At 73.4% G+C, this 228,549-nt stretch carries 191 protein-coding genes, 5 tRNA genes, 9 pseudogenes and 2 riboswitches (2 of these 207 cut by a window edge); of the genes and pseudogenes, 58 read left to right on the forward strand and 147 right to left on the reverse strand.

Going from position 1 to position 228,549, the window contains the following annotated elements; translation table 11 throughout:
• From GQS52_RS06595 to thyX, 3 genes are all read right to left on the reverse strand, one after another.
• Positions 1-495: the 5' portion of a ribonuclease J gene (locus tag GQS52_RS06595; RefSeq protein WP_182312279.1), read on the reverse strand. It extends 1,191 nt beyond the left edge of the window; 495 of the gene's 1,686 nt are visible here — the first part of the coding sequence; it begins with the start codon at positions 493-495; the stop codon falls past the left edge of the window.
• 108 nt (positions 496-603) lie between these two features.
• Complete coding sequence (dapA, locus tag GQS52_RS06600) at positions 604-1,503, reverse strand: 4-hydroxy-tetrahydrodipicolinate synthase (RefSeq protein WP_182312281.1); 900 nt, start codon at positions 1,501-1,503, stop codon at positions 604-606.
• 285 nt (positions 1,504-1,788) lie between these two features.
• The gene (gene thyX / locus GQS52_RS06605; RefSeq protein WP_182312283.1) at positions 1,789-2,535 is read right to left on the reverse strand and encodes an FAD-dependent thymidylate synthase; all 747 of its coding nucleotides are present in this window, start codon (positions 2,533-2,535) and stop codon (positions 1,789-1,791) included.
• Between the two features lie 237 nt (positions 2,536-2,772).
• Here thyX and GQS52_RS06610 point away from each other — a divergent pair, with 237 nt between their 5' ends.
• Together GQS52_RS06610 and GQS52_RS06615 are read left to right on the forward strand one after the other, a co-directional pair.
• On the forward strand, positions 2,773-3,015 hold the full coding sequence (locus GQS52_RS06610) for a hypothetical protein (RefSeq protein ID WP_182312285.1): 243 nt from the start codon (positions 2,773-2,775) through the stop codon (positions 3,013-3,015).
• Positions 3,016-3,074: 59 nt separating this feature from the next.
• Positions 3,075-3,620: a hypothetical protein gene (locus GQS52_RS06615; protein WP_182316259.1), complete on the forward strand. Its 546-nt coding sequence runs from the start codon at positions 3,075-3,077 to the stop codon at positions 3,618-3,620.
• Between the two features lie 161 nt (positions 3,621-3,781).
• Here GQS52_RS06615 and GQS52_RS06620 read toward each other — a convergent pair whose 3' ends face one another.
• The 6 genes from GQS52_RS06620 to eccD all read right to left on the reverse strand — a co-directional run bounded on the left by GQS52_RS06620 (position 3,782) and on the right by eccD (position 10,999).
• A complete protein-coding gene (locus tag GQS52_RS06620) occupies positions 3,782-4,234 on the reverse strand; it encodes a tetratricopeptide repeat protein (RefSeq protein ID WP_182312287.1) in 453 nt (150 codons plus the stop codon).
• A 5-nt stretch (positions 4,235-4,239) separates the two neighbouring features.
• Positions 4,240-4,992 carry a 4-hydroxy-tetrahydrodipicolinate reductase gene (dapB, locus tag GQS52_RS06625; RefSeq protein ID WP_182312289.1) on the reverse strand — a complete coding sequence of 251 codons (753 nt, stop codon included), beginning with the start codon at positions 4,990-4,992 and terminating at the stop codon, positions 4,240-4,242.
• A 72-nt stretch (positions 4,993-5,064) separates the two neighbouring features.
• Positions 5,065-6,459: a pitrilysin family protein gene (locus tag GQS52_RS06630; RefSeq protein WP_182312291.1), complete on the reverse strand. Its 1,395-nt coding sequence runs from the start codon at positions 6,457-6,459 to the stop codon at positions 5,065-5,067.
• Positions 6,456-8,681, reverse strand: a complete 2,226-nt coding sequence (locus GQS52_RS06635) for a polyribonucleotide nucleotidyltransferase (protein ID WP_182312293.1) — start codon at positions 8,679-8,681, stop codon at positions 6,456-6,458. Before GQS52_RS06635 ends, GQS52_RS06630 begins: the two co-directional genes overlap by 4 nt.
• A gap of 357 nt (positions 8,682-9,038) precedes the next feature.
• Positions 9,039-9,329, reverse strand: coding sequence for a 30S ribosomal protein S15 (gene rpsO / locus GQS52_RS06640; protein WP_182312295.1), 291 nt, complete (start codon positions 9,327-9,329; stop codon positions 9,039-9,041).
• 191 nt (positions 9,330-9,520) lie between these two features.
• Positions 9,521-10,999 carry a type VII secretion integral membrane protein EccD gene (eccD, locus tag GQS52_RS06645; protein ID WP_182312297.1) on the reverse strand — a complete coding sequence of 493 codons (1,479 nt, stop codon included), beginning with the start codon at positions 10,997-10,999 and terminating at the stop codon, positions 9,521-9,523.
• Between the two features lie 247 nt (positions 11,000-11,246).
• Here eccD and eccCa point away from each other — a divergent pair, with 247 nt between their 5' ends.
• Positions 11,247-15,197, forward strand: coding sequence for a type VII secretion protein EccCa (gene eccCa, locus GQS52_RS06650; protein WP_182312299.1), 3,951 nt, complete (start codon positions 11,247-11,249; stop codon positions 15,195-15,197).
• A 332-nt stretch (positions 15,198-15,529) separates the two neighbouring features.
• Here eccCa and GQS52_RS06655 read toward each other — a convergent pair whose 3' ends face one another.
• The gene (locus GQS52_RS06655) at positions 15,530-16,345 is read right to left on the reverse strand and encodes a hypothetical protein (RefSeq protein WP_182312301.1); all 816 of its coding nucleotides are present in this window, start codon (positions 16,343-16,345) and stop codon (positions 15,530-15,532) included.
• 361 nt (positions 16,346-16,706) lie between these two features.
• Between GQS52_RS06655 and GQS52_RS06660 the strand changes: the two genes are divergently transcribed.
• The 4 genes from GQS52_RS06660 (at position 16,707) to GQS52_RS06675 (ending at position 19,740) form a co-directional block, all read left to right on the forward strand.
• On the forward strand, positions 16,707-17,177 hold the full coding sequence (locus GQS52_RS06660; protein WP_182312304.1) for a hypothetical protein: 471 nt from the start codon (positions 16,707-16,709) through the stop codon (positions 17,175-17,177).
• Between the two features lie 95 nt (positions 17,178-17,272).
• The gene (locus GQS52_RS06665) at positions 17,273-17,965 is read left to right on the forward strand and encodes a hypothetical protein (protein ID WP_259370630.1); all 693 of its coding nucleotides are present in this window, start codon (positions 17,273-17,275) and stop codon (positions 17,963-17,965) included.
• 48 nt (positions 17,966-18,013) lie between these two features.
• Positions 18,014-18,814 carry a thioredoxin domain-containing protein gene (locus GQS52_RS06670; protein ID WP_182312306.1) on the forward strand — a complete coding sequence of 267 codons (801 nt, stop codon included), beginning with the start codon at positions 18,014-18,016 and terminating at the stop codon, positions 18,812-18,814.
• On the forward strand, positions 18,811-19,740 hold the full coding sequence (locus GQS52_RS06675) for a cytochrome c biogenesis CcdA family protein (RefSeq protein WP_182312308.1): 930 nt from the start codon (positions 18,811-18,813) through the stop codon (positions 19,738-19,740). The genes GQS52_RS06670 and GQS52_RS06675 overlap by 4 nt, the downstream gene beginning before the upstream one ends.
• A 287-nt stretch (positions 19,741-20,027) precedes the next feature.
• Here the strand turns inward: GQS52_RS06675 and GQS52_RS06680 are convergent, their stop codons facing one another.
• The 10 genes and pseudogenes from GQS52_RS06680 to eccB all read right to left on the reverse strand — a co-directional run bounded on the left by GQS52_RS06680 (position 20,028) and on the right by eccB (position 29,647).
• Positions 20,028-21,341 carry a S8 family serine peptidase gene (locus GQS52_RS06680; protein WP_182312310.1) on the reverse strand — a complete coding sequence of 438 codons (1,314 nt, stop codon included), beginning with the start codon at positions 21,339-21,341 and terminating at the stop codon, positions 20,028-20,030.
• A gap of 273 nt (positions 21,342-21,614) precedes the next feature.
• Complete coding sequence (locus GQS52_RS06685; RefSeq protein ID WP_182312312.1) at positions 21,615-21,830, reverse strand: hypothetical protein; 216 nt, start codon at positions 21,828-21,830, stop codon at positions 21,615-21,617.
• A gap of 254 nt (positions 21,831-22,084) precedes the next feature.
• Positions 22,085-23,041 (reverse strand): annotated as a pseudogene (locus tag GQS52_RS06690) (S8 family serine peptidase); the annotation flags it as partial.
• A complete protein-coding gene (locus GQS52_RS06695; RefSeq protein WP_182312314.1) occupies positions 22,945-23,397 on the reverse strand; it encodes a S8 family serine peptidase in 453 nt (150 codons plus the stop codon). The gene GQS52_RS06695 and the pseudogene GQS52_RS06690, both read right to left, overlap by 97 nt.
• 225 nt (positions 23,398-23,622) lie before the next feature.
• A complete protein-coding gene (locus tag GQS52_RS06700) occupies positions 23,623-25,107 on the reverse strand; it encodes a hypothetical protein (RefSeq protein ID WP_182312316.1) in 1,485 nt (494 codons plus the stop codon).
• A 38-nt stretch (positions 25,108-25,145) separates the two neighbouring features.
• Complete coding sequence (locus GQS52_RS06705) at positions 25,146-25,466, reverse strand: hypothetical protein (protein WP_182312318.1); 321 nt, start codon at positions 25,464-25,466, stop codon at positions 25,146-25,148.
• Positions 25,459-26,607, reverse strand: a complete 1,149-nt coding sequence (gene mycP / locus GQS52_RS06710) for a type VII secretion-associated serine protease mycosin (protein WP_259371055.1) — start codon at positions 26,605-26,607, stop codon at positions 25,459-25,461. Before mycP (GQS52_RS06710) ends, GQS52_RS06705 begins: the two co-directional genes overlap by 8 nt.
• Positions 26,608-26,996: 389 nt before the next feature.
• Positions 26,997-27,287 (reverse strand): WXG100 family type VII secretion target, encoded by a 291-nt coding sequence (locus GQS52_RS06715; RefSeq protein ID WP_182311780.1) that lies wholly within the window; start codon positions 27,285-27,287, stop codon positions 26,997-26,999.
• A gap of 63 nt (positions 27,288-27,350) precedes the next feature.
• Complete coding sequence (locus GQS52_RS06720; protein WP_182311779.1) at positions 27,351-27,671, reverse strand: WXG100 family type VII secretion target; 321 nt, start codon at positions 27,669-27,671, stop codon at positions 27,351-27,353.
• Between the two features lie 455 nt (positions 27,672-28,126).
• Entirely contained in the window at positions 28,127-29,647 is a 1,521-nt protein-coding gene (gene eccB, locus GQS52_RS06725) for a type VII secretion protein EccB (protein WP_182312320.1), read from the reverse strand.
• Between the two features lie 198 nt (positions 29,648-29,845).
• Between eccB and eccE the strand changes: the two genes are divergently transcribed.
• The 3 genes from eccE (at position 29,846) to GQS52_RS06740 (ending at position 35,122) form a co-directional block, all read left to right on the forward strand.
• The gene (eccE, locus tag GQS52_RS06730) at positions 29,846-31,186 is read left to right on the forward strand and encodes a type VII secretion protein EccE (RefSeq protein WP_182312321.1); all 1,341 of its coding nucleotides are present in this window, start codon (positions 29,846-29,848) and stop codon (positions 31,184-31,186) included.
• Positions 31,186-32,022, forward strand: coding sequence for a hypothetical protein (locus tag GQS52_RS06735; RefSeq protein ID WP_182312323.1), 837 nt, complete (start codon positions 31,186-31,188; stop codon positions 32,020-32,022). Before eccE ends, GQS52_RS06735 begins: the two co-directional genes overlap by 1 nt.
• A 340-nt stretch (positions 32,023-32,362) precedes the next feature.
• Positions 32,363-35,122, forward strand: coding sequence for an SCO5717 family growth-regulating ATPase (locus GQS52_RS06740; RefSeq protein WP_182312325.1), 2,760 nt, complete (start codon positions 32,363-32,365; stop codon positions 35,120-35,122).
• A 78-nt stretch (positions 35,123-35,200) separates the two neighbouring features.
• On the opposite strand, the gene GQS52_RS06745 is transcribed toward GQS52_RS06740, so the two are convergent.
• The 9 genes from GQS52_RS06745 to rimP form a co-directional block, all read right to left on the reverse strand.
• Positions 35,201-36,160, reverse strand: a complete 960-nt coding sequence (locus tag GQS52_RS06745) for a bifunctional riboflavin kinase/FAD synthetase (RefSeq protein ID WP_182312327.1) — start codon at positions 36,158-36,160, stop codon at positions 35,201-35,203.
• A 181-nt stretch (positions 36,161-36,341) separates the two neighbouring features.
• Positions 36,342-37,241 carry a tRNA pseudouridine(55) synthase TruB gene (gene truB / locus GQS52_RS06750; protein ID WP_182312329.1) on the reverse strand — a complete coding sequence of 300 codons (900 nt, stop codon included), beginning with the start codon at positions 37,239-37,241 and terminating at the stop codon, positions 36,342-36,344.
• Positions 37,238-37,495, reverse strand: a complete 258-nt coding sequence (locus tag GQS52_RS06755; RefSeq protein ID WP_182312331.1) for a hypothetical protein — start codon at positions 37,493-37,495, stop codon at positions 37,238-37,240. Before GQS52_RS06755 ends, truB begins: the two co-directional genes overlap by 4 nt.
• A 2-nt stretch (positions 37,496-37,497) precedes the next feature.
• On the reverse strand, positions 37,498-38,001 hold the full coding sequence (gene rbfA / locus GQS52_RS06760; protein ID WP_182312333.1) for a 30S ribosome-binding factor RbfA: 504 nt from the start codon (positions 37,999-38,001) through the stop codon (positions 37,498-37,500).
• 71 nt (positions 38,002-38,072) lie between these two features.
• On the reverse strand, positions 38,073-38,369 hold the full coding sequence (locus GQS52_RS06765) for a DUF503 domain-containing protein (RefSeq protein ID WP_182312335.1): 297 nt from the start codon (positions 38,367-38,369) through the stop codon (positions 38,073-38,075).
• A 147-nt stretch (positions 38,370-38,516) separates the two neighbouring features.
• A complete protein-coding gene (gene infB, locus GQS52_RS06770) occupies positions 38,517-41,570 on the reverse strand; it encodes a translation initiation factor IF-2 (protein ID WP_182312337.1) in 3,054 nt (1,017 codons plus the stop codon).
• Between the two features lie 151 nt (positions 41,571-41,721).
• Positions 41,722-42,021, reverse strand: coding sequence for a YlxR family protein (locus tag GQS52_RS06775; RefSeq protein WP_182312339.1), 300 nt, complete (start codon positions 42,019-42,021; stop codon positions 41,722-41,724).
• Positions 42,022-42,108: 87 nt separating this feature from the next.
• Complete coding sequence (nusA, locus tag GQS52_RS06780; RefSeq protein WP_182312341.1) at positions 42,109-43,104, reverse strand: transcription termination factor NusA; 996 nt, start codon at positions 43,102-43,104, stop codon at positions 42,109-42,111.
• 14 nt (positions 43,105-43,118) lie between these two features.
• Positions 43,119-43,640 carry a ribosome maturation factor RimP gene (gene rimP / locus GQS52_RS06785; RefSeq protein ID WP_182312343.1) on the reverse strand — a complete coding sequence of 174 codons (522 nt, stop codon included), beginning with the start codon at positions 43,638-43,640 and terminating at the stop codon, positions 43,119-43,121.
• A gap of 180 nt (positions 43,641-43,820) precedes the next feature.
• Between rimP and GQS52_RS06790 the strand changes: the two genes are divergently transcribed.
• The 4 genes from GQS52_RS06790 (at position 43,821) to GQS52_RS06805 (ending at position 46,960) form a co-directional block, all read left to right on the forward strand.
• Positions 43,821-44,405: a hypothetical protein gene (locus GQS52_RS06790; protein WP_346268228.1), complete on the forward strand. Its 585-nt coding sequence runs from the start codon at positions 43,821-43,823 to the stop codon at positions 44,403-44,405.
• A complete protein-coding gene (locus tag GQS52_RS06795) occupies positions 44,402-44,917 on the forward strand; it encodes a ferritin-like domain-containing protein (protein WP_182312345.1) in 516 nt (171 codons plus the stop codon). Before GQS52_RS06790 ends, GQS52_RS06795 begins: the two co-directional genes overlap by 4 nt.
• 125 nt (positions 44,918-45,042) lie before the next feature.
• Positions 45,043-45,960, forward strand: a complete 918-nt coding sequence (locus GQS52_RS06800; protein ID WP_182312347.1) for an aminoglycoside phosphotransferase family protein — start codon at positions 45,043-45,045, stop codon at positions 45,958-45,960.
• Positions 45,961-46,492: 532 nt separating this feature from the next.
• Positions 46,493-46,960, forward strand: coding sequence for a hypothetical protein (locus tag GQS52_RS06805; RefSeq protein ID WP_182312349.1), 468 nt, complete (start codon positions 46,493-46,495; stop codon positions 46,958-46,960).
• 222 nt (positions 46,961-47,182) lie between these two features.
• Here GQS52_RS06805 and GQS52_RS06810 read toward each other — a convergent pair whose 3' ends face one another.
• From GQS52_RS06810 to dxr, 6 genes are all read right to left on the reverse strand, one after another.
• Positions 47,183-48,889: a proline--tRNA ligase gene (locus tag GQS52_RS06810; RefSeq protein WP_259370631.1), complete on the reverse strand. Its 1,707-nt coding sequence runs from the start codon at positions 48,887-48,889 to the stop codon at positions 47,183-47,185.
• 68 nt (positions 48,890-48,957) lie between these two features.
• Complete coding sequence (locus tag GQS52_RS06815; RefSeq protein WP_182312351.1) at positions 48,958-49,491, reverse strand: GNAT family N-acetyltransferase; 534 nt, start codon at positions 49,489-49,491, stop codon at positions 48,958-48,960.
• A gap of 37 nt (positions 49,492-49,528) precedes the next feature.
• Positions 49,529-50,374, reverse strand: coding sequence for a GNAT family N-acetyltransferase (locus GQS52_RS06820; protein ID WP_182312353.1), 846 nt, complete (start codon positions 50,372-50,374; stop codon positions 49,529-49,531).
• Positions 50,375-50,651: 277 nt separating this feature from the next.
• Positions 50,652-51,806, reverse strand: a complete 1,155-nt coding sequence (gene ispG / locus GQS52_RS06825) for a flavodoxin-dependent (E)-4-hydroxy-3-methylbut-2-enyl-diphosphate synthase (RefSeq protein WP_182312355.1) — start codon at positions 51,804-51,806, stop codon at positions 50,652-50,654.
• Positions 51,807-51,976: 170 nt separating this feature from the next.
• Entirely contained in the window at positions 51,977-53,287 is a 1,311-nt protein-coding gene (locus GQS52_RS06830) for a site-2 protease family protein (RefSeq protein WP_182312357.1), read from the reverse strand.
• Positions 53,284-54,561, reverse strand: a complete 1,278-nt coding sequence (dxr, locus tag GQS52_RS06835) for a 1-deoxy-D-xylulose-5-phosphate reductoisomerase (protein WP_182312359.1) — start codon at positions 54,559-54,561, stop codon at positions 53,284-53,286. The genes GQS52_RS06830 and dxr overlap by 4 nt, the downstream gene beginning before the upstream one ends.
• Positions 54,562-54,737: 176 nt before the next feature.
• Here dxr and GQS52_RS06840 point away from each other — a divergent pair, with 176 nt between their 5' ends.
• Both GQS52_RS06840 and GQS52_RS06845 read left to right on the forward strand, forming a co-directional pair.
• Positions 54,738-55,325 (forward strand): sigma-70 family RNA polymerase sigma factor, encoded by a 588-nt coding sequence (locus tag GQS52_RS06840; protein ID WP_182316264.1) that lies wholly within the window; start codon positions 54,738-54,740, stop codon positions 55,323-55,325.
• Positions 55,322-56,083 (forward strand): anti-sigma factor, encoded by a 762-nt coding sequence (locus GQS52_RS06845; RefSeq protein ID WP_182312369.1) that lies wholly within the window; start codon positions 55,322-55,324, stop codon positions 56,081-56,083. Before GQS52_RS06840 ends, GQS52_RS06845 begins: the two co-directional genes overlap by 4 nt.
• A 99-nt stretch (positions 56,084-56,182) precedes the next feature.
• Here GQS52_RS06845 and GQS52_RS06850 read toward each other — a convergent pair whose 3' ends face one another.
• The 3 genes from GQS52_RS06850 to GQS52_RS06860 all read right to left on the reverse strand — a co-directional run bounded on the left by GQS52_RS06850 (position 56,183) and on the right by GQS52_RS06860 (position 61,930).
• Positions 56,183-57,628, reverse strand: coding sequence for an aldehyde dehydrogenase family protein (locus tag GQS52_RS06850; protein ID WP_182312371.1), 1,446 nt, complete (start codon positions 57,626-57,628; stop codon positions 56,183-56,185).
• Positions 57,629-57,833: 205 nt separating this feature from the next.
• Positions 57,834-59,462, reverse strand: a complete 1,629-nt coding sequence (locus tag GQS52_RS06855) for a PucR family transcriptional regulator (RefSeq protein WP_182312373.1) — start codon at positions 59,460-59,462, stop codon at positions 57,834-57,836.
• Between the two features lie 242 nt (positions 59,463-59,704).
• Positions 59,705-61,930 carry an ATP-binding protein gene (locus GQS52_RS06860; protein WP_182316265.1) on the reverse strand — a complete coding sequence of 742 codons (2,226 nt, stop codon included), beginning with the start codon at positions 61,928-61,930 and terminating at the stop codon, positions 59,705-59,707.
• A gap of 211 nt (positions 61,931-62,141) precedes the next feature.
• Here GQS52_RS06860 and gabT point away from each other — a divergent pair, with 211 nt between their 5' ends.
• Entirely contained in the window at positions 62,142-63,506 is a 1,365-nt protein-coding gene (gene gabT, locus GQS52_RS06865; RefSeq protein ID WP_182312375.1) for a 4-aminobutyrate--2-oxoglutarate transaminase, read from the forward strand.
• Between the two features lie 369 nt (positions 63,507-63,875).
• The gene (locus GQS52_RS06870; protein ID WP_259370632.1) at positions 63,876-64,454 is read left to right on the forward strand and encodes a phosphatase PAP2 family protein; all 579 of its coding nucleotides are present in this window, start codon (positions 63,876-63,878) and stop codon (positions 64,452-64,454) included.
• A 99-nt stretch (positions 64,455-64,553) separates the two neighbouring features.
• Here GQS52_RS06870 and GQS52_RS06875 read toward each other — a convergent pair whose 3' ends face one another.
• The 8 genes from GQS52_RS06875 to GQS52_RS06910 all read right to left on the reverse strand — a co-directional run bounded on the left by GQS52_RS06875 (position 64,554) and on the right by GQS52_RS06910 (position 74,488).
• Complete coding sequence (locus GQS52_RS06875; protein WP_182312379.1) at positions 64,554-65,114, reverse strand: DinB family protein; 561 nt, start codon at positions 65,112-65,114, stop codon at positions 64,554-64,556.
• A 174-nt stretch (positions 65,115-65,288) separates the two neighbouring features.
• Positions 65,289-66,809: a CoA-acylating methylmalonate-semialdehyde dehydrogenase gene (locus tag GQS52_RS06880; protein ID WP_182312381.1), complete on the reverse strand. Its 1,521-nt coding sequence runs from the start codon at positions 66,807-66,809 to the stop codon at positions 65,289-65,291.
• A 308-nt stretch (positions 66,810-67,117) separates the two neighbouring features.
• On the reverse strand, positions 67,118-68,512 hold the full coding sequence (locus tag GQS52_RS06885; RefSeq protein ID WP_182312383.1) for an FAD-dependent oxidoreductase: 1,395 nt from the start codon (positions 68,510-68,512) through the stop codon (positions 67,118-67,120).
• Between the two features lie 122 nt (positions 68,513-68,634).
• On the reverse strand, positions 68,635-69,432 hold the full coding sequence (locus tag GQS52_RS06890) for an ABC transporter permease (RefSeq protein WP_182312385.1): 798 nt from the start codon (positions 69,430-69,432) through the stop codon (positions 68,635-68,637).
• On the reverse strand, positions 69,432-70,412 hold the full coding sequence (locus GQS52_RS06895) for an ABC transporter permease (RefSeq protein WP_259370633.1): 981 nt from the start codon (positions 70,410-70,412) through the stop codon (positions 69,432-69,434). Before GQS52_RS06895 ends, GQS52_RS06890 begins: the two co-directional genes overlap by 1 nt.
• Positions 70,409-71,683: an ABC transporter ATP-binding protein gene (locus GQS52_RS06900; protein WP_182312387.1), complete on the reverse strand. Its 1,275-nt coding sequence runs from the start codon at positions 71,681-71,683 to the stop codon at positions 70,409-70,411. The genes GQS52_RS06895 and GQS52_RS06900 overlap by 4 nt, the downstream gene beginning before the upstream one ends.
• A gap of 32 nt (positions 71,684-71,715) precedes the next feature.
• Positions 71,716-72,948, reverse strand: coding sequence for a spermidine/putrescine ABC transporter substrate-binding protein (locus GQS52_RS06905; RefSeq protein ID WP_182312389.1), 1,233 nt, complete (start codon positions 72,946-72,948; stop codon positions 71,716-71,718).
• Positions 72,949-72,970: 22 nt separating this feature from the next.
• Positions 72,971-74,488: a gamma-aminobutyraldehyde dehydrogenase gene (locus GQS52_RS06910; RefSeq protein WP_182312391.1), complete on the reverse strand. Its 1,518-nt coding sequence runs from the start codon at positions 74,486-74,488 to the stop codon at positions 72,971-72,973.
• A 358-nt stretch (positions 74,489-74,846) separates the two neighbouring features.
• On the opposite strand from GQS52_RS06910, the gene GQS52_RS06915 reads away from it, so the two are divergent.
• The 4 genes from GQS52_RS06915 to mycP (GQS52_RS06930) all read left to right on the forward strand — a co-directional run bounded on the left by GQS52_RS06915 (position 74,847) and on the right by mycP (GQS52_RS06930) (position 79,986).
• Positions 74,847-76,481 carry a PucR family transcriptional regulator gene (locus GQS52_RS06915; protein ID WP_182312393.1) on the forward strand — a complete coding sequence of 545 codons (1,635 nt, stop codon included), beginning with the start codon at positions 74,847-74,849 and terminating at the stop codon, positions 76,479-76,481.
• Positions 76,482-76,705: 224 nt separating this feature from the next.
• The gene (locus GQS52_RS06920) at positions 76,706-77,020 is read left to right on the forward strand and encodes a hypothetical protein (RefSeq protein WP_182312395.1); all 315 of its coding nucleotides are present in this window, start codon (positions 76,706-76,708) and stop codon (positions 77,018-77,020) included.
• Between the two features lie 31 nt (positions 77,021-77,051).
• A complete protein-coding gene (locus GQS52_RS06925) occupies positions 77,052-78,581 on the forward strand; it encodes a hypothetical protein (protein WP_182312397.1) in 1,530 nt (509 codons plus the stop codon).
• 67 nt (positions 78,582-78,648) lie between these two features.
• Positions 78,649-79,986 carry a type VII secretion-associated serine protease mycosin gene (mycP, locus tag GQS52_RS06930; RefSeq protein ID WP_259370634.1) on the forward strand — a complete coding sequence of 446 codons (1,338 nt, stop codon included), beginning with the start codon at positions 78,649-78,651 and terminating at the stop codon, positions 79,984-79,986.
• A 97-nt stretch (positions 79,987-80,083) separates the two neighbouring features.
• Here the strand turns inward: mycP (GQS52_RS06930) and GQS52_RS06935 are convergent, their stop codons facing one another.
• Complete coding sequence (locus GQS52_RS06935) at positions 80,084-80,944, reverse strand: DUF4190 domain-containing protein (RefSeq protein WP_182312399.1); 861 nt, start codon at positions 80,942-80,944, stop codon at positions 80,084-80,086.
• 468 nt (positions 80,945-81,412) lie between these two features.
• Here GQS52_RS06935 and GQS52_RS06940 point away from each other — a divergent pair, with 468 nt between their 5' ends.
• Positions 81,413-82,465 (forward strand): adenosine deaminase, encoded by a 1,053-nt coding sequence (locus GQS52_RS06940; protein ID WP_182312401.1) that lies wholly within the window; start codon positions 81,413-81,415, stop codon positions 82,463-82,465.
• Positions 82,466-82,638: 173 nt separating this feature from the next.
• On the opposite strand, the gene GQS52_RS06945 is transcribed toward GQS52_RS06940, so the two are convergent.
• Positions 82,639-84,072 (reverse strand): gamma-aminobutyraldehyde dehydrogenase, encoded by a 1,434-nt coding sequence (locus GQS52_RS06945; protein WP_182312403.1) that lies wholly within the window; start codon positions 84,070-84,072, stop codon positions 82,639-82,641.
• Positions 84,073-84,259: 187 nt separating this feature from the next.
• Between GQS52_RS06945 and GQS52_RS06950 the strand changes: the two genes are divergently transcribed.
• The 4 genes and pseudogenes from GQS52_RS06950 to GQS52_RS06965 all read left to right on the forward strand — a co-directional run bounded on the left by GQS52_RS06950 (position 84,260) and on the right by GQS52_RS06965 (position 88,524).
• Complete coding sequence (locus GQS52_RS06950) at positions 84,260-84,733, forward strand: Lrp/AsnC family transcriptional regulator (protein ID WP_182312405.1); 474 nt, start codon at positions 84,260-84,262, stop codon at positions 84,731-84,733.
• 2 nt (positions 84,734-84,735) lie between these two features.
• Complete coding sequence (locus GQS52_RS06955) at positions 84,736-86,115, forward strand: aspartate aminotransferase family protein (RefSeq protein ID WP_182312407.1); 1,380 nt, start codon at positions 84,736-84,738, stop codon at positions 86,113-86,115.
• Positions 86,116-86,302: 187 nt separating this feature from the next.
• Positions 86,303-86,965: pseudogene (locus tag GQS52_RS06960) on the forward strand (ATP-binding cassette domain-containing protein); the annotation flags it as partial.
• 218 nt (positions 86,966-87,183) lie between these two features.
• Entirely contained in the window at positions 87,184-88,524 is a 1,341-nt protein-coding gene (locus tag GQS52_RS06965; RefSeq protein ID WP_182312411.1) for a hypothetical protein, read from the forward strand.
• Between the two features lie 52 nt (positions 88,525-88,576).
• Here the strand turns inward: GQS52_RS06965 and GQS52_RS06970 are convergent, their stop codons facing one another.
• The 9 genes from GQS52_RS06970 to rpsB all read right to left on the reverse strand — a co-directional run bounded on the left by GQS52_RS06970 (position 88,577) and on the right by rpsB (position 97,468).
• Positions 88,577-89,383 (reverse strand): energy-coupling factor transporter transmembrane component T, encoded by an 807-nt coding sequence (locus GQS52_RS06970; RefSeq protein ID WP_182312413.1) that lies wholly within the window; start codon positions 89,381-89,383, stop codon positions 88,577-88,579.
• The gene (locus GQS52_RS28205) at positions 89,380-90,957 is read right to left on the reverse strand and encodes an ATP-binding cassette domain-containing protein (RefSeq protein ID WP_182312415.1); all 1,578 of its coding nucleotides are present in this window, start codon (positions 90,955-90,957) and stop codon (positions 89,380-89,382) included. The genes GQS52_RS06970 and GQS52_RS28205 overlap by 4 nt, the downstream gene beginning before the upstream one ends.
• A gap of 28 nt (positions 90,958-90,985) precedes the next feature.
• On the reverse strand, positions 90,986-91,558 hold the full coding sequence (locus tag GQS52_RS06980) for an ECF transporter S component (protein WP_182312416.1): 573 nt from the start codon (positions 91,556-91,558) through the stop codon (positions 90,986-90,988).
• A gap of 38 nt (positions 91,559-91,596) precedes the next feature.
• Positions 91,597-91,717, reverse strand: a riboswitch (TPP riboswitch).
• A 49-nt stretch (positions 91,718-91,766) separates the two neighbouring features.
• Positions 91,767-92,873 (reverse strand): 23S rRNA (adenine(2503)-C(2))-methyltransferase RlmN, encoded by a 1,107-nt coding sequence (rlmN, locus tag GQS52_RS06985; RefSeq protein WP_182312418.1) that lies wholly within the window; start codon positions 92,871-92,873, stop codon positions 91,767-91,769.
• Positions 92,874-92,977: 104 nt separating this feature from the next.
• Entirely contained in the window at positions 92,978-94,024 is a 1,047-nt protein-coding gene (locus GQS52_RS06990; RefSeq protein ID WP_182312420.1) for a phosphatidate cytidylyltransferase, read from the reverse strand.
• Positions 94,024-94,581, reverse strand: a complete 558-nt coding sequence (frr, locus tag GQS52_RS06995) for a ribosome recycling factor (protein WP_182312422.1) — start codon at positions 94,579-94,581, stop codon at positions 94,024-94,026. Before frr ends, GQS52_RS06990 begins: the two co-directional genes overlap by 1 nt.
• Before the next feature lie 107 nt (positions 94,582-94,688).
• Entirely contained in the window at positions 94,689-95,465 is a 777-nt protein-coding gene (pyrH, locus tag GQS52_RS07000) for a UMP kinase (RefSeq protein ID WP_182312423.1), read from the reverse strand.
• A gap of 180 nt (positions 95,466-95,645) precedes the next feature.
• Complete coding sequence (tsf, locus tag GQS52_RS07005) at positions 95,646-96,479, reverse strand: translation elongation factor Ts (RefSeq protein ID WP_182312425.1); 834 nt, start codon at positions 96,477-96,479, stop codon at positions 95,646-95,648.
• Positions 96,480-96,577: 98 nt separating this feature from the next.
• Complete coding sequence (rpsB, locus tag GQS52_RS07010) at positions 96,578-97,468, reverse strand: 30S ribosomal protein S2 (RefSeq protein ID WP_182312427.1); 891 nt, start codon at positions 97,466-97,468, stop codon at positions 96,578-96,580.
• Positions 97,469-97,798: 330 nt separating this feature from the next.
• Here rpsB and GQS52_RS27580 point away from each other — a divergent pair.
• Positions 97,799-98,530: pseudogene (locus tag GQS52_RS27580) on the forward strand (M23 family metallopeptidase); the annotation flags it as partial.
• A gap of 407 nt (positions 98,531-98,937) precedes the next feature.
• On the opposite strand, the gene GQS52_RS07020 reads toward GQS52_RS27580, so the two are convergent.
• From GQS52_RS07020 to GQS52_RS07100, 17 genes are all read right to left on the reverse strand, one after another.
• Entirely contained in the window at positions 98,938-99,477 is a 540-nt protein-coding gene (locus GQS52_RS07020; RefSeq protein WP_182316268.1) for a TetR/AcrR family transcriptional regulator, read from the reverse strand.
• 92 nt (positions 99,478-99,569) lie between these two features.
• The gene (gene whiG / locus GQS52_RS07025) at positions 99,570-100,391 is read right to left on the reverse strand and encodes an RNA polymerase sigma factor WhiG (RefSeq protein ID WP_182312431.1); all 822 of its coding nucleotides are present in this window, start codon (positions 100,389-100,391) and stop codon (positions 99,570-99,572) included.
• A gap of 178 nt (positions 100,392-100,569) precedes the next feature.
• Positions 100,570-101,742 (reverse strand): DNA-processing protein DprA, encoded by a 1,173-nt coding sequence (gene dprA / locus GQS52_RS07030; protein ID WP_259371058.1) that lies wholly within the window; start codon positions 101,740-101,742, stop codon positions 100,570-100,572.
• Between the two features lie 53 nt (positions 101,743-101,795).
• Positions 101,796-103,412 (reverse strand): YifB family Mg chelatase-like AAA ATPase, encoded by a 1,617-nt coding sequence (locus GQS52_RS07035; RefSeq protein ID WP_182312435.1) that lies wholly within the window; start codon positions 103,410-103,412, stop codon positions 101,796-101,798.
• The gene (locus tag GQS52_RS07040) at positions 103,412-103,771 is read right to left on the reverse strand and encodes a YraN family protein (protein ID WP_182312437.1); all 360 of its coding nucleotides are present in this window, start codon (positions 103,769-103,771) and stop codon (positions 103,412-103,414) included. Before GQS52_RS07040 ends, GQS52_RS07035 begins: the two co-directional genes overlap by 1 nt.
• A gap of 192 nt (positions 103,772-103,963) precedes the next feature.
• A complete protein-coding gene (locus GQS52_RS07045; protein ID WP_182312439.1) occupies positions 103,964-104,290 on the reverse strand; it encodes a DUF2469 domain-containing protein in 327 nt (108 codons plus the stop codon).
• A gap of 39 nt (positions 104,291-104,329) precedes the next feature.
• The gene (locus tag GQS52_RS07050; RefSeq protein ID WP_259371059.1) at positions 104,330-104,809 is read right to left on the reverse strand and encodes an NUDIX hydrolase; all 480 of its coding nucleotides are present in this window, start codon (positions 104,807-104,809) and stop codon (positions 104,330-104,332) included.
• 82 nt (positions 104,810-104,891) lie between these two features.
• On the reverse strand, positions 104,892-105,653 hold the full coding sequence (gene lepB, locus GQS52_RS07055) for a signal peptidase I (RefSeq protein ID WP_182312443.1): 762 nt from the start codon (positions 105,651-105,653) through the stop codon (positions 104,892-104,894).
• A gap of 32 nt (positions 105,654-105,685) precedes the next feature.
• Positions 105,686-106,624 carry a signal peptidase I gene (lepB, locus tag GQS52_RS07060; protein ID WP_182312445.1) on the reverse strand — a complete coding sequence of 313 codons (939 nt, stop codon included), beginning with the start codon at positions 106,622-106,624 and terminating at the stop codon, positions 105,686-105,688.
• Positions 106,545-107,558 (reverse strand): signal peptidase I, encoded by a 1,014-nt coding sequence (gene lepB, locus GQS52_RS07065; protein WP_182312447.1) that lies wholly within the window; start codon positions 107,556-107,558, stop codon positions 106,545-106,547. Before lepB (GQS52_RS07065) ends, lepB (GQS52_RS07060) begins: the two co-directional genes overlap by 80 nt.
• Positions 107,551-108,297 carry a signal peptidase I gene (gene lepB, locus GQS52_RS07070; RefSeq protein WP_182312449.1) on the reverse strand — a complete coding sequence of 249 codons (747 nt, stop codon included), beginning with the start codon at positions 108,295-108,297 and terminating at the stop codon, positions 107,551-107,553. Before lepB (GQS52_RS07070) ends, lepB (GQS52_RS07065) begins: the two co-directional genes overlap by 8 nt.
• Before the next feature lie 73 nt (positions 108,298-108,370).
• Positions 108,371-108,718, reverse strand: a complete 348-nt coding sequence (gene rplS, locus GQS52_RS07075) for a 50S ribosomal protein L19 (protein ID WP_182312451.1) — start codon at positions 108,716-108,718, stop codon at positions 108,371-108,373.
• A 129-nt stretch (positions 108,719-108,847) separates the two neighbouring features.
• Positions 108,848-109,657 carry a tRNA (guanosine(37)-N1)-methyltransferase TrmD gene (trmD, locus tag GQS52_RS07080; protein WP_182312453.1) on the reverse strand — a complete coding sequence of 270 codons (810 nt, stop codon included), beginning with the start codon at positions 109,655-109,657 and terminating at the stop codon, positions 108,848-108,850.
• Positions 109,657-110,202: a ribosome maturation factor RimM gene (gene rimM, locus GQS52_RS07085; protein WP_182312455.1), complete on the reverse strand. Its 546-nt coding sequence runs from the start codon at positions 110,200-110,202 to the stop codon at positions 109,657-109,659. The genes trmD and rimM overlap by 1 nt, the downstream gene beginning before the upstream one ends.
• A gap of 137 nt (positions 110,203-110,339) precedes the next feature.
• Positions 110,340-110,579: an RNA-binding protein gene (locus GQS52_RS07090; RefSeq protein ID WP_182312456.1), complete on the reverse strand. Its 240-nt coding sequence runs from the start codon at positions 110,577-110,579 to the stop codon at positions 110,340-110,342.
• 2 nt (positions 110,580-110,581) lie between these two features.
• Positions 110,582-111,025 carry a 30S ribosomal protein S16 gene (gene rpsP / locus GQS52_RS07095; RefSeq protein WP_182312458.1) on the reverse strand — a complete coding sequence of 148 codons (444 nt, stop codon included), beginning with the start codon at positions 111,023-111,025 and terminating at the stop codon, positions 110,582-110,584.
• A 146-nt stretch (positions 111,026-111,171) separates the two neighbouring features.
• Positions 111,172-111,762 carry a hypothetical protein gene (locus GQS52_RS07100; RefSeq protein ID WP_182312460.1) on the reverse strand — a complete coding sequence of 197 codons (591 nt, stop codon included), beginning with the start codon at positions 111,760-111,762 and terminating at the stop codon, positions 111,172-111,174.
• Positions 111,763-112,248: 486 nt separating this feature from the next.
• Between GQS52_RS07100 and GQS52_RS07105 the strand changes: the two genes are divergently transcribed.
• On the forward strand, positions 112,249-113,055 hold the full coding sequence (locus tag GQS52_RS07105) for an SAM-dependent methyltransferase (protein ID WP_182316269.1): 807 nt from the start codon (positions 112,249-112,251) through the stop codon (positions 113,053-113,055).
• Positions 113,056-113,130: 75 nt separating this feature from the next.
• Here GQS52_RS07105 and GQS52_RS07110 read toward each other — a convergent pair whose 3' ends face one another.
• The 7 genes from GQS52_RS07110 to GQS52_RS07140 form a co-directional block, all read right to left on the reverse strand.
• Positions 113,131-113,646, reverse strand: a complete 516-nt coding sequence (locus GQS52_RS07110) for a GNAT family protein (protein ID WP_182312462.1) — start codon at positions 113,644-113,646, stop codon at positions 113,131-113,133.
• Positions 113,647-113,695: 49 nt separating this feature from the next.
• On the reverse strand, positions 113,696-115,234 hold the full coding sequence (gene ffh, locus GQS52_RS07115) for a signal recognition particle protein (RefSeq protein WP_182312464.1): 1,539 nt from the start codon (positions 115,232-115,234) through the stop codon (positions 113,696-113,698).
• A 120-nt stretch (positions 115,235-115,354) separates the two neighbouring features.
• Entirely contained in the window at positions 115,355-117,916 is a 2,562-nt protein-coding gene (locus GQS52_RS07120; RefSeq protein ID WP_182312466.1) for a [protein-PII] uridylyltransferase, read from the reverse strand.
• A gap of 119 nt (positions 117,917-118,035) precedes the next feature.
• Positions 118,036-118,374, reverse strand: coding sequence for a P-II family nitrogen regulator (locus tag GQS52_RS07125; RefSeq protein ID WP_182312468.1), 339 nt, complete (start codon positions 118,372-118,374; stop codon positions 118,036-118,038).
• Positions 118,371-119,699, reverse strand: a complete 1,329-nt coding sequence (locus GQS52_RS07130) for an ammonium transporter (protein WP_182312470.1) — start codon at positions 119,697-119,699, stop codon at positions 118,371-118,373. Before GQS52_RS07130 ends, GQS52_RS07125 begins: the two co-directional genes overlap by 4 nt.
• Positions 119,700-119,909: 210 nt before the next feature.
• Positions 119,910-120,569: a LysE family translocator gene (locus GQS52_RS07135; protein WP_259370635.1), complete on the reverse strand. Its 660-nt coding sequence runs from the start codon at positions 120,567-120,569 to the stop codon at positions 119,910-119,912.
• A gap of 117 nt (positions 120,570-120,686) precedes the next feature.
• On the reverse strand, positions 120,687-122,138 hold the full coding sequence (locus GQS52_RS07140) for a hypothetical protein (protein ID WP_182312472.1): 1,452 nt from the start codon (positions 122,136-122,138) through the stop codon (positions 120,687-120,689).
• A gap of 377 nt (positions 122,139-122,515) precedes the next feature.
• Between GQS52_RS07140 and GQS52_RS07145 the strand changes: the two genes are divergently transcribed.
• Positions 122,516-123,190 (forward strand): bifunctional DNA primase/polymerase, encoded by a 675-nt coding sequence (locus GQS52_RS07145; protein ID WP_182312474.1) that lies wholly within the window; start codon positions 122,516-122,518, stop codon positions 123,188-123,190.
• A gap of 123 nt (positions 123,191-123,313) precedes the next feature.
• Here GQS52_RS07145 and ftsY read toward each other — a convergent pair whose 3' ends face one another.
• The 6 genes from ftsY to GQS52_RS07175 form a co-directional block, all read right to left on the reverse strand.
• On the reverse strand, positions 123,314-124,528 hold the full coding sequence (gene ftsY / locus GQS52_RS07150; protein ID WP_182312476.1) for a signal recognition particle-docking protein FtsY: 1,215 nt from the start codon (positions 124,526-124,528) through the stop codon (positions 123,314-123,316).
• A 28-nt stretch (positions 124,529-124,556) separates the two neighbouring features.
• Entirely contained in the window at positions 124,557-125,207 is a 651-nt protein-coding gene (locus GQS52_RS07155; protein ID WP_182312478.1) for a nucleoside/nucleotide kinase family protein, read from the reverse strand.
• Between the two features lie 99 nt (positions 125,208-125,306).
• Positions 125,307-126,734 (reverse strand): sugar porter family MFS transporter, encoded by a 1,428-nt coding sequence (locus GQS52_RS07160; RefSeq protein ID WP_259370636.1) that lies wholly within the window; start codon positions 126,732-126,734, stop codon positions 125,307-125,309.
• A 172-nt stretch (positions 126,735-126,906) separates the two neighbouring features.
• Complete coding sequence (gene smc / locus GQS52_RS07165) at positions 126,907-130,551, reverse strand: chromosome segregation protein SMC (protein WP_182312479.1); 3,645 nt, start codon at positions 130,549-130,551, stop codon at positions 126,907-126,909.
• Between the two features lie 175 nt (positions 130,552-130,726).
• Positions 130,727-130,930 carry a hypothetical protein gene (locus GQS52_RS07170; protein WP_182312482.1) on the reverse strand — a complete coding sequence of 68 codons (204 nt, stop codon included), beginning with the start codon at positions 130,928-130,930 and terminating at the stop codon, positions 130,727-130,729.
• Positions 130,931-131,317: 387 nt separating this feature from the next.
• The gene (locus tag GQS52_RS07175) at positions 131,318-131,599 is read right to left on the reverse strand and encodes an acylphosphatase (RefSeq protein ID WP_182312484.1); all 282 of its coding nucleotides are present in this window, start codon (positions 131,597-131,599) and stop codon (positions 131,318-131,320) included.
• A 128-nt stretch (positions 131,600-131,727) separates the two neighbouring features.
• On the opposite strand from GQS52_RS07175, the gene GQS52_RS07180 reads away from it, so the two are divergent.
• Positions 131,728-132,579, forward strand: coding sequence for a CAP domain-containing protein (locus tag GQS52_RS07180; protein ID WP_182312486.1), 852 nt, complete (start codon positions 131,728-131,730; stop codon positions 132,577-132,579).
• 30 nt (positions 132,580-132,609) lie between these two features.
• Here the strand turns inward: GQS52_RS07180 and GQS52_RS07185 are convergent, their stop codons facing one another.
• The 10 genes and pseudogenes from GQS52_RS07185 to GQS52_RS07230 all read right to left on the reverse strand — a co-directional run bounded on the left by GQS52_RS07185 (position 132,610) and on the right by GQS52_RS07230 (position 143,407).
• Positions 132,610-133,740 (reverse strand): hypothetical protein, encoded by a 1,131-nt coding sequence (locus GQS52_RS07185; RefSeq protein ID WP_182312487.1) that lies wholly within the window; start codon positions 133,738-133,740, stop codon positions 132,610-132,612.
• A 116-nt stretch (positions 133,741-133,856) separates the two neighbouring features.
• Positions 133,857-134,771, reverse strand: a complete 915-nt coding sequence (gene mutM, locus GQS52_RS07190) for a bifunctional DNA-formamidopyrimidine glycosylase/DNA-(apurinic or apyrimidinic site) lyase (protein WP_182312490.1) — start codon at positions 134,769-134,771, stop codon at positions 133,857-133,859.
• 185 nt (positions 134,772-134,956) lie between these two features.
• Positions 134,957-135,747, reverse strand: a pseudogene (gene rnc / locus GQS52_RS07195) (ribonuclease III).
• Positions 135,748-135,766: 19 nt separating this feature from the next.
• Positions 135,767-135,940: a 50S ribosomal protein L32 gene (rpmF, locus tag GQS52_RS07200; protein WP_065965136.1), complete on the reverse strand. Its 174-nt coding sequence runs from the start codon at positions 135,938-135,940 to the stop codon at positions 135,767-135,769.
• A 2-nt stretch (positions 135,941-135,942) separates the two neighbouring features.
• Entirely contained in the window at positions 135,943-136,542 is a 600-nt protein-coding gene (locus tag GQS52_RS07205; RefSeq protein WP_259370637.1) for a YceD family protein, read from the reverse strand.
• Between the two features lie 170 nt (positions 136,543-136,712).
• Complete coding sequence (locus GQS52_RS07210) at positions 136,713-137,972, reverse strand: cell division initiation protein (protein ID WP_182312492.1); 1,260 nt, start codon at positions 137,970-137,972, stop codon at positions 136,713-136,715.
• Between the two features lie 141 nt (positions 137,973-138,113).
• The gene (gene coaD / locus GQS52_RS07215) at positions 138,114-138,593 is read right to left on the reverse strand and encodes a pantetheine-phosphate adenylyltransferase (protein WP_220472746.1); all 480 of its coding nucleotides are present in this window, start codon (positions 138,591-138,593) and stop codon (positions 138,114-138,116) included.
• 26 nt (positions 138,594-138,619) lie between these two features.
• Positions 138,620-139,399 (reverse strand): 16S rRNA (guanine(966)-N(2))-methyltransferase RsmD, encoded by a 780-nt coding sequence (gene rsmD / locus GQS52_RS07220; protein ID WP_259371060.1) that lies wholly within the window; start codon positions 139,397-139,399, stop codon positions 138,620-138,622.
• Positions 139,396-141,666: an ATP-dependent DNA helicase RecG gene (recG, locus tag GQS52_RS07225; protein WP_182312498.1), complete on the reverse strand. Its 2,271-nt coding sequence runs from the start codon at positions 141,664-141,666 to the stop codon at positions 139,396-139,398. Before recG ends, rsmD begins: the two co-directional genes overlap by 4 nt.
• Positions 141,667-141,715: 49 nt before the next feature.
• Positions 141,716-143,407 carry a DAK2 domain-containing protein gene (locus GQS52_RS07230; RefSeq protein WP_182312500.1) on the reverse strand — a complete coding sequence of 564 codons (1,692 nt, stop codon included), beginning with the start codon at positions 143,405-143,407 and terminating at the stop codon, positions 141,716-141,718.
• Positions 143,408-143,684: 277 nt separating this feature from the next.
• On the opposite strand from GQS52_RS07230, the gene rpmB reads away from it, so the two are divergent.
• On the forward strand, positions 143,685-143,870 hold the full coding sequence (rpmB, locus tag GQS52_RS07235; RefSeq protein WP_014628431.1) for a 50S ribosomal protein L28: 186 nt from the start codon (positions 143,685-143,687) through the stop codon (positions 143,868-143,870).
• 154 nt (positions 143,871-144,024) lie between these two features.
• Here rpmB and thiD read toward each other — a convergent pair whose 3' ends face one another.
• On the reverse strand, positions 144,025-144,837 hold the full coding sequence (thiD, locus tag GQS52_RS07240; RefSeq protein ID WP_182312501.1) for a bifunctional hydroxymethylpyrimidine kinase/phosphomethylpyrimidine kinase: 813 nt from the start codon (positions 144,835-144,837) through the stop codon (positions 144,025-144,027).
• 10 nt (positions 144,838-144,847) lie between these two features.
• Positions 144,848-145,804, reverse strand: coding sequence for a thiamine-phosphate kinase (locus GQS52_RS07245; RefSeq protein ID WP_182312502.1), 957 nt, complete (start codon positions 145,802-145,804; stop codon positions 144,848-144,850).
• 164 nt (positions 145,805-145,968) lie between these two features.
• On the opposite strand from GQS52_RS07245, the gene GQS52_RS07250 reads away from it, so the two are divergent.
• A complete protein-coding gene (locus tag GQS52_RS07250) occupies positions 145,969-146,202 on the forward strand; it encodes an Lrp/AsnC ligand binding domain-containing protein (protein ID WP_182312503.1) in 234 nt (77 codons plus the stop codon).
• Between the two features lie 19 nt (positions 146,203-146,221).
• On the forward strand, positions 146,222-146,713 hold the full coding sequence (locus GQS52_RS07255; protein ID WP_259370638.1) for a DUF3515 domain-containing protein: 492 nt from the start codon (positions 146,222-146,224) through the stop codon (positions 146,711-146,713).
• Between the two features lie 51 nt (positions 146,714-146,764).
• On the opposite strand, the gene GQS52_RS07260 is transcribed toward GQS52_RS07255, so the two are convergent.
• Genes GQS52_RS07260 through GQS52_RS07270 form a run of 3 tightly spaced genes read right to left on the reverse strand, consistent with a single transcriptional unit; the run spans position 146,765 to position 149,704 of the window.
• Positions 146,765-147,910: a D-alanine--D-alanine ligase family protein gene (locus tag GQS52_RS07260; RefSeq protein WP_182312504.1), complete on the reverse strand. Its 1,146-nt coding sequence runs from the start codon at positions 147,908-147,910 to the stop codon at positions 146,765-146,767.
• 28 nt (positions 147,911-147,938) lie between these two features.
• Complete coding sequence (locus GQS52_RS07265; RefSeq protein WP_182312505.1) at positions 147,939-148,940, reverse strand: NAD(P)H-dependent glycerol-3-phosphate dehydrogenase; 1,002 nt, start codon at positions 148,938-148,940, stop codon at positions 147,939-147,941.
• Positions 148,937-149,704 (reverse strand): lysophospholipid acyltransferase family protein, encoded by a 768-nt coding sequence (locus GQS52_RS07270; RefSeq protein WP_182312506.1) that lies wholly within the window; start codon positions 149,702-149,704, stop codon positions 148,937-148,939. Before GQS52_RS07270 ends, GQS52_RS07265 begins: the two co-directional genes overlap by 4 nt.
• A gap of 176 nt (positions 149,705-149,880) precedes the next feature.
• Between GQS52_RS07270 and cofC the strand changes: the two are divergent.
• Positions 149,881-150,480 (forward strand): annotated as a pseudogene (gene cofC, locus GQS52_RS07275) (2-phospho-L-lactate guanylyltransferase); the annotation flags it as partial.
• A 313-nt stretch (positions 150,481-150,793) separates the two neighbouring features.
• On the opposite strand, the gene GQS52_RS07280 reads toward cofC, so the two are convergent.
• The 4 genes from GQS52_RS07280 to leuC form a co-directional block, all read right to left on the reverse strand.
• Complete coding sequence (locus GQS52_RS07280) at positions 150,794-151,399, reverse strand: HU family DNA-binding protein (RefSeq protein ID WP_182312508.1); 606 nt, start codon at positions 151,397-151,399, stop codon at positions 150,794-150,796.
• A gap of 133 nt (positions 151,400-151,532) precedes the next feature.
• The gene (locus tag GQS52_RS07285; protein ID WP_182312509.1) at positions 151,533-151,757 is read right to left on the reverse strand and encodes a hypothetical protein; all 225 of its coding nucleotides are present in this window, start codon (positions 151,755-151,757) and stop codon (positions 151,533-151,535) included.
• 100 nt (positions 151,758-151,857) lie between these two features.
• Entirely contained in the window at positions 151,858-152,451 is a 594-nt protein-coding gene (gene leuD / locus GQS52_RS07290; protein WP_182312510.1) for a 3-isopropylmalate dehydratase small subunit, read from the reverse strand.
• A 6-nt stretch (positions 152,452-152,457) separates the two neighbouring features.
• Positions 152,458-153,882, reverse strand: a complete 1,425-nt coding sequence (gene leuC / locus GQS52_RS07295; RefSeq protein ID WP_182312511.1) for a 3-isopropylmalate dehydratase large subunit — start codon at positions 153,880-153,882, stop codon at positions 152,458-152,460.
• Positions 153,883-154,008: 126 nt separating this feature from the next.
• On the opposite strand from leuC, the gene ndgR reads away from it, so the two are divergent.
• Complete coding sequence (gene ndgR, locus GQS52_RS07300; protein ID WP_182312512.1) at positions 154,009-154,728, forward strand: IclR family transcriptional regulator NdgR; 720 nt, start codon at positions 154,009-154,011, stop codon at positions 154,726-154,728.
• 107 nt (positions 154,729-154,835) lie between these two features.
• On the opposite strand, the gene GQS52_RS07305 is transcribed toward ndgR, so the two are convergent.
• On the reverse strand, positions 154,836-155,345 hold the full coding sequence (locus tag GQS52_RS07305; RefSeq protein WP_182312513.1) for a DUF4188 domain-containing protein: 510 nt from the start codon (positions 155,343-155,345) through the stop codon (positions 154,836-154,838).
• 81 nt (positions 155,346-155,426) lie between these two features.
• On the opposite strand from GQS52_RS07305, the gene GQS52_RS07310 reads away from it, so the two are divergent.
• The gene (locus tag GQS52_RS07310) at positions 155,427-156,065 is read left to right on the forward strand and encodes a MerR family transcriptional regulator (RefSeq protein WP_182312514.1); all 639 of its coding nucleotides are present in this window, start codon (positions 155,427-155,429) and stop codon (positions 156,063-156,065) included.
• A 45-nt stretch (positions 156,066-156,110) separates the two neighbouring features.
• Here the strand turns inward: GQS52_RS07310 and GQS52_RS07315 are convergent.
• From GQS52_RS07315 to GQS52_RS07345, 7 genes are all read right to left on the reverse strand, one after another.
• Positions 156,111-156,183, reverse strand: a tRNA-Glu gene (locus GQS52_RS07315).
• 12 nt (positions 156,184-156,195) lie between these two features.
• A tRNA-Gln gene (locus tag GQS52_RS07320) sits at positions 156,196-156,267 on the reverse strand.
• 13 nt (positions 156,268-156,280) lie between these two features.
• Positions 156,281-156,353 (reverse strand) — tRNA-Glu (locus tag GQS52_RS07325).
• Positions 156,354-156,415: 62 nt separating this feature from the next.
• Positions 156,416-156,488: transfer RNA gene (locus tag GQS52_RS07330), tRNA-Glu, on the reverse strand.
• A 39-nt stretch (positions 156,489-156,527) separates the two neighbouring features.
• Positions 156,528-156,599 (reverse strand) — tRNA-Gln (locus GQS52_RS07335).
• A gap of 202 nt (positions 156,600-156,801) precedes the next feature.
• A complete protein-coding gene (locus tag GQS52_RS07340; protein WP_182312516.1) occupies positions 156,802-157,584 on the reverse strand; it encodes a fumarylacetoacetate hydrolase family protein in 783 nt (260 codons plus the stop codon).
• A 176-nt stretch (positions 157,585-157,760) separates the two neighbouring features.
• Positions 157,761-157,946, reverse strand: coding sequence for a hypothetical protein (locus GQS52_RS07345; protein WP_182312518.1), 186 nt, complete (start codon positions 157,944-157,946; stop codon positions 157,761-157,763).
• Positions 157,947-158,516: 570 nt separating this feature from the next.
• On the opposite strand from GQS52_RS07345, the gene GQS52_RS07350 reads away from it, so the two are divergent.
• The 8 genes from GQS52_RS07350 to GQS52_RS07385 all read left to right on the forward strand — a co-directional run bounded on the left by GQS52_RS07350 (position 158,517) and on the right by GQS52_RS07385 (position 168,828).
• Positions 158,517-162,020 carry a nitrate- and nitrite sensing domain-containing protein gene (locus GQS52_RS07350; protein WP_182312520.1) on the forward strand — a complete coding sequence of 1,168 codons (3,504 nt, stop codon included), beginning with the start codon at positions 158,517-158,519 and terminating at the stop codon, positions 162,018-162,020.
• A complete protein-coding gene (locus GQS52_RS07355; RefSeq protein WP_182312522.1) occupies positions 162,021-162,443 on the forward strand; it encodes a roadblock/LC7 domain-containing protein in 423 nt (140 codons plus the stop codon).
• 74 nt (positions 162,444-162,517) lie between these two features.
• On the forward strand, positions 162,518-162,931 hold the full coding sequence (locus GQS52_RS07360) for a DUF742 domain-containing protein (protein WP_182312524.1): 414 nt from the start codon (positions 162,518-162,520) through the stop codon (positions 162,929-162,931).
• Between the two features lie 82 nt (positions 162,932-163,013).
• A complete protein-coding gene (locus tag GQS52_RS07365) occupies positions 163,014-163,541 on the forward strand; it encodes an ATP/GTP-binding protein (RefSeq protein WP_182316274.1) in 528 nt (175 codons plus the stop codon).
• Positions 163,542-163,863: 322 nt separating this feature from the next.
• Positions 163,864-167,067, forward strand: a complete 3,204-nt coding sequence (locus tag GQS52_RS07370) for a nitrate- and nitrite sensing domain-containing protein (RefSeq protein ID WP_182312526.1) — start codon at positions 163,864-163,866, stop codon at positions 167,065-167,067.
• A 9-nt stretch (positions 167,068-167,076) separates the two neighbouring features.
• On the forward strand, positions 167,077-167,490 hold the full coding sequence (locus GQS52_RS07375) for a roadblock/LC7 domain-containing protein (protein WP_182316275.1): 414 nt from the start codon (positions 167,077-167,079) through the stop codon (positions 167,488-167,490).
• Positions 167,491-167,603: 113 nt separating this feature from the next.
• On the forward strand, positions 167,604-168,212 hold the full coding sequence (locus tag GQS52_RS07380) for a DUF742 domain-containing protein (RefSeq protein WP_182312528.1): 609 nt from the start codon (positions 167,604-167,606) through the stop codon (positions 168,210-168,212).
• A gap of 88 nt (positions 168,213-168,300) precedes the next feature.
• Entirely contained in the window at positions 168,301-168,828 is a 528-nt protein-coding gene (locus GQS52_RS07385) for an ATP/GTP-binding protein (RefSeq protein ID WP_182316276.1), read from the forward strand.
• Between the two features lie 103 nt (positions 168,829-168,931).
• On the opposite strand, the gene GQS52_RS07390 is transcribed toward GQS52_RS07385, so the two are convergent.
• The 4 genes from GQS52_RS07390 to GQS52_RS07405 all read right to left on the reverse strand — a co-directional run bounded on the left by GQS52_RS07390 (position 168,932) and on the right by GQS52_RS07405 (position 174,082).
• A complete protein-coding gene (locus GQS52_RS07390) occupies positions 168,932-169,456 on the reverse strand; it encodes a hypothetical protein (protein ID WP_182312530.1) in 525 nt (174 codons plus the stop codon).
• A gap of 195 nt (positions 169,457-169,651) precedes the next feature.
• The gene (cimA, locus tag GQS52_RS07395) at positions 169,652-171,247 is read right to left on the reverse strand and encodes a citramalate synthase (protein ID WP_182312532.1); all 1,596 of its coding nucleotides are present in this window, start codon (positions 171,245-171,247) and stop codon (positions 169,652-169,654) included.
• Between the two features lie 444 nt (positions 171,248-171,691).
• The gene (locus GQS52_RS07400) at positions 171,692-172,813 is read right to left on the reverse strand and encodes a branched-chain amino acid aminotransferase (protein WP_182312534.1); all 1,122 of its coding nucleotides are present in this window, start codon (positions 172,811-172,813) and stop codon (positions 171,692-171,694) included.
• 231 nt (positions 172,814-173,044) lie between these two features.
• Positions 173,045-174,082: a 3-isopropylmalate dehydrogenase gene (locus tag GQS52_RS07405; protein WP_182312536.1), complete on the reverse strand. Its 1,038-nt coding sequence runs from the start codon at positions 174,080-174,082 to the stop codon at positions 173,045-173,047.
• A gap of 128 nt (positions 174,083-174,210) precedes the next feature.
• Between GQS52_RS07405 and GQS52_RS07410 the strand changes: the two genes are divergently transcribed.
• On the forward strand, positions 174,211-175,839 hold the full coding sequence (locus GQS52_RS07410; RefSeq protein ID WP_182312538.1) for a metallophosphoesterase family protein: 1,629 nt from the start codon (positions 174,211-174,213) through the stop codon (positions 175,837-175,839).
• Between the two features lie 476 nt (positions 175,840-176,315).
• Here GQS52_RS07410 and serA read toward each other — a convergent pair whose 3' ends face one another.
• From serA to GQS52_RS07440, 6 genes are all read right to left on the reverse strand, one after another.
• A complete protein-coding gene (serA, locus tag GQS52_RS07415) occupies positions 176,316-177,905 on the reverse strand; it encodes a phosphoglycerate dehydrogenase (protein WP_259370639.1) in 1,590 nt (529 codons plus the stop codon).
• A 233-nt stretch (positions 177,906-178,138) separates the two neighbouring features.
• Positions 178,139-179,137, reverse strand: a complete 999-nt coding sequence (gene ilvC, locus GQS52_RS07420) for a ketol-acid reductoisomerase (protein ID WP_182312542.1) — start codon at positions 179,135-179,137, stop codon at positions 178,139-178,141.
• A 74-nt stretch (positions 179,138-179,211) separates the two neighbouring features.
• Positions 179,212-179,736, reverse strand: a complete 525-nt coding sequence (ilvN, locus tag GQS52_RS07425) for an acetolactate synthase small subunit (protein WP_182312544.1) — start codon at positions 179,734-179,736, stop codon at positions 179,212-179,214.
• Positions 179,737-179,787: 51 nt separating this feature from the next.
• A complete protein-coding gene (locus GQS52_RS07430) occupies positions 179,788-181,647 on the reverse strand; it encodes an acetolactate synthase large subunit (protein WP_182312547.1) in 1,860 nt (619 codons plus the stop codon).
• 237 nt (positions 181,648-181,884) lie between these two features.
• Positions 181,885-184,737, reverse strand: a complete 2,853-nt coding sequence (locus GQS52_RS07435; protein WP_182312549.1) for an EAL domain-containing protein — start codon at positions 184,735-184,737, stop codon at positions 181,885-181,887.
• Positions 184,738-185,035: 298 nt separating this feature from the next.
• The gene (locus tag GQS52_RS07440) at positions 185,036-185,989 is read right to left on the reverse strand and encodes a 2-hydroxyacid dehydrogenase (protein WP_182312551.1); all 954 of its coding nucleotides are present in this window, start codon (positions 185,987-185,989) and stop codon (positions 185,036-185,038) included.
• An 87-nt stretch (positions 185,990-186,076) separates the two neighbouring features.
• Between GQS52_RS07440 and GQS52_RS07445 the strand changes: the two genes are divergently transcribed.
• Together GQS52_RS07445 and GQS52_RS07450 are read left to right on the forward strand one after the other, a co-directional pair.
• The gene (locus GQS52_RS07445; protein ID WP_182312553.1) at positions 186,077-187,072 is read left to right on the forward strand and encodes an aldo/keto reductase; all 996 of its coding nucleotides are present in this window, start codon (positions 186,077-186,079) and stop codon (positions 187,070-187,072) included.
• A gap of 153 nt (positions 187,073-187,225) precedes the next feature.
• Positions 187,226-188,382, forward strand: a pseudogene (locus tag GQS52_RS07450) (PQQ-dependent sugar dehydrogenase).
• A 16-nt stretch (positions 188,383-188,398) separates the two neighbouring features.
• Here the strand turns inward: GQS52_RS07450 and GQS52_RS28210 are convergent.
• Positions 188,399-191,457 (reverse strand): annotated as a pseudogene (locus tag GQS52_RS28210) (AAA family ATPase).
• Positions 191,458-191,507: 50 nt separating this feature from the next.
• Entirely contained in the window at positions 191,508-191,690 is a 183-nt protein-coding gene (locus tag GQS52_RS07465) for a hypothetical protein (RefSeq protein ID WP_182312557.1), read from the reverse strand.
• A gap of 199 nt (positions 191,691-191,889) precedes the next feature.
• Here GQS52_RS07465 and GQS52_RS07470 point away from each other — a divergent pair, with 199 nt between their 5' ends.
• Positions 191,890-192,045 (forward strand): hypothetical protein, encoded by a 156-nt coding sequence (locus GQS52_RS07470; RefSeq protein WP_182312559.1) that lies wholly within the window; start codon positions 191,890-191,892, stop codon positions 192,043-192,045.
• Positions 192,046-192,242: 197 nt separating this feature from the next.
• Here the strand turns inward: GQS52_RS07470 and gatB are convergent, their stop codons facing one another.
• The 11 genes and pseudogenes from gatB to GQS52_RS07525 form a co-directional block, all read right to left on the reverse strand.
• Entirely contained in the window at positions 192,243-193,730 is a 1,488-nt protein-coding gene (gatB, locus tag GQS52_RS07475; RefSeq protein WP_182316278.1) for an Asp-tRNA(Asn)/Glu-tRNA(Gln) amidotransferase subunit GatB, read from the reverse strand.
• Positions 193,731-193,764: 34 nt separating this feature from the next.
• A complete protein-coding gene (locus GQS52_RS07480) occupies positions 193,765-194,004 on the reverse strand; it encodes a hypothetical protein (protein ID WP_182312561.1) in 240 nt (79 codons plus the stop codon).
• Positions 194,001-195,501 (reverse strand): annotated as a pseudogene (gatA, locus tag GQS52_RS07485) (Asp-tRNA(Asn)/Glu-tRNA(Gln) amidotransferase subunit GatA). Before gatA ends, GQS52_RS07480 begins: the two are co-directional and overlap by 4 nt.
• Position 195,502: 1 nt before the next feature.
• Positions 195,503-195,799, reverse strand: a complete 297-nt coding sequence (gene gatC, locus GQS52_RS07490; RefSeq protein WP_182312563.1) for an Asp-tRNA(Asn)/Glu-tRNA(Gln) amidotransferase subunit GatC — start codon at positions 195,797-195,799, stop codon at positions 195,503-195,505.
• A 108-nt stretch (positions 195,800-195,907) separates the two neighbouring features.
• Positions 195,908-197,983: a bifunctional diguanylate cyclase/phosphodiesterase gene (locus tag GQS52_RS07495; protein WP_259370640.1), complete on the reverse strand. Its 2,076-nt coding sequence runs from the start codon at positions 197,981-197,983 to the stop codon at positions 195,908-195,910.
• A 349-nt stretch (positions 197,984-198,332) separates the two neighbouring features.
• On the reverse strand, positions 198,333-200,501 hold the full coding sequence (ligA, locus tag GQS52_RS07500; RefSeq protein ID WP_182312567.1) for an NAD-dependent DNA ligase LigA: 2,169 nt from the start codon (positions 200,499-200,501) through the stop codon (positions 198,333-198,335).
• A gap of 150 nt (positions 200,502-200,651) precedes the next feature.
• A pseudogene (locus tag GQS52_RS07505) lies at positions 200,652-201,603 on the reverse strand (methionine synthase).
• A 159-nt stretch (positions 201,604-201,762) separates the two neighbouring features.
• Positions 201,763-202,449, reverse strand: coding sequence for an SDR family oxidoreductase (locus tag GQS52_RS07510; RefSeq protein WP_182312569.1), 687 nt, complete (start codon positions 202,447-202,449; stop codon positions 201,763-201,765).
• A gap of 62 nt (positions 202,450-202,511) precedes the next feature.
• The gene (gene mnmA / locus GQS52_RS07515; RefSeq protein ID WP_182312571.1) at positions 202,512-203,606 is read right to left on the reverse strand and encodes a tRNA 2-thiouridine(34) synthase MnmA; all 1,095 of its coding nucleotides are present in this window, start codon (positions 203,604-203,606) and stop codon (positions 202,512-202,514) included.
• 146 nt (positions 203,607-203,752) lie between these two features.
• Positions 203,753-204,931, reverse strand: coding sequence for a cysteine desulfurase family protein (locus GQS52_RS07520; RefSeq protein ID WP_182312573.1), 1,179 nt, complete (start codon positions 204,929-204,931; stop codon positions 203,753-203,755).
• Between the two features lie 110 nt (positions 204,932-205,041).
• The gene (locus GQS52_RS07525; RefSeq protein ID WP_182312575.1) at positions 205,042-205,911 is read right to left on the reverse strand and encodes a thioesterase family protein; all 870 of its coding nucleotides are present in this window, start codon (positions 205,909-205,911) and stop codon (positions 205,042-205,044) included.
• A gap of 146 nt (positions 205,912-206,057) precedes the next feature.
• Here GQS52_RS07525 and GQS52_RS07530 point away from each other — a divergent pair, with 146 nt between their 5' ends.
• From GQS52_RS07530 to GQS52_RS07540, 3 genes are all read left to right on the forward strand, one after another.
• Complete coding sequence (locus tag GQS52_RS07530) at positions 206,058-207,476, forward strand: hypothetical protein (RefSeq protein WP_182312577.1); 1,419 nt, start codon at positions 206,058-206,060, stop codon at positions 207,474-207,476.
• A gap of 247 nt (positions 207,477-207,723) precedes the next feature.
• Complete coding sequence (locus GQS52_RS07535) at positions 207,724-208,302, forward strand: phosphoesterase (protein ID WP_182312579.1); 579 nt, start codon at positions 207,724-207,726, stop codon at positions 208,300-208,302.
• The gene (locus tag GQS52_RS07540) at positions 208,299-209,846 is read left to right on the forward strand and encodes an alkaline phosphatase D family protein (RefSeq protein ID WP_182312581.1); all 1,548 of its coding nucleotides are present in this window, start codon (positions 208,299-208,301) and stop codon (positions 209,844-209,846) included. Before GQS52_RS07535 ends, GQS52_RS07540 begins: the two co-directional genes overlap by 4 nt.
• Positions 209,847-209,901: 55 nt before the next feature.
• Here the strand turns inward: GQS52_RS07540 and GQS52_RS07545 are convergent, their stop codons facing one another.
• From GQS52_RS07545 to GQS52_RS07570, 6 genes are all read right to left on the reverse strand, one after another.
• Positions 209,902-210,564, reverse strand: a complete 663-nt coding sequence (locus tag GQS52_RS07545; protein ID WP_182312584.1) for a trimeric intracellular cation channel family protein — start codon at positions 210,562-210,564, stop codon at positions 209,902-209,904.
• A complete protein-coding gene (locus tag GQS52_RS07550) occupies positions 210,561-211,682 on the reverse strand; it encodes a dipeptide ABC transporter ATP-binding protein (RefSeq protein ID WP_182312586.1) in 1,122 nt (373 codons plus the stop codon). The genes GQS52_RS07545 and GQS52_RS07550 overlap by 4 nt, the downstream gene beginning before the upstream one ends.
• Before the next feature lie 17 nt (positions 211,683-211,699).
• The gene (locus tag GQS52_RS07555) at positions 211,700-212,794 is read right to left on the reverse strand and encodes an ABC transporter ATP-binding protein (protein WP_182312588.1); all 1,095 of its coding nucleotides are present in this window, start codon (positions 212,792-212,794) and stop codon (positions 211,700-211,702) included.
• On the reverse strand, positions 212,791-213,789 hold the full coding sequence (locus GQS52_RS07560; RefSeq protein WP_220472747.1) for an ABC transporter permease: 999 nt from the start codon (positions 213,787-213,789) through the stop codon (positions 212,791-212,793). Before GQS52_RS07560 ends, GQS52_RS07555 begins: the two co-directional genes overlap by 4 nt.
• 75 nt (positions 213,790-213,864) lie before the next feature.
• Positions 213,865-215,634 (reverse strand): ABC transporter substrate-binding protein, encoded by a 1,770-nt coding sequence (locus GQS52_RS07565; protein WP_182312590.1) that lies wholly within the window; start codon positions 215,632-215,634, stop codon positions 213,865-213,867.
• 33 nt (positions 215,635-215,667) lie between these two features.
• Positions 215,668-216,666 (reverse strand): ABC transporter permease, encoded by a 999-nt coding sequence (locus GQS52_RS07570; protein WP_182312592.1) that lies wholly within the window; start codon positions 216,664-216,666, stop codon positions 215,668-215,670.
• A 335-nt stretch (positions 216,667-217,001) separates the two neighbouring features.
• On the opposite strand from GQS52_RS07570, the gene GQS52_RS07575 reads away from it, so the two are divergent.
• Positions 217,002-218,522, forward strand: coding sequence for a DUF885 family protein (locus tag GQS52_RS07575; RefSeq protein WP_182312594.1), 1,521 nt, complete (start codon positions 217,002-217,004; stop codon positions 218,520-218,522).
• Between the two features lie 151 nt (positions 218,523-218,673).
• Here the strand turns inward: GQS52_RS07575 and GQS52_RS07580 are convergent, their stop codons facing one another.
• On the reverse strand, positions 218,674-219,591 hold the full coding sequence (locus tag GQS52_RS07580; protein ID WP_182312596.1) for an enhanced serine sensitivity protein SseB C-terminal domain-containing protein: 918 nt from the start codon (positions 219,589-219,591) through the stop codon (positions 218,674-218,676).
• A 78-nt stretch (positions 219,592-219,669) separates the two neighbouring features.
• Entirely contained in the window at positions 219,670-220,452 is a 783-nt protein-coding gene (locus GQS52_RS07585) for an enhanced serine sensitivity protein SseB (protein WP_259371062.1), read from the reverse strand.
• A 215-nt stretch (positions 220,453-220,667) separates the two neighbouring features.
• Here GQS52_RS07585 and GQS52_RS07590 point away from each other — a divergent pair, with 215 nt between their 5' ends.
• Positions 220,668-222,062 carry a hypothetical protein gene (locus GQS52_RS07590; RefSeq protein ID WP_182312600.1) on the forward strand — a complete coding sequence of 465 codons (1,395 nt, stop codon included), beginning with the start codon at positions 220,668-220,670 and terminating at the stop codon, positions 222,060-222,062.
• A 156-nt stretch (positions 222,063-222,218) separates the two neighbouring features.
• On the opposite strand, the gene GQS52_RS07595 is transcribed toward GQS52_RS07590, so the two are convergent.
• A complete protein-coding gene (locus GQS52_RS07595; RefSeq protein WP_259371063.1) occupies positions 222,219-222,902 on the reverse strand; it encodes an ATP-binding protein in 684 nt (227 codons plus the stop codon).
• Between the two features lie 321 nt (positions 222,903-223,223).
• A riboswitch (glycine riboswitch) is annotated at positions 223,224-223,315 on the forward strand.
• A 142-nt stretch (positions 223,316-223,457) separates the two neighbouring features.
• Between GQS52_RS07595 and gcvT the strand changes: the two genes are divergently transcribed.
• The 4 genes from gcvT (at position 223,458) to GQS52_RS07615 (ending at position 228,040) form a co-directional block, all read left to right on the forward strand.
• The gene (gene gcvT / locus GQS52_RS07600) at positions 223,458-224,588 is read left to right on the forward strand and encodes a glycine cleavage system aminomethyltransferase GcvT (protein WP_182312604.1); all 1,131 of its coding nucleotides are present in this window, start codon (positions 223,458-223,460) and stop codon (positions 224,586-224,588) included.
• 158 nt (positions 224,589-224,746) lie between these two features.
• A complete protein-coding gene (gene gcvH, locus GQS52_RS07605) occupies positions 224,747-225,124 on the forward strand; it encodes a glycine cleavage system protein GcvH (protein ID WP_182312606.1) in 378 nt (125 codons plus the stop codon).
• A 22-nt stretch (positions 225,125-225,146) separates the two neighbouring features.
• Positions 225,147-226,418 (forward strand): serine hydroxymethyltransferase, encoded by a 1,272-nt coding sequence (gene glyA / locus GQS52_RS07610; RefSeq protein ID WP_182312608.1) that lies wholly within the window; start codon positions 225,147-225,149, stop codon positions 226,416-226,418.
• A gap of 239 nt (positions 226,419-226,657) precedes the next feature.
• Entirely contained in the window at positions 226,658-228,040 is a 1,383-nt protein-coding gene (locus GQS52_RS07615; protein WP_182312610.1) for an L-serine ammonia-lyase, read from the forward strand.
• A 76-nt stretch (positions 228,041-228,116) separates the two neighbouring features.
• On the opposite strand, the gene GQS52_RS07620 is transcribed toward GQS52_RS07615, so the two are convergent.
• Positions 228,117-228,549: the 3' portion of a TrkA family potassium uptake protein gene (locus GQS52_RS07620; protein WP_259370641.1), read on the reverse strand. The gene runs 257 nt beyond the window's last position; only the last 433 of its 690 coding nucleotides appear in the window; the start codon falls outside the window, past its right edge; the stop codon is at positions 228,117-228,119.

The following is a 228,549-nucleotide window of genomic DNA, read 5'->3' on the forward strand; positions in this document are numbered from 1 at the left end:
CGCGGGGGTGCGGATCGCCACCGCGAGGGCGTCGGGGATGGAGTGGTTGACCGCCACGAACTCGCAGTCGAACGGGCCGATGCGTTCGCGGTCCCCCTCCTTCACCTCGAGGGTGTAGGGGCGGATGCGGTGCTCGACGAGCTTGGCCTCGACGAGGGCCAGGGTGAGCTTGGACCCGATGAGCGGGATGTCGGGCTTCTCGCGGAGCAGGTAGGGCACGGCGCCGATGTGGTCCTCGTGGCCGTGCGTGAGGACGATCCCCTCGACGCTGTCGAGGCGGTCCCTGATCGAGCTGAAGTCGGGGAGGATCAGGTCGACCCCGGGCTGCTCCTCCTCGGGGAAGAGCACTCCGCAGTCGACGATCAGCAGCCGGCCGTCGAACTCGAAGACCGTCATGTTGCGGCCGATCTCGCCGAGGCCGCCGAGCGGGGTGATGCGCAGGCCGCCCTCGGGGAGTTCCGGCGGCGGGCCGAGTTCAGGGTGCGGATGGCTCAAAGTGTCTCCTCACCACACGCGCCACGTGCCCGGCCGGACACATGGCGCGTGTGACATCGTGCGGTGCTTCTTCTTCGTCGTGCGATGTTCAGTTGTCGAGCCTGTTGTTCACAGCTGTACCCCGCCGGCCGTGAGATCCCTCTTCAGCTGTTCGGTCTCCTCCTCGCCCATGCCCACCATCGGCAGACGCAGCGGTCCGCCGGGCAGGCCCTGGAGCGCGAGCGCAGCCTTCGTGGTGATGACGCCCTGGGTGCGGAACATGCCGGTGTAGACAGGCAGGAGGCGCTGGTGGATCTCGGTGGCCTTCGCGACGTCCCCCGCCAGGTACGCCTCGACCAGCGAGCGCAGTTCGGGCGAGACGACGTGGCCGACGACGGAGACAAAACCCACGGCGCCGACGGACAGCAGCGGCAGGTTGAGCATGTCGTCGCCGGAGTACCAGGCGAGGTCGCTGCGGGCGATCACCCAGCTCGCGCGGCCGAGGTCGCCCTTGGCGTCCTTGTTGGCGACGATCCGGGGGTGCTCGGAGAGCCGGACGAGGGTGTCGGTCTGGATCGGCACACCGCTGCGGCCGGGGATGTCGTAGAGCATCACGGGCAGGGCGGTGGCGTCCGCGACGGCGGTGAAGTGCTGGTACAGCCCTTCCTGCGGCGGCTTGCTGTAGTAGGGCGTGACGACGAGCAGCCCGTGCGCGCCGGCCTGCTCGGCCCGGCGGGCGAGTTCGACGCTGTGCCGGGTGTCGTTGGTGCCGACGCCCGCGACGACGTGGGCGCGGTCCCCGACCGCCTCCACCACGGCCCTGACGAGCTGCTCTTTCTCCACATCGCTGGTGGTGGGCGATTCACCGGTGGTGCCGTTGACGACGAGGCCGTCGTTCCCTGCTTCCACCAGGTGGGCGGCGAGGCGCTGCGCGCCGTCGAGATCGAGTGCGCCGTCGGCGGTGAACGGCGTGACCATCGCGGTCAGGACCCGGCCGAACGGGGTCTGCGGTGTGGACGTCGGAGCCATGGGTCCCACGCTACTCGCAGCACCGCCCGCCGTGCCTCATCGGGGAGTACGAAGATGCGGGAGCGGTGCGGCGGAGCGGCGGTTACGAGGACCCCGGTACTGCCTGCTCGGGGGTCCAGGCAGTACCGGAATCCGTTCCTGCAGCCTAGGCCAGGTTCACATAGGCCCGCAATTCAGACACCGCGGCGTTGCGGTGACGGGCCCACGGGGGCCCGGAACGGCTCCGGGCGCCCGCTCCGGGTGCCCGATCCGGCCGGGCGAGGCGCCCGGAGCCACCGGAGGACCTCAGGGGGCGACGCGGCCGTTGGCGTTGTAGGCCGCGTGGGTGAGCGGCATGAGTCCGGCCCACAGCTGCTCCATCCGCTCCCCGACCATCTCGATCTCCCGCTGCGGGAAGGAGGGGACGGTGGCCTGCTCGTGCTGGGTGCGCAGGGACAGGAAGTGCATCAGCGAGCGGGCGTTGCAGGTGGCGTACATCGAGGAGAAGAGGCCGACCGGCAGCACGGCGCGGGCGACCTCGCGGGCGATGCCGGCGGCCAGCATCTCCTGGTAGGTGGCGTACGCCTGCCGGTAGGACTCCTCCATGGCCTTGGCCGCCAGTTCGTGCTGCTCTGCGGTGCCCTCGACGAACTCGTACTTGCCGGGGCGGCCCTGCTGGACGAGCCTGCGGTCGGCCCCGGGCACGTAGAAGACGGGCTGCAGCTCGCGGTAGCGGCCGGACTCCTCGTTGTAGGACCAGCCGACCCGGTGGCGCATGAACTCGCGGAAGACGAAGATCGGGGCGCTGACGAAGAAGGTCATCGAGTTGTGCTCGAACGGGCTGCCGTGGCGGTCCCGCATCAGGTAGTTGATCAGGCCCCTGGAGCGCTCCGGATCCTTGACGAGCTCGTCCAGGGACTGCTCGCCGGCGGTCGACACCCGGGCCGCCCAGAGCACGTCGGAGTCCGCGGCGCTGTGCTTGACCAGTTCCACGGTCACGTCGCTGCGGAACCGGGCTGCGTTCCCGGGCGTCGTGGTGTCGGTGTCGGTCACCGGCGGTCCTTCCTGGTCGTGCGTACGTCCGCGGGGACGGCGTACGGGGAGTCGGGGGCGGCGCCCAGCTTAGACGGACCGGGGCGACTGTCGCGTTTGCCGTGTTTGCCGCCGCGGGTTCCGGGCACTGCGCACCTTACGCGGACGTTGACCGCAGGGACCCGGCGCGGGTGCCCCGTCACGCCGCCCGGGTGCCGTCGCAGGACCCGTGTCTTCCGAACGAGGAGAGTGTTCCCGATGCCCCGCAGGGGAGAGTCCGTCCCCTTCGCCTTCGTCGCCGAGGCGGAGAGCTTCCGCAGCAACGTCGCCCCGCCTCCCCCGCCGCCGGGGGGGGCCGGACAGCGCCTGAGGACCGCCCTGGGCGCGCTGGGGGTGGTGGCCGGCCTGGTCGGCGCCCTCGTGCTCGGCGTCCCGGCGCTCGACACCGGGGAGAACGGCGGCACGGCGGGGACGCAGCAGGAGGCTGCCCGGGGCCGCTGATAGCCTCCCGCACACAGCCGTATCCGGCGTGATCGCGGAAAGCGTTGGTGAACGAAACCGTGCCCCTGACGTTCCTGTCCACGGACAGCAGCCACCAGAGCCACGCCGCCGAGGAGGTCCTGCCCTACGAGGCGGAGGACCGGTGGCGGCGTCCGTACCGCCCCGGCCCCTGGCGGGTCGCGGGCTCGGCCCTGCTCCTCATGCTCGCCTCGTACATGCTCTTCGCCGGCATGATCATCGGCCTGGCGGGGGCGCTTCCCGGGGCCGGGCTGTGCCTGCTGCTGGCCGCCCTGGTGATCGCGGCGGCGGTGCGCCTGGTGCGGGTGGGCATCTGGGTGAACGAGGCGGGGCTGCGGCAGGTGGGCCTGCTGCACTCCGTCACCCTGCCGTGGTCGCGGGTGGAGTCGGTCCGCACCTCGCAGCAGCCGGTCAAGTGGCTCGGCATGCCCCGCACCGTGCAGGGCCAGGCCGTGGTGGTCACCACGGCCTCCGGCGAGCGGCTGAGGGCGGTGCTGACCGACCGCAACGCGGACTTCCTCGGCCGCGGCGAGGCCTTCGACATGGCGGCCGACGCGGTGGAGGGCTGGGCCGAGCAGGGCCGCTGAGCCCCGGCCGGCAGCCACCGGCCGTCGTCCGCCTGTCCTGCGGGCCCCCGAACCGCCGGCCCGCCCGTGGTGATCACGGGCGGGCCGGCGGTTCGGGGGCCTGCCGCGTGCTGGGCCCGCAGTGTGCGGGACCGGCGGCGTGCGAGGCTCGCGGACCGGGGTCAGCGGCGCACAGGGCGGCCGTCGTGCAGGGCGATGGCCCGCTGCATGGCCTTGCGGGCGCGCGGGGTGTCGCGCGCGTCGTGGTAGGCGACCGCCAGGCGGAACCAGGCCCTCCAGTCCTCGGGGGCGGCCTCCGCCTCCGCCCTGCGGCGGGCGAAGGCCTCGTCGGCGGAGTCCCGGTCGATCCTGCCGGACGGGGTGCGCCTGAGGTCGTCGACGGGCAGGCCGCCCTCGGCCTCGAGCTCCCGGGCCAGCCGCCCGGCGTCCCGGGCGAAGCCGACGGTCCGCCACAGGAACCACACGCCCAGTGCCGGCAGGACCAGCACCGCGACGCCGAAGGTCACCGTGAGCGGCGTCCCCTCGCGGATCAGCAGCCAGCCGCGGCTGCCGACCAGGACGAAGTAGACGACCAGGACCGCGGCGAGGACGAAGAACGTGATCTTGGCCCGCACGGCGGTCAGCCCAGGTCCATGAAGTGCTCGAGCCCGAAGGTCAGGCCGGGGGTGTCCACCACGCGCCGCACGCCGAGCAGCACGCCGGGCATGAACGAGGCGCGGTTCATCGAGTCGTGCCGGATCGTGAGGGTCTCGCCCTCGTCGCCGAAGAGCACCTCCTGGTGGGCGATCAGGCCGCGCAGGCGCACCGCGTGGACGGGGATCCCGTCGACGTCGGCCCCGCGGGCGCCCTCCAGCGCGGTGATGGTGGCGTCGGGCTGGTCTCCGCGGCCCGCCTCGCGGCGGGCCTCGGCGACCAGCTGGGCGGTGCGCACCGCGGTCCCGCTGGGCGCGTCGACCTTGTTGGGGTGGTGCAGCTCGACGATCTCGACGGACTCGAAGAAGCGGGCCGCCTGCTGGGCGAAGCGCATGGTCAGGACGGCGCCGATGCCGAAGTTCGGGGCGATGAGCACGCCGGTGCCGGGGGCGTCGGCGAGCAGGCCGCGCACCCGCGCCAGGCGCTCGTCGGTCCACCCGGTGGTGCCGACCACCGCGTGGATCCCGTGCGTGATGCAGAACTCGACGTTCTCCATCACCGAGTCCGGGTGGGTCAGCTCGACCGCGACCTGCGCACCGGAGTCGGCCAGCGTCCGCAGCTCGTCGCCGCGGCCGAGGGCGGCCACCAGTTCCATGTCGTCGGCCGCCTCCACGGCCCTGCACGCCTCCGAGCCCATCCGGCCGGCCCTGCCGATGACGGCAACGCGGAGCTTGCTCACGGTTCGGTTCCTCGTTTCTCGTGTGTCCCGGCCCCGCGGCGGCCCCGTGCGGGCCGCCGCGGGCGGTCGGCCTCAGGCCACGGCGTCGTGCAGCCCGGCGGCCTGCTTGTCCTTCAGCGCGCCGATCACGGCGAGCGAGGGACGCCTGCCCAGTACATCGCGGGCGACCTCGCGCACGTCGTCCGGGGTGACCTGCGCGTACTTGTCCAGCATGGCGTCGACGCCCAGCTGCTCGCCCCAGCAGACCTCGCTCTTGCCGATCCGGTTCATCAGCGCGCCGGTGTCCTCCAGGCCGAGCACGGTGGAGCCGGACAGCTGTCCGACGGCGCGCCGCAGCTCGTCCTCGGGCAGCCCCTTGTCGGCGACCTTGGCCAGCTCCTCCCGGCAGATGCCGAGGACCTCCCCGACCCGGGAGGGCTTGCAGCCGGCGTAGACGCCGAACAGGCCGCAGTCGGCGAAGCCGGAGGTGTAGGAGTACACCGAGTAGGCCAGGCCGCGCTTCTCGCGGATCTCCTGGAACAGCCGCGAGCTCATCCCGCCGCCGAGGGCCGCGTTGAGGACGGCCAGGGCCCATCGGCGCTCGTCGGTGCGGGAGACGCCGGGCATGCCGAGGATCAGGTGGGCCTGCTCGGTCCTGCGGGTGAGCACCTCCACCCGTCCGGCGGCGTCCGGGCTGTGCTGCCCGGCCCGGGGGGCGGCGGGCAGGACGTCCGGGTCGCGCAGTGCCCCTGCCCCGGCGAACGCCTCCTCCACCTGCCGGACGAGCAGGTCGTGGTCGAGGTTGCCGGCGGCGGCCACGACCAGGTTCTCGGGGCGGTAGTGGCTGCGGTAGAAGCCGTGGACCGCGTCGCGGGTGAGGCCCTCGACGGTCTCGACGGTGCCCAGGACGGGCCGGCCGAGCGGGGTGTCGCCCAGGACGGCGGTGGAGAACAGGTCGTGGACCTGGTCGCCGGGGTCGTCCTCGGTCATGGCGATCTCCTCGAGGACCACGCCGCGTTCGGCCTCGACGTCCTCGGGGCGGACCAGGGAGCCGGTGAGCATGTCGGAGACGACGTCGACGGCCAGGGGGAGGTCGGCGTCGAGCACCCGCGCGTAGTAGCAGGTGTACTCCTTGGCGGTGAAGGCGTTCATCTCGCCGCCGACCGCGTCGACCGCCGCGGAGATCTCGAGTGCGCTGCGCCGCCCGGTGCCCTTGAAGAGCAGGTGCTCCAGGTAGTGGGTGGCCCCGCCCAGCTCCCGGCTCTCGTCGCGGGAGCCGACGGCCGCCCAGATGCCGAAGGTGGCGGAGCGGACGGTCGGCAGGGTCTCGGTGACGACGCGCAGGCCGCCGGGCAGGACCGTGCGCCGCACCGTGCCGGCGCCGTCGGTGCCGGGCAGCAGGGTGACGGTGGTGCCCGGTCGTTGCAGCGGGACGGCCCGCCCCTCGTCGAAGGGGCGGGCCGTCTCGCGCGGAGTGCTCGGGGTCACTTGTCGGAGTCGTCCTTCTCCGTGGTGCCCGCGGCCTCGTCCTCGCCCTCGACGACCGGGATCAGCGAGAGCTTGCCGCGCTGGTCGATCTCGGCGATCTCGACCTGGACCTTGGCGCCGACCTGGACGACGTCCTCGACGTTCTCCACCCGCTTGCCGCCGGCGAGCTTGCGCAGCTGCGAGATGTGCAGCAGGCCGTCCTTGCCGGGCATGAGCGAGACGAAGGCGCCGAAGGTCGTGGTCTTGACGACCGTGCCCAGGTAGCGCTCGCCGACCTCGGGCATCGTCGGGTTGGCGATGCCGTTGATCGTGGCGCGGGCGGCCTCGGCGGCCGGGCCGTCGGCGGCACCGATGTAGATGGTGCCGTCGTCCTCGATCGTGATGTCGGCGCCGGTGTCCTCCTGGATCTGGTTGATCATCTTGCCCTTGGGGCCGATGACCTCGCCGATCTTGTCCACCGGGATCTTGATGGTGATGATGCGCGGGGCGTTCGGGCTCATCTCGTCGGGAGCGTCGATCGCCTCGAGCATCACGTCGAGGATGTGCAGGCGGGCGTCGCGGGCCTGCTTCAGGGCCGCGGCCAGGACCGAGGCGGGGATGCCGTCGAGCTTGGTGTCCAGCTGCAGGGCGGTGACGAACTGCTTGGTGCCGGCGACCTTGAAGTCCATGTCGCCGAAGGCGTCCTCGGCCCCGAGGATGTCGGTCAGCGTCACGTAGTGGGTCTCGCCGTCGATCTCCTGGGAGATCAGGCCCATGGCGATGCCGGCGACGGGGGCCTTGAGCGGCACGCCGGCGTTCAGCAGCGACATGGTGGAGGCGCAGACCGAGCCCATGGAGGTGGAGCCGTTGGAGCCCAGCGCCTCGGAGACCTGGCGGATCGCGTAGGGGAACTCCTCGCGGGTCGGCAGGACCGGGACGAGGGCCCGCTCGGCCAGGGCGCCGTGGCCGATCTCGCGGCGCTTGGGGGAGCCGACGCGGCCGGTCTCGCCGGTGGAGTACGGCGGGAAGTTGTAGTTGTGCATGTAGCGCTTGCGGGTCTCGGGCGAGAGCGTGTCCAGCTGCTGCTCCATGCGGAGCATGTTGAGCGTGGTCACACCCAGGATCTGGGTCTCGCCGCGCTCGAACAGGGCGGAGCCGTGGACGCGCGGGATGGCCTCGACCTCGGCGGCCAGGGTGCGGATGTCGGTGACGCCGCGGCCGTCGATGCGGACCTTGTCCTTGATGACGCGCTCGCGGACCAGCTTCTTGGTCAGCGCGCGGTAGGCGGCGGAGATCTCCTTCTCGCGGCCCTCGAACTGCGGGAGCAGCTTCTCGGCGGCGAGCGCCTTGACGCGGTCCAGCTCGGCCTCGCGGGCCTGCTTGCCGGCGATGGTCAGCGCGCTCGCGAGCTCGTCGCGCACGGCGGCGGTCAGCGCCTCGAACACGTCGTCCTGGTAGTCCAGGAAGATCGGGAACTCCGCGGTCGGCTTGGCCGCCTTGGCGGCCAGGTCGGCCTGGGCCCTGCACAGGACCTTGATGAACGGCTTGGCGGCCTCCAGGCCCGCGGCCACGACCTCCTCGGTCGGCGCCTCGGCGCCGCCCTCGACCAGCTTGATCGTCTTGTCGGTGGCCTCGGCCTCGACCATCATGATCGCCACGTCGCCGTCCTCGAGGGTGCGGCCGGCGACGACCATGTCGAAGACGGCGTTCTCGAGCTCGGAGTGGGTGGGGAAGGCCACCCACTGGCCGCTGATCAGCGCGACGCGCACGCCGCCGATCGGGCCGGAGAACGGCAGGCCGGCCAGCTGGGTCGAGGCGGAGGCGGCGTTGATCGCGACCACGTCGTACAGGTGGTCGGGGTTGAGCGCCATGATCGTGGCGACGACCTGGATCTCGTTGCGCAGGCCCTTCTTGAAGGACGGGCGCAGCGGGCGGTCGATGAGGCGGCAGGTGAGGATCGCGTCCTCGGAGGGGCGGCCCTCGCGGCGGAAGAACGAGCCGGGGATGCGGCCGGCCGCGTACATGCGCTCCTCGACGTCCACCGTCAGGGGGAAGAAGTCGAGCTGGTCCTTGGGGTTCTTGGACGCGGTGGTGGCGGACAGCACCATGGTGTCGTCGTCCAGGTAGGCCACGGCGGAGCCGGCGGCCTGACGGGCCAGGCGGCCCGTCTCGAAGCGGATCGTGCGGGTGCCGAAGGAACCGTTGTCGATGACGGCCTCGGCGTAGTGGGTCTCGTTCTCCACCGGGAAAATCTCCTCGTTCGTGTCCCCGCCGTGCGGGGACCCTCCAGGGGAGCGCCCTGCCGCTGTGCCCGACGTCCCCGGCCGGGCCGGTCTTCGATCGAAGCCTCCGGGGGGCGGGCGCGCTTCGCGCGGGCCGTCCGGGGGCCACTACCGAGGACCGGCGCCTGTGGCGTCGGTACAGGGGAGCGGACGCTCCTCCTCTTCCGTGCCCTTCGTCTCGGAACCAGAGTAATTGGCCCGGGGCCTCGCCACGAGGCCAAGATCCGGTCCGGTCCGAAGGGGTGCCGCAACGGCAGTGCCTGCCGGTACGGCGAAGGGAGCGGTCCCCGTCGCGGGAACCGCTCCCTCCGTCCCTTGCTACCGGGCGCCGCCGGCGGCGCCGCGGCGGATGCCCAGGCGCTCGACCAGCGCGCGGAAGCGCGTGATGTCCTTCTTGGCCAGGTACTGCAGCAGACGGCGGCGCTGGCCGACGAGCAGCAGCAGACCACGGCGGGAGTGGTGGTCGTGCTTGTGGGTCTTGAGGTGCTCGGTCAGGTCGGTGATCCGGCGGGTCAGCATCGCGACCTGGACCTCGGGGGAGCCGGTGTCACCCTCCTTGGTGGCGAACTCGGCCATGATCTGCTTCTTCGTTGCGGCGTCGAGCGACACGCGTACTCCTCGGGTTCTCGTGACCTCGTCGGGCACCCCTGGTCTTCTTCACAGGGGACTTGATCGGACCCGGACGAGGATCCGGCCGTCGCGGGCTGTGGGCACGCAGACGACCGCCACCCACAGTACCAGTCGGGTGACGGCCGTTGTGACGCACGACGCGGCCGGGAGGGTCGCCCCCGGCCGCGGCGTCAGGTGCTGGTCATGCTGCGCGCGGCGTTGTAGACGTCGAGCACCGCCAGCGCGAGGGGGATGAGGGAGAGCAGGACGGCCCCCTCGGCGAGGTCCATCATCCGGCCCCAGAAGGGGGTGACGCCCTTCTTCGGGACGATCAGGGCGACGGCCACCAGCAGGGCGGCGCCGAGGGCGACGGCCGCGCTCAGCCACACGGTGCGGATGTCCAGCGGGGCCCCGTTCCCCTTGAGCAGCAGCTCCTTGAGGGCGTCGGCCGGCGGGTTGAGCGCCAGGCCCAGCACGAGGAGGGCGACGGTGGCCACGCCCGCACCCATCAGGCACACGACCTGGGCGGTGTAGCGGAAGAGCCGGGCGCGCATCATGGTGGCGATGCCGGCCGCGAGCGCCAGGGCCTGCGCCCAGCCGCTGTCGGAGAAGCCGAGGACGACGCCGGCCGAGCCGACGACCGCCGCGGAGCACCCGCCGACCAGGCCGAGGAGCAGCTCGTGGCCGCGGCGGGCCTGACCGGTGATCTTCTCGAAGTCGATCGGCTCCTCCTCCTCGCGCTCGCTCTCCGGGCCGCGCTGCTTGCGCGTGGAGGAGATCTGGTCCGGGGAGCGGAAGCCGATCGGCAGCCGGGCGAAGCGGGCCGACCAGCCGGGCAGGAAGGCGACGACGGCGATCGCGGTCACCGCGGTGACCGCGGCGGCCTCGCGCGGCTGCGCCTCGGAGACGATCGCCACGAAGGTGGCCAGGGTCCCGACGAAGGAGACGAAGGACGTCGCGACGAACGGCGCGTCGCCCTGCGGGAGGAGCGCGACCAGCAGCACCGAGGCGATCAGCACCACGACGCAGCCGATGAGGAAGTGCAGCCGGCCCGGCCCCTCCCCCTCCGACAGCGGCATGACGCCGGAGCCCGCCACCAGCAGGTGGGGCAGGGCGGCCAGTCCCAGCGCCATCGCCGACCAGCGGTCGTCGTAGACCCGGGCGCGCACGCCGGACAGGGCGACCAGGACCAGGCCGGTGGCGCCGGCGATGATGCCGGGCAGTCCGTGCATGTCGTGCTTGAACGGTTCGGAGAACCACAGCACCAGGGCCATCATCGTCAGCAGCAGCACGCCGGCGGCCAGCCCGGCGGCGCGCATCAGCCCGTCGTTCCAGCTGCGCCGGTCGGTCTCGACCGCGGAGGCGACGGCGTCGACGACGTCGTCGAAGACGGCGGGCGGCAGCGAGTCGGCGAACGGCCTCATCAGGAGCAGTTCGCCGTCGAGGATGCGGTGCTCGACCAGGGACCGGCCCGGGTCGAGGACCGTGCCGTCGCGGCGGACCAGGTGGTAGCCGGTGGGCGCCCCTTCTGCCGGGGCCTGGCCCGACAGCCTCAGAATCTCCGGGTAGACGTCCGACAGCGGCACGTCCTCAGGCAGTGCGACGTCGATTCTGCTGTCCGGCGCCGCGACCGTGACTCTGCAGAATCCGGTTGCTGAAACCGTGCTCACCTGGCGGTTCCCCCTCGTCCGGTGCTGGGTTATCGGCGCGTGGCCGCCGGATCCGTCCGGCACGCCCGCGCATCGCGATGCGCCACCTTACCGTCCTCGGCAATCCCCATCTCCCCCGCCCGGTACGCCTGTTGCCCGTGACCAGTAGGATCGGCGCCTGCCTTAGCTTCATGGGTGGCTTCTGTACGGGGGGCCGCCGCCACGGGGGCGGTCCGAAACGCGAGTTGAGTGAAGGACTGGTGCATCGGTGAGCGTGGTCGTCGTCAAACGCCCGCCGCGGGTTCTCCCGCCGGACGTGCCGAGTGAGGAGGTGCGGCTGGAGGCGCCGCCGGAACTCCCGCGCGGCGAGGACCAGAACCTGCTCATGAACCTGCTGCCGATGCTCGGCATGGGATCCTCGGCGGCGTTCTTCTTCATGCCCGCCAACAACGGCAGCGGCGGCGGGTTCATGAAGGTCATGGGCGTGCTGATGCTCGCCTCCACGCTGGCGATGGTCGTCGCCCAGATCGTGCGGGCCCGCCAGGGGCCCTCGGGACAGATGGCCGAAGGGCGGCGCGACTACCTCAAGTACCTCGCGCAGGTACGGCGGCAGGTGCGGCGCACGGCCCACAAGCAGCGCGACGCCCAGTACTACCTGCACCCGTCCCCGGAGCAGCTGTGGGCCCTGGTGGCCGAGGGCTCGCGGGTGTGGGAGCGGCGCTCCACCGACCCCGACTTCGCGCAGGTGCGCATCGGCCTGGGGCCGCAGCAGCTGGCGACCCCGCTGGTCGCCCCGGAGACCGCGCCGGTGGACGAGCTCGAGCCGCTGACCGCGCACGCGATGCAGCAGTTCCTGTCCGCGCACGGATCGCTGGACGACCTGCCGCTGGCCGTCGGGCTGCGCTCCTTCTACCACGTGACGGTCTCCGGGGACCCGGACACCGTCTACGGCACGACCCGCGCGGCCCTGGGCCAGATGTGCGCCCTGCACTCCCCCGAGGACCTGGTGGTCGCGGTCGTCGCGGCCCCCGGCGCCGCGGCCGAGTGGGAGTGGACCAAGTGGCTCCCGCACATGCAGCACAAGGAGGCCGACGGGGCGGGCTCGATGCGGCTGTTCTGCAGCGACCTGGGCGAGGTCGAGGAACTGCTGCACGACAAGCTCGACGGCCGCCCCCGGTTCAACCGGGAGGGGCAGCCGCTGCTGGACTCCCCGCACCTGGTGATCGTGCTCGACGGCGGCAGCGTCCCTGCCGACTCGGTCATCGCCTCCGCGGAGGGCCTGCAGGGGGTGACCATCCTGGAGGTGGTGCCCGGCGAACTCGACGAGATGCGCGGCTCGCTGTCCCTCCAGGTGTGGCCCGGCCAGCTGGAACTGGAGACCGGCTCGGGCGTGTACACCGGCGTCCCCGACACGATGTCCGCCAGCCAGGCCGAGTCGCTGGCACGCCAGCTCGCCCCGCTGCGCCTCGGCGCGGCGGACGCCGACGAGCCGCTGCTGGCCAACCTTGACTTCACCGACCTGATGGGCATCGGCGACGCGGCCGGCGTCGACGTCTCCCGCACCTGGCGGCCCCGTTCGCTGCACGAGCGGCTGCGGGTGCCGATCGGCCTGGGCGAGACCGGCGAGCCGGTCATGCTCGACATCAAGGAGGCCTCGCAGGAGGGCATGGGCCCGCACGGCCTGTGCGTCGGCGCGACCGGCTCCGGAAAGTCCGAGCTGCTGCGCACCCTGGTGCTGGGCCTGGCCGTCACCCACTCCTCCGAGACGCTCAACTTCGTCCTGGCGGACTTCAAGGGCGGTGCGACGTTCACCGGCATGGGCAGCATGCCGCACGTCTCCGCGGTCATCACCAACCTGGCCGACGAGCTGACCCTGGTCGACCGCATGCGCGACTCGATCACCGGCGAGCTCAACCGGCGCCAGGAACTGCTGCGCCAGTCCGGCAACTACGCCAACATCACCGACTACGAGAAGGCCCGCGCGGCCGGCGCGCCGCTCGACCCGCTGCCGTCGCTCGTCCTGATCATCGACGAGTTCAGCGAGCTGCTGGCCGCCAAGCCGGACTTCATCGAGATGTTCATCCAGATCGGCCGCATCGGCCGGTCCCTGGGCGTGCACATGCTGCTGGCCTCGCAGCGCCTGGAGGAGGGCAAGCTGCGCGGCCTGGACACCTTCCTGTCCTACCGCATCGGCCTGCGGACCTTCTCCGCCGCCGAGTCGCGCACCGCCATCGGCGTGCCGGACGCCTACCACCTGCCGAACGTGCCCGGCGCCGGCTACCTCAAGTACGACACCGAGACGATGGTGCAGTTCAAGGCCGCCTACGTCTCCGGCACCTACCGCTCCTCCGGGGCGGTCGCGCCCGGCGGCGGCCGGATCGACCGGTCCCCGGTGCTGTTCACCGCCTCCCCGGTGCCGCTGCGCATCCTCGAGGAGCCGGCCCCGGGCGAGGTCTCCTCGCAGATCGACGACGCGCTCGCCGACACCGTGCTGGACGTGATCGTGCGCCGCCTGGAGGGGCAGGGCCCGCCCGCCCACCAGGTGTGGCTGCCTCCGCTGGAGGAGGCGCCCAGCATCGACCAGTTGCTGCCGCCGCTGACGGTCGACGCCGACCGGGGCCTGCACGCCGACGGCTACACCGCCACCGGCAAGCTGACCGTGCCGGTCGCCCTGGTGGACAAGCCGTTCGAGCAGCGCCGCGACGTGCTCTACAGCGACTTCTCCGGCTCCGCCGGCCACGCCCTGGTCGTGGGCGGCCCGCAGTCCGGCAAGTCCACCCTGGTCCGCACCCTGATCACCTCCTTCGCGCTCACCCACACCCCGCGCGAGGTGCAGTTCTACTGCCTGGACTTCGGCGGCGGCGGCATGCTGGCGCTGCAGAACCTGGCACACGTGGGCGGAGTCGCCTCCCGGCTGGACGGCGAGAAGGTCCGCCGCACCGTCGCCGAGGTGCACGGCATCCTCAACGCCCGCGAGGAGTTCTTCCGGGCCAACTCCGTCGACTCGATGGGCACCTTCCGCTCCCGCCGGGCCGCCGGCCACTACCCGGACCAGGCCTGGGGCGACGTCTTCCTGATCATCGACGGCTGGGCGACGTTCAAGACCGACTACGAGATGCTCGACCCGGTCATCGCCGACATCGCCACCCGCGGCCTCGGCTTCGGCATCCACCTGATCCTGACCGCCACCCGCTACACCGAGCTCCGCCCGGCACTGAAGGACCAGGTCCTGACCCGGCTGGAGCTGCGCCTGGGCGACGCGATGGAGTCCGAGTTCGACCGCAAGCGGGCCGAGAACGTGCCCGTCGGCAAGCCCGGCCGCGGCCTGTCCCCGGACAAGCTCGACTACATGGCCGCCCTGCCGAGGATCGACGGCTCCTCCAGCGCCGAGGACCTCGCCGACGGCATGGCGCAGATGGTGGCCACCGTCAACGAGAACTGGCCCGGACAGCCCGCGCCGCCGGTGCGGATGCTGCCGACCATGCTCCCGGCCTCCGAGCTGCCCGGCGGCGGGGACTTCGCCGACCGCGGCGTCGCGATCGGCGTCGACGAGCTCACCCTCTCGCCGGTGTTCGTGGACTTCGAGACCGACCCGCTGTTCGTCATCTACGGCGAGAGCGAGTCCGGCAAGTCCTCGCTGCTGCGGCTGATCGCCAAGCAGGTCTCCGAGCGCTACGAGCCGAGCAAGGCGCTGTTCGTGGTCTCCGACTTCCGGCGCGCACTGCTGGGACAGGTCCCCGACAGCCACATGTACAAGTACTGCGCCTCGGGGCCGCAGCTGCAGGAGGTCATGGAGTCGCTCGCCGGCTCGATGAGCCGCCGCATGCCGGGGTCCGACGTCACCCCGGAGCAGCTGCGCAACCGCAGCTGGTACAACGAGCCGGACGCGTTCATCTTCATCGACGACTACGACCTGGTCGCCACCTCCATGGGCAACCCGCTGTCGGTGCTGATGGAGTACCTGCCGTTCGCCCGCGACCTGGGCCTGCGCATCATCCTGGCGCGCAGCTCCTCCGGCGCCTCCCGCGCCTCCTTCGAGCCGGTCCTCACCCGCATCAAGGAGCTCGGCGCGCAGGGCGTGATCCTGTCCGGCGACTCCAACGAGGGCCAGCTGATGGGCAACGTGCGGGCGTCGGCCATGCCGCCGGGACGCGGATCGTTCGTGACCCGCCGCCGCGGCGCGCAGCTGGTGCAGACCGGCTACCTGCCGGAGCGCTGAGCAGCCCCGCGCCCGTGACATGACGTGACGTGACGACGGAGGGGGTGGGGCGGGCCCGTACGGGCCCGCCCCACCCCCTCCGTTTCCGTTTCCGCCTTCCTGCCCTCCCCGGGCGCTCCGGCCGCCCGGGCGATGATGTGCGGGCCGGGTACCCGGGCGCCGGGGCAGGGCCTTCTGAGCCGCGGAGCCGCATCTCCCTGAGGCCTTGCGGCCCCGTAAGACCGGACCGAGGCCGCACCCCGGCCGGGGTGCGGCCTCGGTCCGGTCCGGGTGCACAGCCTTCCCGGATGCACCGCAGTGCGCAGTGCCCGGCGTCTTCTTCCGCGGGGTTCCTAGCGCGGCTCGAGGGAGGGTTCCTCTGCAGGCCGGGGCGCCTCTTCGTTGCGGTAGGAACGGTAGGCGTTGTCGTAGGCGAGGCCTGCGACGACGGCCACGCCGCACGAGACCAGGTGCGGGACGGTCTGCGGCAGGACGAGACAGCCCGCGACCCCCACGAGCACGATCCCCGCGCACAGCAGGGCCGGGGCGCGCAGCAGCGCGGGCCACGCCCGGTGCAGGTCGATCTCCCGGACCCGGTACGCGGGATCGGTGACGGGGCGTTGCGTCCGCGGGAGGAGCGCCAGCGCCGCCGGGGTGGGCAGGAGGCCCCGCAGCAGCCATCCGCCGTCACCGATCAGCACGGCACGGACGTCCGCCCGGTTCTCGCGCAACCGCGCCTGCGGGGTGTCACCGCCGTCCGAGGGCTTCGACTCCGGCCTGCGCTTGAGGTACAGCCAGGCGTCCTCGGGACCGATCACCGCCGCCGCGGTCTCCGCCGCCGCGTACGACTCGATGACGAACGGGGCCTCTTCGCCCCACGGCGTCGCCAGTAGCAGGCAGGGGACCGTCTTCTCCGACGCGCCGCCGGATGCGGCGGACCCCGTCCCCTCGCTCCCGGCCCCCTCGCGTCCGGCCCCACCGCTCCCGGCCCCGCCGAACCGGAAACCTGTGGAGACGGCTCCGGTCCGCCCGGAGTAACCTGCTCCACCAAAGCTCCAGACTTTTTGATGCCGGGCCGTTCTCGTATCTTCTCGGCGCCCTGTAGTTGTTCCAGCAGCCTTCGCCGACGCCTCGGCGTCCCCGGCCACCTGCTCCTTGCGCTGCTCCACGGCCGGCACGGTGCGCAGTCCGGTCTCTGCCGCCTGCAAATGCGCGGAATCGGCCTCGCATCCCGAGTCCCTGGCCTGTTGCCCGAAGTCCTCCTCCATTGAAGGAAATTGGGCCGGTCGATCGTATTCGGACGTCGCCGGGAACGATCAGTGGCGGTCGGGGCCTTCCGCTCCCCCCGTCAACGACCTGTCGTCCCCCCGGACGGCGCCGGGCGAGTTGCGCAGGGACGAACGCGCCGGTAGACGGGAAGCACCGGGTGCCGGGCCGATGTGCCCTCTCCCCGTCGTCGCCCCTCCCGTATGGTGGGGCGGAATACTTGGGGACGCCCCGCACCCCGTGCACGGAAGGACGCCCGCGCCCATGGCCCGCAGCCGGACTGCCCGCGCGCTGCCCGCGCCCGCGGCACGAGGGCTGCTCGTGCAGACGCTGGTACTGGCGCTGCTCGCCCTGGCCGCCTTCGCCTGCGTGCGCCTGCACCCGGGCAGCGGCAACTCCACCGGGCCGGAAGCGGCCCTGCGTGCGTCGGCGCCGGTGGCCGTGTCCCTCCAGGACCTCACCCGGACGGCGGTCGAGGCCTCAACCGAGATCCCCGCAGCGGAAGGCGTCGGCACGGAAGGCGCCGACACCCGTACGAGCGCCAACTGCTCGAAGAAGCCGGGGGCCACCGAAGGGCCCTCGAACCCGCGTTGGGCCGGATCCGACACGGCGCACCCGGCGGCCGCAGAGCCCTGTCCCTCCCGCCCCGCTCCTGTCCGGCACCACGTCACCGGGCACATCGGTCCTGCGCCCCCGGCGCCGGACCTGACCCGCCTGTCCGTTCTGCGGATCTAGCGGAGCCGCCGCGTGCCGTACCGCCCCGCAACAACCGGGTGCCCCGTACGGCGCGTGCCGGCCCGCCGACCGATCCGACAGAACAGGACTTCCCCATGCCCTCTGCCGTCCCGCGCCCGCCCGGGCGTGCGCCCGGGCGGGCGGCCGCCGCCGTCCGCGGCTCCCTGCGATCCGCCGCCACCGCCCTGCGGGCGTGGCCTGCCGCCCGGTGGCTCGCCGCCGCCGGCGGGGCACTGCTGACCGCTGCGGTCGTCGGCTTCCCCACCGCGGTGATCCCCAGCCCGCTCTTCGGCCGGGAGGTCCCCGTCCAGTGGTGGAACTACCCGGCTCTGGTCGCCACCGCCGTGCTGGGCGGCATCGTGATCGCCACCTACGTCCGCACCCCGTACACCGGAGCAGAGGCACGCTTCGACGGCGGCAACGGCGAACGCCCCGAGGGCAGCGACGGTGACGACGACGGCGACGACCGTGGCACGTCCCGCCTGGGTGCCGTCGGAGGGGTGCTGTCGTTCTTCGCCGTCGGCTGCCCGGTGTGCAACAAGGTCGTGCTGGTCCTGCTCGGCACGTCCGGGGCGATGACCGTCTGGGCCCCGGTCCAGCCGGTTATCGCGGTTGCGTCCGTGCTGTTCATGGGCGTGGCCGCCGTGCGCCGGCTGTCCGGCGAGGTCGCCTGCCCCGTACGGCCGACAGTCGCGGCGGGTACGGCGGGCACTGCGGCTCCCGCGGGAGCCCGGGGGGCGACGGAGCCGGCCGAGCCGGCGGTCGGCGTCTCCGCGACCGGCAACTGAACCCCGCCCCACACTCTTCGTCCTCTCCGTCTCTTCAGGAGCATTCCCATGCCCAGCAACACCTCCGCCGACAGGACCAGCAGGAGGCGGGGCATCGCCGCCGCCGCAGCCGTCCTCGTCGTCGCCCTTGTCCTCGGTGTCGTCTCCGCCGTGGCCACCGCGAACAAGGACACGTCCGGTGCCTCCGGCGGGCCGGCCGCCACCGTCGCCACTCCCGAAGCCCAGCCGCCCTCCGAGCAGGACGCCGAACTGCTCGCCCTGGCCCGTCGCGACGCCGATGACCCGCACGCCGTGGGACGCGCGGACGCGCCCGTGGTGATGATCGAGTACTCCGACTTCCAGTGCCCGTTCTGCGGGAAGTTCGCCCGGGACACCAAGCCCGAGCTGATGAAGTACGTCGAGGACGGCACCCTGCGCATCGAATGGCGCCACTTCCCCCTCTTCGGCGAGGAGTCCGAGAACGCCGCACGCGCGGGGTACGCCGCCGCTCAGCAGGACCGGTTCTGGCAGTTCCACGACGTCGTCTACTCCGAGGAGCGCAAGCGCAACAGCGGGGTGTTCGCCCCCGGCAAGGTAGAGAAGATGGCCCGGGAGGCGGGCGTCCCCGACATCGACCGCTTCTGTGCCGACATGAAGAGCAAGAAGGCGGGCGCGTTCGTCACCGCTGACTCCGAGGAGGGTTACCGCCTCGGAGTGACCAGCACCCCCGCGTTCCTGGTCAACTCGCAGCCCATCCTCGGCTCGCAGCCCCTGGAGACCTTCGAGGCCGCCATCGAGTCCGCTGCCAAGGCGGCTCAGGGGTCCGGGAAGGCAGCGGGCAAGGACACCGGCGAGGAGGCGGCCGAGTGACCGACATCGGCTACCTCGCCGCATTCCTCGGCGGGCTGCTCGCGCTCCTCAGCCCGTGCAGTGCGCTGCTCCTGCCCGCCTTCTTCGCCTACTCGTTCAGCTCCCCGGCACGGCTCCTGGGTCGCACCGTCTTCTTCTACGCCGGACTGTGCACGACCCTGGTGCCCCTGGGCGCGGCCGGTTCGTTCGCCGGACGGCTGTTCTACGGCAACCGCGACCTGCTGGTGGCCGTCGGCGGCTGGACGGTCGTCGCGCTGGGCATCCTCCAGATACTGGGGCTCGGCTTCGGCTCGCGCCGCATGCAGGAGGCGGCCTCCCGGATCAGGCCCTCGTCGGCGTGGTCGGTCTACGCACTCGGCGCGGTCTACGGGCTGGCCGGATTCTGCGCCGGCCCCGTCCTCGGCAGCGTGCTGACCGTGGCCGCCGTCGGCGGCAACCCCTGGTACGGGGGCGCGCTGCTGGCCGTGTACGCCCTGGGAATGGCCTTCCCGATGTTCCTGCTCGCGCTGGTCTGGGACCGTTTCCGCCTGGGGAGCAGGCGCTGGCTGCGCGGCCGGGGGTTCCAGGCGGGACCGCTGCGACTGCACACCACCTCCCTGCTGTCCGGTGCTTTCTTCGTCCTCCTCGGCGTGATGTTCCTGGTCTTCGACGGAACCTCCGCGCTGCCGGGAGTGATGGGTGTGGACACCGAGTACGCGGTCGAACGGTGGGTGAGGACGGCAGCCTCAGGCGTCTCCGACACCGCGGTGCTGCTCACCGTGGCGGGCGCGGCGGCGCTCGCCGTCGCACTGCTCGCTCTCCGTCCCCACCGGTCCGCACCCGACTCGGGCGGAGACAAGGACGGGACAGCGGTCAAGAACTGTCCCGAGGAAACCTCCGGGGCGGCCGGAACGATCGCGAGGGACGGGGCCGCCGATCACGCCTGACCCGAACCCGCCCCGCTGCCGGCCCTCGAACGGTCCGGCGGCGGGGCACCTCTCCGTCCGCGGAGTTCAGCCAGCGGTCTCCTGCCTGCCGGCGGCAAGCAAGGAAGGCGGCCCACTCCCCGGACGAGAGGGCGAACGTCCCTTGGGGTGAACGTGCCCGACAGTAGGGTCCCGAGGCGCCCTGGGCCCTGTCCCCACAAGGGCGGAGGCCTACGGGGACGGGCTCACGCGGAAGGTGACCGCGCGAGCCCGTGATGCTTCTCTTCTTCTCTTCTCCTCGCCCGCCCCTACGGACCCCAGGGGCCGGACGGCTGGTTCTGGTTCGGTCCCTGCGGCTGGGGCGGGAACCCGCCCGCGTTCCCGGGGGGCATCGGCTGACCGTACGGAGGCTGCTGTGCCTGAGGCCCTTCTCCCCAGCCGACTCCGACCGGGGCACTCCTCTTCTTGCGCCGGGAAGACCTGACAACCGCGAACACGGTCACGCCGACGACCAGCAGCAGGAAAACAGGCGCGACCACGAACACCAGGATCCGTTTCAGGGTGTTGCTGGAGTCCGTTCCGGACCCGGATCCGGCCTCGACCTCGGCCTCGGCCTCCGGGGAAGAAGAGTCCAAAGAATCCGGAACCTTGAGCGGTCCGTACTTCGAGCCCGCCGGGATATTTTCCGTCAATGCAGCCAACGGTCGGATATACCCGTAACCGTACTTCTCATCTGGGAGAGAGAGGCCTTTCGTCGACTCCGGAAGACCAGCAGTCTTCACCAGTCGATTCACCACCTGGCCTGCGGTCAGGTCAGGATACTCGGCACGAACCAATGCAGCAGCAGCAGAGGTATAGGCCGCCGAACTTGAGGTTCCATTGCCCTTGTGATAGTAAGCCCCAGGAGAATTCCCTCCAGCGGAAACAATCCCAACACCAGGAGCAGTCAGCAAAACTTCTGGACCGTAGTTGGAGTCTTCCCAAATTTCACCCCTCTCCCCAACCGCGCCAATGGTCAAAACGCCCGGATACTTACCCGGATAGCCAATCAATCCAGGCTCTCCATCGTTCCCGCTGGCATTGATCACCAAGACGTCTTTTTTCAAAGCATAAGCGACGGCCTCTTCCTCCTCTTGCGTCTTCCCCGAGCCCCCCAAGGAAATATTGATCACGGAAGCCCCTTGATCCACTGCATAAATAATGGGATCCGCCAGGTTTCCCGATGCCTTTATTCTGACTGGTAGGATTTTTGCCTTCGGCGCAAGTCCCCTAACTCCATCACCACCCCCCAGGCCGTGTCCATGAGCTGCAATAATTGAAGCCATTCCCGTTCCGTGTGATTCGCCCTGCTCAGGATCGACCGATCCACCGTCAACAAAATCTTTTCCCTCAAGGAGACTTTGTGAAATATCCTGATGATTTACTTCAAATCCGATATCAATTACAGCTACCGTGACCCCCTCTCCTTGCGAGATCTCCCACACCTTCTCCGCCTGGAAGTGATCCAACGCCCATTGATCTTGCCTTACTCTGTCCGCGCTCGCAGGAGCAGTCGAAGCAAGAAGTAGCGCTCCCGACAGGGTCGCACTGCTTACAATGCGCACCGTTCGCAAAAGATTCATGACATTATCCTTTCCCAAGAAAGTGGGGGTGCGGCCCATACGCCACACCCCCATTAATTCCGTGCGGACTCTTCAGCGATCAGTTATCGACCACTCGGGGAGCCACGTTGCGTTGTGTTGCCCAGGTCTCCTCGTCCTCCGGTCGGGCCACCAGGCCGAGCGGGCACCTCCCTCGCCCTGTGCCGTCTCTCGGGTCCGCTGGGGGCCAGCCCATGTCGTGCCCCGGCAGCACCGCTCCGGCCCGCAGTCCCACCACCGACAATCCCTCCACCGTCAGCTCTCCCGGAGGCTGGAACCCGCATCTTCGGTCACCACGCCGCCGGCTGAGCCTCCCGAAACTCCTCCGGGAACGAGGACTTCGTAATGATTTTCCAGCGCGTCCTCGGTACTGACATTGCCCAGGTCCGCCTCGAAGGCCTTGTCACTGCTGCAGTCACCGCTGTCGCCGAGGAATTCGTCGGCACTATTCAAAGTGCTGAACATCTCCATGTTGTCGATGATCGGCTTGTACTTGCCGAGAGCTTCGGTACCTCACTGCATCGTCTCCGGAGTGTTCCAGTAGCGACATGTGTCCCACGGTGAACGACGGTCCGCACGTCTCCATATCCGCGGTCAGGCAGTGGCAAGGAATCAAAGCAGGATCCACAGACTTCTGTACCGGAGCGGAGCCCTATAGGAACGGGTCCGCCCAGGAGACGACTGCGCAGGCTCGTGACGTTTTGCTTTCCCTCACTCGGCCGCTTCTACGGCCCCCAGGGGCCCGACGACTGGTTCTGATTTGATCCCTGCTGCTGGGGCGGGAACCCGCCCGTGTTCCCGGGAGGCACCGCCTGGCCGTACGGCGATGGCTGCCCCTGCTGGCTCCCATGCCAGCCGCTTTCGGTCTGCGTTCTGTTATTTTTCCGACGAAAAATCCTGACAATCACGAAGACGATCGTTACGACGACCAACAGCAGGAAGACCGGTGCAACCACGAACACCAGGATTCGCTTCAAAGTGTTGTTGGACCCTGCCCCCGAATCAGAACCGCTGTCACCTCCGGATCCGGATTCCGGAGAAGACGACTGCAGTGACTCCGGCACCTTCAACGGCCCATACTTCGAACCGGCCGGGATATTCTCGGTCAACGCAGCCAGCGGCCGAATATAACCGTAACCATACTTTTCGTCCGGGAGGGAGGTACCCTTCGCCGAATCCGGAAGTCCAGCAGTCTTGGTCAATCGATTCACAACCTGTCCTGCGGTCAGGTCAGGATATTTAGCGCGGATCAGTGCAGCAGCGGCGGAGACATGAGCCGCAGAACTGGACGTGCCGTCAGATACGTGATAGGCAGATCCGGAATTCCCAGCCTTGGGTGTGAGAATTCCAACCCCAGGAGCAGTCAACATCACCTCTGAGCCGTAATTTGATTTACTCCAAATTTCCCCCTCCTCGTCAACTGCGCCAACCGTCAGAACACCCGGATACCAACCCGGGTAGCCAATGCTTCCAGATTCTCCCTCGTTGCCGCTGGCAGTCACCACCAACACATCTTTCTCAAGCGCGTAAGCCATGGCTTCAGCATCTTGGGAACTTCCCCTGGAAGACCATACCGAAATATTGATCACGGAAGCCCCCTGATCAACCGCGTAGTAGATTGAATCCGCCCACCCCGAAGAAAGATCGCTACGGATAGGTAGAATTTTGCTTTTGGTGCGAGCCCTTTGACTCCGTCTCTTCCCTGCGACCCATGGCCGTGTGCCGCAATAATGGAGGCCATGTCAGTTCCGTGGACATCACCCTCCGCAGGGTCCACAGAACCTCCATCGACAAAATCCTTACCCTTCAACAGATTTTCGCGAAGGTCTTGGTTCTTCGTGTCGAACCCGTCATCGATGACAGCTACCGTCACACCTTCACCCTGTGAAATCTCCCAAATTTTTTCCGCTTCCAATTTTTCTAGTACCCACTGGTTCTGCCTCACCAGGTCTGCCGCAGCGGAAGGCGCCGCGAGAAAAATCAAAGAGCCTGCCAAGAACGCGCTACCCGCAGAACGAAGCGATCGACCGAAGGTCATCTTTTATTTCCTTTCGTGAACCGATTAGAACGCAGCGAGAAAGCCGCATCTCCGCTCTTCCATGTTCCCCAAGCTTCCTCTTGCAGGGAGCGCTCTTTCTTCAGGAGCCGCAGTTCAAAACTCCCATGATGGCCTTTCGCAGGGGGAAGGGGGTGCAGCCAGACGGCTGCACCCCCTTCTCCTTCTACCCCGCACTCTCACTGCTGGAATTCGTCCCCGAGTCGCTTAATCAACCACTCGAGGAGCTGTGTTGCGCTGCGGCGTCCAGGTCTCCTCGTCCTCCACGAGGTAGTCCGGGCGTTCTCCCTCCCGCCGGCTTTCCTCTCTTTCCCTGTCACTGCGTCCACGAGGTACACCTGCGCCCATCGGACCACCGGGACGGCCGCCGCCCCTCGCCGCCTGTGCGGCTCCTCGGCTCCGGTGGAGGCCGGAACCACCGGCCGTTCCCCTGCCGGCCCCACCGGCTCCCGGAGTGCCGCCGACGACTCCGCCCTTCTGGCGGGCCAGGGCTCCTGCACGGCCGGATGCTGCACCGCTTCTTCCCCCAGCAGCCGCACCAGCAGCACCGGGCATTCCGGGACGCCCGGCTCCGGCTGCGCCACCGCGGCCGGCGGCTCCACCGCCGGCTGCCGCACCTCGACCGGCAGTGCCGCCGACTCCAGCGGTGCCACGGCCACCGACGCCACCGACACCGCGGGCCCCGCCCACAATGCCCGCTGCCCCGCCGCCGGCGATCCCCCCGCCGGAAATTCCGCCCGCTCCAGAGCCTCCTGCGCCCCCGGTGGCAACGCCGCCGACAGAGCCTCCCCCGGTTCCCCCGGAGATACCGTCGATCACGGTCCCCACCTGAGGCTTGGCTCCAGGAACAGGCTTCTGCGCGCCGCCAATGACTGCCGAATCCCTAGGAGGAGCAACCGGCTTTGAAGGGGCAACAGTTCCTCCTCGTCCTCCTGCACCTCCGCCACCTGACACTGACGGACTGGGGCGGGATACCGCAGAGGAGATAGGAACGACAGTCGTCACTGGTGGAATTCCACCAGGCGGACCCGGAAAGTCCTCGCTCTTGTCGTTCCGCTCTTTTGTCCACGAGCCCATTGCCTTGGCCTGGGAGTTGTAGGCGGCTCCCAGTTGCTCCATGACGATGGCGGCCTCGAGCTGGCGTTCCTTGCCGGCGGAGAGGCTTCCGTGGTGCTTGTTCAGTGCCTCCTCAGTGCTGACGTTGCCCTTGATGTCGGCGTCGAGGGCCTTGTCGCCGCCGCGGTCGCCGAGATCGCCGAGGAAGTCGCCGGCCCTGTCCAGGGTGTCGGGCATCTCCATGTTGTCGATGACCGGCTTGTACGCGGCGAGTGCTCTCGCGGCGCCCTGCATCGCCACTGAGGTGTTCTCGGCGTACTTCGCGCTGTCGGTGATCTTCTTGCTGATCTTCTTGGCGTGGGCCCTGAAGGCGTCCGCGGCCGCGCCCTCCCAGTGCTTGAGGACGGCTTCGACCGCGGCGTCGAAGGTCTCCTTGACACCGCCGCCGCCGACCAGCTTGGTCTCGATGTCCTTCCACGCCTTGGAGACCCGCTCGACTTCGCCGGGCTTGGCGTTGGCCACCATCTTCTTCATGGCGGGCAGCGTCTCGTTGGCGAACTTCGTCTCGTGGCTCTCCGGGTAGCCCGAGGCCGCACCCGGTTCGTGGTACTCGTACTCGGTCCGTTTCTCACCCACGGCCCACAACCCCCTACTTTCCTGTCCGGCGGAAAACGTCAGCTCTGCTTCTGCGAGAGCGCGGCCTGGATCTCGTAGTCGCTCTCCTCGTACGCGTTCTTGGTGCTGACCGTCTTCTGGCCGAACTTGTCCATGACGTCGTCGAGGTGGTCGATGATCGCCTCGATCTGGTCCTTCATCGACACGTGGGCCGTCTCCAGGTTCCTCGCCTCGGCGAAGCCGGTGCCCAGGGCGCCGGGGGGAAGGTACGTCTCGGACTTGGCCTTGCCCTTGGTGTCCTGCACGTCCTTGAGGACGCCGTTCAGTTTCTTGACGACGCTGTCGAGTTCGCTCAGGTCGACACGGTACTGATCAGCCATGCCTGGCCTCCCCGTTCATTCGTGTTCCGTTCTTCCTCCGCCAGTCGCGCAGGACGATCGATCCGCCGGCGAGGAGGGCGACGGCGGCCAGGCCGCCGCCCACGGCGTAGACCGCCATGCGTTCGGTGCGCTCCTGCGGGCTCTCGCCGAGGACGATCGCCGCGGGCTGGATGTCGGTGCCGCTGCCCGGTGCGGCAACCGGCTTCTCGACGGGTTCCTGGCCGGGCTCCGTGTCGTCCTCGGTGAGTGCCGCGACCGGGTCCACGACGCCCCAGCCGACGAAGCGGTCCTTGCCGACCTGCGGACGCTCGGCGGTCTGCAGGATTTGGGTGATGACCTGCTGGTAGTTCCAGTCGGGGTGCTTGGCGCGGATCAGAGCCGCGACGCCTGCGACGTACGGGGCGGAGAAACTGGTGCCGTTGTCGAGGCAGTGCCCGCCCTTGGGGACGGTCGAGACCATGTCGACGCCCGGGGCCGCGACGTCGATGAAGGAGCCCGGCTGGGAGAAGGGGGCGCGTTCGTTGTTGCGGTCCGAGGCGGCCACGGCCAGCACTCCCTCGTAGGAGGCCGGGTAGGTCTCCTTCTCCTTGCCGCTCGCGCCGTCGTTGCCGGCGGAGGCGACGATGAGGACGTCCTTCGCCTGCGCGTTCCTGACGGCCTGGGCCAGGACGGATCCGCTGCTCAGCTTCGAGGCCGAGTCCTGGGAGACGTTGATGACCTTGGCCCCCGCGGCCACCGCGTGGTCGATGGCCTTCGCCATCGTCAGGACCGTTCCACTGCCGTTGTTGTCGTTCTGGCGGATCGGGATGATCGTGGCGCCGGGCGCGATCCCCACGAAGCCGGTGGTGGAGGGGGACGGGCGGGCGGCGATGATGCCCGCCACCTTGGTCCCGTGGCCCACCAGGTCGGTCGTCTCGTCGCCCTCGCTCTTGCCCTTGAGGAAGTCGGCGCCGGCGCCGCGGTCGAGGGCCTGGGCGAGCTGCGGGTGGTCGTCGTCCACACCCGTGTCGATGACGGCAACCTTCACCCCGCGGCCGGTGGTGTCCTGCCACATCTGGTCGAGCAGGACCCTCTGCAGCGACCAGGGGGTTCCCTTGATGGGGTCGGAAGGGAAGGTGCACTGGGTGTTGTCGATCTTCACGCCGCCGTCTTCGCCGTCCTCGGCGAGGACCGTCCCCGTTGCTCCCGTGCCCCGGCCCGGCCCTGGTCCGGGTACGGCCGCCGTGTTCGCCGCGGCCGGCACGGCGGCGGCGAACAGGCCGAGAGCGGCGAGCGCGGCCGCCGTCGAACGCCCGGCGGTGTACCTCACGACGCGCGGTCCCACAGGATTCGCTCCTCCCCCACGGAGTGGGCGTTGTGACAGTTGGTGCGTTTTTGCGTGCTGCGGTGCGGCGGGCGGCCCGCCGGGGCGGATGTGATCACGCGCTCCGGCCGGCCGTCCGTCCGGTCCGACGGCTCCGGAACGGCCGACGAGGGCGGGTGCACGCACCCGCCCTCCTCATCGCACCGGAACTGCTCGGACCGGCCGGTTCAGCCCCACATCGCCTTGTTGCGCGACTCGGTGGCCTGGTAGCTCTGCGCGGCCTGGTCGAGCGCCTTGGCGATCTGCTCCAGGGTCTGCTGCATCGACAGCGCCCGCTTGTCCCACTCGGCCTGCTTGGCCCGGTAGCTCTCCTGCGCGGAGCCCTCCCAGGTCGTGGCGATCTTCTTGACGCCGGCCTCGAGGTCGTCGAGCTGGTTCTTGATGCTGCTCGCCGTCTGCCGCACGTCGTTGGCGGCAGTGGAGATCGTGGAGAAATTGACGAGGATCTGCCCGGACATGATGTCTCCTCAGAAATTCTGCGCTGGATGGACCCGGACGCACGCAACCGCGTGCGCGGCGGATCACCCGAACGGCGACGCCGCCGCGATGTTGTTGATCGCCGACTGCTGCTCGGCCTCGGACGCCGCGTAGTTCTTCGTCGTGGCGTCGATCGTTTCCTTGATGTCCAGCAGGATGTCGTTGATCTTGTTCGCGTCCTGGTTGACCTGGTTCTGAAGGTTGTTGTAGGCGGTGGCCGCCGAACCCTTCCAGCCCCCGGTGATCGTGTCGATCACCGTCTGCAGGCGCTTGATCTGACCCTGGATCGAGGAGTTGACCGACTGGATCCGGTTGCTGAAAGCAACCATCTCCTCCTCGGTCATCGTGAACTGCTGTCCGGCCATGCTCGCTTGTCCCCCATGAGACGTAGAAAACTTGGCTCCGCCCGCCCGGATCGCTCCGGGCGCCCGGTCGGCACCACCTGCCGATGCCGCTCCTTACTCTAGCCACACCCACCCGCACCCCCAACAGGAGAGCGGCAGCTGTGACGCACCGATGACATTCCCATGAGAGCCCCCAACTGCCTCCCGCGGCAATCGGTTTGACCGGTGCTTTTTGCAGGGCTCGGGCAGGGGCCGGCCTGCCGGGGGCGGGGCTATCCGGCAGGCCGACGGCCGTGACGGCGACTTCCCGGAAGGGCTCCGCCTCCGGTCCTCCACGTTTTCTCCCCGATCCCCTCACCCGCACCGCGGGGACCGCCGTAGACGTGCGGCAGGGACAGGACCGTGAGAGGGGAAGGAGCGGCGACGGCGGGTGCCGCCCCGGGGAGAACCCGGGGCGGCACCCGGCGCCCGGCGCCTCAGGAGTTCTGCGGCTGCTTGGCGCTGTCGGTGTCCAGCTTCGGCCCCCTGGAGAGCAGTTCGGACCACACCTTGGGCACCGGAACCAGGCGGGTCTTCTCGTACCCGAGCCGGACCTGCGCCTCCCTCGTCTTGTCGTCGGCCTTGCCCGCGCCGCCGGCCTTGCTGTCGCCGTTGTTCGGCACCGAGTAGCGCAGACCGGTGTCCGTCACCAGGAAGACCAGGCCGACGTTCGGGTCCGAGCCGGTCACCTGCCGGAACAGCAGGCCGCTGCCGGGGGAGACGTAGGTGCTGTTGCCGCTCTGCACGACGTCCTCGGGGTAGTCCCGGCCGGCCCAGACGCTCATGAGGGGCCGCTTGGTCAGGGAGTTGTTCTCACCGTGGTAGACGCTGCAGGAGACCTTGCGCCCGTCCTCCTTGGTGACGTTGTTCGCCTGGACGACGGCCGGCTCGGGCCAGTCGACGTCGTCGAGGAAGGGTTCTCCCGGAGTGATGTCCTGGGCCGCGACCTTCACCGGCCTGGGGACCTGGCCGGAATAGAGCTCTTCCGTCTGCGGGCTGCCCAGGAGCAGCTGGGCGGTGAAGTCCGACACCGGCGCGACCCGGTCCTTGAGCACCACGTACTTGTGCGTCTTCGAGCCGGAGGGCGCCTCGAGCACCAGGCCGACCTTGGCGTACTCGGGGGCGAGGTTCGGCGCGTTCGACGTCTCGTTGGCGCCGTCGACCGGCGGGAAGTCGATGGGGAGGCCGGGGTTGAGGGTGCTCAGCCATTTGGCGGACACCGACTGCGGCTGGGCGCCCTCCTCGAAGACGACGCGGCGCAGCAGGTTCATGAACTTCGAGGACTGGTCCCGGCCCAGCCTGTGGGCCGTCCCCTTGGAGTCCACGAGGTACTCGGCGCCGTCCGGGCCCTTGACGAACAGGGCCTCGCGGTCGGTGAGGCTGTTCTTGTTCTTGACGACGAGCTTGCTGTCCTTCTCGTTGAGGACGAAGAGGGCCTTCTGGCTCTTCTGCCGGCCCTCGCCGCCCATCTGCTCGCACAGTGCCCAGTACTTGCGGGTCTCGGCGTCCTTGGCGTCCGGGAGCCGGTCGGGGGCGTAGGGGATCCCGATGGTGGCGCCGACCTTGATGCCGCTCTTGTCCAGTTCGGACTCGTTGACCTTGATGACGTCGAACTTGGACGGGTCGAGCAGGAGTTTGGCCGAGGCCAGGTTGAGCACCGGGTGGAGCTGCTTCTTGCCCTTGCCGCTCTTGAGGACCACGTAACGGGTGGTCGACTCGCTGCCGACGATGACCTTCGCGTTGGGGGTGTCCCAGCCCTTGGGCGCGCCGGGCTTGATCATTCCCCACGCGCCGAATCCGACGAGGACCAGCGTGCCGACGACGAGGCTGGGCATGACCGCCTTCAGCGGCCTCGGGGCGCCCTCCTCGGAACCGTGCGGGGACGGCTGCAGGAACGCGGCCACCGTGCGCCTGCGCGCGAAGGTGTATGCGTTGAGCTCATCCCTACGTGTTGCCATCGACGCGTCAACTCCCCGTGTGTCGCTGTGCTGTTGTGCGGGCCCCGCCCCGACCGCAGGGCGACCGTGGCCGCGGGGCCCCCTACTATGCCGTGTGACGATCGCACCGTACGGTACGGGGTACCGCGATCTCGCCGCCAGCCGCAGCCGACGGACTGCGCGCGGCGGACCGACAAACAAGAGGGGTTGTTCCGGGGGATGACCAGCGCGACCAGTTCCCGGCGCCGAAGCGGGGGACGCCGCCAGCAGCAACCGCAGCACACCGGAGGGCAGGGGCAGCCGGAACCGCCCGGGCGGTCCTCCCGCCCCGGCACCGCGAGCCTGACCCTGTCCCGCCGTCCCGGGAGCATCGGCCCGGTACGGGTGCACCAGCTCATCGTGATCGAACTGGCCCTTGCGCTGCTGCTCGCGGCCTGGACGATCCATCCGCTGGCACTGGTTCCGGCCGCGATCGTGTCCGCCGCCCTGGTGCTGTTCTCCCTGCTGCGCAGGCGCAGCAGGCCGCTGCCCGAGTGGCTGGCCGCCGCCCGGGCGCTCCGCAACCGCCAGAAGCGCAACGCCGTTCCGGTCCCCCCTGGGACCGACCCCGGTTTCGCCCCGGCGGTCGAGTGCGAACCGGCCCTGCGCACCTACTCGTTCACCGACCGGCAGCAGCGCTCGGTCGGCCTGGTCGGTGACGGGACGTTCCTGACCGCGCTGGTGCAGGTCTCGGCCGGCGACGAGCCGCTGCGTCCGCAGCGCGGTTCGCGGCCGCTGCCGCTGGACCTGCTGCACGCCGTGCTCGAGGTGGACGACATCCGCCTGGCGTCGGTGCAGGTCGTCCAGCACACCCAGCCGGCGCCCGCCCCGCACCTGCCCGAGCAGGCGATGGCGGCCCGCTCCTACGCCCCGCTCCAGGCGCAGACGCAGACCCCCGGCCTGCGCCTGACCTGGGTGGCGCTCAAGCTCGACCCCGAGCTGTGCCCGGAGGCCGTCGAGGCACGCGGCGGCGGACTGCAGGGCGCGCGGCGGGCGGTGCTGCGCACGGCCGACCAGTTGGCCAGCCGCCTGGCCGGCGCGGGTTTCGAGGCCCACGTCCTGGACGAGCCGGAGATCGTCTCCGCGGTCGCCACCTCCACCTGCGTCAACCCCCTTGCGACCACGGCCGGTTCGGCCATGGACGGCAGCCGGTCCGCCCGCCGCACCTCGGAGACCACTCGTGCCTGGCGGTGCGACGACCGCTGGCACACCACCTACTGGGTGGGCCGGTGGCCCCAGTTGGGGTCCGTCGCCTCCCCCATGCCCGACCTGGTCAACCTGCTGACCTCCTCCCCCGCGCTGGCGAGCACGTTCGCGCTGACCCTGGCCCCCGGCAAGGGCACGGGTTCCGCCGCCGTCTCCGGATTCGTCCGGCTGACCGGCCGCAGTGAGAACGAACTGGTCGAGGCGAGGCGCCAGTTGGAGCGCCGGGCCGCCGCGGTCAAGCTCGGCCTGGTCCGGCTGGACCGCGAGCAGCTGCCCGGGATCCTTGCCACTCTGCCTCTGGGAGGTACCCGCTGATGTCCGCGCCCACCTTCCGCACCTCCGTCCCCCAGCAGTCCGGGGGCGGCGGGTACGGCTACGCCGGCCCCGCCCAGGGACGGCCCCCGTACGCCGCGGGGCCCGCCGGGGCGGGTCCGGAGCAGCAGCGCAGGCGGCTGCGTCCCGCGTTCGGCCTGCTCGGTCCCAGGCGCGACCGTCATGTGCTGCCCTCGGAGCAGTTGGCGGCGCTGTCGCTGCCCGTCGGCGACGACGGGGTCGTCATCGGCGTGGACACCCACAACCAGCCGGCCGTGCTGGGGCTGAGCCGCCCGACCAGGCTGGACGTCCTGCTGGTCGGCGGCATGTGGCTGGCCCAGGTGGTGGCGCTGCGCGCCGCCGCGACCGGGGCCAGGGTCGCGGTCGAGACCGGCCGTCCCCAGGCGTGGACGCCGATGGCCCAGGCGGCCGGCGGCGGGCAGCAGTGCGTGACGGTGCACCAGGTCGGCCGGGTGTCCCCGCAGGGGCCGTCGGTGGCCAGCCCGGTGCTGATCGTGCGGGACTGCGGCATCCGCCCTCCGCGGGGCCGGGTCGCCTCGGCGCCGTGGCAGTCGGTGCTGACCCTCCTGCCGTACCTGGGTCCGACGGCGCCCCGTCTGCTGAGCAACGCCGACCTGGTCGGCGTCCAGCGGGTGTCGCCGCAGGAGGCCGAGGTCATCGGGCGGATCATGGGCCTGCCCCGGGCCGAGGTGTCCGCGCTGTCCACCCTCGGCGACAACGTCACCCTCTGGTGCACCCGCAAGCACCGGCAGTTCGTCATGACGCAGCCGACGGACGCCGAGACCGGCCTGCTGGGCGCGGCACGGCGCGTGGACTGACGCCCCGTCCGCGGAGGGCGGGGCGGGCCCGCGTGCGCCGCCCCACCTCCGGGGCGTCCCGGTGCCGCGCCCCTTTCCCCTTCCGGGCCCGGTCTTCACGGGTGCGCGGGAGCGGGGTCGGGGGCGGGGCGGTTCGCGGACGTGCCGGGAACAGGTCTGCCGTGCCCGTGGGGCAGGTGACTAGGCTGTTCCGGTGAGCGGCAGGAGCACGGCACGGGGAGGCCGCCCGGTTCCCCGCCGGTGACCGGTCGACCGCAGCGCGCCGCATGCCCGGAGGCGGTGCGCCCCACCCGTGGACCTCGGCCGCCGCGGGCGAACCCTTTGGACCTGGAGGCACGTAGTGAACAGCGATCGGGACGACATCCGCGCCGGCGGCGCCGCCCCCGACGAGGATCGGTCCGACGCCGACCTCACGGGCGAGTTCACCATCGACTACACCCCACCGGCCTGGTACACCGAGAACGACAGTTCCTCGGGTGCGGGTGCACCGGCCGTCCAGGCCCCGCCGACGGGCCCGCCGATGCCCGTGACCGGCCCTGCCGGACCGGTCGGTGCGCCGTCCTGGACCGCGTCCGCCGAGCAGCAGGGGCAGCACGGACAGCCGCCCGCCGACGGCGGCGGGTACGGCTACCCGCAGGGCGGCGCGCCCGGGCAGACGGCTCCTCAGCAGCCCTCCGCGGCCCCGGTTCCCGACGGCCCCCCGGGTTTCCCGGTGCTGAACCCCGTCGACGCCCCCGAGGCGCCGACGCCTCCTGGACCGCCCGCCCCCGGGCCCGCCGCACCGCACGCCGCGCCCGGACCCGTGGCACAGACCCCCGCGGCGCAGGCCCCCGATGCGCAGGCGTCCGAGGAGCCCGCACCGCACGGCGCGCAGGCGCCGGACTCCGTCGCGGCCCCCGGCGGCACCGGGGGCGACGGCGCCTCCGACACCCCTGCCGCGCAGGGACCGGACGCCGCCGACGACGCGCACTCCCCCGGGGCCGGCGGACACCCCGGCCAGGCGGGCGGCTCCCACGCTCCCGGAGTGCCGTCGCCTGCCGCGCCCGCTCCCGAGGGGGCGTTGGACGCCGGTGCCCCGGCCGCCGGTCCGGCGGGTGCTCCCGGTCCCGGCGCCCCCGGTGCGGGCGCCCCGGTTCCCGGGCAGGGGTGGGCGGCCGCGCCGCAGCAGGGCGGGCCCGCCGCGCCCCCGCCCCCGCCCCACGGCTCCCTCCCCCCGCTGCCGCCGGAGTACCGTCCCGCGCAGCCGCCCCACGGGAACCAGGCGGCTCCCGGTGTGCCGAACCAGCCCCAGGCGCCCGGCGGGTACGGCTACCCGCAGCAGGCACCGCCCGCCCAGGCCCCGTACGGCGCGCCCGCGCAGGCCCCCGTTCCCGGCCAGCAGCAGGCGCCCGGCGGCTACGGCTACCCGCCGCCCCACCAGCACCCGCAGAGCGCCCCGATGCCTCCCGGTGTGCCGAACCAGCCCCAGGCGCCCGGCGGGTACGGCTACCCGCAGCAGGCACCGCCCGCCCAGGCCCCGTACGGCGCGCCCGCGCAGGCCCCCGCCCCGGGGGTCCCGGGGCAGACGCCGATGCCTCCGGCGGCCAACGCGCCGATGCCCCCGTACTCCGGGGACGGGCCGGCGCAGCAGCAGCCGATGCCCGGCGGCTACGGCTATCCGCAGCCCGGCGCCGGGCAGCAGCACCCGTCCGCCCAGCAGCCCCCGCAGCAGCCCCAGTCCGCGCAGCCGTACCCGCAGCCCCAGGCGTACGCCCAGCCGCAGGCGCAGCCCCAGCCGCCCGCCGACCCGCGCAGCGGGGCCGCCTGGCCGTCCGCCCCGCAGGGACCGGGCAGCGAGGCCCCCCAGCGGACCGTGCACGGGGCGCCGCTGGGCTACAACGCCGCGGTGGAGCTGTCCTCGGACCGGCTGCTGCGCCAGCAGCCCAAGGCGCGCAAGAACAACGTGGCGCCGCGGTTCAAGCTGGGCGGCAAGGCCGCGGAGGCCGAGCGCCAGCGCAAGCTCGACCTCATCCGCACCCCCGTGATGTCGTGCTACCGGATCGCGGTGATCAGCCTCAAGGGCGGTGTGGGCAAGACGACGACCACCACCGCCCTGGGGTCGACGCTGGCGACCGAGCGCCAGGACAAGGTGGTGGCGATCGACGCGAACCCCGACGCCGGAACGCTCGGCCGCCGGGTGCGCCGCGAGACGGGCGCGACCATCCGCGACCTGGTGCAGGCCATCCCGCACCTGCACAGCTACATGGACATCCGCCGGTTCACGTCGCAGATGCCCTCGGGCCTGGAGATCGTGGCCAACGACGTGGACCCGGCTGTGTCGACGACCTTCAACGACGCGGACTACCGCCAGGTCATCGACGTCCTGGGCAGGCAGTACCCGATCATCCTGACCGACTCGGGCACGGGCCTGCTCTACAGCGCCATGCGCGGGGTGCTGGACCTGGCCGACCAGCTGATCATCATCTCGACGCCCTCGGTGGACGGGGCGAGCAGCGCGAGCACCACCCTGGACTGGCTGACCGCCCACGGGTACGCGGACCTGGTCCAGCGGAGCATCACGGTCATCTCCGGGGTCCGCGAGACCGGAAAGATGATCAAGGTCGAGGACATCGTGTCGCACTTCGAGACCCGCTGCCGCGGTGTCGTGGTGGTGCCCTTCGACGAGCACCTGGCGGCCGGTGCCGAGGTCGACCTGAACATGATGCGACCCAAGACCCGGGAGTCCTACTTCAACCTCGCCGCGATGGTGGCCGAGGACTTCGCCCGTACCCAGCAGGCCCAGGGCGGGTGGGGCGGCGACGGCCCGGGGGCCGGGCAGCAGGTGCCCCAGCAGGGCGGCTACCCCCAGCAGGCGGGCTACCCGCAGCAGGGCGGCTACCCGCAGCAGGGCCGGCCGGGAGCCCACCCCTACCCGCCGCAGCAGGGCGGGCAGCCGCAGCCCGGCCAGGGCTGGAACCAGCAGCCGGGGCAGGACGGCGGGTACGGCTACCCGCAGCAGGCGGCTCCGCCCGGCCAGAACCAGCCGGCCCAGCCGGCCCAGCCGGCCCAGCCGCAGCCGGGGTACATCCCGCCGGGCTGGCAGCAGCCCCCGCAGCAGTAGGGGCCGCGCACGAAGCGGTGAGGGGGAGGGCCGGCCGGCCCTCCCCCTCACCGCTTCACGGGGTGCGTCGCCTCCGGGTCACCGCGGACCGTCGTAGGCGTCGACGAGTTCGCGGGAGCGCTTGACGTCGTCCGCCATGCTCTCCAGCAACGCCTCGACCGTGTCGAACTTCTCCATGCCGCGCAGGCGGGCGAGGAAGTCGACGGCCACGTGCAGGCCGTACAGGTCCAGGCCGACCCGGTCGATGGCGTAGGCCTCGACGGTGCGGGCGGTGCCGTCGAAGGTCGGGTTGGTGCCGACCGAGATCGCCGCCGGCATCGACTCCCCGTCCACGACCAGCCAGCCGGCGTAGACGCCGTCGGCGGGGATCGCGGTGTGGGGCAGGGTCTCCACGTTGGCGGTGGGGTAGCCCAAGTCGCGTCCGCCGCGGCCCGCCCCGCGCACCACGACGCCCTCCACCCGGTGCGGCCGGCCCAGGACCTCCCGGGCCCCGGCCATGTCGCCCTCGGCCACCAGGCGCCGGGCGAGCGTGGAGGAGAACGGGTCGCCCCCGCCGGCCTCGCCCCTGACGAACAGGTCGACGGCCTCGACCTCGTAGTCGTACTTCAGGCCGAGCGCGGACAGGAAGTCGATGTCGCCGGCGGCCTTGTGGCCGAACCTGAAGTTGGGGCCCTCGACCACCACCCGCGCGTGCAGCGCGTCCACCAGGACGGTGCGGACGAAGTCGCCCGCGGAGAGCTGGGAGAACTCGGCCGTGAACGGCAGGATCAGCAGCGCGTCCACGCCGAGCCCGGCCGTCAGCTCGGCCCGCCGGTGGTGCGCCGCGAGCAGCGGGGGGTGGCTGCCGGGCCGGACGACCTCGCTGGGGTGCGGGTCGAAGGTGACCACGACGCAGGGAATGCCGAGCTCCCGCGCCCGCTCGACCGCCCGGCCGATGATCAGCTGGTGGCCGCGGTGCACACCGTCGTAGGAACCGATGGTGACGACGCTCCGTCCCCAGTCACCGGGAACGTCCTCCAAGCCCCGCCAGCGCTGCACTGTGACCGCTCCTCGCCCGAACCCGTTGTCCGATTCTGATCCCTGCACCTGTTGCACGAGGTGCAGGTCCAAGACTGCCATGCCGGGCCCCGGAGCCCGGCACCGGCACCGGCGGCACCCGCGGGGCGGCCGTGGAACGGCCGCCGCAGGACGCGCCGGGCCGCGGCGCGTCCTGCGGGCCTCAGACGAAGACGGCGAGGCTGCGCGCCTGCCCGCGCTTCTCCTCCACCAGGGCGAGGAAGCGGTCCTGGGGGCCGAACACGGCGATCGGCCCCGCGCCGAGCCCCGCGGCCTCGAGCCGGACGCCGTTGACCAGCAGACGGGCCTGCTCGGCGTCCACGTCCCGGCGGGGGAACGCCGCGGCGGCGGCCTCCCCCATCGGCAGCACGTCCAGGGACTCCTCCAGCTGCTCCAGCGTCCTGGCGGACCCGAGGGTGTACGGGCCGACCCGGGTGCGCCGCAGCGCCGTCAGGTGGCCGCCCACGCCCAGGGCCGCGCCGAGGTCGCGGGCGAGCGCCCGGACGTAGGTGCCGGAGGAGCACTCCACGCTCACGTCCAGGTCCACCAGCGCGGTGCCGTCCTCGGCGACCGCGTCGCGGACCTCGTGCACGGTGAACGACGAGACGGTCACCGGCCGGGCGGCCAGTTCGACGTCCTCCCCGTCGCGCGCACGGGTGTAGGAGCGCTTGCCGTCGATCTTGATGGCGCTGACCTTCGAGGGCACCTGCAGGATGTCGCCGGTGAGCCGGGCGATCTCCGCGTCGATCGCCGCGCGGGTGACGCCGTCCGCCGCGACCGTGGCCGTGACCTCGCCCTCGGCGTCGTCGGTGAAGGTGTTCTGGCCCAGCCGGATCGTGGCGTCGTACGCCTTCTCGGTGAGCATCAGGTGCCCGAGCAGGCGGGTCGCCCGCTCCACCCCGATCACCAGCACCCCGGTCGCCATGGGGTCGAGCGTCCCGGCGTGCCCGACCCGGCGTGTCCCGGCGAGCCTGCGCATCCGCGCGACCACCCCGTGGGAGGTGATTCCGGCCGGCTTGTCGACGATGACCAGGCCGTCGGGCCCGGTTCCCTTGCGTTTCATCGGTCCCCAGGCGTTGTCGTGTCGTCCAGCAGTGCGCGGAAGGCCGCGTCAGCCTCCGCGGTCTTGCGCAGCACGTCGATCAGCCCCTCGATCCGGTCCAGGGGCACGTGGTGGCGTTCGCGGTCGGCGCGCGGCACCACGGTCCGCACCAGGCCCCGGCCGCCCGCGGCGGCGGGCGGTGCGCCCGCCCCGCGCACGCGGCGCGGGGCGGGCACGCCGGTCCCGGCGCCGACCGGTGACCGGTGCTCGGCCACGGTCAGGCTTCCCCGTCGCCCGCGGGCCGGCCCGTGCCGGGGCCCGCCGCCCCGTCCGCCCCGTCCGCCCCGTCCGCCTCGTCCGCGGCCGCCGGCCGGCGGTACGGGTCGGCGCCGGCCGCGTAGGTGGCGTTGGCGGATGCGCTGCGCACCTGCTCGTCGCGCATCCTGGCCTGTGCCAGCAGCTCGTCGATGTTCTTGGCGGTGTCCGGGACGGCGTCCAGGACGAAGCTCAGGGTGGGCGTGAAGCGCACCCCGGTCTGCCGCCCGACCTCGGAGCGGAGGACGCCCTTGGCGCTCTCCAGGGCCGCGGCGGAGGACTCCCGTTCGGTCTCGTCCCCGAAGACCGTGTAGAAGACCGTGGCCTCCCGCAGGTCACCGGTGACCCGGGTGTCCGTGATCGTCACGAAGCCCAGCCGCGGGTCCTTGATCCGCCGCTCCAGGGTCTCCGCGACCACGACCCGGATGCGGTCCGCCAGCTTGCGCGCCCGCGCGGTGTCGGTCACTGGTCCGTCTCCTTCTCTTTCACTTCTTCCGGCCGACGGCTTCGTCCGTCGGTCGCCCGTCAGTCCGTCCGTCAGTCGTCGTCGCCGCCGTGGAACCGGCGCCGTACCGACAGCAGTTCCACCTCGGGCCGCGCCGCGACCCAGCGTTCGCACCGGTCGAGCACGTCGGTCAGGTGGCCCGCGTCGCCGGAGACGGCCGCGAGGCCGATCTCGGCCCGGCGGTACAGGTCCTGGTCCCCCACCTCCGCCACGCTCACCGCGTACCTGCGGTGCAGTTCGGCGACGATGGGCCGGACGACGGAGCGTTTCTCCTTCAACGACCGTACGTCGCCGAGGAGCAGATCGAAGGACAGCGTCCCCACATACATGTGCAGCAGGTCTTGAGCCGACCTGGAAGGCCTCGTCGGAACGCCCCCGGTACCGGAGGCGCCTCTCGGTGTGAACGGTACACGCAACGGCCGGGGCCGATCGACGGGAATTCCTTCCCGCCGACCGGCCCCGGACCGCACGGCCGATCAGCCCCGCGGCTTCTCCCGCATCTCGTAGGTGGCGATGACGTCGCCGACCTTGATGTCGTTGAAGTTGCCGAGGTTGATACCGCCCTCGAAGCCCTCGCGGATCTCGGTGACGTCGTCCTTGAAGCGACGCAGTCCCTCGATCGTGAGGTTCTCCGCGACGATCTTGCCGTCGCGGACCAGGCGGGCCTTGGTGTTGCGCTTGACCTCTCCGGAGCGGATGAGGACACCGGCGATGTTGCCCAGCTTGGACGAGCGGAAGACCTCGCGGATCTCCGCGGTGCCGAGCTCGACCTCCTCGTACTCCGGCTTGAGCATGCCCTTGAGGGCCGCCTCGATCTCCTCGATCACCTGGTAGATGACCGAGTAGTAGCGGATGTCCACGCCCTCGCGCTCGGCCATCGACGTGGCACGTCCCTCGGCGCGCACGTTGAAGCCGATGATGATGGCGTCGGAGCCGGTCGCCAGGTCGACGTCCGTCTCGGTGACCGCACCCACACCGCGGTGCAGGATCCGCAGGTCGACCTCCTCGCCGACGTCGAGCTGGAGCAGCGAGGACTCCAGGGCCTCGACCGAACCGGACGCGTCGCCCTTGATGATGAGGTTGAGCTGCTGCACCTCGCCGGCCTTGAGGACCTTGTCGAGGTCCTCGAGGGAGACCCGGCGGCGGTTCTTGGCGAAGGCCGCGTTGCGCTCGCGCGCCGCGCGCTTCTCCGCGATCTGCCGCGCGGTCCGGTCCTCGTCGACGACCAGGAAGTTGTCGCCGGCGCCGGGCACGTTGGTCAGGCCGAGCACCAGGACCGGGGTCGCCGGGCCGGCCTCCTCCAGCGCGTTGCCGTTGTCGTCGAGCATCGCCCGGACGCGGCCGTAGGCGTCGCCGACCACCATGGTGTCGCCGACCCGCAGGGTTCCGCGCTGCACGAGCACGGTGGCCACGGCGCCGCGGCCGCGGTCGAGGTGCGCCTCGATCGCGATGCCCTGGGCGTCCTGGTCGGGGTTGGCCCGCAGGTCCAGGGAGGCGTCCGCGGTCAGGACCACGGCCTCCAGCAGGCTGTCGATGTTCAGACCCTGCTTGGCGGAGATGTCGACGAACATGGTGTCGCCGCCGTACTCCTCGGCCACCAGCCCGTACTCGGTGAGCTGGCCGCGCACCTTCGTCGGGTCCGCGCCCTCGACGTCGATCTTGTTGACCGCGACGACGATCGGCACGTCGGCCGCCTTGGCGTGGTTGAGCGCCTCGACCGTCTGCGGCATGACGCCGTCGTTCGCCGCCACCACGAGGATCGCGATGTCGGTGGACTTGGCACCGCGGGCACGCATGGCGGTGAACGCCTCGTGACCGGGGGTGTCGATGAAGGTGATGGCGCGCTCTTCACCGTTGACCTCGGTGGCCACCTGGTACGCACCGATGTGCTGGGTGATGCCGCCGGCCTCGCCCGCGACCACGTTGGTCTTGCGGATCGCGTCCAGCAGGCGGGTCTTTCCGTGGTCGACGTGACCCATGACGGTGACCACCGGCGGACGCGCCACGAGCGCTTCCTCGCCGCCCTCGTCCTCGCCGAACTCGATGTCGAAGGACTCGAGGAGCTCTCGGTCCTCCTCCTCCGGGCTGACGATCTGGAGGGAGTAGTTCATCTCGTCGGCGAGCAGCTGCAGCGTGTCGTCGGAGACGGACTGGGTCGCGGTGACCATCTCACCCAGGTTGAACATCACCTGGACGAGGGACGCCGGGTTGGCGTTGATCTTCTCCGCGAAGTCGCTCAGCGAGGCACCGCGGGACAGGCGCACGACCTGCCCGTTGCCCCTCGGGAGCATGATGCCGCCCACGGACGGGGCCTGCTGGGCCTCGTACTCCTGACGCCTCTGACGCTTCGACTTGCGACCGCGCGACGGGCGTCCGCCCGGACCGCGGCCGAAGGCACCCTGCGTTCCGCCGCGGCCGCCGGGGCCGCCGGGACGGCCGCCGAAGCCGGGACGGCCGGCGAAACCGCCACCGCCGCCACCGCCACCGGGACGACCGGCGAAACCGCCGCCGCCACCGGGACGACCGGCACCGCCGCCGCCACCGGGACGGCCGGCGAAGCCGCCGCCGCCGGGACGGCCGGCACCGCCGGGACGACCCGCGCCGCCACCGGGACGGGCACCGGGGCCACCGCCGGGGCGGGGGCCCGCGGCCGGGCGCTGCGGCATCATGCCGGGGTTCGGACGGGGGCCGCCGGGGCCGCCGCCGGGACGGGGACCGCCCTGCGGACGGGGCATGCCGCCCGGAGTGGGACGGGCACCGCCGGCGCCGGGACCCTGCGGACGGGGACCGCCCGCACCGGGGCCGCCGGGACCACCGGGACGCGGGCCGGGAGCCGCCGGGCGCGGGGCGCCGGGCTTGGGCATGCCGGTGCTGCCGGAGGTGAAGGGGTTGTTGCCCGGGCGGGGTCCGCTGGGACGGGCGCCGCCGGGACGGGGTGCACCCTGGCCCGGACGGGGCGCGCCACCGCGGCCTCCGTCACGGCCGCCCTGCGGGCGGTCGCCGCCGGAGCGCTGCGGACGGGGGCCGGGAGTGGCACCCGGACGCGGGCCCTGCTGCTGCGCCGGGGCGGCCGGCTGCTGCTGCTCGGGCGCCGCCGGCTGCGCGGGGGACGCGGGGGAGGAGAACTCCGCCGCGGCCGGCGCGGGCTTGGCCGGGGCCGGCTTGGGGCCCGGGCGCGGCGCCGGGCGCGGGCCCGGGGCGGGCGCGGCGGGGCCGCCGGAGGATGCTGCCGGACGCGGGCCGGGGGCGGGGGCACCACCGGGCCTGGGGGCAGCAGGACGGGCCGCCTGCCCGGACGGGGCCGGGGCGGACGGCTTGGCGGGCGCCTGCTTGCGCGGGGCGCCGGGCTTCGCGGACGGACGGCCGGAGCCGCCGTTCCCGAAGGCGTCTGTCAGCTTGCGAACAACGGGCGCCTCGATGGTCGAGGACGCCGAACGGACGAACTCACCGAGTTCCTGGAGCTTGGCCATGACGGCCTTGCTCTCCACGCCGAGCTCCTTGGCGAGCTCGTATACCCGGACCTTAGCCACTTCGCTCCTTCTAGGTCCGGGGTGGTCGTCCGCCGGACCGTCGCTACTTCATGGGCGTACTCATCGCGTACTCATCGAGTGCTCATCGCAATCTCGACCTACTTCCGACTCGCGAGGTACCTGACGGCGGGATGCCTGCCCGCCGTTCTCCTTACTGTGCCGCGGCTGCGGCGGACTGCCCCGCCTCCTCGACGAAACGGCTGACGTGCACCGCGTCGAGCGGGCCCCGGTCCCTGAAGGCCCGGGGGAAGGCCCGGCGGCGGACCGCCAGGTCGAGGCATGCCGTGCCGGGGTGCAGATAAGCACCCCGACCGGGCAGCGTACCGCGAGGATCGGGGGTGAGAACTCCCCCGACCATCACCACACGCAGCAGATCGTCCTTGGCCGCACGCTTGCGGCAACCCACGCACGTTCGCTCAGGGCACGCTCGCGCACGCGTCCGGCCAGACACTGGACTAGTCTACCTCCCCGCGCCGTCGGCGCGCCCTCGGGTCCGCGGCCGCCGCTGCGGCTCACGGAATGTGCAACCACGGCAGGCTCAGCCTTGTTCCGTGTCGGGGCGGATGTCGATCCGCCATCCGGTGAGCCGCGCGGCCAGCCGGGCGTTCTGCCCCTCCTTGCCGATGGCGAGGGAGAGCTGGTAGTCGGGGACGACGACCCGGGCCGACCGGGCGGAGGCGTCCACGACCTCGACCTTGCTCACCCGGGCGGGGGACAGCGCGTTGGCGACCATCTCCGCCGGGTCGTCCGACCAGTCGACGATGTCGATCTTCTCCCCGTGCAGCTCCGCCATCACGTTGCGGACCCGGCCGCCCATCGGGCCGATGCACGCGCCCTTGGGGTTCAGCCCCGAACGGGTGGACCGCACAGCGATCTTGGTGCGGTGGCCGGCCTCGCGGGCGATCGCCGCGATCTCCACCGAGCCGTCCGCGATCTCCGGCACCTCCAGGGCGAAGAGCTTCTTCACCAGGTTGGGGTGGGTGCGCGAGAGGGTGACGGAGGCTCCGCGCACGCCCTTGGTCACCCGCACCACGTAGCAGCGCAGCCGGGTGCCGTGCGTGTAGCTCTCCCCCGGCACCTGCTCCTGCGGCGGCAGGATGGCCTCGATCTTCCCGATGTCCACCAGGACGTTGCGGGGGTCCTTGCCCTGCTGCACCACGCCGGTGACGATGTCGCCCTCGCGGCCGGCGTACTCGCCGAAGGTGACCTCCTCCTCGGCGTCCCGCAGCCGCTGCAGGATGACCTGCTTGGCGGTGGTGGCCGCGATCCGGCCGAACCCGGAGGGGGTGTCGTCGAACTCCTTCGGCTCGTTGGGCGTGCCGTCCTCCCCGACCCCGGCCTCCTCGGGCGTCTCGAGCGCCCACACGGTGACGTGGCCGGTCTTGCGGTCCAGCTCCACCCTGGCGCGGTGACGGCTTCCGTCGGTGCGGTGGTACGCGATGAGGAGGGCCGATTCGATCGCCTCGACCAGCAGGTCGAACGAGATCTCCTTCTCACGAACCAGTCCCCGCAGGGCACTCATGTCGATGTCCACGGCTGCGCCTCCTCCTAGCTCTCGTCAGTGTCGGCGGCGGTGTCGTCCTCGGCCGCGCCGCCCTTGGGGTTGAACTCGATCTCCACCCGCGCCTTGGCGATCTCGGCGAACGCCAGGCGGCGCGCGGTGGGCCTGCGCCCCTTCACACCCGGGACCTCGAGGTCGAGTCCCTCCTCGTCGACGGCGGTGATCCGCGCGACCAGCTCGCCGCCGCCCGCCAGCTGCACCTTGACCAGGCGGCCGGTGTTGCGGCGGTAGTGGCGCGGTTCGGTGAGCGGGCGGTCCACCCCCGGGGAGCTGACCTCGAGGTTGTACGGGGCCCCGCCCATGGCGTCGGAGGCGTCGAGAGCCTGGGAGACCGCCCGGGTGACTTCCGCGATCGCGTCCAGGGACACGCCCTCGTCGGCGTCGACCACGACGAGCAACTGCCGCCGGCTGCCGGCGGCGGTGACCTTGACGTCCTCCAGGTCCATTCCGGCCGGAGCGACGATCGGTTCCAGCAGCTTTCGCAGCCTGTCGCTCTGGGGGGTGCTCATCCGGGTGACTCCTCGGCCGCGTCTGCTGTTGTCGGAAGGTCGATCGTGCTCGGGCTCAGGGTATCCGGTCGCAGCGCGTAGTGACGATTCCGCGCATCCGGGCGGGTACGCTCGCCTGACGGTGATCACCTCCGCGGGCCAGGGCGCCGCGCGGCTGCGGGAACGGCGAGGGCGAGGAACGTGCCGATCGTGGTGGAGCACCGGGCCGACCCCGGTCCGGGCAGAAGGTCCGTGCTGGCCGCGGCGGTCGGCACCGCAACGGCGGCGGTCCTGCTCGGCGGCTGCGCCGGGGACGGCGCGGGGACGGCGGAGCGTTCCGCCGCGGCGGCGATGCGGCGGCGCGCGGCGGACGGGGCCGCCGCGCTGCTCGAGCGCTACGACGCCACCGGCCGGGCCCATCCCGCACTGGCCGCGGGGCTGGCCCCGCTGCGCGCGCAGACCGCCCAGCACGTCGAGGCGTTCGGGGGCGTGCCCGCGGCCCCTCCGCCGGCCCTTTCCGCGGGCTCCGCCCCCGCCCCGCAGGATCCGTCCGCGCCCGCCGGGGCCTCCGCACCCGCCGGGGCGTCCGCGGAGCCGGGGCCGGCCGCCGCCGTTCCCGGGGACCGCGGCGAGGCGCTGCGCGCCCTCGCCTCCGCCGCCTCCCGGCAGTCGGACGCGTTCCTGGCCGACCTGACCGAGGCCCCCGGCGACCTCGCCCGACTGCTCGCCTCCGTCGCGGCGGCCTGCGCCGCGCACGCGACCCTCCTGCCGGAGCTGACAGCGTGACCGCCCTCCTCCTCTCCCCCGCCGGGTCCCCCGCCTCCGACGCGGCGCTGGACGCCCTCCAGGCCGCCCTGGGCGCCGAGCACGCCGCGGTCTACGGCTACGGCGTCGTGGGGGCCCGCCTCGACGGCGCGGGGCGCGACCGGGCCCGCGAGGCCCACACCGCGCACCGCGCCCGGCGCGACGGCCTGGAGCGCACGGTGCGCGACCTGGGCGGACGCCCCGTCGCCGCGGCCGCCGCGTACTCCCTGCCGTTCCCGGTGCCCGACGCGGAGGCCGCGGTGCGCCTCGCGGCGGAACTGGAGAACCGGGTGGCGGCCGTGTACGCGGACCTGGTGCGCGCCTCGGAGGGCGGCCGGCGGCGGGAGGCCGCCGCCGCGCTGCGCGAGGCGGCCGTCCGTTCGGCACGCTGGCGGGGCGTCGGCGTAGCCTTCCCCGGACTGGCCGAACGGGCCCCGGAGGCGGGCGCGGCCGCGTCGCCCTCCGCCGCGGCCGGTCCCTCCGACACCCTGTAGGCCCCGGCCGAGGACCGCCGTGCGCCGGCCGCGGGGAACGGCGGGAGGAGCGGCGGGGAGCGCGGCCGGACGGAAGCGGCGGGACGGAAGCGGCGGGACGGACGCCGCGAAGGGACGGCACTGTGATGGCACCGGTTCGACTTGACCCCCCCGAGCGGCTCGTGCGCGCCGTCGTCTCGCGGGAGGGCGGGGCCGGCCTCCCGTGGCTGGAGTCCCTGCCCGGCCTCGTGCAGGAGTACCTGGAGCGGTGGGAACTGGAGCCGGAGCGCGTCCAGGCGCCGGGCGGGCGGACCGGCATGGTGGTGCTGGTGCGGCTCGCCGACGGCGGGCAGGCCGCCCTCAAGGTCTGCAGGGTGACCCCCGAGACCGCGCTGGAGCACCGCGCCCTGGAGCACTGGGACGGGCGCGGGGCCGTCCGCCTGCTGCGCTGCGACCCGGCCGCGGGCGCCCTGCTGCTGGAACGGCTCCGGGGCGACGTCACCCTGCGTTCGCTGCCCGAGCCGAAGGCCCTGCTGGAGGCCGCCGGGGTACTGCAGCGGCTGTGGACGCCGCTGGAGGAGGGACACCCGTTCACCTCGGTGGCCGACCGCACCGCCGGGGGGGCGGAGGAGCTGGCCGCGCGGCGGGGGCAGCCGTGGGCGGAGGAGGTCGGCGGACTGGTCGACGAGGCGCTGCGGACCCGCTCCTCGCTCCTGTCCGAGCCCGCGGAGGAGGTGCTGCTGCACGGCGACTTCCACCAGGGCAACGTCCTCGCGGGCTCCCGGGCCCCGTGGCTGGCGATCGGCCCCGAGCCGCTGGCCGGCGAACGCGCCTACGACCTGGCCCGGCTGGCCCGCGACCGCCTGGACACCCTGGCCGCCTCGCCGGGGCCGCGGGCGGAGGTCCGCCGCCGGATCACCAAGCTGGCCGCCTCTCTCGACGTGGCCCCGGAGCGGCTCCGGGGGTGGGCGCTGTGGCGCTCGGTGGAGGCGGGCGTGCGGTCGCTGGCCGCGGGCGACCGCGAGGACGGCGAGCTGCTGCTGGAGTTCGCGAGCCGGCTGTGACCCGGGGCGTCGGCCCTCCGCGGCGGCACTCCGTGGCGGCCTCCTCCGTGGAGGCCCCCTCCGTGGAGGCTCCCTCCGTGGAGGCTCCCTCCCGGTGCCGGGGCGCTCCGGGCGCCGGCACCGGTGCCGCGGACACCCTCAGGTCCGCCCCTTCACCAAGGATTCACAGTGCTCCCACGATGATCACATCACCCGATCGTGCGCCCGGCACATAATCTGCGGCGCGATGGATTACTGCCCAGCGTGCCAACGGCACCTCAACGGCGCCTACTCCTGCGCCGGTTGCGGTACACCGGCCCAGGCACTCCCGGCGTCGTCGCCCCCTCTCCGGGAGGACTTCGGCCCCGCCGACCCCCACGGCTCCGCAGACCTCCACGGGCCCGCCGACCCGGTCGCTCCCGGCTCCCCCGGCGATCCGTCCGCCCTTCCCGGCCCGGCCTCCGCCGACGGCCCGGCGGAGGCCGCCCTTCCCGGCCGCCGGGCCCGGCGGGTCCGTGCGGCGCGGCGCTCCCGTCGTGCCCGGAAGCGCCGGGTGCGCGTCCTGGCGGCCGTCCCCGTGGCCCTGGTGATCGTGCTGGTGGGCTGGAAGGCGGCGGAGCTGCCCGTGCCCGGCGGGATCGTGAACGACTCCGTCCCCGAGGACTCCTCCTCCGCGCCCCCCGGCGGGACGGAGGGCCCCGGCCCGCTCCCGGCCACCACGCCGGGCGTCCTGCCCGGCTCCTCCGGCTCGGCGGACCCGTCGGCCTCCGCGTCCCCGTCGGCGTCCGCCGGAGAGAGCGAGGAGCCCTCGCCGTCCGCCTCCGCGGACCCTTCGCAGTCCCCGTCCGCGCCGGAGGAGGAGTCCCCCGCCCCCGCGCCGGAGGAGCCGGGCACCCCGGGGGGAACGGAGGCCCCCTCCTCCCCCGGCGCCCCGGAACCGCCGCCGGGCCCGGACCCCGGGGAGCCGTCCTCCCCCGCCCCCTCCCCCACCTGCTCCCGGTTCCTGTGGTGGTGCGCCTGACCCCGGGCGGAACGGTCCGCGTGACGGCCCGCGGAACGGCCCATGGGGCGGCGAAGCAGGCAGGCGTCCCGAGCGGGTGTCCCGAGCGTGCGTCCCGGGACGGCCCCGTCCCGGGCCGCACGACGGGCCCGCCCCGCGGCACCTCACGGTGCCGCGGGGCGGGCCCGCGACCTCTCCGCCGCACCGCCCGGGCCCGTGACCGGGCCGGGGTGCGAGGGGGCGTCAGTTGCGCACGGCGGCGGCAAGCCTGGCGATGGCCTCCTCGGCGGTCAGCTCCTCGCGCTCGCCGGTGCAGCGGTCCTTCAGCTCCACGACGCCCTCGCCGACGCGCCGGCCGGCGACCAGGATGTTCGGCACTCCGATCAGCTCGGCATCGGTGAACTTCACGCCCGGGGAGACCCCGGCCCGGTCGTCCACCAGCACCCGCACGCCCGCGGCCTGCAGCTTCTCCGACAGCTCCAGCGCGAACTCGGTCTGGGCGGCCTTCCCCGCGGCGACCACGTGCACGTCGGCCGGGGCGATCTCCCGCGGCCAGCACAGGCCGCTGTCGTCGTGGGTCTGCTCGGCGAGCGCGGCCACCGCCCGGGAGACGCCGATGCCGTAGGAGCCCATGGTGACGCGGACCGGCTTGCCGTTCTGTCCGAGCACGTCGAGCTCGAAGGCGTCGGTGTACTTGCGGCCCAGCTGGAAGATGTGGCCGATCTCGATGGCGCGGTCGATCTGCAGGCCGGCGCCGCACTTCGGGCACGGGTCGCCGGGCAGGACGGTGGCGACGTCCAGGTACTCGTCGACCCGGAAGTCACGGCCGCAGACCACGTTGCGGGCGTGGGTGTCGGCCTTGTTGGCGCCGGTGATCCAGGCGGTGCCGGCCGCGACGCGCGGGTCGGCCAGGTAGCGGAAGGCCTTGCCCGCCATGCCCTGCGGGCCGACGTAGCCGCGCACCAGGTCGGGGCGGTCGGCGAAGTCCTCGGCCGTCACCATCTCGACCTCGGCCGGGGCCAGGGCCTCGGCGAGCTTGCCCATGTCCACCTCGCGGTCGCCGGGCACGCCGACCGCGACGATCTCGCCGTCCACCTTGACCAGGAGGTTCTTCAGCGTGGCGGAGGCGGGGACGCCCAGGTGCTCGGCGAGGGCCTCGATGGTGGGGGTGTCGGGGGTGTCGATCTCCTCCGCCGGCGGGTGCTCGGTGCTCTCCGGCTCCCCGACGACGGCGGTGACGGCCTCGGTGTTGGCCGCGTAGTCGCACGCGGGGCAGTCCACGAAGGTGTCCTCGCCGGCCGCCGCGGGAGCCAGGAACTCCTCGGACTGCGAGCCGCCCATGGCGCCGGAGACGGCGGAGACGACGCGGTAGTCGAAGCCGAGCCGCTCGAAGATCCTGACGTAGGCCTCGCGGTGCAGGCGGTACGCCTCGGCGAGCCCCTCGTCGGTGGTGTCGAAGGAGTAGGAGTCCTTCATCTGGAACTCGCGGCCGCGCAGCACGCCGGAGCGCGGGCGGGCCTCGTCCCGGTACTTGGTCTGGATCTGGTAGAGGATCACCGGCAGGTCCTTGTAGGACGAGACCTGGTCCTTGACCAGCTGGGTGAAGATCTCCTCGTGCGTCGGGCCGAGGACGTAGTCGGTGCCCTTGCGGTCCTTGAGCGTGAACAGCAGGTCGCCGTACTCGTCGGCGCGGCCGGTGGCGTCGTAGGGCTCGCGCGGCAGCAGCGCCGGCAGCAGCACCTCCTGGCCGCCGATGGCGTCCATCTCCTCGCGGACCACGCGGGAGACGTTCTCCAGGACGCGCTTGCCGAGCGGGAGCCAGGTCCACACTCCGGCGGAGGAGCGGCGGACGTATCCGGCGCGTACGAGCAGTTTGTGGCTCGCGGTCTCTGCGTCGGCCGGATCGTCGCGCAGTGTCTTGAGGAGCAGTCGGGACATGCGCAGGACCATGGTGCGTCTCCTGGGAACGAGGCGGAATCCTTGGAGGATATCCGCCCCGCCCCGCCGGGCCGAAACCGTTACCGCAGCAGGGGCAGCACGGCGCCCATGACCGCGTACGGCCGCGGGGCGCCGGGGAAGTGCACGGGCCGGGCCAGGTCGGCGTAGCCGAGGGAGCGGTACAGGTGCCGGGCGGGGGTGTCGGCGTCGATCGCGGAGAGCAGGCTGCGCGGCTGCCCGCTCTCGTCGGTGAGCCGGGTGATCAGGGCGCGGCCGAGGCCCCGCCCCTGGTAGGCGGGGAGGACGTGCAGTTCGGTGACGGCGAAGGAGTCGTCGAGCCAGTCGTCGTGCCCGGTGCGGCGCAGGTACGGCTCGACGACGGTGGACCACCACTGGGTGCGGTCGTTCGGCATCCCGTACCCGAAGCCGACCAGCGTGCCGCCGGGGGTCTGGACGCCGAGGGCCCGGGCCCCGGGGCACCGGGCGTGGCCCAGCACGATCCGGCGGCGCACGGCGATCTCGTCGTCGTCGAGGCCGAAGGCGAGGGCCTGCACGGCGAGGGCCTCGTCCACCCGTGCGGCGAGGTCGATGGGCCCGATCACCAGGTCGTCCATGGCCGGGGACACTACCCCAGGACGGGGGTGCGGGGCGTCAGAACAGCACGCTCATGAAGGTGCCGGTCTCGGTGAGGCCGACCCTGCGGTAGGCGGCGCGGGCGGGCAGGTTGTAGTCGTTGACGTAGAGGCTGGCGACGGGCGCCACCTCCCGCAGGGCGTAGTGCAGGACGGCGGCCATGCCGGTCTCGGACAGGCCCCGGCCGCGGTGTTCGGGGGCGACCCAGACGCCCTGGATCTGGCAGGCGTACTCGGTGACCGCGCCGATCTCCGCCTTGAAGACCACCTCGCCGTCGTCGATCCTGGCGAACGCCCGCCCCGTGGTCACGAGTTCGGCCACCCGGGCCTGGTAGAGCAGCCCGCCGTCACCGGCCGTCGGGGACACGCCGACCTCCTCGGTGAACATGGCGACGCAGGCCGGCATCAGCAGGTCCAGCTCGTCCCTGCGCACCCTGCGCACCCGCGGGTCGGGGGGGACGTCGGCCGGCAGGGAGGAGGTCTCCATCATCGGCTGGTTGGCGCGGACCTCGCGCGCCGGGCCCCAGTCGGGCTCGAGCAGCGACCACAACCGCGCCGTCGGCCCGGCGGGGCCGACGATCGAGGAGCAGCGGCGGCCGGCCCTGCGGGCCCGTTCGGCGAAGGCGCGGACGGCCTCGGGGCCGGCGCAGATCGGCACCAGGTTCGCCCCGGCGTAGCACATCGACTGCAGGCGGCCTCCGGCGTACCAGCCCCACATCTCACCGCCCAGGCGCCACGGGTCGAGCCCGGCGACGCGCACCCGGGAGGCGACGAAGGCGTTGGCGACGGGTTCGCGGCGCAGGACCGCGAGGGCGTCGTCGAGGTCCGCGGGTTCCAGGACTCTGGTGGTGGTTGTAGTCAACACGTGTCGAAGCCTCACCGTGCGGGCCGCAAGCGGCTGAGTCTTCCGGCACTGTACCCCGCGACCGGGCACGTCAGCCCGCCCCGTTTCCGATGTGCCGCCATGCCCGTACCCCTCTCCCCCGGCACGCGGCCGGGTCGGGCACGGGGGCGGGGGCGGGGCGGGGGCGGGGGCGGACGCGCTGCGGCGCCGCAGTGTCCTCGGGCACGGGACCGGACCCGGGGCCGGCCCCGGGGCCGGGTGCCGGTGCCCGCAGGCACCGGCCGCGGCCCGGCGGTGCTCAGTAGGCGGCGACCTCGGGCTCGCCGGAGACGACGCCGTCCTTCTCCATCTGCTCGGCGATCTTGAGCGCTTCCTCGATCAGCGTCTCGACGATCTTCGACTCCGGCACGGTCTTGATGACCTCGCCCTTGACGAAGATCTGGCCCTTGCCGTTGCCGGAGGCGACGCCGAGGTCGGCCTCGCGGGCCTCTCCCGGGCCGTTGACGACGCAGCCCATGACGGCCACCCGCAGCGGCACGGTCATGCCCTCCAGGCCCGCGGTGACCTGGTCGGCGAGCTTGTAGACGTCCACCTGGGCGCGGCCGCAGGACGGGCAGGAGACGATCTCCAGGCGGCGCTGCCGCAGGTTGAGCGCCTCCAGGATCTGGATGCCGACCTTGATCTCCTCGACGGGCGGGGCCGACAGCGAGACGCGGATGGTGTCGCCGATGCCCTCGGCCAGCAGCGCCCCGAAGGCCACTGCGGACTTGATGGTGCCCTGGAAGGCGGGGCCGGCCTCGGTGACGCCCAGGTGCAGCGGGTAGTCGCACTGCTGGGCGAGCTGGCGGTAGGCGTTGACCATCACGACCGGGTCGTTGTGCTTGACCGAGATCTTGATGTCGCGGAAGCCGTGCTCCTCGAAGAGCGAGCACTCCCACAGCGCGGACTCCACCAGCGCCTCGGGGGTGGCCTTGCCGTACTTGGCCAGCAGACGCTTGTCCAGGGAGCCGGCGTTGACGCCGATGCGGATCGGGACGCCGGCGTCGGAGGCGGCCCTGGCGATCTCCTTGACCTTGTCGTCGAACTGGCGGATGTTGCCGGGGTTGACCCGCACCGCCGCGCAGCCCGCGTCGATCGCGGCGAAGACGTACTTGGGCTGGAAGTGGATGTCGGCGATGACCGGGATCTGCGACTTCTTCGCGATGATCGGCAGCGCGTCCGCGTCGTCCTGCGAGGGGCAGGCCACGCGCACGATCTGGCAGCCGGAGGCGGTCAGCTCGGCGATCTGCTGCAGTGTGGCGCCGATGTCCGCGGTGACCGTCGTCGTCATCGACTGCACCGACACCGGTGCGTCGCCGCCCACCGAAACCGACCCGACCCGGATCTGGCGGCTCTTGCGGCGTTCGGCGAGCTTGGTCGGAACGGAAGGCATCCCGAGCGAAATCGCGGTCATCTGGTGTGCATCCCCATGGTGTGGATCGTGGCCCCGGCGGACGGGCCTGCCGGCCTTCGAGACTACGGCACTTCCCGCACCGGGAGCACACGCGGCCGTCCGGCGCGGGCGGACCGGGGCGGACCGCCCGCGCCGAATGTCCTCCGCGGTCCGCCGCCGCGGGCGGGCCGCTAGCTCAGGGTCACGGGGTTCACCACGTCCGCGACCAGCACGAGCAGGGTGAAGCAGACGAAGACCCCGGCGACCACGTAGGCGACCGGCATCAGCTTGGCGACGTCGAAGGGGCCCGGATCCGGACGGCGGAAAACCTTCGCCACCGCGCGGCGCAGCGACTCCCACAGGGCTCCCGCGATGTGCCCACCGTCCAGGGGGAGCAGGGGCAGCATGTTGAACAGGAAGAGGGAGAGGTTGAAGCCCGCCACCAGCATCAGCATGGTCGCGACCCGCTGCCCGGCGGGGACGTCGAGGGTGAAGACCTCTCCGCCGACCCTGGCGGCCCCCACCACGCCCATCGGCGAGTCGGGCTCGCGCTCGGCCCCGTTGAACGCGGCGTTCCACAGGTCGGGGACCTTCGAGGGCAGCGCTATCAGCGACTCGACCCCGGAGCTGATCATGTCGCCCATGCGGTCCACGGACTGCCCGAAGGACTGCTGGACGATGCCGGACGCGGGGGTGAAGCCCAGGAAGCCGGCCGTGACGTACTCGCCCTCGACGTAGTTGCCCCTCCCGTCCACCTTGCCGACCTGGTTCTTTATCAGGTCGGCCCTGAGGACGAGGTTCTCGCCGTCGCGGACGACGCCGATGGTGGCCGGGCCGACCGTGTCCCGGATGCTGCTCTGCAGCGTCGCCCAGTCCTGCACGGGGCGGCCGTTGAACGCCACGATCCGGTCGCCGGGCCGCAGCCCGGCCGCCTTGGCCGGGGAGTCCGGGGCGCCCTTCGGGCAGGTGTCGCCCTTCTTCAGCGCCTCGGCCTGCGAGATCACGCAGTCCGAGACCGAACCGACGGTGGTGGTCTGGGTGTTGATGCCGAAGCCCATCAGCACGCCGAGGAAGACCACCACGGCGAGGACCAGGTTCATGAAGGGGCCGGCGAACATCACGACCACGCGCTTCCAGGGCTTGCGCGTGTAGAAGAGCCGGTTCTCGTCGCCGGGCTGCAGTTCCTCGAAGGCCGCCGAGCGGGCGTCCTCGATCATCCCGCGCCAGGGGGAGGTGGACCGGGCCTCGATCCTGCCGTCGTCGCCGGGCGGGAACATCCCGATCATGCGGATGTAGCCGCCCAGCGGGAGCGCCTTGACGCCGTACTCGGTCTCGCCGCGGCGGCGCGACCAGATCGTGGGGCCGAAGCCCACCATGTACTGCGGCACCCGGATGCCGAACATCTTGGCCGTCGACAGGTGGCCCAGCTCGTGCCAGGCGATCGAGAAGAGCAGGCCGAGCACGAAGACGACTATGCCCAGGACTGTCATCACTGCTGTCATGCGCGCGCTCCGCTCGTCCTCGCCCCCGCCGTGCCCGCCGCCGCGGCCACCAGCTCCCGGGCCCGGGCCCGGGCCCACGTCTCCGCCTCGAGGACGTCCTCCACCGTGAGGGCGGTTCCGCCCGCGGGACGGCCGTGCTCGGCGACCACCTCGGCGACGGTGTCGACGATACCCAGGAACGGCAGCGTCCCGGCGAGGAACGCGTCCACGCACTCCTCGTTGGCCGCGTTGAAGACGGCCGGCGCCGTGCCGCCGAGGCCGCCGACGTGGCGGGCGAGCCCCACCGCGGGGAAGGCCTCGTCGTCCAGCGGGAAGAACTCCCACGTCGCGGCCTTGGTCCAGTCGCAGGCGGGCGCCGCGTCGGGCACCCGTTCGGGCCAGCCGAGCCCCAGCGAGATCGGGCCGCGCATGTCCGGCGGGCCGACCTGGGCGAGGGTGGAGCCGTCGGTGAACTCCACCATGGAGTGCACGGCCGACTGGGGGTGCACCACCACCTCGATCCGCTCGAAGGGGATGTCGTAGAGCAGGTGCGCCTCGATCACCTCCAGGCCCTTGTTGACCAGGGTCGCGCTGTTGACCGTGATCACCGGGCCCATGGCCCAGGTGGGGTGGGCGAGGGCCTGCTCGCGGGTGACCGAGGCCAGCTCGGCGCGGCTGCGCCCGCGGAACGGCCCGCCGCTGGCGGTGACCACCAGCTTGCGCACCTCGGCGCGGGTGCCGCCCATCAGCGCCTGGAACAGCGCGGAGTGCTCCGAGTCGACGGGCACGATCTGGCCCGGCTTGGCGAGGGCCCGCACCAGCGGGCCGCCGACGATCAGGGACTCCTTGTTGGCCAGGACCAGGACCCGGCCGGCCTCGAGCGCGGCGAGGGTCGGGCGCAGGCCGATGGAGCCGGTGATGCCGTTGAGCACCGAGTGGCACGGCAGCGACGCCAGCTCGGTGGCGGCGTCCGGGCCGGCGAGCACCTCGGGGGGCGCGTCGGCCCCGTACTGCGCGGCGAGCGCCTCCCGCAGCGCGGGGACGGCGCGTTCGTCGGCGACCGCCACGGTGCGCACGCCCAGGCTGCGCGCCTGCTCGGCCAGCAGGGCCGGGCGCCCGCCCGCGGCGGACAGGGCCACGACCCGGAAACGGCCGGGGTTGCGGAGCACCACGTCGACGGCCTGGGTGCCGATCGATCCGGTGGATCCGAGGATCACGATGTCCCGGGGGCCGTCCTTCGGGGCGGCCGTACTGCTCGGGTAAGTCAGGTGCGGGTCGGCGAGGCTGTCCGTCATCCCCCCATTGTGTCGGCTCCACGGCGCCGGTCCGACACCCCCCGCTCCGTCCCGGCGGCACCTGCCCGCCGGGACGGCCCCGCGCACACCTGTACGGTCGCGTTCCGCTCCTCGACCAATCCGCCCGGGATCCGGCGACGAACAGGGACGAGGAGATCACTGTGTCGGAGGTGTGCATGCGTGCGGTGGCCCGCAGCGAGGATCCCGCGGCCCCGGCCCCCGGGGCCCTGGAGACGATGCTGGTGCGGGTGGCCCGCGGCGACCAGGAGGCGTTCGAGAGCCTCTACACGGTCGTGGCGGGCCCCGTGCTGGGACTGGTGCGCAGGGTGCTGCGCGATCCGGCGCAGTCGGAGGAGGTGGCACAGGAGGTGCTGGTGGAGGTGTGGCGCACCGCGGCCCGGTTCGACCCTCGGCAGGGCGGCGCCATGGCCTGGGTGATGACCATGGCCCACCGGCGCGCGGTGGACCGGGTGCGCTCCGCGCAGGCGTCCGCCGACCGCGAGCACCGGGCGGCGCTGCGGGACCGCACGCCGGAGTTCGACGAGGTGGCCGAGCAGGTGGAGCGCCGGCTGGAACGCGAGCAGGTCCGCCGCTGCATGGGCTCGCTCACCGAGCTGCAGCGCGAGTCGGTCGTGCTCGCCTACTACCGCGGCCGCACCTACCGGGAGACGGCGGACCTGCTCGGCGTGGCGCTGGGCACGGTGAAGACCCGGCTGCGGGACGGACTCATCCGCCTGCGCGACTGCCTGGGGGTGGCGGCATGACGGCGGCGGACCTGCACACGCTGACCGGCGCGTACGCGCTGGACGCGCTGGACGGGGCGGAGGCCGGGGCGTTCGAGCGCCACATGGCGGAGTGCGGGGTGTGCGCGCAGGAGGTGCGCGAACTGCGGGAGACCGCGGCGCGCCTGGCGCTCGGGGTCGCCCTGGTCCCGCCGCCCGCGATGCGGGAGCGGGTGATGGCCGCCGTCGCCGGGGTGCGGCAGCTGCCGCCGCTGGTCCCGGAGGCGGACGTCGTGCCGCTGCGCGGCCGGCGGCGCGGACGCGGCCGGCTGTCCTACCTGGCGGCCGCGGCCTGCCTGGTGATCGCGGTCGGCGCGGGGGGCTGGGCGGTGAACGCGCAGCGCGAGGCCGAGCGGGACCGGGCCCGGCTGGAGAGCGTCCGGCAGGAGACCGCGATGCTGGTGGACCTGATGTCCGCGCCCGACACGACGATGCGCACGGCGCCGGTGTCCGGCGGCGGGGAGGCCACGGTGGTGACGTCGCGAGGGCTGAACCGGGCGGCGTTCCTCTACCACGACCTGCCCGAACTGCCCGACTCGCAGGTGTACCAGCTGTGGTACGACGAGGACGGCTCGATGAAGTCCGCCGGCCTGGTCGACGCCCCGGAGGGCGGCAGCGGGGCGATGCTGCTGGCCGGGGGCCCGCGCGGCACGGACGGGGTGGGCGTGACCGTGGAGCCCGCCGGCGGGTCGGCCGAGCCCTCCGGCGCCCCGGTGATGCTGGTGCCCTTCAAGGGCTGAGCCCGGCGGCCCCGGCGGCCCCGGCAGCCCGACGGCCCCGGCCCCGTCCCGCAGGAGGCGCGGGACGGGGCCGGGGCCGTCGGACGGCGGTGCTGTCTCCTACAGGGCCAGGCCGGTGAGGACCAGGACGCGCTCGTAGGTGTAGTCCTCCATGGCGTACTTCACGCCCTCGCGGCCCACTCCGGACTCCTTGGCGCCGCCGTAGGGCATCTGGTCCGCGCGGTAGGACGGGACGTCGCCGATGATCACCCCGCCGGTCTCCAGCTCCGCGTGGGCGCGGAAGGCGGTGCGCAGGTCGTGGGTGAACACGCCGGTCTGCAGGCCGTACTTGGAGTCGTCGGCGGCGGCGAGGGCGGCGTCGGTGCCCTCGACCCGGTGCAGGGACAGGACGGGGCCGAAGACCTCCTCGCAGGCGAGGGTCACGCCGTCGGGCAGGTCGGCGAGGACGGTGGGCGCGTAGGTCGCCCCGTCCCGGGTGCCGCCGGTGAGCAGCTTCGCGCCGGCGGCCACGGCCTCGTCCACCCACGCCTCGACGCGCCGGGCCGCGTCCTCGCTCACCAGCGGGCCGACCTGGGTCGCCTCGTCCCACGGGTCGCCGGTGACCTGGGCCTCGACCTTGGCGACGACCTTCTCCGCGAGCCGGTCGTAGACCGACGCGTCGGCGATCACCCGCTGCACCGAGATGCAGGACTGGCCGCCCTGGTAGTTGGCGAAGGTCGCGATCCGCGAGGCCGCCCACTCCAGGTCCTCCTCGGAGGACCAGTCGGCGAGCACCACGGCCGCGGCGTTGCCGCCGAGCTCCAGGGTGACGTGCTTGCGCGGCGCGGAGTCCAGGATGCCCCAGCCGACGGGGCCGGAGCCGGTGAAGGAGATGACGGGCAGCCGCTCGTCGCGCACCAGGGCGGGCATCCGGTCGTTCGGCACCGGCAGCACGCTCCAGGAGCCGGCCGGCAGGTCGGTCTCGGCGAGGATCTCGCCCAGGACGAGGGCGGAGAGCGGGGTCGACGGGGCCGGCTTGACGATGATCGGGGCGCCGACCGCCAGGGCCGGGGCGACCTTGTGGGCGACCAGGTTGAGCGGGAAGTTGAACGGGGCGATGCCCAGGACCGTCCCGCGCGGGAAGCGGCGGGTCAGGGCGAGGCGGCCGGTGCCGCCGGCGTCGGTGTCGAGCCGCTGCGCCTCGCCGCCGTTGAAGCGGCGGGCCTCCTCCGCCGCCCAGCGGAAGACCGACACGGCGCGGCCGACCTCGCCGCGCGCCCACGTGATCGGCTTGCCGTTCTCGGAGGTGATCAGCCGGGCGATCTCCTCGGAGCGCTCCGCCAGACGGCGCACCACGTGGTCCAGGGCGGCGGCGCGCACGTGCGCCGGGGTCGCGGCGAACTCGCCCCGCACGGCGTGGGCCGCGGCGACGGCCTGCTCGACCTGCTCCTCGGTGGGGACACTGACACGGCCGACGACGCCGCCGTCCCAGGAGTTGGTCACGTCGAAGGTGTCGTCGCCGGTCGCCGGGGCGCCGGCGAGCCAGAACGCATGGGTGGTGGTCACAACGGTTCCCGGCCTTCCGGTGGTGAGGGTGGATCGTTCCCCTCACGGTAGGGCGGCACGCCGGGCAGGTCCCTTGTCCACCGAGGTGCGCGGACGGGGGGCGCCGCGCCGTTTCGGCCAAGGATGCGGCGGGGCCGCGCAGGACGGGGCCCGCGCGCGGCCCCGCGCGGCCCCCGCGCGCGGCCTGTGCGTCGTCGCGCGCGGCCTATGCGTCGTCGCGCCGGGCCTTCAGGGCGAGCCACAGCTCCATCCGCACGTCCGGGTCGTCCAGGGAGCGGCCGAGGAGTTCCTCGACACGGCGCATCCGGTAGCGCAGCGTGTGGCGGTGCACGCCCAGCTCGGCTGCTGCCGCGTCCCACTGCCCGTGCCGGGACAGCCACGCCTGCAGGGAGGCCACCAGGTCGCCCCGGGCCGTGGCGTCGTGCTCGCGCAGCGGGCGCAGCAGCCCCTCGGCGAAGGCCCGGACCGCCTCGTCGCCCAGCAGCGGCAGCACCGAGCCGTGGCCCAGCTCCCCGTGCTCGACCAGGGGGCGGCCCCGGCGCAGGGCGACGGCCAGGGCCCCCTCGGCCTGGCGGTGGGCGGCCGCGGCCGCGGCGGGGGCCACCGGTCCGGACAGTCCGGCGGCGAGGCCGGCCTCCGCCCGGCCGTCGTCCGGGCCCTCCTCCGCCTGCCCGTCCGCGGCACCCAGGCGCGCGGTGCACGCCTTCTGCACCGCTCCCCCGTCGGCCATCAGCAGGACCAGCCGGTCGTCGTGGTGCAGGACGAGTGCGTGCTCGGCCGTGCGCAGGGCGGCGGTCTCGACCGCCCCGACGAGCGCGTCCAGCGGCCCGTCCTCCTCGCCGGGGCCCGGCGCGGGGGCGGGCCCGTTCCGCTCCCCCGCCGCGCCCCGTGCGCGGGCCGGGCGCCGGGCGACCAGGATCCGCACGGGGCCGTCCAGCAGCGTGCCGAACATCGTGCCCGCCACCGTCCGGGCGCGCTCGGCCTCGCCCGCCAGCAGCATCTGCAACAGGGCGGCGCCCAGCCGCTGCTCGGCCCCCTGCAGAGTGCGCGAGTGCTCCAGCGACAGCGTCAGCAGGGCCACCGCGGCGTTGACCACGTACCGCTCGGACGGCGACAGCCGCCGCTCGGTGCCGACGGCGAGGAACCCGCGGGCCCGCCGCCCCGTGCCGAGGGACTGGAGCTCCACCCGGTCGGCCGCGTCCTGCACCGCGGCCGCCGCGGGGGCGGGGCGCTCCCGCAGCCGCACGGCCTCCCCGGCGATCCGGGCCGCCCGCCGGACGGCCCACTCGGGCTCGGCCGCGAGGACACCGCCCGCGGCGTCGTACAGGGCCGCCCAGCCGTCCAGCCGCTGCGCCAGGCGGCCCAGCAGGGCCCGGCTGCCGTCCGGGCCGAGCGCGGCGCGGGTCAGCTCCTGCTGCGCCTGCGAGGTCATGGTGACGGCCCGGTACTGCTCGGCCGCCAGCGCCGCCGAGACCGCCTTGCTGATCGCGATGAACGGCGTCGGCTGCGGCACCCTCAGCAGCGGCAGCCCGCGTTCCTCGGCCGCGTCGGCCAGGGGGCCGGGCACCTCCTCGTGCGAGAGCCCAATCCCGAAGCCGAGCCCGACCACTCCCGCGTCCGCGAGCCGGTGGACGTAGGCGCGCTGCCCGGAGGCGGCGTCGGGCAGCTTCAGCCCCGTGGTCAGCAGCAGCTCCCCGCCCTCGAGGAACGGGGCGGGGTCGTCCAGCTCGCTGGTGTGCACCCAACGGACGGGCACGTCGAGGCCGTCCTGCCCGGCCAGCACGGTGAGTTTCAGGGCGGGGTTGCGGACGAGCGAGGCGAGCGTCGGGGGCATGTGCACCTGGTCGGGAGGTGGGGCGCGGGTTCGGGCGGCCCGCCGGTGACGGGCACGCCCGATTGTGCCTCACCGCCCGGCCCGGACGGACGTTCCGGACGCCCGGCCCGGGCGGGCCGCGCCGACGCCCGCGTGCGCCCCGCACCGGGTGCGCCCCGCACCGGGTGCGGGGCGGGCCGGGTGCGGGGCGGGCCGGGTGCGGGGCGGGCCGGGTGCGGGACGGGCCGGGTGCGGGACGGGCCTCAGCCGCGCAGGTCCACCAGGAGGGGCGGGACGTGCTCGCCGCGCACCGTGGTCAGGGACAGCACCGCGTGCCCCGGCGGGAGGCCGTGGGCCAGTTCCGAGGGCGACCACCTCTCCCGCTCCACCCGCCGCACCGTCACGGACTCGGTGGTGGCCGCCTCGCCGGTCAGCAGCCGGCGCAGTCCCCGCCCGGTGCGGCGGAGCAGGCCGCCGGTCCGGTCGGGGGTGCGGGTGACGTCGCGCTCCTCGACCCACTCGGTGCCCCACGCCTCGGCGAACCGCCTGCCGTCCCACGTGGTCGTCCCGGGCAGCACCATGCGGCAGCCGGCCGCCCCCACCAGTCCGCTGCGCAGTCCCTCGGGGACGTCGTCCAGGGTGCGCAGTGCGAGCACCGTTCCGGCGTTGGCCGAGCGCAGGCCCTGGAGCCCGCGCAGGGTCTCCGCGGTGACGGCGTGCGCGGCGTCGTCCATCACCAGGCAGGCGAAGAGCGAGCGGTCCGACCGCGCCGCGGCGGCCGCCGTGAACTGGGCCAGGAGGAGCCGGGCGAGGACCCGGGAGGCCTCCGGGTGGCCCCGCTCCGGCAGGTCGACGCGGACCCGCAGCGGGTGCTCCAGGGCCCGCAGGGAGAACGGCCTGGTGCGGCCGGAGGCGTCGAAGAAGTCGGCGAAGGCGGGCCGGTCCAGGACCGCCAGCCGGTCCGCCAGCAGCGGCCCGGCGTCACCGGGGCGTTCGGAGTGCCGCTGCCTGGCCTCGAGTTCGCGCAGGTGGGCGGGGTTCGCCCCGGCGGCGGAGAGCGCGTCGCGCAGGGCCGCGAGGGCGGCCGGGGCCCCGTCGAGCAGTTCCCGCAGCTCGCGCACGCCCGGGTAGCGGCCGTGCGCCGCGTGGAAGGGCCCCAGGAGCTGGGCGAGCACGGTGTGTCCGCGCCGTCCGGGGCCGGCCGTCCCGTCGTCCGGCAGCAGTGCCTGGGCCAGGAGCGCCGCCGCCTCGTCCGGGCCGCGGGCTCCGCCGTACAGGTCCAGGTCGTAGGCAGAGGCCGGGTCGCCCGGCGCCACGACGACGTCGAAGGAGCCGGCGGGCCCCGGGTCGCTCTCCGGGGATCCCACCGCCACCACCACCGCGATGCCGGCCAGCGCCTGCAGGCACATCGACTCGACGACGGGGCGGACAACGTGCCGGGTCTTCCCCGACCCGGGCGGGCCGACGACGAGCAGCGAGGTGCCGAGCAGCGCGGGGTCGAGTGCGACGGAGGCGCCCCGGTGGGCGTGGGGGTTCTTGTCGGTGGCGGGCGCGGCGCCGATCCTGACCTGCCGCGCCGCCAGGTCGTGCACGGCCTGCCGGGCCGGCAGGTCCCGGGCCCCGGAGGGGTGGGCGAAGGCGGCGGCGCCGTGCAGGCGGACCTCCTCGGCGAAGGCGGCCGTCCCGTCCGGCCGTCCGGCCGCCGACTCCCAGGCGCGCTCCAGCCGCAGGTGGTCCACGTCGTTCATCCGGCCCGCGGCGGCCTCGGCCTCCAGCCGGTCGGCCTCGGCGGTGCGGCCGACGGCGCGCAGCCGCGTCCACGCGGCCGTCCCGCCGGCGGCGTCCGCCCCGGGGCCGGCCGCCGCCGGGTCCGTGGTGTCCTCGTCCTCCACGAGGCCGCGCAGGGCGGGGGCGACGTAGCGGCGCAGCACCTCGCGCCAGCGGCCGAGGGAGCCGAAGACCCGCACCAGGAGGAAGACGACGGCGGCGTAGACGGCGTAGGACAGGACGACGGAGGGGGTGCCGCTGTGCCAGGCGTCCGGGGTCACCCACATCACGAGCGGGAAGACCGGCAGGTAGCCGTTCCAGAACAGCGACCACAGCAGCAGGGCCGACAGCAGGGACAGCAGGGCGCCGCCGAGCAGTTGGCGCGCGGGGAGCCGCCCTGGGTCCTCCGGGGGCCGGGGGACGTGGCCGAGGCCGTAGATCCCGGGGGCGTCGAAGCGGCGCGGGGCGCGCAGCCAGGCCAGGAAGCCGTTCTCGGGGCCGGGAGCGCCTGCCGGCGGGGGCGGCGCGGCGGGCGGGGGCGGCGCGGTCGTCGGCCGGTCCGGCACGGCAAAAGCGGGAGGCGCGGCGGCGGGCGGTGCGGGCGGTGCCGACGGCGGCAGCACGGGGCGCGGGGGCTGCTGCGGAACGGGGGCCGGGGGCTGCCGGGGCGGGGGCGGCGGGCCTGCGGCCTCCGGTGAACGGTGCGTGCTCTCGCGGTCCATCGCCACTCGACCCCAGCCCCTCGCCCCTCAAGCATCCGTGCAGCTGCGCGACTCAATGTAGTGGAGCGGCCACCGCCGACGAAGGAGCGCGCGGCCGCCCCTGGCCGTACCGGACAATCCGTGCCCGCCGACGCTACCGATCGGCGCATGCCGGGCCCGGCGGCCCGGCCGTAGCCTGCGGCAAAAGCCCGCGATCGTCAGGAGACGCACCATGACCGAACTGCCCGGCGGCCCGTCGCTCCCGCAGGAGCGCCGCCTCGTCACCGCCGTCCCGGGGCCGAAGTCCCTGGAGCTGGCCGCCCGCAAGGCCGCCGCCGTGCCGTCCGGCGTGGGCACCACCCTGCCGGTGTACGTCGCGCGCGCGGGCGGCGGCGTGCTGGAGGACGTGGACGGCAACTCGCTGATCGACTTCGGGTCCGGCATCGCCGTCACGAACGTGGGCAACAGCGCGGAGGCCGTCGTGCGCCGCGCCGGCGAGCAGCTGGCCGCCTTCACCCACACCTGCTTCATGGTCACCCCCTACGAGGGCTACGTGGCCGTCGCCGAGCAGCTCAACGAGCTCACCCCGGGCGACCACGAGAAGCGCACCGCGCTGTTCAACTCCGGCGCCGAGGCCGTCGAGAACGCGGTGAAGATCGCCCGCGCGTACACCGGCCGCCAGGCCGTCGTGGTCTTCGACCACGGCTACCACGGCCGCACCAACCTCACGATGGCCCTGACGGCGAAGAACATGCCGTACAAGCACGGCTTCGGCCCGTTCGCCCCCGAGGTGTACCGGGTGCCGGTGGCCTACCCCTACCGCTGGGCGACCGGCGCGGACAACTGCGCCGAGGAGGCCGCGGCGCAGGCCGTCGACATGATCACCAAGCAGGTCGGCGCGGAGAACGTCGCGGCGATCATCATCGAGCCCGTCCTGGGCGAGGGCGGCTTCATCGAGCCGGCCAAGGGCTTCCTGCCGAGGATCGCGGAGTTCGCGAAGGCCAACGGGATCGTCTTCGTCGCCGACGAGATCCAGACCGGCTTCTGCCGCACGGGGCAGTGGTTCGCGTGCGAGGACGAGGGCATCGTCCCGGACCTGATCACCTCCGCCAAGGGCATCGCGGGCGGCCTGCCGCTGTCCGCCGTCACCGGCCGGGCCGAGATCATGGACGCCGCGCACGCGGGCGGCCTGGGCGGCACCTACGGCGGCAACCCGGTCGCCTGCGCCGCGGCGCTGGGCGCGATCGAGACCATGCGCGAGCAGGACCTCAACGCAAAGGCCCGGCGCATCGGCGAGATCATGCTGGGCCGTCTGCGCGCCCTGCAGGACAAGTACGCGGGCTCCGCCTCCTTCTCCATCGGCGACGTCCGCGGCCGCGGCGCCATGATCGCCGTCGAGCTGGTGAAGCCGGGCGGCAAGGAGCCCCACCCGGAGGCCACCGCCGCGGTCGCGAAGGCCTGCCACGCCGAGGGCCTGCTGGTGCTGACCGCCGGCACCTACGGCAACGTGCTGCGCTTCCTGCCGCCGCTGGTGATCGGCGAGGACCTGCTGAACGAGGGCCTGGACATCCTGGAGAACGCCTTCGCGCAGCTGTGACACACGCTGCCGGAACCGCAGGCGTACGGCGTGAAGAAGGTGTGCGGGCATGATGGCGGGGCAGTGATCCCCCTCCCCCGCCCCCGACACGGTGCCGTACGGTCTTCGCAGATGGCAGAAACACCCGCCCCGCCGAGCAGCAGCGGAGCGAGCGACAACGTGCCGGCGATTCCCCGTCGCCCGCACGGCAGTGCTCTCGCGCACAGTGCCGGTGCCCCAGGCCCCGGCGACCCACGCCGATCGACCGGCCGTGCGTCCCAAACCCCCCGGGACGCGCGGGACGGCGGTCGACACAGCCGCCCCGGAACGCTCCCCCCTGTTCCGGGGCGGCGCCCTTTCCCGGCCCCCCTCTCCGCAGTCGCCCCGGCGGTGCTCCTGGCGGCGGCGCTCCTGGCTGCGCTGGCCCTGATCACCTGGCAGGTGGTCTCGCACGGGGCGCTGACCGCGGTCGACGACCGCCTGGGCGGCGGACGGCCGGCCCCGGTGCCGCAGTTCCTCTCCGACCTGGGCGGCCTGCCCGCGGCCGGCACGACCGCCGCGCTGTGCGCGGCGGTCGCCGCGTGGCGGGCGCGGCGCCAAAGGTGGCTGCCCCCGGCGGTCGCGGCGGCGGCACTGGCGGCGGCCGGCGCGGTGGTCGTCCCGCTCAAGGCGTGGACGGCCCGGACCGGCCCGGACGGCCTGCCCCTGGGCGACTATCCGGGCTACTACCCCTCGGGCCACGCGGCGACGGCGGCCGTGGCCTACGGCTGTGCGGCCCTGCTGCTGGGGGCAGCGGCGCGGCTCGCGGTGCGGCGGCTGCTCGCCGCGGCCGCCGCGGTGCTGAACGGGGCGGTGGGCACGGGGCTCGTCGCCTGCGGCTACCACTGGCCGCTGGACGTGGTGGCGTCCTGGTGCCTGTCCGGTGCGCTGCTGTGCGCGGTGGCGGCGGCCCTGCGCCGCTGTTCCTGAGCCGCCCCGCACGCCCCGCCCGTCCTACCCGCCCCGGCCGCCCCGGTCACCCGGCCGCCCCGCCCGCCCCGGTCACCCGGCCGTCCCCGCCCGCCCCGGTCACTCGCCCGCCCGCTCCGCGGTCTCCGGCGCCGCGGCCCGCTGCGCCAGGGTCAGCGAGTCCGCGCCGTCCACCGTCTCGCGGACGATGTCGGCGTGGCCCGCGTGGCGCGCCTCTTCCTGGATCAGGTGGAGCAGGATCCAGCGGGCCGACCGCTTGCTGCCCGCGGGGAACCACGGGGCGTCGGGCAGGGGGACCGTCACGTCCAGGTCGGGCAGTTCCCGGACGACGCGCTCGGTCTCCGCCGCCACCTCCTCGAAGTGCCGGATCACGCCGGCCAGGGTCTCGTCCCCGGTCAGCCGGAACTTGTCGGCCCACGCCTCCTTGTCCGCCCCCGCCCGGTCCGGCTGCTGCAGGAGGATCCCGGTGATCCAGTTCTGCTCGCAGCCCGCGGCGTGCTTGATCAGTCCCGCCACGGAGAGCGCGCTCGCGCTGGGCGCGGAGGACGCCTGCTCCTCGGTCAGGCCGAGCGCGGCCTGGACCAGGGCCTTGCGCTGCGAGGCCAGGAACGTCAGCAGTGCCTCGCGCTCGTCCGCCACCGCGTCCACCAGCATCGTCATGAAGACCACCGTCCCTCGTCGTGTCCGTGTCCGTGTCGGTGGCTCCACGCTAGGGGGCCTCGCGGTCGGATCGTGTCCTCGAGCACCGGCGGCCGTCGGCGGGTGTCGGCGGGAGGGAGAACGCCGCCGCCCCGCCGGGGAGGCCCGGCGGGGCGGGTGGAGCGGGGCGGGGCGTCAGTCGTGGGTGGGGAAGCCCAGGTTGATCCCCCCGTGGCTCGGGTCGGGCCAGCGGCTGGTCACCACCTTGCCGCGGGTGAAGAACTGCACGCCGTCGGGACCGTAGGCGTGGGTGTCGCCGAAGAGCGACGCCTTCCAGCCGCCGAAGGAGTAGTGGGCGACCGGCACCGGGATCGGTACGTTGACGCCGACCATGCCGACCTCGACCTCGTGCTGGAACCTGCGGGCCGCCCCGCCGTCGCACGTGAAGACGGCGGTGCCGTTGCCGTAGGGGTTGGCGTTGATCAGTTCCAGGCCCGCCTCGTAGGAGGGGACGCGGACGACCGACAGGACGGGGCCGAAGATCTCGTCGTCGTAGACCGACATCCCCGGGCGGACGTGGTCGAACAGGGTGGGGCCGAGCCAGAAGCCGTCGGCGGTGGACTCTCCCGATGCGTCCTCGGACGCCACCGGGTGCTTGCGCCCGTCGACCACCAGCGTCGCCCCGTCGGCGGTGCCGCTGTCCAGGTAGGACGTGACCCGGTCGCGGTGCGCCCCGGTGACCAGGGGGCCCATCTCGGAGTCGCCGTTGCAGCCGGGGCCGACCTTCAGGCGGGCCATCCGCTCGGTGATCCGGGCCACCAGGTCGTCGCCGACCGGGTCGACGGCCACCAGCACGGACACCGCCATGCAGCGCTCACCCGCCGCGCCGAAGCCGGCGTTGACCGCGGCGTCGGCCGCCAGGTCGAGGTCGGCGTCGGGCAGGACCAGCATGTGGTTCTTGGCGCCGCCCAGGGCCTGGACCCGCTTGCCGTAGCGGGTGCCGGTCTCGTAGACGTGACGGGCCACGGGGGTGGAGCCGACGAAGCTCACCGACTTGACGTCCGGGTGCTCCAGCAGCCGGTCGACGGCCGTCCGGTCGCCGTGCACGACGTTGAACACGCCGTCCGGCAGCCCCGCCTCCTGCCACAGGCGGGCGAGGAAGTCCGCGGCCGAGGGGTCCTTCTCCGAGGGCTTGAGGACCACGGTGTTGCCCGCGGCGATCGCGATGGGGAAGAACCACATCGGCACCATGGCGGGGAAGTTGAACGGCGAGATCACGGCGACCGGGCCGAGCGGCTGGCGGATCGAGTAGACGTCGACCCCGGTGGAGGCCTGCTCGGTGTAGCCGCCCTTGAGCAGCTGCGGGATGCCGCAGGCGTACTCGACGACCTCCTGGCCCCGGGCGATCTCGCCGAGCGCGTCCGAGTGCACCTTGCCGTGCTCGGAGACGATGATCGAGGCCAGCTCGTCGCGGCGGGCGTTGAGCAGCTCCCGGAAGGCGAACAGCACCGAGGTGCGGCGGGCGACCGAGGTGCGGCTCCAGGAGCGGAACGCCTCGGCGGCCGCGCCCACGGCCCGGTCCACCTCGGCGACGCCGGCGAAGTCGACCAGGGCGGTGACCGCCCCGGTGGCGGGGTCGTGCACCTCCCCCTGCCGCTCGGCAGGGGCGCCGGACCATTGCTGTCCGGCGATCCAGTGGGTGATGCGCTTGGTCACGGCCCGGCCGCCCTTCGTCGTGTGTGCTTCCTGCCCTCCAGTCTCGGAGCGGCCCGCCCGCCGCTCAACCGCCAAGGTGTCGGCGGCGGTCTGCCCGGCCTTACAGGTCGTCGGGCGCCGCGGACGGCCCGGGCGGGCGAAGGCAGGGCAGGGACGGGACGGGGACCGAACAGGAGGGGCCCGGCCCGGGCGGGGGCCGGACGGGCCGACGGCCGCGCCCCCGCCGACGGGTGCGGCGGGGGGCGCGGCCGGAGCAGTGCCCGGGCGGGAGGGGGCGTCCGGGCGGGAGGGGTGCGGCGGGGTTCCGGTCAGCTGTCGAAGCCGAGGCCGACCCGGTCCAGGGCCCGCAGCCACAGGTTGCGCCGTCCCCCGTTGCGGTCGGCCCGGTCCAGGGACCACCGGGTGATCCCGATGCCGGCCCAGGCGAAGGGCTCCGGGGGGAACGGGAGGGGCTTGCTGCGCACCATGGCCAGTTCGGTGCGCTCGGTGCGCTCCCCCGCCAGCAGGTCGAGCATGACCTCCGCGCCGAACCGGCTGGCGCCGACACCCAGCCCGGTGTAGCCGGCCGCGTAGGCGACCCGGCCGCCGTGGGCGGTGCCGAAGAAGGCGGAGAAGCGGGAGCAGGTGTCGATCGCCCCGCCCCAGGCGTGGCTGAACCGCACCCCCTCCAACTGGGGGAAGGTGTGGAAGAAGTGCCGGGCGAGCTTGGCGTAGGTGGCAGGCCGCTGGTCCATCTCGGCCCGCACCCGCTTGCCGTAGGAGTAGACCGCGTCGTAGCCGCCCCACAGGATGCGCCGGTCCGCGGTGATCCGGAAGTAGTGGAACTGGTTGGCGCTGTCGGCCAGGCCCTGCCGGTTCTTCCAGCCGACCGAGGCGAGCTGGTCGTCGGTGAGCGGCTCGGTCGTCAGCGCGTAGTCGTAGACGGGCACCACGAAGGGCCGGACCCGGCGCACCAGGGAGGGGAAGACGTTGGTGCCCAGGGCGGCCCTGCGGGCGTACACCCGCCCGTAGGGGGTGCGCACGGCCACGCCGCTGCCGTTGGAGTCCAGGGAGGTCGCGGGGGTCCGCTCGTAGATGCGCACCCCCGCCTCCAGGCAGGCGCGGCGCAGGCCCCAGGCGAGCCGGGCCGGGTGGAGCATGGCGACTCCGCGGCGGTTCCACAGTCCGCCCGCGAAGGTCGGGGAGTCCACCTCGGCCCGCACCTCGTCGCGGTCCAGCAGGGTGGTCTCGACGCCCAGCCTGGCCGCCTGCTCGGCCGCCTCGCGCAGGTCGTCGAGCTGGTAGGGCTCGGTGGCGACGTCGATCTCGCCGGTGCGCTCGAAGTCGCAGTCGATGCCGTGGCGTTCGACGGCGGCCTCGATGGCGTCCAGGTTGGCCGCCCCGAGCCGTTCCAGTTCCGGCATCTCCTGCGGCCAGCGGGCCAGGCCGTTGGCGAGGCCGTGGGTGAGGCTGGCGGCGCAGAAGCCCCCGTTGCGGCCGGACGCGGCCCAGCCCGCCTCCTTCGCCTCGACGACCACCACGTCTCGCTGCGGGTCGCGCTCCTTGGCCAGCAGCGCGGTCCACAGGCCCGAGTAGCCGGCGCCGACCACCAGCAGGTCGCAGTGCTCGTCGCCGACGAGGGCGGGGAGCGGCTGCGGCCTGCCGGGGTCCTCCAGCCAGAACGGTGTCGGCTGCGCGTCTGCGAGCGAACGGGCTGGGTCCATCGGGTTCTCACACCTTCTGATGTGCGGGTCGGCCGGACGGTCGGAGCCTGGTGGCCGGACCGTCCGGGACGTCGGACCGGTGGGGTGCCGGGCCGGCGGGGGGCGCCGGCCCGGCCGACGGGTCAGGCTCGTGCTTTGCGGCGGTTGCCCACGGCCTGGCCCACCAGGACGCACAGCACGGCGATGGCGAACATCGCCGTGCCGATGACGTTGATCTGGACGGGGGTGCCGCGCTGCGCCGAGCCCCAGACGAACATCGGGAACGTCACCGTGGAGCCGGCGTTGAAGTTCGTGATGATGAAGTCGTCGAAGGACAGGGCGAAGGAGAGCAGCGCGCCGGCGGCGATGCCGGGCGCGGCCAGCGGCAGGGTGACGCGCAGGAAGGTCTGCGCGGGGGTGGCGTACAGGTCCTGGGCCGCCTGTTCCAGGCGCGGGTCCATGCTGACCACGCGTGCCTTGACCGCCGTGACGACGAAGCTGAGGCAGAACATGATGTGCGCGATCAGGATGGTCCAGAAGCCGAACGACACGTGCATGTTGAGGAACAGGGTGCCCAGCGAGGCGGCCATGACGACCTCGGGCATGGCCATGGGCAGGAAGATCAGCGCGTTGACCGCGCCGCGCGCCCGGAAGCGGTAGCGGGCCAGGGCGAAGGCGATCATCGTGCCCAGGACGGTGGCCCCCACGGTCGCCCACAGGGCGATCTGCAGGCTCAGGCCCAGCGAGGTGCACATGTCCGCGACCCCGCAGGGGTCGGTCCACGCGTCGGTGGAGAAGCGCACCCACTCGTAGTTGAAGCGCCCGGCGGGCTTGTTGAAGGAGAAGAGCAGGACGACCAGGTTGGGCAGGACCATGTAGCCCAGGGCCAGGGCGCCGGCGATGACGACGGTGTTCTTGCGGATCCACCTCAGGAGCGGCATCAGACCAGTTCCTCCGTCCCGGCCCTGCGGATGTAGACACTGACGGTCACCAGGATCACCGCCATGAGGATGAAGGAGAGGGCGGCGGCCGTCGGGTAGTCCAGAACCCGCAGGAACTGCGACTGGATGACGTTGCCGACCATCTTCTCGTTGGTGGAGCCGAGCAGTTCGGCGTTGATGTAGTCGCCGGTCGCCGGGATGAAGGTGAGCAGGGTGCCCGCCACCACCCCGGGCATCGACAGCGGGAAGGTCACCTTGCGGAAGGTGGTGAACGGCCTGGCGTACAGGTCCCCGGCCGCCTCGTGCAGCCGGCCGTCGACGCGCTCCAGGGAGGCGTACAGCGGCAGGATCATGAACGGCAGGAAGTTGTAGGTCAGGCCGCAGACGACGGCGAGGGGCGTGGCCAGGATCCGGCTGCCGTCGGTGAGCCCCAGCGCCGCGGTCAGGTCCAGCACGTGCAGGGCCCGCAGGGCGGACACCAGGGGGCTCTCGTCGGCCAGGATCGTCTTCCAGGCCAGCGTCCGGATGAGGAAGCTGGTGAAGAACGGCGCGATGACCAGGACCAGCAGCAGGTTGCGCCAGCGGCCCGCCTTGAAGGCGATGGTGTAGGCCAGGGGGTAGCCGATCAGCAGGCACAGCGCGGTGGCGGTGCCCGAGTACAGGACCGAGCGCAGGAAGTGCGGCCAGTACTCGGCCAGGGCCGCGGGGTAGGCGGCGAAGTTCCAGGTGACCTGGAACCCGGTCTCCAGGGAGCCCGTCTGGATCGAGGTGGAGGCCTGGTAGACCATCGGGGCGACGAAGAACACCAGCAGCCAGGCGAGGCCGGGCAGGAGCAGCAGGTAGGGCACGCGGCGGCGGCGCGCGGCGGCCCGGGCGAGCGCGGTGGCCGCGCCGGTGCCCGCGCCGCCGGACGGGGCGCCGGCCGGGGACGCGCCCGCGGGCACGGCGGGCGGGGCGGGGGTGGGGGCGGGGGCCGTCACGACTCGTCCTCCGTGCCGGCGTCGATGTCCTGGGCGGCGTCCAGGCCGAAGGTGTGGGCGGGGTTCCAGTGCAGGACGACCTCGGCCCCGGGCACGAGCCGCGTGTCCCGCTCGACGTTCTGCTCGAAGACGGACACCTCGAAGCCGCCGGGGGTGGCCACCAGGTACTGGGTGGAGACCCCGGTGAAGCTGGAGTCGGCGACGGTGCCGGTCACGCGGTTGCGGCCGTCGGGGATCCCGGCCGCGTCGTCGCGGTGGCTGATGGTGATCTTCTCCGGGCGCACGCCGGCGAGCACCGCGGTGCCCTCCGCCGCCGAGGCCGCGCGGCACCGTGCGGCGGGCAGCGCGATCCGGGTGTCCCCGGCGGCCAGCAGCAGGTCCTCGCCGGACCGGCCGGTGATCCGGGCGCCGATCAGGTTGGACTGGCCGAGGAAGTTGGCGACGAAGGTCGAGGCGGGGTTCTCGTAGAGGTCGGCGGGGGCGCCGAGCTGCTCGACCCGGCCGCCGTTCATCACCGCGACGGTGTCGGCCATGGTCATGGCCTCCTCCTGGTCGTGGGTGACGTGCACGAAGGTGATGCCGACCTCGGTCTGGATGCGCTTGAGCTCCAGCTGCATCTGGCGGCGCAGCTTCAGGTCCAGCGCTCCGAGCGGCTCGTCGAGCAGGAGCACCTGCGGGTGGTTGATCAGGGCGCGGGCGACGGCGACGCGCTGCTGCTGGCCGCCGGAGAGCTGGTGCGGCTTGCGGCGGGCGAGCGCGCCGAGCTCGACCAGCTCGAGCATCTCGTGGACCTGCTTCTTCACCGACTTGATGCCGCGGCGGCGCAGGCCGAAGGCGACGTTCTCGTAGATGTCCAGGTGCGGGAAGAGCGCGTAGTTCTGGAAGACCGTGTTGACCGGCCGTTTGTGGGGCGGCAGGGCGGTGACGTCCCGGTCGCCGAGCAGGACGGCTCCCGAGGTCGGGTCCTCCAGCCCGGCGATCATGCGCAGGGTCGTGGTCTTCCCGCAGCCGGAGGCGCCGAGCAGGGCGAAGAAGGAGCCCGCGGGGACGGTGAGGTCGAGCGGGTGGACGGCCGTGAAGGAGCCGTAGGCCTTGCCGAGGCCGGCCAGGCGCAGTTCCGCGCCCGCGCCGGTGCGGGCCTCGGAGCCGGTGCGGGCCCCGGTCCCGGCGGGGGCCTCGGTCCCGGCGGGGGCCCCGCTCCCGGCGGGGGTCCGTGCTCCGGTGCCGGAGCCGGTTCCGGTGTCTGCCTTCGGGGCAGTGGTGTCGGTCATCGTCGTCTTTCGTCCGTTCCGGTTCCGGGGCCTCAGGCGCCGATGAGCTTGGCGAACTTCGCCTCGTAGTCCGTCTCCTCCTCGGAGGAGAGGGCGCGGAAGTCGTGGGCGGCCGCGGCCATGGCCTTGTCCGGGAAGATCAGCGGGTCGGAGGCCGTCTTCTCGTCGGTCTTCGCCAGCACCTCCCGGGCCCCGGCGACCGGGCAGACGTAGTTGATCCAGGCGGCGAGTTCGGCGGCGTTCTCCGGCTCGTAGTAGTAGTCGATGAGCCGTTCGGCGTTCTTCTTGTGCCGCGCCTTGTTGGGGATCAGCAGGTTGTCGGTGGAGGAGATGTATCCGGCCTCCGGTATCGCGAACCGGATGTCGGGGTTGTCGGCCTGCAGCTGGATGAGGTCGCCGGCCCAGGCCGTGCAGGCGGCGATGTCGCCCTTGTTGAGGTCGCCGGTGTAGTCGTTGCCGGTGAAGCGCCGGATCTGCTGCTTGTCGACGGCCTTCTGGATGCGGGCGACGGCCGCGTCGTAGTCGTCGTCGGTGAAGTCCCCGGGGTCCTTGTCCATGTCGAGCAGGGTCATCCCCACGGTGTCGCGCATCTCCGAGAGCAGCGCCACCCGCCCCTTGAGGGAGGGGTCGTCCAGCAGCTGGGAGACGGAGGTGACCTCTTTCCCCTTGGTGGCCTTGATGTTGTAGGCGATGACGGTGGAGATGCCGCTCCAGGGGTAGGAGTGGGCGCGCCCCGGGTCCCAGGCCGGACTGCGGAACTGGGGCTGGAGGTTGGCGAAGGCGTTGGGCAGGTTCGCCGGGTCGAGCTTCTGCACCCAGCCCAGCCGGATCATCCGGGCGGCGAGCCAGTCGGTGAGGACGATCAGGTCCCGGCCGGTGTCCTGGCCGGCGGCCAGCTGCGGCTTGATCTTGCCGAAGAACTCGACGTTGTCGTTGATGTCCTCGGTGTAGGAGACCTTGATCCCGGTGCGCTTGGCGAAGCGCTCCAGGGTCGGGCGGGTCTTCTCGTCGTCGGAGACGTCGATGTACTGCGTCCAGTTCGAGAAGTTGACCTTCTTGTCCTTGTCCGAGTCGTCCTCGGACGGGGCGCCGCCGGCGCTGCTGGACGCGGGCGGGATGCCGCAGGCCGTCAGGGCGGCGACCCCGACCGCTCCCGCCGCCGTGGCGCGCAGCAGCGACCGGCGGGCGAGGGCACCGCGCCCGTCGGTCATGCTGCGTCGTACCGCCGCGCGCACCGGCGGCGAGAGGGGTTCGTACTGTTCCATGTGCCGTGCCCTTCCGAGGTTCTTACCGGTCTCCGAAAACCGTGCGGTGCCAGTCCTTGCGGGCGGCCCCGGTGATGTCCTGCATGACGTGTTTGACCTGCGTGTACTCCTCCAGGGAGTACATCGACATGTCCTTGCCGAAGCCGGATGCCTTGTAGCCTCCGTGCGGCATCTCGCTGATGATCGGGATGTGGTCGTTGACCCACACGCAGCCGGCCCGGAGCTCCCGGGTGGCGCGCAGGGCGCGGTGGACGTCGCGGGTCCAGGCGGAGGCCGCGAGGCCGTAGGGGGTGTCGTTCGCCAGGGCCAGGCCCTGCTCGTCGGTGTCGAAGGGCAGGACCGTCAGGACGGGGCCGAAGACCTCCTGCTGGACGATCTCGCTGTCCTGGGCGGCGCCGGTGACCAGGGTGGGGCGGTAGTAGGCGCCCCGGGCCAGGTCCCCCGCGGGGGCCTCGCCGCCGGCCACGACGGTGGCCCCGGCCGCGCGGGCGCGGTCGACGAAGCCGGCGACCCGGTCGCGCTGGGCGTGCGAGACCAGCGGCCCGAGGTCGGTGAGCGGATCGAAGGGGTCGCCCAGGCGCACCCGTTCGAAGAGGGCCGCCACCTGCTCGACGAAGGCGTCGAAGAGCGGGCGCTGTACGTAGGCACGGGTGGCCGCGGTGCAGTCCTGGCCGGTGTTGATCAGCGAGCCGGCGACGGCGCCGTGGGCCGCGGCCTCCGGGTCCGCGTCGTCGAAGACCACGAACGGGGCCTTGCCGCCCAGCTCCAGGTGGATCCGCTTGACGGTGCCCAGGGCCAGCTCCGCGACCCGCCTGCCGACCGCGGTGGAGCCGGTGAAGGAGGTCATGGCCACGTCCGGGTGGCCCACCAGCCGCTCCCCCGCGTCCGGGCCCGCCCCGGTGATCACGTTGACCACGCCGTCGGGGATTCCGGCGTCGGTGGCCGCGCGGGCGAACATCAAGGAGGTGAGCGGGGTCAGTTCCGAGGGCTTGAGCACGATCGTGTTGCCCGCGGCGATCGCCGGGAGGACCTTCCAGGCCGCCATCTGCAGCGGGTAGTTCCACGGTGCGATCGAACCGACCACGCCGATCGGCTCGCGGCGCACGTAGGAGGTGTGGTCGGCCGAGTACTCGCCCCCGGCGCGACCCTCCAGCACCCGGGCCGCACCGGCGAAGAACGCGGTGTTGTCGACCGTCCCGGGGACGTCGAACCCGCTGGAGAGCCTGATCGGCTTCCCGCACTGCAGGGACTCGGCGGCGGCCAGCTCCTCGGCCCGCTCCGCCAGGACCGCCGCGAAGCGGTGCATGGCCTCGGAGCGCTCGGCCGGAGTGGCCCCGGCCCAGCCGGGGAGGGCCTCCTTCGCGGCGGCGACGGCCGCGTCCACGTCCGCCGGGCCGGCCAGTTCGAACTCGTGGACCGCCTCACCGGTGGCGGGATCGACCACCCGGTGGGTCCGCCCGGACGTCCCCGGCCGCAGCCCGCCCGCGACGTACTGGGCCCCGTCCGCGAACTGTGCCGTGATGTCGGTGCGGTCGTCCATCGTCTCTCCTCACCCGATGTTCCTGCAGTGTTCGTGCAACCAGTGACCCTTCGGTCACCCAGGCGTAGCGATCGACCGGCGTGGGTGCCGATCCTGACAAAGCCTGTGGGAATCAACAAGGGATTCCGTTGTTTCCTTTTGGTTACACGACGGAATCTGTCTTTCTGCGACAATGGCGCAACCTCTCGGCGGCCTCAACCCGTCACACCGGCATCCCGCACGGCGCCGCCTTTACACTGCGCCAACCGCCAGTGGCCGACCGGCGGTCGGCCGACGGTCGGCCGGCGGCCCCGCTCCCGCGCCCCGTCGCCCGTCCTCTGCGTCCCGCCCCTTGTCCCCCCGCCCCCGGAAGGCCCCCATGTTCCCCACCGTCGCCCAGGTCCTCGAGCTGGAAGCCCTGCGGCGCGGCGCGCCCCGGGTCGTCGCCGGCCGGGAGGGCCTGGACCGCCGCGTACGGTGGGTGCACGTCAGCGAGCTCGTCGACATCGCCGGGATGCTGCACGGCGGCGAACTGGTCCTCAGCACCGGCATCGCCCTCCCCGACGACCGCGGGGCCCTGGCCCGGTACATCGACGACCTCGCCGACGTCGGCGCGGCGGGGCTGGTCGTCGAACTCGGCCGCCGCTACCGCGACGCCCTCCCCGACCCCCTGGTGCGCGCCGCCGAACGCCGCGGCCTGCCGCTGGCGGCGCTGCGCAGCGAGGTCCGCTTCGTGACGGTGACCGAAGCCGTCCACGCCCACGTGGTCAACTCCCAGCTCGGCGAGCTGCGCGCCTCCGAGGCCGTGCACCAGACCTTCAACGAGCTGTCCGTGGAGGGCGCCGAACCGGCGGAGATCGTGCACGAGGTCGCCAGGATCGCCGGCGCCCCGGTCGTCCTGGAGAACCTCTCCCACCAGGTGCTGGCGTTCGACGCCGCGGGCGGCGACGCGGAGGCGCTGCTCGACGGCTGGGAGCGCCGCTCCCGCAGCGTCCGCCCCGACGGGCGCACCGGCTACGACCCCCGCACCGGCTGGCTGGTCACCACCGTCGGCGCGCGCGGGCAGGACTGGGGCCGCCTCGTCCTGGCCGGCCGGCCGGACACCCCGGAGGCCGAGGCCCGCCGCCACGCCGTCCTGGTCGAACGGGGGGCGTCCACCCTGGCACTGAACCGGCTGCTGGACCGCGACCGCGAATCGCTGGAGCGGCAGACGCACCGCACACTGCTGTCCGGCATCCTCACCCACTCCCTCACCGTCTCGGCGGTCGCCCTGCGCGCCCGCGCCCTCGGCGTCCCCCTGGAGGGCCGCCGCCTCGTCGGCGTCGTCCTGCGCCCCGGCCCCGGACGCCCCGCCTCCGCCGCTCTGGAGGCCCAGGCACGGCTGCGGGACTTCACCGAGACGGCGGCCACCGCCGTCCGCAGCCTCGGTCTGACCGCCCTCGTCGGCTCCCTCGACGACGACGGGGTCGGGCTGCTGGTCTCCCTCGGCCCCGCCGACACCGAGCACCGCGCCCTGGAGTCGCTGTCCGCCGCCCTGCACCGCAGTTGCGGCGACGGCTTCCTCATGGCCGCCGGCTCGTCGGTCGGCGCGCTGCGCGACGCCCGCCGCACCCTGCTGGAGGCCGCCCAGGTCGCCGACGCCGCCCGGCACGGCGGCAGCGGCAGCGGGGGCGGCCGCACCTGCGCCTACTACCGGCTGCCCGACGTGCGCCTGCGCGGGCTGCTCCACCTGCTGCGCGACGACGCGCGCCTGCAGACCTATGTGGAAAGGGAATTGGGCCCCCTGCTCGCCCACGACGCGGAAAACGGCACGGACCTCGTCCGCCTGCTCGCCGTCTACCTCGAACACGGGCGCAACAAGTCCGCGGCGGCCGACGCCGCCCACCTGTCCAGGCCCTCGTTCTACGACCGCCTGCGCCGCGTCGAACGCGTGCTGGGAGTCGACCTCGACCAGGTCGAGTCCTGCCTCTCCCTCCACGTCGCCCTCCTCGCCCTGAACGCCGTCCGCCGCTGACGGCTGCGGGACGGCCGACAGGAGGAAGAGGCCCCGGACGAAGACGGCTGAGGCAGGAAACTGACGCCTCGCCGGCCCGGTTGTCCGGGACTCGCCCCACGTGGCCGGCAGGCCTCGATTCGTGTCCGTCCGAGTCGCTACAGTAGGCATCAGGTCCTGCATGCCACGTCCGCCCGGTCCGGAGCCGCACCTGCAGCGACCGAGAACTCACGGGGAGATCAGGGATGGCCGATCAGTACAAGGTCGATCTGGACGAGCTGGACGAGGTCGTCCGCTCGATCAACAAGGTCCTGCGTGCGATGGAGCAGACGAAGGGCAAGACGGCCCATCAGACGTACCTGCCCGACGGCGCGCTCGGGAAGGACTTCACCGAGGCCCGGGAACTCAAGCAGGCCCACGACAACATGAAGTCCTGGCTCGAGGGCCTCACGGACGTGCTGACCCAGATGATCGACGAGTACGAGCACAAGACCACGAAGGTCATGGGGAACTACCAGGACGCCGAGTACCAACACACCAGCACGTTCAATTTCAAGTGAAAAACGACCTGGGGGGATTCGGGGGCCGACAATGAGCGGGAAGTACAGCGAAAGCGTCCCGGGAGCAGGTCCGGGAGGGCACAAGACGCCTTTTCGCGCCATTGACCTGATGTCTTTGAAGGCGATGGTCGCGAACAGCAGGACCGATGTGCTCGAGGACATCGCGGAGAACTGGCAGTGGGTGCACGACGCCCTGGTGGTCGGCGTCGACGGCCAGCCGAGCATCAAGCAGCAGCTCGACGACGCCGTGGCGAAGGTCCTGAAGTCCTGGGAGGGCGCCACGGCCGACGCCTTCGCCGCACAGGCCAAGAAGATCAGCCAGAACATCACGAACGGCGCGCCGTACGCCGAGCGGACTTCCAAGGTCCTGAAGCACACGGCTAAATCCTTGGCGTACTACAAGCAACAGTTGGACGCGGTGAATCCCCCGAACGCTTGGGAACGGGGGACGGACAAGCTCGGCGACGGACTCGAGCGCTCCGACAAGGGCCTGAAGGCGGACTTCGCCTCAGGCGCGTCGACGGCAGACGCCCTGGCCAACAACAGCGGCAAGCTCTCCCTCGACAAGGAACGCCAACTCGAGGCCGCCGTCATCATGGAGACCCTCGGCGCCACTTACGTGAGGAACGCCAGGGCCATCGGAACGCCGCCGAAGCCGCCGGGGGTCAACGATCCGGTGGAGGAGCCGTCCTTCTCCGAACCGCCCCCCGTCGCGATCACGCCTCTGCCCGCCGTCGTCACCAGACCACGCCCTTCGTCGGTGAGTCCGAAGCCCGGCAGTACTGGAAGAGGGCCGGGCGCAGTCGCTCCACTGTCACCGCCCCGCGACTCGGGAATCATCGGCGGAGCCCAGAAGCCCGTGAAACCGGGTACTCCCCCGATCGGCACCGTGATCGACGGCATCTCCACCAATCCTGTGCCATCCGGCAACAGCCACGTTCCCGGAGGTGTGGGAGGGACCGGTGGCGGGACGGGAAGCGGCGGTAGCCTGCCCGTTCTCCCCGGCGGGGGAAGCTCCATCGGTGCCGGGCGCCGTGCAGGCGGAGGCCGCCCAGGTACAGCACGTCTTCCTGGAACGCCCGGAGCTGCTACCGCAGGAAAGCCCGCCTCCGGACGCCTGGGAATGCCAGGTGCCCCCGGTGCGCCGGGCGGGGCGGGTTCCGGACGGAGCGGCCCGGCAGCCGGCCGTAGTTCCGGAGCAGTCGGTCGCGGCGGCATGGTCGGCGGGCCAGGTGGCGGGGCCGCCGCTTCTGGTGGAACTGCAGGCCGGGGAGGCAGCACCGGCAGCCTCGCCCGCCAGCGCGGCGGAACCATCGGCAGCCCTTCCAGGAGCGGGGCTGCACCTGCGGCACAGGGCGGCTCCGGTCTGCACCGCAGTCGGGGCGGAACAATGACCAGCCAAGGCACGGGGCGTGGCACAGGTCCGATGGCAGGCATGCCCGGAACTCGTGGTGCTTCCGACAAGGAGAAGCGCGGCGAGGGCGAACGGCCGGACTATCTCGTCGAGGACGAGGAGACCTGGGATCCTCGCCGTGATGTGGCTCCACGAGTAATCGAGTAGACCGAGTCGGAAGAATTGGGGGCCCGCAGTCCCGGACTGCGGGCCCCTCGCCGCGAGGAGAGGTGTTATGGGCATGGGCGTCACACGGACGCTGCGTGCGATCGGGAACGCAGCATTGGCAGGAGCGCTGCTCCTGAGCGCCGCGCCCGCAGCATCCGCAGACAGCATTCGTGACAACCAGTGGGCTCTGGATGCGTTCGACGCCGAAGCAATCTGGAAAGAGTCCACCGGTGAGGGCGTAACCGTGGCCGTGATCGACAATGGCGTGAACGGCCTTCATCCCGATCTTACGGGCAATGTCCTGCGAGGGAAAAACTTCTTCGACAGCGGTCGCGCGGACCGACAGACATCGACGGACCACGGCACTGCCATGGCATCTATCATTGCTGCCCACGGACACGGCCCGAACAACAATGAGGGCGTGATGGGGCTCGCCCCTGACGCCAAGATCCTGCCCCTCAAGCGTGACAACGAAGACGGCATGTTTGGCGAGGACACCGGAACAGCGGCCGAGATGATCCGCTATGCGGTCGACAACGGCGCCTCGGTGATCAACATGTCCTTCGCAGGCGGTTCCTTGCGGGAAGGTGAAGAAGAAGCCATTGCCTACGCCGTCGAGCACGACGTCGTGCTCGTAGCCGGAACCGGCAACACCGGAAGCGCCACACCCGGGTACCCGGCCGCTGCCCCCGGCGTCGTGGCCGTGGGCGCAGTGGACCGGTCCGGCCAGATCTGGGAAGAGTCCAACTACGGCCCCCACGTGATGCTCACCGCCCCCGGCGTGTACATCCGAACCGCAGGAGGAACGGCGCCGTACCAGCTGTCCAACGGCACGTCCAACGCAACTGCTTACGTCTCCGGGGCCATTGCGCTGCTGCGGGCGAAGTTTCCCGACCTGACTGCCGGCCAGGTCGTCAACCGACTGGTGAAGACGGCAGCCCTGCCCGACGATATGCAGGGCAAGAGCCTGCCCGACGAGCGCTACGGGTACGGGATCATCCGCCCGTACCGGGCGCTGACCGAGGACATCCCGGCCGGGCCGAAGCAGGGGCCGCTCAAGACCCCCAGCGCCGTCGTCGCCGAGGAGTCGGCCGCCGCGGCTGCTGCAGAGAACGCCAGGAAGACGGAAGAGGCCCTGGCGGAGCGCAGCCGCAACACCAACACGGTCTTGGCCGTGGTCGGCGGAGCCGTTCTGTTCCTGCTGGTGGTCGCCGCAGTCGTGGTCGTGGTGGTCGTGCGCAGGCGCGGGAAGGACCGGAACGGCGGGCCGCCGCCCGGCGGACCGTGGACGGGAGGCCCCGGCGCCGGTCCGGGCCCCGGCAACGCCGGATGGCCGCAGCAGCACTACGGGGCCCAGCAGGGCGGGCAGCCTTACGCCGGCGGCCCCAACCCCTACCGGCAGTAGGCGGAGGGCCTGCGGCCCGGCCGCGGAGCGACTGACGGCGGCGGCCCGGCACCCCGGAGCATCGGGGTACCGGGCCGCCGCCGTCCGTCCGTGCGTTTCAGGGCCCCGTGTCGGAGGACGCCTCGGGGGCCTGTCCGCTCTCGAGGTCGATCTCCCAGTAGATGTACTCGTACGACCAGTCCGGAAGGAACTCGATCTCCAGGTCGTCGCGGTTGGGCGGGACGCTGAAGGCGACCTCGGCCTCGGTCTCCCCGCCCTCGGCGACCCGGTCGCCGAAGCCCGTGCCCAGGGCGCCGTGGTAGATCTCGTCGACCTCGATGCCGCGGGGACCGGCGTAGGCGTAGAGCTCGAACTCGGACAGGTCCAGCGGTTCCCCGGACCCGTTCTCCAGCGTCACGGTCATCCGGTAGGCGTCGTCCCCGGGGGTGTACCCGTCCGCCGACGGACTCGGCTCGAACCTCTCGGGCGTGGAGAGCGTGACCCGCACACCGTTGTCGTACTCCACGGTGCTGCCGTACGTCTCGGCGATCGCGACGTCCTCGTAGTCCTCGTCGAAGTCCTCGCTGTAGAAGGCGAGGCCGACGAACGCCGCGGCCACGACGGCCGAGATGACCATCGAGATCGCGCCCGTCCATATGCCCGCGAGGGCCTGTCCGCGGTTGGTGGCCCGGCCGCGGTTCGACGCCCGCAGGCCGAGGATGCCGCACACGAGCGCGGCAATGCCGACGAAGAAGCCGAGGAAGGCCCCGAAGCAGGCGACGGAGAGGACCAGGGCGACGATTCCGCACACGAGCGCCGCCGTCCCGACGCCGTTGCTCGCTCCCGGCCCGTCCCAGTAGCCGACGGAGCCGTCCGGGCCGTACCCGTACCCGTATCCGGGCCCCGGCCCGTGGACGTGCACGGGGACCGCGCCGGGCAGAGGGGGCGGCGGCGGTTCCGCGTACGGGTTCCCCGGCACGGGCTGCGGTCCGGACGGCTTCCGGAGTGGCACGCCGTCCTGTGCGGGCGGGGCCCAGGGGTCGAATTTCCCGTTCCCGCCGCCGCCGCTCCCGTCGTCCTTCCCGCTCCTCGTGCTTTCCGCGTTCCCCCCGCTCTCCCCTTCCTTCCGGAGTGACGGGCCGCCGCCCGGTGCCGGCGTCCCCTCACCGGCGCGGGCTTCCGGCCCGGTCCCGGACGCATTGCCGGCCGCCGCCCCCGCCTCCGCTTCTGTCCCGGCCCCGGCCCCGCGCTCGGTCTCAGTTCCGCTTCCGGCCTCGGTTCCGGTCCCATCCCCGGCCCCGGTCCCGGGTATGGGCCCGGAGTCCCCCCTGTTCTCGGTCATCCCGACCTTCCTGTGCAGACTGGCCGCCATGCTAAGGCCCACGCCCGGTGCCTCCGCACACGTTTACGATGGGGGGCTCCGTCTCCCCCGCACAGGAGGTCCCGCATGTCCGACGCAGTTGCGCCCGCCGTACCGCCCACCGGTCTGGAGGCGTTCATCGCGGGCATGCCGAAGGCCGAACTGCACGTGCACCACGTCGGTTCCGCGTCACCGCAGATCGTGGCCGAGCTGGCCGCCCGTCACCCGGGGAAGGTCCCGGCGGACCCGGCGCTGCTGGCGGACTACTTCACGTTCACCGACTTCGCGCACTTCATCGAGGTGTACCTGTCCGTGGTGGACCTGATCCGCGACGAGGAGGACGTGCGGCTGCTCACCTACGGGGTGGCCCGGGACATGGCGGCCCAGAACATCCGGTACGCGGAGCTGACCGTCACCCCGTACAGCTCGACCAGCCGGGGCATCCCGGACGTGGCGTTCGTCGAGGCGATCGAGGACGCCCGGAAGCAGGCGGAGGCGGAGCTGGGCGTGGTGCTGCGCTGGTGCTTCGACATCCCCGGGGAGGCGGGCCTGGCCTCCGCGGAGGAGACCGCGCGCATCGCGACGCAGCTGCAGCCCGAGGGGCTGGTCTCGTTCGGGCTGGGCGGTCCGGAGATCGGTGTGCCGCGCCCGCAGTTCAAGCCGTACTTCGACAGGGCGATCGCGGCCGGCCTGCACAGCGTCCCGCACTCGGGCGAGACCACGGGGCCGCAGTCGGTGTGGGACGCGCTGCGGGACCTGCGCGCCGAGCGCATCGGCCACGGCACCTCCAGCGTCCGGGATCCCCGGCTGGTGGACCACCTGGGCGAGCACCGCATCCCGCTGGAGGTGTGCCCGACCTCCAACATCGCCACCCGCGCCGTGTCCGCCCTGGAGGAGCACCCGATCCGGCAGATGGCCGACGCCGGGCTGCTGATCACCGTCAACAGCGACGACCCGCCGATGTTCGGCACCGACCTGAACACCGAGTACGCGGTGGCGGCGCGGCTGCTGGACCTGGACGAGGCGGGGGTGGCCGCGCTGGCGAAGAACGCCGTGGAGGCGTCCTTCATGGACCCGGCCGGCAAGCGGCGGCTGACCGCCGAGATCGACGCCTACCTGGCGGACCGCACTTCCGGCTGAGCCCGCGCGGCGGCCGGGGGCCCGACCGACCGACTGCGGGCCCCGGGGGAACGTCCCCGGGGCCCGCACAGTGCATGACACGTCACAGTGCACGGCACGCCACGGTGCACGGCACGGCGCGGCGCATGACGCGGCGCGGCGCGCACGGTGGGTGCGCGCCGCGCCGCCCGGGCTCAGCCCAGGGAGGTCATGACGTGCTTGATGCGCGTGTAGTCCTCGAAGCCGTAGGCGGACAGGTCCTTGCCGTAGCCGGACTTCTTGAAGCCGCCGTGGGGCATCTCGGCGACCAGCGGGATGTGGGTGTTGATCCACACGCAGCCGAAGTCGAGGCGCTTGGACATCCGCATGGCGCGGGCGTGGTCCTTGGTCCACACCGAGGAGGCGAGCGCGTACTCGACGTCGTTGGCGTAGCCGACGGCCTGGTCCTCGTCGGTGAACCGCTGCACGGTGATGACGGGGCCGAAGACCTCGTTCTGGACGATCTCGTCGTCCTGCTTCAGGCCGGAGACGACGGTGGCGGCGTAGAAGTAGCCCTTGTCGCCGACCCGGTGGCCGCCGGCCTCGACCTTGGCGTGCTCGGGGAGGCGCTCGACGAAGCCGGAGACCTTCTCCAGCTGGGCGGCGTTGTTGAGGGGGCCGAAGAGCACGTCCTCGTCGTCCGGCTGCCCGGTCTTGGCGCCCGCGGCCTCCTTGGCGAGGGCCGCGACGAACTCGTCGTGCACGGAGTCGTGCACGAGCACGCGGGTGGCGGCGGTGCAGTCCTGGCCGGCGTTGAACAGGCCGGCGACCGCGATCTCCTCGGCGGCCTTGGCGATGTCGGCGTCCTCGAAGACGACGACCGGCGCCTTGCCGCCCAGCTCCAGGTGGACCCGCTTGACGTCCTTGGCCGCGCTGCCGGCGACCTCGATGCCGGCGCGCACCGAACCGGTGATGGAGGCCATGGCCGGCACGTGGTGCTCGACCATCAGGCGGCCGGTGTCGCGGTCGCCGCAGATGACGTTGAAGACGCCCTTGGGCAGGTGCTCGCCGAGGATCTCGGCCAGCAGCACGGTGGAGGCCGGGGTGGTGTCGGACGGCTTGAGCACGACCGTGTTGCCCGCGGCGAGCGCCGGGGCGAACTTCCACACGGCCATCATCATCGGGTAGTTCCACGGCGCCACCTGGGCGCACACGCCCACCGGCTCGCGCCGCACGAAGGACGTCAGCCCGTCCATGTACTCGCCGGCCGACTTGCCCTCGAGCAGGCGGGCGGCGCCGGCGAAGAAGCGGATCTGGTCGACCATCGGCGGGATCTCCTCGTCCCGCGTGAGGGCCAGCGGCTTGCCGGTGTTCTCGCTCTCGGCGGCGATCAGTTCCTCCGCCCGCTCCTCGATCGCGTCGGCGATCTTCAGCAGCGCCCTCTGCCGCTCGGACGGGGTGGCGTCGCGCCATGCGGGGAAGGCGGCCTCGGCGGCCGCCATGGCGGCGTCCACATCGGCGGCGGAGGACAGCGGGGAGGTCGCGTAGACCTCACCGGTGGCCGGGTTGATCACCTCGATGGTCCGGCCGTCGGCGGCATCGGTGAACTCGCCGTTGATGTAGTTGCGCAGCGTGCGGAGCTCGCTCACAGCCCTTTCTCCTGTCCTCGGGCGGCATGTTTCGCCGCTGTTGTACCCCAGCCTAGTCGGGACACTGTCGTATTCGACACACCCACCACCCCGCAACAATGGAATCAGTACGTTACGAGACCGTGAGCAACGGATTTCGGCGCATTGGGCTTGCCAGACAGACGATCCGTCATGCACAGTGGCTCCCGTGGCCACTCGAGACAAGAACGGATCGCCGGCGATCGACGCCGTCTCCAAGGCGATCATCGAGCAGCTCCAGGAGGACGGGCGCCGTCCGTACGCCGCCATCGGCAAGGCCGTGGGCCTGTCGGAGGCGGCGGTGCGGCAGCGCGTGCAGAAGCTGCTCGACCAGGGCGTGATGCAGATCGTCGCCGTCACCGACCCGCTCACCGTGGGGTTCCGGAGGCAGGCCATGGTCGGCATCACCGTCGAGGGGGACATCGACCCCGTCGCCGACGCGCTGGCGGGGATGGAGGAGGTCGACTACGTCGTCGCCACGGCCGGCTCCTTCGACCTGCTGGCGGAGGTCGTCTGCGAGGACGACGAGCACCTCCTGGAACTGATCAACAAACGCATCCGGGCCCTCTCCGGGGTCCGGAGAACCGAGAGCTTCGTCTACCTCAAGCTCCGGAAGCAGACCTACACCTGGGGAACCAGATAGCCATGAGCGCCGACGCCGCTTTCGCGAAGAACCCTTCCAAGACGGCGTACGACCACCTGTGGATGCACTTCACCCGCATGTCGTCGTACGAGAACTCCCCCGTGCCGACCATCGTGCGGGGTGAGGGCACCTACATCTACGACGACAAGGGCCGCAAGTACCTCGACGGCCTGGCCGGCCTGTTCGTCGTGCAGGCCGGGCACGGTCGCACGGAGCTCGCCGAGACGGCCTTCAAGCAGGCCCAGGAGCTGGCCTTCTTCCCGGTGTGGAGCTACGCCCACCCCAAGGCCGTGGAGCTGGCGGAGCGCCTGGCCCACCACGCCCCGGGCGACCTGAACAAGGTCTTCTTCACCACCGGCGGCGGCGAGGCCGTCGAGACCGCGTGGAAGCTGGCCAAGCAGTACTTCAAGCTGACCGGCAAGCCGACCAAGCACAAGGTCATATCGCGCGCCGTCGCCTACCACGGCACCCCGCAGGGCGCCCTGTCCATCACCGGCCTGCCGGCACTGAAGGCCCCCTTCGAGCCGCTGGTGCCCGGCGCGCACAAGGTGCCGAACACCAACATCTACCGCGCGCCGCTGTTCGGGGACGACCCCGAGGCGTTCGGCCGCTGGGCCGCCGACCAGATCGAGCAGCAGATCCTCTTCGAGGGCCCCGACACGGTCGCCGCCGTCTTCCTGGAGCCGGTGCAGAACGCCGGCGGCTGCTTCCCGCCGCCGCCCGGCTACTTCCAGCGGGTCCGCGAGATCTGCGACCGCCACGACGTGCTGCTCGTCTCCGACGAGGTCATCTGCGCCTTCGGCCGGCTGGGCACGATGTTCGCCTGCGACAAGTTCGGCTACGTGCCGGACATCATCACCTGCGCCAAGGGCATGACGTCGGGGTACTCCCCCATCGGCGCGGCGATCATCTCCGACCGGCTCGCCGAGCCCTTCTACAAGGGCGACAACACCTTCCTGCACGGCTACACCTTCGGCGGCCACCCGGTCTCCGCGGCCGTCGCCCTGACCAACCTCGACATCTTCGAGCGCGAGGGCCTCAACCAGCACGTGCTGGACAACGAGGGCGCCTTCCTGTCGACCCTGCAGAAGCTGCACGACCTGCCGATCGTCGGCGACGTCCGCGGCAACGGCTTCTTCTACGGCATCGAGCTGGTCAAGGACAAGGTCACCAAGGAGTCCTTCGACGAGGAGGAGACCGAGCGCGTCCTGTACGGCTTCCTGTCCAAGGCGCTCTTCGACAACGGCCTGTACTGCCGCGCCGACGACCGCGGCGACCCGGTGATCCAGCTGGCCCCGCCGCTGGTCTCCGACCAGTCGACGTTCGACGAGATCGAGGGCATCCTGCGCACGGTGCTCACCGAGGCCTGGACCAAGCTCTGACCCTCGGGTGCGCGGCGGCCCGCCCCGGGGCCGCCGCGCACCTGCCGGCGGGCGCCGGGCCCCGGCAGCCCCGCCGGCCCCGGCGCCCGTCCTGCCCCCGCCTCCGCATCCGCTTCCTTCACCCGTGACCGATTCCGCCCGGAATCGTTCAACCGGCGAAGGAAGCGCAGATGCGGAGGTGCCGCGTATGACCGCCCCGCCCGACAACGACGTGCTGTGGGCCCGCGCGCTGGTGAAGACGTACCGGGGCGCGCCCGCGCTGCGCGGCGTCTCGCTCGGCGTGCGCGAGGGCGAGGTCCTCGCCGTCACCGGCCCCCGCGGAGCCGGGAAGACCACCCTGCTGGGCTGCCTGGCCGGCCGGACCCGGCCCGACAGCGGCGAGGTCTGGTTCGGCGACGCCGAGCTGCACGCCCTGCCGTCCGCCGTGCGCGACCGGCTGCGGCTGGACCGCTTCGCCTGGATCGGCGGCGAGGCCGGACTCGTCCCCGAACTCACCGTCCGGGAGAACACCGCCCTGCCCCTGCTGCTCAAAGGGGTGCCGCGCCGTACCGCGCGGACCACGGCCCAGGAGTGGCTCGAGCGGCTGGAGGTCGCCGACTGCGCGCGCCGCCGCCCGGCGCGGCTGAACCGCCCCCAGGCCCAGCGCGTGGCGCTCGCCAGGGCCCTCGCCGGCGCCCCCGAGGTGCTGTTCGCCGACGAACCGACGGCGCCGCTGCACCTCGCCGACCGGGTGCAGCTGCTGCGCACCCTGACCGCGGCCGCCCGCACCCATCGGATCACGGTGCTGCTGGCCACCCACGACCCGGACGTCGCGGCGCACGCCGACCGCGTCGTGGAACTCGTCGACGGCTTCCGCGCCCCGGGCACGGACACGGACACGGCCGCCCCGGCCGGAGCCGCCCCGTCCTCCCCGCCCGCCCCCTCCTCCGCCTCCGACGCAGAGCCCGCGCCCGGCGCGGAGCCCGTCCCCGACGCGGAGCCCGTCCCCGACGCGGAGCCCGTCCCCGACGCAGGGCCGGTTGCCGACGCGGAGCCCGCGGATCCCGTGGCGGCCAAAGGAAGCTCATCGTGCTGACCCTGCGCCTGGCCCTCGGTTCGCGGCCCCCGGCACTCCTGCGTCGCCTGCTCGTCGCCGCGGCGTCCGCAGGCGTCGGCCTGCTTCTGCTCTCCGCCATGGGCCACGCCCTGGCACGCCCGGCCGAGGGCGCGGCCTCCGCGGTGCGGCTGCTGTGGTGCGCGGTCCCGCTGGCGGCGGCCGTCCGCCTGAGCCTGGCCGTGGCGCACGCCGAGCCCCCCGGGCGGCTGCACGGGGCGCTGGCCGCCGTCGGCCTCCTCCCGGCCCGGGTGCCCCTGCTCACCGCCGCCTCCGCCGCCCTGTCCTGCGCGCTGGGGAGCGTCGCCGCCGGGGCCTGCCTGCTGTACCTGCGCGGTCACCTGGCAGGTGTGCTGGGCGCACCGCCGGCCGGCTGGCCCGCGGAGGCGTTCGGTGCCGGGCGGCCCCTGCCGCTGGCAGGGGCGGTGACCCTGCTCGCCCTGACCCCGGCCGCGGCGGCCCTGACCTGTGCCGTCGCCCTGCGTCCCGGCCCTGCGGCCGCCCCGGCGCCCGTCCCCCCGGCGGAGTCCGCGGCCGCGGCCGGGGGCCGCGACACCGCGTCGGAGGGGACGGAGGCCGCGTCCTCCGGCGGGGCCGTGGCGTCCGAGGTGCTCCTCGACACGCGCACCGTACCGGGGCACGGCGGCCCCGGGAACGGCGGGAGGGAGCCCGACCCCGGGCCCGACGACACGGGAGCCGCCGTGCCCGCGGGCCTGGGGCGGGGCGTGCTGCTGACCGCCCTCGGCCTGGGCGTCGAGGTGTACGCGGCCCGGTGGACCGAGCCCGCCCCCGGGGCCCGGCTGCCGCTGCCGGGGGGGCTCGGCACGGCGGCCCCGGTGGTGGCCGCGGGATGGGCCCTGGCCGTGGCCGGACTGGTACTGGCATGCCCGGCGCTGGTGCACGCCGCGGGCCGGGCCCTCGAGCTCCTCCGCCCGGGGGTGGCCCGGCTGGTCGCGGGCCGCGGCCTGCAGGAGGAGGCGCTGCGGGTGGGACGCCCGCTCGGCCTCCTGTGCGCCTCGCTCTGCGGCGCAGTCGCGGGGGTCCGCCTGTGGACCGTCGCGCAGGAGCGTCCTCCAGGGCCGCTGGCGGTCCTCGGCGCGGTGCTGGTGGCCGTCTGCGTCCTCGGCACGGTGCTGGTGGCGCTCGGCGAGTGCCGGCACGCGCGGCGGCCGTCGGCCGCGGCACTGGCCGGCCTGGGCACTCCTCCGGGGGTTCGCCGGGGCGTCGTGGCGCTGCGGGTGGCGGCGACGGCGGGGATCCTCCTCCCCGTGACGGCCGTGGTCGCCGTGCTCGCGGCGCTCCCCCTGGATTCCTGAACCCGCCGGACGGGCCGGGGCGGAAGGCCGGGCCGGGGCCGGGGCCGGGCGGTCAGCCTCCGAAGACGGGACGGAAGGCGCCGGTGAGCACGCTCGCCGTCAGCGCCGCTGCGGCCAGCGCCGCGGCTCCTGCCACCAGGGCGGTGTCGGCCCGGGTGAACACCTGCCGGCGGGCGTGGGTCCGCGGCGCCCCGGAGTCGAAGCCGCGGGCCTCCATCGCCGCCGCCAGACGGGTGCCCCTCCGGATCGCCCCGACGAGGAGGGTGAAGGCCGCAGAGGCGAACAGCCTCAGGCGTGCCACGGGGTTGCGCCCGGCGTCGATGCCCCGGGCGCGCCGGGCCAGGACGATCGTCCGCCACTCCTGGGTCAGCAGCGGAACGAGCCGCAGCGCGGCCAGCGTGCCGATCGCGAAGCGCTCCGGCGCCCGGGCGTTCTGCACCAGGGCGTCGGCCAGGTCCGTGGGGTCCGTCGTCGCCAGGACGATCACCCCGGGGAGCGCGACGGCGAACAGGCGCAGGGACAGCGCGAGGGCGGAGGACATCACGGAGGTGGTGACCGTGAACGGCCCCAGGTCGACGAGTACGGTGCCGGACCGGTCCTCGGCGAAGAGGACGAGCGTCAGCACCGCTCCGGACACGCTGACCAGCAGGGGCCAGGCCCTGCGCATCAGCGCGGCGAGGCGGATGCCGAACAGGGGCGCGGCGAGCAGCTCGGCCGCGAGGGCAACCCCCGGGGCCACCGGGTCGAGGGTGACGACCAGGGCGAGGGTGAGGACGGCGGCCGCGGCCAGTTTGGCAGCGGGGTTCCGCCGCGCCAGGGGGGCGGCCGGGTCGGCGATCGGGGCGAGTGGGTCCGTCAACGGTGCTCCGCCGGTGCGGTGGGGGGTCTGTGGCCGGGGCCGCGGCCCCGCCCGGGGGCCGTGCCCGGGGACGGGGACGGGGGCGTGCCCGGGGACGGGGACGGGGCGGCGCCCGGGGACGGGGCGGCCCCCGGGCGCGGCAGGCGCACCTCGCGGTCGGCCAGGGCCGCGGTGAAGTCGGGGTCGTGGGTGACGGCCACGATGCCGTGCCCCTCGTCCCTCAGGTCGGCCAGCAGGTCCACCAGTTCGATCCAGGTGCGGCGGTCCTGACCGAACGTCGGTTCGTCGAGGACCAGCAGGCGGGGTGCCGCCGCCAGCGCCGTGGCGACGCTCAGCCGGCGCTGCTCCCCGCCGGAGAGGGTGTGCGGGTTGGCCTCCGCCAGGGCGCCGAGCCCCAGCCGGTCCATGAGTTCGCCGGCCCTGGCGTCCCGCGGGTCCGGCCGGCCCCCGGGACGGCGGCGCGGGCGCCGTCCCGGGCCCGCGGTGAGTTCGTCGCGCACCCTGGCGGTGACGAACTGGGCCTCGGGCTCCTGGAAGACCGACCCGATCCGCGGTGCCAGGTCCTTCGCCCGCCAGCGGTGCGGGGGGCGGGCCGCGTCCCGGCCCGCCAGCGCGGCCGTGGCCGTCACCTCCCCGGAGGTCGGGGCGAGGAGGCCGCCGAGCAGGAGGGCGAGCGTGGACTTGCCGGTGCCGTTGGGCCCCAGGACGGCCAGCGCCTCGGCCGCCCGCACTTCCAGGCCGTCCAGTCCGTCCAGGGCCGGGCGGGGGGCGCCGGGGTGGCGGAACGTCAGCCGGGAGGCGGCGAGCAGCCGCTCCCCCGCCCCGTGCCGTGCGGTGCGCCGCGGCAGCGGCACGCCGGGAACCCAGACGCCCTCGGCCGCCAGCCGCGCACCGTGCTCGGCGAACACCCGCTCCGGCGGGCCGTCCGCGCGCACCCCACCGCCCGGTTCCAGCACCACCACCCGGTCGAGGAGGGGCAGCGCGTCCGCGATCCGGTGCTCGACCATGAGCACCGTGGTGTCGCGCACGGCGGCGAGCGCCTCGCGGACCAGGCGGGCCCCGTCCGGGTCGAGGTTGGCCGTCGGCTCGTCCAGCAGCAGCAGGCCGGGGCGCGGCGCCAGGGCTCCGGCCAGGGCGAGCCGCTGCTCCTCGCCGCCGGAGAGCGCCCGGGTGGACCGGTCGCGGCCGTGGGGGAACCCGACCAGGTCGAGCACCTCGTCCACCCGGGGCCAGATCCGCTCGGGCGGCACGCCGCGGTTCTCCAGTCCGAACGCCACGTCGTCCCCGGCCCGCTCCATGACGAGCTGGGAGCGCGGGTCCTGGAAGACCGTCGCGGTCCGCTCCCTGGCCAGGCGCGGGTCCAGGCCGTCGACCTCGACGGTGCCCTCCCGCTCGCCGGCCTCCGGGCCGAGCAGGCCGGCGAGCACGGCGAGGAGCGTGGACTTGCCGGCCCCGGAGGGCCCGAGCAGGGCGACGCGCTCGCCGTGCTCGATCCGCAGGTCGAGCCCGCGAAGCGCCCACCGGCGGCGCCCCGCGTGCCGGTGTCCGAAGCCGCTCAGCCGTACCGTGCCCATGCCGTACCGTGCTCGCCGCCGGGCCGGGTCAGACGGCCGCGCGTTCGCGGCCGGAGGGGAACGGGTCCAGCACGCCGGTCTGCGCCAGCGAACGGGTCAGGGCCCACGAGCCCAGGCCCGCCAGGAGGGCGGAGCTGACCACGAGGAGCGCCGCGTAGACGGCCTGCCACCCGGCGGAGGTGTCCGCGTAGTACAGCGTGACGTCCAGCAGCGCGGCCGCGGCGCCGGCCAGGGCGCCGCCGGCCAGGGCGGTGGGCAGGCGCCAGACGCGGTAGCCGGTGGCGGCGAAGGCTGCCTCGCCCGCCATTCCCTGGAGCACTCCGTACAGGACGGTGGTCAGGCCCCACGGGGAGCCGAAGAAGGTGGCGACGGTGGCCGCCACCAGCTCGCAGAAGACTCCCGCGCCGGGCTTGCGCACCACCAGCGGCCCGAGGAGGGCGGGGATCAGCCAGACCCCGTAGAGGATGCCGCGGGCGGGGAGGGGCAGGGCGTTGGCCGGCCCCTCCCACAGGGCGCTCCAGGCCCAGAAGACGACGCCGAACGCGGCGCCGAGGACGGCGGTGACGACGATGTCGACCGTCCGCCAGCGGTTGGTGTTCATCAGTTGTGCCTCCCGGTGGACGGGCAGGGCACGACAGCTCGAGGTGATGACCGAACTCCCTACGCCGGCATGACCCGGTTCAGGTTCGAGGGTCTGCGGCCGCCCCGTCGCCGGTGGCGGTCCGCACTCTCAGCGCTGTGCGCTCCCCTGTCGGAAATATGTGTGTCGGCTTGTCGCCGTGTGCGTTCGAGCGAACCTTAGCAGCGGTTCAGCTTTCGGAGGCCGCCAGCTGGCCGCACGCCCCGTCGATCTCCTGGCCCCGGGTGTCGCGGACCGTCACCGGCACGCCGTGCGACTCGAGCCTGCGGACGAACTCCCGCTCGTCCTCGGGGCGGGAGGCGGTCCACTTCGAACCCGGGGTCGGGTTGAGCGGGATGAGGTTGACGTGGGCCCGGTGGTTCTTCAGCAGCCTCCCCAGCAGGTCGGCCCGCCACGCCTGGTCGTTGATGTCCTTGATCAGCGCGTACTCGATCGAGACCCGCCGCCCGGAGGCCTCGGCATACGTCCAGGCCGCGTCGAGGACCTCGCCGACCTTCCAGCGGGTGTTGACGGGCACGAGGGTGTCGCGCAGCTCGTCGTCCGGGGCGTGCAGCGAGACCGCCAGGCGGCACTTGAAGCCCTCGTCGGCGAACCGCAGCATCGCCGGGACCAGGCCGACGGTGGAGACGGTGATGCCGCGCTGGGAGATGCCCAGGCCGTCCGGCTCGGGGTCGGTGAGGCGGCGGATCGCGCCGACCACCCGGTTGTAGTTGGCGAGCGGCTCGCCCATGCCCATGAAGACGATGTTGCTGATCCGGGCGGGGCCGCCGGGCACCTCCCCGTCGCGCAGGGACCGCATCCCGGCCACGATCTGGTGCACGATCTCGGCGGTGGACAGGTTGCGGGTCAGCCCGGCCTGGCCGGTGGCGCAGAAGGGGCAGTTCATGCCGCAGCCGGCCTGCGAGGAGATGCACATGGTCACCCGGTCCGGGTAGCGCATGAGCACCGACTCCACCAGGGTGCCGTCGAAGAGCCGCCACAGGGTCTTGCGGGTGGCGTCGTCGTCGCAGGAGACGTGCCGCACGACGCTCATCAGGTCGGGCAGCAGCCCCTCGGCGAGCTTCGCCCGCGCGGCGGCGGGGACGTCCGTCCAGTCCGCGGGGTCGTCGGCCAGGCGGGCGAAGTAGTGCCGCGACACCTGGCCGGCGCGGAACGGCTTCTCGCCGAGGGCGGCGACGGCCTCGCGGCGCTCGGCGGGAGTGAGGTCGGCGAGGTGCCGCGGGGGCTTCTTGGCCCCGCGCGGCACGGCGAAGGTGAGTTCTCCGGGAGCAGGCATGGTTCTTCCAGTGTCGCAGATCGCGAAGAGGCCCCCGTCGCACGGACGGGGGCCTCTTGCGGCAGACGCACGGGGCGGCACGGGGACCGGGCCGCCGTGGCCGGTCAGCCGGGGCCGACGAAGACCACCAGCAGGAGCCAGACCACCGGGGCGGTGGGAAGCAGCGAGTCGAGCCGGTCCATGATGCCGCCGTGGCCGGGCAGGAGGGTGCCCATGTCCTTGATCCCCAGGTCGCGCTTGATCATGGACTCGCCGAGGTCGCCGAGGGTGGCGGTGGCGGCCACCGCGAGGCCCAGGAGCAGGCCCTGCCACCACCGGCCGCCGTCGATCAGGAACTGCATCGCCAGGGCACCCGCCGCCATGGCGAACAGCACCGCGCCGACCAGGCCCGCCCGGGTCTTGCCCGGGCTGATCCGCGGGGCGAGCTTGCGCTTGCCGAAGCGGTAGCCGACCGCGTAGGCGCCGGTGTCGCTGACCACCGTCAGCAGTATGAAGACCAGGACCCGCCAGGGCCCGTCGTCCGCGGCCAGCATCAGGACCACGAAGGTGGCCAGGAAGGGGACGTAGAAGACGGCGAAGACCCCCGCCGTGACGTCCTTGAGGTAGTTCTCCGGCGGCCGGGCCATCCGCCCGACGAGCACGGCGAGCACCGTGAACGCCGTCGCCGCCCAGGCGGCCCCGGCGCCCTGCACGTAGCCCGCCAGGAGCATCACGGTGCCGCCGGCGAGCGACGGCACCAGGGGTATGCGGATGCCCTTGCGCTCGGAGAAGCGCGAGGAGAGCTCCCACAGTCCGATGCCCACCGCGGCGGCGACCACGGCCACGAAGACTGCCTTGAGGACGAACAGCGAGGCTATGACGAGGGCCCCCAGGCCGACACCCACCCCTATGGCCGCCCCGAGGTCGCGCCCGGCGCGGATCCTGCGGGACGGGGGGCGCCGCCCGGCCGGCGGCGGCGCCGTCGCCGTGACGGCCGTCGCACCGGCCGGGGAGGGGCGTGTGCCGGACGGCCCGTCCGGCACGGGGCCGGGCACGGGGCCGCCCGGATGCTGCGGCATGGGCGGCGCGGAGGGTGCGTACCGGGCCTGCGCCCCCTCCGCCTCGCCGTACGCGGGGCCCGGCCGGTGAGCGCCCCAGGATGAGTCGTTCATCAGACCTCGAGCAGCTCGGCTTCCTTGTGCTTGAGCAGCTCGTCGACCTGCGCCACGTACTTGGCGGTGGTGTCCTCGAGCTCCTTCTCCGCCCGGCGCACCTCGTCCTCGCCGACCTCCCCGTCCTTGACCAGCTTGTCCAGGGCCTCCTTGGCCTTGCGGCGGACACTGCGGATGGAGATCTTGGCGTCCTCGCCCTTGCCGCGGGCGACCTTGATGTACTCCCTGCGGCGCTCCTCGGTCAGCTGCGGGAAGACCACCCGGATGACGTTGCCGTCGTTGGACGGGTTGACGCCGAGGTCGGAGTCGCGGATCGCCTGCTCGATGTTGCGCATGGCGCTCTTGTCGAACGGGGTCACCACGGCCATCCGCGGCTCCGGCACCGAGAACGACGCCAGCTGGTTGATGGGGGTCAGGGCACCGTAGTAGTCGGCCACGATCTTGTTGAACATCGCCGGGTGCGCACGACCGGTGCGGATCGCGGCGAAGTCCTCCTTGGCGACCACGACGGCCTTCTCCATCTTCTCCTCGGCTTCGAGGAGGGTCTCTTCGATCACAATCTGCTCCTGTCCTCGCCCCTGGGCGCGTGTTCTCCGCACGGTGTCGCAACCGGCGGCGTGTTGTCCATCCCCGGGCCGTCCCCGGGGCGTCGGGCGAGCTCCGCTCAGGCCCGGGTGCCCTGGTTACTGACCAACGTTCCGATCTTCTCACCCTTCACGGCCCGGGCGATGTTGCCTTCCGTGAGGAGTTCGAAGACGAGGATCGGCAGCTCGTTGTCCATGCAGAGGCTGATCGCGGTCGCGTCGGCGACCTTCAGCCCGCGGGCGAGCACCTCGTTGTACTCGAGGGCGTCGAACTTGACCGCCTCGGGGTTGTGCTTGGGGTCGGAGTCGTAGACCCCGTCCACGCCGCTCTTGCCCATCAGCAGGGCCTCGGCGTCGATCTCCAGGGCCCGCTGGGCGGCGGTGGTGTCGGTGGAGAAGTACGGCATCCCCATGCCGGCGCCGAAGATGACCACGCGCCCCTTCTCCAGGTGGCGCACGGCGCGCAGCGGGATGTACGGCTCGGCGACCTGGCCCATGGTGATGGCGGTCTGCACCCGGGTCTCGATGCCCTCCTTCTCCAGGAAGTCCTGGAGGGCGAGGCAGTTCATCACGGTGCCGAGCATGCCCATGTAGTCGGAGCGGGCCCGGTCCATGCCGCGCTGCTGCAGTTCGGCGCCGCGGAAGAAGTTGCCCCCGCCGATCACGATGGCGATCTCGGTGCCCTCGCGGACCACGGCGGCGATCTGGCGCGCCATGGCGTGCACGACGTCCGGGTCGACTCCGAGTCCTCCGCCGCCGGCGAACGCCTCGCCGGAGAGCTTCAGCAGGAAACGGCGGTGCCGCTTCCTGCCGTACTGGGTCGTCGCCGAACCGGCCTTGCCGTCGTCCTGTTCCATGGCATCTCCTCGTACACATACGAAGGAGGCCACTGCCGCGGGGTCCGGTACGGTTCCCTGCTCGGCAATGGCCTCCTCGTCACAACTGGTGCCGACGTGCCGCGCACGCCGACTGCACCGGCCCCGGTCCGCCCGGCCCCGCGCCGGCGGGGACGGGCGGGCCGTCCGGCCCGTGCTCGGTCAGACGCCGACGCGGAAGCGGGCGAAGCGCTTCAGGGTCACACCGGCCTCGTCCAGGACCTTCTGGACGCTCTTCTTGTTGTCCTTGGCGAACGCCTGGTCCAGCAGGACGTTCTCCTTGAAGAAGCCCGTGACGCGACCCTCGACGATCTTCGGCAGGGCAGCCTCCGGCTTGCCCTCCTCGCGAGCGGTGGCCTCGGCCACGCGGCGCTCGTTCTCGACGGTCTCGGCCGGGATCTCCTCGCGGGAGAGGAACTTCGGCGAGAAGGCGGCGATGTGCTGCGCGACGTCCTTGGCGACCTCGGCGTTCTCGCCGTCCAGCTCGACCAGGACGCCGACCTGCGGGGGCAGGTCCGGGCTGGTGCGGTGCATGTAGGCGGCGACGTAGCCGTCGGTGAACTGCGCGAAGCGGCTCAGCACGATCTTCTCGCCCAGGGTGGCGTTGGCCTCGTCCACGAACGCCTGGACGGTCTTGCCGGGCTCGATCTCGGAGGCGAGCAGCGCCTCGAGGTCGGCCGGGGAGGTCTTGGCGACGTGGGCGGCGAGGGTGTTGGCCACCTCGACGAAGCGCTCGCCCTTGGCCACGAAGTCGGTCTCGCAGTTGAGCTCGAGCAGGACGCCGGCCTTGTTGCCGTCCAGGAGGGACACGACGGCGCCGTTGGTCGCGGAGCGGCCCTCGCGCTTGGCGACGCCCTTCTGGCCCTTGACGCGCAGGATCTCGACGGCCTTGTCGACGTTGCCCTCGGCCTCGTCCAGCGCCTTCTTGCAGTCCATCATGCCGGCGCCGGTGAGCTCACGGAGCTTCTTGACGTCCGCGGCGGTGAAGTTCGCCATGGTCTGTAAGTCTCTTCTCGAAAGTCGGTGGTTCTACCGGTGAACGGCGGGGGCCGTGTCGGCCCCCGCCGTTGTCGGCCGTGGTGGCGGGGGGAGGGTCAGGCCTGCTCGGCCGGGGCCTCGGTCTCGGCCTCGGCGGCCGGAGCCTGCTCGGCCGGAGCCTCGGCCTCGGCGGCCGGGGCCTGCTCGGCCTCGTCCTTCTTCTCCTCGCCCTTGGCCTTGTCGCCCTCGAGAAGCTCGCGCTCCCACTCGGCGAGCGGCTCGCCGGCGGCCTTGTCGCCCTTGGCCTCGGCACCGCCGGAGCGGGCGATCAGGCCCTCGGCGACGGCGTCGGCGATCACGCGGGTGAGCAGGGTGACGGAGCGGATCGCGTCGTCGTTGCCCGGGATCTTGTAGTCGACCTCGTCCGGGTCGCAGTTGGTGTCGAGGATGGCGACGACCGGGATGTTGAGCTTGCGGGCCTCGCCGACCGCGATGTGCTCCTTCTTGGTGTCCACGATCCACACGGCGCTGGGCACGCGCTGCATGTCGCGGATGCCGCCCAGGGTCTTCTCGAGCTTGTTCTTCTCGCGCTCGAGGACCAGGAGCTCCTTCTTGGTGAGGCCGGAGGCGGCCACGTCCGTGAAGTCGATCTCCTCGAGCTCCTTCAGGCGCTGCAGGCGCTTGTAGACGGTCGAGAAGTTGGTCAGCATGCCGCCGAGCCAGCGCTGGTTGACGTAGGGCATGCCCACGCGCGTGGCCTGCTCGGCGATGGCCTCCTGGGCCTGCTTCTTCGTGCCGACGAAGAGGACGCTGCCGCCGTGGGCGACGGTCTCCTTGACGAACTCGAAGGCGCGGTCGATGTACGACAGCGACTGGAGCAGGTCGATGATGTAGATGCCGTTGCGCTCGGTGAAGATGAAGCGCTTCATCTTCGGGTTCCAGCGACGGGTCTGGTGACCGAAGTGGACGCCGCTCTCCAGCAGCTCCCGCATCGTGACGACGGCCATGGCCGTACTCCTAGGATTACTCGGTTTCCGCGTCGGCCGGGCGGCCGTCGCGCCTGACGCCCCGGCGCGCCGTGCCGCGGAAGCGGTGTCCGAGGACCGAGGGGCGCGACCTCCGCCGGGTCCTGAACGGACCGAGGTGGCGGTGGCGGGGCGTGCGAAGTCGATCCGGTGGCCCGGATCGCCAGGGAAAGTGTACGGGAACAGCCGAGCACCGGGCGACACGGCGGACGGGCGCCACGGCAGGGTGACCCGGTTGTCCACAAGGGGCGTTCCGTCCACGGTCCGGTTCCATGATCGGCCGCGGCGCGGCACACGGGGCATCGTCGCCGCATGCGACTTCGGGCGAACCGTGCAGCACGTCGACGATCCGCAGCGTCCCGGGCGCTGCTGTCCGCCGTGGCGGTGGCGGTGGTGGTGGCGGCGAGGTGGGGAGCGGGGCCGGCGCTCGGCCTGCTCCTGGCCGCGGGGGCCGCCCACCCGGTACAGGCGGCCCCCGACCGGCCCGGGGCCGATGCCGGGACCGGGACCGGGACCGGGGCGGATGTGCGGACCGCGCCGCGGGAGGCGGCGCGGGACGCGGCGCCTCCCGCGCCCCCGGGCCCGGCGGGCGGGCGGGCCTGGCCGGTGGACGGGGCCGGACGCCGGCGGCCGGTGGTGCTCCGGGGCTTCGAGCCGCCGCCGGTGCCGTGGGCGGCCGGCCACCGGGGCGTGGACCTGTCCGCGCCGCCCGGCGCACCGGTGCGCGCCGCCGCCGCGGGGACCGTCTCCTTCGCGGGGCCCGTGGCCGGGAGGGGGGTCGTCTCCGTCGAGCTCGCGGACAGCGGCGCGCCGCCGCTGCGCACCACCTACGAGCCGGTGACCGCCTCCGTGACGGTCGGCGACGAGGTCACGGCGGGACAGGTGGTCGGAGTCGTGCAGGACGCCCCGCCGCACTGCCCGGGCGGCTGCCTCCACTGGGGGCTGCTGCGCGGCACGGTGTACACGGACCCCCTGTCCCTGCTGCCCGCGGGGATGCTGGCGGCGGGGCCGTCCCGGCTGCTCCCGGTCTCCGGCGTACCACTGGAGCCCGGCCCGGCCGGGGGACGGGAAGGAACACGGGAGAGCGCGGCCGGGGACCCGGGAGCCGGAGGCTCTGGGGCCGGGGAACCGGAGGGCGGGGGGCCTGCTGCCCAGGCCCTCCGGGCCGGGAACGCCGGGAACACCGCGGGCACCGGTACGGGCCGGAGCGGACCGTTGGAGGCGGCCGGCGCCGCAGTGCTCGCGGTCTGCGCGGCGTGGGCCCGGCACCGTCACGCCCGGCACCGCGGCGCCCGGCCCGGGCGGGGAGACAGGGACGGAAACGGCTGCGGTACCCGGCGGCGCGGCCGCCCCCGGTCGGAGCCGTCGGCCCACCGGGACGGAACAGCCAGCCGGGACGGAACGGCCCGCCGGGACGGGGCCGCCCTCGGCCGCGGGGCGGGCGGATCCGCCTAGCCGCTCGCCCCGTGCAGGGCCATGGCCACCGCGGCCGCTGCGATCTCTTCGGGGTCCTCCGCCGCGCCGAGCTCGGTCCGCCGCACCGCAGCGTCCACGACGCCCTGCAGGAGCACCGCGGCGAGCCTGGGCCGGTCGTGTCCGAGGGCGGCCAGCGAGTCGACGACCAAGCCCACGAGCCGGCCGTGGGCGGCGCGGATCCTCTCGCGCGCCCCGGCGTCCAGCTCGCCGGCCGAGATCGCCACCACCGCGCGGTGGCGCCGGTCGCCCACCAGGGCCAGCTGGGTGCGCACGTATGCCTCGATCCGCCCCTCCGCGGTGGGGGCCTGCTCCATGGCGGCCTCGACCTCGGCCGCCCACACGGGGAAGTCCTCGGCGCACAGCGCCTCGACCACCGCGGCCCGCGACCGGAAGTACTCGTAGACGGAGGAGCGGGCGAGCCCGGTGCGTTCGGCGAGGGCGGGGAAGGTCAGCGCCTGCGTGCCCCCTTCCGACAGCAGGGTGCGCGCGGCGTCCAGCAGGGCGTTGCGCTGCATGGTCCGGTGCTCGGCCACCGAGGCCGCTCGAATCTTCGGCACTCTCCATACTGTACGGACGGGCTCGGGCCCGGACGGGGCGAAGGGGGGGGTCAACGGCCCACCTCGGCCAGTTTTGCGCGCAGTTGCAGGACCGACTTGGTGTGGATCTGGCTGACCCGGCTCTCGGTCACCCCGAGGACCTGGCCGATCTCGGCGAGCGTGAACTTCTCGTAGTAGTAGAGGGTGACCACGGTCTTCTCGCGGTCCGGAAGGGTGTTGATGGCGCCGGCCAGCAGCCGGCGCAGCTCGCGGTCCTCGGCGACCTCCACCGGGTTGTCGGCGGCGGTGTCCTCCAGGGTGTCGACGAGGGTGAGCCGGTCTCCCCCCTCCCCTCCGGCGTGCAGGAGCTCCTCCAGCGCGACGACGTTGGTGAGGGAGAGCTGGCTGAACACCGCGTGCAGGTCGTCGAGGCCGATGCCCATCTCCCGGGCCACCTCGGTCTCGCTGGGCGTGCGGTGCAGGGTGGCTTCCAGCGTGGCGTAGGCACGCTCTACGGCGCGCGCCTTCTGGCGCACCGACCGCGGGATCCAGTCCAGGGCGCGCAGCTCGTCGATGATGGCGCCGCGGATGCGGCTGATCGCATAGGTCTCGAACTTGACGGAGCGGTCGATGTCGAACTTCTCGATGGCGTCGATGAGCCCGAAGATCCCGGAGGAGACGAAGTCGGCCTGTTCGACGTTGGACGGCAGGCCCACGCCCACCCGGCCGGCGACGTACTTCACCAGCGGCGAGTAGTGCAGGATCAGCTGCTCGCGCAGCCGGGGGTCCTCGGACGACTTGTACGAGCGCCACAGGTCTTCCAGCGCCGACGCGTCGTCGCGGGCTGCGGTCGCTGCACACGCGCGCTCGGGCCTGGGGATGTGGTTGGGCATGCGTCGCCTTGAGCCGTTCTAGCGGAGGGGGAGGGAACCGGGGGCGGAGCGCGGCCACGGCGCGGCCGGGTGCTTGCCCCGCGCCATGAAAATCGGCTCCTCCCTCGATCAGGTGGTCACGCGTTTCCGCGTGTCCTTAACCTGTTGACCCGGTCGCCCCAGGTCAAGGACCCCCAGGTCACCCCGCCGCGTGTTGGCCCTCCCACGGGGGAACCGGCGTACAGGGGTTCGCTCCCCGGGGCGCCAGCCGCCAGTGCGGACCGCACCGCCGTACGAAGCCGAGGGTGAGCAGTTCGTGGAGTCGCGCGCGGGTCTCGTCCAGCCCCACCCCTGCGGCGCGGGCCACTTCCGCCTCGCCCGCCGGCCCCCGGGCCGGCAGGGCGTCCAGGACACGTGCGGCGGCGGGCGCCAGGAGGTCGCGGGGCAGCAGGGGGCCGCGGCGCTCCGGGGCGAGGTCCGCGCCGATGCTGCCGACCAGTTCGACGACCTCGGCCGCGCAGGTGACCGGCACCGCGCCGTCGCGCAGCAGCTGGTGGACGCCCTGGGACATCCTGGAGGTCACCGGGCCGGGCACCCCCATCAGGTGGCGTCCCGTGTCCCGGGCCCTCCGGGCGGTGATCAGCGAGCCGCTGCGCAGTTCGGCCTCCACCACGACCGTGCCCCTGGTCAGGGCCGCGATGACGCGGTTGCGCAGGACGAAGCGGCTGCGGGTGGGGTGTTCTCCGGGCGCCAGCTCGCCGATGACCAGCCCCTGCTCGGCGATCCGCTCGAGCAGGCCGGCGTGGCCGCGCGGGTACGGGGAGTCCAGGCCTGCGGCGACCACGGCCGCGGTCGGCCCGCCGACCGCCAGGGCCCCGCGGTGGACGGCTGCGTCCACGCCGTAGGCGGCCCCGGAGACGACGGCCCACCCGGTCTCGGCCAGCTCGGCGCCGAGCGTGGTGGCGACGTGGGTGCCGTAGGCGCTGCAGGCCCGTGCCCCGACCACGGCGACCGACCGCAGGGCCCACAGCCTCAGGCTGGGACGGCCCCGCACCCACAGCCCCAGCGGCCGCTGGTCGCCCAGGTCGTCGAGCTGCCCGGGCCATTCGCCGTCGCCCGGGGGGACGAACCGGCCGCCCAGGGCGCGGACCGCCGCGACGTCGGCGGCGGGGTCGAGGTCCTGTCCCCTCGCCCTGATCCGGTAGCCGTCCATCCTGCGCTCCGTGGCGCCGGGCAGCCTGCCCCCGCCGGTGAGCAGCCGCAGCACCTCGGCGGCTCCCAGTTCGCGGACGCTCCGGCCGACCACCTCGTCGCCCGGTTCCGCGATCCGGCCCAGAGCCACCCGGGCCAGGGTCTCGGCCTCCCCGTCCACGGAGCCGTGACGTCGCGTCTCCCCGGCGGTGCCCGGGGCGGTCTCCCCTGCCGTCACCGGGGGCCTCCCGCCGCGGTGAGCCCCCTGCGCACGCCGGTGCGCAGCTCCAGCGCCGTCAGGACGTCCTCACGGGTCGGCGCCGGGTGGCCGGCCAGATCGGCCACGGTCCAGGCGACGCGCAGTACGCGGTCCAGGCCGCGCGCGGTGAGCAGGCCGCGCTCCAGGTCGCGCTCGGCCGGGGCCAGCGCTCCGTCCGCGACCCGCCACCGGGTGCGCAGCTCGTGCCCGGGCACGGCGCTGTTGACCGTCCACGGCGTTCCGTCGTAGCGGGCCGCGGCGCGCTCGCGGGCCGCCCGCACCCGGGCCGCCACCGCGGACGACGGTTCGGCCCCCTCGTGGTGGCGCACCAGTTCCGAGCGCGCGAGCGGGGCGACCTCCAGCCTGAGGTCGATCCGGTCCAGCAGCGGCCCGGACAGTCTGGCCCGGTAGCGCCGCACGGTGGCCGGCGGGCACTCGCAGCCTCCCAGCTCCCGGTCGAAGCGGCCGCACGGACACGGGTTGGCCGCGAGCACCAGCAGGAACTTCGCGGGCAGCTGCATCATGCCCGCCGCGCGGGCGACCACCACGTGTCCCGACTCCAGCGGCTGGCGCAGCGAGTCCAGCACCCGGCTGCTGAACTCGGGCGCCTCGTCCAGGAACAGCACGCCCCGGTGGGCGAGTGAGACCGCGCCGGGTCGCGGCATCCCGCTGCCGCCCCCGACGACCGATGGCATGGTCGCCGAGTGGTGCGGGGCGCAGTACGGCGCCTCGGTGAGCAGCGGCCGCCCCGGGGGCAGCAGCCCGGCCACCGAGTGGACCGCGGTCACCTCCAGTGCCTCCCGGTCGCTCAGCGGTGGCAGCAGGCCCGGCAGCCGCTCGGCGAGCATGGTCTTGCCGGCTCCGGGGGGACCGGAGAGGAAGAGGTGGTGGCCGCCTGCCGCGGCCACCTCCAGTGCCCGTCGGGCCTCGTGCTGGCCGGCCACCTGGGACATGTCCGGGCGGTGGGCGCGGGACGGCCCCGCCGCGCCGGCGCCGAGGGAGGCGCCGGGCAGGCTCAGGCCGGCCGTCAGCGGGTCGGGGCCGCCCGGTTCGGCGGCGGGTCCCTCCTCCGGCGGCGGCTCGTCGTTGAGGAGGGCGATCAGCCCGCGCAGGCTGCGCACTCCCACGACGGTGACGCCAGGGACCAGGGACGCCTCCGGGACGCTGCACTCGGGCACGACGACCTGCCGGTGGCCGGCCTCGGCCGCCGCGAGCACGGCCGGCAGGACTCCCCGCACGGGGCGCACCCGGCCGTCCAGCCCCAGCTCGCCGACCATCATCAGTCCGGCGATCGCCTCGGGACGGATCCGCTCGGCGGCGGCCAGGACCGCGCAGGCGATGGCCAAATCGAAACCGCTGCCGCTCTTGGGCACGGAGGCCGGGCTCAGCCCGACGGTGAGTTTGCGCTGCGGCCATTCCTCGCCGCTGTTGGCGACCGCCGCGCGCACCCGGTCCCGGGCCTCGGACAGGCTCTTGTCGGGGAGGCCGACCAGGGTGAAGGTGGCGATGCCCGCCTCCAGGCCCGCCTGGACCTCGACCATGACGCCCTCCACCCCGACCAGGGCCACCGCGCAGGTGCATCCCAGGCCCATCAGGCCGCACCCCGCACGTGCTCGGCCCTGGCCGCGCCGCGGCGCGGGAGCACCACGGCGACCAGGTCGAGGCGCACCCCGCCCGGGGGCGGGCCTCCGTGCTCGGCCGTCCAGCGCTCGGCCAGCCGCCGCAGGCGCTCGGCCTTCGCCCGGTCGACGGCGGCCAGCGGGTGCTGGAACGAGTTCTCCGTGCGGGTCTTGACCTCGCAGACGACCAGTGCGTCGCCGTCGCGGGCCACGATGTCGACCTCGCCCTCGCGGCACCGCCAGTTCCTCGCCAGCACGGTCATGCCCGCGTCGGCGAGCAGGCGGGCGGCGACGTCCTCGCCGTAGCGGCCCAGAGCTGTCCGTGGGTCCATGCGAACCACCTCCGCGACCGACTGTGACAGCACGGGCACGGAGGTGGACGATCATGCATCAGGGCTGTGGACCACTGCGCGGACGGGGACTCTCCGGTCACTCCAGGGGGTGAATCCGGCAGGCGTCCCGGTTCGGGCGGGCCCGGCGCGGGCGGGGCGTGTGCGGGCGGGCCCGGTGCGGGCGGGGTGTGCCTAGAAGGCGCCGTTGTCGTCGGAGGAGGGGAGGTCGAGGTCGGCCTTGTTCAGTTCCTCGATGTTGACGTCCTTGAAGGTCAGCACCCTGACCTTCTTGACGAAGCGTGCGGGCCGGTACATGTCCCAGACCCACGCGTCGGCCATGGACACCTCGAAGAAGACCTCCCCCTGCACCGAGTGCACCTGCATCTCGTAGTCGTTGGTGAGGTAGAAGCGGCGCTCGGTCTCGATCACGTATGTGAACAGTCCGACGACGTCCCGGTACTCCCGGTAGAGCTTGAGCTCCATCTCGGTCTCGTACTTCTCGAGGTCCTCGGCGCTCATCGCATGTTCCCCTTCAGCCGTACGTCCCCCTATTGTGCGTCAGGCGTTTTCCGGCTCCAGGAGAAGCGGGGAGTGCGGCGGCCCGGCGTCCAGGAGGTTTCGCAGCAGCTCGGCGAGCCGCGTGGGGTACACCGTCTCACGGGTGGCGGCCAGCTCGGCGCAGGTCCACCAGCGCAGGCCGGTGACGGTGCGCAGTTCCAGGTCGGTCTGCCCCGCCGTGTCCACCTCGGTGGCCCGGGTGCGCCCCAGGTAGTACCACTCGTCCTGGATCCAGCGCCGGCCGTCGAAGGGGAAGGAGCAATAACGCCGCCACAGGACGGGGCCGAGGCGGACGTCGTGGATCCCGGTCTCCTCGGCGACCTCGCGCAGGGCCGCCCGTTCCAGGGTCTCCCCCTCCTCCACTCCTCCCCCGGGGGTGAACCACCAGGTGAGCGAGGGGTCGGACGGTTCGGCGCCGCTCAGCAGCAGGATCCGGTCGTCGGGGTCGAGCAGGACGACGCGGGCGGCGCGGCGGCGCACGACCTGCTGTGCGGGGGCGGCGGGGACGGCCCGGACACCCGGGCCGTCGGAGGCACCCGGGGTGCCGGGGGCACCCGAGTCGTCAGGCACGGCCGAACATCCGCGTCACGGGGCCGTGGGCGGCCCCTCCGAGGACCAGTGCCGCACCTCCGACGATCGCCCAGGTCACCGCGGCGTAGGGGCCGGGGGCGGACACGCCGCCTCCGAGTGCGTCGTCGAAGGCCGTGGTGCGCTCCACCCCTCCCATCCGGCCCGGGGGCCAGGCGCGGGCGTCCACCCGTGCGCTGACGGCATCGCGGGGCACGCCGCCGTTGTCGTCGGTCAGGTGCATGCGCGAGTCCACCGAGGTGGCGCGGTCGTCGCCGAGGAGGAACAGTGACCCCTCCTCAACCTCGGTCTTCTTCAGGCCGCCGAACACCGCCGAGGCCTCGCCCTCGAGGTAGGGCTCGTCGACGGACTCGCCGTTGACGATCAGGCGCCCGCGCTTGTCGCAGCACTGCACGGTGTCGCCGCCGACCGCGACCACCCGCTTGACCATGGGTACGTCGCCCCACAGCGAGTCGTTGAAGATCACCACGTCCCCGCGGCGGACGTCATCGCCGTCGATCCGCTGGGCGAGGACGCGGTCGCCGACCTCCAGGGTGGGGTCCATCGACCCGCTCGGCACGGTCACCGGCTGGTACTGGACGGCGCCCCATGCGAAGCCGCCGAGGAAGAGCACCGTCCCGACCGCGACCGCGGCGTTGGACAGGATGCCGCCCAGGCGGCCGCGCCCGGGCCGCGGGCCCGGAGGGTGGGACCGCGGACCGGTCGTCGCGCCACTGGTTCCGGTGCTGGTCGTCATGGCCGCACCCTACCCGCCGGTCACCCGAACGGTCAGCCGCGCGGACCGTCCTCCTCCCGGGCCTTCACCCGGTCCTTGCGGCGGCGCCACAGCACCAGCGGGACGGCCCCGGCCAGTCCGAGGGCGGCGGGGGCGGCGCCGACGAGGGGCGCGGCCAGTCCGTTGGCCTCGAAGGTGTCCGGCACCGACAGGGTGGTCCAGCGGTCCACCGGCCAGGCGATGACGACGGCCCGGCCCACGACCTCGTCCACCGGGACCGTGCCGCCGCCGGGCAGGTCCTGGTGGTAGCGGGAGTCCATGGAGTCCTGGCGGTGGTCGCCCATGACCCAGATGCGGTCCGCGGGGATCTTGACGGGCCCGAAGGGCTTGTCGCCGCAGGGGGTGTTGCCGGGGAAGACGTACGCCTTCTCGTCCAGCGCCTTGCCGTTGACCCGGACCGGGCCGGTGCCCGAGCACTCCACGGTGTCGCCGCCGATCGCGATGACCCGCTTGATCAGGTCCTGGTCCTCGGACGACGGCATGAGGCCGACGAAGCCGAGGACGTTGCGGAAGGCCGTGGAGACCGCGTTGCCCTCGGGCTCGGGGGCGGCGGTGAGCCAGCCGCCCGGGTCGTGGAAGACGACCACCTCGCCGCGCTCCGGCTCGGAACCGAACCACGGGGTGAGCTTGTCGACCAGGACCCGGTCGCCCCGCTGCAGGGTGTTCTGCATGGAGTCGGACGGGATCGAGAACGCCTGGACCAGGAAGGTCTTGATCAGCAGTGCCAGGATCAGGGCGATGCCGATGAGGATCGGCAGTTCCTTCCAGAAGGAGCGCTGCTTCTCCTCGTGCTCCCCGGAGCCCTCCGGACCGCTGTCCCGCCCGTCCCGGCCGCCGGCCGCTCCGGGCCGCTCACCGGCCCGGTCTGCCCCGTTCGCGGCCTCTTCGGGCTCTCCCGGTCCGGACCGTGCGCCGACCACAAGGTCCCCCACGTCGTCTCCTCACTGCGCGCTGCCACCTGCCCCGTGTGCGGTGCAGGCCCACCACTCCCATAACGAGCGGGAGTTCCGCAGGAGTCGGGAGCTGAATGATTCCTTGGTGATTATTGGCCGAATCCGGGACGGTTGTCGCCCCGGCACGCGCGTCGGCGACCGATGCGTAGGGGTCCGGGTCGCCCAGTCCGCGCCAGTGGCCGATCGGCCACGCCACGGCGAACGCCCTGCCGACCACCAGGTCCTCGGACACGGTACCGCCTCCGGGACCGTCCTGGTGGTAGCGGGAGTCCGAGGAGTTGGCGCGGTGGTCCCCCATCACCCACAGGCGGCCGGCCGGGACCTTCACGTCGAATTCCAGGTGGGAGGGCTCGTTGCCGGGTTTGACGTACGGCTCGTCCAGCGGCGTGCCGTTCACCGTGACCCTGCCTTTCGCGTCGCAGCACGCCACGGTGTCGCCGCCGACCGCGATCACCCGTTTGATCAGGTCCTGCTCGTCGGCCGAGGGCAGCAGGCCGACGAAGGTGAAGAACTGCTTGAGCTGCTTGATCCCGGGCGGGGCGTCCTCCTCCGGCTGCTCCTTCAGCCAGCGGCCCGGGTCGCGGAAGACGACGACGTCGCCCCTTCGGGGTTCGGCCCCGAACCAGGGGGTGAGCTTGTCGACGACCACCCGGTCGCCGACCCGGATGGTCTGCTCCATGGAGCCGGAGGGGATGGAGAACGCCTGGATCAGGAAGGTCTTGAGCACGAGCGCGATGAGCAGCGCCGCCCCGATCAGCAGCGGGATCTCCTTGAGCGCCCCGCGACGGCGCCGGCGCCGGATCCGCCGGACGGTGCGGCGCCGTTCGGCCCTGCCGGGCCGGGTGCGGGGTTCGTCCGGAGTCCGGGGCTGCACGCGGTGGTGTCCGGACCGCGGCCGGCCCCGGCTACCCATGGGTGCCGTCCGGGACCCGGTCGTAGGCCTCCGCGGTGTCGAGCCGGCGCCGGTGCCCGAAGGGCCACACCACCCAGTCGGCGCGTCCGACGACCTCGTCCACCGGGACCGTGCCGCCGCCCGGCTGCCCCAGGTGGTGCCGGGAGTCCGCGGAGTTGGAGCGGTGGTCGCCCATCACCCACAGCCGGCCGGCGGGGACGACGATGTCGAAGGGGACCGCGGAGGGCTCCTCGCCCGCGGGGAGGAAGCCGTCCTCGTGCACCGCGCGGCCGTTGACCGTGAGCCGCCCGTCCCGGTCGCAGCAGGTCACCCGGTCCCCGCCGACGCCGACCACGCGCTTGACGAAGTCGGTGCCGTCGGGGCGGGCGAGGCCCAGCAGGTCCGCGGCCGCGTCCAGCGGTCCGTCACCGGCACCGGTGTCCGCCCCGTGGACGAAGGACCCCTCGCCGTCGAAGACCACGACGTCACCGCGGCGCGGGGAGTCCCCGAAGCGGTACGCCAGCTTGTTGACCAGGATGCGGTCGCCCGTGCGGAGGGCGGGCTCCATGGAGCGGCTGGGGATGAGGAAGGGCTGCACCACGAGGACGTTCACCAGGACGAGCAGGGTCAGGCAGGCCGCCAGGATCCAGGCCGCCTCCCGGAACAGCACCGACTCCCGGAACAGCGCGGAGCGCGACCGCTCCTCCCGCACGGGTGCGGGGGCGCGGTCGCGCTCCGGGTGCTGTGCTTCGGTGTCCATCGGGGGGAAAGCCTATCCGCCCGCCCCCGGGCACCGGTCACGCATGCGAATTGCGCCGGTCGGCCCGAAGGGCTCAGTTGTCGCGCTTCTCCTTGATCTTGGCGGCCTTGCCGCGCAGCTCGCGCAGGTAGTACAGCTTGGCGCGGCGGACGTCACCGCGGGTGACGACCTCGATCTTCTCGACGATCGGGGTGTGCACCGGGAAGGTGCGCTCGACGCCCACGCCGAAGCTGACCTTGCGGGCGGTGAAGGTCTCGCGGACACCGGAGCCCTGGCGGCGGATGACGACGCCCTTGAACTGCTGGACACGGGAGCGGTTGCCCTCGATGACCCGGACGTGGACGTTCACGGTGTCACCGGGACGGAAGGCCGGGACGTTGTCCCGGAGGGAACCGGCGTCGACGCTGTCGAGCAGGTGCATTTTCGGCTGCTTTCCTCGCTGATGCCACGGGTCATCAACGGAAGTGTCGTGATGATGGTCGAAGGCTGCGGCGTCCTGCGGTCGTCGGTCCCCCCGTGGCAGGGGCGCCCGCGGACGGACAGCAGCGGCTCATTCTTCCACGGTCTGCGGCGGCCGCCCAAATCGGCCGTCGGGGCCCTCGTCGAAGCCCAGCTCGCGCAGGAGCGCGCGGTCGTGCTTGTCCCACCCTGCGGGGCCGCAGCGCCCGATCAGGTCGGGGCGGTTGGTCGCGGTGCGGCGCAGCGCCTCGTCGCGCCGCCAGCGGGCGATCCTGCCGTGGTGGCCGCTCAGCAGGACCTCGGGCACCTCCCGGCCGCGCCACTGCGGGGGCTTGGTGTAGACGGGCCCCTCGAGCAGGTTGGCCATGGCCCCGGGGGCGAAGGAGTCGTCGCGGTGGGACTCGGCGTTGCCGAGCACTCCGGGCAGCAGCCGGGCGACGGCCTCGGTGATCACCAGGACGGCGGCCTCCCCGCCGGCCAGCACGTAGTCGCCGATGGAGACCTCGTGGACCTCGCAGCGCTGCCGGTACTCCTCCACCACCCGCCGGTCGATGCCCTCGTAGCGGGCGGGGGTGAACACCAGCCAGGGCTTGCCGGCCAGCTCCACGGCGAGCTCCTGGGTGAACGGCCGGCCGCTGGGGGTGGGGACGACCAGGACCGGTTCGCCCTCCCCGGAGGCGAGGACCTCGTCGAGCGCCTCGCCCCACGGCTCGGGTTTCATCACCATGCCGGGGCCGCCCCCGAAGGGGGTGTCGTCCACTGTGCGGTGCCGGTCGTGCGTCCAGTCGCGCAGGTCGTGCACGCGCACGTCGAGGCTGCCGCGGGCGCGCGCCCTGCCGACGAGCGAGACGTTCAGCGGCTCGAGGTACTCGGGGAAGATCGTGACGACGTCCAGGCGCATCAGGTGCCGTCCCGCTCCGAGGCGATCTCGGCCCGCTCCGGGTCGAGCAGGCCGGGCGGCGGGTCGATGACCGCGCGCTGCTCCTCGAGGTCGATCTCGGGGACGATCTCGGCGACGAAGGGGATCATGACCTCCCTGCCGTCCGCGGTGGTGACGATCAGCAGGTCCTGCTGGGGCAGGTGGGAGATCTCGGTGATCCGCCCCACCTCGGTGCCGTCGACGGTGACCACGTCGAGGTCGATCAGCTGGTGGTCGTAGAACTCCTCGGGGTCCTCGGGGACCTCGGCGGGGTCGACCTCGGCGATGAGCAGGACGTTGCGCAGCGCCTCGGCCGCGGTGCGGTCGTGCACCCCCTCGAAGCGCAGCAGCAGCCTGCCGCTGTGCACCCGCCCGGTCTCGACGGTCAGGGGGCCGGCGGAGGCGGGGTCGGTGGCCAGCACCGCTCCGGGGCCGAGCCGCAGCTCGGGCTCGTCGGTGCGCACCTCGACGGTGACGTCGCCCTTGATGCCGTGGGCGCGGCCGATCCGGCCGACTACCAGCTGCACAGTGGTTGACCTTTCTCGCGTGCCGCGCGGGGCGCGTCACGCCTGGCGGGACGGGGCGGGGACGACGACGGGCCGGGAACGGCGTGAGCCGCACCCGGCCCGTGCCGGTGTTCCTTCGGGGGATCTCCCCCGGGCCTTCAGCGGACCTGGTCCACGTCGACGAGGTCGACACGGACACCCCGGCCGCCGAGGGCTCCCACGACGGTGCGGAGCGCACGCGCGGTGCGGCCGTTGCGGCCGATCACCTTGCCGAGGTCGTCGGGGTGGACCCTGACCTCCAGCACGCGGCCACGGCGCAGGTTGCGCGAGGCGACCTGCACTTCCTCCGGATGGTCGACGATGCCCTTCACGAGGTGCTCGAGGGCCTCCTCGAGCATGCTCAGGCCTCGGTGGACTCGGTGGACTCGGCAGCCTCGGCCGCCTCGTCCGCCTTCTTGTCCGACTTCTTGGCCTTCGGGGTGATGGCCTCACCCTTGGGCTCGTCCGCGGCCTCCTTGGAGACGGCCTCGAACAGGGCGCGCTTGTCGGCCTTGGGCTCGGCGACCTTCATCGGCTCCGGAGCCGGCAGGCCCTTGAACTTCTGCCAGTCGCCGGTGACCTTGAGGATGGCCATGACGGGCTCGGTCGGCTGGGCGCCGACGGACAGCCAGTACTGGGCGCGCTCCGAGTCGACCTCGATGCGGGAGGGGTTCTGCACCGGGTGGTACAGGCCGATCTCCTCGATGGCCCGGCCGTCACGGCGGGTACGGGAGTCGGCGACGACGATGCGGTAGTGAGGCGAACGGATCTTGCCCAGACGCTTCAGCTTGATCTTGACTGCCACGGGAGTGGTGTCTCCTGGTCTTGACGTGGTGGGCAGGCCGGACCGCCACGTGGGGTTGTGGAAGCCGGACGCCCGGCGGACGCGTCAGCCGAAGGAGAGAGGGGTCCTGCACGGCTGCCGAGTGCTCAGCGGACCATTCTGCCACATCAGGCGGCGCCGGCCGCCTCCGGGATCCGGAAGGGCTCCTTGCAGGCGCCGCACACGATCGGCGCCTGGGCGAGGACCGACGGGACCACCCGCACGTTGCGCCCGCACCCGCAGACCGCCTTCACCCGCACGCCGCCGCCGGAGGAGCCGTGCCGGGCCGCGGGGCCGCGGAACGACTTGGACGTGTCGGTGGCGGTGGCCGCGGTGTGGGCGCGCAGCGCCTTGGCCAGGCGGTCGATCGTGGGCCGGTACAGGCGTCTGGTCTCCGGGCGCAGCACGACCAGGGAGAAGCCGCTGCTCGGATGCGGCTCCTCCGCGTGGTCGAGGCCGAGCTCGTCGGCGATCGCCAGGAAGCGACGGTTGTGGTAGCGGCCCGCGCGCGAGGTGTCCCGGATGCCGCGCGCGGCGGCGATCCCGTGGACCGCCTCGTGCAGCAGCCGCTCGAAGGAGAGCTCCGTCCCGCAGGCGGACGAGGACTCCCCGATCAGGGACTCGGGCGCGGCCAGGTCGGGCAGCTCGGGGTGGTGACGTTGGATGTCGGACCACGCGAGGGCCAGTTCGGCGGCGAGAACAGGTGGTGTCGTGCTCACGTCGTGACAACGACGGAGGGTGCCTCCGTGTTCCGATACGGGGCCATCCCAAATAATTTGCCCCGTACGGCCGCTCGCGGAGCGTGCGCGTACCGCGGGACGAGTGCGGACGACCCGGTGGAAGGCCGCGCAGGCCGGGGCGGAGGGCGCGGACGGTGCGGAACCGCCGGAGCGGCGGGCGGCACCCATCGGTGACTACCGGTGACGGCGCGGGCACGGAAGGACAATGGTAGCGCGCGCCCCGGCGCACGGGGGGCGCATGCGGGAAGCGCTGGTTCATCCGGGCGAAAACCCTGGACTACGGGCACGAAGCGGAGTTGTCTGGCACACGGGGAGTACGCACGTGTCCGAGCGGGGGGACACCCGACGTCTGCAGATAGGGGCGGCCCTGTGGCAGCTGTGCTCTTGTGGAACGGACCCCGCCAGGGGGCGGACGACACCCCGTCCCGGGCGCGCGCCCGCGACTGGGCGGAGATCCAGGAACGGATGCTGGTCCCGCTGTACGAGGCGGTGCACGAGCGGCTCGGGGTCGGCCCCCGTACCCGGCTGCTGGGGCTGGGCTGCGGCTCGGGGCTCGCCCTGCTGATGGCCGCGTGCCGGGGTGCGGCGGTGACCGGGGCCGACCCGGACGGCGAGCGGCTGGAGCTGGCACGGCAGCGGCTGCTCCCCGACGAGTGGCAGGCCGGGCCGACGCGCACGGCCCTGGTCCACGGCGGGCCCGGGGCCGTGGAGCGGGCGGCTCCTCCGGAGCGGCCGTTCAACCTCGTCACCCTGCTGGAGCCGTGGCCCGCCTGTGGGACGGGCGGGACGGGGCAGGGCGGGACACGGGAGGCGGACCTGGCGGCGGCCGCACGGCTGGCGGAGCCGGGCAGCCCGGTGGTGCTGGCCGGCCCGGACCCGTCCGGGCGCTGCGAGACGGCCGCCGTGCTGCGGCTGGCGGCCCGGCTCGCCGAGCCCCGGTGCGGCGGAAAGGCCCGGCGGGACGCGCCGGAAGGGTCTGACGCTGCGGAGGGGCCCGAGGAGCCGGGCGCGGCGGAGGAGCTGGAGCGGCCGGCCCTGCGGGCGGGGCTGCGTCCGCAGGGGTCCTGGCGGGTCGCGTGCCCGTTCGCCTACCCGGACCAGGAGAGCGCGGTGCGCGGGCTGCTGTCGACCGGCTGGTTCGACGCCGCGGTGGAGTCCGCCGGCGCCCGGCAGGTCGACAAGGAGCTGCGCGAGGTGCTGCACCCGTTCCGACGCCCGGACGGCACGGTGCGGATGGAGAACGACTTCCGGTACCTGGTGGCCCGGGTCTGAGCGGGTGCGGGCCGGTGGTACCGGCGGCGCCGGGGCTGCCGGGCCCGCCGGGTCCGGGGCGCGGCCGGCGGCCGGTCACGCCCCGGGCCACTCCTCGGCGGTCAGCGCGAACCGCTCGTGGTCGCGCCAGGCGTCGTTGATGTAGAGCATGCGCGGGGAGAACCCCTCGTGCCGGAACCCCAGGCGCCGGGCCATCGCCACGGAGCGGACGTTGTCGGGCTGGACGTTGATCTCCAGCCGGTGCAGCCCGAGCCCTCCGGGCAGGTCCGCGAAACAGCGGTCCACGACCAGGCGCAGTCCCTCGGTCATCCTCCCGGTGCCCGCGTACGGCAGGTAGGAGTCGTAGCCGAGGGCGGCGTTGCGGAAGCGGGCGCGCACGATGTTGGCGACGTTGACCTTGCCCACCAGGCCGCCGTCCTCGTCGTTCCAGATCAGGAACGTGCGCAGGGCGGAGCCCTGGCGGCGCAGCAGGTCGGGCAGGCCGTGCGGCTCGACGGGGTTCCACGGCCCTGTGTGGCCGGCGGAGCGGGTCACGGCGTCGGCGTAGACGGCGGCGTCACCGGGTGCGGGGGGACGGATGTGGACGCGCATGCGCCCATCATCCGCCATCTCCGCGACCTGCTCTGTCCGGGACGTGCCGCTACTGGGGCGGCAGGAGGTCCTTGAACTCCTTGGGGAGCTCGAACTGCCCGCCCCCGTCGGGCGCGCCGAAGGCGCCGCCCGCGGCCCGCCGCTCGGCGGCGGCCTGCTCCTCGGCCTTGCGCTTCATCGGGTTGCCGCTGCGCCGCTTGCCCTTGGCCTGCTTGACCGGCTTCTTCCTGCGCGCGGCGGCGCCGGGCATCCCCGGCATCCCCGGCATGCCGGGGATGCCGCCGCCCTGGGCCATGCGGGACATCATCTTGCGGGCCTCGAAGAACCGCTCGATCAGGCCGGAGACCTCGGAGACGGAGACGCCGGAGCCCCGGGCGATGCGGGCGCGGCGCGATCCCTTGATGATCGTCGGGTCGGCGCGCTCGCCCGGCGTCATGGACTTGATGATCGCGGCGACGCGGTCCACGTCGCGCTCGTCGAGGTTGTTGATCTGCTCCTTCATCTGGCCCATGCCGGGGAGCATCCCGAGCAGCTTGGAGATGGAGCCCATCTTGCGGACCTGCTCCATCTGGGCCAGGAAGTCGTCGAGGGTGAACTCCTTCGGGCCGCGGGCCAGCTTGGCGGCCATCTCCTCGGCCTCTTGCCGGCTGAAGGTCTGCTCGGCCTTCTCGATCAGGCTGAGGACGTCGCCCATGCCGAGGATGCGGGACGCCATGCGGTCCGGGTGGAAGGCGTCGAAGTCGTCCAGCTTCTCGCCGTTGGAGGCGAACATGATCTGCTTGCCGGTCACCTGGGCGACCGACAGCGCGGCACCGCCGCGGGCGTCGCCGTCCAGCTTGGACAGCACCACGCCGTCGAAGCCGACGCCGTCGAGGAAGGCCTGGGCGGTGACCACCGCGTCCTGGCCGATCATCGCGTCGACGACGAACAGGGTCTCGTCGGGGTTGACGGCGTCGCGGATGTCGGCGGCCTGCTGCATCAGCTCGGCGTCGATGCCCAGGCGGCCGGCGGTGTCGACGACGACCACGTCGTACTGCTTGGTGCGCGCGTACTCGATCGAGTCCTTGGCGACCTGGACCGGGTCGCCCACGCCGTTGCCCGGCTGGGGCGCGTAGACGGCGACCCCCGCGCGCTCGGCGACGACGGCCAGCTGGTTGACGGCGTTGGGGCGCTGGAGGTCGCAGGCGACCAGGAGGGGGGCGTGGCCCTGGGCCTTCAGCCACCGGCCGAGCTTTCCGGCCAGGGTGGTCTTTCCGGCGCCCTGGAGGCCGGCCAGCATGATGACGGTGGGCGGGTTCTTGGCGAACCGCAGGCGGCGGGTCTGACCGCCGAGGATGCCGATGAGCTCCTCGTTGACGATCTTGATGACCTGCTGGGCGGGGTTGAGCGCCTGGGAGACCTCGGCGCCGAGCGACCGCTCCTTGACCTGCTTGATGAAGGCCCGCACCACCGGGAGGGCGACGTCCGCCTCCAGGAGGGCGATGCGGATCTCGCGGGCCGTGGCGTCGATGTCCGCCTCGGACAGGCGCCCCTTGCCCCGGAGGTTCTTGAACGTCGCTGCGAGGCGGTCGGAAAGGGTGTCGAACACGTCGGTCGCGGATCCTCGAGTCGCTGGATGGCTGGAGCGTCCGCTCCACGGACGTGTCCCAGGGTATCCGTCCGCCGCCGGTGCGGTCTGCACCGAGGGTCCGGTCGGTACCGTTCCGGGTCAGGCCAGGGCCTTCTGAACCGCGGCGGCGACCCTCGCGGCGTGCGGTTCCGGCAAGGGGGCGCTGTCCTCGCCGACGACGTAGAAGGCGTCCACGGCGTCCGCGCCCAGGGTGCTCACCCGGGCCGAGCGCACGCTCGCCCCGGCCCGCTCCAGCGCGTGGCCGATCCGGTGCAGCAGACCGGGCGCGTCGTGCGCCCGCACCTCGACGACGGTGGCCGTCCGAGAGACGTCCGGGACCACGGTGGCCACGGGGGGCGGAGGGGCGGCTCCGCGGCGGCGCGGACGGGCGGCCTCGCGCTCGGCGAGCCGGCGTGCGACGTCCAGGCTGCCGTCCAGCGCCCGTTCGAGGTCCTTGCGCAGCCGGGCCGCGTCCGGCAGCGAGCCGTACTCGGCCTCGACCCGCCAGGTCAGCAGCAGCACCGGGCCCCGCCCCGCGGGGTCGGCCGTGCGCAGGTCGGCGGCCCGCACGGTGAGGCGGTGCAGGGCCAGGACCCCGGCCGCGGTGCCCAGCAGGCCGGGCCGGTCCGGGACGGCGAGCAGCAGTTCGGCCCCGACCGGCCCGGCGCCCTCCCCCGCCCCGTGCGCCGCCCCCCGCGCCGCCCCGTGACCGGCCGGCGGCCGGTGCGTGCGCACGGTCAGGACGGGGCCGCCGGTGCGGACGGCCTCCGCCGCCAAGCGTTCGGCCTCCGCGGGCAGGGCGGGGGCGGCGGGGGCGGGCACCGGCTTCCCCGCCAGTGCAGCCGCGGTCCGCCCGGCCAGGTCCGCCACGAGCGAGGCGCGCCAGGTGCTCCACGCCGCGGGGCCGGTGGCCAGCGCGTCCGCCTCGGTGAGGGCGTGGAGCAGCTCCAGCACCTCGACGCCGCCGACCGCCCCGGCGACCGCCGCGACGGTGGCCGGGTCGTCGAGGTCGCGGCGGGTCGCGGTGTCCACCAGCAGCAGGTGGTGGCGCACCAGCAGGGCCAGGACGTCCGTGTCGGGGGGCGGGAAGCCCATCCGGGCGGCGACGCCGCGCGCCACGGCCTCGCCGGCCGTGCTGTGGTCCCCCGGCAGGCCCTTGCCGATGTCGTGGAGCAGGGCCGCGGCCAGGAGCAGGTCGGGCCTGCCCACGCGGCGGGTGAGCCCGGCGGCGTGCACGGCCGTCTCCACCAGGTGCCGGTCGACGGTCCAGCGGTGCACGGCGTTGCGCTGCGGCAGGCAGCGGACCCGCTCCCACTCCGGCAGCATGCGGGTGACCAGTCCCTCGGCCTCGAGCGCCTCCCACACCGCGACGGCGTTCCGGCCTGCGCCGAGCAGGGCGAGGAGCTGTTCGCGGGCCTCCGTGGGCCAGGGGACGGGCAGCGGGACGGCTTCGGCGGCCAGGCGCCGCACCGCGTGCGGGGACAGCGGCAGGCCGGCCCGGGCGGCGGCCGCGGCGGCGCGCAGCGGGAGGACGGGGTCCAGTCCGGGGCGGGCGGTGCGGGCGAGCACCGCCTCGCCGTCGTGCTCGACGACCCCCTCGGCCAGCGGGCTGCGCCGCGCGGCGGCCGTCCTGTCGGCAACCGTCCTGTCGGCGGCCGTCCTCGCGCCGGCGGGGCGGGTGCGGCCGGGGAGGCCGCGGCGGGAGGGGGCGCGGCGGGCGCGCAGGACTCCCCCGACCTCGCGCCAGGTGACGTCCGAGGCGTAGGCGACGGTGCGCGCCGCCCCGTAGACCCTGCGGAGCAGGGCGTCGGCGTCGGGCAGGCCGAGGGTCCGGGCGACCCGGTCCTGCTCCTGGAGGACGAGGCGGTCCCCGGCCCGGCCGGTGGCCAGGTGCAGGGCGTCGCGGACGTCCAGGAGGGCGGTGCGGGCCTCGTCGAGCCCCCGGCGGGGGGCGTCGGCGATCCAGGAGGCGGCGACGGCGCGCAGCACGGTGGTGTCGCGCAGCCCTCCGCGGGCCTCCTTGATGTCGGGTTCGAGCAGGTGGGACAGCTCGCCGTGGCGCTCCTCCCGCTCCCGGCACATCTCGCGCAGCGCGGGCAGGTCGGCGGGTGCGCAGGCGCGCCAGTCGGCCAGTGCGGCGGCGCGCAGGGCGGCCGTCAGGGCGACCTCGCCGGCGACGTGCCGGGCGTCGAGGAGGCCGAGCCGGACCTTGAGGTCCCCGGCGGCGGTGCGGCGCGCCTCGGCCGGGGTGCGCACGGAGTGGTCGAGGGCGATGCCCAGGTCCCACACGGGGTACCAGAGCCGGTCGGCCAGCCGGGAGAGGCCGCCGGGCCCGGTGGTGCCGTCGTGCAGCAGGAGCAGGTCGAGGTCGCTGTGCGGGGACAGCTCCCCGCGTCCGTGGCCGCCGACGGCGACGAGGGCGGCGCCCCGGACGCCGGTGTCCCGGACCGCGGCCTCCCACAGGGCTGCCAGCCACCGGTCGGTCAGCGCGGCCAGGGCGGCGCGGCGCGGCGGCCCGGGCCGCGCCCCGTCCCGGAGGAGGCGCTGCCGGGCCGCCGCGAAGTGCGCGGGGTCGGACCGGGCCTCACGGGCCGCGGCCCGGTCCTTCCCCGCGGTGCCCGCCGGGCACCCGCCGTGCTGTGTCCGGTCCCGTTCGGTCACTGGATCTCCCGGTGCGGTCGGTGCGGGCCCCGTGCGCCCGGCGGGTGTGCGGTGCCGGTCCCCCGCAGGGCGTCGGGGCCCCCGCAGGGCGTCGGGGCCCCCGCAGGGTGTCGGGGCCCCTACAGGGCGTCGGGGCCGCGTTCGCCGGTGCGCACCCGCACCGCCGTCTCGACGGGGACGCTCCAGACCTTGCCGTCGCCGATCTTCCCGGTCCGCGCCGCCCCGACGACCACGTCGATCAGCTGCTCGGCGTCGTCGTCCTCGACGAGGACCTCGATGCGGACCTTGGGCACCAGGTCGACGGTGTACTCGGCCCCGCGGTAGACCTCGGTGTGGCCGCGCTGCCGGCCGTACCCGCTGGCCTCGGTGACGGTCAGGCCGTTGACCCCGAACGCCCGGAGGGCTTCCTTGACGTCGTCCAGCCGGTGCGGCTTGACGACTGCGGTGATGAGCTTCACGCGTCCACCTTCGTGTCCCGGGCCGTGGCCCCGCTGATCGTGCCGGCAGTGTGCCCCGCCGGCGCGGTCGCGGTGCGGCCGCCCCCGGTGCCGGAGTAGTCGTAGGCGGTCTCCGCGTGGGCCGTGCGGTCCACGCCGGTGACCTCGTCCTCCTCGCTGACCCGGAAGCCCATCACCAGGTCGACGGCCTTGGCGAGGATCCAGGAGGCGGCGAAGGAGTAGGCCAGGACCGCGAGGGCCCCGACGGCCTGCTTGCCCAGCTGGCCGGCGCCTCCGCCGTACAGCAGGCCCTTGACGTCGCTCTGGACGCCGCCGGTGGCGAGGAGGCCGACGAGCACGGAGCCGATGAGGCCGCCGACGAGGTGGACGCCGATGACGTCGAGGGAGTCGTCGTAGCCGAACTTGTACTTCAGGCCGACGGCCGCGGCGCAGGCGACGCCGGCGACGACGCCGACGGCGATGGCGCCCAGCGGGCTGACCGCGCCGCACGCCGGGGTGATGGCGACCAGTCCGGAGACCGCGCCGGAGGCTGCGCCCAGGGTGGTGAAGGACCCGTGACGGATCCTCTCGTAGGCGAGCCAGCCCAGGAGGGCGGCGGCGGTGGCGACGTGGGTGTTGACGAAGGCCATGGCGGTCACGCCGTCGGCCCCGAGCCAGGAGCCGGCGTTGAAGCCGAACCAGCCGAACCACAGCAGGCCCGCGCCGAGCATCACCAGCGGCAGGTTGTGGGGGCGCATCGGGTCCTTCTTGAAGCCGATGCGCCTGCCGAGGACCAGGACGGCGCCCAGGGCCGCGGCGCCGGCGTTGATGTGGACCGCGGTGCCTCCGGCGAAGTCGATGACGCCCATCTCGAACAGCCAGCCGCCGGCCCCCCACACCCAGTGGGCCACGGGGAAGTAGACGACGGTCACCCACAGGGCGACGAACAGCGTCCAGGCGGAGAACTTCACCCGGTCGGCGAGGGCGCCGCTGATCAGCGCGGGGGTCAGGACGGCGAACATCAGCTGGAAGGCCGCGAAGACGGTCACCGGGATGCCGTAGCCGTCCCAGAGCTCGTTGAGGCCGATGCCGCTCAGGCCCAGGTACTTCCCGGAGAACCCGACGACCCCGCCGCGGTCCTCGCCGAAGGCGATGCCGAACCCGTACAGCACCCACAGGACGCTGACGATGCCGAGGCTGACGAAGCTCATCATCAGCATGTTCAGGACGCTCTTGACCCGGACCATGCCGCCGTAGAAGAAGGCAAGGCCGGGGGTCATGAGCATTACCAGCGCGGCGCAGACGAGCATGAACGCGGTGTCAGCGCCGCTGAAGCCTTCTGGCATCGGCGTCTCCTCGGTGTCGGGACGGCCCGTGCGGGTGCGGTGCGGTGGGTCGGGCCGGTTTCCGCCACCGACATTCGCGCAGGCGGGTTTCGGTCGACGCCGCACGGCGTTTCGCCCCGGTGACGAAGGCGGCCCCGGTGTTACGCGGCCATGAACCGCGGGAGCCGTCCGGAAGGGCGGGACGGCGGCGTCCCGGGCCGCGGATCCCGATCACGTGAACAGCGGTACCGCCGTCCAGACCGCGACTCCGGCCAGGCTGAAGGCGAACACGTAGTCGATCCGCCGCTTCGCCGGTTCACTGCGGAACAGGGCGGTGAGCGCCCGGCCGCCGAGGGCCCAGACGATGAAAGCGGCGAGGTTGTTCGCGGTGAAGACGGCCGTGATCACCAGCACCGCGGTGACGTCGCTGTCGCCGGACGGTGCGAGGAACTGCACGAACATCACCGCGATGATGTAGTACGCCTTGGGGTTCATCAGCAGGACGACCGCACCGTCCCGGAACCCGATCCGCCGCTCCCTCACCGGCGCGGCATCCGCCGTGTCCCCTCCCTTCGCCCGGGCGGCACGGACGAACGTCACCGCCAGCCAGAGCACGTAGAGGCCCCCGGCCGCGCTGAGAACCTTCGCAAGCAGGGGGTGCCCGAGGACGGTGGCCCCCGCCCCGATCCCGATCACCGCGGTCACCGCAAACGTCGCCACGTGGTACCCGGCGAGGGCCGGCACCGTGGCGCGCAAGCCCCGCGACGCACCGATCGCGGCGAAGAACGCGTTTCCGGGGCCCGGACTGTACGCAAGGGGGAAGAGGAAGACGAGCAGCGCGACGAGCATGTCCGCGCTCACCGCCGATGCCAGATGGGTCGGAGAGTCCACACGCCGAGACTGCGGAAAATCCGTCGTCCGTGCTGGCAGAAATCGGACACCGCGCTCCGGTACGCGACCGGCCGCACGGGGCCGGCCGCACGCGACCGGCCGCACGGCCGGGCCGGGTCAGACCGCGCGGGCCTCTTCGGCGTACTCGTGCAGGTCCCCGGCCAGGCGCTCGGACAGCCGGACGACCGCCGCGCATCCCGGGTACTGGGCCGCGGCGGCGGCAGCGGTCTTGCGCAGGCGGGTGTTGACCCTCTCCGAGCGGACCTTCCCCGCCGCGAGGGCGGCCCGCTCCGCGGAGGCGGCGGCCTCCTCCGGCTCCTCCTGCAGCAGGTGGACGGTGGCCATCCCGATGAGGTTGAAGACGTAGGAGCGGCGGTGGTTGTCGACGTCCCGGCCGAACAGCTCCACCGCCCTGCGCATCGGCGGGCGGGCCAGCGAGGCGTAGGTGCGCCTGCGGGCGGCGGCGTAGGCGAGGTCCCGGTACGAGTGCGCGTTCTCCGCGTTGAGCTCCGCCTCGGAGAAGAACCTGATCCAGTCCGGGTCGTCCGCCGGGCAGGCGTCCGCGAAGCAGTCCTCGGCCGCCCGCACGGCGCGGTTGCACCTGTCAGCCTGGCCCAGGTTGGCGTAGGCGCGTGCCTCCACGGCGTGCAGCATGGCCTGGGTCGACGCGGTGGCGGTCTCCCGGGAGCCGTACTGGGCCAGGTGGACGAGTTCCAGGGCGTCCCCGGGACGGCCGAGGTGGATCATCTGGCGGGCCATGTCGGAGAGGACGAGCGCCCCCAGGGGGCGGTCCCCGGCCTCCTTCGCGGCGTGCAGCGCGAGCACGAAGTACTTCTGGGCGCTGGGCTGCAGGCCGACGTCGTAGCTCATGAAACCCGCCAGGTGGGCGAGCTCGGCGGTGACCTTGAACAGCCGCCGGGCCACCGCGGGCCGGTGCCCCTCCTGCAGCAGCTCGGTCACCTCGTGCAGCTGGCCCACGACAGCCTTGCGGCGCAGTCCTCCTCCGCACTGGGCGTCCCAGCGGCGGAACATCCGCGTCGAGCTCTCGAGCAGTTCCAGTTCGGGTTCGGAGATGCGGCCGGCGCGGTGGGGGCGGTCGCCGGGCGCCTCGTCGGCGGGGGCGGAGGGGCCGGGGACGAGCCAGCGCTGCATCGGCTCGACGAGCGCGGGGCCGGCCGCGAGCGTGAGCGAGGGGCCGAGGAAGCCCCGCCGGCCCAGCATGAGGTCGCTGCGGGAGAACTCGCTGATCAGCCGGACGGTCTGCGGGCCGGCCCAGGGCAGGTCCACCCCCGCGGTCTGCGGCGAGCGGTGCTCCTGGCGCAGTCCCAGTTCCTCCACCGCGACGACGCAGCCGAACCGTTCGGAGAAGAGCTCGGAGAGGATGCGCGGGATCGGTTCGCGGGGCTGCTCCCCGTCGAGCCAGCGCCGGACCCGGGAGGTGTCGGTGCTGACGTGGTGGGCGCCGGTCTGCCGCGCCCGCCGGTTCACCTGCCGCGCGAGCTCCCCCTTGGACCATCCGCTGCGCACGAACCACGAACCCAACCGCGTGTTGGGCTGCTTGTCGCCCACAGGAACGCCCCCATCCCGGGTCTCCCCGCCGATGTCCGCCGGATCAGGTGCGCCGGGCGGATGCGCGGGGCGAAGCCGTCGGCGTGCCCGCGGACCGACACCCTGCCGTCCTCGTTGTTGAACCGAACGTAATCCTACGGTCACCGGTGCACGTGCATCGTCACGGAAACGCCACCATTCGCCACCCCCGGGGGCGGGCCCCGGGGCGGTTCCCCGCGATTCACTGGTCCCGTGGTGTCCGGAGAACGCCGGGGGCGGACGGGAGGCCGCGGGGGGCGCGCACCGCGGGCCGCACCACCCGTCGAGCCGAACCCCTCGCTGCGAACACAGAGTCACCACTGCGTAACCATCGGCGACCACGACCCGTTGGGGGTGACATGGACTTCATGCTCGGCTCACGGCGCCGCAGCCGCGCCTCGCTGTGCACCACGGTGGCGGAGTACGCCGGGCTGTGGGGGTGGACGGTGGTTCCCGGCGCGCGCGTCGTGCGCGGCGGCACCTGCTCCTGCGGGGCCCCGGACTGCGCCGCCCCGGGGGCGCACCCGCTGCCCGGTGGCACCGGGATCGCGCCGGGGACCCCGCTCGAGCGCATCCGGTCGGTGTGGGAGGAGGCGGAGGACGCCTCGGTGCTGCTGCGGGTGGGCGTCTCCTTCGACGTCATCGACGTCGGCGAGCGGGCCGGGGCGCGGGCCCTCGCGCGGCTCGAGCGGATGGGCACGCGGCTGGGGCCCGTCCTGGCCACGCCGACCGGGCGCGCACTGTTCTTCGTCGCGCCCGGCGCCGCGGGCGAGCTGCCGGAGCTCCTGTACCGGATGGGCTGGGACGACGCGGACCTGGACCTGCGCTCCCTCGGCCCCGGCGACCACGTGACCGCCCCGCCCTCGGACCTCGGCTCGTACGGCCCGGTGCGCTGGCTGCGGCGGCCGGCGCCCTCGCCGTCGGGCGGGCACGGCACGGTGCCGCCCCCCGAGGCCCGGCTGGTGCTGGGCACCCTGGCCTACGCCTGCCACCGGGAGCGCCGGTCGGCGGCCTCCCGGCTCGTGCCCTCCTGAAGCCCCGCCCGGCCGAAGTCCCGCCCGGCTGCGGGGACGCGCGAACGGCGGGGGCGGCACCCCGGTGTCGGGGTGCCGCCCCCGCCGTTCGCGCGTGCGGCCGCCGGTTCGCGCGTGCGGCCGTCAGCCGAGCAGTGCGTCGACGAACGCCTCCGGCTCGAACGGGGCCAGGTCGTCCGCGCCCTCGCCGAGGCCGATCAGCTTGACCGGCACGCCCAGATCGCGCTGGACGGCGATCACGATGCCGCCCTTGGCCGTGCCGTCCAGCTTGGTCAGGACGATGCCCGTGATGCTGACGACCTCGGAGAAGACCCGGGCCTGTACCAGGCCGTTCTGCCCCGTGGTGGCGTCGAGCACCAGGAGCACCTCGTCGACCGGGCCGTGCTTCTCCACGACCCGCTTGACCTTGCCGAGCTCGTCCATCAGGCCGGTCTTGGTGTGCAGCCGGCCGGCGGTGTCCACCAGGACCGTGTCCGCGCCCTCGGCGATGCCCTCCTTGACCGCGTCGAAGGCGACCGAGGCGGGGTCGCCGGCCTCGGGTCCGCGCACGGTGCGCGCCCCGACGCGCTCGCCCCAGGTCTGCAGCTGGTCGGCCGCGGCGGCGCGGAAGGTGTCGGCCGCGCCCAGGACGACGCTGCGGCCGTCGGCGACCAGGACCCGGGCCAGCTTTCCGGTGGTGGTGGTCTTGCCGGTGCCGTTGACCCCGACGACCATCACCACGGCGGGACGGGCGGTGCCGTCCTCGGCGGTGTGGCGCGCGGTGCGCAGGGCGCGGTCGGTGTCGGTGCCGATCAGTGCGAGGAGCTCCTCGCGGAGCAGGCCGCGCAGCTCGTCGGGGGTGCGGGTGCCGAGCACCTTCACCCGGGTGCGCAGCCGGTCCACCAGTTCCTGGGTGGGTGCGACGCCGACGTCCGCGGTGAGCAGGGTGTCCTCGATCTCCTCCCACGTGTCCTCGTCGAGGTGCTCGCGGGAGAGCAGGGAGAGCAGGCCCTTGCCGAGGGAGGTCTGGGAGCGGGAGAGCCGGGAGCGCAGCCGGACCAGGCGGCCGGCGGTCGGTTCGGGGACCTCCAGCTCCGGGACCGGCAGCGGGGCCGGCGGGGCGGCCGGGGCCGGCGGCTCCTCGACGACGACCGGCGCCCCGGGCAGCCCGACGTCCTCGACGGTCCGGCGGGGTTCCTCCCGCGGTGGCGCGGCCTCCTCGCCGACCTGCGGCTCGGCGGGCGCGACCGGGCGCCGCGGGGGCGGCAGGGGCTTCCTGCGCCGGGTGGTGACCACCAGCGCGCCGGTCGCACCGATCACGACCAGGGCGATGACTGCGATGAGGATGACGATTTCCATAACCCGTCCAGTATCGGCCACGCTCCCCTCATCGGGGCACTGCTCGCCATTCCCCGTGCGCCGTGTGGCGGACCACCAGGTCGGCGCGCTCCCTTCCCGCGGCCACCCGCCGCGCGTTGGCCTCGTCGGACTCGCGCACGAACCGCTCGGCCTCGGCGCGGGGCCGGCCGAACCGGTGGTGGCGTTCGACGAGCCTGCGCACGCGCTCCCCGTCGTCGAGGTCGACCCACCACACCTCGTCCAGCAGGGCGGTGACGCGGGGCCAGGGGTCGTCGTCGAGCAGGAGGTAGTTCCCCTCCGTGATCACCAGCGGGGTCCGCGCGGGCACGGGGATGCTGCCGGCGACCGGCTGGTCCAGTTCCCGGTCGAAGGCCGGGGCGTGGACGGTCTCCCCCTCCCGCGGGCTGCGCAGGCGTTCCAGGAGGGCGGCGTAGCCGTGCGGGTCGAAGGTGTCGGGGGCTCCCTTGCGGCCCAGGCGGCCGGTGCGGCGCAGTTCCGCGTCGGCGAGGTGGAAGCCGTCCATCGGCACCACCGCGGCCAGGTCGCCCAGGCGGTCCGCCAGGTGCCGGGCCAGGGTGGACTTGCCCGCGCCCGGAGGGCCGGTGATGCCCAGGACGCGGCGGCCCGGTGCGGCGGCGAGCCGGCGGGCCCGCTGTTCCAGTGACTGCGCTCGTGTCATGGAACCAGCGTGCCCCGCCGTCCCGGACGGGGGACGGCGGGGGCACTCGGGCCGGGCGCTCGGGCCCGGGCACTCGGGCCGGGGCGGGCGCGGCGGGCGTCAGCCCATTTCCTCCAGCGCCTTGCCCTTGGTCTCGGGCACGTACTTCAGGACGAAGAAGAAGGACAGCACGGCGAAGACGGCGTACATCCAGTAGGCGCCCGACAGGTTCCACTCGGACAGGCTGGGGAACGTCACGGTGATCACCCAGTTGGCGATCCACTGGGCCGCGGCGGCGACGCCCAGGGCCGCGGCGCGGATCCGGTTGGGGAACATCTCGCCCAGGAAGACCCAGACGACCACGCCCCAGGACAGGGCGAAGAACAGCACGAAGACGTGGGCGGCGACCAGGGCGACCGCGCCCTGGGTGTCCGGGATGGTGATGTCGTCGCCGGTGCCGGTCTTGAAGGAGAAGGCCCAGGCGGCCACGGCCAGCGAGACCGCCATGCCGGCCGATCCGACCAGGGCCAGCGGCTTGCGGCCGACCCTGTCGACCAGGGCGATGGCGACGAAGGTGCCGACCAGGTTGATGATCGAGGTGGTGAGGCTGTAGAAGAGCGAGCCCTCGGTGTCGATGCCGACCGACTGCCACAGCGCCGACGAGTAGTAGAAGATCACGTTGATGCCGACGAACTGCTGGAAGACCGACAGCAGGATCCCGACCCAGACGATCGGCAGCAGGCCCAGGCGGTTGCCGCGCAGGTCGGACAGGGTCGGCTTGCGGTCGCTGCGCAGCAGCGCCTCGATCTCGTCGGCCCGGCGGTCCAGGTCCATGGTGTGGCCCTCGACCTCGCCGAGGACCTGCTTGGCCTTCTCCCTGCGCCCGACGGAGATCAGGTACCGCGGCGACTCGGGGATGGCCAGCGTCAGCAGGCCGTAGAGCGCCGCGGGGACGAACATGATGCCGAGCATCCACTGCCAGGCCTCCAGGCCCGCCAGTTCGTTGCGGGTCTCGCCGCCGGCCGCCTGCGCGACGGCGTAGTTGACCAGCTGGGAGATGACGATGCCGGAGACGATGCCCAGCTGCTGCAGCGAGCCGAGCCGGCCGCGGTAGGCCGGAGGGGCGACCTCGGCGATGTAGGCGGGGGCGATGACCGAGGCCATGCCGATGCCCAGGCCGCCGACGATCCGCCAGAAGCCGAGGTCCCAGACGGAGAAGGGGAGCATCGAGCCGATGGCGCTCGCGGTGAACAGCACCGCGGCGATCTGCATGGAGCGGATGCGGCCGATCCGGTCGGCGAGGCGGCCCGCGGTGGCCGCTCCGACGGCGCAGCCGAGGAGGGCGGACGAGACGACGATGCCGATCTCGGCGCTGCCCACGCCGAAGCGGTCCCGGATGCCGGTGACGGCGCCGTTGATCACGGCGCTGTCGTAGCCGAAGAGGAAACCGCCCATGGCGGCCGCCGCGGTGATGAACAGGACGTGGCCGAGGTGCTCCGGATGGGCCTTGCGGGCCTCCGGTTCGACCACCGGTTCGGGACTCGTCACGGGTGCTCCTGGGCGTGGGGTGACCTTCGAGTGTCAGGTGGTTCTGCTCGTCTCACCACTCGAAGGCTTTGGAAACCTCCCAGAGGTTATTCGTTCATCTCTCGAAGCCGAAACCCGGCATTGACCATGGAAGACCAAGTCCGACGTTCACCGCGTGAACGTTCTTCGGGTGTCAGCGCAGTCGCTGACTGACCACCTTGGAGACGCCGTCCCCCTGCATGGAGACGCCGTAGAGTGCGTCGGCGACCTCCATCGTGCGCTTCTGGTGCGTGATCACGATCAGCTGCGAGGCGTCCCTGAGCTCCCTCAGGAGCCCGATCAGCCGCTGCAGGTTGGTGTCGTCCAGGGCCGCCTCCACCTCGTCCATGACGTAGAACGGGCTGGGCCTGGCCTTGAAGATCGCTACCAGCACCGCGACCGCGGTCAGCGACCGCTCCCCGCCAGACAGCAGGGAGAGCCGCTTGACCTTCTTGCCCGGCGGCCGCGCCTCCACCTCGACGCCGGTGGAGAGCATGTCGCCGGGGTCGGTCAGCACCAGCCGCCCCTCGCCGCCGGGGAACAGGCGGGAGAAGACCCCCTCGAACTCGCGGGCGGTGTCGTGGAACGCGGCGGAGAACACCTGCTCCACCCGCTCGTCCACCTCCTTGACCACCGCCAGCAGGTCCGCCCTGGTCCTGCGCAGGTCCTCGAGCTGCTCGGTGAGGAACTTGTGCCGCTCCTCCAGGGCCGCGAACTCCTCGAGCGCCAGGGGGTTGACCCGGCCCAGCCGGGCGAACGCCTTCTCGGCCGCGGCCAGGCGCCCCTCCTGCTCGGCCCGGTCGAAGGGACGCGGCCGGTTCCTCGGGTGCTCCGGGTCCTCGGGCAGCTCCTCCCCCGGGGCCGGAGGGGACGCGGGGACCGGCCGGTCCGGTCCGTACTCGGCGATCAGGGTCTCCGGTTCGACCCCGTGGTCCTCCAGCGCCTTGGCCTCGAGCTGCCCGATGCGCGCCCGCTTCTCCGCGCCCAGCACCTCGCCCCGGTGCACCGAGTCGGTCAGCGCGTCCAGCACCGCCTCCAGCTCGCGTCCCCGCGCCCGCTCCGCGGTGAGCTCCGCCTCGCACCCGGCGCGTTCGCGTTCGGCCGCGGCCCGGTCCTGTTCGGCCCTCGCCAGTGAGGCCTCGACGTGGCGGAGCAGGTTCTGCGCGCCCGCGGCCACGGCCCCGGCGACCGCCGCCTCCCTGGCCGCCCGGGCCCGGTGCGCCCGGGCGCGGGCGCGGGCCTCGCGCTCGGCGCGGGCGGCGCGGTCCAGGGCGTCGGCCCGGCCCGCGAGCGCCCGGACCCGCTCCTCGTGGGTGCGGACCGCCAGCCGCGCCTCGGTCTCGGCACGGCGGGCGTCCGCGCCCTCCTCGGCGAGCCGGTCGCGCCGCGAGGTGTCCGGCTCCTCGTGCGCGGGCGCGCCCCCGCCCCCGGCCTCCGCCTCCGCCTCCGCCTCCGCCTCGGCCAGTCTCCGGCCCAGCTCCCCGGCCCGCTCCTGCGCCTCCTCCAGCGAGGCCCGCGCGTGCTCCACGGCCGCCGCGGCCCGCTCCGCCTCCGCCTCCGCGGCGCGCGCCTGCCCGCCGAGCAGGCCCAGCTGCCGGTCGACCGCCGACTTCTCCTTGTCGGCACGCCGCCGGGCCCGCGCCAGTTCCTCGACGCGGTCCGCGCACCGGGTCCGCCGTTCCTGCGCCTCCTGCTGGGCCCGGGCGGCCGCGGCGCAACGCACGGCCAGCCGCCCGAGTTCGGCGGCCGCCTCGTCCACCGCGGCCCGGACCTCCAGCAGGCTGGGGGCGCCTGCGGACCCGCCGTGGGCGAAGTGGGTCCCCAGCACGTCGCCCTCCGCGGTGACCGCGGTCAGGTCCGGACGGGCGGTGACGAGCGCGCCCGCCTCCTCCAGCGAGGGCACCACCACGACCTTGTGCAGCAGCCGCCGCACCGCGGGCAGCAGCCGCTCCGGACCGCTCACCAGCGACGCCGCCCACAGCGCCCCGGCGGGCGGCTCCCCCGCGGGCCCCCCGTCGTCCGGGCCTCCGTCCCCCGGGCCCCCGTCCCGGGCCACCGCCGCGGGCTCCGGGGCCCGCTCCGCCGCCAGGATCAGGGCCGCGCGTCCCGCGTCCTCCTTGCGCAGCAGGTTCAGCGCCTCCACGGCGGCCTCCGGACCGGAGACCGCCACGGCGTCCGCCGCCGCACCCAGGGCCGCGGCGACGGGGACCTCGTGCCCGGGGGCGGCGGTGAGCAGTTCGGCGGCCGGCCCCAGCAGCCCGGTCAGGCGCTCGCCCGCGGCGAGCAGGGCGCCGCTGCCGTCCTTGCGGCGCAGCCCGAGGGCCAGTGCCTCGTGGCGGGCGGAGAGCGCGGCGTGCTCGCGCTCGGCCCGGGTGGCCTCCTGCCGCGCCTCCCGGTGCGCCCGCTCCGCCCCGGCCAGCTCCTGCGCGGCCTCCTCCAGCTCGGCCTCCAGGCCTTCGCCCCCCGCCTCGGCGTCCTCGACCCGGGCCCTGAGCTCCTCGTACTCCTCACGGGCCGCCTGCGCGCGCCCGGCCGCCTCGTCCCGCACGGCACCGAGGCGGTCGGTCTCCGCCCGGGCCGCGGCCGCGCGGTCGCGCGCCGCGCCCGCCCGGGCGTGCAGCCGGGCCAGGCCCTCCCGCCGGTCCGCGGCCGCCCGCGCGGCCTCCCGGAGCCGGCGGTCCTCGTCCGCCAGGGCGTCCTCCAGGCCGGCCCGCAGTTCCTCGGCCTCCTCCAGTGCGGCCCGGGCCGCATCGAGGGCCTCGGCGAGTTCCGCCTCCTGCTCGCGGATCCGGGCCGCCTCGCACTCGGTCTCCTCGGGGTCGCGCCCGGGAGGACGCTCCCCGGACCCGACGCTGCTCGCGTGCCGCACACGCTGCCGGGCGAGTCCGACGGTGCCGTGCACCCGTTCGGCCAGCCGGGACAGCCGGTGCCAGGTGTCCTGGGTGCGGGCGAGCCCGGGGGCCAGCCGGGCGGCCCGATCCTCCAGCTGCGCCTCCCGCCGCCGGGAGGCGGCCAGCTCAGCCTCGGCCTCCGCCCTGCGGCGCTTGAGCTCGGCCTCGTCGGCGAGTTCGGAGCGCAGCGCCTCGCGCAGGGTCACCAGGTCGTCGGCGAGCAGCCGCAGGCGGGCGTCGCGCAGTTCCGCCTGGACCACCGCGGCGCGGCGCGCGGCCTGCGCCTGCCGGCCCAGGGGTTTGAGCTGCCGCCGCAGTTCGGCGACGAGGTCCTGCACCCGGGTGAGGTTCGCCTGCATGGCGTCCAGCTTCCGCAGCGCCTTCTCCTTGCGCTTGCGGTGCTTGAGGACGCCTGCGGCCTCCTCGATGAACGCCCTGCGGCCCGTCGCGTCGGCGTGCAGGACCGAGTCCAGCTGCCCCTGCCCGACGATGACGTGCATCTCCCGGCCGATGCCGGAGTCGGACAGGAGTTCCTGGATGTCGAGCAGGCGGCAGGTGTCCCCGTTGAGCCGGTACTCGCTGCCGCCGTTGCGGAACATCGTCCGGGTGAGGGTGACCTCGGCGTACTCGATCGGCAGGGCGCCGTCGCCGTTGTCGATGGTCAGGCTCACCTCGGCCCGTCCGAGCGGGGGCCTGCCGGAGGTGCCGGCGAAGATGACGTCCTCCATCTTGCCGCCGCGCAGGGACTTGGCCCCCTGCTCGCCCATCACCCACGAGAGCGCGTCCACCACGTTGGACTTGCCGGAGCCGTTGGGCCCGACCACGCAGGTGATGCCGGGTTCGAAGCGCAGCGTCGTCGCCGATGCGAAGGACTTGAAGCCGCGCAGGGTCAAGCTCTTCAGGTGCACCTCGACGACTCTACCGGCCGTCCCCGCGAGACCCCCGGTTTCACCGGCGGGTCGGAAGGGCAGATCACCTGTGGGCGACCGGCCCGGGAGGGGGCCATGAAGAAGGGACGCCGAAGCGTCCCTGCACATCCTCAAGCGGTGACGTTGCTCCCCGTCGCCCGCACGGGCGGGGAGATCAGGTGAGCGCCGGCTCCGCCTGGTGCATGTCGATCCCGCTGAGCAGCGAATCGTCGCGCGACGCCGCAGCCAGCGCGTCGTTCTCGGCCTGCATCCGAACGATCTCGGACTCCAGGTCCTGAACGCGCTGCTGAAGGCGTCGCATCTCGGCGAGGAGTCGAGGGTCGGGGCCGCCGACGTAACCGAGAAGCGCCTTTGCCATGATGGATGGTCCTCCACGCTGAGTGACCGACCGTACGGAGCGGTAAGGTCATTGAGGGTGTCGCACCCGCCGTGTGCGCCATTGCCGCGGTTCCGAACGCCGAACGGCTGGGGTGCGCGGGGCTTCCAGCGTCTCACCAATTGGTTTGAGGGTCAACACGATCACGGCTCGCTCGACCGGACCGCCACTCCTCCGGCCGTGTGCGAAGGCCGGTGCGCGGGCCTGCTGCCACTGCGCGGGGCGGCCCGGGGGGCCGTGTCGATCATCCTTGGGACCGGAGTCAAGCACGGCCGACCCCTGGTTGGCAACCGTCCGCCGGTGCCTGCCCGGCGGGCATGACGCCGGCACGGAAACAGCAGGTCGCCCTCCGCTTGTGCGGCAGCCGGGTCAGCGGATCGCGAAGCCGTCGTACCCCCCTCGCGGCTCACCCCACAGATCGGCGACGCCGTCGACCCTCCCCGGCGCCCCTCCCGTGCGCAGCTTCTCCAGCAGCAGTTCGCACCTGTCCCTGGGGCCCTCGGCCACCACCTGCACCCGCCCGTCCTCCAGGTTGGAGGTGTAGCCGGCCAGCCCGCCGATCTCGAGCGCCCTGGCCCTGGTCCACCAGCGGAATCCCACACCCTGCACACGGCCCCGCACCCAGGCGGTCAGCCGGACATTGTCGTTCATCTCAGCACGCTACCGCGGGAGTTGCGGAGGCTCCGCAGCCGCCGTCCCCACACATGGCGTACAGTCCCCCGCCAAGGGATTCACCCGTTCGAGTGATCTCGAACGTCCGGTCACACGGAAGGCAGGAGATGGGCAGCCACCGTCGCACCGCCCCGGTCCCCGAGCCCGCCGCGACGCCCCGCGGCCGGCGCGCGGCGCGCCGACGCGGAAGCCCGGTGCGCACCGGGCTGCTGGCGTCGTCCGCCGCTCTCGCGGCAGGAGCCGTGGGCATGGCCTCGGGGCTGATCCCCGCCCCCGGGGGAGAGCCGGGGTTCGGCCACTCCCTGGCCCGGCAGGACTCCGACGCCGTCGCGGGCGCCGACCGCTCCCCCTCCGCCCCGGCCGTCGTCGCCCCCTCGGCCCCTCCGGACCGGGGCCGGGCCCCCGCCGGCCGGGACGACAGGCGCGCCCCGGCCCCGTCCCCCTCCGCCTCCTCCCCGGGGCGGCCGGAGTCCCGGGAGCCGGAGAAGGCCGCCGCACCCACCAGGACGGCCCGGCCGGCGCAGGAGGCGCCCGCCCCGAGGACGCCGGGGGCGCAGGAGGCCTCCGGCCGGGACGACGGCGTCGCCGGCCTGCGGGCCGCGGTGCTGACCCTGGTCAACAAGGAGCGGGCACGGGCCGGTTGCGGGCCGGTCGCCGAGGACGGCGCACTGACCCGGCTGGCGCAGGGCTTCAGCGAGGACATGGCGCTCCGGAACTTCTTCGACCACGTCGACCCCGACGGCGACAGCCCCTGGGACAGGGCCGCCGAAAAGGGCATCACCAACCTCGGCGGGGAGAACATCGCCCGGGGCCAGGCCGACGCCCGCGCGGTGATGGAGGCCTGGATGAACAGCCCCGGTCACCGCGCGAACATCCTCAACTGCGACTACCGCACCCTCGGCGTCGGGGTGGAGACGGGGTCCGGCGGCCCGTGGTGGACGCAGAACTTCGGGTTCTGACACCGCCGCGGGCCGGACGCCGCCCGCCGGTCACCCGCCGGCCCGCGCCGCCCCTGCCGGGGACCGCCCGCCGGCGGTGACGGCGAACGCGCGGACCGCGACGGCCGCGATCAGCACCGCGGCCGCCATCTGGACCGCCCACAGGAGCTCGACGGGGGTCGGCGCGCGGAGGACGTCCCCGGTCCCGCCGGGTCCCACCACCGAGGTGAGCAGCGTCCAGCCGGCGCCGGTGAACAGCACGCCCGTACCGATCCACACGGCGGTCATGACGGTGCCCGTGCGCACCCGCCGCCCCGCCGGGCGCAGCAGTGCCCACAGCCCCAGGGCCGCGCAGACCGCGGCGATCACGTGCACCCCCTCCGTGAGGCGGACGCCGACTCCGAGCGGGAGCGCGTCCCTCTCGAACAGCGGCACCTCTGCACCCGCGGCCCACAGCCCGTGCAGGACCGCGGCGGCAAGAACCGTCGCGGAGGCCGCCGCGGCGACGGTCCGCGCCACCGCGCCGGGCCCGGGGGCGGACGCCCGGCTCCCGACCGGCTCCGTCAGCGCGCCGCCCCAGCGGGCCCGGACCCACAGGGCGAGAGCCGCCACCAGGGCCAGGCCCTGGACTGTGAACCCGGTGTACACGACGCCGAACACCCACGGCTGCACCAGGGGGGCCTGGCCTGATCCGGCCGCCTGCGCCTCTCCCCCGCCGTCGGCCCCCAGCAGGAGGACCAGCCCGGCGACCGGGGCGGCCAGGACGACCGGGACGAGCAGTCCGGTGCCCACCCACGTGGGGAGCAGCAGCGGCCAGGCAGGGGCCCGCAGGCTCCGGGCGCCGGCCAGGAAGACGCCCACGCCCAGGGCTCCGACGGCCAGGCCGACGGTGAGCATGTTGAGCCAGAAGAAGGCGGGTGCGTCGGCGAGGGCGCCGTCACCGAGCCCGGTGGTCCCTCCGGTGACCCAGTGGACCTTCAGCGCCAGGTACGGCACGACGGCCACCATCTCCGTCAGGCACAGCAGCCGCAGCGCCCGGCGGGAACGGGGCCGGTCCCCCGGCGGCCCGTTCCGGGACGCGTCGGCGGACGACTCGGCGGAGGACGACTCGGCGGCGGACGGCGCGGTGGCGGACGGTAAGGAGGGGAACAGCGCAAGGGGCCGGAGCGGCTTTTCGGTCATGCCCCGATACTCCGGCCGGCGGGCCCGACCGTCGTCGCCCCGCGGCCCGAAGGGGCGTCATCCTGCCGGATGATTCCGGGGCCGGGGCGCGCAGTCCCGCGGAACGAGGCCGCGGTTCAGCCCGCGGAAGGGCGCGGCGGGCGCTGGCAGGCGGGGCAGTAGTAGCTGGAGCGGTTCATGAACGGCCGCCGCCGGATGGCGGTCCCGCAGCGGCGGCACGGCTCGTCCTGGCGCCCGTAGGCGTCGAGCGAGCGGTCGAAGTAGCCGCTCTCCCCGTTGACGTTGACGTACAGGCTGTCGAAGCTGGTGCCGCCCTGGGCCAGGGCCTCGGCCATCACCTCGCGCACCGCCGCGACGAGTTCGGCGGTGCGGGGGCGGGTCATCGTCGCCGTCGGCCGGTCGTAGTGCATCCGCACCCGCCACAGGGCCTCGTCGGCGTAGATGTTGCCCACGCCGCTGATCAGGGACTGGTCGAGCAGGGCGCGCTTGAGGGTGGTGCGGCGGCGGCGCAGGGCGAGGTGGAAGGCGTCCTCGTCGAAGGCCGGGTCCATCGGGTCCCGGGCGATGTGGGCGACGACCGACGGGGTCGCCTCCGGGTCGTGCGGGTCCGCCTCGTGCACGGACAGGCCGCCGAAGGTCCGCTGGTCCACGAAGCGCAGTTCGGTGCCGAGGGCGTCGGCGAAGCGCACGCGCACCCGCAGGTGGGTCTCGTCCGGGGCGTCGTGCGGCTGCACCAGGAGCTGCCCGCTCATTCCCAGGTGCGCCAGCAGCGACTCCCGTGCCCGTCCGGGCGGTGCGTCCTGGGGCTCCGGTGCGGCCCCCGGCTCCTCCAGCGGCAGCCACAGGTACTTGCCGCGCCGGTGCGGGGCGCCGAGGACGCGGCCGGTCAGCCGTCCGGCGAAGTCGGCCGGGCCGGCGGCGTGCCGTCGCACCGCGCGGGGGTGGCGGACCTCGGCGGAGGCCACGCGGCGGCCGGCGACCCAGCGCTCCAGTCCGCGCCGGACGACTTCGACCTCGGGGAGTTCGGGCACGGGAACGCTCCTGGAACGGGGAAGCGGGACGGTGGGAAGGGGTGGGACGGGAACGGAAGGCGGGAGGGGGCGGGACTGCACGGGACGCGGGCGGGGCCCGGCGGGCGGGCGCGGGCCGCGGACGCGCACGGCCCACCTGGCGGATGCCGGTGGGCCGTGCGACTGGTGCCGGTGCGGACCGGCCGCTACAGGGCGGCCGTCTCCGCGGAGTCCGCGGGCGCGGGACCGCCGGAGGCGGCCTCCTGCTGCTCGCGGATGGTGTTCCAGGCCGCCTCGGCGGCCTGCTGCTCGGCTTCCTTCTTGCTGCGGCCGGTGCCGGTGCCGTACTCGACACCACCGACGCGGGCGGCAGCCGTGAAGGTCTTCTCGTGGTCCGGCCCCGACTCGCTGACCAGGTACTCCGGGACGCCGATGCCCGCCGTCGCGGTGAGCTCCTGGAGGCTGGTCTTCCAGTCCAGTCCGGCCCCGAGGTTGGAGGACTTCTCGATGAGCGGGTCGAAGAGCCGGTGGATCAGCTCGGTGGCCGCCTTGAGTCCCTGGTCGAGGTAGACCGCGCCGATGACGGCCTCCAGGGTGTCCGCCAGGATCGACGCCTTGTCCCGGCCGCCGGTCCCCTCCTCGCCCCGGCCGAGCCGGACGAAGGTGCCCAGCTCCAGCCCCGGGCCACCTCTGCGAGGGCCCGCGAGTTGACCACCGCGGCCCGGAGCTTGGCCAGCTGGCCCTCCGGCAGGTCGGGGTGGACGCGGTAGAGCGTGTCCGTCACGACCAGGCCGAGCACGGAGTCCCCGAGGAACTCCAGCCGCTCGTTGGTGGGCAGGCCGCCGTTCTCGTACGCGAAGGAGCGGTGGGTCAGCGAACGCACCAGAAGGGCGGGATCGAGTGTGTACCCGAGCCGCCCTTCCAGGAGCGTGAGGGACGAGGCCGTCTGCGCCGGCTCGCTCCCGCGGCTGCGGGAGGGCTTGGTGGCGTCCGACATAGCGCCTCTCACCCGCCGATCAGACCTCGAGGACCTGACGACGGTTGTAGGTGCCGCAGCTCGGGCACGCGATGTGCTGCAGCTTCGGCTCGTGGCAGCGCTCGCACGCCACGAGGGTCGGAACCGCAGCCTTCCACTGCGAACGGCGGTGGCGCGTGTTGCTGCGCGACATCTTCCGCTTCGGAACAGCCACGGCTACTTCTCCTGGTTCTCGTCGGCGCCGTCGGCGCCGCTCGCGTCATCGGTCGCGCCGTCCTCGGTGGAGTCGGCGAATCCCTTCAGTGCCGCCCACCGGATGTCGACGGCTTCGTGGTGGTGGTCCGGGTCGTCCGCGAGCCGCTCTCCGCACTCGGAGCACAGGCCCGGGCAGTCCTCCCGGCACACCGGCTGCAGGGGCAGTGAAAGCACCACCGCGTCCCGCAGCACGGGCTCGAGGCCGATCAGATCGTCCTCGACAACGAGTTCCTCCTCCTCGTCGCCGTCCTCGTCCGGGGCGGGCTTGACGCCGCCCCGCCGGTCGTCGGCGTCGGGGTAGGAGTACATCTCCTGGAAGCGCACGTCCAGCTGCTGCTCGACGGGCTCCAGACAGCGTACGCACTCTCCTTCGAGCGGTGCGGTGGCGGTCCCCGTGACGAGCACGCCCTCCATCACCGACTCGAGGCGCAGGTCCAGCTCGACCGTCGCGCCCTCGGGGACGCCGATCACGTCGAGACCGAGGTCCGCGGGAGCCGGCACCGAGCGGGAGACCTTCTTCATCGCGCCAGGACGACGGCCCAGCTCGCGTGTGTCGAACACGAGCGGGTCGCGGTGGTCAAGGCGGGCGTTCAGGGCTTCCTGCTTTCCTCGGTGTGGCCTTCCCGGACACGGTCACGGGCAGCCGACATCACCAGCACTCCGAACAGCTGGAGGTGTCAGGATAACGGACGCGCCGTCCTGCCCCAACTCGCCCCTTGCGCCCCGGGCCGTCAACGGCCCTGGTCCAGCTCCCGCAGCCGGTCCAGGTCGATCATGGCGGTGTCGAAGAAGCTGGTCTCGTCCAGTCCGCCACCGGGCAGGGGGGCCGCCGCGGAGGGCTGCTGAGGGAGGGCCGGCTGCGAGGACTGCGCCTGCTGCTGCCAGTCGTGGCCGGCGCCGTACGCGCCCTGCCCGTACGCGTCCTGTCCGTACCCGTCCTGCCCGTAGGCGCCCTGGCCGTGCGTGCCCCGGCCGTCGCCGGGCTGCCCGTAGGGGTCCTGGGCGTAGGGGGCCTGGCCGTAGGAGTCCTGGGCGTAGCCGTCCTGCGTGTAGGGCTGCTGGGCGTAGCCGTCCTGGGCGTAGGGCTGCTCCTGCCCGTACCCGGACTGCGCGTAGGCGTCCTGGCCGTAGCCGGACTGCTGGTGGTCGTAGCCGCCGTCCCCGTACTGCGCGGCGGGCGCGTACGGGTCCGGGTACGCCTCGGCGGGCGCGTGGCCCGGCTGCTGCGGGGCGGGCCGCACCGGGACCTCGGGGACCTCCGAGGGCACCCCGGCAAGGCCGGCCAGGTACTCGGCGTCGCTCTGCGCGCCGCCGGGGAGCGCCATCGAGTCCTGGGCCGCCATGTGGGCGGCGAGGTCGTCGGCCTCGCGGTGGCCGACGAGCTTGAGCCGGCCGCGGCCGACCGCCTCCAGCGTCTTGGACAAAACGGCCTCGAAGGCGCCGAGCTTGGCGTCCACGTACGCGTCGGCGCGGCGGCGCAGGGTCTCGGGGTCCGAGCTGCGCTCGGGGGCGTCCTCGTCGGCCGTTCCGTGCTCGTCGAGGCCCGGGCCGCGGCCCAGGAGCTTCTCGCGGCCCCGGTCCACGGAGCCGATGGTCTTGGTCAGGACGACCTCGAAGTTGGCGAGCTTGCTGTCGACGTAGTCGTCGGCCTCCGCCCGGACCTCCTCGGCCTCGCGCCGGGCCTCGGCCAGGATCCGGTCCGCCTCCTCCTGGGAGCGCAGGGCGATCTCCGTGGCGGAGAGCAGCGAGGCGCGCTCGGCCTGCGCGGCCTCGATGATCCGCTCCGCCTCCCGGCGGGCCTCGACGACCACCTGCTCCCGGTCGCCCAGCACGCTCTGCGCCTGCGCCAGGGAGTCGGGCAGCGCGGAGCGGACCTCGTCGAGCAGGGCGAGCAGGTCCGACCGGTTGACCACGCAGGACGCCGACATGGGCATGGCACGGGCGCCCTCGACCACCGCGACGATCTCGTCCAGCTTCTTCTGCACGTCCACTTCGACTCAGGCTCTCCTCGGGCTGGGTCCGCCCGGGACCGGGCGGACCGGAACGACTCTACGTCCATCCGCCCGCCGGGCGGGGCCGGTTGACGGGGCGTCGCCCCCCGGGGGCCGCCGGGCCCGCGGCGGGCCGGCGGGTCAGCGGGCGGCCAGCCGCTCGGTCAGTTCCCCGAGCACCTCCGCGGGGACCAGGTGGGAGACGTCGCCCCCGTAGGCGGCGACCTCCTTGACCAGGCTGGAGGAGAGGAAGCTGTACGTGGGGTTGGTGGGGACGAAGAGCGTCTCCACCCCGGACAGGCCGTGGTTCATCTGGGCCATCTGCAGCTCGTAGTCGAAGTCGCTGACGGCGCGCAGGCCCTTGACGATGGCCGGGATGTCCCGCTCCTTGCAGAAGTCGACCAGCAGGCCGTGGAAGGCCTCCACCACGACGTTCCCGAACTCGGCGGTGACCCGTTCGATCAGCCGCATCCGCTCGTCGATGGTGAACAGGCCCTGCTTGGACTTGTTGATCATCACTGCGACGTGCACCACGTCGTACAGCTTCGAGGCACGGCCGATGATGTCGAGATGCCCGTTGGTGATGGGGTCGAACGACCCCGGGCAGACTGCACGGCGCAACGGTGGTTCCTCGCTTCCGGGTCCGGTCATGGCGCTTCAGCTGTGGGTTCCGAAGCTCCGTCGGCGGCGCGACCGTACCAAAGCGTCCCCTCGCCGTAGCGGCGGGCCCTGAGTGCCTCGAACCCGTCCGGCCACTGGTACTCGCCGCCCCTCGTCCTGCGTTCCACAGTGACCAGGGCACCGGCCGCGAGCCACCCTCCCGCGGCGAGTGTGAGCAGGATCTCCCGGACCTCCTCGTCGGTGACGGAGTAGGGCGGGTCGAGGAAGACCACGTCGTACGGCTCCTCCGGAGGGGGTCCGGCGATCACCTGCCGGGCCCGTCCGGCGTGCACCCGGGCCCCGGGCAGGCCCACCGTGCGGGCGTTCTCCCGGACGGTGCGGGCGGCCCGCGGGTCGGCCTCGACGAGCAGCGCGTGGCCGGCGCCCCGGGAGAGGGCCTCGAGTCCCACCGCGCCGGAGCCGGCGAACAGGTCCAGCACCCGGGCCCCGTGCAGGGTGCCGCGCAGCGACTCCCAGGTGGAGAACAGCCCTTCGCGTGCCCGGTCGGAGGTGGGGCGGGTGCCCTGCCCCGGCGGCACGGCCAGCCGGCGGCCCCCGGCGGCCCCGGCGATCACGCGCGTCATCTGCGGTTCCCTAACGTGTGGCGTGGGGCGGCGGGCGGAGCGCGTCCGCCGCCTCCACCACGATATGCGGCCCCGGACACCGGAGCGGTCCGGTGTCCCGGGCGGCCCCCGCCGGGACGGCCCGGGCGGGGCGACAGGGCGGTGCGCGGCGGGGCAAGGCGCGGCGGGGGCGGGGCGGCTCAGCCCTTGTCCAGGTACTCCGCGCGCCGGGCGTCGAGCAGGCTGTCCAGGGCGCTGCGCAGCTCCGGGTGTGCGGCCAGCTCCGGGTCGGCGGCGACCAGCGCGGCCGCCTCGTGGCGGGCGGCGGCGATGACCTCCTCGTCGTCCATGACGGCGAGCATGCGCAGCGAGGAGCGGGCCCCGGACTGGGCCTGGCCGAGCACGTCGCCCTCGCGGCGCTGCTCGAGGTCGATGCGGGAGAGTTCGAAGCCGTCCAGGGTGGCCGCGACCGCGTCCAGGCGGGTGCGGGCGGGGGTGCCCTCGGGCATGTCGCTGACGAGCAGGCACAGTCCGGGCGCCGATCCGCGGCCGACGCGGCCGCGGAGCTGGTGCAGCTGGGAGACGCCGAACCGGTCGGCGTCCATGATCACCATCGCCGTGGCGTTGGGCACGTTGACGCCGACCTCGATGACGGTGGTGGCGACCAGGACGTCGACCTCGCCGTCGGAGAAGCGGCGCATCACGTCGTCCTTGGCGTCGGGCTGCATGCGGCCGTGCAGCACCTCCACCCGCAGGCCGGCCAGCGGGCCGGCGGCGAGCCTGTCCGCCGTCTCCAGGACGGCCAGGGGCGGGCGGCGCTCCTCCCCGCCGTCCGGGCCGTCGCCGTCGGGGCCGTCCCCGTCGGGACCGTCGCCGCCGGGGCCTGCCGCGCTCCTCCCCCGCGCCCCGCCGCGCTGCTCCTTCTCGTCCTGCTCGTCGCCGATGCGCGGGCAGACCACGTAGGCCTGGTGGCCGCCCTCGACCTCCTCGCGGACCCGGTCCCAGGCGCGCGCCAGGAAGTGCGGCTTGTCCTTGGCGGGGACCACGTGCGTGGCGATGGGCGAGCGGCCGGCGGGGAGCTGGTCCAGCACCGAGGTCTCCAGGTCGCCGAAGACCGTCATCGCCACCGTGCGCGGGATGGGGGTGGCGGTCATCACCAGCAGGTGCGGGGGCTGCGCGGCCTTGGCGCGCAGGGCGTCGCGCTGCTCCACCCCGAAGCGGTGCTGCTCGTCCACGACGACCAGTCCCAGGTCGTGGAAGCGCACCACGTCCTCGATCAGGGCGTGGGTGCCGACGACGATGCCCGCCTCGCCGGTGGCCAGGTCCAGCAGCGCCCGCCGGCGGGCGGCGGCCCCCATGGAGCCGGTCAGCAGCACGACCTTGGTGGCCCTCTCCGCCCCGCCGAGCATGCCCCCCTCCGCCAGGTCGCCCATCATCGCGGTGATGGAGCGGTGGTGCTGCTGGGCGAGGACCTCGGTGGGCGCGAGCATCGCGGCCTGCCCGCCGGTGTCGACGACGGCGAGCATGGCCCGCAGCCCCACCATCGTCTTGCCCGAGCCGACCTCGCCCTGCAGGAGCCGGTGCATGGGGTGTTCGCGCGCCAGGTCGGCGAAGATCTCCGCGGAGACCTTCTCCTGGCCCTCGGTGAGGGTGAACGGCAGGCGCGCGTCGAACGCGTCCAGCAGCCCGCCGGCCGTGCGGGGGCGGGGCACGGCGGGGAGGGCGGAGTCGGCGAGGCGGCGGCGGGCCAGTTCGGCCTGGAGGACGAACGCCTCGTCCCACTTGAGGCGTTCGCGGGCGTCGGCCACGTCCGCCTTCGTGCGCGGGCGGTGGACCTTGGTCAGCGCCTCGGGGAGCGCGACCAGGCCGCGCCCGTCGCGCAGCGCGGGCGGCAGCGGGTCGGTGACGCCCTCCCAGCCGGTGGCCTGGAGGGAGTCCAGGAGGGTGTCGACGGCCTTGGCGATCTTCCAGGTGGGCAGTTTGGCCGAGGCCGGGTAGATCGGCAGGAGCCGGCCGGCGAACTCCTCCGCGGCGTCCTCCCCCGGCTCGCCGTCCAGCAGGGCGTACTCGGGGTGGGCGAGCTGGCGGGTGCGGTTGAACACCGTCACCTTGCCGGCGAACATGCCGCGCCGGCCGGGGACGAGGGCCTTGTGGTGCATGTGGGCGGCCCGGCTGAAGAAGACCAGGGTCAGGTGCCCGCTGCCGTCGGTGACGAGCACCTCCAGCCGCACGCCCCTGCCCTGGTTGTAGCGCTTGAGCTCGGCCCTGGCGACGCGGGCGACGACGGTGACGTGCTCGTCGACGGGCAGCTCGGAGAGCCGGGTCAGCTCCCCGCGCTCGGCGTAGCGGCGCGGGTAGTGGTGCAGCAGGTCCCCCGCGGTGTGCAGGTCGAGGGCGTCGGCGAACACCTTGGCGGTGCGGTCGCCGACCGTCTTGCGCAGCGGTTCGTCCAGGGCAGCCACGCCGTCCATTCCACACCATGGGGCGGACAGTGCGGGGCACCCGGGCCGCCCGGCCGGTTCACTCGACGCCGATGAGCAGCGGGCAGCCGCGGCGCCCGCCGCGGTAGACGACCGTGTCGACGGCCAGGTGCTCCTCGCGCACGTGGGCCTCGAGCCGGTCGGCCAGGTCGGCCGGGGCGTCCTCGCCGACGACGAGGGTGACCATCTCCCCGCCGGCGGCGAGCATGCGGTCCAGGACGACCGTGCCGGTCCCCACGAGGTCGCCGCCGATCACGGCGACGTCGCCGTCGATGAGGCCCAGGACGTCCCCGGCCTGGCACACCCCCGCCATGGTCCACGACCGGTGCTCGGCGACGGCGAGTTCGGCGTGGCGGGTGGCTCCGGCGGCGGCGGTCATGGCGACCACGTCCTCGTCGAAGCGGCGCGAGGGGTCGTGCACCGCCAGCGCCGCGATGCCCTGGACCGTGGAGCGGGTGGGGACGACGGCGACCCGCACCCCGTCGGCGCGGGCCTGCTCGGCGGCCGCGCCGGCGGCGGAGCGCAGGGCCTCGTCGTTGGGCAGCAGGACGACCTCGGCCGCGCGGGCGCGGCGGATCGCCGCGGCGATGTCCCCGCTGGAGGCGGGCGCGTCCGGGGTGTCGGCGACGACGGTCGCCCCGGCCTCCTCGCACAGGCGCGCGACGCCCTCGCCGCGGACCACGGCGACCACGCCGCGGCCGGTGCCCTCCCCCGGCCGGCCGGGCACGGCTGCCGCGGCGGCGCCGAAGTGGGTGATCCGGATCCGGTGGGGGCGGCCGCACTCGACGCCGGCCTCGACCGCGGCGCCCGCGTCGTCGACGTGGACGTGGACGTTCCACAGCCCCTCGCCGCCGACGACGACGAGGGAGTCCCCCAGGGCGTCGAGGCGGGCGCGCAGGGCGGGGACGGCGCCGTCCTCGGCGTCCAGCAGGTAGGTCACCTCGAAGGCGGGGCCGCCGGGCGCCGGGGGCGGGTCCCCGGCCGTCCCCGCGGAGGCGGCGGAGGCGGCGGAGGCGCAGGCGGCCGGCCGGGCGGCCCGCTCCCCGGGGCGGCCGTCGGCGAGCGGCCCCATGGGGCTCTCCCCGGTGACCGCCTCGACCAGGGCGCCCAGGACCACGACCAGGCCGCGGCCGCCGGCGTCCACCACCCCCGCCCGGGCGAGTGCCCCCAGCTGCTCGGGGGTGCGGGCCAGCGCGGTGCGGGCGGCGGCGTGGGCGGCGCGGACCACCTGCGCCGGGGGCTCCGCCGCCACCGCGGCCGCCGCCCGGGCGGCGGCCGCGGCCACCGTCAGCACCGTTCCCTCCACGGGGTGGGCGACCGCCTCGTAGGCCGAGGCCGCGGCCCGCTCCAGGGCCGCGGCCAGCAGGGCCCCGTCGACGGGCGCGGCGGCGGGCGCGGCGGCGAGGACCTCGGTCATGCCGCGCAGGAGCTGGGCGAGGATGGTCCCGGAGTTGCCGCGTGCGCCCAGGAGCGCGCCGCGGGCCATGGCGCGGACCGCCTCGGCCGGGGAGGGCTGCGGGCCGGACGCGGCGCGGGCGTCGAAGAGCGCCTCCACCGCCTCGGCCGCGGACTCCGCGGTCAGGTAGAGGTTGGTCCCGGTGTCCCCGTCGGGGACCGGGTAGACGTTGATCGCGTCCGTCTCCTCGCGCGCCCGGCCGAGCGCCTCGAGTGCCAGACGGCACCAGCTGCGCACGGCAGCCGCGTCCACACCGGTCGTTGCGGCAGCCGGCACCGGGCTCCTCCTGACACTGGGCGCTTGCGTCCGCGCTGCGGACTGGTTCCGGTTCCGCAGGCTATCGGCGACGGGCCGCGGACCCCGAGCCGCCCCGGACGGACCTGCCCGGCCCCGTGGTAGTTTCGTGGCACTGGAGTGGCCGTTGTATGCTGCTCCGGTTGCCCGGCACAGTTCGGGCCTTCACGTCCCCCAGGGCCTGCCGGACCTGTCGAATCCGGCAACCGGCGCCGACGGGACATCACCGTAAGAGCATCTGAAGTCTTTGGAGTGTCCCGTGGCTGCCAACTGCGACGTCTGCGGCAAGGGGCCGGGCTTCGGCAACAACATCTCCCACTCGCACCGTCGCACCCGCCGTCGTTGGAACCCCAACATCCAGACGGTGCGTGCTGTGGTCGGGCGGACGCCGAAGCGGCTCAACGTCTGCACCTCGTGCATCAAGGCCGGCAAGGTCGCGCGCTGACGTTCAGCGCCGCCCTGGCGGTTGCTCGAAGCCGGTCCGTCCATGACGGACCGGCTTTCTGCATGCCCTTTTCCCGTCCGGCCCTCCCGGGCGGTGTCCCGGTGCGCCGCGGCGCGGGTGCCGCGGCGCACCGGTCCGCACCGGGCCGCGGCGGTCAGCCGCGCAGCCGCCAGGCGTGGTCGACGGGACCGAGCCCGGACCCGAGCGGGAAGCCCGCGGCTATCGCCCCCGTGACGTAGTCCTTGGCCCCCGCGACCGCCTCCGGGACGTCGTGCCCGAGCGCGAGGCGGGAGGCGACCGCGGCGGCCAGGGTGCAGCCGGTGCCGTGGGTGTGCCGGTTGTCGTGGCGGCGGGCGCGGAACCAGTGCTCCTCGCGCCCGTCGGTCAGCAGGTCCACGGCCGTGTCCGGATCGGCCAGATGGCCGCCCTTGACCAGCGCCCACCGGGGGCCGTGCTCCAGCACCGCGGCCGCGGCCCGCCGCATCCCGGCCTCGTCCTCCACCCGGACCCCGGTGAGCTGCGTCACCTCGTCGAGGTTGGGGGTGGCCACCGTGGCCACGGGCAGCAGGCGGGTGCGCACCGTCTCGACGGCGTCCTGCGCCAGCAGCGGGTCGCCGTGCTTGGAGACCCCCACCGGGTCGACGACCACGGGGGCGTCCAGTCCGGCAAGGAGCCCGGCGACGGTGGCGGCCAGTCCGGCCGAGGACAGCATCCCGGTCTTGACCGCGTCGACGCCGATGTCGTCCGCCACGCTGCGGAACTGCGCCCGCACCGCCTCGGCGGGGAGTTCCCACGCCCCCTGCACGCCCAGGGAGTTCTGGGCGGTCACCGCGGTGAGCACGCTCATCCCGTGCACGCCCAGGGCCAGCATGGTCTTGAGGTCCGCCTGGATGCCCGCGCCGCCGCCGGAGTCGGAGCCGGCGACGGTGAGCACCCGCGGCGGCGCCGCGGAGGGGGTCTGTTCCATGCGGCCGAATCTACTGGTCCCCGAAGTGGTCCCATCCTCCGGCCTTGTCCCAGGGGGCCCCGTCCACGGTGACCTGCCCGGCGGCCGCCGCGTGGACGTGGCCGATCACCCGCCAGCGGGCGGGGAGCTTGGTGTCGGCGGGGAAGGTGGCGACGATGGCGTGGTCCTCGCCCCCGGTGAGGACCCACTGCAGCGGGTCGACCCCGACGGCCTGGCCGATCTCCGTCATCTGGGAGGGGACGTCGATGTCGGCCGAGTGCAGGTCGATGCGCACCCCGCTGGCGGCGGCCACGTGGCCGAGGTCGGCGACGAGGCCGTCGCTGACGTCGATCATGGAGGTGGCGCCGAGGTCCGCGGCCGCGGGCCCGGCGTGGTACGGGGGCTCGGGGCGGCGGTGCGCCTCGACGAAGGCCCGGGGGGACCTGAAGCCGCGGGAGAGCACGGCGTGCCCGGCGGCCGACCAGCCGAGCCAGCCGGTGACGGCCACCACGTCCCCGGGCCGGGCGCCGGCCCGGGTGACCGGGGCGCGGTCGCGCAGGTCGCCCAGCGCGGTGACGGCCACGGTGATCGTGTCGCCGCGCACGACGTCGCCGCCGGCCACGGCGGCGCCCGCCACCTGGCACTCGTCCCGCAGCCCGTCCATCAGTTCGCAGGCCCACGCGGCGGGCAGGTCGGCGGGCACGACCAGGCCCAGCAGGAGCACGGTGGGGACCGCGCCCATGGCGGCGACGTCCGCCAGGTTCTGGGCGGCGGCCTTGCGTCCCACGTCGTAGGCGGTGGACCAGTCCCGGCGGAAGTGCCGGCCCTCGAGCAGGACGTCGGTGGTGGCCACCACGCGTCCGTCGGGAGCCGCCACGACCGCGGCGTCGTCGCCCGGGCCGAGCCGCACTGCCTCGGTGGCGGTCAGCCGGGAGGTCATCTCCCGGATGAGGCCGAACTCCCCCAGCTGGCCTACGGTGCCCTTCATCGTTTCCCCTTCGGATGATGTCGTCGCGTCGGGCGCGGTGCACGCCGCGGCACCGGGCGGCCGGGGCGCCGCGCCGCGCCGCGGGTCTCCCCGCCCCGCCCGGGGACGCGGTAACGTTGCGTCCCCTTCCCGCATGATTCTCGTAGCCGCCCTGGAGATCGCCCGTGGTACAGGCCTACATCCTGATCCAGACCGAGGTCGGCAAGGCCTCGGCCGTCGCAGAAGTCATCTCGAGGATCCCCGGCGTCCTGCAGGCCGAGGACGTCACCGGTCCGTACGACGTCATCGTGCGCGCCGAGGCCGAGACCGTGGACGAGCTCGGCCGCATGGTCGTGGCCGAGGTGCAGCGGGTGGACGGGATCACCCGCACCCTTACCTGCCCGGTCGTCCACATCTGACCCCGTCTATGCTCGGCCGGTGAAGTTCCTCCGCCGCCCTGCCGTCCTGTCCGCCGCCGCTGCCTGCCTGCTCCTCGCGTCGGCGGGCTGTTCGGCGTTCACCGGGGCGGTGGAGGTCGCCGCCCCGTCCCCGTCCGGGGACGCCGCCCGCGCCTGCCGCGCCCTGGACGGGGCGCTGCCCGGCAGCGTCGACGGCCTGCCCGGCCGGGAGACCGACCCCGCCTCGCGCTGGACCGCCGCCTGGGGGGACCCCGCGGTGACGCTGCGCTGCGGGGTGCCGAAGCCGGAGGTCCTGACTCCCGGGAGTGAACAGTACAACCCGACGAGCGAATCGGTGGAGGTCGACGGCGTCCAGTGGCTGCCGGAGGACGTCGGGGACGGCTACCGGTTCACCACCCTCCGGCGGGAGGCCGACGTCGAGGTGTTCGTCCCGCACGCCCACGCCCCCGGGCCCGAGGTGCTGGTCGACCTGGCGGAGGCGGTCGGCCGGGCGGTGCCGCGCACGTCGTGAACCGCGGCCCCGGCCGGCCCGTCCCCGGGGCGGGGCCGGCCGGGGCCGCGGTCAGCGCAGTCCGGTGGAGCGGCGCAGGGCCGCCTCGACGAGCCGGTCCACCAGTTCGGGGTAGCTCACTCCGCTCTCCTGCCACATGCGCGGGTACATGGAGATGGGCGTGAACCCGGGCATGGTGTTGATCTCGTTGATCACGAACTCGCCGTTGTCCAGCAGGAAGAAGTCGGCGCGGACCAGGCCCTCGCAGGAGGCCGCCTCGAAGGCCGCGACGGCGAGTTCCTGCACCCGGGCGGTCTCGGCCGCGGTCAGCGGCGCCGGCACCAGCCCCTCGGCCGAGTCGATGTACTTGGCCTCGAAGTCGTAGAAGTCGTGGGCGGTCACCGGCGGGATCTCGGCGGGGACGCTGGCCCGCGGGCCGTCCTCGAACTCCAGGACGCCGCACTCGATCTCGCGGCCGCGCAGCAGCGACTCCACGATGATCTTGGGGTCGTGGGCGCGTGCCTCCTCGATCGCCGCGTCGAGGCCGTCGGGGCCGTCCACCTTGGAGATGCCCATGCTGGAGCCGGCCCGGGCGGGCTTGACGAACAGCGGCCACCCGTGGTCGTCGGCGAAGCCGGTGATCCGGGCCCGCACGGCTGCCGGGTCCTTCTCCCACTCGCGGGGGCGCACCACCGTGTAGGGGCCGACGGGCAGCCCGAAGGAGGCGAAGACCCGCTTCATGTACTCCTTGTCCATGCCGACCGCGCTGGCCAGCACCCCGGAGCCGACGTAGGGCACGCCGGCGAGCTCCAGCAGCCCCTGCAGGGTGCCGTCCTCGCCGTACGGGCCGTGCAGGACGGGGAAGACGACGTCGACCTCGCCCAGCGCCTTGGGCACCGACCCCGGCTCGGTGTAGACGAGTTCGCGGTCGGCGGGGTCGACGGGCAGGACGACCGTGCCCTCGCCCTCCACCACGTGGTCGACCGAGGGCATCCGGCGGTCGGTGATGGCCATCCGCTCGGCGTCGTCGACGGCGAGCGCCCACCGGCCGTCGGTGGTGATGCCGACCGGCAGCACGTCGTACTTGGTGCGGTCGATGGCGCGCAGCACGGCGCCCGCGGTGACCACGGAGATGCCGTGCTCGGAGCTGCGTCCGCCGAAGACGACGGCGACGCGCGGCTTGGCGGCGGTGCTGGGGGAAGAGGACTCGTTGCTCATGTCGCTTTGAGACTACCGTTCGCTGGAATCAGTGGCGTTCGGGCTTGGCGGAGCGGGACATGAGCTCCTTCAGCCCCACCATGGGCGGCTTTCCGTCGTGCACGATGTCCACCACGGTCTCGGTGATCGGCATCTCCACGCCGTGTCGACGCGCCAGATCGAGCACGGACTCGCAGGACTTGACCCCTTCGGCGGTCTGCCTGGTGACGGCGACGGTCTCCTGCAGCGTCATGCCCCTGCCGAGGTTGATGCCGAAGGTGTGGTTGCGCGACAGCGGGGAGGAGCAGGTGGCCACCAGGTCGCCCAGGCCCGCCAGTCCGGCGAAGGTGTGCGCGTCGGCCCCCATGGCGAGGCCGAGGCGGGTCGTCTCCGCCAGGCCGCGGGTGATCAGCGACGCCTTGGTGTTGTCGCCCAGGCCCATCCCGTCGGCGATGCCGACGGCCAGCGCGATGACGTTCTTGACGGCGCCGCCGAGTTCGCAGCCGACCACGTCGGTGTTGGTGTAGGGGCGGAAGTAGGGCGTGTGGCAGGCGGCCTGGAGCCTCCGGGCGACCGACTCGTCGCGGCAGGCCACCACGGACGCCGCGGGCTGGCGGGCGGCGATCTCCCGGGCGAGGTTGGGGCCGGAGAGGACGGCGACCCGCTCGGGGCCCGCCCCCGTCACCTCCTGGACGACCTCGCTCATCCGCTTGGCGGTGCCCAGTTCGACGCCCTTCATCAGGCTCACCAGCACGGTGTCCCCGGCCAGGGAGGGGGCCCACTGCGCGAGGTTGGCCCGCAGGGTCTGGGACGGGACGGCCAGGACGGCGAACTCGGCGCCCCGGGCCGCCAGGACGGGGTCGGTGGTGGCGGTGACGCCCTCGGGGACCGTCATGCCGGGCAGGTAGTCGGGGTTCTCCCTGGTGGTGTTGATCCGCTCCGCGAGCTCCGCGCGGCGGCCCCACAGGGACACCTCGCACCCGGCGTCGGCCAGGACCATCGCGAACGCGGTTCCCCAGGAACCCGTGCCGTAGACCGCGCAGCGAGTCACCGGCGCTCCCTTCCCTTTTCGTGCTTGCCCGTGCTCGCCGCGCGCAGCCGCAGCCACTCGGCCCGGGCGTCGAACCGCTCGGCCGGGGCGGTCTCGCCGCGCAGGTCGGCGAGGAGCACGGTGATGGCTTCCATGATCGTCTCGGTGACCGCGCGCAGGGTCTCCGGCGTCGGGTCGAGGCCGTAGTAGGCGGACAGGTCCACCGGCGGGCCGGCGACGACCTTCAGGGTCTTGCGCGGCAGCAGCCGCAGCCGCTTCCCGGTGGCGTACGGCGGCATGGCCTCGTTGGCGCCCCACTGGGCCACCGGGATCACCGGGGCCTTGGTCATCAGGGCGACCCGGGCGGCGCCGGTCTTGCCCGTCATGGGCCACTGGTCGGGGTCGCGGGTGAGCGTCCCCTCGGGGTATATGGCCACGCACTCGCCCGCGTTGACCGCGTCGACCGCCGCCCGGAAGGCGTTCGCGGCGTCGGTGGTCTCCCGGTAGACGGGAATCTGGCCGGTGGCGCGCAGCATCATTCCGACGAACGGGACCTTGAACAGCCCCGCCTTGGCCAGCAGCCGCGGCACGCGTCCGGTGTTGTACTGGAAATGCGCGTACGAGAGCGGGTCGAGGTACGAGTTGTGGTTCACCACGGTGATGAATCCGCCCTCGGCAGGAATGTTCTCCATTCCGCGCCAGTCACGTTTGAAGAACACCAGCATCGGCGGTTTCACCAAGACCGCTGCAAGCCGGTACCAGAAGCCGATTCTGCGGCGGGGCACCCGAACTCCTCCTCGTTACGCCGTCGGCCGGTAGCCGCGGCCGTCGCCGGCCCTGCACTCGGGCGGCCGCACAAGTGTCGCTGTACGGCTCTTCCCCTGTCGAGGAGCCGCCGGAGGTGCCACTTTAAGCCCGGGGCGGGTGATCCGAGGGGGTCGGGGCGGTCACAATGAGGACGATGCTGTGGACCCTCGTCGTGCCGTTGAAGCCGCTCGCCGTCGCCAAGAGCCGTCTGGCCCCGGCCGCGGGCGGTCTGCGGCCGGGCCTGGCGCTGGCGTTCGCCCAGGACACCGTGGCGGCGGCGGCGGACTGCGCGGCGGTGGGCGGCGTGGTGGTGGTCACCGACGACCCGACTGCGGGGGCGGCCCTGGCCGCGCTGGGCGCCGAGGTCGTCCCGGACGAGCCGGCCGCGGGGTTGAACGCGGCGCTGCGGCACGGGGCCCGGCGGGCACGGGCGGGGGGCCGCCCGGTGCCGGTGGCCGCGCTCTCCGCCGACCTTCCGGCCCTGCGCGCGCGGGAGTTGCAGCGGGTGCTGGAGCACGCCTCGGAACACGGCAGGTCGTTCCTGCCGGACGCGGCCGGGACCGGCACCACGCTGCTGGCGGCGTCCCCCGGGCACGCGCTGCGGCCCCTCTTCGGCGGCGCCTCCCGGGCGGCCCACCGCGCCTCCGGGGCGGAGGAGATCACGGCGGCGGACGTCGACTCGGTGCGCCGGGACGTGGACACCGCCGAGGACCTGCGGGCGGCGCTGCTCCTGGGGGTGGGGCCGCACAGCGCTACGCTGGCCGGCATGCAGGCGACCGCTTACACCTACTCGGCCGAGACCCGCTCCGGCAGCGTGCTGCTGGACGACGGCACCCCGGTGCCCTTCGACGCGGCGGCCTTCGACGCCGGGGGCCTGCGGCTGCTGCGGCCCGGCCAGCGGGTGCGGATCCGGACGGAGGGCGAGGGCGGGGACCGGCGGGTGGTCTTCCTCACACTCCAGACCTTCCCGGACCCCGTCTAGGACCACCGGGCGCGCAGGACCACCGGGCGCGCCGCGGCGGGCCGTGCACCCCCGTGGGACGCACGGCCCACCGCGGCGCGTCCGGTCACTTGTTGGCGGCCCGCTTGGCCGTGCTCTTGCGCGCGGGGGTCTTCTTGGCCGGGGCGGTGGTCTTCTTCGTCGCGGCCTTCTTCGCCGCGGTCGTGGCCGGGGCCTTCTTCGCGGCGGTCTTCTTCGCCGGAGCGGGCTGGGCCGGGGCGGTGGTCTTCTTCGTCGCGGCCTTCTTCGCCGCGGTCGTGGCCGGGGCCTTCTTGGCGGCCGCCTTCTTCGCGGCGGCCTTCTTGGCCGCGGCCTTGGCGGTGGTGCGGGTCGGAGCGCCGCCGCTGAGGCTGCCCTTGGGCGCCTTCTTGACCGCGACGTCGTTCTTGGGGAGCTTCTTGCTGCCGCTGACCAGGTCCTTGAAACCCTGGCCGGGGCGGAAGCGCGGCACGGAGGTCTTCTTGACCCGAACCCGCTCGCCGGTCTGCGGGTTGCGTGCGTAACGGGCGGGGCGCTCGATCTTCTCGAACGAACCGAATCCGGTCACCGAGACCCGGTCGCCCGCGACGACCGCGCGGACGATCGCGTCCAGGACCACGTCGACCGCGTCTGCGGCGGCCTGGCGGCCGCCGAGCTTGTCGGCCACTGCCTCAACGAGCTGCGCCTTGTTCACGTCTTCCCCTTCAGAACCCTACCGGAACCACTGCGTTCAAGCCTTTTCGCACGCTAGAAGGATATATACCTCAAATCAAATACGAAACGGGCGAATCACCCTTGTGCCGCAACACATTCGGCGACGGGGAAGTTCAGGGCCCGGGGATTCGCCCGGCGTCCAGATCCGCCACCAGGACGTCCAGGCGCCTTGCCGCATCTGCGAGATCGTGTTTCGACGCAGCTGTGATGACGAGCAGGCGGCGGGAGAGGACCACCCTGGTCTCCTCCGGGATTTCCAGGGCGCGGACTCGCGCGTGGGCCTGCTTCAACCGGGCTGCGACGACCCCGAAGAGCTCGAGTTGGTCATCGCGTTCCACACACCGATTGTGACATCCCGGGCGAGTCGCCCGCCCCCGGCACACGGCAGTGCCCCCCGCCGGTCGCGGCGGGGGGCACTGTCCGGAACTGCCGGGGCGCTCAGGTCTGCAGGGTCCGCGGCTTGAAGGAGGGGCGATTCGCCTCGTAGGCGGCGATGTCGTCCTCGTTCTTCAGCGTGAGGCTGATGTCGTCGAGCCCTTCCAGCAGGCGCCAGCGCACGTTGTCGTCCAGCTCGAACGCGGCGCTGACGTCACCGGCGGTGACCCTGCGCTCCACCAGGTCGACGGTGATCCGCGCGGTGGGGTCGGCCTCGGTGCACTCCCACAGCCTCTCCACCGTCTCCTGCGGCAGGACGACGGTGAGCAGGCCGTTCTTGAGGGAGTTGCCGCGGAAGATGTCCGCGAAGCGCGAGGAGATCACGGCCTTGAAACCGTAGTTCTGCAGCGCCCACACGGCGTGCTCGCGGGAGGAGCCGGTGCCGAAGTCGGGGCCGGCCACCAGGACGGTGGCGCCCTGCCGCTCGGGCAGGTTCAGGACGAACTGCGGGTCCTTGCGCCACGCCTCGAACAGTCCGTCCTCGAAACCGTTGCGGGTGACCTTCTTGAGCCAGTGCGCCGGGATGATCTGGTCGGTGTCGACGTTGCTGCGGCGCAGCGGGACGGCGCGGCCGGTGTGCGTGGTGAAAGCTTCCATGGCGGTTCAGGCCTCCACGAGGGTCGGGACGTCGGCCAGGTCGGCGGGGGACGCGAGGCGGCCGAGCACGGCGGTCGCGGCGGCGACCTGCGGCGAGACCAGGTGGGTGCGGCCGCCCTTGCCCTGGCGGCCCTCGAAGTTGCGGTTGGAGGTGGAGGCGGACCGCTCGCCGGGGGCGAGCTGGTCGGGGTTCATGCCCAGGCACATCGAGCACCCGGCGTGCCGCCATTCCGCGCCCGCGGCGGTGAACACCTTGTCCAGGCCCTCCTCGACCGCCTGCAGAGCCACCCGGACCGAGCCGGGCACGACGAGCATGCGGACCCCGTCGGCGACCCTGCGCCCCTGGAGCAGGGAGGCCGCCGCCCGCAGGTCCTCGATCCGGCCGTTGGTGCAGGAGCCGACGAAGACGGTGTCCACGGCGATCTCGCGCAGCGGCTGACCCGCGGTCAGCCCCATGTACTCCAGCGCCCTCTGCGCGGCCTGCCGCTCGCTGGGGTCGGCGAAGGACTCCGGGTCGGGGACGGAGGTGCTCAGCGGGGCACCCTGGCCGGGGTTGGTGCCCCACGTGACGAACGGGGCCAGCTCGGCGGCGTCGATGACGACCTCGTGGTCGAAGACCGCGTCGTCGTCGGTGCGCAGGGTGCGCCAGTACTCGACCGCCGCGTCCCAGTCCTCGCCCTGCGGGGCGTGGGGACGGCCCTCGAGGTAGGCGAAGGTGGTCTCGTCGGGGGCGATCATGCCCGCGCGGGCACCGGCCTCGATCGACATGTTGCAGATCGTCATCCGGGCCTCCATCGACAGCTTCTCGACGGCGGACCCGCGGTACTCGATCACGTAGCCCTGGCCGCCGCCGGTGCCGATCCGGGCGATGACCGCCAGGATCAGGTCCTTGGCGGTGACGTCCTCGGGCAGTTCGCCCTCGACGGTGACCGCCATGGTCCGGAAGGGGCTCATCGGCAGCGTCTGGGTGGCCAGCACGTGCTCGACCTGGCTGGTGCCGATGCCGAAGGCCAGCGCGCCGAACGCGCCGTGGGTGGAGGTGTGGCTGTCGCCGCACACCACCGTCATGCCGGGCTGGGTCAGTCCCAGCTGCGGGCCCACCACGTGCACCACGCCCTGCTCGACGTCGCCCAGCGGGTGCAGCCGCACCCCGAACTCCGCGCAGTTGCGGCGCAGGGTCTCCAGCTGGGTGCGCGAGACCGGGTCGGCGATCGGCTTGTCGATGTCGAGGGTGGGGGTGTTGTGGTCCTCGGTGGCGATGGTCAGGTCGGTCCGCCGCACGGTCCGGCCGCTCAGGCGGAGCCCGTCGAACGCCTGGGGGCTGGTCACCTCGTGCAGGAGGTGCAGGTCGATGAAGAGCAGGTCGGGCTCGCCCTCGGCGCGCCGGACGACGTGGTCGTCCCAGACCTTCTCCGCCAGTGTCCTACCCATCGCTTTCCCTTCGGCCGGCGTCGCTGCCGGCCACAACTAGGCCCGGCTTCTCTTGCTCTTCGACAGTAGGGGCGTCTCGGGAAAATTGAACTTGCGTTTCACACTTTGAGACGTAAGTATCGGAGCATGGACAACTCTAGCGGTGTCGGCGTTCTCGACAAGGCGGCGCTGGTGCTCGGCGCCCTGGAATCCGGCCCGGCCACCCTGGCCGGCCTCGTCGCCGCCACCGGACTCGCCCGCCCCACCGCCCACCGCCTCGCGGTGGCGCTCGAACACCACCGGCTGGTCGCCCGCGACATGCAGGGCCGGTTCATCCTCGGCCCCAGGCTGGCCGAACTCGCCGCGGCCGCGGGCGAGGACCGGCTGCTGGCGACCGCCGGCCCGGTGCTGACGCACCTGCGCGACGTCACCGGGGAGAGCGCCCAGCTCTACCGCCGCCAGGGCGACATGCGCATCTGCGTGGCCGCCGCCGAGCGGCTGTCCGGACTGCGGGACACCGTCCCGGTGGGCAGCACGCTGCCGATGAAGGCCGGCTCCGCCGCGCAGGTGCTCCTCGCCTGGGAGGAGCCCGAGCGGCTCCACCGCGGTCTGCAGGGGGCCCGTTTCACCGCCACCGCGCTGTCCGGGGTGCGCCGCCGCGGCTGGGCCCAGTCCATCGGCGAGCGGGAGCCGGGCGTCGCCTCGGTCTCCGCGCCGGTGCGCGGCCCGTCGAACCGCGTGGTCGCCGCCGTCTCGGTCTCCGGGCCGATCGAGCGGCTGACCCGCCACCCGGGACGCATGCACGCCCAGGCGGTCATGGACGCCGCCGGGCGCCTCAGCGAGGCGCTGCGCCGCAACGGCGGCTGAGCCCGCCCCGGGCCTCCCCGCAGGCCGGGGCGCCGCCGCCGACGACCACGGGGCCCGACCGCCGCCGGGTTCGGCGGCGGTCGGGCCCCGTGGCGGCGCGCGGGCGCCTACCTGCCCAGTCGCTCCCCGGCGGTCAGGCCGCGGCGGGCGAGCGGGACCGCGCCGTGGGCCGCCGACAGGCCGTACGGCGGCATGCCCCAGTAGATCGACTCGTGGGAGCCGGCCGGCACCACGTACGTCTCGTGCCAGATGCCGACCCGGCCCCGGGACCGCCGCGCGCGCCGGTAGAAGTCCGCCCGGGCCGGGTGGTGCCGCTTGTCCCGGTCCGAGGCGTACGCCAGGAGCTTGCCGGCGGACTCCCAGTACTGGACGACCGTGTACTCGCGCGGCGACGCGGTGAGCCGCCGGTGCCACAGCAGCCCCGCCTCCCGGTCGCCCTCCAGCTCCCGCAGCATGCGCAGCATGCCCGTCATCACCGGCAGCCAGGACCGCACGGCCGCGAAGCGGTTGATGCGCATCCCGATCAGCAGGACGACCACCTCCCCCTCGGCCCCCGCGGTCCTGCGCTCCTCCAGCAGCCTCGCGGCCTCCTGCTCCGTCGGCATTTCCGCAGCCATGGCGGGCTCCCTCCATCATGTAGGGCAGCGACACTGTCCAATAGGTTGGATAGTGGCACTCACCAATGAAGGGCGCAAGAGATGCGGCTGGCCGAACTGAGCGATCGCAGCGGGGTGTCCACCGCCACGATCAAGTACTACCTGCGGGAAGGGGTACTGCCCCCCGGTCGCCGGATCACCGCCACACAGGCCGAGTACGACGAGGAGCACCTGCGCCGGCTGCGCCTGGTGCGGGCGCTCGTCCAGATCGCCCGGGTCCCGGTCGCCACCGTCCGCGAGGTCCTGGCGTCCGTCGACGACACCTCGCTCAACCGGACCTTCCGGATGGGGGCGGCCCTGTGGGCGCTGCCCGGCGGACCGGAGCCGGAGGACGACGACGCCCTCGCCGCGGCCCGCCGGGAGGTCGACCGCCTGCTGGAGCGGGACGGCTGGGCGCACGCCCGCGAGATCGGGGAGCTCTCCCCCGCCCACCGGGCCCTGACGGGCGCCGTGGCGACACTGCTGCGGCTCGGCTACCCGTGCGACGCGGACCTCCTCGCCCCGTACGCCCGACAGGTCCGGCAGATGGCCGTGCAGGGCCTGGACGACATCGAGGAGTTCCCCACGCACCTGGAGCAGGTGGAGGCCGCAGTCGCGTACACGCTGCTCTTCGAGCCGGTGCTGCTCGGGCTGCGCCGCCTGGCGCTGGAGGAGGAGACGGTGGAGCGGTTCGGCCTGTGAACGCGAGGAAGGCCTCCCGCATGTGCGGGAGGCCTTCCTCCGACGTACCCCCGACCGGATTCGAACCGGCGCTACCGCCTTGAGAGGGCGGCGTGCTAGGCCGCTACACAACGGGGGCGTGAGTACTGCGCTGGGCTACCAGGACTCGAACCTAGACTAAATGAACCAGAATCACTCGTGCTGCCAATTACACCATAGCCCATGGTATGGACCAGTACCCCCGACCGGATTCGAACCGGCGCTACCGCCTTGAGAGGGCGGCGTGCTAGGCCGCTACACAACGGGGGCCCCAGACGATCCCGCATTCCGACGCCGGCGACTGACCGGATGTCGACGATCTGCAGGATCAGTACCCCCGACCGGATTCGAACCGGCGCTACTGCCTTGAGAGGGCAGCGTGCTAGGCCGCTACACAACGGGGGCTCGGTACTGCTCTGCCAGAAGATCCTCAGGGATCCTCTGCTGGGGTACCAGGACTCGAACCTAGACTAAGTGAACCAGAATCACTCGTGCTGCCAATTACACCATACCCCACCAAAACGCAACCCCCGGAAGGGTTTTGTTCGGTTTGCGCCTTGCGGTCCGGGCCTTTCGGCCTTCCCGGGCGGCGCAGGAAGAACATTACCCGATGGTGAGCGGGGCTCCAAAACCGATATCCCCGCCCCCCGGAGCACCCCGGACCGCTCGTCCGCCCGCGGCCGGCCCCCGGAGACGGGAGCGGGGCCGCACCGGCGCGCTAGCGGCCCCTGACCACCTTGTTGGTGAGGGTTCCGATGCCCTCGACGGTGACGGCGACCTCGTCGCCGGCCTCGATGGGCCCGACCCCGGCCGGGGTGCCGGTGAGGAGGACGTCGCCGGGGAGCAGCGTCATGGCCTCGGTGACGTGCACGATCAGGTCGGCCACGGAGCGGACCATCTGGCCGGTGCGGCCCGCCTGGCGCAGTTCGCCGTTGACGGTGGCGGTGACCGCCAGGTCGGCGGGGTCGACGTCGGTCTCGATCCAGGGGCCGAGGGGGCAGGAGGTGTCGAAGCCCTTGGCGCGCGCCCACTGCTCCTCGCTCCGCTGGACGTCGCGCGCGGTGACGTCGTTGGCGCAGGTGTAGCCGAGGATCACCTCGGCGGCGCGCTCGCGCGGCACCTCCCGGCACATGCGGCCGATGACGACGGCGAGCTCGGCCTCGTGGTGCACCTCGCGGGAGAACGCGGGGAGGACGATCGGGTCGCCGGGGCCGACCACGGAGGTGGAGGGCTTGAAGAAGGTCACCGGGACCTCGGGCACCTCGCCGCCCATCTCCGCGGCGTGCTCCGCGTAGTTGCGGCCGACGGCCACGATCTTGCTGGGCAGCACCGGCGGGAGGAGCCGGACCTTGTCCAGGGGGATCTTCGTGCCGGAGAGCTCGAACTCCGCGAACGGGATGCCCTTGATGACGTCGACGACGAGGCCGTCCGGCCCGGCGGGGTCGCCCTCGACCGCGCCGAAGGCCACATTGCCGTCGATGGAGAACCTGGCGATGCGCACGGGTGACTGCCGCCCCTCACTGGATCACTGGCCGGAGACTGGCGCTCCAGGCTATCGCGGGGCGGATCGGCCCCGGACGTGCGCGGGCCCCCGGGCCCGGCGGCGTGCCGCGACCCGGGGGCCCGGAGGACCCGTCCGCGCGACCGCGCGCCCCGGGGGCCGGTGCTTCCTCGGGATCAGGCGGTGGGGAGGTCCATGAGCACGGTGCGGCGGGGGTTCGCCGTGCTGGAGGGCAGCGCCTCGGCCGCGGGCTCCTCCGTGCCGGCCAGTGCGCCCGGCTTCGGCGTCTCGGCGTCCTTCAGGTGCGCCAGGGTGGTGCGCCGCGGGTTGGCGATGGAACGGGAGAGCATGGTCGTCTTCATGGGCGGGCCTTGACCTCGGAAGTGTCGGAGACGGAATCTGGATACCGGCGGCTTGTCGGGAACGCGCACCCCGGGTAGAGCGTCAGATTAGGACGGTGCTTCCCGGACCCGGGCCCCCGCACCCCTCCGCGAGCCTGTGATTTTCCTCACCAACTGGCGGACAAACAAGGCGATTCGGGCGCACGAATCCGACATCCGCACCACCGCGAACCGGTCATTGCGGACCAATGTCCCTCGATCGGCGCGAGCGGGACAGGCCGCTCCACCGCGAAGCCACGGGTCAAAAGTCCGTTATCGCGGAAACGTCGTGGACCCGCCGTAGTTGACCACGAGCTGAGCGTCACCGAGTGCTGCGTCCGGCCCGTGCACCTTGTTGCGGGTGCCCGGCTGTGCTGCAATTCCACGGACCGCCGTGTCAGTAAACAGCCGGTGCGCAGGGGGGAAGGGCAGCACGGCGCGGCGGGGAACCGGCCACGCCCGGCCGCCCCGAGTCGGGGGCACGGGTTCCACAGACTCGACACCGTCCTGCCGTTCGTGCGGCGGACGCCTGGTCCAGAGGTTGCGACGCTAGTGCAGGGACGTTTCAAGAAGGATGGCGGCGCTGCGGGTGACCCGGAGCCGCGCGGCGGAGCCGGCCGCGGCCCCGTGCCGCCGCACGCCCCGACTGCCGAAACGCGCGGGGCCACCCCTTCCGCAGGTCCGCGGAAGGGCCCCGGTTCCTCAGGCCCCGAGCCCAAGGGCCCGGTGGTGCCCGACGAGGAGGCCCCGCCCGCCCGGGAGGGAGGCAGGCACGCCTCCCGAATACGCATGCGCAACTGGAGCATCAGCACCCGTCTGCTCTCGCTGCTGGCCCTCCCCGTGGTCGCGGCGACCTCGCTGGGCGTGCTCCGCATCCAGCAGTCCCTGCAGAACGTCGACCAGCTCGAGCACATGACCACGCTCACCGAGATGACGCGCCAGGCGACCCTGCTCGCCGACGCGTTGCAGGAGGAGCGCGACAAGTCGGCCGACCCGCTGACCGCCGGCAACCGCAAGGACGACGACGTCGTCGCCACCCGCGAGGCGACCGACGCCGCCATCTCGTCGTTCACCTCGGCCAGCAAGGACCTCGAGAACGACAACGACCTGCCGGGCATCCGCAGCACGGCGACCCAGATCATCAACCAGCTGAACACCATCAACCAGCTGCGCAACGACGCCTACACCAACGAGGACTACCTGTCCCAGACGGTCTCCTCGTACAACCAGCTGATCGAGCTGCTCCTGGCCCTGTCCCAGGACATGGCGCAGGCCACCAGCAACACCGAGATGATCGGCGCCACCCGCGCCCTGGCCTCGTTCTCCAACGCCAAGGAGTACGAGTCGATGCAGCGGGCGCTGATCAGCGCCGCGCTGGCCCGCAAGGGCGGCCCCGAGCTGTCCGAGGCCGACGCGTTCTTCGGCAACACCACCGCCCAGGCGGAGGAGGCCGCCCTCGCCCGGTTCGCGCAGATCTACGGCAACGAGGCGTCCCTGAAGCTGACCAGGGCGATCGACGGCGACATCCCCGAGGTCCGCGAGGCCGACGAGTTCCGCGAGCGGGTGCTCAAGAAGCCCTCCACGCTGAAGACCGGCGGGCTGTCCTCGCGCGACTGGTACGACAAGTCGTCGACGAAGATCGACGAGATGAGCAAGATCCAGTCGCAGCTGCTCAACGACATGGAGCAGCAGGCCCGTCAGCTGCGCACCGAGGCGCAGCGCGACGCGCTCCTCAACGGCGCGGTGGTCGTGCTCGTCCTCGGCGTGGCGCTCGTCGGCTCCTTCGTCATGGCCCGCTCCATGATCCGCAGCCTGCGCAGGCTCCAGGACACCGCGCAGGAGGTCTCGCAGAAGCGGCTGCCGGAGCTGGTCAAGCAGCTGTCCGAGGCGGACCCGCAGGACGTGGACACCTCGATCGAGCCGATCGGCATCGACTCGACCGACGAGATCGGCCGGGTGGCCCACGCGTTCGAGGAGGTGCACCGCGAGGCGGTGCGCCTGGCCGCCGAGCAGGCGCTGCTGCGGGGCAACGTCAACGCGATGTTCACCAACCTCTCGCGCCGCAGCCAGGGACTGATCCAGCGCCAGCTGACGCTCATCTCCGAGCTGGAGAGCCGCGAGGCGGACCCGGACCAGCTGTCCAACCTGTTCAAGCTGGACCACCTGGCCACCCGCATGCGCCGCAACGGCGAGAACCTGCTGGTCCTCGCGGGCGAGGAGCCCGGACGCCGCTGGACGCGCCCCGTGCCGCTGGTCGACGTGCTCCGCGCCGCCGCCTCCGAGGTGGAGCAGTACGAGCGCATCGAGCTGACCTCGGTGCCCGCCACCGAGGTCGCCGGCCGCGTCGTCAACGACTTGGTGCACCTGCTGGCCGAGCTGCTGGAGAACGCCACCTCGTTCTCCTCCCCGCAGACCAAGGTCCGCGTCACCGGCCACGCCCTGCCCGACGGCCGGGTGCTGATCGAGATCCACGACACCGGCATCGGCCTGTCCCCGGAGGACCTGGCCGACATCAACGAGCGGCTCGCCAACCCCCCGACGGTGGACGTGTCGGTCTCGCGCCGCATGGGCCTGTTCGTGGTCGGCCGCCTGTCGCGCCGGCACGGCATCCGCATCCAGCTGCGCCCCTCCGACTCGGGCGGCACAACCGCCCTGGTCATGCTGCCGGTGGACGTCACGCAGAACGGCAAGGCCGTCCCCGGCAACCGCGGCCGGAACGGGCAGCCCGGCGGCGGGCAGGGCCAGGTGCCGCCCGCGGGCCTCGGTCCGCAGCCCGGACAGGTCGCGGCCGGACGCCAGCGCCCGGCGCTGCCCGGCGCCGACGGACCGGGGCCCGCGGGCCGCGGACCGGCCGGCCGCGGCGGACCGGGGGCCGGCGGCAGGCCCGGAGCCCCGCAGCGGCCGGGAGGCCGCGGCACGGGCCACGCGCCCGGCAGGAACCCCGGCGCCCCGGGCGACGCCGTCGCCCGGCCGGCGCAGCCCTCCGCGGGCCCGCAGGGGCCCCGCCACGCCCAGCAGCCCTCCCCCGGCGCGCCGGGGGCACCGGGCCACGGGGACCGGCACCCCTCACCGTCCGGTGCGCCGGGCGGCCGGACGGGCCGGGGCGAGCCGCCCCTGCCCCCGCGCCGGGTGCCCTCCGAGCGGCCGGGCGCCGACTCGCCCCGCTCCGAGCCGGTCCGGGGCGAGTGGCCGCGGGAGCACCAGGACGCGGGCAGCACCCAGGCGTTCGCCCGCCCCGACCTCTTCTCGCCCGGCGGCCAGGGCGGCCGTGGGCCGGCGGCCCGGCCGCAGTACCCGGTCGAGGAGACCGGGGGCGGCCTGGTGCGCCGTCCCCAGCCGCCCGCGCCGCAGCCGCCCGCGCCGCAGCCGCCCGCGCCGCAGCCCGTGCGGCCGGAGCAGCAGCCCGTGCGGCCGGAGCAGCAGCTGCCGCCCTCCTCCTCCCCCATGGCCCTGCCCCCGGCACCCAGCCGCGGTGACGAGCGCACGCCCATATTCGAGGCGATCGAGTCGGACTGGTTCCACCAGTCGCAGGGCGGGGCCCCGCACCCCGACGCCCCGCAGGGGCCCGGAACCGCCGGGCAGGCGCAGGAGCCCCGGCTCCCCCGGGAGCAGCAGGCGCCGCAGGCCCCGCTGCCCCCGCGGCGTCCGGTGGCACCCGCCTCCCCGCACCACGAACCCCCCGCGTCCCGCACGGCCGGCCCCGACCTGGGCGGTCAGGCCGGTCCGGACGGCCGGGGCCGGGCGGAGGCCGCCGACCCCTCCGCCCCCCACTGGCGGTCCTCGCCGAACGACGAGGGCTGGCGGCGGGCCGAGCAGATCCGCAAGCCGCAGGCCGGCGGCATCACCCCGTCGGGCCTGCCCCGGCGGGTCCCCAAGGCCAACCTGGTCCCGGGTACCGCACAGCAGACCCCGCCCGTCGAGGGCCCGCAGGTCTCCCGCGCTCCGGACGACGTCCGGGGCAGGCTGACCAACCTGCGCCGCGGCATCCAGCAGGGCCGTCAGGCCGGCGGCAACGCCGGCGGCGGTTTCGGCACCTCTCACCAGCAGGAGCGTTAGTTGAGTCCCATGAGCCAGGCGGCACAGAATCTGAACTGGCTGATCACCAATTTCGTGGACAACACCCCCGGGGTGTCCCACACCGTGGTGGTCTCCGCCGACGGACTACTGCTGGCCATGTCCGAAGGCTTCCCCCGTGACCGCGCCGACCAGCTGGCCGCGGTGGCCTCCGGCCTGACCTCGCTCACCGCCGGAGCCTCCCGCATCTTCGAGGGCGGCAGCGTCACCCAGACCGTCGTCGAGATGGAACGGGGCTTCCTGTTCATCATGTCGGTCTCCGACGGCTCCTCGCTGGCCGTCCTGGCCCACCCGGAGTGCGACATCGGCCTCGTCGGCTACGAGATGGCCCTGCTCGTCGACCGGGCGGGCACCGTCCTCACCCCCGACCTGCGCGCCGAACTCCAGGGAAGCCTGCTGGGCTGACCGAACCCGAGCACGATCCGCACCGCCCGGTACGCACAGCCCGACCGCCGCCGAGAGCTCCGCACGGAGGACCCATGACACCGCCACCCGCCTCGCCGGGCCCGTACGGCGCTTCCCACCACGCGTCGTACGGGGGAGACGGCGACCAGCAGCCGCTGGTGCGCCCCTACGCCATGACCGGCGGCCGTACCCGGCCGCGGTACCAGCTCGCCATCGAGGCACTGGTCAGCACCACCGCGGATCCGTCCCGGACGACCGGCCTGCTGCCGGAGCACCAGCGGATCTGCCACCTGTGCATGGAGATCAAGTCGGTGGCGGAGATCTCCGCGCTGCTCTCCATTCCCCTCGGCGTCGCCCGGATCCTCGTCGCCGACCTGGCCGAGGCCGGCATGGTCGCCATCCACCAGCCCGGTGGCGACGAGTCCACCGGCGGCCAGCCCGACGTGACACTGCTCGAGAGGGTGCTCAGTGGACTTCGCAAGCTCTAGACCGCACCCGCAGACGGCGGACGGTCGGGGAGAGTACGCCGGGAGCGCCGCTCCGGCCGGCCGCTCCACCACGTCGGCGAAGATCGTCGTGGCCGGTGGTTTCGGTGTCGGCAAGACCACCTTCGTGGGAGCCGTCTCCGAGATCAACCCGCTGCGCACCGAGGCCGTCATGACCTCCGCCTCCGCCGGCATCGACGACCTCACCCACGCCCCGGACAAGACGACCACCACGGTCGCCATGGACTTCGGCCGCATCACCCTCGACGAGGACCTCATCCTCTACCTGTTCGGCACCCCCGGACAGGACCGCTTCTGGTTCATGTGGGACGACCTCGTCCGCGGCGCCATCGGCGCCGTCGTCCTCGTCGACACCCGCCGGCTCGCCGACTGCTTCCCCGCCGTCGACTACTTCGAGAACTCCGGCCTCCCCTTCGTCATCGCCCTCAACGGCTTCGACGGACACCAGCCCTACACCCCCGAAGAAGTCCGCGACGCCCTCCAGATCGGCCCCGAAGCACCCATCATCACCACCGACGCCCGCCACCGCGCCGACGCCAAGAGCGCCCTGATCACCCTCGTCGAACACGCACTGCTGGCACGGCTGAAGTAGGGACCGGGCGAGGGAACCTGTCGGCCCCGCGAGGACCGGCCGCTGTCTTTGGACACGGCCGGTCCTCGTGTTCATAACATTTCGACAGAGAATCGCGCCGCAGTGGACACTGCGCGCGCCCGTTCGGCTCCACAGAGCGCAACTTACGAACCCGTAATGGGGATTCATCGACACGATTGGGCGTTTTGTCTCCCGCTGAGCGGGTGCTCAGCGGGATTCACCCGGTGTTTGGACAGCGTCCGTCCGACGTGCTGCAATCGCTGAACCCCTGAGTAGCACGGCACGTCGACTGCCGGGTTCCCGCCGAGAGGTTGTTGGTCGAGTGAGGCGTACGCAGACGGGTCCGGCGCAGCGGCGCGACGCGACCCAGGACACCGCAAACGCGGAGTCGGGGCCGCGAGGCAACTTCACCCCGCCCAGCCGCAGAACGCCGCCCGCGACGGCGTCCCCCGCCGCGGCACCCGTAACCCCCTCCGAGGAGGCCGTCTCCTCCGGGAGCAGGTTCGCGCTGCGCAACTGGCGTGTGCCCACCCGGCTGATGGCCATTCTCGTCATCCCCGTGCTGACCGGCCTGGTCTTCGCCGGCCTGCGGATCAACAGCTCCGTGGAGAGCGCGCAGGCGGCCGACGAGGCCGCGCGGGTCGCCATCCTCACCCGCGACGCCACCGTGCTGTCCGACGCCCTGCAGAACGAGCGCGACATATCGGCCTACCCGCTCACCCGCGGCGACACCGGCAACGAGCAGATAGCCGCCGCCCGCAAGGAGACCGACGAGGCGCTGGCCGTGTTCCGCGCCTCCGCGGACGACATCGAGAACAACGCCCGCGTCACCAAGCGCGTCAGGGCGGCAGAGACGGCCCTCGCCGACCTCGAGGCGCTGCGCAGGGCCGCCTACAAGCCGCAGCTCTCCCCCAACGCCACGCAGCAGGCGTACTCCGAGATGTTCCGCCCGCTGATGATGTTCGCCAACGAACTGAACTTCGGCGAGTCCGACATCAACAGCCGCGGCCGCGGCCTCTACACCATCTCGCTCACCAAGGCCTCGGTCTCCACCACCCGCGCCCTGGTCTCCACCGCCTTCGGCCGCGGGTACCTGCTGTCGGTCGACCCGAGCTCCATCCTGACCGCCGCCAAGACCAAGGAGACGGCCGAGGGCGAGTTCCGCGCCGCCGCCTCCGACGAGGACCTGGCGCTGTACGACCAGACGGTCTCCGCCAAGGACGGCGCCGCGGCCAAGGAGTACATGGGCCGCGTCATCGCGACCCCGCCGGGCACCTCCCTGAACAAGGCCGGGCTGAGCTACCGGACCTGGTACCGGCTGGCCTCGGCCGAGATGGACCAGATCGCCGAGGTCGAGTTCGCCGTCACCGAGGACATCCTCCGGCAGGCCGAGGAGATCCGCTCCGAGGCCCAGCGGGACGCGATCGTCAACGCGGTGGCCGTGCTGCTGGCCCTGGCGCTCGCCGGCGTCCTCACCGGCCTGGTGGCCCGGTCGATGGTCCAGGGCATGCGCACCCTGCGCACCTCCGCCATGGACATCGCCGAGACCCGCCTGCCCGAACTGGTCTCCAGCCTGTCCAGGACCGACCCCGGGCAGGTCGACACGACCGTCGGGCCGATCCCCCTCTTCGGCAGGGACGAGATCGGCGAGGTGGCCCGCGCCTTCGACCAGGTGCACCGCGAGGCGGTCCGCCTGGCCTCCGAGCAGGCGCTGCTGCGGGGCAACGTCAACGCGATCTTCACCAACCTCTCGCGCCGCAACCAGGGCCTGATCCAGCGCCAGCTGACGCTGATCACCGACCTGGAGAACAACGAGGCCGACCCGGACCAGCTGGAGAACCTGTTCAAGCTGGACCACCTGGCCACCCGCATGCGCCGCAACGGCGAGAACCTGCTGGTCCTCGCGGGCGAGGAACCCGGACGCCGCTGGACCCAGCCGGTCCCGCTGGTCGACGTGCTCCGCGCCGCCGCCTCCGAGGTGGAGTCCTACGAGCGCATCGAGCTGTTCGGGATCCCCGAGACCGAGATCCACGGCACCGCCGTGAACGACCTCGTCCACCTGCTGGCCGAGCTGCTGGAGAACGCCACCACGTTCTCCTCCCCGCAGACCAAGGTCCGCGTCACCGCCACCCGGCTGCCCGACGGCCGCGTGATGGTCGAGATCCACGACAAGGGAATCGGCCTGACCGCCGAGGACTTCGCGGACATCAACCACAAGCTGGCCAACCCGCCGACCGTGGACGTGGCGATCGCCAAGCGCATGGGCCTGTTCGTGGTCGGACGGCTCTCCGCCCGGCACGGCATCCGCGTCCAGCTGCGCCCCTCCGGCGAGCAGGCCGGCACCACCTCGCTGGTCATGCTCCCCGAGCCGATCACCCACGGCGGCGGCGCCGCCGAGCCCGAGGAGACCGACTTCCAGGTCTCCCGGATCGTCCCCGACAAGCCGGTGGCCCGGCACGATGCGGGCATGCGCACCGCCGCCGAACTGGGCTTCGACGACGGCCGCTACGAGCGTCCCGACACCCCGGCCCTCGACCCCGTGGGCCGCTCCGCGCTCCGCGAGGAGCGGCGGGCCGCGCTCGGCGCCGGCCCCTCGGACCGGCCCGCGGAGCAGCAGTTCCACGACGGGGGCCCCAAGGCCGCGCAGGGCGGCGGCCAGGACTACGGCCCGCAGCCGCCGTACCTGGACGACGCGTACACGGGCGAGGAGCCCTACACCGAGCAGCCCTACACCGAGCAGGGCTACGACGGCCAGGACTACGCCGGGCAGGACTACCAGCGGCAGGACTACCGGGAAGCGGAATACCCCTCCACCGGGTACGGGGAGGACTCCCAGGCCGAACACCCTTATGCTGGTAACCAGTTCGAGGCCACGGGGTACGACGGGGCCGCTTACGGCGACGACCGTTACGACCAGCAGCAGTACGGCCGGGACTACGGTTACGCCGGCGGACGGCCCGACGGGTACCCCGACTCCCCGGAGTACGCCGGCCCGACGGGTGCGGACTCCTACGCTCCGGAAGCGGAATCCGCCCCCGCCCCCTCCTACGGGGTGCAGGACGGCGTAAGCTTCGACGGGCCCGGGCCCTCGCCGGACAACTCCCGTTCGTTCGACGACGCGGGCCTCCCGCGCCGTGAACGGCAGTGGGGGCGGTCCGAGGAGGGGAACGGCCCGGACGGCGGCGCGGCCGAGGACTTCCCCGCCGCCGCGGATCGGCAGAGGCAGAGCGGTGAGGGTGGTGACGAGTGGCTCTCCACCAATGACGAGCACTGGCAGCGGGCTTCCCAGGTCCGAGAGCCGCAGGCGGGCGGGGTCACCCCCTCCGGCCTGCCCCGGCGGGTCCCCAAGGCCAACCTGGTCCCGGGTACCGCACAGCAGACCCAGCAGGGAGGCCCCCAGGTCTCCCGCGCCCCCGAGGAGGTCCGCGGCCGGCTGAGCAACCTGCGCCGCGGTGTCCAGCAGGGGCGCAATGCAGGAACTGACACCAACGGACAGGGCTTCGGCCCCAACCACCAGGAGCGTTAGTTGAGCCCGATGAGCCAGGCGGCACAGAATCTGAACTGGCTGATCACCAATTTCGTGGACAACACCCCCGGGGTGTCCCACACCGTGGTGGTCTCCGCCGACGGACTACTGCTGGCCATGTCCGAAGGCTTCCCCCGTGACCGCGCCGACCAGCTGGCCGCGGTGGCCTCCGGCCTGACCTCGCTCACCGCCGGAGCCTCCCGCATCTTCGAGGGCGGCAGCGTCACCCAGACCGTCGTCGAGATGGAACGGGGCTTCCTGTTCATCATGTCGGTCTCCGACGGCTCCTCGCTGGCCGTCCTGGCCCACCCGGAGTGCGACATCGGCCTCGTCGGCTACGAGATGGCCCTGCTCGTCGACCGGGCGGGCACCGTCCTCACCCCCGACCTGCGCGCCGAACTCCAGGGAAGCCTGCTCAACTAGGCCGTCGGGCATGCACGACGCGCCGCCGGACCGTAAGGTGCGGTGGCGCGTCGGGCGCTCCCCGAGTGCCCGACCGACCGGAAGCCGGCCCCAGACAAGCGTGAGGAGGAACCGTGGCAACGCCCCCAGGCGGATACCCGTACGGCAGTCCCTACGGTGACGAAGGTGACCGGGACCCGTACCGGCAGGGCGCCCACCCGCAGCACGGGCAGGGCTCCGGGCCGCAGCAGTACGAGCACTTCGGCCTCCCCTCCTCGCCGTCCTCGCCGGCTTCCCCCCACACGGCGCCGCCCGCACCGTCCGCACCGCACATACCCCCCGCGGCCCCCGGCCCGGCGGCACCGCCCGCCGCGCACCGAGGACCGGTCACGGGGTCGGACCAGCAGCCGCTGGTGCGCCCCTACGCCATGACCGGCGGCCGTACCCGGCCGCGGTACCAGCTCGCCATCGAGGCACTGGTCAGCACCACCGCCGATCCGTCCCGGACGACCGGCCTGCTGCCGGAGCACCAGCGGATCTGCCACCTGTGCATGGAGATCAAATCGGTAGCCGAGATCTCCGCGCTGCTCTCCATTCCCCTCGGCGTCGCCCGGATCCTCGTCGCCGACCTGGCCGAGTCCGGCCTGGTCGCCATCCACCAGCCCGGTGGCGACGAGTCCGCCGGCGGTCAGCCTGATGTGACACTGCTCGAAAGGGTGCTCAGTGGACTTCGCAAGCTCTAGCCAGACTCCGGCCGGTTACGGGCAGGCCGGCAGCCCCGGGTACGACGGGAGTGCTGGTGCTGGGGCCCGCTCCACCACGTCGGCGAAGATCGTCGTGGCCGGTGGTTTCGGTGTCGGCAAGACCACCTTCGTGGGAGCCGTCTCCGAGATCAACCCGCTGCGCACCGAGGCCGTCATGACCTCCGCCTCCGCCGGCATCGACGACCTCACCCACGCCCCGGACAAGACGACCACCACGGTCGCCATGGACTTCGGCCGCATCACCCTCGACGAGGACCTCATCCTCTACCTGTTCGGCACCCCCGGACAGGACCGCTTCTGGTTCATGTGGGACGACCTCGTCCGCGGCGCCATCGGCGCCGTCGTCCTCGTCGACACCCGCCGCCTCGCCGACTGCTTCCCCGCCGTCGACTACTTCGAGAACTCCGGCCTCCCCTTCGTCATCGCCCTCAACGGCTTCGACGGACACCAGCCCTACACCCCCGAAGAAGTCCGCGACGCCCTCCAGATCGGCCCCGAAGCACCCATCATCACCACCGACGCCCGCCACCGCGCCGACGCCAAGAGCGCACTGATCACCCTCGTCGAACACGCGCTGATGGCGCGTCTGCGCTAGCCGCCGTGCCCGGCGCGCGGCACGGTCCGCGTACGCCGGGGAGGAACACGGGGAAGGGGCCCCGCCGCTGCCGCGGCGGGGCCCCTTCCGCTGCCGGGCCGGGTCAGCAGCCGCCGCAGTTGTAGTACGTCACGTCCCAGTGGTTGCCCTCCTTGGCGTAGATGTTGCCGGAGCCGGACTTGTACTGGGGGGCGCCGTCGCCGCGCAGCCCGATGTAGGTGAAGTTGCCGGTGATGTAGTTGCTGACGCAGGTGTAGAGCGAGTAGTCCAGCTTGTAGCCGTTCCAGTGGCTGTAGGTGCCGCTGCTGTGGCCGGTCTCGGTGCCGCCGGTGATGTTCAGTGCGCAGCCGCTGGCGCTCTTGAGGGTCTGGGCGCCCTGGATGGTGGCCAGGTTGACCTGCTCGAACGAGGTGCAGGTGGAGTTGTAGCGGTCCGAGCACCCGCCGCTGGAGGACCAGGTGATGCCCGAGGACTTGAGCATCGAGGTCGCCTGGGAGTGGGTGAGCTTGGTGACCGCGTGGGCCTCGCCGGCCGAGGAGACCAGGCCGACGCCGGGTGCGAAGAGCACCGACAGGACGAGGACCAGGGCGGCCAGGACCGGGTGCAGCCGGGTGCGGGCTGATGTCATGGGGATTCCCTCCTGAGGGAACAGCCTTGCGGGAAAGGGGTGTTGGCGCCGTCGGCGCGGAGCGTGCGGCACGATGATGCCGCCGTCTACGCGCGTCCGCCAGAGGGCCCTCCCCGCGGACGGCGGCGGGCCCCGCCGCGGCCCCCGGATTCCGGGGGCCGGTGCGGGGCCCGTCCCCCGCCGCGGCCGTACCGCTCACTCGGTGGGCAGCACCCCTGCGCGGATGAGGCCGTAGGTGTAGGCGTCCTCCAGGGCCTGCCAGGAGGCGGCGATGACGTTGGGGCCGACGCCGACCGTCGACCACTCGCCGCTGCCGTCGCTGGTCTCCACCAGCACCCGGGTCACGGACTCGGTGCCGCGCCTCCCCTCCAGGATGCGGACCTTGTAGTCCACCAGCTCCAGCTTCGCCAGCTGAGGGAAGATCCGCTCCAGGGCCACCCGCAGCGCCCTGTCCAGGGCGTTGACGGGGCCGTTGCCCTCGCCGGTGGCGACGATCCGCTCCCCCTTGGCCCACAGCTTCACGGTCGCCTCGTTGGCGTGCGAGCCGTCCGGGCGCTCCTCGACGATGGCGCGCCAGGACTCGGGCCGGAAGAACCGCTCCCGGCGGCCGGCGACCTCGTCGCGCAGCAGCAGCTCGAAGGAGGCGTCGGCGGCCTCGTAGGTGTAGCCGGCGTTCTCCCGCTCCTTGACCCTGGCGACGACGCGGCCGAGGAGGTCGCGGTCGGACAGGTCGTAGCCGAGCTCCTTGCCCTTGAGCTCGATCGAGGCGCGGCCGGCCATGTCGGAGACCAGCATCCGCATGCTGTTGCCGACGAGTTCGGGGGTGATGTGCTGGTACAGGTCGGGGTCGACCTTGATGGCCGAGGCGTGCAGCCCGGCCTTGTGGGCGAAGGCGGAGACGCCCACGTAGGGCTGGTGGGTGGAGGGCGCCAGGTTGACGACCTCGGCGATCGCGTGGGAGATCCGGGTCATCTCGGCGAGGCAGCCCTCGGGCAGCACCCGCCGGCCGTACTTGAGCTCCAGGGCGGCGACGACGGGGAAGAGGTTGGCGTTGCCGACGCGCTCGCCGTAGCCGTTGGCCGTGCACTGGACGTGGGTCGCGCCGGCGTCGACGGCGGCCAGGGTGTTGGCCACGGCGCAGCCGGTGTCGTCCTGGGCGTGGATGCCCAGGCGCGCCCCGGTACGGGCCAGCACCTGCGCCACGACGTCCCGGACCTCTCCGGGGAGCATGCCGCCGTTGGTGTCGCACAGCACCACCACGTCCGCGCCGGCCCCGTGCGCGGCGCGCACCACGGCCTCGGCGTACTCGGCGTCGGCCCGGTGCCCGTCGAAGAAGTGCTCGCAGTCCACGAAGACCCGGCGCCCCTGCTCCCGCAGGTGGCGGACGGTGTCGCGGACCATCTCGAGGTTCTCCTCGAGGGTGGTGCGCAGGGCGAGTTCGACGTGCCGGTCGTGGGACTTGGCGACCAGGGTGATCACCGGGGCCCCGCTGGCCAGGAGCGCCTTGACCTGGGGGTCCTCGGCCGCGGTGGTGCCGGCCCTGCGGGTGGCGCCGAAGGCCACGAGCTGCGCGTGCTTCAGGTCGAGTTCGGTGGCGGCCCGGGCGAAGAACTCGGTGTCCCGCGGGTTGGCGCCCGGCCAGCCGCCCTCGATGAAGCCCACGCCGAAGTCGTCCAGGTGGCGGGCGATCGTGAGCTTGTCCGCCACGGTCAGGTTGATGCCCTCGCGCTGTGCGCCGTCGCGCAGCGTGGTGTCGAAGACATGGAAGCTGTCGTCGGGTGCGGCCGTCATCTCGTTGAGCTCCTGTCGGGTGCGCGGTCTTCGGAATGACCGACTCCACTTGCCTCCTATGATCCCCCCGCGCGACTCCCGCCCGGGCGGTCGGCCCTGTCGTGGAGCTCCGGCAAACGAAAAAACCTCTCGCGGGTGCGAGAGGTCTGCGCGCGGGTCGGGGGCTTCGTGTCCGCTTCCGCACCGGTCGGGTGCGGGGAGCGGTCACTGCGGACCGGCGCGCCTGCTGCCGATAATCATGGCGAACGAGGACACGAGGGGCAGTCTGCCACAGAGGCCGCCGGCCGCCGCACGGCGTCTCAGGATGCGAACGGCGGTCCCGCGGGCCGGATGCACGCGTCCGCGCGTCCGGCCCGCGCCGCTCCTCGACCGCCCGGCCGGCCCGGCCCGCCCGGCCCGCGGGTACGGGCGCGGGCTCGGACCGGGCAGGGCCGGGGCCGGGGCTCAGCCCAGGGGGTGCATCCAGTTGTGGGTGTCGGCGGCGACGCCGGTCTGGAGCTCGAGCAGGGCGCGGCGCAGCCGCATCGTGACCTCGCCCGGCTCGCCGTCGGCCACGGTCCAGTCGGCGCTGGTGGACTTCACCGACCCGACCGGGGTGATGACCGCGGCGGTGCCGCAGGCGAAGACCTCGGTCAGGGTGCCGTCGGCGCAGGCGTTGCGCCACTCCTCGACCGAGATCCGCTCCTCGCCGACCCGGTGGCCGAGGTCGGCGGCGATCTCCAGCAGGGACTGGCGGGTGATGCCGGGGAGCAGCGTCCCGGTCAGGGCGGGGGTGACCACGCGGGCGTCCCGGCCCTCCCCGTACACGAAGTACAGGTTCATGCCGCCCATCTCCTCGATCCAGCGGCGCTCGGCGGCGTCCAGCCAGACGACCTGGTCGCAGCCGTGCTCGGCGGCCTGCGCCTGGGCGACCAGGGAGGCGGCGTAGTTGCCGGCGCACTTGGCCGCACCGGTGCCGCCGGGCGCGGCGCGCACGTACTCCTCGGAGAGCCAGACCGAGACCGGCTTGACCCCGCCGGGGAAGTAGGCGCCGGCCGGGGAGGCGATGACCATGAAGAGGTACTCGTTCGCGGGCTTGACGCCCAGGCCGACCTCGGTGGCGAACATGAAGGGGCGGATGTACAGGCTCGCCTCCCCGCCGTGCTCGGGGACCCAGCCGCTGTCCTGCCGGACCAGGGCGTCGATGGCGGCGACGAAGGTCTCCTCCGGCAGTTCGGGCATGGCCAGGCGGCGGGCGGAGGCCCGGAAGCGCTCGGCGTTGGCGAACGGGCGGAAGGTGGCGACGGTGCCGTCGGGCTGCCGGTAGGCCTTGAGGCCCTCGAAGATGCCCTGGCCGTAGTGGAGCATCATGTTGGCCGGGTCGATCTGCAGCGGCGCGTAGGGGACGAGCTGGGCGTCGTGCCAGCCGCGGCCCTCGGTCCACCGGACGGTGACCATGTTGTCGGTGAAGCGGCGGCCGAACCCGGGGTTGCTCAGGATCCTGCGGCGCTCCGCGTCCGGCAGGGGGTGCGCGGTGGGCTTCAGCTCGATCGGGAGCGGGGCGGGGCTGCTTGCGGTCGTGGTCATCTGTGCATGTCCTTCACCATGTGGTCGTGGTGGACCGCATCCGCTTCCGCGATGGTCGGACGTCCTATCAACCCGGCGTACGCAACGGCCCGACCGCGATTGTCACCGGGGTCGGGCCGTACGGGAAGGACGCGGCCCGATGTCGATGGTCGCACCCCGCCGCGCGTGAGCACAGTCGGCCCGCGCCACCGCTCCCCGCGGGGCGGGGGCGGCGACGGGCGGGCGGGTGCGTCAGGCGGATACGCGGGCGGCGATCGCGTCGCCGATCTCGTGGGTGGCGCGCGGGCCGGTGCGCTCGGCGAGGTCCGCGGTGACCGCGGCCTCGATCCTGGCCGCCTCCTCGGCGTACCCGAGGTGCTGCAGGAGCATGGCGACGGAGAGCACCGCGGCGGTCGGGTCCGCCTTGGCCTGCCCGGCGATGTCCGGGGCGGAGCCGTGGACCGGCTCGAACATCGAGGGGAACGCGCCGGAGGGGTTGATGTTGCCCGAGGCGGCCAGGCCGATGCCGCCGGTGACCGCGGCGGCGAGGTCGGTGAGGATGTCGCCGAAGAGGTTGTCGGTGACGATGACGTCGAACCGCTCGGGCTGGGTGACGAAGAAGATGGTCGCCGCGTCGACGTGCAGGTAGTCGGTGGTGACCTCGGGGTACTCCCGGCCGACCCGGTCGAAGATGTTCTTCCACAGGTGTCCGGCGTGCACCAGCACGTTGTTCTTGTGGACCAGCGTCAGCTTCCTGCGCGGCCGGGCCTGGGCGCGGGCGTAGGCGTCGCGCACCACGCGCTCGATGCCGAAGGCGGTGTTGAGGCTGACCTCGGTGGCGACCTCGTGCTCGGTGCCGGTGCGCAGCGAGCCGCCGTTGCCGACGTAGGGGCCCTCGGTGCCCTCGCGGACCACCACGAAGTCGATCGCCGGGTCGCCGGCCAGCGGCGAGGCGGTGTTCGGGTAGAGCTTGGCGGGGCGCAGGTTGACGTGGTGGTCGAAGGCGAAGCGGAGCTTGAGCAGCAGGCCGCGCTCGAGGACGCCGGAGGGCACCGACGGGTCGCCGACCGCGCCGAGCAGGATCGCGTCGTGCTCCTTGAGCTGCTCCAGCTCGGCGTCGGGGAGGGTCTCGCCGGTGGCGTGCCAGCGCCGGGCGCCGAGGTCGTACTCCTTGGTCTCCAGCTTCACGCCCTCGGGGAGGACGGCGGCCAGGACCTTGAGTCCTTCGGCCACGACTTCCTGACCGATGCCGTCACCGGGGATCACTGCGAGGCGGATGCTGCTAGACATGCCGCGACCCTACTCCTTGTCTCGTTTCATGACACGTGCAGTCCGCCATACGGACACTTGACCGTCCGGTAGGACTCCGTTCACCCCGGCGCAGCACGGGGGTCGGGCCCCGCAGGCAGATTGCCCCCATGGACACGCCACGCATGGGGATCGACGAACGGCTCGCGGCCCGGATGAGCATGCCGGAGCAGCACGAGTACCTGCGCGCACGACTGTCCCGCCGCGGGGTGCTGCGGCGCGGTGCGGCCGCAGCCGGGGTCGCCGCGGGCGCCGGCCTGCTCGGCGGATCGGCGGTGCACGCCGCGTCGGGTGCGCCCCGCTCCGGGCCCGTGCTGCTCTCCTCCCCCGCCACCGGCCGGGTGGACGGCTCCATGGTCGCCCCCTTCGGCCGCCACCTGGCCCTCGGCGCGGACCCCCGGACGCAGATGCGGGTGGCGTGGCAGGTCCCGTTCGCGGTGCGCGGCCCCTTCCTGAGGCTGGGCACCGAGCCGTGGGACCTCGGCCGGAGGATCCCCGCCGAGGTGCGCCACCTGCACACCCCGTCGCTGTCGCGCAGGCTGCCCGCGGTCGACCAGTACTACCTGCACGTCGCCCTGGACGGACTGCGGCCGGGCACCACCTACTACTACGGCGTGGGCCACGAGGGGTTCGACCCGGCCGGGGCCCGTGTCCCGGCCGCGGTCGGCTCGTTCACCACCGCCCCGGCCCGGGCCGGCCGCTTCGTCTTCACCGCCTTCGGCGACCAGGGCGTCAGCTACCACGCGCTCGCCAACGACGCCCTGATCCTGGCCCAGGGCCCGGCCTTCCACCTGCACGCGGGCGACATCTGCTACGCCGACGGCAGCGGCCTGGGCAAGGAGTCCGACACCTACGACGCGCGCACCTGGGACCAGTTCCTCGCCCAGACCGAGCCCGTGGCCTCGCGCGTGCCGTGGATGGTGACGACCGGCAACCACGACATGGAGGCCTGGTACTCCCCCGACGGGTACGACGGGCAGCGGGCGCGCTTCGCCCTTCCCGGGAACGGCCCGGACGCGGTCCCCGGCGCGTACTCCTTCACCTACGGCAACGTCGGGGTGGTCGCCCTGGACTCCAACGACGTCAGCTACGAGATCCCCGCCAACCGCGGCCTCTCCCGGGGGCGCCAGACCGCCTGGCTGGAGCGGCGCCTGCGCGGGCTGCGCGCGACGGCGGGCATCGACTTCGTGGTGGTCTTCTTCCACCACTGCGCCTACTCCACGACCAGTGCCCACGCCTCGGACGGCGGGGTGCGCAAGGAGTGGACGCACCTGTTCGACACGTACGCGGTGGACCTGGTGGTCAACGGCCACAACCACGTGTACGAGCGCACCGACGCGATCCGCGGCGGCGAGGTCTCCCTGCCGCTGCCTGTCGGGGCGACGGTCCGCCCCGAGCGCGACGGCACCGTGTACGTGACGGCCGGCGGCGCCGGCAAGGAGCTGTACGGCTTCGCCGTGCCGGACAGCCACGAGGGAAAGGTCGAGGACCTCAGCCACGTGGCGACCTACCACTGGACGGAGTCCCGGGTCCCGGCCCCGGAGGTCGTCCGGTGGTCGCGGGTGCGGTACACCGGCTACTCGTTCCTCGCCGTCGAGGTCGAACCGGCCCCCGCCGGCGGCACCGCGACCCTGACGGTCAGCGCACTCGCCGAGGACGGCCGGCGGATCGACCGGTTCACCGTCGCCAGGAAGGCCGGGGCCGGAACCGGGGGCAGGTCCGGGTCCGGGGCCGGGTAGCGCACCGCGCGGAGGAGCCGGCGGCCGGACGCACCGGAGTGCGGGCGGCCGCCGGCTCCGGACGGTGCGGGCGGCTCAGCCGCGGTGGCCGGTGCTGCCGCCGTTGTCGCGGCGGTCCAGGGCGCGCTGGAGGGCTTCTGCGGCGTTCTTGCGGGCGTTCTCGTCCATGACGCGGTACTCCAATCCCGAAGGGCGGTCCGAAGACGCTGGAATGAGGTCTGAAGACGCCAAAGGAAGGGCGGGGAGCAGGCGCGGCAGGGGTGACCTGCCCGATGGCGCGGCTCTCGTCCGCGGTCGCTGGATGCAGCGAGTCGTTCGGCTCCTACAACGCTAGGGCAGAGGGGCCGTGATGTCTGCACAATTACTCGGACTTCCTACTATCTGAGACGGCGAACACGGAACGGGCGCCGCTCCCGGGTGGGAGCGGCGCCCGTCGGGCTGTCCGCGCGGGCCGCCCCGGAGGGCGCCCGCGGTCCTCATTCCGCCAGGTCGACGGCGCGCGCGGAGGTCGCGCCGATCTCCGCGGCGATCTCGGCCAGCACCTGGTGCGGGATCGTGTCGTCCACGGTCAGCGCGACGAGCGCCTCCCCGCCGGCCGCCGCACGGGCCACCTGCATGCCGGCGATGTTCAGCCCGGCCTCGCCCAGGATCCGGCCGACGGTGCCGACGACGCCGGGCCGGTCCTCGTAGCGCAGGAACGCCATGTGGTCGGTCATCGCCAGGTCGACGTCGTAGGTGCCGATGCCGACGATCTTCTGGATGTTCTTCGGCCCGGACAGGGTCCCGGAGACCGAGACCTCGGTGCCGTTGGCCAGCGTGCCGCGCACGGTCACCACGTTGCGGTGCTCCGGGCTCTCGCTGCTGGTGGTCAGCCGCACCTCCACGCCGCGCTCCTGCGCGAACAGGGGCGCGTTGACGTAGGAGACCGTCTCGTCCACCACGTCCTCGAAGACGCCCTTGAGGGCGGAGAGCTCGAGCACCTTGACGTCGTGCTGGGTGATCTCGCCGATCACCTCGACGTCGAGGCGGAGGGCGACCTCGCCGGCCAGCGCGGTGAAGATCCGGCCGAGCCTCTCGGCCAGCGGCAGGCCGGGGCGCACGTCCTCGGCGATCACGCCGCCCTGGACGTTGACGGCGTCCGGTACCAGCTCGCCGGCGAGCGCCAGGCGCACCGAGCGGGCGACCGCGATGCCCGCCTTCTCCTGCGCCTCGCCGGTGGAGGCGCCCAGGTGCGGGGTGACCACGACGTTGTCGAAGTCGAACAGCGGGGAGTCGGTGCACGGCTCGGACGAGAAGACGTCCAGGCCCGCGGCGGCGACCCGGCCCTCCTTCAGCGCGGAGGCCAGGGCCGCCTCGTCGACGATGCCGCCGCGGGCGGCGTTGACGATGCGCACCTCCGGCTTGACCCTGCGCAGGGCCTCGTCGCCGATCAGGCCCAGGGTCTCGGGGGTCTTGGGCAGGTGCACGGTGATGAAGTCCGCGACCTCGAGGAGCTCGTCGAGGCTGAGCAGCTTCACGCCCATCTGCGCGGCGCGGGCCGGCTGCACGTAGGGGTCGTAGGCCACGATCTTCATGCCGAACGCGGACATCCGCTGGGCGACCAGCACGCCGATCCGGCCCAGGCCGACGACGCCGAGGGTCTTCTCCGCCAGCTCGACGCCGGTGTACTTGCTGCGCTTCCACTCGCCGTTCTTCAGCGCGGCGTTGGCCTGCGGGATGTTGCGGGCCACGGAGAGCAGCAGGCCGCAGGCGAGCTCGGCGGCGGTGACGATGTTGGAGGTCGGGGCGTTGACGACCATCACGCCGGCCTTGGTGGCGGCGGAGACGTCGACGTTGTCCAGGCCGACGCCGGCGCGGGCCACGACCTTCAGCTTCCGGGCGGCGGCGATGGCCTCGGCGTCGACCTTGGTGGCGCTGCGCACCAGGATCGCGTCGACGTCGGCGATCGCGGGGAGGAGTTCGGCGCGGTCGGCGCCGTTGCAGTGCCGGATCTCGAAGTCCGGTCCCAGCGCGTCGACGGTGGCGGGCGACAGCTCTTCGGCGATGAGTACGACGGGTTTGCTCACGTGGTCCTCACTAGGTCCTTCGCGGGCGGCGGATGGCATGGAGCCGCGTGGAAGACGCACGACGCTGTGGGCCTGACGCGCACTGTGAAACACGAGTGTAACGACTCGGCCCACACGACCTGGCGCCGTCCCGCGAGGATCACCCTGACGAGGGTGGACGGGGTGGTCGGGCGGACGGTGCGCGGCGGCGGCCGGGCCGCGGGGAGCGGTCCCGGCCGCCGCCGCGGGGAGGCCTACGCCTCCTCGTCGACCCAGCTCATCAGCTTGCGCAGCTGCTTGCCGGTGGTCTCCAGCTTGTGGTCGGCGTCGGCCTTCTTGTACTCGTTGTACTTGGGCAGGCCGGCCTTGTACTCGGCCATCCAGTTGCGGGCGAAGGTGCCGTCCTGGATCTCGCCGAGGACCTTCTTCATCTCGGCCTTGGTGGCGTCGGTGACGATCCGCGGGCCGGTGACGTAGTCGCCCCACTCGGCGGTCTCGGAGACCGACCAGCGCATCTTCTCCAGGCCGCCCTCGTACATCAGGTCCACGATGAGCTTGAGCTCGTGCAGGCACTCGAAGTAGGCGATCTCCGGCTGGTAGCCGGCCTCGACCAGGGTCTCGAAGCCCGCCTTGACCAGCGCGGAGGTGCCGCCGCACAGCACCGCCTGCTCGCCGAACAGGTCGGTCTCGGTCTCCTCGGTGAAGGTGGTCCTGATGACGCCGGCGCGGGTGCCGCCGATGGCCTTGGCGTAGGACAGGGCCAGCGCGAAGGCGTTGCCCGTGGCGTCCTGCTCGACCGCGGCGATGCACGGGACGCCGCGGCCCTCCTCGTACTGGCGGCGCACCAGGTGGCCCGGGCCCTTGGGCGCGACCATGGCCACGTCCACGCCGGCCGGGGGCTTGATGAAGCCGAACCGGATGTTGAAGCCGTGGCCGAAGAACAGGGCGTCGCCGTCCTTCAGCGTGGGGGCGACGGACTCCTCGTAGACCTCGGCCTGGATCGGGTCCGGCACCAGGATCATGACGACGTCGGCCTCGGCGGCCGCCTCGGCGGTGGTGACGACGCGCAGGCCCTGCTCCTCGGCCTTCTTCCAGGACTTCGAGCCCTCGGCCAGGCCGACGCGCACGTCGACGCCGGAGTCGCGCAGCGACAGCGCGTGGGCGTGGCCCTGGCTGCCGTAGCCGAGGACCGCGACCTTGCGGCCCTGGATGATGGACAGGTCGGCGTCGTCGTCGTAGAACAGCTCGGCCACTTGGGGTCTCTCCTTGTTTCGGGTTGTGCTGCCCACCGTACGGCGGGCGGGGCTGCGAAGGCTTCGCGGTCTCGCTATGCGGTCCGGTCCAGGGCCCGCAGCGACCGGTCGGTGATGGAACGCGCACCGCGGCCGATCGCGATCGTGCCGGACTGGACCAGTTCCTTGATACCGAAGGGCTCCAGCATCTTCAGCATGGCGTCGAGCTTGTCGCTGCTGCCCGTGGCCTCGATCGTGATCGCCTCCGGGGAGACGTCCACGGTCTTGGCGCGGAACAACTGGACGATCTCCGTGACCTGCCCGCGGGTCTCGTTGTCGGCGCGCACCTTCACCAGGACGAGCTGCCGCTGAACGGCCGAGGACGGCTCCAGTTCGACGATCTTCAGCACGTTGACGAGCTTGTTGAGCTGCTTGGTGACCTGCTCCAGGGGGAGGTCCTCGACGCTCACCACGATGGTGATGCGGGAGATCTCCGGGTGCTCGGTGGTGCCGACCGCCAGGGAGTCGATGTTGAACCCGCGGCGGAAGAACAGCGCGGCGACCCGGGCCAGGATGCCGGGGGTGTTCTCGACCAGGACGGAGAGCGTGTGCTTGGACATGGGCTCGTTCCCTCTTCTCTTCGTGCGCTCTTGGCCTCGCGTCCTGCGGGCTCAGTCGTCCTCGCCGTCGCCGAAGTCCGGGCGGACCCCGCGGGCGGCCATGATCTCGTCGTTGCTGGTGCCGGCCGCGACCATCGGCCACACCATGGCGTCCTCGTGGACGATGAAGTCCACGACGACCGGGCCGTCGTTGAGGGAGTTGGCCTTCTCGATGACCGCGTCCAGCTGGTCCGGGGACTCGCAGCGCAGCCCGTAGCAGCCCATCGCCTCGGCGAGCTTGACGAAGTCCGGCACCCTGGTGCCCCGGGTGGCCTGGGCGGCCTCCTGCGCGCCGGGCCCGGAGTGCAGCACGGTGTTGGAGTAGCGCTGGTTGTAGAACAGGGTCTGCCACTGGCGGACCATGCCCAGTGCGCCGTTGTTGATGATCGCGACCTTGATCGGGATGTTGTTCAGCGCGCAGGTGACCAGTTCCTGGTTGGTCATCTGGAAGCAGCCGTCGCCGTCGACGGCCCAGACGGTGGCCTCGGGGCGGCCGGCCTTGGCGCCCATGGCCGCCGGGACGGCGTAGCCCATGGTCCCGGCACCGCCGGAGTTCAGCCAGGTGCGGGGCTCCTCGAAGCCGATGAACTGCGAGGCCCACATCTGGTGCTGGCCGACGCCCGCGGCGAAGACCGTGCCGGCCGGGGCCAGCTCGCCGATCCGCCGGATGACCTGCTGCGGGGACAGGCTGCCGTCGGCGGGCAGGTCGTAGCCCAGCGGGTAGGTCTCGCGCCAGGAGTCGATCTGCTTCCACCAGTCGGCGTAGTCGCCCCGGTGGCCGGCCTCGTGCTCGGCCTGGACGGCGACGATCAGGTCCGCCAGGACCTCGCGGGCGTCCCCGACGATCGGCACGTCGGCGGCGCGGTTCTTGGAGATCTCCGCCGGGTCGATGTCGGCGTGGACGACCTTGGCGAAGGGCGCGAAGGTCTCCAGCTTGCCGGTGACGCGGTCGTCGAAGCGCGCTCCCAGCGCGACGATCAGGTCGGCCTTCTGCAGCGCGGTGACCGCGGAGACCGAGCCGTGCATGCCGGGCATGCCGATGTGCTGGCGGTGGCTGTCGGGGAAGGCGCCGATGCCCATCAGCGTGGTGGTCACCGGCATGCCGGTCAGCTCGGCGAGGATGCGCAGCTCGGAGGTGGCGCCGGCCTTGAGCACGCCGCCGCCGACGTAGAGCACCGGGCGCCGGGCGCCGGTGACCAGCCGGGCGGCCTCCCGGATCTGCTTGGCGTGCGGCTTGGTGACCGGGCGGTAGCCGGGCAGCTCGGTGTGCGGCGGCCACGAGAACGTCGTCCGGGCCTGCAGTGCGTCCTTGGCGATGTCCACCAGGACCGGGCCGGGCCGGCCGGTGGAGGCGATGTGGAACGCCTCGGCGATCGTGCGCGGGATGTCCTCGGCGCGGGTGACCAGGAAGTTGTGCTTGGTGATCGGCATCGTGATGCCGCAGATGTCCGCCTCCTGGAAGGCGTCCGTGCCGATCGCCTTGGAGGAGACCTGGCCGGTGATCGCGACGATCGGCACCGAGTCCATGTGCGCGTCGGCGATCGGGGTGACCAGGTTGGTGGCGCCGGGGCCCGAGGTCGCCATGCAGACGCCGACCTTCCCCGTGGCCTGCGCGTACCCGGTGGCGGCGTGGCCGGCGCCCTGCTCGTGCCGGACCAGGACGTGGCGCACCCGGGTGGAGTCCATCATCGGGTCGTACGCGGGCAGGATCGCACCGCCGGGGATGCCGAAGACGGTGTCGGCGCCGACCTCCTCGAGAGAGCGGATGAGGGACTGCGCTCCCGTGACGTGCTCGACGGTGGGCTGCTGCGCGGCGCTGCGGGCCCGCGGCTGCGGGTGGGGGACCCCGGTGGCCTGCTCGGTCATCTGCATTCTCTTCTCGGTTTCGTCCCCTGCTCCGGAACCGGCGGCGGATCGACGGGAGGGGTTCGGCGAGGGTTCGTCAAAGGGTTCGGTGCAACAAAAAACCCCTCGTGCCGAATGGCAGGCGAGGGGGGCGCGTCAGCTGCGGTCAAGGGGCGGGAAGGGCCCGGATCAGCCGACGCGCTGTCCAATTACGAGAAGTCGGGTGCGCATGGTCAAGACCTTCCTCCTGTCAAGGGGCGGGTGTCAAGTGGGTGGGACGGACGTCTCACTATTCGGTCGGACCGAGGGGCCGGGAAGCGGCTCGGGCTCGGCGCCGCCGCCCGGGCCGACCGGCAGCGGGGCGGCCGGGGCCGTCCGCCCGGCCGCCAGCGGGTCGCGCGGCAGGGGGTACGCCCCCCGGGTGAGGGAGCTGCGCAGCCGGTGTTCGTCCAGCGGCCCGGAGAAGACCATTCCCTGGCCGTGGGTGCAGCCCATGGCGCGCAGCGCGAGCGCCTGCTCGGGCAGGTCCACACCCTCGGCGACGGTCTGCAGCCCCAGGTCGGCGGCGATCCGGAGCATTCCCGCGACGATCGTGCGCGCCCGGACCGACTCGGCGGCCTCGGCCACCAGGCCGCTGTCGAGCCGGAGCACGTCGACGGGGAGGCTGCGCAGGGCGGACATCGTGGCGTGGCCGTCGCCGAAGCCGTCCAGGGCGATGCGCACCCCGAGCCGGCGCAGGGCCGTCAGGCGGCGCTGGAGGTCCTCCGGGTCGGGCCGGGGCCCGGTGCCGGCCAGGTACAGCACCAGCGCCCCGGGCGGCAGGCGGTGCCGGGCCAGCAGCGCCTCGAGGGTCCGCTCCGGGGGGCGGCGCTCCATCAGGCGCCGGGGCGACATCCGGACGGCGACCGGCACCGGGCACCCGGCCCGGTGGCGGCGGGCGGTGTGCTCGACGGCCTTCTCCAGCACCCACTGGCTCAGCTCCGCGGTGCGGTCGGTGTCCTCGGCGGCCTGGAGGAACTCGGCCGGGGTGAACAGGATCCCCCGGGAGGAGCGCCAGCGGGCCTGGGCCTCGACCGAGTGGACCTGCCCGGTGGCCAGGTCCACGACCGGCTGGTGCAGCAGGGTGAACTCCCCGGCGTGCAGGGCCGTGCGCAGCCGGTCGGCGAGCTCGGCCCGGCGCACGGCCTCGGCCTGCATGTGCGGGGCGTACGTCTCGACCCGCCCCTTGCCCGCGGACTTGGCGCGGTACATCGCCAGGTCGGCGTTGCGCATCAGGTCGCCGGGGGCCAGGCCGGGTTCGGCGAAGGCGATGCCGATGCTGGCGGCGACCCTCACCTCGGTGCCGAAGACCCGGTAGGGGCGGGACAGGGCGGTGCGCAGGCGGTCGGCGACCTCCCTGACCTGCCGCTCGCGCGTGGCGCGGTCCCCGGCGACGCCGCGCACCAGGGCCGCGAACTCGTCGCCGCCGAGCCGGGCCACGGTGTCCTCGGCGCGCACCGACTCGGTGAGCCTGCGGGCCGCGTGCACCAGCAGTTCGTCCCCGGCCTGGTGGCCGACGGTGTCGTTGACCGCCTTGAAGCCGTCGAGGTCGATGAACAGGACCGCGACGCAGCCGTCGCCGCCGCGCCGGCCGTCGAGGGCCCGGCCCACCCGCTCGGTGAACAGGGAGCGGTTGGGCAGGTCGGTCAGCGGGTCGTGGGAGGCGTTGTGCTGCAGCTGGGCCTGCAGGCGCACCCGCTCGGTGACGTCCCGGCTGTTGAAGATCAGGCCGCTGCGGTAGCGGTTGACGGTTGACTCGATGTGCAGCCACCCGCCCGAGCCGTCGCGGAACCGGCACTCGATCCGGGTGGCGGGCTCCGTCTCCGGCGGGGCGGCGAGGAAGCGCCGGACCTCGTGGAGCACGCCGCCGCGGTCCTCCGGGTGGATGTGGGCGGCCAGGTCGGTGCCGATCAGTTCCTCGGCGGGGCGCCCGTAGACGCCGCGGGAGGCGGGGCTGACGTACCGCAGGGTGCCGCTGGGGGAGGCCATCATGATCACGTCGCTGGAGCCCTGGACCAGGGAGCGGAAGTGGTTCTCCTTGCGGGCGAGCTCGTTGGTGAGCGCGATGTTCTCCAGCAGCATGATGGCCTGCCGGACGACCAGGGCCAGGACGACGGCGCAGCCGGTGCTGAGCACCACCGCGTCGACGGGGCGGCCGGTCAGCGAGGCGTGCAGGATGCTCAGGACGCACACGGCCGCGGCCAGGTACGGCACGAGCGCGGTGAACGGGCGCGCGGCGGGGCGGGCGGGCCGGCGGGCGGGGCGGCCCCCGGACGCCGTCTGCGCGCGCCGGCCCGCCCAGGGGGCGTAGGCGAGCAGGAGGCTGGCGGCGAACCAGCCGGCGTCGAGGATCTGGCCGGAGCGGTAGCTCTCACGCAGCGCGGGCGAGGTGAACAGGGCGTCGCACAGGACGGTGAGCCCCAGTGCGGCGACGGCGGTGTTGACCGCCGCGCGGTTGACCGAGGACCGCCGGAAGGTCAGGGCGAGCACCGCGCTGACGAGCGCGATGTCCAGCAGGGGGTAGGACAGGGCGAGGGCCTGCCGCAGCGGGCCCTCGCCGGTCCGGTCCGCGGTGTGCGACAGCGCGAGGCTCCAGCACAGGGTCAGCAGGGAGCCGGCGACCAGCCAGGTGTCGAGGAGCAGGCAGACCCACCCGGCGCGGGTGACCGGCCGCTTCGCGAGCAGCAGCAGGCCGGCGATCGCTGACGGCCCGAAGCACAGGAAGGCCCAGTCGGCCGGGGAGGTCCCGGGGACGGGCTCGTCCAGCACGACCTCGTACCAGCCCCACACGCCGTTGCCGAGGGCGAGCATGGCGGAGGACAGGGCGAACAGCAGCCACGCGGGCCGGGAGGGGCCGGAGACGGTGCGTGCGTACAGCAGGCAGGAGACGGCGGCCGCGAGCGCGCCCGCGGCCAGGCCGAAGTCGCCCATGAAGAGCGCCGTCGCGGGGGACCCCCAGCCGAGCGACGCGCCGACGGCGTAGCCGCCGCACAGCGCCGCGAGCAGGAACTGGGGCAGGAGCACGCTGCGGGAGCCCTGCTCGGCCGACCGGGCCAGCAGGGCTCCCGGAGGACTCAACCCGACCTCCGCGCGCGGTGGTCGGTCGTCGACAGGTACGTACCTCGGCCGTGCATCACCCGTCGTCCCCCCAGCTCGTGTGGTGGTCTGCGCGCCGCCGTGCGGCTCCGGCACCGGACGCCGCGGCAGGACGTGCAGTGCTTTCCCCTGTTCCCGGACGATACACCAGTCCGGTCACTCACGGACATACTTCCTCTACACAGCGTAACCGCAGCTCCGTCCGGAATACGCCTTTCCGTCACCCCGCGCCCGGCCCGTCCCCGCCCGCGGTGCTCCCGGCGGGGACGGGCCGTGCACCTCAGGTGACGGCCACGACGTTGCGCAGGTCCTCCCCGGCGACGAACCGGAACAGCTGGCTCCGCAGCAGGCGGTGGGCGCGCGGCCGGAACGCCGAGCTGGAGCCGCCCACGTGGGGGGTGATCAGGACGTTGGGCGCGTGCCACAGCGGGTGGCCGGGGGGCAGCGGCTCGGGGTCGGTGACGTCCAGCGCCGCGTGCAACCTGCCCGACTCCAGCTCCGCCAGGAGGGCCCCGGTGTCGACCACCCGGCCGCGGGCGACGTTGACCAGCAGCGCCCCGTCCTTCATGCGGGCGAGGAACCCCGCGTCGGCCAGCCCGGCGGTGGCCCCGGTCAGCGGCACGGACAGGATCACCACGTCGGCCCGGGGCAGCAGCCCGGGCAGGTCGGCGAGGGCGTGCACGGGGCCGCGCGGCGTGCTGCGGGCCGAGCGGGCCACCCGCAGGACGTCGCAGCCGAAGGGGGTGAGCCGGTCCTCGATCGCGCTGCCGATCGCGCCGTGGCCGACGACGAGCACCGTCCTGTCGGCCAGGGCCGGGTAGAAGCCGGCGTGCCACTGCTCGGCGTCCTGGCCCCGGACGAAGCGCGGGACGCCGCGCAGCGAGGCGAGGACGAGGGTGACGGCCAGTTCGGCGGTGGACGCCTCGTGCACCCCGCGGGCGTTGCACAGCACGACGCCGGGCGGCACGTGGGGCAGGACGTCCTCGACCCCGGCGGTCAGCGTCTGGAGCACCCGCAGCCCTCCCATCAGCGGCAGGGGGCGCAGGCCCGCGTCGCCCTTCATGTAGGGCGGGACGTAGAACCGGACCCGGCCCGGGTCGCCGGGGTACTCCTCGCCGCCGTCCCAGAACAGGTAGCGGGGACCGGCGGGCAGGTCCTCGATCTCCTCGGGGGGCAGGGAGAGCCAGACCTCGGCGGGCTCGTGCCCGGTGCCCGGCGCAGCGTTGTCAGCCATGCCAGGAGGCTAAGCGACAACCCCCCGGGGGCGGGCGTTACCTTGGTCTGCGCCCCCCGCGGGGCCACGGGAGGAGGGGGTCGGCAGGTGGAGCGCAGGACGATCGGTGCGACGGCCCTCGAAGTGGGCGCCGTGGGACTGGGGTGCATGCCGATGAACTGGGCCTACACGTCTTCCCGGCAGGACGGCGAGGAGTCGCTGCGGGCGGTGCACACCGCGCTGGACCTGGGTGCCTGCCTGCTGGACACGGCGGACATGTACGGCCCGTTCACCAACGAGCTGCTGCTGGGACGGGTGCTGCGGCAGCGGCGCGCCGACGCCTTCGTCTCCACCAAGTGCGGGCTGCTGGTGGGCGACCAGCACGTCGTGGCCGACGGCCGCCCCGAGTACGTCCGGCGGGCCTGCGACGCGTCGCTGCGCCGCCTGCAGACCGACGTCATCGACCTGTACCTGCTGCACCGGGTGGACCCCGAGGTCCCCGTGGAGGAGACCTGGGGCGCCATGGCGGAGCTGGTCGCGGCCGGGAAGGTCCGGGCGCTGGGGCTCAGCGCCGTGGGCGCCCGGGGCGGGCGCAGGTCGCGCGGGGACGGCCTGCACTCCGGCACCATCGCCCACCTGGCCCGCGTCCAGCAGGTGTTCCCGGTCTCCTGCGTGCAGGCGGAGTTGTCGGTGTGGTCGCCCGAGGCGCTGGACGCCCTGCTGCCGTGGTGCTCGGCCCGCGGGATCGGCTTCATGGCGGCGATGCCGCTGGGCAACGGGTTCCTCACCGGCACGCTCACCCCGGGACAGGGCTTCGAACCCGACGACCTGCGGGCCCGCCACCCCCGTTTCACGGCGGAGATGATGGCCGCGAACCAGCCGGTGGTGGCCGGGCTGCGACGGGTCGGCGAGCGGCACGGGGCGACCCCGGCCCAGGTGGCGCTGGCCTGGGTGCTGGCCCAGGGGCCGCACGTCGTCCCCGTGCCCGGGACCAAGAGGCGGCAGTGGGCCGCGGAGAACGCGGCGGCGGCCGACGTGCTGCTGACCGCCCGGGACCTGGCCGAGATAGCGGCGCTGCCGCCGGCCCGGGACTCGTGGGACTGATTCCCGGCGCGCGGCGCGGTCCGTTGGTGTACTGGACGGGAGCCGGCCGCGCACGCGGCCCCGGCCGCCGCACCGTGCCCGCCCCGCCCCGCAACGCACCGCCTTCCCTGCACCGCCCGCACCGCACCGCCCGCGACCGTCCGGAGGGACCCGATGAGACCCCGCCCCGCCACCGCGGCAGCGGCCGCAGCCGCAGCCGCAGCGCTCCTGATCGGCGGGTGCTCCGGCCCGGGCGGCGGCCCGGCGCCGTCGCCCTCCACCGCGTCCCCGTCCGCCCCGGCGTCCTCCTCCCCGGGCGGCACCCCTCCGCCCCGGCCCGCGGGACGGCAAAGGTGACCGGCACCGTCACCGAGGGGCTCGACTCGCCCTGGGGCGTGGCCCTGCTCCCGGGCGGGGACGCCCTGGTGGCCTCCCGGGACACCGGCACGGTCCACCGGGTGGACGCGGAGAGCGGGAGGAAGACCGAGGCGGGGCGGGTCCCCGGCGTCGCCGCCCGCGGCGAGGGCGGGCTGCTGGGGCTCGCCCTCTCCCCCGACTTCGGCTCCGACTCCTACGTCTACGCCTACGTCACCACCGGCTCGGACAACCGGATCGTGCGCATGGCCTACGACGACCGGCGGGACCCGGGCCAGCAGCTCGGCGCCCCGGACGTGGTGCTCAGGGGCATCCCGAAGGGGGAGATCCACAACGGCGGGCGGATCGCGTTCGGCCCGGACGGCATGCTCTACGCCGGCACCGGCGAGACCGGCCGGCCCGGCCTGGCCCAGGACGAGGACTCCCTGGGAGGGAAGATCCTGCGGATGACCCCGGAGGGCGAGCCGGCCGGGGGCAACCCGGACGCCGGCTCGGTGGTCTACAGCCTCGGCCACCGCAACGTCCAGGGCCTGGCCTGGGACGGCGAGGGCAGGCTGTGGGCCTCCGAGCTCGGCCAGAACACCTGGGACGAGCTCAACCTGGTCCGGGCCGGCGGCAACTACGGCTGGCCGGAGGTCGAGGGCGACGGCGACCGCGCGGGGTACGTGGACCCGGTGGTCGTCTGGCGCCCCGCGGACGCCTCCCCGAGCGGGATCGCGATCGCCCGGGGGTCGGTGTGGGTGGCCTCCCTGCGCGGCGAGAGGCTGTGGCGGGTCCCGCTGGACGGCACCCGGGCCGCGGCCGAGCCGCAGGCGTTCCTGACGGGCGAGTACGGCCGGCTGCGCACCGTCGTGGCCGCGCCGGACGGCTCGTTGTGGCTGACCACCAGCAACACCGACGGCCGCGGGGACGTCCGCGACGGCGACGACCGCCTCCTGCGGCTGACCGTGCGCTGACCGCGGGCCGGTACGGCTAGCCGGTCGGCGCGTGCTCCGCCGTGCCCGCGAACAGGCGCAGCCGGTGGGCCACCGCCGCGGCCTCGCCGCGGCTGGAGACCTCCAGCTTGGCGAGGATGTTGGAGACGTGGACGCTCGCGGTCTTCGGGGAGATGAACAGCGCCTCGGCGATGGCCCGGTTGCTGCGCCCGGCCGCCACCAGCCTCAGCACCTCCCGCTCGCGGCGGGTCAGCCCCAGTTCGAGGGCCGGGTCGCGCGGGGCGGGCGGAAGGTCCGCGGGCCCGCACCGGCCGGGGCGGTCCAGGGGGATCCCGGCCCGCCGGGCCAGCAGTTCGACCTCCTCCAGCAGGGGGCGGGCGCCGAGCCGGACGGCCGTGCCGTGCGCGGAGTCCAGCAGCCGCGCCGCCTCCTCCCGCCCGTCCCCTCCGCCCACCAGCAGCGTCTCGGCCCACCGGCACCGGGCCAGCGCGGCCGGGTAGGGGCGTTCGAGGGCGGTGAAGCCGGACGCCGCCTCCTCCCAGACGCCGGGGTCGTACCGGCCGCGGGCGCGGGCGAGTTCGCCGTCGACCGTGCGGGACCACAGGTGCCACACCGGGGCGGGCCGGGGGGTTTCCCGGGCTGTGGCGCGCAGCAGTTCCAGCGACTCCTCCCGCCCGGCGGCGGCCGCGGGCAGTCCGCGCAGGTCCGCCTCCGCGGCGGCCGCCCGGGCGAGCAGGGGCCACCAGTACTGCTCGAACCCGAGCGGGGGGCCGGACTCGCGCGCCCGCGCCACGGCGGCACGCGCACGGTCGAACCGCCCCCGAACGGCGGCGAGCCGCACCTCGATCTCGGCGAAGGGCACGGCGTGCTGGGGCTGGCGGGCGATCGGCCCCATCGCCGAGCGGGCCAGCTCGAGCAGGCGCCCGGCCTCCTCCCACTCGCCCCGTAAGGCGGCCAGTTGGGCGGCCCGCAGTTCGATCCACGCCTGGTGGCGGAAGAGCCGCCCGCCGTCGCGCGACTCCTCGACGATCGTGCGGGCCCGGTCCCACTCCCCCAGGGATATCAGCGACTCGGCCAGGTTGCCGAGGATGAAGCGGCCGTTGTCCGCGAGGCCCAGCGCGCGGGTCTCGGCGATCCCGGCCGGCGCGGCCTCCACGGCCTCCCGGGAGCGGCCGGCCGCCTCCAGGACGTGCAGCAGGTTCCCGTGGGCGCGGCTGGAGGCCAGGGGCGCGCCCATGCCGCGGACGCGCTCGCACAGCGCGTACAGCTCCGCCACGCCGCGGTCGGTCTGCCCGGCCTGCACCCGCAGGCAGGCAAGGGTGATCAGGGCGTTGACCTCGACGTCCTCCGCGCCCACCAGGCGGGCCAGTTCCACGGCGCGCTCGGCGGCGGAGACGGGGTCCGCCCCCGGTCCCTCGAGCATCTCCCACGCCGCGGTGGTCGCCAGGACGTCGGCGTGCACGGCGGACGGCGGCAGGCCCCGCACCAGTTCCCGCGCCCGCTCCAGCTCGGCCCGGCCGTCGCCGCGCCCGGTGTACTTGACCAGGCGCGACTGCTGGAGCCAGAACCAGGCGGCGCGGAGCGGGTCCGGGTTCTCCTCCAGGATCCTCAGGGCCCGGCGGACCAGCTTGGAGGCCAGCTCCCGGGCCTCGGCCAGGCGGGCGGCGACCGCCGCCCCGGCGAGCAGGTCGAGGTGGTGCAGGGGGCGCGCGTCACCGTCCCGGTGGCAGCTGCAGGGCGGGTACGACTCCACGCTCTCCGGGCCGGGCAGGTCCCGGCGGTCCTCCTCGGGGACCGCGTCCCACAGTTCCATGGCGCGCTGCAGCAGTTGGAGCTGCTCGGCGTAGGCGTGCCGGCGGCGGGCCTCGAAGGCCGCCCGCAGGATGGCCGGCAGGGCCTTGCGGGCGTCGTGGGCGTGGTACCAGTAGCCGGCCAGGCGGGGCGTGTGCTGTTCGGCGGGACCAGGGAGGGGTCGGCCTCCAGGGCCCGGGCGTAGGCCCGGTTGAGCAGGCTGCGCTCCCCGGGCAGCAGGTCGTCGCTGACGGCCTCGCGGACGAGGGCGTGCCGGAAGCGGTAGCCGTCCCCGTCGTCGGTGGGGCGCAGGATGTTGGCGCCGACGGCGGCCCGCAGCGCCTCGATCAGCTCCTCCTCCGGCACGTCCGCCACCGTCGACAGCAGGGCGTGCTCGACGGTGGAGCCGCCCTCGGCGGCGATCCGCAGCACCCGCTGGGTGGACTCGGGCAGCGCCTCGACCCGCACCAGCAGCACGTCGCGCAGGGACTCCGACAGGCCGCTCAGGCAGCCGTCGCCGATGCTGCAGGCCAGTTCCTCGACGAAGAAGGGGTTGCCCTCGGAGCGGCGGTAGATCTCCTCGACGAGCTCGGGGGCCTGCTCGCCCGCCATGATCCCGGCGAGCTGCCGGGCGACCTCGTCGCGGGTGAACCGGGGCACCTCGATGCGGCGCACGGTGCGCAGCCGGTCCAGTTCGGCGAGGAAGGGGCGCAGCGGGTGGCGCCGGTGGATGTCGTCGGCGCGGTAGGTGGCGACCAGGACCAGGCGGGCCCGGTGCAGGGAGCGGAAGAGGTAGGCGAGCAGTTCGCGGGTGGAGCGGTCGGCCCAGTGCAGGTCCTCGAAGACGACGACGAGGGTGCGCTCGGCCGACAGCCGCTCCAGCAGGCGGGCCGTCGACTCGAAGAGCCGGGCCCGGGCGTACTCGTCGTGGCTCTCCCGGCCGGCCTCGCCCAGGTCGGGCAGGAGGAGGGCGAGTTCGCCCTCGTGGCCCGCGGCCGCCTCGGCCAGTTCCGGGCCCAGGGCGCGGTGCAGCATGCGCAGGGCGGTGGCCACGGGGACGAACGGCAGCCCGTCGGCGCCGATCTCCAGGCATCCGCCGACGGCGGTGACGGCGCCCGCCTCCCTGGCCGAGGCCGTGAACTCGTCCAGCAGACGGGTCTTGCCCACGCCGGCCTCGCCGCCGACGAGCAGCGCCTGCGGCTCTCCGGCCTCCGCGCGGGCGAGCGCGGAGGCGAGGACGGTCAGCTCCTGGCCGCGGCCGATGAACACCGGGTTGATCGACTGAGGCTGCACGGTTCCGAGCATGACACAGGGGGCGGACGGCGGGGCACCGGTTTTCCGCGCCGCCGCGGTGCTCACCCCGCGGAGCCGCGACGGCGGGCCGTGCGCCCGCGCGCCCCGGCGGTGGTCCCGGAACCGGCCGCGGGGCGGCGGCGGTCCCGGCGGGCCTGCTGCGCCAGACGCCGTTCCGCGGCGCAGCGCTGCAGCTCCTCGGCCCTGATCCGGTGCATCTCGTAGTCGAACAAGGTCGTCTCCACTGGTCTCGGGGGTTCAAGGCGACGCCTCGAGACTCCTCGGCAAGGCAGGGCCGGCGCATCGGGAGACTTCCCGATTCCCGGGGCCCCAGGGCCTCAGACGGGCCCGGGGACGGGCCCGGCCTACGGGCGGCGACCGGGTGGGGAACCCGAGTACCCGTACCCATGTGCGATGTCAGTGGTTCCGGGCAGGCTGTGCTCCATGAACGAGACCTTGATCGAGCGCAGGGGCGGAAGCGTGCACGGCGGCGGCACGGAGCGTGCGATGGCGGTGGGCCTGGGCCTGGGGGGCGCCCTGGCCGTGGCGTGGGTGCTGGCCGTGGCGTGGACCATAGCGACGTGGACCGGGATCACCTGATCGCGGACCAGGACCGCCCGGCGGCCCGGCGACGGTCCGGCGGCGGCGGTCCGGACCCGGGACACGGCCCGGCGACCCGCGACCCGGCGAAGGGCGGTGCGCGCCCCGCGGGAAACACGGCGGGGGCGCCGCGTCCGTGTCACCGGACGCGACGCCCCCGCCGGGGTGCGTCACCGTCTGCGCCTCGTTCCCGGGCGTCAGCCCTGCACGCCCAGCCTCTCCAGGATCAGCTCGCGCACGCGGGCGGCGTCGGCCTGGCCGCGGGTGGCCTTCATGACCGCGCCGACCAGCGCGCCGGCCGCGGCGACCTTGCCGCTGCGGACCTTCTCGGCGATGCCCGCGTTGGCGGCGATCGCCTCGTCGACGGCCGCGCCGAGGGCGCCCTCGTCGGAGACGACCTTCAGGCCCCGCTTGTCGACGACCTCGTCCGGCTCGCCCTCGCCGGCCAGCACGCCCTCGATGACCTGGCGGGCCAGCTTGTCGTTGAGGGAGCCGTCGGACACCAGCGCGGCCACCCGGGCGACCTGCGCCGGGGTGATCGGCAGCGCGGCGATGTCGGTGCCGTCCTCGTTGGCGCGGCGGGCCAGCTCGCCCATCCACCACTTGCGGGCCTGGTCGGCCGGGGCGCCGGCGTCGATGGTGGCCACGATCAGGTCGATGGCGCCGGCGTTGAGCACCGACTGCATCTCGTGGTCGGACAGGCCCCAGTCGGCCTGCAGGCGCATGCGGCGCACCCGCGGCAGCTCCGGCAGCCCGGCGCGCAGCTCCTCGACCCACTCGCGGGACGGGGCGACCGGCACCAGGTCGGGCTCGGGGAAGTACCGGTAGTCCTCGGCCTCCTCCTTGATCCGGCCGGAGGTGGTGGAGCCGTCGTCCTCGTGGAAGTGGCGGGTCTCCTGGACGACGGTGCCGCCGGAGGAGAGCACCGCGGCGTGCCGCTGGATCTCGAAGCGGGCGGCCCGCTCGACCGACCGCAGCGAGTTGACGTTCTTGGTCTCCGAGCGGGTGCCGAACTTCTCCTGCCCGTGCGGGCGCAGCGAGAGGTTGACGTCGCAGCGCATCTGGCCCATCTCCATGCGGGCCTCGGAGACGCCCAGGGCCTTGATGAGCTCGCGCAGCTCGGCGACGTAGGCCTTGGCGACCTGCGGCGCCCTCTCCCCCGCGCCGACGATCGGCTTGGTGACGATCTCGATGAGCGGGATGCCGGCCCGGTTGTAGTCGAGCAGCGAGTGCACGGCGCCGTGGATGCGGCCGGTGGCGCCGCCCACGTGGGTGGACTTGCCGGTGTCCTCCTCCATGTGGGCGCGCTCGATCTCGACGCGGAAGGTCTCCCCGTCGACCTCGACGTCGAGGTAGCCGTCGTAGGCGATCGGCTCGTCGTACTGCGAGGTCTGGAAGTTCTTCGGCATGTCCGGATAGAAGTAGTTCTTCCGGGCGAAGCGGCACCACTCGGCGATCTCGCAGTTGAGCGCCAGGCCGATCTTGATCGCGGACTCCACGGCGGTGGCGTTGACCACCGGCAGGGAGCCGGGCATGCCCAGGCAGGTGGGGCACACCTGGCTGTTGGGCTCGGCGCCCAGGGAGGTGGAGCAGCCGCAGAACATCTTGGTGGCGGTGCCGAGCTCGACGTGGACCTCGAGGCCCATCACCGGGTCGTAGGCCGTGAGGGCGTCCTCGTACGGCATCAGGTCAATGACAGTCACGGAAGAACTTTCCCTCTCAGCCCAGCAGGACGTCGTCGTCGCCCAGGCGGCGCACTTCGCGCACCAGGATGGCGACGCCGGTGGCGATCGCGGCCGCGGAGAAGACCGCGTCGGCCAGCTGAAGCGCGTCGTTCTCGGTGCGGGCGAGCCGGGCCTGCTTGACGACGCCGAACGCGCCGATCAGCGAGGTGCCGATGGACAGGTACAGTCCGGCCCTGCTCTTCTTGAACCCCTTGGCCTTCGCGAGCTTGCTCACAGTGTCGGTGCCTCCTCAAGCAGCGGGTGGCCCCAGCGTGCGGTGAACGCGGTCTCCACCGCGGCACCGACACGGTAGAGCCGGTCGTCGGCCATCGCCGGGGCGATGATCTGGAGACCGACCGGCAGACCGTCCTCGGGGGAGGCCGCACGGCAGGGACATGGCCGCGTTGCCCGCCAGGTTCGACGGGATGGTGCACAGGTCGGCGAGGTACATCGCCAGCGGGTCGTCCGCGCGCTCGCCGATGGGGAACGCCGTGGTGGGCGTGGTCGGCGACACCAGGACGTCGACGCGCCCGAAGGCGGCCTCGAAGTCCCGGGTGATCAGCGTGCGGACCTTCTGCGCCTGCCCGTAGTAGGCGTCGTAGTAACCGCTGCTGAGGGCGTAGGTGCCCAGCATGATGCGGCGCTTGACCTCGGCGCCGAAGCCGGCCTCGCGGGTGAGGGCGGTGACCTCCTCCGCCGAACGGGTGCCGTCGTCGCCGACCCGCAGGCCGTAGCGCATGGCGTCGAAGCGGGCGAGGTTGGAGGACGCCTCGCTGGGCGCGATGAGGTAGTAGGCCGGCATCGCGTAGGTGAACGACGGGCAGGACAGCTCGACGACCTCGGCGCCCAGCTCGCGCAGCAGCTCCACCGACTCGGTGAACCGCTGCATGACGCCTGCCTGGTAGCCCTCGCCGGAGAACTCCTTGACCACGCCGACCCGCACGCCCCGCAGGTCGCCGGTGGCACCGGCCCGGGCCGCCTCGACCACGGCCGGGACGGGCGCGTCGATCGAGGTGGAGTCCAGCGGGTCGTGCCCGGCGATCGCCTCGTGCAGCAGCGCCGCGTCCAGCACGGTGCGGGCGCACGGGCCGCCCTGGTCCAGGGACGAGGAGAAGGCGACGAGGCCGTAGCGGGAGACGGCGCCGTAGGTGGGCTTGACGCCGACGGTGCCGGTGACGGCGGCCGGCTGGCGGATGGAGCCGCCGGTGTCGGTGCCGATCGCCAGGGGCGCCTCGAAGGCGGCCAGCGCGGCGGAGGAGCCGCCGCCGGAGCCGCCGGGGATGCGGGTGAGGTCCCACGGGTTGCCGGTGGGCCCGTAGGCGCTGTTCTCGGTGGAGGACCCCATGGCGAACTCGTCCATGTTGGTCTTGCCGAGGACGACCACGCCCGCCTCCTTCAGGCGGCGGGTCAGGGTGGCGTCGTACGGGGGCTTCCAGCCCTCGAGGATCTTCGAGCCGCAGGTGGTGGGGACGCCCTCGGTGGTGAAGACGTCCTTCAGCGCGAGCGGGACGCCGGCCAGCGGGCCGAGCTCCCCGCCGGACGCGCGGCGCTCGTCGACGGCGCGGGCCGCGGCCAGGGCGCCCTCGGTGTCGACGTGCAGGAAGGCGTTGACCTTCTCGTCGACGGCGGCGATGCGGTCCAGGTGGGCCTGCGCGACGTCGACGGCGCTGGTCTCGCCGGAGGCGATCGCCGCGGCGGTCTCGGCGGCGGTGAGCCTGGTCAGGTCGGTCATGTCAGTCCTCCCCCAGGATCTGCGGCACCTTGAAACGCTGCTGCTCGGCGGCGGGGGCGCCGGACAGCGCCTGCTCCGGGGTGAGCGAGGGCCGCACCACGTCCGGCCGCATGACGTTGGTCAGCGGCAGGGGGTGCGAGGTCGGCGGAATGTCGTCGGCCGCGATCTCTCCGACGCGGGCGACCGCGCCGATGATCACGTCGAGCTGCTCGGCGAAGTGGTCCAGCTCTTCGTCCTGCAGCTCAAGACGCGACAGCCGGGCGAGGTGGGAGACCTCCTCGCGCGTGATGCCAGGCATGCAGCGATCCTCTGGGGGTGGGTGGGCGTGTCGGTTTCGCGGCCAATCCTATGGCTCCCGGCGGCCGGGCGGCGAAACGCCGCCCGCCGCCCCCGCCGCGCCGCCGGGTCAGGGCAGGAGGGGGCGGGTCGCGGAGGGCCGCGAGGGCGCCGGGGTGCCGCTCGCGGCTCCCCCCGCCGACCGGCCCACGACACCGCCGACACCGCCGATGCCGCCGGTGCGCGGGGTGCGGGGCGGCAGGGCGGCCGCGGCGAGCCCCTCGCGCGCCCCGCGCCCGCGCAGCCAGGCGGTCGCCTCCTCGGGTGGCATGGCGGCCGAGACCAGCCAGCCCTGCACCGCGTCGCACCCCAGTGCCCGCAGGCGCTCCCAGGTCTCGTCGTCCTCCACGCCCTCGGCGACCACGACCAGGCCGAGGGAGTGGGCCAGGTCCAGGGTGCAGCGGACGATCTCGGCGTCCTCGGCGTCCACCGCGAGCCGCGCCACGAAGGAGCGGTCGATCTTCAGCTCGCTGACCGGCAGCCTGCGCAGGTGCACCAGCGAGGAGTAGCCGGTGCCGAAGTCGTCCAGCGACATCTTCACCCCGTGGCCGGTCAGCCCGGCCAGGGTGTCGGCCGCCCGCTGCGGGTCCTCCAGCAGGACGTGCTCGGTGATCTCCAGCTGCAACGATCCTGCAGGCACGTTGTGGCGGGCCAGACGGGCCGCCACGGAGCCGGCGAAGCCGGGCGTGTGGACGTCCCGGGGGGAGACGTTGACGGCGACGGGCACGTCGATGCCCATCGCCCTCCAGCGCGCGACCTGGGCGAGCGCGGTCTCCAGGACGTACTCGGTCAGCCGGGGCATCAGGCCGGAGGTCTCGGCGATGCCGATGAACTCGTCCGGGCTGACCCGGCCGCGTTCGGGGTGCACCCAGCGCACCAGGGCCTCCAGGCCCGCGACCCGCCCGTCGAAGGCGACCTTCGGCTGGTAGTGCAGCTTGACCTGGCCGGAGTCCAGCGCCCGGCGCAGGTCCCCGAGGAGGCCGAGGCGGTCGGGGGTGTTGCCGTCGCGGTGGGCCTCGTAGACCTCGACGCCGCTGCGGTCCCGCTTGGCCTGGTACATCGCCACGTCGGCCCGGCGCAGCAGCCCCTCGCCGTCCGTCGCGTGGTCGGGGAAGACGCTCACCCCGGCGGACGCCTCCAGGACCAGGGAGAGCCCGTCGAGGTCGAGCGGGGCGCTGAGCGAGGCGACCAGCAGGCGGGCCACCCGCTGGGCGCCGGTGGGCGAGTCCGCGAGGGGCAGCAGGACGGCGAACTCGTCCCCGCCGAGCCGGGCGACCTCGGCGCCGCGGGGCAGGGCCAGGCGCAGCCGGTCGGCGACCTGCAGGAGCAGGCGGTCGCCGGCGAGGTGGCCGAGGGTGTCGTTGACCGAGCGGAAGCGGTCGAGGTCGATCAGGACGAGGGCGGCGCGCTTGCCCACCCGTTCGGCCTCGTCCAGGGCGGCCCGGGTGCGCTCCAGCAGCCACTGGCGGTTGTTCAGGCCGGTCAGGGGGTCGCGCAGTTGCTCCTCGGCGCGGGCGCGGGCGATCCACAGGGTGGAGTCCAGGGCCATCAGGGGGATGGCGAACAGCGGGAGGAGGACGGGGCGCGGTCCGGCCGCGACCAGGACGATCAGCGGGGAGATGCCGAGCAGGGCGACGCCGACCAGCCCCTGGCGGACGAGCGTCATCCGGGCGACGCTGCGCAGGCCGCGGGTGTGCGGTCCCACGCACACCCACAGCAGGCCGCGGGTGGTCAGCAGGTAGGCCGCGGCGGCCGCGGTGATCTGGAAGACCGTGGCCAGGTCCCAGGCGGCGGGGAGCCAGGGGTGCTCGATGCCGGGCCGCACCCCGGAGGCGGCCAGGGACAGCGAGGCGGCGCCGATGCCGAGGATGTCCACGGCCCCGTGCACGGCCGCCCTGCGCCGGCGGTGGCGCCGGGCGGCGGCGACCAGAACCACCACGGCGAGGCTGACCAGGACCGCGGCGACCCAGCCGTACATGAGCAGGACGGCGAGAGTGAGGGCGGCACCCGAGCACGTGCCGCCCCACCACCGGTCCCTCCCGAGGGCCACCAGGTGACCCACGACCAGACCGGTGAGTAAGGCGAAGGCCCATCCGGCGGGACCGCCGGGGAAGAGCGCGCGCCCCTCGGCCAGGGCGCGGGCCACGCCGGCCGCCGCGGCGACCGCGGCGGCGGCGACGACCGCCGGGGCAGGACCGGCAGTGCGGCCAGCCGGCGCAGGGTGTGCACCGGCACGGCGCTGTCCGTCGGTTTCATGCCCGTCCCTCTCAGAACCAGGTGCCCGCCCCCGCCCCGGTGTGGGGCCACCGGGCTGCCGCGGGCATACGCCTACCGAGGCGTGCCTCCCCACAGTAGGCCGAGTTCCGTGCCCGCGGGCAGCGATCGACGGCGGACGCCCGAATGCGCCCCGCGCACCCCCCTGACCCCGGTATGCGCCGAACGAGTGCTCCTTCGCGCCGGTCACGCCGCTGACCGGGACTGTTGCCGACGCGCCGTCAGGATGCCTCTTCCGCCGGGTTGACAGCGACCTCCCGGGCGGCCTCGGCCCCCTGTTCGAGCAGGACCGCGAAGCCGTCCTCGTCCAGGACGGGGACCTTCAGCTGGACCGCCTTGTCGTACTTCGAGCCGGGGTTGTCGCCCACCACGACGAAGGAGGTCTTCTTCGACACCGAGCCGCTGACCTTGGCGCCGCGGCTCTGCAGCGCCTCCTTGGCGCCGTCGCGGGTGTGCCCGGACAGGGTGCCGGTGACGACGACGGTCAGCCCCTCCAAGGGGCGCGGCCCCTCGTCGGAGCCCTCCTCGACCAGGCGCACGCCTGCGGCGCGCCACTTGTCGACGATCTCGCGGTGCCAGTCCTCGGCGAACCACTGCTTGACCGAGGCCGCGATGGTCGGCCCGACGCCCTCGACGGCCGCCAGCTCCTCCTCGCTCGCCCCCTCGATGCGGGACAGGTCGCGGAACTCGCGGGCCAGGGCCCGGGCCGCGGTGGGGCCGACGTGCCGGACGGACAGGCCGATCAGGAAGCGGTCCAGGGGGCGCTCCTTGGCCGCGGCGATCGAGTCCAGCATGATCTGCGCGGTCTTCTTCGGCTCGCCCTTGGCGTTGGCGAAGAAGGTGACGACCTTGTCCTCCCCCGTCTTCGGGTCCTTCTTGGGCAGTCCGCTGTCGGGGTCGCGGACGACGACCTTGATGGGCAGCAGCTGCTCCATCGTCAGGTCGAACAGGTCGCCCTCGTCCTTCAGCGGGGGCTCGGCGGGCTCCAGGGGCTGGGTCAGGGCGGTGGCCGCCACGTAGCCGAAGCCGTCGATGTCGAGGGAGGAGCGGCCCGCGAGGTAGAACAGGCGCTCGCGCAGCTGGGCCGGGCAGGAGCGGGCGTTGGGGCAGCGCAGGTCGACGTCGCCCTCGGACATCGGGCGCAGCGCGGTGCCGCACTCGGGGCAGTGCGAGGGCATGACGAACTCCCGCTCGCCGCCGTCGCGCAGGTCGACGACCGGGCCCAGGATCTCGGGGATGACGTCGCCGGCCTTGCGCAGCACCACGGTGTCGCCGATGAGCACGCCCTTGGCCTTGACCACGTCCTGGTTGTGCAGGGTGGCCATCTCGACCTCGGAGCCGGCGACGGTGACCGGCTCCATCACCGCGTAGGGCGTGACGCGGCCGGTGCGGCCGACGTTGACCCGGATGTCGAGGAGCTTGGTGTTGACCTCCTCCGGGGGGTACTTCCAGGCGATGGCCCAGCGCGGGGTGCGCGAGGTGGAGCCCAGGCGGCCCTGGAGCGGGATCTCGTCGAGCTTGACGACCACTCCGTCGATCTCGTGCTCGACGGAGTGCCGGTTCTCGCCGTAGTACCGGATGAACTCCTTGACCTCCGCCAGGGTGGCCACGACCTTGTTGTGGCGGGCCGTCGGCAGCCCCCACTCGTGCAGCAGCTCGTAGGCGTGCGACTGGCAGTCGATGTCGAAGCCCTCGCGGGCGCCGATGCCGTGCACCACCATGTGCAGCGGACGGGTGGCGGTGACCCGGGGGTCCTTCTGCCGCAGGGAGCCCGCGGCGGCGTTGCGCGGGTTGGCGAAGGGCGGCTTGCCGGCCTCGACCAGGCGGGCGTTGAGCTCCTCGAAGCGCTCCATCGGGAAGAACACCTCGCCGCGGATCTCCACGAGGGCGGGGACGCGCTCGCCGGCCAGGCGGTCGGGGATCTCGGAGATGGTGCGGATGTTGGGGGTGATGTCCTCGCCCGTGCGGCCGTCGCCGCGGGTGGCGGCGCGGGTGAGCCGGCCGTTCTCGTAGGTGAGGTTGACCGCCAGCCCGTCGACCTTGAGCTCGCACAGGAAGTGGTACGGGGCGTCCCCGACCTCCTTGGCGACCCGCTCCGCCCAGGCGTCGAGCTCCGCCTCGTCGAAGGCGTTCTCCAGGCTGAGCATCCGCTCGCGGTGCTCCACGGCGGTGAAGTCGGTCTGGTAGAAGCCGGCGACCTTCTGGGTCGGGGAGTCGGGGGTGCGCAGCCCGGGGTGGTTCTCCTCCAGCTCCTCCAGCTCGCGGAAGAGCCGGTCGAACTCCGCGTCGCTGACGACGGGGGCGTCCTTCACGTAGTAGCGGAAGCGGTGCTCGTCCACCAGCTGCGCCAGGTGTGCGTGGCGCTCTCGCACGTCGGCGGGGATGTCCACGGGTCGGTCCTTCCGTCTTCGGTTGTCCGGCGGGCGGCCGGCGCCCCGGCGGCGGCTCGCCGGGGCGTTCGTTCGGTGCGGCGTTCGTTCGTGCGGCGTTCGTTGGGCGGTGCGTCCGGTGTCCGGCCGGCCGGGGGGCGGCCGGGCAGGTCACTCGGGGTTGTCGACGAGGCTCCTCGCGGCGCGGACGGCGTGCTCCAGCGCGGCCCCGCGTAGCGCGGCGAGGCCCCCGCCAGGCCGCACGCCGGGGTGACCACCACCGACTCCCCCAGGAGCCCGGGTGCGAGCCCCAGCCTGCGCCACAGCGCCCTGACACCACCGACGCTACCGGCGGGGTCCGACAGTGCGGCGTCCGTGGCGGGCACGACGCCGGCGAAGAGCGCCGTGCCGGCCTCCACCGCCTCCCCAGCTCGTCGTCGTCACGCTCCGTCAGGAGGGAGAAGTCGAACGACAGGCCGGTGGCGCCGGCCCGGCGCAGCAGCGCGAAGGGGACGTCCGGCGCGCAGCAGTGGAGGACGACGGGCACGCCGACGGCCTCGACCACCGCCCGCAGCGCGGCCTCCGCCACCGAGCGGTCGGGCGCGCGGTACGTGCGGTAGCCGCTGGCGGTGCGCACCCGCCCGGCGAGCACGGCGGGCAGCGAGGGCTCGTCCAGCTGCAGGACGACCTCGGCGCCGGGCACCCGGCGGCGCACGTCGGCGAGGTGGCCCAGGAGTCCCTCGGTGAGCGAGGCGGCGACGTCCCGGCAGGCGCCGGGGTCGGACAGCGCGGCCTCGCCGTTGCGCCGCTCCACCGCGGCGGCCAGCGTCCACGGGCCGACGGCCTGCACCTTCAGCGGCCCGGCGTGCCCCTGGGTGAACTCCTCCAGGGCGTCCAGGTCCTCCCGCAGCCAGGAGGCGGCGCGGCGCGAGTCCCGCCCGGGGCGGTCGGAGAACCGCCAGCCGCTGGGCTCGACGTGGGCGTACATGTCGACCAGCAGGCCCAGGGAGCGGCCGATCATGTCCGCGCCCGGTCCCCGGGCGGGCAGCTCGGGCAGGAACGGCAGCGCGCCGAGCTCGTTCACGACCGTCCGCGCCGCCTGCCGCGCGTCGCCCCCGGGCATCGACCCGACCCCGGTCGCCGCGCCCGCTCCCCAACCGAACCTGTGTCCCGTGCTGTGCGTACTCACCCGGGAAGGGTACGAGACCGGGCGGGGAGGTCCGCGGCGACCGGCCGGTTCCCCGCCCGCTCCGGCCCGTGCGCGTTCCCGGGGGTTCCCGGCTCAGCCGTTGGGGCGCACCGACAGGTCGGTGACCACCGCGTCGCGCGGCAGGTCGAGCGCGGTCAGCACGACGGTGGCCACCGACTCCGGGGCGATCCAGGCGCCCGGGTCGTACGCCCTGCCCTCCTGGGCGTGGATGTTCTCCTGCATGCGGGTGGCGACCCGGCCCGGGTAGACGGAGGTGACGCGCACCCCGTTGCCCTGCTCCTCGGCGCGCAGCGCCTCGGCGAGGGCGCGCAGGCCGTGCTTGCTGGCCGAGTAGGCGCCCCAGCGGGGGCCGGTGTGCAGCCCGGAGCCGGAGTTGACGAACACCACCTGGCCGCGCGCGGCCCGCAGCGCGGGCAGGCACAGCCGGGTCAGCTCGGCGGGCGCGGCGAGGTTGACGGCCAGGGTCCGCGCCCAGACGGCCGCGTCCGCCTCCCCGACGCCCCCGAGGTCGGCGACGCCGGCGGAGTGCACGAGGGAGTCGATCCGCTCCGGGAGCGCGCCGCCGAGGGCACCGGCCATGCCTTCGGGGTGCTCCAGGTCCGCGACGAGGGCGGTGCTGCCGGGGAAGCGCTCGGCGAGCTCGGCGGCGCGGCGTTCGTTGCGGGCGAGCAGGACGAGCCGGTCCCCGCGTGCGGCGAGCCGACCCGCCACGGCCTCCCCGATGCCGGAGGAGGCCCCGGTGATCACATGCGTACTCATGCCCCCACGCTACGTTCCCCGCCGCGGCCGGCGGCGGGGGATCCGCCGGGCCGCGGGGCGGGCTACGGGGCCGTGGGCTCCGCGGCCGCGGTGCGGGTGCGGCGGACGGTGGTGGCGATGGTGGCGGAGCCGACGACGCGCGTGCCGTCGTACAGGACGACGGCCTGGCCGGGGGCGATGCCCCGCACCGGCCGGTCGAAGGCCACCTTCAGCTCGCCGTCGGCGAGTTCGGCGGTCACCGGGGTCTCGTCGCCGTGGGCGCGCAGCTGGGCGGTGTAGCGGCCGGGCCCGGCCGGGGGCTCGCCGCACCAGCGCGGCCTGATGCCGGTCAGGGCGGTGACGTCCAGGGCCTCGGCGGGGCCGACGGTGACGGTGTTGGTGACCGGGGAGATGTCGAGGACGAAGCGCGGTTTGCCGTCGGGGGCGGGGCGGCCGATGCGCAGGCCCTTGCGCTGGCCGACGGTGTAGCCGTAGGCGCCGGTGTGGGTCCCGAGGCGGTTGCCGTCCTCGTCGACGATGTCGCCCTCGGCGGTGCCCAGGTGCCGGGCGAGGAAGCCCTGGGTGTCGCCGTCGGCGATGAAGCAGATGTCGTGGCTGTCGGGCTTCCCGGCCACGGCCAGGCCGCGCCGCTCCGCCTCGCGGCGGATGTCGTCCTTGGTGGTGTCGCCGAGGGGGAACATGGCGTGGGCGAGCTGGTCGGCGTCCAGGACGCCGAGGACGTAGGACTGGTCCTTGCCCGCGTCGACGCCGCGGTGCAGCTCGCGGGAGCCGTCCGCGCACTCGACGACGGTGGCGTAGTGGCCGGTGCACACGGCGTCGAAGCCGAGGGCGAGGGCCTTGTCCAGCAGCGCGGCGAACTTGATCTTCTCATTGCAGCGCAGGCAGGGGTTGGGGGTGCGCCCGGCCGCGTACTCGGCGACGAAGTCGTCGACGACGTCCTCGCGGAACCGCTCGGCCAGGTCCCACACGTAGAAGGGGATGCCGATCACGTCGGCGGCGCGGCGGGCGTCGCGGGAGTCCTCCAGGGTGCAGCAGCCGCGGGCGCCGGTGCGGAAGGACTGGGGGTTGGCGGAGAGCGCGAGGTGCACGCCGGTGACCTCGTGGCCGGCTTCGGCGGCACGGGCCGCGGCGACCGCGGAGTCCACGCCGCCGGACATGGCGGCCAGTACGCGCAGCCGTCCGCCGGGGCGGGGGGCGTAGGGGTCGGGGCACCGGGGAAGTCAGTCATGGCCAGTCCAGGGTACGGGGTGCGGCGGACGGCCCGGGCCCCGTGACGGGGCGCCGGGCGGCGGGCCGCCGGGCGTCAGCGGCGGGTGGCGGCGCCGGCGCGCCGGGCGCGCTCGACGGCGGGGCCGAGCACGGACGCCAGGGCCTCGACGTCGGCGCGGGTGGTGGTGTGGCCCAGGGAGAACCGCAGGGAGGCGCGGGCCAGGTCGTCGGGGGCGCCGGTGGCCAGCAGGACGTGGCTGGGCTGGGCGACGCCGGCCGAGCAGGCGGAGCCGGTGGAGCACTCCACGCCCTGGGCGTCCAGCAGGAGCAGCAGGGAGTCGCCCTCGCAGCCGGGGAAGGAGAAGTGGGCGTTGGCGGGCAGGCGGCCCGCCGGGTCCGGGTCCCCGTTGAGGACGGCGTCGGGGACGATGTCGCGCACCGCGGCCACCAGTTCGTCGCGCAGGGCCCCGATCCGCGCGGCGAACTCCTCGCGGCCGTCGGCGGCCAGCCGGGCGGCGACGGCGAACGCGGCGGCCGCGGGCACGTCGAGGGTGCCGCTGCGCACGTCGCGCTCCTGGCCGCCGCCGTGCAGCAGGGGCACGGGGGTCCAGGAGCGGCCCATCACCAGGGCGCCGATGCCGTACGGGCCGCCGATCTTGTGCGCGGTCACCGTCATGGCGGCCAGCCCGGAGGCGGCGAAGTCCACCGGGACCTGGCCGAACGCCTGGACCGCGTCGGCGTGCAGGGGGATGCCGTACTCCGCGGCGACGTCGGCGAGTTCGCGCACCGGCATGAGGGTGCCGATCTCGTTGTTGGCCCACATCACGGTGGCCAGGGCGACGTCGTCGGGACTGCCCTCGATCGCGGCGCGCAGCGCGTCGGGGTGGACCCTGCCGTGGCCGTCGACCGGCAGCCACTCCAGCCGGGCCCCCTCGTGCTCGGCGAGCCAGACCACCGCGTCCAGGACGGCGTGGTGCTCCACGGGGCTGACCAGGATGCGGGTCCGGGCGGGGTCGGCGTCCCGGCGCGCCCAGTACAGGCCCTTGACCGCGAGGTTGTCCGACTCGGTGCCGCCGCCGGTGAGGATGATCTCGCTGGGGCGGGCGCCGAGCGCGGCGGCGAGGGTCTCGCGGGACTCCTCCACGGTGCGCCGGGCACGCCGGCCCGCCGCGTGCAGGGATGAGGCGTTCCCGGTGGCGGTCAGGTGCGCGGTCATCGCCTGCACCGCCTCCGGCAGCATCGGCGTGGTCGCGGCGTGGTCGAGATACGGCATGGTGTCGATGATTCCACGGTCCCGGTGCGCGCCGGGCGCCGGGCGCCGGGGAGGGTCGGCCCCCGCGGGGGCCGACCCGCGGGGCCGGCCGTACGGGCCCGCCGCGCCCGTCAGCCCCGCAGGGCCCGGGCCAGCTGCCGGGACTGGGCGACCAGGCGGTCCCGGCTGTCCCAGACCTCGGCGTCCTCCTCCAGGAAGCCGCCGGCGAGGTTGCGGGTGCGGACGGCGATGCGCAGCGGCCCGGGGGCGGGCTGCGCCCGCACGTGGACGGTGAGTTCGACGGTGGGGACCCAGCCGGACAGCCCCAGGTCGAAGGCGGTCGGCGGCAGCGCGTCGACCGCGAGCAGCAGGGAGAGCGGGTCGTGGTCGCGTCCGTCGGCGAGGCCGAACCAGGCGCGGATCTCGCCGCGGCCCGAGGGCTGCCCCATGATCCAGCCGACGGTGGCCGGGTCGAAGCGGGTGTGCAGCCGCTCGACGATCCCGGTCTGCTTCAGGGAGCTCAGCGTTCCGGGCGGTGCGTGCTCGGTGCCCAGGCAGTCCTCGTAGGAGGGCATGGCGGGCGGGGCCGCGCTGGTGCGCACGTCGTCCGGGAGGGCCGACAGGTCGCCGTGGGTGGCCAGGACCCGCAGCCGCTCCACCTCGTTGCCGTCCTCGTCGCGCTGGACCAGGGACGCCTGGCCGGTGGAGAGCGAGCGGCCGGTGCGGACGGTCTGGGTGCGCACCTCGGCCGGGCCGGGGCGGGAGGCGGTCAGGTAGTGCGCGCTGACGGTGAACGGGTCGCGGTGCGGGAGGACTTCACCGAGGGCGCGGGCCGTCAGGGCCAGCAGGTAGCCGCCGTTGACGCCGTGGCCGATGGTCCAGCCGGCGGACAGGTCGGTGTCGAGCACGTGCGGCTCGCCGGCCCGCCTGCGTACGGCGGTGTCGCGGTCGAACTCGCTGTCACCGATGGAGGCTGTGGCTGCGGGGTGGTCATGCCGCATATTACGCACGGGTATCAACCATCCGTCCAGGGCGAACGTTGCATTCTGCACGTGATTCGGGACACCGCCGGATTGCTAGCGTTGGCCCCCTGCCCGGGGGCGGTCCGCCCTCCGGGACCGGGGACAACGGGAGGGTGCGGCGCCGTATGCCACACGTGCTGGTGCTGAAGAACGGCCCGCGGATCGCGGCCGGGGTGATGTGCGCGCTGATGGCGCTGCACCCGCTGGTGTGGATGGCCGCCGACCTCGGCAGGTCGGACCTCGGCACGGTGTGGGGCTCCTGGACCTCCTACGGGACCGCGCCGGTCTCCGAGGGCAAGCCCCAGTTCATGGTCACCACGCTGGTCGACCTGGAGCTGGGCCTGCTGTTCACGGCCGCCACCGGACTGGCCCTGGCCCGCTCCCGCTTCGCCGGGGCGGTGGCCGGCGCCGCGGCGGGGCTGACGCTGGCCCTGCGGCTGCCCCTGGTGTGGACCGCGTTCACCCGGGAGGAGCCGAGCGAGACCACTTTCGAGTACGACTCGCCCATCTACGCCCTCGCCGTGCTGACCACCCTCTTCCAGCTGGTCCTGGCGGCGGCCGCGGCCGCCACGCTGGCCACGGGCTTCGCGCGGCGGCCGGTGCAGCAGTACGACGACGAGGGCCTGCCCGTCCCGGTCGGGCCGGACCCGGTGGAGCCGGAGGACGTGCCGGCACGGCCGACGAGGACCGCCAAAGCGGTCGGGGCCGCCGTCCTCGGCCTGGTGGCGCTCCTCGCCGCCGGCGGGCAGGTCCACCTGGCGCTGACGACGAGCTTCCCCTACGCCTCCCAGCTGCTGGAGGTCCCCGACCGGGCACCCGCCCTGCAGTCCCCGTACGGCTGGCCCGTGCTGGTGCACATCGCCCTGTTCGCGGTCACCGCGTTCCTGGCCGCCACCGGACGCCCGGCGGCGCGCGGCCTGTCCGTGGTGGCCGGGGGCCACATGCTGCTCGGCGCGGCGGTCACCGCCGCGGTCTACTCCGTGCACGGCTTCTCCGCCGCGGGGCAGTCGGCCGTCGGGATCCTCTCGCTGCTGCTCAACCTCGTCGGGGGCGTGGTGCTCCTCGTGCTGATGGGGCGCCCCGGGGCACCCGCCTGGGCGGACCCGCAGGCGGCCGGCGGCGGCCCGCAGAACCCGGGCAGCCGGTGGCCGCAGGCCCCCGGCGCGCAGCGGCCCGGCGGCGGGTGGCAGCAGCCCGGCGGCTGGGGAGCCCCGCAGGGGCAGGGGCAGGGGCACGCACACCCGGCCGGGCCGCCGCAGCCGGGCGGCTGGGCGACGCCGCAGGCGAACTCGTGGCCGCAGCCACAGCCGCAGCCGCAGCCGCAGCCGCAGCCGCAGCCGGGGTACGGGTATCCGGTGGCGGGAACGGTCCCGCAGGGTCAGGGGCCGTCGACCGGTTACGGCCCTCCGCCCGGAGCACCGGCCGGCGGGCCCCGGGCCACGGGCCCGCGGTCCGGTGCGGAGCAGTGGCCGACACAGACCGCAGGACCGACCGGATCTGCGCGTCCCGGCCCGCCGCCGCAGTTCCCTCCGACCGCCTCCTAGCCCGCCCCGCCCGGAGCGTGCCCGGGCCGGCCGGTCACGTGGCGCCCCGCTCCTGCGGGCCGCGTACCTCCGGAGCTGTTCCGCGGTGCCCGCGCGGCGAAGATCCGTACAGCTCCGTCCCCTTGCCCGTTCCCCCTCCGTCCTCCACCGATTCACCCGTCGCTGCTGAGCTGCGCCCTGGCCGGGGATTCCCGGCCCGACGACAAGGAGCAGCCATGGTTCTCCCGACGGAAGCAGCAGGACGGTCGTGAATCTCATAGTCAACGGCGACGCCGAGGCGGGGCCGGGCGGAACGGCCGACCCGGTCGCTCGGGTCACGGGGTGGCGGGTCGTCGAGGGCGCGCCCGCACTCGTCGGCTACGACGTCGGCCAGGGGTACCCGACCGCCGCGGACCCCGGTCCCCCGCGGCGCGGAAGCCGTTTCTTCTCCGGCGGCGAATCACCCCGCACCGTCCTGGTCCAGGACGTGGAGCTGCCCGCCGCCGGCCGTACCGGCCGCGGCCGGGTGGACGCGGGGCACGTCCGGTTCACGGTGAGCGCCTGGCTCGGCGGATACGCCGCGCAGGAGGACGGCGCCCGGCTGTCCGTGGAGTTCCGCGACGCCGCCGGGACTCCGGTCGCCCTGGCAGTCCTGGGGCCCGTGACGTCCGGCGAGCGCCAGGGGCGCACCGGGCTCGTCGAGCGCAGCGCCACGGCCGCCCTGCCGCCCGGCGCCCGCACCGCCCGTGTGCTGCTGGTCCTCACCCGCACCGGTACGGGCACGTCCAACGACGGGTACGCGGACGCGATCTCCCTGACCCTGAACGCCACCGGAGGCAAGCCGTGAAGACGAACCGCCGTGACCTGTTGAAGGCGGCGGCCGCCGCGGGGGCGCTCGGCGCGGTCTGGCCCCTGGTGGGCGACCTCTCGCCCGCGCAGGCCGTGGAGGCCGCCGGGCTGCTGGGGGCCGAGTACGACCCGGCGCCCTTCACCCTCGGCGTCGCCTCGGGCGACCCGACGCCCACCGGGTTCGTCCTGTGGACCCGCCTGGCTCCCGAGCCGCTGGCCGCCGAGCAGGCCCTGCCGGAGGTCGTCGAGGTCAAGTGGGTGGTGGCCGAGGACCGCGACCTCAGGCGCGTCGTCGCCCGCGGCACCGCGCCCGCCTCCGCGACGCTCGGCCACAGCGTCCACGTGTCCGTCGACGGGCTGCGGGACGGCCGGCAGTACTGGTACGCCTTCAGCGCGCTGGGCCGGCGCAGCCGTCTCGGGCGCACCCGGACCGCACCGGCCGGCCCCGTCTCCCGTGTCCGCTTCGCCTCTGCCAACTGCCAGGCCTTCCATGGTGGTTACTACGCCGCCCACCGCGGCATCGCCCGCGAGGACATCGACTTCGTCGTCCACCTGGGCGACTACATCTACGAGGGCGGGCCGGTCAGCGGGCCCCGCGGCAACGGCACGGCGGTGGACTTCACCCTCGGCGACTACCGGCGCCGCCACGCCCTCTACAAGGGCGACCGGTCCCTGCGCGAGGCCCACGCCGCCCACCCGTGGTTCCTCACCTGGGACGACCACGAGGTGGTCGACAACTACAGCGGCACCGGCGGCGGCGCGCCCTTCATGCAGCGCCGCGCGGCCGCGTACCAGGCCTGGTACGAGAACATGCCGCACCGGGACGACAGCGAGACCGCCCTCCCCGACCCGGAGATCCACCGGGTGCGCCGCTGGGGCGACCTGCTGGAGCTGACCGTCCTGGACCTGCGTTCGTACCGCTCCGCGCAGAACCTCCCCGACGGGACGATCCTCGGTGCCCGGCAGAAGGACTGGCTCAAGCGGGGAGTCGACCGCGCGCCCGACTCCTGGCACTGCTGGGTCAACTCGATCATGCTCAACCAGCTGCGCGGCAGGCCGGGCGGCGACTTCATGTTCACCGACCAGTGGGACGGCTTCCTCGCCGAGCGCGAGGAGGTGCTGACCCATGTGCACCGGTCCGGGCTGGAGGACCTGGTCGTCATCACCGGAGACTGGCACTCGGCCTTCGTCGGCGACGTCCGGACGGATTTCGACGAGCCCTCCTCGCCGGTCGTCGGCACGGAGTTCACGGCCCACTCGATCTCGTCGAACGCGTACTCCCCGGCGTGGAACGCGGCCAACGGCCCGCGCATGGGCGCGGCCAACCCGCACCTGCAGTACTTCGAGGGCAACCGCTACGGCTACGACCTGTACGAGGTCACGCCCGAGCGCTGGACCACCAGCATGCGGGTGGTCCAGGACCTCCAGGACCCGGTCTCGCCCGTCACCACCCTGACCGCCTTCCACGTGGACCGGGGGAAGGCGGGGGCGTACGAGGACCCGGCGACGAAGAACTCCCCCGCGCAGTACCGGCGCGGCTGACCGTCCGTCCCCGTCCTTGCCCCGCCCCGTCGGGGGCGGGGCGGGGCGGGTCAGGTCAGGCGGGCTCCTCCGTCGCCCCGCTGCGGCGGTTCCAGGCGCGCGGGGCGCGCCAGTTGTAGCGCAGTGCCAGCAGCCGCAGCACGAAGGCGGCGATCGCCGCACCGGCGCTGGTCGCCCCCGTCAGGGCGTCGAAGCGGATCAGGAGGGCGACGACGGCCGAGCCGACCGTCGCCGGGACCGCGTAGATCTCGCGGTCCCAGCGCAGCAGCGAGGGGACCTCCTGCGCCAGCAGGTCGCGCAGGACTCCGCCGCCGGCTGCCGTGGCGACGCCGAGCGCGACGGAGGGCGCGAGCGCGAGCCCGTACTCGTGCGCCTTGGTGGTCCCGGTGACGCAGAACAGGCCCAGGCCGGCCGCGTCGAAGACGGTGACCGCCTTGTTGATCCGCTCCACGTGCGGGTGGAGGAAGAAGACGAGCCCCGCGGCCACCAGCGGGGTCAGGTAGTACCCGGCGTCGGTGAAGGCTGCGGGCGGGACGGCGCCGATGACGAGGTCCCGGAACAGCCCTCCGCCCAGTGCGGTCACCTCGGCGAGCACGATGATGCCGAACACGTCGAAGTTCTTGCGCACCGCGAGCAGCGCACCGGAGATGGCGAAGACGAAGATCCCGGCGACGTCGAGCGCGTGCAGGACGGAGGGGCTGAAGAGGTCGGAACTCACTCCATCTTTTGTACCCGGTCGGAGGAGGCGGGCCCCTCCGGACCCTCCGAGCCTTCGGCACCCGCGCCGGACTTCCCGGCGCCGGACTTCCCGTCGTCGGCGTTCTCCGGGTGGTGGCACGCCACCAGGTGCCCGGTGGCCAGCGGCGCCAGCGGCGGTTCCTGGGTGCGGCACTCCTCGGTGGCCTTCCAGCACCGGGTGTGGAACCGGCAGCCGGGCGGCGGGGCGATCGGCGAGGGCACGTCGCCCTTGAGGAGGATCCGCTCGCGCTTGGCGCGGCGGTTCGGGTCCGGGATCGGGACCGCCGACAGCAGGGCCCGGGTGTACGGGTGCATCGGCCGGTTGTACAGGTCCTCGCGGTCCGCGACCTCGACGACCTTCCCGAGGTACATGACCGCGATCCGGTCGGAGACGTGCCGGATGACCGACAGGTCGTGCGCAATGATCACGTAGGTGAGCCCGAGCTCGCGCTGGAGGTCGTCGAGGAGGTTGACCACCTGCGCCTGGATCGACACGTCCAGCGCGGAGACCGGCTCGTCGGCGACGACCAGCTTCGGCTTCAGCGCCAGTGCCCGTGCGATGCCGATGCGCTGCCGCTGTCCGCCGGAGAACTCGTGCGGGTAGCGGTTGTAGTGCTCGGGGCTGAGGCCGACCAGCTCGAGCAGCTGCTGGACCTCCTTCTTCACCCCCGCCTCGGTGGCCACCTTCTGCAGCTTGAACGGCGCGCCGATGATGGAGCCGACCGTGTGCCTCGGGTTCAGCGAGGAGTACGGGTCCTGGAAGATCATCTGCACGTCGCGGCGCAGCGGGCGCATCTTCGCGGTGCCCAGGTGGGTGATGTCCTGGCCCTCGAAGGTGATCCGTCCCGCGGTCGGCTCCATCAGCCGCGTGATGAGCCGGCCCATGGTGGACTTGCCGCAGCCGGACTCGCCGACCACGCCGAGGGTCTCCCCGGCGCGGACCTCGAAGTCGATGCCGTCCACGGCCTTGACCGCGCCGACCTGGCGGCGCAGCAGGCCCTTGGTGATGGGGAAGTGCTTGACCAGCCCCTCCACCTTCAGCAGGGGCTCGCCTCCCCCGTTCGTGCGCTGCTCCGGCAGCTTGTCCGCGACTGTCATGTCCTGCCTTCGCTCGCTCACAGCTTGGGGGCGATCTCTTCGGACCAGATGCGCGTCCGCTCGGCCCGGTCCATGTGGCAGGCGGAGAAGTGCCCGCCGCTCCCGGTCTCGCGCAGCTCCGGCCGCTCGGTGCGCGTCACGTTGCCCTTGGGCACGTCCGCGTAGGGGCACCGGGGGTGGAACGCGCAGCCGGAGGGGACGTTGATGAGGCTGGGCGGGGAGCCCTTGACCGGCATCAGCCGGTCGGTGCGCTCGCGGTCCAGTCGCGGCATGGAGCCCAGCAGGCCCCAGGTGTAGGGGTGCTGGGGCCGGGTGAAGACTTCCTCGGCGGGGCCCCTCTCCACGCACCGGCCGCCGTACATCACCAGGATGTCGTCGGCGAGCTCGGCGACGACGCCCAGGTCGTGGGTGATGACGACGACCGCGGAGCCGAACTCCTTCTGCAGGTCGCGGATCAGGTCGAGGATCTGCGCCTGCACGGTGACGTCGAGCGCGGTGGTCGGCTCGTCGGCGATCAGCAGCTCGGGGTTGTTGACCAGCGACATCGCGATCATCACGCGCTGGCGCATGCCGCCGGAGAACTGGTGCGGGTAGTCGTCGACCCGCTTGTCGGGCTGCGGGATGCCGACGCGGTCCAGCATCTCCACCGCCCGCTTGCGGGCGACCTTCTTGGTCACGTCGTGGTGCACCCGGTACGCCTCGACGATCTGCGCGCCGACGGTGAAGTACGGGTGCAGGGCGGACAGCGGGTCCTGGAAGATCATGGACATCTCGCGGCCGCGCAGCCGGCGGACGTCCTCCTGGGGGGCGGAGACCAGCTCCTTGCCGTCCAGCCAGATCTCGCCGGAGATCCGCACCTTGTTGCGCTTGTTGTACTGGCCGACGCGGTGCAGGCCCATGACGGCCAGCGAGGTGACGGACTTGCCCGAGCCGGACTCGCCCACGATGCCGAGGGTCTTCCCCTTCTCCAGGGAGAACGTCAGCCCGTCGACGGACTTGACCAGGCCGTCGTCGGTGGGGAAGTGCACCTTCAGGTCGCGCACGTCCAGGAAGGCCGTGCCGGGCCGTCCGGCCGGAGGCTCGGCGGCCTTCGTCAGCGTCAGGTCCGTCATGACAGCCTCACTCGGGGGTCGATCACGGCGTAGAGCATGTCCACGACGAGGTTGGCCACGACGATGGCCAGCGCGGCGACGAGGGTGACGCCGATGATGATCGGCAGGTCGCGGTCGCCGATCGCCTTGATCGCGGCCGTGCCCATGCCGGGCAGGTTGAACGTGGTCTCGGTGAGCACCGCGCCGCCGACGAGGGCGCCGAGGTCCAGGCCGAGGACGGTCAGGATGGGCGTCATCGTCGAGCGCATGGCGTGCTTGCCGATGACGGTCCGCTCCCCCAGGCCCTTGGCGCGGGCGGTGCGGATGTAGTCCTCGCCGAGGACCTCCAGCATGGTCGCCCTGGTGAGCCGGGCGTACATCGCCGCGTAGAGGAACGCCAGGGTGATCCACGGCAGGAGCAGCCCGCCGAACCACTCCGCCGGGTTCTCCGCGAACGGCACGTACTCGCCGTTGATCCAGTCCAGCGCGTAGACGAAGACCGCCAGCGAGATCAGGCCGGTGAAGTAGATGGGGAGCGAGACGCCGGCCAGGGCGGTGCTCATGGCGATGCGGTCGATCACGGTGCCCCGCTTGAGGGCGGAGACGACGCCGGTGGACAGGCCGATGAGCAGCCACAGCAGGCAGGCGCCCGCGGCCAGGGCGAAGGTGACCGGCATGCGGTCGAGGAGGACGGGCCACACGGCCTGCTCCGTCTTGAAGGAGTAGCCGAAGCACGGCGCCGCGCAACTGGTGATGTCGGAGCCGTTGACGTACTCCCGGCCGGCCACCAGGCCGACCACGAACTTGCCGAACTGGACCAGGACGGGGTCGTCCAGGCCCATCTTCTGCCTGATGCCCTCGATCGCCGCGGGGTCGGACTGCTTGCCGACGAAGTACAGGGCCGGATCGGCCCCGGTCATCTTCGGGAAGACGAAGAAGATCCCGAAGGTCACCAGGGTGACGACCAGCAGCATGACGATGACGGCGGTCAGCCGCCGGATGAGATAAGCCAGCACTGCGCTCGGCCCCGCGGCGCCCCCGGGAGGTCGTCCCGGGGGCGCCCTAGGAGGGCCTTCACCTGCCCTTCGCTGTTACTTGACGCCCAGGGAGGCGTAGTCGTAGCGGCCGTTGTAGGAGTCGGCCGTGTAGACGTTGGTCAGGCGGGAGCTGCGCCAGATGATGTTCTTCTCGTGGGTGAAGGGCAGGTAGACCGCGGCCTCGGAGACCTTCTTGTTCATCTCGCCGTAGATCGCGCCGGCGGCCTCGGGGTCGGTCTCCTTCAGGGCCTTGTCGAACAGGCCGTTGATCTCCTTGTCGTCGAGCTCGGAGAAGTTGTTGTTGCCCGACTCGAGGATGAAGCGGCCGTCGACCAGCGGCTGGGAGAAGCCCTGGCCGGTGGGGAAGTCCGCGCCCCAGCCCATGATGATGATGCCGTAGCCCTTGTCCTTGACGACCTTGGGCGAGCCGATGACGCTGGCGGTCTGGGCGCCGTCGAACTGGTCGATCTGCGCCTTGATGCCGACCTTGCCCAGGGCGTTCTGCATGGACTCGGCGGTGGCGATCTCGATCGGCTTGTTGTTGCGCACCGCGATGGTGGTGGAGAAGCCGTCCGGCTTGCCGCAGGCCTTCAGGGCCTCCTTGGCCTTGGCGACGTCGGGCTTGCCGTCGAGCAGGTTGTACGGGTCGTACTTGGGGTCCGCGCCCTTGATGGCCGGGGGCAGCATGTTGGCCGCGATGTCACCGCCGGCCTGGGGGCCGCCGCGGGCGTTCTGCAGCGACTTGGGGTCGGCCGCGTAGATGATCGCCTTGCGGCACTCGATGTTGTCCAGCGGCTTGACCGTCTGCGGGAAGACGGCGTAGCGGATGAAGCCGGTCTGGGGGTTGTCCAGGTTGGCCTTGTAGTCCTCGTCCTGCAGCGCCTTGGCGCGGGCGGCCTGGCCGAGCCCGGTGGCGTTGATGTCGAGGTCGTAGTCGCCCTTGAGCAGGCGGTTGTCCATGTCGTCGGCGTTGGTGGTGAAGGTGACCGTGATCCTGTCCGGCAGTGCGGCGCGGATCGGGTCGGAGTCCTTCTTCCACTCGGGGTTGCGGACCAGGACCATGGACTTGTTCGGCGTGTACGAGTCGAACTTGTACGGGCCGTTGGAGAACGGCTTGAGGCCGTACTTGGACTTGGTGTCCTTGTCCTGCTTGACCGGGGAGGCGGCCGGCATGGCGAGCATCTGCTCGAAGTCGCCGTTGGGCTCCGGGAGCTTGAAGACGATGGTCTTCTCGTCCGGGGTCTCGATGGCCTTCAGGCCGAGCTTGTCCTTGGACTTGTCCTTGTAGGGGCCCTTGTACTCGCCCTTGGGGTCGAGGACGTTCATCAGGTAGACGGGGCCGCCGGATATGACGTCCTGGGCCCAGGCGCGCTCGATGCCGTACTTGATGTCCTGGGAGGTGACGGGCGAGCCGTCCTCCCAGGTGATGCCGTCGCGCAGGGTGTACTTGTAGGTCTTGCCGTCGTCGGAGACCTCGGCGAGGCCGGTGGCCAGGTCCGGCGTCAGCGAGGTGCTCTTGGAGCCCGGCTCGGGGGTGTAGCTGACGAGCTGGCGGGTGTAGTAGCGGGCGAAGTCCCACATGAAGCCGTAGTAGCCGCGCTGCGGGTCCCAGCTGTCGGCGTCCTGGGTCCCGATGAACTTCAGGGTGCCGCCCTTGGCGTCGGACTTGTTGATCACGCCCTTGGTGGCGGCGTTGAAGCCCGCGCCGGCCTTGTCGTCCTTGCTCTCCGTGCCGCCGCCGCACGCGGCGGTGGACAGCAGGGCGGCGAGGACGACGGCCGTACCGGCAGCGGTTCTGAACTTCTTGGAGCGAGGGGATGTCACGGTGTCGCAACCTCCGAGTAGTGGGACAACGGGCTAACGGGAGGCCTTCGGGTCGAGCGCGTCGCGCACGCCGTCGCCGAAGAGGTTGAAGGCCAGCACGGTGATGAAGATCGCCACACCGGGGAAGACCATGAACATGGGGTCGGCCTCGTAGGTCTGGACCGCCTTGGAGAGCATCTGTCCCCACGAGGGAGTCGGAGGTTTGACACCCACTCCGAGGAAGCTGAGCGCCGCCTCGGTGAGGATGTTGGTCGGGATCATCAGCGTCGTGTAGACGGTGATCGGCGCGACCAGGTTGGGCAGCAGCTCCCGGAAGAGGATGTAGAACCGGCCGGCGCCCAGGCTGCGGGCGGCCTCGACGTACTCGCGCTCGCGCAGCGACAGCGTCTGGCCTCGCACGATGCGCCCGATGTAGGGCCAGCCGAAGAAGCCGATGACCACGACCAGGACGCCCATCCGCACGCCGCTGCCGGTGAAGCCCCACAGGGAGTTGGGGACGACGGAGACGAGGGCGATGATGAACAGCAGCTGCGGGAAGGCCAGCAGCAGGTCCATGATCCGGCTGATCGCGGCGTCGACCCAGCCGCCGAAGTAGCCGGCGACGACGCCGAAGACGCTGCCCATCACCACGGCGACCATCGCGGACAGGAAGGCCACCAGCAGCGAGATGCGCGCGCCGTAGACGACGCGGCTGAACACGTCGCGGCCGTTTACCGGTTCGACGCCGAAGAGGAAGTCGCCGCTCATCCCGCCGAAGGAGCCGATCGGGGTGCCGAACAGCGGGTCGATCCGGTCCTCGTGGAACTCGTTCGGGGGGTGGCCGAAGGCGCTGACGATCAGGGGCGCGAAGACGGCCACCAGGATCAGCAGGACCACGGCGATACCGCCGGAGAGCGCGACCTTGTCCCGCTTCAGGCGCAGCCAGGCGATGCTCCAGGGCGAGCGGCCCCGGATCTGCGCGGCCGGGACGTCGGCTGCGACGTCCACGGCGGCCGTCTCGGCGGCGCCGGTGTCGTGCAGTGGTGCGGTCATGCTGCTGTGGACCCCTCTCGCCGGCGGGTAACCGGCCCGCGCCCGCCGCTGGTGACGCCTGTCGTCACGTCATGGTGGTGCCGAAGAAACGTTGTTGCTTCCGCTGGTGTCCGGACCGGACGGGAGGGTCGGGGCCGTACACCGGACTCCGCGTATCGGACGCGTCGTCTTGCCGCGTGAGTCTTCAACGCGATGCCGATCAGCCGCCAGACCTGGCGGTGAATGTATGCGGAACTGTGACGTACTGCGGGAACCCTTCGATTAACGTGCTGTTACGCGCGTTGAACCTGAGGTTCCCGCCCCCTCGTGGGAAGTCCACTCGCTACCGTTCCCGCATGGATGATCGTCTGCGCGCGGTGTGCGACCTGATGGTGCCCACGGTCAGGGAGATGGCGGGACTGCACGAGTACGACGGGCGGGTGCAGGACCTGTCCCCCGAGGGCGTGCGGCTCGGCCTCGCCGCGCTGGAACGCGCCCGCCGGCACGGGGACCGGCAGGAGAACGCGCACGACGAGGCGCACCTGGCGGTCTTCGAGGAGTCGCTGCGCGTGCAGTACGGGGAGCTGGAACTGCACCGCCGCGACCCCTACCTGCACCTGTCCAACCTGGAGTTGACCACCTACGACCGCGAGTACGCGCCCGCACCGGAACGCGCGGCGGCCCGGGCCCGCCACCTGGCCGCCTGGCCGGACGCCGTGGACGCGGCCGTGGCCTCCCTGGACCGCCTGTCGGCGCCGGTCGCCGCGGCCCTGCTGGGCGCGGTGCGCGGCCTGGCCGCCGGACTGGAGCAGGACCGCACGCCGCAGGCGCAGGCCGCGCTCAAGGCCCACGGGCGGCTCGTGGCGCACGTCGCCCGGGCCGCCGAGAAGGGCGACCCCGACCCCCGGCTCGGCGGCCGGGCCCTGGCCCGCCTGATGGGCTGCCAGGAGGGCCTGGACGTCGACCTGGACCTGATGGCCCGGCGGGCGGACGCCGAACGCGACCGGCTCACCGAACTGCTGCACGAGTCCTGCCGCGCGCTGGCCCCCGGCCGCGGCGTCGACGACCTGGTCCCCGAACTGCTGGCCGACCACCCGGACGCGGACGGGGTGATCGACCACGCCCGCCGCCTGACCGAGGAGGTCCTGGCCTTCAGCCGGGCCAGGAGGCTGGCCCCGCACCTGGACGGCGAGTGCCTGGTCGGCCCGGCCCCGCCCTCGCGGCGCTGGTCGATGGCGATGATGACCTGGGCCGCCCCGGGCGAGGCCGACGGCCCCTCCTGGTACCACGTCACCCCGCCGGAGCCGGACTGGCCGGCCGAGGAGGCGGAGGAGTGGCTGAGCGTATTCAGCGCCACCAGCCTGCCGGCGATCACCGTCCACGAGGTCGCCCCCGGCCACTTCGCGCACGGCCGCTCCCTGCGCCGCGCCTCCGGCCCCGTCCGGCGGGTGCTGCACTCGCTGGCGTTCTGCGAGGGCTGGGCCCACTACATCGAGGAGGTCTGCTGGGAGGAGGGGTTCCGCGCCGACGACGCGCGCTTCGTGATCGGCGTGGCCCTGGAGGCCCTGGTGCGGGTCACCAGGCTGTCCTGCGCGATCGGGCTGCACACCGGGGCGATGACCGTCGAGGAGGCCACCCGGCGGTTCATGCGGGACGCCCACCTGGCACGGGCCGGGGCCGCCGCCGAGGCCCGCCGGGGCACCTTCGACGCCGGCTACGGCCGCTACACCTGGGGCAAGCTGGAGATCATGGCGCTGCGGGAGGAGGCCCGCCGCCGCTGGGGGGCCGGCTTCACCCTGGAGCGCTTCCACACCTCCCTGCTGGAGCTGGGCAGCCCGCCGCTGGGCCTGATCGGCTCCGCGCTGGAACCGCACTGACCCGGACGCGCACCAGGCCCGGCGGACCGGCACCGGCCCCGCCGGGCGGACGGGCGCCGGGCGGACGGGCGCCGGGCGGGTGGACGGGCGCAGGGCGGGTGGACGGCGTCGCGGACCCGCCGGGGGCCCGAGCAGGCCCTGCGGGCGCCTCTCAGTACGTGCGCGGCCCGTTGGGGGCCCAGCCGCCGTGCCCCGTGACCGGCGGCGCCTGGGGCGGCCCCCAGCCCGGCGCCTGCGGCGCGTGCTGCGGCGCGCCCCAGCCGGTCGCGGCCGGGCGGCCGGGCCCGGGCGCGGCCACCGGGGGCGGCGGCATCGTCGGCGCCGGCCCCGCGCCGAACGCCTCACGGTCGAAGAACGGGCGCTGGCACGCCTGCATCCACTGCGCGACGGGGTCGTACTCGTCGGCCATCGCCACGGTGGACACCGGGAGTCCTTCCGGGGCCGCGCCGATGCAGTGGTGCATCATCGTCCGCACCGCGTCCAGGGCCTGCGGCCCGGTGTCGTACAGGTCCATGCCGATCGCGAGGTAGGCGTCGCCGTACGCGGGCTCGACCCAGGCCCTGCGCAGGGTGCGCACCACCGGGGTGCGGTGCGCGGTCTGGGACAGCAGGGCGTAGAACTGCGGGATCTGCAGGGTGGGTTCGCTCAGCCGCAGCGGGCCGGCGGGCAGCCGGTCCAGGCCGGAGGCGATCCGGCGCAGGTCGGCCCAGGGCACGCCGACGCCGCCGCCGGGGGCGTGCGGGTTGAGCCACAGCCCGTACCTGCTGCGGAAGAGGGAGGCCGCGATGTCGCGCCCGGAGACCACCTCGTGGGCCCGGTCCCAGCCGCTGGCGGCCAGTTCGTGCTCCGACGTCGCGCACGGCGCGTAGCCGTGCCCGGCGATCTCCATGTGGCCGTACTGGGCGTCCGGCGAGCCGGGACTGCCGTGCCACAGCAGCATCCACACCCGGCTGTCGGCAAGCGCATGGAGCAGTTGCTCGTAGGTGTCGAAGCGCCCCGGTGACACCTGGTGCAGCAACTGCTCGACATGGCCGGACGCCGCCGTGCCGCCTCCCGCGCCCGCGCTCACTGGGTCCCACCCCTTCTGCCGTTGTCCGACGCCGCCACCGGTTCTCCGGCTCCGGCACTCACCACAGGTTAGACGGGCTCAGGGCCTGGAGTAGAAGGGCTCCACCCGGTCGAGCATCCAGTCCCCGACCGGGTCCTGGGCGATGTCGAGCAGCACGATGTTCACCGGCCACGGGATCGGCACGGCGCCGAGGGCGCGCCCGAGCGCGTCCAGGGCCGCCGTACGGTCCTGCTCCTGCCAGCGGTCCAGCTCCACGCCGACGAACAGCACCGGGTCGCCGGCCTCGACCGAGGCCAGGGCGCGGCGGGCGGAGAGCACCACCGGGGTCACCGCGAGCTCGCCCGCGGCCGCGGCCAGGAAGTCCACCGGCTCCTCGTAGGAGCCCGGCTCCCACAGCCGCACCCGGGCGCCGGTACGGCGCGCCCCCGGCTCGTGGACGACCGGGCCGCCGTCGGGCCCCGGGTCGCCGGCGAAGCCGCGGCACAGGTCCAGGACGACGGCGGGCGGCAGCGGGATGCCCACCGAACCACCGGGGTTGACCGCGACCCCGAGCTGCGGGGGCAGCCCGCGGGCGAACTCCCGCATGGGCGCCACGGCGAAGGACATGCCGGGGCAGACCGCGAGGAACTGCCCCTCGGAGCTGAAGACCGGCACGTACGGCGCACCGCCCAGTTCGAGGGTCGGCAGGTCCAGGTCACGACTGTCGGGACCGCCGCCCGCGGGCAGCGGCACCCACACGTACGAACGCGCCAGCACCTCGACCAGCCGGGGCACCGCGCCCGCCTCTCCCAGGGCCGCGGTGAGCACTTCCTCGAGTTCGTTCACGGGCCACGGCACGTGTGCGGCCGGAACGGTCCCCACCGGCTGCTCCGTGCCGTCCCGCTGCGCCGGTATGCCCATTTCGTCTTCCCCTGACGCCGTGCCTGTTCCTGCAGGCGAACCCTAACGGCTGCGGGAGCGGGGGCGTAGTCCCCTCGTGGGCATTGTTCGCTCTTCGTGTTTTTGGAGTTGCAATACGTACACACCGCGCACAAGGTGTATGCGAGCCATCCGGTCATACCAGGAGGAATCACTCGATGCACCTCAAGACGACCACCGCCGTCATCACGGCCGCTGTGTGCGGCTCACTCGTCCTCGGCTTCTCCGGGACCGCCCTCGCCCAAGGCCCCCGGCCGGAGCCCGCGACCCAGTCCGCCGTCGACACCTCCCGGACGGACGGCTCCGGATCCGACTCCGGGACCGCGCACGCGGGCGCGAAGGCGCAGGCCGCCCGCCCCGCCGGGGCCGCGGCACCCGCGAAGAAGGGCACGCCCGCCAAGAACGCCGGGGCGATGACCCCCGCGAGGAACACGACGGACGCGAAGTCCGCCCGGGTCGGCGACCGGCTCACCCTCCTCTCCAGGCTCGGGCAGAGCGTCGACGCATCCTCCGCGGTCAGCAACGCCGTGCTCGACGAGAAGGTGAGCGACAAGGAGGTGGCCGACCTGAAGGCGAAGGCCGACACCTCCCTGGACGCGCTCGCCGAGGCCGCCCGGAACTACGGGAGCTACGGGACGACGGCAGCCGCCAGGCAGGACGGCACCACCGGAGAGCACAACACCGCCAAGCAGGACGGCACCGCCGGAGAACACGGCACCGCCAAGCAGGACGGCACCGCCGGAGAGCACAACACCACCAAGGGGACCGGCGGGAGCGCCGGCGCTGCGGGCGAGGGCAAGAACCTGGAATCCAGGATGATCCTGCCCGTCGACGACGCCGTCACGCCCAAGGTGACCACGGACGCGGACAAGGCCGCGGACGCGGACAGGGCCACGGACGCCGACAAGGCCGCGGACGCCGGTAAGGCCGCGGACGCGGACAAGGCCGCCCCGTCCGGCGTGGCCGAGGCGTCCTCCTCCCTCAAGGACAAGCTCGCGGCGCTGGTCGCCCACAGGGGCCGGGAGGGGGCCGAGGACAAGGCCGACGACGTGGCGGCGGACATCGTCAGGCTGCAGCAGGTCGTCGGCAACACCGTCGAGGCGGACCGGGAGGCCCACGCAGGCGCTGCGGGCGAAGCAGGCAAGCCGGCCGGCGAGAAGGGCCGGGCGGAGGAAGCCGGCAAGACCGACAAGGCCGCCGGGACCGAGCACAAGACCGACGGGACCGCCGGGACCGAGCACAAGACCGACGGGACCGCCGGAACCGCGGACAAGGACGCCGAGGACGCGCACAAGGTGTCCGAGGGTGCGGCCAAGGCGGACGGGGCTGCCGGAACCGGGAACAAGGCCTCCGAGGGCTCGGACAAGGTCTCCGGCGCCGACGCCGCCAAGTCGGACGGGTCCGACCGGAACGACAGGGGCGACCAGTCCGACCGGAACGACCAGTCCGACCGGAGCGACAGGGGCGAGCAGGGCCGCGATGCCGCCCAGTCCGGCAAGAACGCCGAGGCGACGGACGGGCCCTGCGGGGCGGACGAGCGCGTGAAGGAGTAGGCGCCCGCCCGGACGGGACCGCTTGCCCCGGCCCCGCCCGCCGTGCCGGCGATCGGCACGGCGGGCGGGGCCGTCGCGACGTCCGGACCTCCGGCCATCGGCCGACGGGTCACCCGGCCGACGGATCACCCGGTCGGCGGATCCCTGAGCGGCGGGTCAGGGGAAGTGGAGGGCCTCCAGGGAGGAGGCGACGGCACGGTCCACGATGACCACCGAGACGCACCCGCGCGGTATGACCGACCTGCGCCGCCTCCCGGCCGGCGCCTCCCGGTACGGGGCCTGCGCGGCATCGACGAGCCGCCGTGCCGCGCGGCGGTGGCGGGCGAAGGCGTAGGCCGACACCCGGCGGCCGCGGGCCCGCTGGCCCTGCAGCGCGGTGCCGGCGGGGACGTCGAGGAGGAGCAGGTGGAGGCCCCGGCCCGCCCGCCGGGCCCGGCGGGCCAGCCAGCGGCGCACCCACACCATGGACCCGCAGTCGTGGACGACCAGGCTGCCGCCCTCGTCGAGGGCGCGTTTGAGCCCCCAGTAGTGGGCGATCCGCACCAGGGGGCGGTAGACCGCGTACGGCAGCCAGGACGGCATCCGGCGGGCGAAGCGGTCCCGGGTGTCCTGGGAGTCGATGCGGCGGGCCTTGTTCCCGGCGTTCCCGGCGTTCCCGGCGTTCCCGGCGTTCCCGGCCCCGGCGTTCCCGGCCCCGGGGGGCCGGGCGGCCGGGGAGCGGGCGCCCGCCGTCACCCGGCGCATCATCGTGCTCTTGCCGCTGCCCGGGAGGCCGGAGACCACGACGAGGTCGCCGGCCGGGTAGTGCAGGGTGCGGACCTTGCCGCCGAGGCCGCGCAGGTCGACGACCCGGTGGGTCCACCGCCGGCCGCCCTTCCCGCCGCGGTCCCCGCCCGGGCGGTCCTCGTCGCCGCGGGCACGGTCGTGCTTCTGCCCGGGCACGGCGATGCGGAGCGCACCCGTCGTCGTCACACCACCGCTGGCTCCCTGCAATGCGACCGTCCTCCCCTGGTCCGGCCCCCAGGCTGTCAGGAGCCCGGTCGAACCTTCAAGAAAGCGTAATACCGGTCACAGCGGGCGCACCCGGTTACGGCGCATCTGGCCACGTGCGGAGCAGGTCTGACATGATGAGCCGACCGAATCAACTGCATACCGGCCGATTGAATCCGTGCGGGAGAGTCCCTGGCCGTCCAGGGCGCCGAAGGAGCAAGTCCTCCCTTGAATCTCTCAGGCACAGTCACCGCGCGGACGAGGCACATCTGAAAAGCGGTCCGCCCGTGGCGGGCCCACCCAAGGTGCAAGTCGGGGCCCCCGGGGGCTCACGACGAACCTCTCAGGTTCCGATGACAGATGGGGAGGACCGTCCTCGCCACGCCTTCATCGGGAGACCGCCGCATGACCACCGACGCCACCGGCCGGCGTACGCCGCTCGACGCCGTGCACCGCGCACTCGGCGCCACCATGACCGACTTCGCGGGCTGGGACATGCCGCTGCGCTACGGCAGCGAGCGCGACGAGCACAACGCCGTGCGCACCCGGGCCGGCCTGTTCGACCTCTCCCACATGGGCGAGATCACCGTCAGCGGCCCGCAGGCCGCCGAGGCCCTGGACTTCGCCCTGGTGGGCTTCGTCTCCGCACTCGCCGTCGGCCGTGCCCGCTACACGATGATCTGCGCCGAGGACGGCGGGATCCTGGACGACCTGATCGTCTACCGCACCGGGGAGCAGGAGTTCCTCGTCGTCGCCAACGCCTCCAACGCCCAGGTGGTGCTGGACGCGCTGACCGCCCGCGCCGAGGGCTTCGACGCGCAGGTGCGCGACGACCGCGACGCCTACGCGCTGATCGCCGTGCAGGGCCCCGAGTCCGTCGGCATCCTCGCGGGGCTGACCGACGCCGACCCGGACGGCCTGAAGTACTACGCGGGGCTGCCCGCCACCGTCGCGGGCCGCCCGGTGCTGCTGGCCCGCACCGGCTACACCGGCGAGGACGGCTTCGAGCTGTTCACCGCGCCCGAGCACGCCGTCGCCCTGTGGGAGGCGCTCACCGAGGCCGGCGCCGGCGCCGGCCTGGTGCCCTGCGGGCTGTCCTGCCGCGACACGCTGCGCCTGGAGGCGGGCATGCCGCTGTACGGGCACGAGCTGAACACCGGCCTCACCCCGTTCGACGCCGGTCTCGGCCGGGTCGTGCGCTTCGACAAGCCCACCAACGAGGGCCGCTTCGTCGGCCGCGAGGCGCTGGAGCGGGCGGCCGAGCGGGCCGGGCAGACCCCGCCGCGCAAGCTGGTGGGCCTGGTCGCCGAGGGCCGCCGCGTGCCCCGGGCCGGGTACGCCGTGGTGGACGCCGGCGGCGCCGTCGTGGGCGAGGTCACCTCCGGGGCGCCCTCCCCGACCCTGGGCAAGCCGATCGCCATCGCCTACGTCGACGCCGCGCACGCCGAGCCGGGCACCCGCGTGGCCGTCGACGTCCGCGGCAGCCACGAGGCTGTCGAGGTGGCCGCCCTCCCCCTGTACCGGCGCGCCCGCTGAACCCCCGCCGGCCGGGCGGCCTCCCGCCCGGCCGGAGCGGCCCCGACCCGAGCCGCACACCCCGTCCGCACCCCGTCCGCACCCCCTCCGCACCACCCGGCCGTCCACGTCGTGGACCCCTGCGCCGAGTACCTCCACCGATCCGGGAGAATTCAGTCATGAGCAACCCCCAGCAGCTGCGCTACAGCAAGGAGCACGAGTGGATCTCCGACGCCGTTGACGGCGCCTCCACCGTGGGCATCACCCAGCACGCCGCCGACGCGCTCGGCGACGTGGTGTTCGTCCAGCTCCCCGAGGTCGGCGACTCGGTCACCGCGGGCGAACCCTGCGGCGAACTGGAGTCGACCAAGTCGGTCAGCGACCTGTACGCGCCGGTCTCCGGCGAGGTCACCGAGGTCAACCAGGACGTCGTGGACGACCCGGCGCTGGTGAACTCCGCTCCCTTCGAGGGCGGATGGCTCTTCAAGGTGAAGGTGTCGGAGGAGCCGGAAGACCTGCTCTCCGCCGACGAGTACGCCGCCTTCACCGGCAACTGACCTCCCCCGACCTGGAGACGTGATGACGGTACTCAACAGCTCCCTCCACGAGCTCGACCCGGAGGTGGCAGCCGCGGTCGACGCCGAGCTGCACCGCCAGCAGTCCACCCTCGAGATGATCGCCTCGGAGAACTTCGCCCCCGTGGCGGTCCTAGAGGCGCAGGGCTCGGTGCTGACCAACAAGTACGCCGAGGGCTACCCGGGCCGCCGTTACTACGGCGGCTGCGAGCACGTCGACGTGGTCGAGCAGCTCGCCATCGACCGCATCAAGGAGCTGTTCGGCGCCGAGGCCGCGAACGTCCAGCCCCACTCGGGCGCCTCGGCGAACGCCGCGGCGATGTTCGCGCTGATCAAGCCGGGTGACACCATCCTGGGCCTGGACCTGGCCCACGGCGGCCACCTGACCCACGGCATGAAGATCAACTTCTCCGGCAAGCTCTACAACGTGGTCGCCTACCACGTCGACCAGGAGACCAACCTGGTCGACATGGACGAGGTGGAGCGCCTCGCCAAGGAGCACCGCCCGCAGCTGATCATCGCCGGCTGGTCGGCCTACCCGCGGCAGCTGGACTTCGCCGCCTTCCGCCGGATCGCCGACGAGGTCGGCGCGAAGCTGATGGTGGACATGGCGCACTTCGCCGGCCTGGTGGCCGCCGGGCTGCACCCGTCCCCCGTGCCGTACGCGGACGTGGTCACCACCACGACCCACAAGACCCTGGGCGGCCCGCGCGGCGGCGTGATCCTGTCCAGGGCCGAGTACGCCAAGAAGATCAACTCCGCGGTCTTCCCCGGCCAGCAGGGCGGCCCGCTGGAGCACGTCATCGCCGCCAAGGCGGTGGCCTTCAAGGTCGCCGCCTCCGAGGAGTTCGCCGACCGCCAGCGGCGCACCCTGGAGGGCGCGAAGATCCTCGCCGAGCGCCTGCTCCAGCAGGACGCGGTCGAGGCGGGCGTCTCGGTCCTGTCCGGGGGCACCGACGTCCACCTGGTCCTGGTCGACCTGCGCAACTCCGAGCTGGACGGGCAGCAGGCCGAGGACCGCCTCCACGAGGTCGGCATCACGGTCAACCGCAACGCGGTGCCGTTCGACCCGCGCCCGCCGATGGTCACCTCCGGCCTGCGGATCGGCACCCCGGCGCTGGCCACCCGCGGGTTCGGCGCGGAGGACTTCCGCGAGGTCGCCGACATCATCGCCGAGGCCCTCAAGCCGGGCTTCGACGAGGACAAGGCCGCGGCCCTCAAGGCCCGCGTCACCGCCCTGGCGGACAAGCACCCGCTGTACCCGGGCCTGAAGTAGCACCATGGGGGGAGGGTCACCCCTCCCCCCGGACGGCCCCCGTCCCGCTCCCCCGCGGGCGCTCCCCCCACGGGCGCTCCCCGCGGGCGGCGGGACACGGGACGCAGCAAGCGGCAGCCCCGCCGGCCGCCCGGTCCGGACACCGGCGGACGGCGGGGCTGCGCCGCGTCCTCCCCCGTCCCGCCCCCTGCACCGCCCACGTCCCCCGCACGTCACCACCAAGGACAACGGAGTCCCCCGTGGCCATCTCGGTATTCGACCTCTTCTCCATCGGCATAGGGCCGTCCAGCTCGCACACCGTCGGGCCGATGCGGGCAGCCCGCATGTTCGCCGCCCGGCTGAAGAACGACGGGGTCCTGGCCCACACCGCCTCCGTCCGCGCCGAGCTCTTCGGCTCCCTCGGGGCCACCGGCCACGGCCACGGCACCCCCAAGGCCGTCCTCCTCGGGCTGGAGGGGCACTCCCCGAAGTCCGTCGACGTCGAGGCCGTCGACCCGGTGCTGGAGCGCATCCGCGCGGCGGGCCGGCTGCGCCTGCTCGAGACCGAGGTCGGCGACGCGCACGAGATCGACTTCGACGAGCGCACCCAGCTGGTCCTGCACCGCCGCCGCTCCCTGCCCTACCACGCCAACGGCATGACGCTGTTCGCCTACGACTCCGACGGCCTGCCGCTGCTGGAGAAGACCTACTACTCGGTCGGCGGCGGGTTCGTCGTCGACGAGGACGCCGTCGGCGAGGACCGCATCAAGCTCGACGACACCGTCCTGCGCCACCCCTTCCGCACCGGCGACGAACTGCTGCGGATGTCCCACGAGACCGGCCTGTCGATCTCCGCGCTGATGCTGGAGAACGAGAAGGCCTGGCGCACCGAGGACGAGATCCGCACCGGCCTGCTGGAGATCTGGCGGGTCATGCAGGAGTGCGTGGCGCGCGGCATGTCCCGCGAGGGCATCCTCCCCGGAGGGCTGAAGGTGCGCCGCCGGGCGGCCACCGCGGCCCGCGCCCTGCGCTCCGAGGGCGAACCGGCGATGCGCGCCATGGAGTGGGTGACCCTGTACGCGATGGCCGTCAACGAGGAGAACGCGGCCGGCGGCCGGGTCGTCACCGCCCCCACCAACGGCGCCGCCGGCATCATCCCGGCCGTCCTGCACTACTACATGCAGTTCGTGCCCGGGGCCGACGAGGACGGCGTGGTCCGCTTCCTCCTCGCGGCCGGGGCGATCGGCATGCTGTTCAAGGAGAACGCCTCGATCTCCGGCGCCGAGGTCGGCTGCCAGGGCGAGGTCGGCTCCGCCTGCTCCATGGCGGCCGGCGGCCTCGCCGAGGTCCTCGGCGGCAGCAGCGAGCAGGTGGAGAACGCCGCCGAGATCGGCATGGAGCACAACCTCGGCCTGACCTGCGACCCGGTCGGCGGCCTCGTGCAGATCCCCTGCATCGAGCGCAACGGCATGGCCGCCGTGAAGGCCGTCACCGCCGCCCGCATGGCCCTGCGCGGCGACGGCCGCCACCACGTCTCCCTGGACAAGGTCATCAAGACCATGAAGGAGACCGGCGCCGACATGAAGGTCAAGTACAAGGAGACCGCCCGCGGCGGCCTGGCCGTCAACGTCATCGAGTGCTGAGGCGGGGAGCCGGCCCCGTCCCGGGGCCGGCTCCCCGGGACGGGCTCGCCGGGAGGGGCTCGCCGGGAGGGGCCGGTCAGCGCAGTTCGCTGAAGCGTTCGGTCTGGCGGGTGTGCCCGGCGACGATGATGGTGTCGTCCGGCTGCACGACGGTGTCGGGGGTGGCGTAGGTGAAGCCCTCGCCGGGGCGTTTGACCGCGACGACGGTCAGGCCGTAGCGGCTGCGGATGCCGCTCTCGGCGAGGGTCCTGCCGACGACGTCGGCGGGAGGGTTGGTCTTGACCAGGGCGAAGTCGTCCTCGAACTCGATGTAGTCCAGCATCCGTCCGCGCACCAGGTGGGCGACGCGCCGGCCCATGTCGTGCTCGGGGTAGACGACGTGCTGGACGCCGAGCTGGCTGAGGATGCGGCCGTGCGGTTCGCTGACGGCCTTGGCCCACACCTCGCGGAGGCCGAAGGACAGCAGCAGGGACGTGGTCAGGATGCTGGCCTCGATGTTGTTCCCGATG

It is taken from the genome of Streptomyces sp. SCUT-3, assembly GCF_014083985.1.
Taxonomy (GTDB): Bacteria; Actinomycetota; Actinomycetes; order Streptomycetales; family Streptomycetaceae; genus Streptomyces_H; species Streptomyces_H thermolineatus.

What these genes read in the sequence shown, in the direction of transcription:
- dapA (WP_182312281.1), bottom strand. Translation starts at nt 1,503, where the DNA reads ATGGCTCCGACGTCCACACCGCAGACCCCGTTCGGCCGGGTCCTGACC.
- GQS52_RS06610 (WP_182312285.1), top strand. Translation starts at nt 2,773, where the DNA reads ATGCCCCGCAGGGGAGAGTCCGTCCCCTTCGCCTTCGTCGCCGAGGCG.
- GQS52_RS06660 (WP_182312304.1), top strand. Translation starts at nt 16,707, where the DNA reads ATGGCCCGCAGCCGGACTGCCCGCGCGCTGCCCGCGCCCGCGGCACGA.
- GQS52_RS06665 (WP_259370630.1), top strand. Translation starts at nt 17,273, where the DNA reads ATGCCCTCTGCCGTCCCGCGCCCGCCCGGGCGTGCGCCCGGGCGGGCG.
- GQS52_RS06670 (WP_182312306.1), top strand. Translation starts at nt 18,014, where the DNA reads ATGCCCAGCAACACCTCCGCCGACAGGACCAGCAGGAGGCGGGGCATC.
- GQS52_RS06680 (WP_182312310.1), bottom strand. Translation starts at nt 21,341, where the DNA reads ATGAATCTTTTGCGAACGGTGCGCATTGTAAGCAGTGCGACCCTGTCG.
- GQS52_RS06685 (WP_182312312.1), bottom strand. Translation starts at nt 21,830, where the DNA reads ATGGAGATGTTCAGCACTTTGAATAGTGCCGACGAATTCCTCGGCGAC.
- GQS52_RS06695 (WP_182312314.1), bottom strand. Translation starts at nt 23,397, where the DNA reads ATGACCTTCGGTCGATCGCTTCGTTCTGCGGGTAGCGCGTTCTTGGCA.
- GQS52_RS06705 (WP_182312318.1), bottom strand. Translation starts at nt 25,466, where the DNA reads ATGGCTGATCAGTACCGTGTCGACCTGAGCGAACTCGACAGCGTCGTC.
- GQS52_RS06715 (WP_182311780.1), bottom strand. Translation starts at nt 27,287, where the DNA reads ATGTCCGGGCAGATCCTCGTCAATTTCTCCACGATCTCCACTGCCGCC.
- GQS52_RS06720 (WP_182311779.1), bottom strand. Translation starts at nt 27,671, where the DNA reads ATGGCCGGACAGCAGTTCACGATGACCGAGGAGGAGATGGTTGCTTTC.
- eccB (WP_182312320.1), bottom strand. Translation starts at nt 29,647, where the DNA reads ATGGCAACACGTAGGGATGAGCTCAACGCATACACCTTCGCGCGCAGG.
- eccE (WP_182312321.1), top strand. Translation starts at nt 29,846, where the DNA reads ATGACCAGCGCGACCAGTTCCCGGCGCCGAAGCGGGGGACGCCGCCAG.
- GQS52_RS06735 (WP_182312323.1), top strand. Translation starts at nt 31,186, where the DNA reads ATGTCCGCGCCCACCTTCCGCACCTCCGTCCCCCAGCAGTCCGGGGGC.
- truB (WP_182312329.1), bottom strand. Translation starts at nt 37,241, where the DNA reads ATGAAACGCAAGGGAACCGGGCCCGACGGCCTGGTCATCGTCGACAAG.
- GQS52_RS06765 (WP_182312335.1), bottom strand. Translation starts at nt 38,369, where the DNA reads ATGTATGTGGGGACGCTGTCCTTCGATCTGCTCCTCGGCGACGTACGG.
- rimP (WP_182312343.1), bottom strand. Translation starts at nt 43,640, where the DNA reads ATGAGCACCCCCCAGAGCGACAGGCTGCGAAAGCTGCTGGAACCGATC.
- GQS52_RS06800 (WP_182312347.1), top strand. Translation starts at nt 45,043, where the DNA reads ATGGCACCGGTTCGACTTGACCCCCCCGAGCGGCTCGTGCGCGCCGTC.
- GQS52_RS06810 (WP_259370631.1), bottom strand. Translation starts at nt 48,889, where the DNA reads ATGGTCCTGCGCATGTCCCGACTGCTCCTCAAGACACTGCGCGACGAT.
- GQS52_RS06815 (WP_182312351.1), bottom strand. Translation starts at nt 49,491, where the DNA reads ATGGACGACCTGGTGATCGGGCCCATCGACCTCGCCGCACGGGTGGAC.
- ispG (WP_182312355.1), bottom strand. Translation starts at nt 51,806, where the DNA reads ATGACCGCGATTTCGCTCGGGATGCCTTCCGTTCCGACCAAGCTCGCC.
- GQS52_RS06830 (WP_182312357.1), bottom strand. Translation starts at nt 53,287, where the DNA reads ATGACAGCAGTGATGACAGTCCTGGGCATAGTCGTCTTCGTGCTCGGC.
- dxr (WP_182312359.1), bottom strand. Translation starts at nt 54,561, where the DNA reads ATGACGGACAGCCTCGCCGACCCGCACCTGACTTACCCGAGCAGTACG.
- GQS52_RS06840 (WP_182316264.1), top strand. Translation starts at nt 54,738, where the DNA reads ATGCGTGCGGTGGCCCGCAGCGAGGATCCCGCGGCCCCGGCCCCCGGG.
- GQS52_RS06845 (WP_182312369.1), top strand. Translation starts at nt 55,322, where the DNA reads ATGACGGCGGCGGACCTGCACACGCTGACCGGCGCGTACGCGCTGGAC.
- GQS52_RS06855 (WP_182312373.1), bottom strand. Translation starts at nt 59,462, where the DNA reads ATGCCCCCGACGCTCGCCTCGCTCGTCCGCAACCCCGCCCTGAAACTC.
- GQS52_RS06860 (WP_182316265.1), bottom strand. Translation starts at nt 61,930, where the DNA reads ATGGACCGCGAGAGCACGCACCGTTCACCGGAGGCCGCAGGCCCGCCG.
- gabT (WP_182312375.1), top strand. Translation starts at nt 62,142, where the DNA reads ATGACCGAACTGCCCGGCGGCCCGTCGCTCCCGCAGGAGCGCCGCCTC.
- GQS52_RS06875 (WP_182312379.1), bottom strand. Translation starts at nt 65,114, where the DNA reads ATGACGATGCTGGTGGACGCGGTGGCGGACGAGCGCGAGGCACTGCTG.
- GQS52_RS06885 (WP_182312383.1), bottom strand. Translation starts at nt 68,512, where the DNA reads ATGGACCCAGCCCGTTCGCTCGCAGACGCGCAGCCGACACCGTTCTGG.
- GQS52_RS06890 (WP_182312385.1), bottom strand. Translation starts at nt 69,432, where the DNA reads ATGCCGCTCCTGAGGTGGATCCGCAAGAACACCGTCGTCATCGCCGGC.
- GQS52_RS06900 (WP_182312387.1), bottom strand. Translation starts at nt 71,683, where the DNA reads ATGACCGACACCACTGCCCCGAAGGCAGACACCGGAACCGGCTCCGGC.
- GQS52_RS06905 (WP_182312389.1), bottom strand. Translation starts at nt 72,948, where the DNA reads ATGGAACAGTACGAACCCCTCTCGCCGCCGGTGCGCGCGGCGGTACGA.
- GQS52_RS06910 (WP_182312391.1), bottom strand. Translation starts at nt 74,488, where the DNA reads ATGGACGACCGCACCGACATCACGGCACAGTTCGCGGACGGGGCCCAG.
- GQS52_RS06915 (WP_182312393.1), top strand. Translation starts at nt 74,847, where the DNA reads ATGTTCCCCACCGTCGCCCAGGTCCTCGAGCTGGAAGCCCTGCGGCGC.
- GQS52_RS06920 (WP_182312395.1), top strand. Translation starts at nt 76,706, where the DNA reads ATGGCCGATCAGTACAAGGTCGATCTGGACGAGCTGGACGAGGTCGTC.
- GQS52_RS06925 (WP_182312397.1), top strand. Translation starts at nt 77,052, where the DNA reads ATGAGCGGGAAGTACAGCGAAAGCGTCCCGGGAGCAGGTCCGGGAGGG.
- mycP (WP_259370634.1), top strand. Translation starts at nt 78,649, where the DNA reads ATGGGCATGGGCGTCACACGGACGCTGCGTGCGATCGGGAACGCAGCA.
- GQS52_RS06940 (WP_182312401.1), top strand. Translation starts at nt 81,413, where the DNA reads ATGTCCGACGCAGTTGCGCCCGCCGTACCGCCCACCGGTCTGGAGGCG.
- GQS52_RS06955 (WP_182312407.1), top strand. Translation starts at nt 84,736, where the DNA reads ATGAGCGCCGACGCCGCTTTCGCGAAGAACCCTTCCAAGACGGCGTAC.
- GQS52_RS28205 (WP_182312415.1), bottom strand. Translation starts at nt 90,957, where the DNA reads ATGGGCACGGTACGGCTGAGCGGCTTCGGACACCGGCACGCGGGGCGC.
- GQS52_RS06980 (WP_182312416.1), bottom strand. Translation starts at nt 91,558, where the DNA reads ATGAACACCAACCGCTGGCGGACGGTCGACATCGTCGTCACCGCCGTC.
- rlmN (WP_182312418.1), bottom strand. Translation starts at nt 92,873, where the DNA reads ATGCCTGCTCCCGGAGAACTCACCTTCGCCGTGCCGCGCGGGGCCAAG.
- GQS52_RS06990 (WP_182312420.1), bottom strand. Translation starts at nt 94,024, where the DNA reads ATGAACGACTCATCCTGGGGCGCTCACCGGCCGGGCCCCGCGTACGGC.
- pyrH (WP_182312423.1), bottom strand. Translation starts at nt 95,465, where the DNA reads ATGGAACAGGACGACGGCAAGGCCGGTTCGGCGACGACCCAGTACGGC.
- tsf (WP_182312425.1), bottom strand. Translation starts at nt 96,479, where the DNA reads ATGGCGAACTTCACCGCCGCGGACGTCAAGAAGCTCCGTGAGCTCACC.
- rpsB (WP_182312427.1), bottom strand. Translation starts at nt 97,468, where the DNA reads ATGGCCGTCGTCACGATGCGGGAGCTGCTGGAGAGCGGCGTCCACTTC.
- GQS52_RS07020 (WP_182316268.1), bottom strand. Translation starts at nt 99,477, where the DNA reads ATGCAGCGCAACGCCCTGCTGGACGCCGCGCGCACCCTGCTGTCGGAA.
- whiG (WP_182312431.1), bottom strand. Translation starts at nt 100,391, where the DNA reads ATGCCCAACCACATCCCCAGGCCCGAGCGCGCGTGTGCAGCGACCGCA.
- GQS52_RS07035 (WP_182312435.1), bottom strand. Translation starts at nt 103,412, where the DNA reads ATGGGCCTGGGATGCACCTGCGCGGTGGCCCTGGTCGGGGTGGAGGGC.
- GQS52_RS07040 (WP_182312437.1), bottom strand. Translation starts at nt 103,771, where the DNA reads ATGGACCCACGGACAGCTCTGGGCCGCTACGGCGAGGACGTCGCCGCC.
- GQS52_RS07045 (WP_182312439.1), bottom strand. Translation starts at nt 104,290, where the DNA reads ATGAGCGCCGAGGACCTCGAGAAGTACGAGACCGAGATGGAGCTCAAG.
- lepB (WP_182312443.1), bottom strand. Translation starts at nt 105,653, where the DNA reads ATGACGACCAGCACCGGAACCAGTGGCGCGACGACCGGTCCGCGGTCC.
- lepB (WP_182312447.1), bottom strand. Translation starts at nt 107,558, where the DNA reads ATGGGTAGCCGGGGCCGGCCGCGGTCCGGACACCACCGCGTGCAGCCC.
- lepB (WP_182312449.1), bottom strand. Translation starts at nt 108,297, where the DNA reads ATGGACACCGAAGCACAGCACCCGGAGCGCGACCGCGCCCCCGCACCC.
- rplS (WP_182312451.1), bottom strand. Translation starts at nt 108,718, where the DNA reads ATGCACCTGCTCGACAGCGTCGACGCCGGTTCCCTCCGGGACAACGTC.
- trmD (WP_182312453.1), bottom strand. Translation starts at nt 109,657, where the DNA reads ATGCGCCTGGACGTCGTCACGATCTTCCCCGAGTACCTCGAGCCGCTG.
- GQS52_RS07090 (WP_182312456.1), bottom strand. Translation starts at nt 110,579, where the DNA reads ATGCTCGAGGAGGCCCTCGAGCACCTCGTGAAGGGCATCGTCGACCAT.
- GQS52_RS07105 (WP_182316269.1), top strand. Translation starts at nt 112,249, where the DNA reads ATGCTGGTCCCGCTGTACGAGGCGGTGCACGAGCGGCTCGGGGTCGGC.
- GQS52_RS07110 (WP_182312462.1), bottom strand. Translation starts at nt 113,646, where the DNA reads ATGCGCGTCCACATCCGTCCCCCCGCACCCGGTGACGCCGCCGTCTAC.
- GQS52_RS07130 (WP_182312470.1), bottom strand. Translation starts at nt 119,699, where the DNA reads ATGCCAGAAGGCTTCAGCGGCGCTGACACCGCGTTCATGCTCGTCTGC.
- GQS52_RS07145 (WP_182312474.1), top strand. Translation starts at nt 122,516, where the DNA reads ATGGACTTCATGCTCGGCTCACGGCGCCGCAGCCGCGCCTCGCTGTGC.
- ftsY (WP_182312476.1), bottom strand. Translation starts at nt 124,528, where the DNA reads ATGGAAATCGTCATCCTCATCGCAGTCATCGCCCTGGTCGTGATCGGT.
- GQS52_RS07155 (WP_182312478.1), bottom strand. Translation starts at nt 125,207, where the DNA reads ATGACACGAGCGCAGTCACTGGAACAGCGGGCCCGCCGGCTCGCCGCC.
- GQS52_RS07170 (WP_182312482.1), bottom strand. Translation starts at nt 130,930, where the DNA reads ATGGCAAAGGCGCTTCTCGGTTACGTCGGCGGCCCCGACCCTCGACTC.
- GQS52_RS07175 (WP_182312484.1), bottom strand. Translation starts at nt 131,599, where the DNA reads ATGAACGACAATGTCCGGCTGACCGCCTGGGTGCGGGGCCGTGTGCAG.
- GQS52_RS07180 (WP_182312486.1), top strand. Translation starts at nt 131,728, where the DNA reads ATGGGCAGCCACCGTCGCACCGCCCCGGTCCCCGAGCCCGCCGCGACG.
- GQS52_RS07185 (WP_182312487.1), bottom strand. Translation starts at nt 133,740, where the DNA reads ATGACCGAAAAGCCGCTCCGGCCCCTTGCGCTGTTCCCCTCCTTACCG.
- recG (WP_182312498.1), bottom strand. Translation starts at nt 141,666, where the DNA reads ATGGACGGCGTGGCTGCCCTGGACGAACCGCTGCGCAAGACGGTCGGC.
- thiD (WP_182312501.1), bottom strand. Translation starts at nt 144,837, where the DNA reads ATGGAACAGACCCCCTCCGCGGCGCCGCCGCGGGTGCTCACCGTCGCC.
- GQS52_RS07245 (WP_182312502.1), bottom strand. Translation starts at nt 145,804, where the DNA reads ATGAAGGGCACCGTAGGCCAGCTGGGGGAGTTCGGCCTCATCCGGGAG.
- GQS52_RS07260 (WP_182312504.1), bottom strand. Translation starts at nt 147,910, where the DNA reads ATGAGCAACGAGTCCTCTTCCCCCAGCACCGCCGCCAAGCCGCGCGTC.
- leuD (WP_182312510.1), bottom strand. Translation starts at nt 152,451, where the DNA reads ATGGAAGCTTTCACCACGCACACCGGCCGCGCCGTCCCGCTGCGCCGC.
- leuC (WP_182312511.1), bottom strand. Translation starts at nt 153,882, where the DNA reads ATGGGTAGGACACTGGCGGAGAAGGTCTGGGACGACCACGTCGTCCGG.
- ndgR (WP_182312512.1), top strand. Translation starts at nt 154,009, where the DNA reads ATGGACAACTCTAGCGGTGTCGGCGTTCTCGACAAGGCGGCGCTGGTG.
- GQS52_RS07305 (WP_182312513.1), bottom strand. Translation starts at nt 155,345, where the DNA reads ATGGCTGCGGAAATGCCGACGGAGCAGGAGGCCGCGAGGCTGCTGGAG.
- GQS52_RS07310 (WP_182312514.1), top strand. Translation starts at nt 155,427, where the DNA reads ATGCGGCTGGCCGAACTGAGCGATCGCAGCGGGGTGTCCACCGCCACG.
- GQS52_RS07345 (WP_182312518.1), bottom strand. Translation starts at nt 157,946, where the DNA reads ATGAAGACGACCATGCTCTCCCGTTCCATCGCCAACCCGCGGCGCACC.
- GQS52_RS07360 (WP_182312524.1), top strand. Translation starts at nt 162,518, where the DNA reads ATGACACCGCCACCCGCCTCGCCGGGCCCGTACGGCGCTTCCCACCAC.
- GQS52_RS07375 (WP_182316275.1), top strand. Translation starts at nt 167,077, where the DNA reads ATGAGCCAGGCGGCACAGAATCTGAACTGGCTGATCACCAATTTCGTG.
- GQS52_RS07390 (WP_182312530.1), bottom strand. Translation starts at nt 169,456, where the DNA reads ATGACATCAGCCCGCACCCGGCTGCACCCGGTCCTGGCCGCCCTGGTC.
- cimA (WP_182312532.1), bottom strand. Translation starts at nt 171,247, where the DNA reads ATGACGGCCGCACCCGACGACAGCTTCCATGTCTTCGACACCACGCTG.
- GQS52_RS07400 (WP_182312534.1), bottom strand. Translation starts at nt 172,813, where the DNA reads ATGACCACGACCGCAAGCAGCCCCGCCCCGCTCCCGATCGAGCTGAAG.
- GQS52_RS07405 (WP_182312536.1), bottom strand. Translation starts at nt 174,082, where the DNA reads ATGTCTAGCAGCATCCGCCTCGCAGTGATCCCCGGTGACGGCATCGGT.
- GQS52_RS07410 (WP_182312538.1), top strand. Translation starts at nt 174,211, where the DNA reads ATGGACACGCCACGCATGGGGATCGACGAACGGCTCGCGGCCCGGATG.
- ilvN (WP_182312544.1), bottom strand. Translation starts at nt 179,736, where the DNA reads ATGTCCAAGCACACGCTCTCCGTCCTGGTCGAGAACACCCCCGGCATC.
- GQS52_RS07430 (WP_182312547.1), bottom strand. Translation starts at nt 181,647, where the DNA reads ATGCAGATGACCGAGCAGGCCACCGGGGTCCCCCACCCGCAGCCGCGG.
- GQS52_RS07440 (WP_182312551.1), bottom strand. Translation starts at nt 185,989, where the DNA reads ATGGCTGACAACGCTGCGCCGGGCACCGGGCACGAGCCCGCCGAGGTC.
- GQS52_RS07470 (WP_182312559.1), top strand. Translation starts at nt 191,890, where the DNA reads ATGAACGAGACCTTGATCGAGCGCAGGGGCGGAAGCGTGCACGGCGGC.
- gatB (WP_182316278.1), bottom strand. Translation starts at nt 193,730, where the DNA reads ATGCCGTACGAGGACGCCCTCACGGCCTACGACCCGGTGATGGGCCTC.
- gatC (WP_182312563.1), bottom strand. Translation starts at nt 195,799, where the DNA reads ATGCCTGGCATCACGCGCGAGGAGGTCTCCCACCTCGCCCGGCTGTCG.
- GQS52_RS07510 (WP_182312569.1), bottom strand. Translation starts at nt 202,449, where the DNA reads ATGAGTACGCATGTGATCACCGGGGCCTCCTCCGGCATCGGGGAGGCC.
- mnmA (WP_182312571.1), bottom strand. Translation starts at nt 203,606, where the DNA reads ATGTCCGGCGGCGTGGACTCCGCGGTCGCCGCGGCCCGTGCCGCCGAA.
- GQS52_RS07520 (WP_182312573.1), bottom strand. Translation starts at nt 204,931, where the DNA reads ATGCCGTATCTCGACCACGCCGCGACCACGCCGATGCTGCCGGAGGCG.
- GQS52_RS07525 (WP_182312575.1), bottom strand. Translation starts at nt 205,911, where the DNA reads ATGCGGCATGACCACCCCGCAGCCACAGCCTCCATCGGTGACAGCGAG.
- GQS52_RS07530 (WP_182312577.1), top strand. Translation starts at nt 206,058, where the DNA reads ATGCCACACGTGCTGGTGCTGAAGAACGGCCCGCGGATCGCGGCCGGG.
- GQS52_RS07550 (WP_182312586.1), bottom strand. Translation starts at nt 211,682, where the DNA reads ATGACAGTCGCGGACAAGCTGCCGGAGCAGCGCACGAACGGGGGAGGC.
- GQS52_RS07555 (WP_182312588.1), bottom strand. Translation starts at nt 212,794, where the DNA reads ATGACGGACCTGACGCTGACGAAGGCCGCCGAGCCTCCGGCCGGACGG.
- GQS52_RS07570 (WP_182312592.1), bottom strand. Translation starts at nt 216,666, where the DNA reads ATGACCGCACCACTGCACGACACCGGCGCCGCCGAGACGGCCGCCGTG.
- GQS52_RS07575 (WP_182312594.1), top strand. Translation starts at nt 217,002, where the DNA reads ATGGATGATCGTCTGCGCGCGGTGTGCGACCTGATGGTGCCCACGGTC.
- GQS52_RS07590 (WP_182312600.1), top strand. Translation starts at nt 220,668, where the DNA reads ATGCACCTCAAGACGACCACCGCCGTCATCACGGCCGCTGTGTGCGGC.
- gcvT (WP_182312604.1), top strand. Translation starts at nt 223,458, where the DNA reads ATGACCACCGACGCCACCGGCCGGCGTACGCCGCTCGACGCCGTGCAC.
- gcvH (WP_182312606.1), top strand. Translation starts at nt 224,747, where the DNA reads ATGAGCAACCCCCAGCAGCTGCGCTACAGCAAGGAGCACGAGTGGATC.
- glyA (WP_182312608.1), top strand. Translation starts at nt 225,147, where the DNA reads ATGACGGTACTCAACAGCTCCCTCCACGAGCTCGACCCGGAGGTGGCA.